Consider the following 230,686-nt stretch of genomic DNA (forward strand, 5'->3'; position numbering starts at 1 on the left):
AGAAATAAAGCAATTCTGTGTAGTTAGATGAAGATTAGTGGTTAAAGTTATATTAAACTTTGGGATTAAATTGTTAAGGAGTGTTAGAAACTTGCCATTCATGTAAAAAATGAAACATTTACATAAAAAACCGGAAGAAATAAGTGCTGAATTTTCAGATGTTTTTTCTTTCGGTTTTCTGTTGTTACCTATGTTTTACAAGCAGCCAGCTCGTGTATTTTACCATAAGGTTGGAGCCATATTCCGTCCAGGTGATAAAATACCAATAATTTGCTGTAGGAACATATCTGCCTCCGATTCTTCCATCCCAGGTGTATCTGTTTTCAGGAGTGCCCCTGAAGACTTCTGCACCATATCTGTCAAAGATCCGGAATACAAGATTATCATTCTTCATTAAGGCAGAATAGTCGATGACTTCATTATGCCCATCTCCATTCGGAGTAATGGTATTGATCAGATTAATAATGGCAAATGGTTTTTTAACATCCTCACACATTTTAGAGTCTCTTACAAATATGTTGTGAGCTCCTCTGGGTACATTGTAGAAAACATTGGAACTCTGCCATACCACACCATCTAAGGAATATTCATATGGAGGTGTACCACCGCTCGCCCCAACTTTTACAGTTGTTCCATCAATTTCAATAGAGGTTATGATAGGAAGCGGCAATTCTGTAACATTTACATATTGCTTGTAAACACAGCCATTGAAGGTAAGTTCTACCCAATAACTTCCGGGAGCAACATTCGTAATGGAAGGAGTAGTCGCTCCGGTGCTCCATAAGTATTTTTCAAAGCCAGGTCCTGCATTAAGTGTAGTAGTAGTTTTTGGGCAAATTGCCTTGTCTTTTAAAATATCTGATTTCTTAGGAACTTTAATGTTAATCTTCAGAGTACCTACTTCAGGACAAACTCCATTTTTTTCAAAACGGATATAGTAGGTCTGTGAATTAGTGATATTTACAGGAGATAAAACTGCATTCACATTGTTCTGAGCATCTGTTAGAGTTGTATGAAAAGTAAAAGTAACATTCGGATCTAATGTAAACTGAGGAATAAACTGAGCTAAGTTGACACTTTTTATTCCGTCCAGATCATCATCACAGGTACTTTCGGTAACGGTTTTTGTAATCAATATTATTTTTGCTCCGATACTAAATTGTAAAGGTTTGATCACAGAAGCACATCCATCCGGAGAATCTACCCTGATGTAAATGGTTGTAGTTGCTGTATAACTCCAGTTATTAGGGAGCGTATTGTTATTCCCTGCATTGGCATCTGCCAGATTTGCATAATATCTTACATTCGTAAAATAATTTGGATTATTAAGAACAATAGGGGTGATATTGGAAAGCACAACAGTAACTGTTCCATCCAGATTATCATCACAGAAGACTCCATTGTAGTTATCCTGTACAATAGCTTTATTAAAAAGTGATAATGTTATTTGTGCAATGTTTTTACAACCAATATGGTCATTAACAAGTGCATATACTATTGTTCCGTTAGTTGCAGTATAGGCCGTTGTGTTAGTTATTAGTGCTGCGGCATTTTCATTCTGAGCATCCGCAAGGGTAGGGTAATAAGTAATAGTAACAGGTGAGTTACTGGTAACATTTGCTGTCGTCAGGTTGAAGGTTCCCTGGCCATTGATATCACAGGCAAATAATGTCGCATTCATTACTGTTAGAGGCTGAATATTCAGGGTAACGGTTACTGTTTCACAATCTGGAAAGTCTGGATCATCTCCACAGAATGTATAGGAGAACGTATCAGTTCCTGATGTTCCGGGAGTATTTACAGTATAAGTAATAGCACCTGTAGTAGGGTTTATAACAGCTGTACCCAATGAAGGTGTTGATGTAATAGCTACTGTGCTTGGAACGGGAGTTTGTGATGAGCCACTGAATGCAGGGATTATCGTTTTAGCATTACATACGTTGTATGATGTATTGGTCAGTTTTGTACAATTGAGAACTTTAAATTGTTCAGTAACTAAAGGTGCACAGCTTCCCATTGTTACAGAACATGTATAATATCCAGGTAATGTAGGTGAGATTGATGAAGTGGTAGCTCCCGGAACAATAACTCCGTTTCTGTACCATTGATAGGTGTCATAAATAAAAGGATCTATGGTAAGAGTCATTCCTGGAATACAGCCGCCTCCGGATTGTAAAATAACAGGCTGTGTAGGAAAGCCGGCAAAAAAGCCTCCATATCCTACAGCGTCACTGCCAGCAGTAATACCAGCCATAATTGCTCTATTTGAGACTATAGTAATTGTACCTGTTACATTGGGAATACCATAGGTAACCCAATTCGTTGTACCTGTCATATTGTAAGGGCCGGTTATTGAAGGAGGATTAGCTCCGTTCACTGTAATAGTAGCACCACGTTCTGTAATGATGTTAAGTTTTGTAGGTATATTCAATACTCCTCCAGGATTACCGATGGAATGAACAAAATTTTCATCGATAAGCCCCAGTTCATTAATTTGCTTTGGCAGGTAACAGTTCAAAGCAGGAATATAATTAAATCCACCGGTAGCCGTTTCATTTCCTGCATTTGAAACTCCTGCTAAAATTTGGTAGACATAAGCATTTTTTGATGTTTTGAGATATAAATTATAATGTCCGTTACCCTGAAGGATATATTTTGAGTCAGGAATGACAAAATATTTTCCTGCATTGAGGGTTGCTATAGGTGAAATTTCATTGTTTACAAAAATTTGAGTATTATCTTCAGTAGCAATTACAATAGCCCCTTCCATATGGGAGCCAATAGAACCATTACCTTTTACAAGCGCAAATTCATTTCCAAGCCTGTTGACAGGTACTGCCTGATCCATTAAAATATCTGAGCCAGCTGGATGATTTCCTGCATATTGACCGTTAAAATTTCCATTGGTGATATTGATGGGTTTGGTTGCAGTAATTTTAGCCCCAATAAAACCATCAAAGTTTGTTGCTATGTTTCCAATCCCATCAATAATATAGGATTGTCCTTTATTTAAAGTGAAAGTGATTGTAGGATTGGTTGCCCCAGTTGTTCCATTTGAAAACTGAACGTTAGGACTGTACCCGGAAATAGTAACATTGGTATTATCTTCAGTTGCCAGTACGCTGGTCATGAAATTCAGAATGGAATTGCTCACTGTAATAGGAGTGACAGCTGCGTAAAACTTCAGTCCTGTGGAAGAAATTCCTTTGGAAGTAATAATTTCTCCATGGTTGAATACTGAGAATCTTAAATTGGCATAAAAAGGGAATTCTGCTTTAAGGTATAATCCTTTGGTTGTAGGGGTAAATAAATCGGCCTGCAGTTTGGTAATAATATAAGTCCTTAATACGTCAAATTTCTGAGGGTTATTCTTACTGATATTTACTGTTCCAATCAGAACGTTATTATTGTAAATGCTTACAGGAAAAGGAGTTGTTCTGTTGGTTGATAAATACAGTTTTTGATAGGGATTGGGAGCGCCTGTTCTATCTATCATCGGAGCAAACCAATGCTCCCGGTCCAACTGGGCAAAAGCAGAGGTGAAAATGCAAAACATAAATAGAAAAGATAAAATTTTTTTCATTCAGCGGTGGTCTTTACCACAAATTTAGTGATAAAAAGTATTAAATTATTGAAAATAGAATAAAAAAATATGATTTTGAAATCGTGGTTAAACAAAATTTAAATTTATATTATTTTTTTTGCTTTTAACATAATATAATAGGCGGATTTAATTGAAAATCTAAAAAAAATGAGCCGCGATTATTTGATCGCGGCTCATTAAATATAGTTTTAAACTAATTATTACTCTCTGTTTTTAACAAGAATCCAACCTGTATATTTTATTGGGGTCTTTTCTTTGTTGGACTCATTCCAGCTGATGTGATACCAGTATGTTCCTGTTCCCAATTTCTTATCAAAGTGTTTTCCATCCCATCTGTAGTTGTTGAACCTATTTCCGGTGAACACCATGTTTCCATATCTGTCATACACTACAAAACTCAGATTTTCTTTATAAGCCAGTTCACTGTAATCTATATAATCATTTACATTATCCCCATTAGGTGTAATCGCATTTAATAGATTAGGAATGGTAACTTCCACAGCAATAGGAGTACAGTTATAAACATCTTTTACATAGAAAGTGTGCTGTCCTCTCGTTAAACCTGTGAAGGTACTTGAATCCTGCCAGTTTGCAGTACCATCAACTGCATATTTGTAAGGAGCTTTACCTCCGCTTACAATTACAGTTGCTGTATTATTATTGATTTCAATAGTTTGAATTACTGGATCTTCAACTTTTTTAACTTTTACAGTCTGTGTAAGGAAGCATCCGTTCTTACCAAGAATTACAGTGTATTCTCCCACCCCTATATCTCTGATACCTGAGGAGGTAGCTCCAGTGCTCCATTGGTATGAATCATATCCAGGACCAGCGTCCAGGTTCGTTTTCGCATCCATACAGATATACTGATCTACAAGGATTGGAGATTTTTTAATTGGAAGTACAATTAATTCAATTTTTGCATTGGCTGTACATCCCTCAGCAGTTGTTACTTTCACGTATACAAATCCTCCTGTTGAAGGGAAGTTGTTTGGGGTTGTGATTTCATTGATTCCTGCAGTAAGATCATTCAAAGTACGGTAGTATTTTTTTGTAACAGCATTATAGTCTGTTACTTTTGCTTTTGTAAGGTCAAAATAAGCGTAAGGATCTACATCGTACCAACAGGCCTTAATAGAAGCATCGGTTACGATGAACGGTACTACAGTAAGGTTGAGTGTTACCTGTTCACAATCTGTAAACTCAACAGAGTTTCCACAGAATTTATAAACGATTTTATCTGGTCCTAAATATCCCGGATTAGGTGTATAAGTGATTGTTCCGTTTGAATTCACTACAGCTGTTCCTTTGGTAGGCGGTGTTAAAATTACTACTGTACTCGGAACCACAGTTTGAGTGGAGGAAGTAAACGTAGGGGTAATAATTTTAGTAGAACAAGCGTTAAGTGCTTGTGTCGTTTCTTTTAAACAAGTTTGTACTTTATAGATAGGTGTTGTTACAGGAGGACATGTTCCCATGGTTACTTTTACGGTATAATTTCCTGATTGAGTAGGAGTATAAGTATAACTTGTAGCACCAGGAATGGCAACTCCGTCACGGAACCACTGATAGGTTTCATATCCGTCGTCTACCTCAAGAATGATTCCCGGAACACACTCACCTGTCTTTTTCGCAATGACAGGGATTGAAGAGAATCCTGCAAAGTAACCTCCGTATCCTGCAGAGCTATATCCTCCGTTGATACCTGCTGTTACAGCTTTTGTAGATGTAATCTTAATATTTCCGGTTACACTGTTGATGGCATACGTTACCCAGTTGGCATTTCCTGCAAGGGGATAAGGACCCGCTTCAGGGAGAAGAGGCGCGTCATTCAACATTACAGTAGCACCAGCCTCTGTCAGAATGTTTAATTTTACTACCAGATCACTGGGAGTAGAGCTGGCTCCTCCCACGCCAAGAGGCATTTCATTGATCTTGCCGATTTCATCAATTTTTCTTGGAAGGAAACAGTTTAATGGCGGGATATAGTTGAATCCATTGGTAGCATCACTTTGCAAAACTCCGATAAACTGGTATAAATATACATTTTTGGTGGTGGAAATGAACATATTTGAATGTCCTGATGTTCCCTGAGCAACGTAGCTGGTTTCGTTAATTCTGTACCATTCTCCGGCAGCAAGTGTTGCAACAGCAGTACCTCCGCCGTTTAGATATACTTCAGTATTATCTTCGGTAGCAACAATAAGACCTCCCTCCATATTTAAGGAAGGTTGAGTAGATCTTGTTTTTACCATGGCAAAAGTATTCCCAAGTCTGTCAACCGGAACCGATTGATCAAGTACCGGGTCACTGCCTGTTGTTGAAGCAGAGAAGTTGGCATTACAGCTACCATTGGTCAGTGTTACCGGCTTATCAGCAACAATTTTAGCTCCAATAAAACCTGTTTTGTTTCCAGACTGAGATCCGGATCCTGCCAGAATGAAAGATTGTCCTTTTTGTAGAGTAAAAGTCTGAGTATTTCCAGTGGGGCTGCCGTTAATAAAAACGACTCCTGCCGTTGGGTTCCATGATACGGTTACATTGGTATTGTCTTCTGTAGCAAGAACACCTGCTGTAAAATTCTGAATACTGCTGGTATTGGTGTTAGGGGCGGCTGCAACAAAAAACTTTTTTCCAATTCCGGCCTTTCCTTTACTGGTTATTACTTCCCCGTGAACACTCTGAGCCAGTCTTAAACTACAGTAAAAAGGTTTGGCTGCTTTTAAATAAAGCCCTTTGTTTCCCACAATGAATGCTTCAGTAGATGTTCCTGTGGAAATAAGGCTGTTGGTAACCTTATAGGTTTGTGGGCTACCTTTACTGATAGTAACAGTGGTAAGCACAATATTGTTGTTGTAAATGGTTACGTCAAAAGGAGTGTCTGAATCAGTAGAAAGGTATATCATATTGGTATACCCTCCAACACTGTCATAATAAGGAGCAATCCAATGCTCGGTATCCCTTTGTGCAAAGAGTGTATTAATTGTTAAAAAAATTAATACCAAACTGAGTAGAAATCTTTTCATGAGTATGGAATTAGGATTTCTACAAAAATAAAATAAAAAATGAAATACTTTTAATAAAATTTAAATAAATGTTAAATATACGCCTTCGGTTTTTAATCAAAAACCCTGTTAGGTATGAAACTGGTAATAGACTCTTGAGCGTAACCATGGTGATTATCTGGTAATAATTCTTTTTTCGGTGAATTTTTTAGTCTGTTAATTTTTTCGGATGTATGACCGCATTATTGAGTGAAAATAATGGTAATAAAAAATCCCGGTGAAATTTTCACCGGGACTCTATATTCTTTTGAAACAGTCAGCTTATAGGCTTACTCTTACAAATCCTGTTACTTTTAAGTCTGCGTTTACAGATTTTACGTAATCAGCAACTGAGATACTTCCGTCTTTAATGAAATCCTGGTGTACCAAAGTGTTGTCTTTGTAGAATCTCTGCATTTTACCTTTCAGGATGTTGTCGATAATGTTGGCAGGCTTACCTTCTTCAGTAAGTTTGTGTCTTTCAATCTCTAACTCTCTGTCGATAGTTTCCTGAGAAACTGCAGTTTCGTCAAGAGCAATTGGGTTCATTGCAGCAACCTGCATAGAAACAGCTTTAGCAGCTTCTTCAGCTCCGTCTACTTTTGCAGAAAGAGAAGTGATAGCAGCAATTTTGTTTCCAGCATGGATGTAAGCTCCTAAGAAATCTCCCTGGATTCTTTCGAAAGATCCGATTTCGATTTTCTCACCGATAACTCCTGTTTGCTCAACTAATTTCTCAGCAACAGTGATTCCGTGGAAATCTGTAGCTAAAAGCTCTTCTTTAGTAGCAGCGAAAATAGCCATTTCAGCTAATTCGTAAGCTAGCTCAACGAATGCTTCGTTTTTAGCAACGAAGTCAGTTTCACAATTTAAAGAAATTACAGCACCTAAAGTGTTGTCTTCATTTACTCTTGCGATTACTGCCCCTTCAGTAGACTCTCTGTCAGCTCTGTTAGCAGCAACTTTTTGTCCTTTTTTTCTAAGGATATCTACCGCTTTTTCGAAGTCTCCTTCAGCTTCAACTAGAGCTTTCTTGCAGTCCATCATACCTGCACCTGTTTGGTTTCTTAATTTAGCTACGTCTGCAGCAACTGGTGTATAAGACATAATATCTATTATTTTTTATTTAAGATTAGTATTAATTTTTAGCTTAATTTTAGAGCAGTGCAAAGATAATGATTTTAATGATAAACTAAAAAATGACTTTTCACGTTATTAATATATTTAATACTATTTTAAAGGTTTGATTAATGAAAAAAATCTTCTTCCTTCTATTTATATGCATTTTTGCTCTAGGTTTTTCTCAAAAAAAGAAAAAAACAAAATCTAAAGCTGTTGTTGAAAAAGAAACTGTAATTATCTATACCGAACAGGAAGCTGAGATTTCAAAAGAGGCAAGAGTCATTGCCGGATTTTTGAAACAGAACCCAGGTCATGCTAAAACTGACTATTTCAAAAGAAAGCTGATTGATATTATTATGGCAGATAATTCGCCGGAAGCAAAGCCTACAATCAGACCAATCAGTAAAGAGAAAATTGAAAATATTGTAAAAAATAATGAACTGAATAGCGGTAAAACACTTGCTGCAAATAAAACAAACACAGTAAACGGTAAGGCTGTGTCTAATAATACTGCAGCGGCTATTGAGGCTTTAAAAGAAGAAAGAAGAACTACTTTTGCATCGGTGGGATCTGCAGGTACAGCAAAAACGGCAGGAACATCTAAAGCTGAGCCAAGTGAGGAAGGGAAAAGGAGAGCAGCGATGCTTACTCATCTTTTTAATAATGATATCAACAAAAGTGAAGCTTATATCAATATTAAGAATAGGTCGTCCTGTAATCTTATTGTTAAGATCAGCGGGAAAAAATATTACAATTTAACGGTTCCAGCAAAAGGAGAAAATTTTATCCTGGTTGATAAGGGAGAGTACGTAATGACCACATCAGTCTGTGATGCAAAATATTCATCTGTAAAGAAAATTACTCAGGATATTGAAATTGCCCTGAATGTTGCGGAATAGAATAAATAAGAAGAAAACTAAAGAAAAAAAGGTTAAGAAAAAATTCTTAACCTTTTTATTTTTTATCCTTTGAACTGACCCATTGCAATGAATTTGTCCTGTCTTTGGGTTTCAAGCTCCTGACCTGTAAATTTGGAGAAAGCTTTGATATTCTGTAAAATTGAATTTTTCAGGTTTAAATAGGTTGTCTCCTGATCATAATGAGCACCTCCAAGCGGTTCCTCAATGATTCCGTCTATGAACTTTTCTCTTAAAGCATCTGCCGGAGTAAGATTTAATGCATTGGCAGCATCTTCTTTGTGATCCCAGTTTCTCCATAAGATAGAAGAACAGCTTTCTGGTGCAATTACTGTATACCAGGTGTTTTCCAACATATACACTTTATTTCCAACACCTATTCCTAATGCCCCACCACTGGCACCTTCTCCGATGATGTAAGTGAAGATTGGAGTTTTCAGCTGAACCATTTCAAAAATATTTCTTGCAATAGCTTCACCTTGTCCTCTTTCTTCAGCTTCCAATCCTGGATAAGCTCCCGGTGTATCTACTAAAGTTACCACAGGGATATTAAACTTTTCAGCAAGTTTCATTAATCTTAAAGCTTTTCTGTATCCTTCCGGATTTGGCATTCCAAATCTTCTGTGCTGTCTTTCTTTAGTCGTTCTTCCTTTTTGAGTCCCTATGATCATTACTTTCTGACCATCAAGGGTAATCAATCCTCCAATCATTGCCGGATCATCAGCGAAATTTCTGTCTCCATGAAGTTCTAAGAAACTGCCTTTGTCTGCCATTCCGTTGATATAGTCCAGTGTATAAGGACGATCCGGGTGACGGGACAGTTGTACTCTTTGCCAAGGTGTAAGATTTCCATAGATTTCTTTTTTCTTTTCTAAAATCTTATCCTCAATCTGGCTGCATGCTAATTTTACATCAACACCACTTTCTTCTCCTACTAAAGAACACGTCTGGTATTGGTCCATCAATTCTTTGATAGGAAGTTCGAAACTTAAATATTCCATTTCTTGAAGTAAATTAAATCTTTCAAATGTATGAAAAATTATGGTTATTCTATTTAAAATTATTTATAGCATTGCTTATTCTGGAGATACTTTCCTCTTTACCAAGGATTTCCAGAATATCCGGAACGTCCGGTCCTTTCAGTTCTCCTACTAAAGATAATCGTAACGGCATCATTACTTTACCCATTCCTAATCCTTTGTTTTCAGCAAAATCATGCATGGTTTGTTTTAATGTTTCAGCAACAAAGTCTGTAGCTTCAAATGAAGCAGCCAATTCTCCTAAAATTGCTGATGTTTCTTCATTCCAAGCCTTTTTTGAGGCCTTTTCATCATATGAAGTAGGAGCTTCAAAGAAGAATTTTCCGCTCTCATAGATGTCTTTCGGGAAAGTGGCTCTTTCTTTCATCAGATGAATTACTTTCAATAGTTTTTCATCAGAAGCACCGGAAAGATCAAGATCTGTGTTTTTCAGAATCTGAAGAAGCTCTTCATCAGATTTCATCTGAATATATTGGTGGTTGAACCATTCAGATTTTTCTTTGCTGAATCTTGCTCCCGCTTTATGTACTTTATGAAGATCGAATTCCCTGATCATTTCATCCAAAGGAAGTATTTCTTTATCATCTGCAGGAGACCAGCCTAATAAAGCAACCATATTAATGAAAGCGTCAGGAAGATATCCGTTTTCTCTGTATCCTTTAGAAATTACCCCTGTAGCAGGATCTTTAAAGTCAAGAGGGAATACCGGGAATCCGAATTTATCTCCGTCTCTTTTGCTTAATTTTCCTTTTCCTTCTGGTTTCAAAATTAAAGAAAGGTGTGCAAACTGTGGTGCTTCCCACTGCATTGCTTCGTATAATAAGGTGTGAAGTCCCAAAGATGGAAGCCATTCTTCACCTCGGATGACGTGGGAGATTTCCATTTCATGGTCATCAATAATGTTGGCAAAATGATACGTTGGCATTCCGTCATTCTTTACCAGAACTTTATCATCTAAAGTATTGGTGTTGACTGAAAATTTTCCACGAATAATATCTTCAAGATTTAATACTCTGTCAACAGGCATTTTAAACCGTACTACATAAGGCGTCTTTTCGTCTAATAACCTTTGAACCTCTTCTTCAGAAAGGGCAAGGCTGTTTCTTAAACGGTTTCTTGTTTTATTATCATAAGAGAAAACATCACCTTTCGCTTCATATTCTGCACGCATTGCATCCAGTTCTTCTGCAGTATCAAAAGCAATGTAAGCATAGTCTGTCTTCAGGATCTGTTCAGTATATCTGTCGTAGATGTCTCTTCTTTCAGACTGTCTGTAAGGAGCGAATTTTCCTCCTTTCTTAGGACTCTCATCAGGAATGATTCCGCACCATTCTAAAGCTTCTTCAATATATTCTTCAGCTCCCTCTACATATCTGGCGGTATCTGTATCTTCAATTCTTAATACAAATTCTCCTCCTTGATTTTTAGCAAAAAGATAATCATATAATGCGGTTCTTACGCCTCCCAAATGTAATGGTCCTGTAGGACTTGGAGCAAAACGTACTCTTACTTTCTCCATTTCAATTTTAATTTTTGCAAATTTACTTAAAATTATGCGTTTAAGAGATGATTTATGACCGCGTATTGTTTTTTTGATCCTGACTTTTTTATTTATTTCTATAGATTTTCGATAATTACGGTTTTTAAAACTCCCAATCTTATATTTCTGATCAAATTTTTTACTCATTGATTCTAACCTATAAAATAAGGTTGTGAAAAATGAATTCATAAATAGTAAGTATTGTGTTTAATACGTGTTTTCTTTTGTGAGTATTTGTACGTTTGTTTCTATAATTCATTTTGTTTATTTAAATCACAATTAAGTGATGGTTTTAATATTTATTCATGGTGTTTTAAGCGTGTGATAAAATCACTAATAAATGATATATGTCAGTTGTTGTTTTTATATTTCACCTGGTATTGAAGTTTATATTTGTAGGAAATTTTAAAATAATACTATGAAAAAACAAGTTTTATTTAGCTTCAGTGCAGCACTGTTGCTTTTCATGGGGTCATGTTCTTCAGATGATCTTAATAACGAATCTACTCCTGATAGTCCGGCAAAAACGAATCGTTTATCAGCAGCGAAATTTGCAGGTGATGGTGCTTATGATGTTTTAGGACATGGTTTTAATGCTACCGGGGAATATGCCAATGCTAATTCTGCAGGGTTTAAAGTAATTGATATTGATCGTTTTAAATCTGAACAGGCTGCAAGATTACTTTCTGAAAATACAAATACACAGCAGTATCTTGAAGAATATGGAGAAAATGCAGAAACCTATTCTAAAATGGTTTCTACAAAAGTAGACGCTACTGCAGGAATTCCCTTGTTTAAAAAAACAGTATCAGTAGGATTTAATTCTGCAGTTACGACCAACCATAAATTTGATGCCAAATATATTTATGGCAGTTACAACCTTATTATTAAGCAAAAAAGGCTAAGATTCAATGCTACCACAGATATGTTGGCGGACTATGTAACTCCGGAATTTACCCAGGATTTGCAAACGAAAACTCCTCAGCAGATTGTAGAGGATTATGGAACCCACGTTATGATTGATATTTATACTGGAGCTAAAATGGATATCATGTTTCAGTCTGAAACAACTAACGAAAGCCGTGACCGTGCTGCCAGAATTGGAGTAAAAGTGGGGGTAAAATCTATCTTTGATGTAGATGTAACCAATGATGTGAATACTTCGGAATCATCTATGAATTACTCTAAGAAATTATCCTACAGAACAAGAGGTGGGGATCCTTCAAAAGGTTTGGTTGGAGAGCTGAATCTTGACCAGGATGCTCCAAAAATTAACATTACAAACTGGCAAAGCAGTTCTACTGCTAGCAATTCTGTATTGGTGGAATTTGGAAATAACGGCCTTGTTCCTATCTATAATCTGGTAAAAGATGCTGCCAAAAAAGCTCAGCTTAAGACGTATGTAGATCAGTATTTAATTGATAACCAAATTTCATTGGAGTATAATACTACAATGTTATATGGCTACCAAAATCAGGCAGACAGTAATCATTATTTCACTTTCAATACAAACCTTCAGCCATCTTCTTACTGGACTAATGAAGGACCGACATTTAAAGTGTTTCAGTATAAAGCACCTGATACAGTTCCTATTTATTGCTATAAAAGTACTTCGGGAGCTGATCACTACTTTACCCAGGCAAGTACGTTACAGCCATCTTCTTATTGGAATGTTTATATGGGAGTAGCATTCTATGCTTATAAAGATCCGGGAGCTGGAAGAATTCCTGTATATAGCTATAAAGCTAAAAACAGATCGGATCATTATCTTTCAGTGTCACCTAATTTAGGTCCTGTGAACTATTGGAGCATCAGAGAAGGTATTGCTTTCTATATTCCAGCTAATTAATTTTTGGATTTATATAAATCAATTTGGTTATACATTATGAGTGGAGTCGGTAATTCTGACTCCACTTTTTGTTTATCATCAAATAGGGCTTGGGTTTGATGTGAAAATAATAATAGTAATTATTTATTTTTGTTATTTCTCTATTGTGTGATGTTATAACTGTTTATTAATAGAGTTTTAAATGATTATTAAATTCACTTATTGATGATATATATCATTATTAAATTATTTCCTCACTTGGTGATGAGTTTTATATTTGCAGAAACTTTTTAATAATCTATGAAAAAACAAATTTTATTTTGCTTCAGTAGTTTACTGATGCTTTTTATGAGTTCGTGTTCTTCTGAAGATCTGAATTCAGAGGTAACGCCTGAAAGTCCAGCGGCAAAGGCTAATAACAGAATGTCTGCAGCTAAATTTGCAGGCGACGGAATTTATGATGTCTTAGGACATGGCTTTAATGCTGCAGGAGAATATGCTAATGCTAGTTCTGCGGGATTTAAAGTGGTTGATATTGATCGTTTCAAAGCTGAACAGGCAGCAAGACTGGTTTCTGAAAATACAAATACTCAGGAGTATGTTGAAGAATATGGAGAAAATGCAGAAACTTACTCCAAAATGGTATCTACAAAAGTAGATGTGACTGCAGGAATCCCTTTATTTAAAAAAACACTTTCGGTAGGATTTAATTCTGCGATTACTACCAATCATAAATTTGATGCCAAGTATATCTATGGTAGTTACAATCTTTTGATCAAGCAGAAAAGATTAAGATTTAATGCAACAACAGATATGTTGGCTGATTATATTACACCTGAATTTGCACAGGATTTACAGGTAAAATCCCCACAACAAATTGTACAGGATTATGGGACTCACGTAATGGTTGATATTTATACCGGGGCAAAAATGGATATCTTATTCCAGTCTGAAACAAGAAATGAAAGTCGTGACCGTGCTGCAAGAATCGGAATAAAATTGGGAATGGCTAAGATTTTTGATGTTGATGTTCAGAATGATGTCAATACATCAGAATCTAGCATGAACTATTCTAAAAAATTATCATACAGAACAAGAGGAGGAGATCCTTCAAAAGGTTTGATTGGGGAACTTAATCTCGATCAAAACACTCCCAAAATCAATATAGCAAACTGGCAGAACAGTTCTACACCCAATAATTCCGTATTAGTGGATTTTGGAAATAATGGGTTAATATTTATTTTTGATCTGGTAAAAGATCCTGCTAAAAAAGCAGAACTTAAATCATACGTTATCCAATACCTTATCGATAATAAAGTAATGCTGGATTATATTCCGGTTCCAATTTATGGATTTTATAGCGGTTCAGATAGAGATCACCTGCTTTCTACATGGGCTGGAACTCCTAATAATTATCAGGCGGAAGGCGAGCAGTTTAAAGCGTACAGCTATAAAGCACCTAATACAGTCCCTGTTTATCAGTTCTATAGTGCAAATGACAGGGATCATTATTATTCCACTTATCAGGGAACACCATGGAATTATACTTATGAAGGAATAGCTTTCTATGCAACAATGGATAGCACAAAAAAACCTATTTATCAATTTTACAGTGGCAGCGACAGAGATCATTACTACAGCACTTATCCGGGAACACCCAATAACTATGTTGCAGAAGGAATTCCTTTTTATGCTTATTAACTAAATAATATTAATATTTTACAATAAAGAAACCGTTTCAATTTTGAGACGGTTTCTTTCATATGATAAAGAAATAGAAATCAATTGTGAAAAATTTCATTAGTGATATGAATTTAAGACTGATATTTTTTACTCGCTTATAGGTAAAAATGTATTTTTGTAGCTTATTAGTTTAGTTTATCAATGAAAAAGCACTTTGTTTTTATCAGAAACTATCTCAGAAACTACAGAAATAAGTTCATAATACTTTTAGCACTGTCATTGAGAAGGGTTGAAACTAAATAATTTAACTTACTAACAAATGAAAATTATTTTCCACGAAAATCAATTGTGCTATAGAGGGACGTCCAATGCTCTTTTTGATTATGCTTATTATAATGAGGAAATGCTTGGTAACGAGTCGATGATTCTTTATCCTAAAAATAGTCCGAATAATGCTGAAGAAGCTATTGAACGTTTTAAAAAAAGGTTTAACGTTGTTGGATATAGCGACATCAAGGAAAGAAATGAAATTATTAAAAAGGCAAATGCAGATCTTTTCTATGCAATAAAATCCGGAGAAAGAGAAACAGATACTCCTCATGAGCTTATTAAAACAGCTATTCATGCGGTTTTTAAATACAACGAACCCTATGGAGATGTTTATGCCTATGTTTCTGAATGGCTGGCCAAAACGATGAGCGGAGGAAAGCTTCCTTTTGTTCCCCACATTGTAGATCTTCCCGAGGTGAGTGGTGACCTTCGTGCTGAATTAAATATTCCGAAAGATGCAGTGGTATTTGCAAGATATGGGGGAACTGAAACTTTTGATATTGGTTTTGTAATGGAAGCCGTAAAGAAAACGGCTCTGAAAAATAAAAATATATACTTTGTTTTTATGGGAACTGATGAATTTGTAAAGAGGAATTTTTTCAGGTCTTACAAGAATATTATTTTTCTTCCACCGACTACTGATGTAGAAAGAAAAGTGAAATTTATTAATACTTCTGATGCATTTTTGCATGCCCGCACGCAAGGAGAGAGTTTCGGAATGGCTGTAGGTGAGTTTTCTATTAAAAATAAACCTATTATAACATGGTCCGGATCTGATGAGAAATCACATCTGGAGATTCTGGGAGATAAAGCTATTCTATACAAAGATAAGCAGGATATCATGCAAATCCTGAAGAGCTTTCAACCGGATGCAGGTAAAAACTGGGATTGTTACTCAGAACTTTTCAATCCGCGGGCAGTTATGGAGAAATTTGAAAATGTTTTTATCAAATAAAATAATAAAGGCTAATGTAACAACATTAGCCTTTTATTTTGGTCTGAAAGAATTAAAAAAGACTTCTAATTCTCATCTTTATTTTTTTCGTGAAAGATAAATTCAGATTGAGTTTTTGCTGAGGATATTTCTTTGAAAAGGAAAGAATAAATTCATCAATGTTTTTTGCAGGAAAAAAGGAAAGCTCTTTCCAAATGCCTTTATATAAAGGATGAAAGTCTATGAATGTCTTATAATTGTCAGCATTCACCGTTTTCCAGGAGTTTAAAAACGTTGAAGTGTCAAAATCATTTTTATGCCCCCAGTTATTGATCTTTTCTGAAATTTCACTTTCTTCCCGCGCCCATGACTGATGTATTAAATAAAAATCCAGTGGCAGAATTTTGCCTTTATTTGTATTTCTTGCATATTCATATTGAGGATTGTTTGTAATAAGCATACACTTTTCATCAAAAGGCGTAATAACAAAGAATCCCTCCGCATTATGTTTGAATAATGTCACAAAATTTACCTGAAAATTAAAAGGATTTTTAGCAGGGTTCTTTAGTAAAAATTTATTCCCTTTCAAAAACTTTGCTAATACTCCGAAGTCATAAGCATATTCATCTCCATCCATCTGGATATGCCATCCGCCAGAGCCCATTTTTTCTGCCATCATGTTCCTTTGTCTGGTCTCCAGCTCCATTGGCTGCATCCCTTCAATGAAAAAAGTGTCTTTGTAAAAGATGATTTTATTCTGAGTATCCAATTTTTTGATATCACTGAAAACACTTTCAGGAATATGAATATCATTACCTGCCCATGTCTTATTATTGGCATCATAGCTTATCACAATACAGTCCGCATGCTCATAAATATGCTTAAGAGATGTAAAGATGTAACAGTAGTCATATGATAGAAGATATCCTACTTTAATAATATTTTTTTTACTCATTTTTTATTTTATCTAAATTGGAATAAAGACCGTCTAATATACCTTTTATGTACGCTTTCGCCATGGAAAATTTTCTTTTTTTAAGGGCTTTCCTTGCGAACTTCCATCGTTCTTTGGTTACATATTTTAAATTCCCGTCATACAGCCTGCACATCCAGATCCGGTTTCTGGTGATGTAATACTCATAAAAACTGCCTTTGTCGCTGGCAAGATTGAAAGCTTCACATTGTGTATTGACGGCAATTTTCCATTGGGTGTTTTTAAGAAGCCGCAGACACCATTCAGACTCTTCATAATACATGAAAAAGCTGGTGTTCATTAAGCCTACATCGTCCAATATTTCTTTTCGGAACATCAAGGCGCTTCCATCTACATATTTTATATTGTAGTTGTAATGAGGAGCATTTACATGGTTTTTATCCTGTTCAGAATGGGTGTGTCCTCCCTGAAAACCTTCTTCCGGGAATAACAGCCCACCGTCTGAGAATATTCTGTCACGAATGTTTCTGTAGCAGATTCTTGGGCCAATGATTCCTATATCTGGAAATTCTTTTAAATCGTTATATAACTGACTAATTGTGCTGCGGGATATTTCAATGTCCGGATTTAATAGTAAAAAATAATTCCTGCCGTCTTCAATCGCTTTTTTAATGGCTAAATTATTACCGAAAGCATAACCCCCGTTATAATCACTTAAAATATAATTGATTTGCTTTTGTGAGCCCAGTTGCTCTATTTCCTTTCTGTCTTTTGAATGATTATCTACTACATAAATAGATTGTTGCGAAATGCCTTCGTTTAATAATGAATTAACTTCTCGCTGGGTATCTTCAAAAGAATTGTAATTCAGTATGATAATGGCCAGGTCATCCATTAGTGTAAAATCTTTTTCCATTTTTCAATTGCTTTTTCTTCAGAAAAATTATTTTTAAAATATTCCTCAGCCTGTATTTTCATATCCTGATAATAAGATTGATCCTGCAATAAAGACATGATCTGATCTTTAAAAATTTCAGGATGATCACTTACCAGACATCCATTTGAAGTTTTTGAAGGGAACCCATCAATCGCTCTTTCTGTTCCCACAATAGGAAGTCCGTAGGATAACGCTTCTATGACTTTAATTTTGATTCCTGTGCCCTCCAGCATTGGGCAAATTGCAATTTTTGACTGGTGGTAATACTCTTCCAGGCTTTCTGCAAATTCTATTAAGGTAACACCTTTTCTTTCTTGAATATGCTTGCAAATTCTCCCGATAATTACAATGTTGATATTTGGAGGAAGCAATGGATATACATGGTCAAAAAACCACTGTATGGATTGTATATTGAAAATGTTTTCAGACCCTACGAAAATCAGATCATACTTTTTATCACCATCACTTTTTTCGAAATGAGATGGGAAAGAAGGCGGTATATTGATTACTTTTTCACCTAAAAATCTTTTAAAAACAAGGTTTTCATCTTCTGATATGGTGATTACTTTATCAAACTTTGAAAGATTATTGATTTCCTCATTGAAACGTTTTCCGATATCTAATGATTTGTTTTTATAGAACTCATTCAGGGTAATCCAATCATGGGTATCTATGATTTTTAAAGTATTTTTCATAGATTCATGATCAACTAATCCAGCCCAGAATTCATAATTGATAATGATGGCATCATATTTTTCCTTATTGAAGATGTCAGAAAATTCTTGCTTGGCAAAATCTGTCAATAAGTGGTTGTATTCATTAGGCTTTTTATAAAATTTTGATATTTTGTGCTTCCAATATGCGGAAGATGTTTTTACTTTTAATGGTCTGTGTTTAATTAAGAACAGATGATCAACAATATTTTGATCAATATCTGTAGTGTCGTTTTGGCTCTTATAAATCTCAGCGGCTCCTACCAGGTCAATATGATATCCCATTTTTTTTAAAACAGTAAGGGTCGTTTTTGCTCTCGTAGTATTTCCTGCCCTGTTTGAAAATGGATTTTCAGGAAAAAAAAATAGAATTTTTTTGGTCATTATAAAGATGTAATGGCGGAATTAAATTTGTTGATGATGGTATCCCATGAATAGTTTTTTAAAACATAATCTCTCGCTTTGATGCCTTCAGAAACAAGATCATCCTGTGACTGTTGCATATAAAACGTTAATGACTGGGAAAATTCTGTACTGTTTGTAAAGCTTTTTCCGGTTTTACTCTTTTCAATATGAGAATACAAAACCTCACAGTTTTTATTTACAATGATAGGGATTTTCAATAACATGGCCTCTAATGTAATCAATGAAAGGCTTTCATAGAATGAAGGCATTATAAGTGCGCTGGCATTTTCCAGTAAAGCATTTTTGAGGTCGTGGTCTACAAATCCCGTAAGGATAATATCATCTCCCTGAGTTATTTTTTCCTCAAGAGAATTTTTGCCTGCCAAAACGAGCTTTACATCTCGATATTCAGGATGTTTTTCTTTGAAATCTTTAAAATATTCAATCATCATGACACAGCCTTTGTCTTCAACAATCCTTCCTATATAAATAAAGTATTTGGTCTGATAAAGATCCTTAGGGAGTTCACCCGATGCAGCATCATAATCATCAAAACCAATTCCTGCAATTTCTGATTTTAACTTTTTTGCCTGAGGATAAACGCTTTCTACAAAATCTTTTTCAATCTGTGTATTGTACATGATGAACTTTGGAAGAGAAAACAATTGAGAATAGCCATCAAGATAAAACTGAGACTCGTCGTGGGCAGTTGGAATAAGAATGCTTTTGTCAGCAACTTCTCTGATTCCTATATTGGTTGGGTGATATAAATAGGTAAAGAAAATAAAAGCCTTGTAATCTTCTTTTTTCTCTTTTATAAATTGAATTAAATCCGGGGAGAATGGTCCTTGTACTTCTAACCATTCATTGAAATTAAAGTTTTTTTTGTTGTATTTAAATCTCTTATAAAGCAAATAAGGGAAGTTTAAAAAGCTTAGCTTTCTACTATAATATTTATATAAGTTACGGGCTGTTTTACTGAGCTCATTAAATCTTTTTAAATCCTTTTTTAACGTTTTAAATCTTCTTACTTTAATATCATTGATAATTTCAACACCTTCCGGGTAATGATTATCCCAACGTTCGAATTCTATAGCACAGGTTGTAATAATTTCAATATCATAGAGAGCAGACAATTTTTCAGCTAATAATCTTGCGTGAAGTTCTGCACCTCCGTTGATCTCCAGCCCATATCTTTGGACTACTATTGCAATTTTGTCTTTCATCTGAAATATGATAAGCTCATTCGTAAATATAACAATTCGTCTATAAGCTGGCGAACCAGAACATTAACCAATACAATTACTTTCTGCCTTTTTTGAAGAAAGCATTGACTTTCTTTCTGATTTTATTATAAAGAGTTCGCTCGAGATAATGAACTCTGGAATTTAATCTTTCGATTTCGCTTAAATAGAAAACATTATTGACATCACCGCCTCCGGTGCTTTCTTTTTTACCAAAACCATCAATGAAATTCAATCTGATTTTAAATAGCTCTCCGATAGATTGAATAGAAAAATTCTCAGCAATTTGTGATTTTGCCTTTTCTCTCATTGAAGCCAGACTGTCAAAATTGTTTTTGATATACTGGAGTTTTTCAACAGCATCTTTCAAGCTAGGCTTGGCAAGCGTTAAGCCTTCGTCAATCAGTCCTTTTGTATTGGATGTTTTGATGAAATCATACTGGATAAGGAAGCTGTTATTTACATTCATAAAATCCAGATTTCCGGAATAGCCCGTTCCGACAACAATTTTTCCATAGGCCATGGCTTCTGCCATAGTCAGACCGAAACCTTCTGAACCGTGGAGAGAAATCAGAACATCAGACTGCTGGATCAAAGAATGTAGTTTCTCCTTTGAAAAATGCTCGTTAATGATGATGACGTTCGGAATATTTTGGTAAGCTTCCAGCGCTTTCTGAGCATCCTTGCTTCTTTCAAGATTATGAGTTTTCACAATAAGAACACTGTTTTTATCTTCTTTGAAAACTGTTGTGAAAGCTTCCAGCGTAGCTTCCGGATTTTTTCTGATGGTGGTACTCAGAGAATCGAAAATCGTCAGATAGATCTTTGATTCCGGAGAAATATGATATTGGCTTAGCTGAAAATCCTTAGACTCTGCCATTTTTTGGATCGGATGAGAAAATCTGATCACAGGAATTCCTGTATACTTTGTAAAGATATTCACACAGAAATCACTGGGTACCCACAGTTCATCAAAGACATTTAATATCTCAACAACTTTCTCGGAAACTTCGGGAAATTCCCAGGCCCAATAAATAATATTATAATGATCCTTAAGATTCAGATCCTGATTCTTAGAAAAGAAATTGTTGATAAAATTGATATTAATATGGAAAACATTAATAGAAGATGATGACTCGGAGCCCGAATCAATTCTTTCAAAAGTTTCACTGGAATAATTAATCCGGTTGACTTTGATGCCGATTGTTTCCAAAGCGATGGCATTCAGCCGTGTAGCTTCGGAAATTCCGAAATTTCCATCAAAAAAACCGTGGTAATTTACACTTAATGACATGGATTATAATGTTTTAAGTTTTTCTTTTACTTCTTCAGGTGAAAATGCTCTCAGACTGTCCACAGAATTTCTGCTTAAAGTATTCCAAAGCTCTTCATCATTATTCAGCTGAATAATAGCCTCTGCGAAACTGTTCTCATCATTGGCAATCAGTACATTCTTTTTATCGGTAAGTTTCATTCCTTCAGCTCCTATATCCGTTGTCACCACAGGAAAAAAGTATTCAAAAGCCTGTCCGATTTTTCCTTTCACGCCGGCACCGAATCTTAAAGGTGCCACCATAATTTTCGAATTCATAAAGTGCTCTTCAATGCTTTCCACAAAACCTAAAAACTTAAACTTAGGAAATAGTTTAAGGTCAAGTTTTTCTGCAACATTCCCGATAATGCTTACTTCCAGTTCAGGATTGGTTTTCCAGACGATAGGCATTATTTTTTCATAGAGAAACTTTACTGCATCAATATTCGGCTCGTGAATAGAACCAATGAAGGTAATTCCCTTGCTTTCACTGAAGTTTTTTCGCTCAGAAATATCAATTTTAGGATAATGGATATTAGATATTGTAACGATCTTATTTTTGTCCGCATACTGGCTCATAATTTCTTTCTCCTTATCAGATATAGCAATGATATAATCCAGTTGTGGGGCAACGACAGTTTCCAGACGGAAAAAATGTTTATAATTCTTCTTTAAAGAAATACGGGTCGGTTCCAGTTCGATCGCTCTTTTAAACCTTAAAAAATGAATATCCACCATATCATAAATGAATTTGGCAGAAGGTAAAATGGCTTTCATTTTTTTATAAAAAAGATTCAGCGCCAGAGGGCCGTTGAACCAAATGTAATCTATCTTTTTAAAAGAAGACAGGAAATCATAAATATTCCTGTAGTTATTGTTCTCTATGTAAACGATAACATTATGCTGCTGATAAAACTTCACATAAGAATCGTCTTCAAACATATGGGGTGCAAATAAAATGCAGTTATATCCTAATTCTTTGTAAATAAATATAAGTTCTTTCAATCTGTTAGCCCCAGATTCTTTATCGTGGGCAGGAAAATCTCTTGATGCAAACAGGATTGTTTTTTGGGAAGCGTCATATAGATTAATGTTGATTATATCCTTAGACTGAAGGTTTTTAAGTTTTTCTTTTCTTTCGAAGTGCTTTTTTATTTTTTTTAAGATTCCCATTTGTCAGTTTTTAGTATCGAGTTCAAAAACTTTATTTACCCAACTATCCAAAGTATATCTGTAGTAGATTTCTTCCGGAATTTTCTCGTAAGGTTTTTCAAAAAAAGATTTGTCAAGATTACTAATATTTTTGTTTAAAATCAAAATATTATTGGGATTGTAAAAATCGTAGGTTTTAATGGCTTCATTATCAGTTATGATTTTCTTTTCCAGAGACATGGCTTCAAAAACTCTGAAACTGAGTCCATATTGCCCTTCACGCATCAAATCCAGTAGTACTTTTGAATTCTTATAATATTTTGGAAGATCATTATGCGGAATCTTCTTAATGCTGAACACCAGGAAAAGATTCTTAGGCACTGTCATGAACATATTGGTGAGCTGATGCTTCCAGGATTTTTTTCCAATGATCATAATCTGGAACTTCAATCCTTGTTCAATGAGCTTTTTAGCCAATAGTTTTATCAATGAAACCCTTCTGTTGTCATAAGAGGTAATGTAAAAAAGATCCATTTCAGGCTTTTGAGACTCTTTTGCACAATGCGGAAGATAAATATAATTGGTTAATTTTTCAAAGCCGTGTTTTTTAACATCAATATAATCAAAGGAAAATACTTTGTCAAAAAGATAGAGTTTGTCTTCCACAGGAACTCTTTCAAGATTATCGTAAAGATAGGTTACCAGGCGGTCTGTAGATTTTCGGATTTTTTTAAGGGTAGACAGATCAAATGTATCAGGATTCATCACCAGAATCTGATCCTGATGCCCTAATTTTTCCAGAGAATCCAGAACATATTTCTGTCTTTTTTCAGTCTTAAGATTTTTGTTTAAAAAAGTTTTGCTTAAAGCATTTACAGCTCTTTCGTTGAAGTTGGAATGAGTAACGGTACTGATCTTTATATGATGAGCATCAATACCTCGCTGGCATAATGTTTCAACAATATACTTATCATAATCCCAAAAATCATAACTAATGATACAAATCTTCATTCAACTAATTTTGCTCTTTTTTTAATGATTCATAGGTTTCATAAACGCTTAAAGATTGCAGGTAAGATAACTGATAGCCTTCTTTTCCGTCTAAAATACCAAGTCTCATTATATAGGCTTTAAAAAATTTAAAAGCAGTTTTAAGATATTGAATCCAAACACTGTACTTTTTTCCTTTAGCAGCCAGTTCTTTCCCCTTTAAAACTCCGTAATGAATCATTTTTTTTTTGTAAGATTCATAATCTGAAACGGAGTAATGGAGTAATTTATTTTTTAAAACTCCAATGGTTCCATTAACCTCCAGAGTTTCATGTACCTTTTTTCCTGCCATATATCTGGCTTTCGATTTTCTGAATAGCCTGAAATTTTTATCAGACTGTGTTCCCGAAAAATGAATTGGTTTCTGGGCAAAAAAGAATTTCCTGTAAAAATAATAGGCATCTTTTTGCCCGGGTTTATTCAGCTTATCAATAATTTCCTGCTTCAGGGCTGGTGTAATTCTCTCATCACCATCCAAAAATAAAACCCAGTCATTGGTTGCAGTATCCAGAGCCAGATTTCTTTGCTTTGTAAAGTCTTCAAATTTATTCTGAATCACCTTTACATTGGGGAATTTCTTTGCAATTTCTACAGTGTTATCCGTGCTAAAAGAATCTACTACTATTATTTCATCGCAGAAATCAAAAGATTCCAGGACATCCTGTATATTTTTTTCTTCATTATATGTTATGATCAAACCACTTATATTCATCACAACGCTTTGTTTGACAGAGAAGTAAGTAAATACTTCCCTAAAATTGTTTTTTAAAATAGTTTTAGTCTGCCAAAGATAAGTTTTAATTTGAATTTTATAAGCGAATCTTTGCCTTTTATATCAATTCTACACAGTTCGTATGGGCGCTGGGTAGGGTAATAATTCACTTTATTTCCAATTCTTACTGCAAAATCAATTCCTAATTCTTTCAAAATAGAAAAAAATGCTAATTTATCATGTTTTTTTTGTGGATATTTTCCATAAGGATATGCCAAAACCTTTGAATATCTTATATTTTCGGCATCGAGAATCTCCATGTTTTTTTTTAGATCTTTTTCTATAAAGTCTAAAGACACGTTTCTTACATTTTCATGGGCATGGCTATGAAGGGCAATCTCAAAATATTTTTTATCCAGACTTCTGATTTCATCAAAGGTCATCATTGAATAATTATTATATCCCTTTTCAATAAATCCTGTTGGAATAAAAATTGTTGCCTTCAGATTATACTTTTCCAGTAAATAGGGGAGATACTCAAGGTTGTTTCTATATCCATCATCAAAGGTGATGACAATGTTTCTTTTTGCTGAAAGAGTAAGTTCCGAAAAAAAATAGGAAGTATATTTTTTCGAACTCAGATATGAAAACTGCTGTTCAAGATTTTTTAAACTGACGGTAAGATCTTCATGACTTTCTTTTTCAACCTGGTGATACATAAGAATGACCAGTCTGTTGTAGGGAAAGGCAAATAAATAGAGACGGAAATATACAACGATAAATACCGCCAATAAAAGAGGAATAAGATACAGAATCATACTATTTTACTGTATTTTTTTCAATTTCCTGCAACCGTATTTTTTCGTACAGTCGTGTTTTTTCATGCAATTTTATGTATTTCAGGAAGGTGTAATAAGACATTGTTTTGGCAATGTAAAATCCTGGAAATCCATCCAGAAAACCAAGTTTGAAAATAAAAACCTTAATAAACTCAAACATTGGGCTTACAATAATTTTAAATCTATTGATTCTTTTTCCTCTCTCAAACATCTTTTCAGCCATCATATCCGAATATTTATTGATTTTCGAAACATGATGATGAATGCTTTTATAAGTATAATGATCCAGCTTTCCTTCCATAAGACCCACTTTCTGATCAGTAATCAAAAATTCATGGACTTTATCATCAGAATACTTTGCATATTTTTTTCTGAAAAGCCTTTCACGGCATACATTTCCCCAACCACCAAATCGGATCAGGTGAATCCCAAGATGATTGTTGAATTTTGCTTTATACACATTGAATCCGGTGCTTCCAGAAGAAGTAATGCGTTGTATAGATCTTTTCAGAGTTTCATCAGGAACTTCGTCGGCATCCAGAAACAAAACCCATTCATGGGAACATAGAGCAAGGGCATGGTTTTTTTGTTCACCATACCCATTAAATTTTTTCTCAAAGAATTTTACCTGAGGATATTTTTGAGTGCAAATCTCTTTGGTCTTATCTGTAGAAAAGCTGTCGACAATAATTATTTCATCCACAATATCTGTTAATGAATCTAAAAGTCTTACAATATTCTCTTCTTCATTATAAGTAATGATTGCAAGGGAAAGAGCCATTTATTTATACTCAAGAATTGTCTTCTCAATAATTTTCACACAATCCAGCAATTGCTCTTCAGTAATTACCAGTGGCGGTGCAAGTCTGATGATATTGCCATGCGTAGGTTTTGCCAGCAATCCGTTTTCTTTTAATTGCAAGCAAAGGTTCCATGCAGTAGAACTATCAGGGGTATCATTGATAAGGATAGCATTTAAAAGACCTTTTCCTCTTACTTTGGTAATAAGGTCTGTCTTTTCAATAAGCTTCTCTATTTCAGCTCTGAAAAGCTTTCCTAACTCTTCTGCTCTTTCAGACAGTTTTTCATCAGCTACCACATCCAATGCTGCCACTGCTACTGCACAGGCAATAGGGTTTCCTCCGAATGTAGAACCGTGTTGTCCCGGTTTGATAACATTCATGATGTTATCATTTGCTAATACAGCAGATACAGGATACATTCCTCCGGAAAGTGCTTTTCCTAAAATCAGGATATCCGGCTGTACATTTTCGTGGTGGCATGCAATCAGTTTTCCTGTTCTTGCAATACCTGTCTGAACTTCATCAGCAATGAAAAGAACATTGTATTTTTTACATAATTCAGAAGCATTTTTAAGGAAGTTTTCATCCGGAACATATACTCCGGCTTCTCCCTGAATAGGTTCTACAAGGAATGCAGCAATATTTCCAGCTTCTCTGCTCAGAACTTCTTCTAAGGCTGCAATATCGTTATAAGGAATTTTGATAAATCCTGGCGTAAAAGGTCCGTAGTTTTGGTTGGCATCCGGATCGTTAGAGAACGAAACAATAGTTGTCGTTCTTCCGTGGAAATTGTTTTCGCAAACGATAATTTTCGCTGCGTTTTCAGCAATTCCTTTTACTTCATAACTCCACTTTCTGGCTAGTTTTACAGCAGTTTCCACAGCTTCAGCTCCGGAATTCATTGGTAAAACTTTATCAAATCCAAAAAGAGTTGTTATTTTCTGCTCGTATTCTCCTAATTTAGAGTTGTAGAAAGCTCTTGAAGTTAAAGCAAGCTTTTGGGCCTGTTCTACCAAAGCACCTACGATTTTAGGGTGAGAATGTCCTTGGTTCACGGCAGAATATGCTGAAAGAAAATCATAGTACCTTTTACCTTCCACGTCCCAAACGAAAACACCTTCTCCGCGGTCCAGAACTACTGGAAGTGGGTGATAGTTGTGTGCTCCATGTTTGTCTTCAAGGTCAATAAAATACTGCGAGTTTTTTGTTTGTTCTGCTGTTGACATATATTTTGGTTTTCAACAAATTTACGCAATATTAATGATACTCATAAACAAAAATAGAGTAGAGTATAAGGCTGTGATTAGAGTATATTTTGAGGTAAAATGAATCCTCTAATGGAAAATATTTTCTTAACGGATAACAGTTGCAGGTATTCTATCTTTAAGAATAAGAAATTTATACTGAGAAGATAATTCTACATTTTAATTATTCCGATATTGATTTGCTGTTCCATCAGGACTATAATTTTTAAATGCTGTTCCCTAAGTAGCTTTTGATTAGGGTTTATCTTATAAATTGTTCTGGTACGAAATATCAAAAACTTTTTCCATTTGTTTTTCGTTAACAGAGCCAGGTGTTGCCTTTAGTAAAGTATTACGGAGCCAAACTGCCAGACTGTTCTCATAGTGTGAAATTTTACCGATGGCTGAGCTTGTGTTAACAATGTAATGCGCTTTTTTCATACGCAGTTTTTCGTATTGAGTGAAGACTTCATCCACGTTTTTCCCTTCACCAAAAAGTTTTCCTAGGATATATGCATCTTCAACGGCCTGGCAGGCACCTTGTCCCATATTAGGAGTCGTTGCATGGGCTGCATCGCCAATCAGGCAAACACGGTCTTTTTGCCATTGATAAATCGGTTCCAAATCGATAATGTCACTAACAAATATTTTTTCTTGCGGTGTTACGGAAATCATTCTTGGAATTTCGGGATTAAATTCAGCAAAAAGCTCAGCAAGATTATTGGGATTTTTGACCAGGTGCTCGTTAACCACAGCGTACCAGTAAACTTTGTGATCACTAATTTTCACGAAGCCGAAGCGTCTGCCTTTTCCCCAGGCTTCATAAGCATGGTGATTATATTTTTCTGTCCAATCAGATTCGATGACGCCACGCCAGCATTTTTGCTTGGAAGATCTGAGTTTTCCAATATTTAAAATTTGATGACGTACTACTGATTTAATTCCATCTGCTCCAATAACAGCATCTGCATTAGCGATAGTTCCGTCTTCAAAAGTGAGTTGATAACCGTTTTCCTGTTCGATTTTGGATAAACGTTTAGAAAGTTCAATGTTTTTAAAACCAATTTCTTCAGTTAGAATATTTTGTAAATCAGCACGATGGATGGCAGTGTTGCTTACTCCATATTTACTTTCGAATGTATTCAGTTGTACGTCCGATATGGTTTTGAGCTGTGGATCAGTAATGTTAATAGTTGAAATTTTATGACCTGCCATTTCGATTTTGTGGCGAATGCTTAGTTTGTCAAAAATCTGCATGGCATTATTAGCCATAATGATTCCGGCGCCCACAGGTTTTATTTCGGGTGCACTTTCGTAAACGGTAACGTCCAGATTATTTTTTTGTAAGGCTAAAGCTGTTGTCAAACCACCAATTCCGCCACCGATAATTGCTATTTTCATTGTGATTGCATTTATATTATGAGGCAAAATTAAGGGCTGAAAAAACCAAAAACGTTCACTTAAGTTAATTTTCTGAAATTAGCAAATTCTTTTCCGGATTCTGCTCAACGATTGTGGCGTAATTCCTAAATATGACGAAATATATTTCTGTGGAATTTTGTTCAAGATTTCGGGTGACTTTTTCAAAAGATTGATATAGCGTTCTTCCGGTGTATAAAAGAACAGTTCGTCAAGCCTTTGTTTTGCATCCAGAAAAGCTAGATCCGATATGCGTTTTGCCAGCCCAAGCCAGCAAATATCTTTCTGAATTAAAATCTCAACATCTTTTTTATCAAAATATAAAACTTCAGTTTTTAGAAGAGCCTGTATAATTGCCATTGATTTTTTTCCGGTAATATAGCTTGCGTAATCACCAATTACATCATTATTCACCTGCAAAAGATAGCTGATATCCTCGCCTTTCTCGTTGATATAATAAATCCGGACGGCGCCATTCAAAATGAGTCCTAAACGATCAAATACTCCATTTTTAGGTACTATCATTTTGTTTTTATCATAAGTTACGATATAGCAAATATCCAAAAATTCCTTCGCACGCTCCATAGAAATCTGAAGTGTCTCTGCTAATTTCTCCTGTATTGCTGATGTCATCGCTCCTATGTCGGTTTTAATTGATACTACAAAAATAACTTTTCCTGCTTTATTAGAACGAAGTAGAGTATAAAACTGAAGAAGGCGCCTTTTCGGACGCCTTCTTTTTATATGAATGATAATTCTTTTTAGTGATTATCGTATTTTCTATCCATTACAAAATCTTCCATGAATTTTGTAGTATAGTTTCCTGAAAGATAATCTTCATTATCCATCAGCTGTCTGTGGAAAGGAATAGTTGTTTTTACTCCTTCAATATAGAATTCTTCAAGAGCACGTCTCATTTTTGCAATAGCTTCTTCACGGGTCTGAGCCGTAGTGATAAGCTTGGCAATCATAGAGTCATAGTTAGAAGGGATTGTATATCCGGAATAAACGTGAGTGTCTACTCTGATTCCGTGTCCTCCAGGGATATTTAATCCTGTGATTTTTCCCGGAGACGGTCTGAAGTCTGCGTAAGGGTCTTCTGCGTTGATTCTACATTCGATTGAATGTAATTTAGGATAATAGTTAATTCCTGAAATAGGAGTTCCTGCAGCAAGAAGAATTTGCTCTCTGATCAGGTCATAATCAATTACCTGCTCAGTGATAGGGTGCTCTACCTGGATTCTTGTATTCATTTCCATGAAATAGAAATTTCTATGTTTGTCTACAAGGAATTCGATAGTTCCTACACCTTCATATCCAATGAATTCAGCAGCTTTTACGGCAGCTTCTCCCATTTTCTCACGAAGTTCGTCTGTCATGAAAGGAGAAGGTGTTTCTTCAGTTAATTTCTGATTTCTTCTCTGTACAGAACAGTCTCTTTCAGAAAGGTGGCACGCTTTACCGAATTGGTCACCCGCAACCTGAATTTCGATGTGTCTAGGCTCTTCAATCAGTTTTTCCATATACATACCTCCGTTTCCAAAGGCAGCTACAGCTTCCTGAATAGCAGATTCCCAGTGATCTTTAAGGTCTTCAGCTTTCCAAACAGCTCTCATTCCTTTACCTCCACCACCAGCAGTAGCTTTGATCATGACAGGGTAACCTGTTTCTTCAGCTACTTTTACAGCGTGTTCGTAAGATTCGATCAATCCGTCAGAACCTGGTACACATGGTACACCTGCTGCTTTCATGGTAGCCTTAGCATTTGCTTTGTCTCCCATTTTTTCAATCTGTTCAGGAGAAGCACCAATAAATTTGATACCGTTCTTCTGGCAGATTCTTGAGAAGTTAGCATTTTCAGATAAGAATCCGTAACCTGGGTGAATCGCATCAGCATTTGTAATTTCCGCAGCAGCAATAATGTTAGGGATTTTAAGATATGAGTCTTTACTCATTGCAGGGCCAATACATACTGCTTCATCAGCAAATCTTACGTGAAGACTGTCTTTATCAGCAGTAGAGTATACCGCAACGGTTTTGATCCCCATTTCTTTACAAGTACGTAAAATACGCATTGCAATTTCGCCTCGATTGGCTATTAATATTTTTTTGAACATCTTCTTCAATTTGAAAATTAGATAATTTGAAAATTAGATAATGTTATTTTAATGTAGAATTTAATCTAACATCTAATGTCTAACATCTAACTTCTAAATTAAGATGGATCTACTAAGAATAAAGGTTGGTCATACTCTACAGGAGTAGCGTCATCCACTAAAATTTTAACAATTTTTCCGCTGATTTCAGATTCAATCTGGTTGAATAGTTTCATTGCTTCAATAACACAAACTACTTTACCAACAGAAACTTCGTCACCTACATTTACGAATACATCTTTATCAGGAGATGGTTTTCTATAGAAAGTACCAATCATTGGAGATTTGATTGTTACATATTTGCTGTCATCAGATGCAGCTTCAGCTTTTTCAGCAACAGGAGCGGCCGGAGTTGCAACAGGTGCTGGAGCAGCTACCGCTTGTGGAGCAGTGTGGTATACTGCAGGTTGTGCATAAACAGCATCGCTTCCAGCTAATGGAGTTTTAATAGTGATTTCGAAATCTTTAGTTTTGTACTTCACTTCTGATACTTCAGCCTTAGATACAAACTTGATAAGATTTTGTATGTCTTTAATGTCCATAAATTTGATATTTGATTTGATGCCAAAGATACCAAAAAAACGTAAAAAACAACAAAAAACCGCCAAATTTTATCAAAATTGGGCGGTTTTTGTATTAAAATGAGGCTTTTTCAGCGAAAAGCGACTCTTAGTTTTCTTCAGTAGCAGCTACTTCTTTTTCCAATACTACTTTACCTCTGTAGTATAATTTTCCTTCATGCCAGTGAGCTCTGTGGTATAGGTGAAGCTCTCCTGTTGTTGCATCTTTAGCTAATTGAGGAACTACAGCTTTGTAGTGAGTTCTTCTCTTATCTCTTCTTGTAGACGACTGTCTTCTCTTTGGATGTGCCATTTTCTAATAACTTTTTTAATTGATGAGCGATGAGATTCATCATCTCATCATATTTAAATTATTCTATTTAATTATTGTCTTTTAATTTTCTTAAAGCATCCCATCTAGGGTCACTTTCATGTTCTTCTTCTTCAGTTACCTCAATATCTTTAGGACTGAACTGGTCAAGAATTTTAAGATCTTCATCACTTACATTCGGTGAAATCTTTTTCATCGGAATAGAAAGCATTACATTTTCGTAAATCAAATGTGCTACATTGAAAGCATGCTCTGCAGTAGGAATAGTAATAACATCTTCATTGCTGTCATCATATTCTTCCCCGAAATTCACCAGAATTTTGATTTCATTCTCAATAGGATAGTCGAAATTTTCATTTGTGATATCACAAACCAACTCAACCCATCCATTAATTTTAATCTCAAATTCTAAAAAAGTAGTGTGTTTATCAAGTGATACATTCACTTCTATTCTAGGATTTGTAAATTCCTGCTCAGTGTCAAATAATTGAAAGAACGTTTTATCTATCTCAAACTTGAACTCGTGTTTTCCGTTTTTAAGTCCGGAAAAGCTTACGTCATAGTTTCTTAACTTGTCCATAAAATGAGTGTGCAAAAATATGCATTTTTTTTATAATAACAAATAAAATCTGAAACAAATTAATTTAAAATTTGTTTTAAAGATTTATGCTTCAGTTTCCTCCGGTAGATCTTCATCTATTCCATTGTCTACAGCCATTTTTCTAGGCTGAAGGCGGTCATTCATCAGTTCACTGTATTCACTTCTATTCTTGAAAACCTTGATCGCTGTGAAGATTGCTTCTGTAAAACTCTGCTCATCGGCCACGTTTTTTCCTGCAATATCGTAAGCAACTCCGTGATCGGGAGATGTTCTGATAAAAGGAAGTCCCGCAGTATAATTTACTCCTTCCTCATAGGCTAATGTTTTGAAAGGAGCCAGTCCCTGGTCATGATACATCGCCAAAACAGCATCGAAATTTTTGTATTTACTCGGCTGGAAAAAGCTGTCTGCCGGGAAAGGCCCGAATGCCAGTATTCCATTGTCAGAAAGTTCTTTAATAGCCGGGCTGATGATTTCAATTTCTTCGTTTCCGATTACACCTCCGTCTCCTGCGTGAGGATTTAATCCCAGCACTGCAATTTTAGGCTTTTGAATACAGAAATCTTCTATCAGCGTCTGGTTTAAAACTCGGATCTGTTTCTTTATTTTTTCCTTGGAAATATTTTCAGCTACCTGTGCAATAGGAATATGATGCGTGGAAACAGCTACTTTAAGATCTTCAGTAACAAGGAACATTAATCCTTTTTTATTGAATTTCTCTTCAAAATACCCTGTATGTCCCGCATGTCTGAATCCCATTTTTACCATTTCATCTTTGTTGATCGGAGCAGTTACCAATACGTCAATATCTCCTTTCGTCAAAGCTTCAGTAGCTGCTTCTAAAGAATCAATCGCCATTTTCGTAGATTCTTCAGTAGGAACTCCCAATTCTACATTCACGTTTTCTTTGGTAAGGTTAACCATATTAAGTTTCCCAGCCTGTGCCTGTGAAGGTTCGTTAACGTAGTTGAAATTAAGATTCAGCTTAAAAATATTTTTCTGATAAGTGAATAATTTTCCCGAACCAAAAATTACAGGAGTGAAAAAATCTGTAATAGTTTTGTCTTTCAGAGACTTCATAATGATCTCCGGGCCGATGCCATTGAAATCACCGATTGAAATTCCTACTCGTACTTTATGGTTTTTTGGGCTCATTTTGATTATCTTTGAAGATTATAATTTACAAATTTAGCAAAAAATAATATGTTCACAGGAATTATTGAAGCAGTTGGTGTTATTGAGAAGATTGAAGAAAAAGGAAGCAATATAGATTTTACCCTGACTTGCCCTTTTACAAATGAACTGAAAATAGATCAGAGCCTTGCTCACAACGGCTGCTGCCTTACAGTAGTTGAGATAAAAGACAATCATTATGTGGTTACAGCGATCAACGAAACGCTGGAAAAGACCAACCTTGGAAAATGGGAATTGGGAACCGTTGTGAATCTTGAGCGCTGCATGAAGATGGATGGAAGACTGGATGGTCACATTGTTCAGGGGCATGTTGATAAAACCGGTGAAGTGGTGAGTATCGAAAATAAAGACGGAAGTTATTTTATTACTATGAAGTACGAAAATGACGGAACTTTTGTAACGGTACCTCAGGGATCAATTACCGTAAACGGAATCAGTCTTACTGTTGCTAAAAGCGAAGATGCTCAGTTTTCCGTAGCCATTATTCCTTACACCTGGGAATTCACAAATATGAAACATTTGAAAATTGGTGACAAAGTAAACCTGGAATTTGATATCATTGGTAAGTATATTGCTAGGTTAATTAAAAAGTAGAATGTCAATAAATAAGTATAAAGGATATAGCTTAAGAAACCGGGTGTTTTTCGGTTTCTTGCTGGTATGTTTTTTAAGTGTCGTTGCTACATCACTTGTTCCTTACTTTGTATTGAGAAATCATTCTTTACAGCAGAGTAATATCGATATGCAGGATAAAACCAATGCTGTCATGCGATATCTGGACTATGCGGTAAGCCAGAAACTTATTGAAACAAAAGATCTTCCGGAAGTTTTAGGGAATAAAATCTTTGAAATAGCGGATATCAACCAGCATGACATTTTTATTTATGATCTGAAAGGAAACTATTTGCTTTCCAACAAAGATGAAGGATTGGTGGAGCAGAAAACAATTCCTATAGAAATCATCAATAAGATTCTGTCTACCGATGCAAGGGTAGATATGGTGAATTATGATGCAGCTAAGGATGCAAAATTGACTTCTTCCTATCTTTTGCTGAAAAATAATGAACTTGAACCTATCGGAATTGTTTATATCCCTTTATATCATAATGAATCTGCTTATCTGGAGGTTCTGCACCAGTACGTAAAGTATATTCTTTTAGTCGATATATTTCTTATCCTTTTTAGTATATGGATTAGCTGGGTTACGTCTAATAGTCTTGCCAAAACCATTACGAAATTCTCTGATATGATTACCCGTATTACTTTGTTTGAAAATGAAATGCGCCCTATCAGATATTATAAGAATGATGAGCTTAATGCTTTGGCAAGAGCTTATAACAGAATGATTCTACAGATTCAGGACCAGAAAGAAAGACTTAGATTCAAAGCATCCGAAGAAGCGTGGAGAGAAATGGCCAAGCAGGTAGCTCATGAGGTGAAAAATCCGTTGACGCCAATGAAGTTGACCATTCAGAATTTTGAAAGAAAATTTGATCCTGAAGACCCGAATATCAGAGAAAGGGTAAAGCAAATGAGTAAAACTATTGTTGATCAGATTGACCTGATTGCTACAGTAGCCTCAGCATTCTCAGAATTTGCCAAACTTCCTGAAAAAAATAATGAAGTGATCAATCTGAATACGGAAGTTGAAGATATTCTACGTGTATTCAATGATGACAGTATTTTCATGCATGCCAATAAGACGAATATAATGATCAATATGGACAGGATTTATCTTTCCAGAATCATTACAAACCTTGTTACCAATGCAAAACAGGCAGAGAGTGATCAGAGAAAACTCATTATCAATGTAGATGTGGAGCAGCATCAAAGAAGGGTGATTATCTCTGTTCAGGATAACGGAGTCGGGATTCCTGAAAATATGTACGAAAGAATTTTTGAACCGAATTTTACATCTAAAAGCAGTGGGATGGGGCTTGGCTTATCCATGGTGAGAAAAATGATAGAGGATTATAAAGGTGAGATCTCCGTGAAATCAGAAGTAGGGAAGGGGTCTACATTCATTATTACACTGCCTACCAATTTATAGTGAAGCTTTTTACATTTAAACAATTTGAAATTCAGCAGTCTAAAGACGTCTTCCGTGTAGGAACAGACGGTGTTCTGCTTGGTGCTTTGGCGGATGTTGAAAATGCTTCCAGTATTTTGGAAGTAGGAACAGGCACAGGACTAATTTCTCTTATGCTGGCACAAAGAAATCTGCAGGCGGAATTTTTAGGGCTGGATATTAATGATGCTGCTGCCAAGCTTACCCAGCTCAATTTTGAAAATTCTCCTTTTCAGGCCAGGTTGAAAAACAGTCATCAGGACTTTAAAACTTTTGAAACGGAAGATCGTTTTGATCTTATTGTATCCAATCCTCCGTATTTTGAAGAATCAGGATCTGAAAAAGATAAAATTGCTCGTCAGACCGTAGAATTGAACTTCATGCAGTTGATCAGTAAGGCGGCAGAATTATTGTCAGAAAAAGGGATGTTTTCTGTAATCATACCTGTGGAAGCAGGGGAAGTTTTTATTTCAATCGGTAAGGAAAATAAACTGCATCTGAACAGAAAAGTGAGTATTAGAGGAATTGAAAATGCAAAGGCAAAAAGATTGATTCTGGAGTTTTCATCACAAGTAAAAGAAGTTAACGAGTCTGATTTTATTATAGAAAAAAGTCCGAGACAATACTCGGACCAATATCTTGAACTCACCAAAGAGTTTCATGTTTTTAAATAGAGAAGTTAGTTATTTCTGACCTTCTTATTTTTTATTCTTATTCGAATAATTCTGAAGTATCCAATACAGAAACTTTTCCGTCTTCACATCTGATGGCTTCACCAGGGAAGTTCTGAATCATGTGGTAATCATGTGTTGCCATTACTACAGCAGCTCCATTTTCAAGGGCAACCTGCTTTAATAGCGTCATAATTTCGTTAGAAGTCTCAGGGTCAAGGTTTCCTGTTGGCTCATCGGCTAAGATAAGATCCGGATGGTTAAGAAGAGCTCTCGCAATGGCAATACGCTGTTGCTCTCCTCCGGAAAGTTCGTGAGGCATTTTGTGCTTCTTGCTTTTCATGTTCACGCTTCCTAAAACCTCATTGATACGGTCTTCCATTTTTACTTTGTCATTCCATCCTGTCGCCTCAAGAACGAACTTAAGGTTTTTCTCAACTGTTCTGTCTGAAAGTAACTGGAAATCCTGGAATACGATACCTAGTTTTCTTCTTAAGTTAGGGATGTCAGAGGGCTTTAGTTTTGCCAGATCAAATCCTACAACAGCTCCGTGTCCTGATGCTAATGGAATATGGCCGTAAAGCGTTTTCAGTAGGGAACTTTTTCCGGAACCTGTTTTTCCGATAAGGTAGCAGAATCTACCTTTCTTTATATTAAGATTTACATCAGAAAGTACAGTAAAGTTTTTTTGCGCAATCTTTGCATTTTGTAAACTTATAATATTGTCTCCGGCGATATTTGTATGTGGCATAATTTAATTTTAAAGGCTGTTTTCTAACAAAAAAATTTCAATCTTTAAAAATAGAAAAAAGAAGTCTATTTGACTCTAATTTTAGTAAATTTTAACAACAAAAAATGCCTGAAAAGGAACTTCTCAAGCATGTTTTGTATATGATAATTAGAAATTATCTCTTAGCGCGTGCAGCACTTACAGTTAATCTCTTTCTGCCTTTAGCTCTTCTCGCAGCCAAAACTCTTCTTCCATTTGGCGTAGACATTCTTTCTCTGAAACCGTGTTTGTTTCTTCTCTTTCTTTCTGATGGCTGGAATGTTCTTTTACTCATTACTATATGTTTAAATCGTAATTAATCTATTAATTTTCAGGTTGCAAAGATATATAAATTTTTATAAGTTACAAACTTTAATTATCTTTTTTTAAAATTAAATGTAATGTTTTTTGGTCGGGTGTTAACAAACCCTCATCACAAAACCATTTTTCCGGTACAAAAATAATATTTAAATGATTTATATAAAAGCTCTATCTTTGAAAACTTTAATTTTAACGAAAAATAAACACCGGATGTTTACACCAGCAGAACTTTTAGATATTAATACATTACTTACCCAGGATAGCAGAATAGTGATCCTTACCCATTATAACCCGGATGGAGATGCTATTGGTTCAAGCTTGGGATTAAAACATTATCTGAAAGCAAAAGGAATTCATGCAGAGGTTATCGTACCTAATGATTTTCCGAAATTTCTGAAATGGATGCCGGAATCTAAAAAAGTTATTATTGCAGAATATAAAAGAAAACTGGCTGCTGATATGATTGCGGGAGCAGATGTTATTTTCTGTCTGGATTTTAATTCTCCGTCAAGAATCGGGTTATTGGGAGACTGGTTGGTAAAAGCTCCGGGGAAGAAAATTCTTATTGATCATCACCAACAGCCGGAACAATTTGATTTTGTGTATTCTGATACAGTCATTCCTGCCACTTCACAGATGATTTATCATTTCATTGAAGCAATGGAGGATGAAAAGCTGGTGAACCAGGATATGGCAGAATGCCTTTATACCGGAATCATGACGGATACAGGAGGTTTCCGTTTTCGTTCTACCAGCGCTACTACCCACAGAATTATCGCTAATCTTATCGAACATGGTGCAGATCCTGCCATGATCACTTCCAATACATGGGATACCAATACGGTTTCCCGTCTGCATTTGCTTGCTTTAGTTCTTGGAAGAATAGAAGTGGTAAATGACGGAACAGTAGCTGTGTTAAGTCTTACCAGAAATGAACTGAAAGAATTTGGTTTCCAGAAAGGAGATACGGAAGGTTTTGTGAATTATGGTTTGAGTATTGCCGGAGTGAAAATGTCAGCATTCTTTATGGAAGATCTGTACGAAGACTTCGTTAAAATTTCTTTCAGAAGTAAAGATGATGTGGATGTGAACCAATTCTCAAGAAAATATTTCAATGGTGGCGGGCATATTAATGCAGCCGGAGGGAAATCTTTAGATTCTTTAGCGGGAACGATCGTCAACTTCAAAGAAAAAGTAAAAGAGGAAGGTTTATAGAGGCAAAAATCTGTAAATTTTTCTGATTAACTTCTAAATACTTCTACGAAACCCCTTTTCTTCAAGCTCCTGGCAGGTATAATCATACACTTGCTGAAACATTTCATCCATATATCTTTTGTTGAAAAGACTGTATTTCGTCATTTTGGGCGGATCAAGAAAAATATTGCAGTATTTTGCTTTAGAATAGACCGACTTTGCGATCGCTAAGTGAAGGATTCTGTCGAATTCTTTCATCAGGCTCATCTTGCTTAACTCATCATAGCTGATGGAATTGACATGAGAGGCAATCAGAAAATTACATTTATCCATGATAGGCTCAATGGGAAGGTTATCCAGAACACCGCCGTCTACATAAATTTTCTCACCAATTCTTACCGGTGGAAGAATAAAAGGAACGCTTGAGGAAGCCAGTAATGGTCCAAAAAGCTCTCCTTCAGAAAAGAAGTCTACGATGCCATGCGTCATTTCCGTGGCAGCTACATACACCGGAATTTTTAAAATACCGAAATTGTCTTCAGGGAAATAATCTTTGAACAGTTTTAAAATAAAATTGGAACTGAAGATTCCGTTTTTGGATAATTTTAAAGATGACCTGGAAAAAAAAGAAGTTTGCTTGACAATTTCCATCATCTCTTCCGGCGTTTTTCCAAAAGAATAAAAAGCACCAATGATGGATCCTGCGCTGGTTCCTGAAATAATGTGTGGTTTCAGATTGTATTCTTCCAAAGCTTTCAGTACGGCAATATGAGCAATCCCACGCATTCCTCCGCCTGAAAGTGTAAGTCCGATAACCGGTGGTGCCGGTGGTTTCTTTTTTTTGAATGAAAATAAAGCCATTACCCAAATTATCCTCTACTAATATACAGGATTTTTTGTTATGCACAGCTTAATTTGTCAGGTAACCTGTTTTATAAAACCAGTTTTTTAGGAAGATTGTGAAGAAGTTCTGTATTGATGATTTCTGCGCAGATTCCTGGCTTTTCCCAATGACCGTTGTGTCCGCAGTCCAGGATATAAGATTTGATATTCGTTCTGTCCGGAAGATGTTTGATCATCATATCCGTTTTTACCGCATTATCATGTTTACCCGCCAGTACTAAGATTTTAGCTTCCAGGTTTTCCAGCACATGCTTTTTGTCGGTTCTTTCTACCATACCCTTTACGCAGGAAAGAGCACCTAAATTATTGGTGGAAAGGGCTGTTTCAAGTGCAGTTTCTATTTTACCTTCCAGAATGTCTCTTTCATTCGGATTGAATAAATTAGGTACCCCGGCTCTTGCATAATGGGCAAAAGCATCCTTGATGATTCTGTAGCTTTTGATTCGCTGCTGTTTTTTCTCTTCATCATCCGGAAAATACGTAGAGAAAAATAATGTAAGACTTTTTAAAGAATCAGGATACTTTTCTGCAAAAGCGAGAGATGTATATCCTCCCATAGAATGTCCCAGAAGATGTATTTTTTCTAAATGCTGATCATCCAATACTTTTTTTACTTCTTCAGCCATCAGTTCCATGGTGTGAACTTCAGCCAGAATTTCAGACTGTCCATGGCCGGGAAGGTCAATTTTGAGCAGTGAAAAATCTTTGGAAAGGTGATGTTCCATATCACTCCAGATGGATAGATTTTCCATAAATCCGTGAAGAAGTACCAACGTTTCTTTTCCGTTTCCTTTTCTTTCAAAGTTCAGCATGATTCCAAAATTTAGAAGGTTAAAAATAATACAGCAGCTTACATACTGTGGATCTGTTTCTCCTTTCAAATTTAGTCAAAAAAAGAGCATTTAAAAAATGCCCTTGTCTTTTATTGAGTTAATTCATTATAAACCTTTGTTTCCCAAGGTTTGATGTCTGTTACGCCATATCGTTCCTTTTTAGAAATAGCAAGGTTGTCCAGCATGTCTACAAAATTTTTGTAGTTGGCTTCATCTGTTGGTTTTACAATCACTGTGAATTTGTTGGGTGCAGGAGCATTTTTATACGCTTCAGCAATGATCTTTGAAATTTTTATTCCACTGAAATCTGTTTCTTTCAGGTTTCCTGTATTCAAATCTTTCTGATTGCTCTGATGATAAAATACCCGGTTGTCTTTTCCAAGGATAAAGGTAATCTGGTTTTGATCTCCAATTACCGGTTTATCAATAGAACTGGGATTTGGATCTTTTGCAGGGAGTCCCAGGTCCATTACATTAGGTTTTGTAAAATTGGTGGTGAACATAAAGAAAGTGATAAGTAAGAATCCCAGATCGACCATAGGCGTCATGTCCACTCGGATCATTTTTTTCTTTTGCTTTCCGCCTTCTTTTTCTTGTGCAATTACTTCTGCCATGATTAAAGTTTTTAAATGTTAGACTATATTTTTTTTTGAAGAATTCATACAAAACATATGCCTTGATTGTTAAAAACTTTATAGATTCATGAATCTATTGATTATTGTCGTATAAATTTTACCTATTTCTGTTTTTTAATACTTTTCTTGAAGGAAAAGGGTAATTATGATATTTTTAAGGGGTTACCGGGTGATTGTTATTTTCTTTGTTAGAATAATTTCTTCTCTGTTTTTTACCTGTACCATATAAAGTCCTTCCATGAATGCAGATGTGCTGATTTTAATTTTTTCTTCGTTATATTTTTGAGAGAAAAGTTTTCGTCCGGACATATCAGTAATGCTAATAGTACTTTCCCGGGGCAGATGATCTAAATAGAAAAAGTCTTTTGCAGGGTTAGGGTAGAGGTTGGGTTTATGCCTCTGTTGATTTTCCGGAATGCCAAGCTGTTCAGGACTTAGTTTAACTATCCAGGCATCGATCATACCATGATGTCCGGTAACGTCTCCACTTGTAGATCCTGTACTTCCTGAAACAATATATCCGTTATCAGCGGTCAGTTCAAGAGCAGTTAAGTAATCGAAATCGGGACCTCCCAGGGTTTTCTCCCACTTCAGATTTCCGCTGCTGTCCAGTTTTATGATCCAGTAATCCAGATTACCGTGGTGATTGGTTACCTGTCCGTTGTTGGAAGCTGTCCAGCCCGCAACAATATAATCCCATTCGGGAGTCTGGCGAATAGTTATGGCGTTGTCATGAAAACTTCCTCCAAAATATTTATCCCACTCGATGGTTCCGTTATTGCTTAGTTTGATAACCCAATAATCGGGAAGTCCGCTCTCAAGATTTGAAGAATTAAAAGAAGTGCCCACGGCAATATAACCGCCATCAAAAGTCTGTTGCGCATAATATCCTATGTTATCACCAATATTGCCCAACGTTTTTTGCCATTGCATATTTCCGCCGGAATCGAGTTTTACTACCCAAAAGTCATTGTTCCCGTAGCTTACAGTAATATCGCCATCTGTAGACACGGTGGTTCCTGCAATAATATACCCGCCATCAAAAGTTTGCTGCACAGAATTGACCTGTTCACTGCTGCTTCCACCCAGCGATTTCTGCCATTGTATATTTCCGTTAATATCTAATTTTACGATCCAATAGTCTCCTCCTCCATGATTTCCGCTCACATCACCGTCATTGGAACTTGAAGATCCGGCTACAATATATCCTCCTTCAGAAGTCTGCTGAATAGATTGTGCCATATCCATACTGCTTCCACCCAGCGATTTCTGCCATTGCATATTCCCGTTGGAATCAAGTTTTACAATCCAGTAATCATAATTTCCATGATTTCCGCTGATATCTCCGTCACCGGAATTGGATGATCCGGCAATAATATATCCTCCATCGGTAGTTTGACGGATGGATTGTGCATCATCAACATTGCTTCCTCCTAACGTTTTTTGCCATTGTATGCCTCCTGCAGGGTTTAATTTTACGATCCAGTAATCTCCTCCTCCGTGATTTCCGGTGACATCTCCATCATTGGACATAGAATGTCCGGCTACAATGTATCCTCCGTCGGAGGTTTGCTGAACGGCATTGGCAGATTCACCATGGGTGCCTCCCAATGCTTTTTGCCATTCTATGGAAGGGGCGGACTGGGCAGCTAATGCGGAATAGATAAGAAATAAAAAAGTAGATATTAAATATCTCATATGTATTTGAATTGGTGATAGTTATTCAAATATAATTAATTTTAGACTACGTTTTGTGTTTTATTGTTTATTTAATTCATGAAATAAAAAAACTCACACGATAAAGTGTGAGTTTTTGAATGATATGTTAATAATTTATTTATTCTTTTTATAGAAATTGACCCCGCATTCAAGGAATTTTTTGAAATCCTCTTTAGGCATATATCCTGAGACAGGCGTGTTGATGACTTTTCCGTCCGGAGTGATTAAAACATAGTGAGGTTGAGAGTTATTATTGAAGTTCACCTGCTGGAATAAACTCCATCTGTCTCCAATTGTTTTTACCTTCTTGATCTGTCCGTCTCCAAGGTCAATTTTGGTTTTCTGATCCTCAGGAAGCTCTTCCTTATCATCGACATAGAGAGAAGCCAGTACTACATCATTCTGAAGAATCGGTAAAATGTCTGGTTCGCTCCATACAAACTCCTCCATTTTTCTACAGTTTTCACATCCATATCCTGTGAAGTCGATCAATATAGGCTTGTCTTCTTTTTTAGCCAGTTCTATTGCTTTGAAGAAGTCGTGTTCAGGATGCATTCCTAAAATTCCGTCTTTTTCATCATGGAAATAGCTTACATTGAGTGGAGGTAAAATTCCACTTAATAACTGAAGTTTCGGACGGTCAGATGGGATTAACCCTTGAACCAGATAGATCACGAAACCAATTCCCAATACCCCTAATATTTTTCTGGTGATAGAGATTTTAGGCTTTTTATCATCATGAGGGAATCTGATCAATCCTAATAAATAGATTGCTAATCCTAAGGCGATAATAATCCAGATCGCAATGAAAAGTTCTCTTTTTAAGAAGAATGTTTTGGATACAAGATCGGCTTTAGACAAGAATTTCAATGCTAATGCCAGTTCTACGAATCCTAAAACAACTTTTACCGTATTCATCCATCCTCCGGATTTCGGTAGACTTTGTAATGCCTGCGGGAATAATGCCAGCAATCCGAAAATAATAGCCCATGCCAGCCCGAATCCTGCCAACGCAAAAGTCAACAGCATCGGAACATTGGATGAACCTGTTACCGCACTTCCCAGTAAACTTCCTAAAATAGGTCCCGTACATGAGAAAGAAACGATCACCAGTGTCAATGCCATAAAGAAAATACCAATAATTCCTCCTGCCTCTTCTGCTTTGGAAGATTTGTTGGCAATAGAACTTGGCAGCGTGATATCATAATACCCGAAGAAACTTCCGGCAAAGAAGATGAATATGATAAAGAAAGCAATATTCAACCATACACTTGTAGAAATCTCGTTGAAGATATTTCCTGCGATTCCATCAATAATATGGAAAGGAATACTCAGTAAAACGAAGATAAGAAGAATGAAAAAACCATAAATAAGAGCATCTCTTTTTCCTTTTGCTTTGTCTTTACTTCCTTTCGTAAAAAATGAAACGGTAAGTGGAATCATCGGGAAAACGCATGGCGTAAGCAAAGCAATTAATCCTCCGATAAATCCAAGGAATAGATACGTCCAGTAATTTTCATCCACTTTGGTAGAGGCAGTACCGCAATCCGTCAGTGGTTTTTTGAAATCAATACTTTCAATTTTCAACTGCTTTGGATCTAGTTTTGAAGTTTCTGTGATCGTAGCTTCAGTTTTTGCAGGATTTTCAGTAACCGTCTCAGTTATTTTTACAGAGTCTTTTGCAGGACCTGCAGTTTCCTCGGTCGTAGCCTCTTCCGTTGCCCCTTTTGGTGTAACTTTTTGGTTGAATTCTAGTGTGTTGGGAGCCAGACAAACTCTGTCGTCACAGGTCTGATACGTAATCTCAGAAGTGACATCTGCGGGTTTTGTTGGATCTTTTAATTTAAATTTTTGCTTAAATCCAGCAGAATTGGAGTAGAAAACAATTGTTCCTCCAAACGCTTCAGAAAACTCTTCATGTTTTTTACCAACTTCGGTAAATTTTCCGATCAACTCAATATTCTTTCCTGTCACTTTATACTCCGTCGGAATTCCGGTGTCTTCCGGTAGATCTTTAGAGTAAATATGCCAGCCGTTTTCCATGGTAGCATTCAATACTGCTTCGTATTGATTGTTCCCCAGATCGTTGATGGTGAATTTAAACTTTACAGGATTTTTTATCTGCGCATTAATTCCTGTCGCTAAAAATAGTAGAATTAATAAAAACCAATTTCTAAATTTCATTGTTCATTTCATTAAAGTTTTGAGACTCCATTTCGTTTTCTCATTCTTTGCAAATCTTCTGACTTACCTGGAAGGAAGGCTGTCAAATACAGCATTATTCCTAATGAGTCTGTGTCCAGATTTTTTGCCTCGCTAAAATAGATAATTTTTCGTCCCTAAAAAATTTAGAAACTTTCTTTTTTTAAGCGTGATCCCTAAAATATTTTGTCTTCTGCCCTAATCGCAATAGAAGTGTTACTTATTTTATGATTCAAAATGATTATAGATTTTTTCAATTTTGCCAACTTGGTATTATGATGAGGTTCTTTTGCCATGACAAAAACTCTCCGAGAAAATCAATTCAGATTTTTTAAAATATCTTCTACAGATGCTCTGTTTTTATAGTCCGGATCAAAATGTCTCCATGTAATTTCTTTCCCTTCATTAAGGATGAAGGTTGCCGATACAGGAAGCCTTCCGGAATTATCTGATCTGCTGTTGGCAAAATCCTCCTTTAATTTTGAGTTGTAGAAATTAAGGGTTTCACTGTCTGGAGTATAGAGAACATCGAATGCTTCTGCAATTTTATATCCTTCGTCATATAAAACCGTATACTCTGTCTTTGTTTTGCTGATCGTCTTTTCTATAAATTCCGGTTTTTCGGGAGAAATAATAACAAGTCTCGCGTTTTTTGATTTCAGCTCAGGGGTCAGATTTTGTAATGTTTCAATGTATTTGTTACAATACGGACACCATTGCCCCCGGATAAAAACAATTACCAGTTTTTTGTTTTCCTTTGATAATGAAAATGTATTACCCAAATGATCTTTCGCATTGAAATTATCAATTTTATCACCTATCATTTTTCCTTTTACCTGATCTAACGTTTTGCCGGATTGAGACATCTTTTTTTTCAGGACAGATGCTCCAACTTCCAGAAACTGTTCAGGATTATAGTATCCGAAATCATATTGAACCAGTTTCCCTTTTGGATCCAGGAATAAAAAGGAAGGATAGTTTACCACTTTAAATTCTTTGGCAAGGCTTAGACCTTCTTTTTCTGCATCAATGGCAAGGTTTACAAAATTTTTGTTGAACATCTCTCCGATTCTCGGATCAGTAAAGGTGTTTTTTGCCATCAGCTTACAAGGTCCGCACCAGGTGGTGAACAGATCAATGAAGATCAGTTTATTCTCTTTTGATGCGATTTTTTTCGCGGCTTCTAAATCAATTTTTTGAAAATTGATACCTGCGCTTTGTGCGTTAAATGAAATTCCTACTAATATAAGAAGACTCAATACGATTTTTTTGAACATATATTTCTTTTCTTATTATGTTCCCTGATCCATAAAAAAATCACCCTTAAATAAAAATATTTTATATAACTATCTGTTTTTCAGTCGTAAAAATATTTTTATTTTTAATTTTTTTGATCTGCTCTACACATTTGTATTTTTGATTCTGAGCATTATGTTTGCTGGAATACTGGTATTTATCCTGAATTTCTTCAATACTTTTGTTTTCAATAAAAATGTCATGGATGAGATTCTGACAATGGGAAGAAATCGATTTGATATAACCAACCAGTTTTTCCCAGTAATACCTTTCATTTTCAATGGCAGTACTTATTTCCTCCTGATGTTCCATGAAATAGTTTTCAGGAGACTCAACATAAAAGTTTCTGTTTTTTAGTTTTTTAAACCACAGGTTTTTTACAATTCCGATAATATAATTTCCCAGACAGGTTTGGACTTTGAAGTCATCAGCATTGAGTTTTTCGTAAAGAATGAGTAATGCATCCTGGAAAATATCTTCTGCATCTTCCAGATTACCTTTATTGTTCAGAATAAATTTCTGAGTATAACCAAAATACTGTTGGTATAAAATTCCAAAAGCTATATTGCTGTCTTTCTTAAAATCATCAACAGCTAACGAATTAGTTGTTTTTCTGTCCACGTTACAGTTATCTTTTTTTGAGTAGTTCTGTCTGCCTGATACCTGCGATCCTGTCTGAGAGGGATGACACCCAAAATATGGTTTTTGGAGTCACACAATAACCAGATCTTTTCCTTGATCAAAGCAGATAATTTTTCGTCCCTAAAAAATTTAGAAACTTTCTTTTTCCCTGAAAACCCTGTCGGAAAAAATTCATCTCCATCCTGTTGTTTTCTCAATAGGAGGGGAAACTGAAGCTTTTCAGCATCGAAATCCCATTCAAATTCTTTTTGGATTTCTTCATTGTTTTCAATATCATCTACGAGATTGATTCTGATCAGGTTTTGAGAAAAATCAAAGTTTTTGATCAGTACTATTTCTTCCGGAGTTCCCTTTTCTTCATTTTTATCAATGAAAATAAGTTCATCACGGTTGACAATCAACTGATATTCTTTTGAAAAGAAAGAACTGTTGTTTTCAGCTTTAAAAATTTTGGGGATTTCTTCCTCCTGATTGAATCCGAATTTTTTTAAGATTTCAAATTTTACGAAATCACTTTCCTGATCCAGCTTTTCCTTTGATAAGATTTTATAGTTTTGGTTAAATACTGTAAGCTGATTTTCTATCTCCTGAATCTGTTTCTGAACAAAATCTTTAGTCTGATTCAGATATAAAGAACTTTTTCTGAAATTTTCCAGAAAATGATCGTTGGTTTCCATCAGCACCGGAACAATCTCATTCCTGATCTTATTCCTCAGATAATCACTTTTTTTATTAGAAAGATCTTCCCGAAATTCAATAGTATTCTGTTCAGCAAATTGGTAAATTTCTTTTTTTGAAACATTTAAAAGGGGACGAAGGATGTTATTATCATTTGCTGGAATTCCACTCAATCCATTAATGCCGGCAGCTTTGGACAGATTAATAATGAACGTTTCCAGCTGATCGTTAAGATGGTGGGCGGTAACGAGAAATTCCAGTTTTTCTTTTTCCTGAATTTCTTTAAAAAAGGCGTATCGAAGCTCTCTTGCCCATAGCTGAATAGAGTTTTCGGGTTTCTGATCTTTTTCTGAAACTTCATACAAATGAAATTTTATATGATTTTTCTCACAAAAATCCTGCACTGTTTTCTGATCCAGATCCGAATCATTACCACGAAGTTTATAATTGATATGAGCTACCTGAAACCGGAACCTGGAATCCTGAATTTTCTGCCCTAAATCCTTGAAAAGAGAGGCGAGAACCATAGAGTCTGCTCCTCCGCTTACCGCCAGAAGATAGGTGTGGTTTTCCGGTTCGTGAACGAGATTTTTTAATTGATTGGTGAAGGCTGATTGATCCAACATAGATGTTGAGAATTTCTTTTATGCAAAGATAACCGATATAATTCAATTGAATTTTCCTAACTTTGAGTAGTCTAAAAATGATTATTTATGAAGATTTTAAAAATTTTAGCAGTTTCTGCAATGGCGCTGGGGATGACATCTTGTGTCAGCAAAAAGCAGTATGATGCTTTGAGCACAAACTATAAGCAGTGTATTGAAAATATCGGAGAAAGACAAAGAGAAATTCAGGATTTGAAATCTCAGAATTCTGCATTGGCGGGTGAAAACAACTTGTTGAAAAGCCAGCACGATGCATTAAAATCATCACTTGATGCGTGTCTGTCCAATACTGGAAAAAGTTCTGCTAACATTGACAAACTGGTAGGCGAAATCAATGCGTCCAATTCTTATATCAAGCAATTGATCTCCAGTAATGCTAAAAATGACAGTTTGAACCTGGCATTGTCTAATAAACTGAAGAGATCTTTGGATAATGTATCTGATGAAGATGTACAGGTAAAAGTATTGAAAGGAGTAGTAATGATCTCCCTTTCTGATAAAATGCTATACAAAACAGGAGATTACAACATCCTGCCTGCCGCTCAGGAAGTGTTGGGTAAAGTAGCAAAAGTAATCAACGATTACGATAAATACTCTGTATTGATCGAAGGTAACACGGATAACGCTCCGTTGAACTCTCCAAATCTTCCAAGAGACAACTGGGATCTTTCTGCATTAAGAGGTACTTCAGTTGCTAAAGTTCTTCAGACTCAGTTTGGAGTAGATCCGGCAAGAATTACTGCTGGTGGACGTTCTGAATACAACCCGAAAGCGACTAACATGAGCGTTTCAGGAAGATCAGAAAACAGAAGAACGGAAATCATCATTATGCCTAAACTTGATGAGTTTATGAAACTGATGGATATCGCTCCTAAGAAATAATGATTAAACCTTATATCATCATAAATCCCGAAGCAATTCGGGATTTATTTTTTTATGAACCAACCTGTTTGGGAATATACTCTGCTGATATTTTTTTCTTTGAAGAAGTGACTGTCTTTTTATCAGACTGTTCAAAATAAAAATTGGTAATATTCCAGACGATCATAATCGCTGAAAAATAATATAAATTCAAAACCAGTGCAATTCCTATATGCATGGAGATGGTAAAGAAAAGCCATGTTTTCTGTGTGGGTTTATACCAGATAAAAAAAGGATAACATATCTCAATAATAATGGTACTCCATCCAATCAAACTTATCAGATAAGAGTGTTCTATCAGCCAGCTGAAATCAATATTCAGGTCTCTGTTGGAGTAGGGGAGATGAATAGCTTTCCAGATAGATTCACCGTTCCACCAGTTGAATCCTAAAGCTTTATCCAGTCCGGAAAAGAAATAAGCAATAGAAATATGAACCTGAAATAATCTTTTAACTGGAGTAATATTACTATGCCCAGGTTTTCTGCCGAAAGTAAAATTTCTCAGTGAAAAGTGTTGGTCAGCAGGAAAAAGAATCAGATAAAATAAAGACATGCTTGTGAAAAAATCTGCACCATAGGCAAAAAAAGAACTTCCCTTAAGTAATGCTATCTGTAAAATAAGCAACAATAATGCAGAGATTCTTGAATAAAATCCGGTGATGATCAAAATACACAGTGTAATAAACGATACCTTGGTTATTGCCATTGTTGCACTTTCTTCAATCCCGAGAGTTTGTAAAAAGCTTACTATTTTTGAGAAGGTTATCAACCAGTCTGGAGTAAAAACACTCATAATGTCCTGAGGAATAATACTGTTGCTTGAAAATAATTTTTCAAAATCCGGCAACACTGCAGCAAATTGTAAAAGAATTACAATTCCTATGGCAATCCGAAAGAAGCTTAAGAATTCCGTTTGATTATCTTGTCTGAAAAAGAAATTTTCAATTTTAGTATAGAATGCATTCAGATTTTTCATCACTTTAGTATTTGAATTCATCAATAAGAATAAGATTTTCACTCGTTTTTCCTTTTTTGAAATCTGCAATAGCAGTGTAGTTGTACAGATAAAGCTTTGTCGTTACACTGGATGCTAACGGATTTTCTTTCATTACGTGGGCTGCGATCTGTCTGATAATGATATCCAGGTACTGATAATATTTTTTGTCGTATTTATTTTTGTCGGAAATTTTATCAAGAAACATGTTAAAAACAGTTGTATATCTTACTCTGCTCTCTTTGTTCTTAAAATAAGGCAGGTTTTTCTGTTCAAGGATATTACCATTTTGATCTTTTAATTCAAAGCTCATGACAAAGTCACTGGCAACATTGGGTGCGTAGAAACCATATCCTGTATCAAAACCAGTGTAAGAAGTAAATATATTGACGGGTTTTGATTGGGCAATGTCTTCGGAAATAGTATATAACAGCGGTTTTTTATAGTCTTTATTTTCATAATAAAAACCATAATATCCATCAAATGTTCCTTTCAGGCCAATGGTGAAAACCAGAAGCAGGATCATAAAAATTCCGGATAACTGAAGCTTTCTTTTCATGACAAAAGATTTAAGAAAAGGCTGTCTTCGGACTAAAAACAGCCTTTTGAGGTTATTTGTAATTCATCAATACGCTGTTCAGCTTTACATTGATTCTTGGATCAATGGCTGTATTAACTTTGTAAGATTTTATAATCACATTGGTAAGATTTCTTCTACCCATCGTTGGTGGACAAATTGTGTATTCTTCTGCTCCTTTAACGGTTAATCTACTTAGAGAGGCGATGTCTTTCTGGCTTAGCAAAGCTGCATTGGTTGCAACCTGGTTGTTTTGAATAGCATAATAATCTTTTCCTAATTCTTTAGCTCCATATTTTTTCAGGATACCGTCCACTTTTTCTCTTAGGTCTCCATACTTTTTCCAGTCGATATTAGCTTTCATTAAGCATCCGCGGATTACATACTGTCTGTTGATTTTATAAATAATGAAATTGGTACCCAAACTGTTCTGATGAAGTTTCTGAAGACTTAACAAACTTTTCATGTCTTCGTCAGAAATTTTTTTCACATCTTTCAGGATGTAATTATGGTCTACAATATAATTGCCTTTTTCTTTATAAAAAGACATTTCCTGAGGTTTTAGCTGGGAAAATATCATCACAAGTCCCACTATCGCTCCGATTAATAATAAAGTCTTTGTTTTCATGTAGTTGTTTTTAAAATATCCCTACTCTTTTTTAGGATTTTCGGGTGCCTCCATTATTTGAATGTTTCATGGTTGGAAAACTTATATCAAAGGTAGAGGCATATGAGCGGTCAAATACAGGTGTTTTTCCTATATTTTATGAGGATTTTGACTTGTGAACTGAGATACGAATCAGGATTTTGAATAATATCGGCTATTCATGGATATTTCAAGCTGATATATTGTGGCTTACAATATGACTTTTGAGAATGAATTGTAGAAATGAACTTAATGAAGTTCTGTTGAATGATGTTGAGAAAAATGATGATGAAGGAAATGGATAAGGTTTTAATCTGAAATAACCTGAGAGGGAATATGTGAGTATAAAGCAAAAATAAATCCCGTAGGTGGCCGGGATTTATTTTTTAATCAAATTAATTCTTCCTTTTTCAGGAGCGAAATAATTCGTTGCAAAAATGAAGTGGATATTTCTTTCTTACTTTTTGCTGCAGAAGCATCAGTTCTACTTTTCAGTACAACTTTTTTGTGATTCTCATGGTTAGTTTGTGTCTCTCCTGCAATCATCTTGTTTTCTCTTAGTGTTTTTACCCCTTATTCTTATTGCAAACTTATAACTAATACCACAAAAATAACATCCGTGTTTTCACGGTATTTTATATAGGGATTTCACTGAAGTTTATATTTTTATTTATTAAACGTGTAGTTTTTGTGTATATAATTAGTTGATTAATAAAAGAATATGTATATTTAAATCTCCATTAAAGGAAATATTAAAGAGGTATCCGAAAATCTAAAGAGTAGGAAGGTTAATACTAAACTAAAATCATTATGAAAAATTTAAAAAAACTTTCAAGAGGAGAAATGAAAACTGTGCAAGGTGCTATTAACGGGTGTAATCCACAGATATTTTGTACGAGTCTACAAACAAAGTGTTGCCCGGGATGGGTTTGTGCTGGGATAAGACAATATTGTATAGCCATATAATAATTTTTACGTAGAATGTAGATGGCTAAGAAAAAGAGAGGAATTAATTTCTCTCTTTTTTGTATTTTATAATGAACAAAAGAAGGTTTGGGAAAGCTTTAAAATCATTAAATTTGTTTAAATTAAAATGGTATGAGTTTTTTTGAAGAAAAGAATCCTGAAATGGACAGATATTTGGAGGCACACGCTTCTTCGGAATCCGAAATTCTGAAAAAGCTGAGGAGAGAGACATATCAGAAAACCACACAGCCTCATATGATTTCCGGATATCAGCAGGGAAGATTGCTGACGATTATTTCCCAGATGATGCAGCCGAAAAGTATTCTTGAAATAGGAACATTCACAGGATACGCTACCTTATGTCTGGCAGCAGGACTGGCGAAGAACGGGAAAATTACAACATTGGATGTGAATGAAGATCTTGCCTATCTTCCTAAAAAATATTTTGAATCCAGCGAATATGCCAGCCAGATTGATTTTAAACTCCAGGATGCCAAGGAATATTTAAAAGAAACAGATGAATTTTTTGATCTGATTTTTGTAGATGCCGATAAAGAAAACTATGCTGAATATTTCAGACTGATTAAACCGCATACAAAATCCGGAACAGTGATCCTTTTTGATAATGTCTTGTGGTATGGAAAAGTATTGGAAGAAAATCCGAAGCTGAAATCTACCCAATCTATCCAGGAATTAAATGATTTGGCGGCAAAAGACGAAGATTTTGAAAATCTTATTTTACCTTTGCGAGATGGAGTCAACTTTCTTCGCAGAAAGTAACTGAAATATTCAAGGATTAAACATTTAAAGAGAGATATATCGTATTTTTAATCTTTAAATCATTCAATCTTTAAATTGAAAATTAATGAATAAAGGAGTTTGTATTGTTACAGTAGCGCCGGTTCGTGCAGAAAATTCTGACAGAGCTGAAATTGTTACGGAAATATTGTTTGGAGAAAGTGCAGATATTTTGGAAGTAGATAAAAACTGGACCAAAATAAAAATGCATTATGATGGCTATGAAGGATGGATGGATACCAAGCAGCTGAAGCCTATAACAGACGAAGAGCTGGCCAAAAGAAAAGTGACTGTCGTTACCGAAGATTTTTCTTCCGTACTAATGAATGATGGTAAAACGTTACTTTCTATGGGTTCCGAAGTGGAGTTTCCGGTGGTAGCTTCAAGAAGAAGCCATGATGTGCGTGAAAGTATCGCTCTGACAGCAAAAGAGTTCCTGAATGTACCTTATCTTTGGGGAGGTAAAAGCTTCTTCGCAGTAGACTGCTCCGGATTTACCCAATTGGTTTACAAAATTCATAATATAAAAATACCCAGAGATGCATCACAACAGGCTGAGGTAGGGGAGCCGCTTACTTTCGTTGAAGAAACACAGCCCGGAGATCTTGCATTCTTTGAAAATGCAGAAGGGAAAATTATTCATGTTGGAATTATGCTGGAAAATCAAAAGATCATCCATGCTTCCGGAAAGGTAAGAATAGACACACTGGATTCCACTGGGATTTTCAACAAAGAAATGAATAAGCATACTCATAAACTGAGAGTACTGAAAAGTGTAATCTAATCCTAATTCAATCTCGATTCAATCTCGTCTGAAATGGAAAATATTCTTTTTACAATTTTTGATATTTTTAATTTTGGATTAGTCGTTTTTCTATGGTGGTTTACCCTGAAAAACTTTAATACATTGCCAGAGAGAATTCCTGTACATTTTGATATGGAAGGAAAAGCGGATGGATTTGGAGGTAAAAGGTATGCTTTTCTGATGCCTGTATTGGCTCTGGGATTATATGCTCTGTTCGTGTATGGCTTGAGACATCCCGAAGACACTAATTTCCCGGTAGAAATTACGGCTCAGAATATGAATGCTCAGTTTTTAATTATGAAGATTGGCCTGAGAATTCTTTTTTTGTTTTTAGCGGTTATTTTTATGAATATTCAGGACTATATGTTCAGATATGCCGTAGATGATCAGGCTAAACCGAGAATTACATTCGCAACCATCTTTTTATCTGTCGTGTTATTTACTCCTGCATTACTTTTTATTGCCCATCTATTCAAATGATACATTCTAAAGATAATTCAGAACATTATATCTGGGGAAGCCAATGTGACAGCTGGATTCTTAAAAATACCCGAAGCTTATCCGTAAAGCAGGAGAAAATGCCTGCAGGAACTTCAGAAAAACTACACTTTCATAAAGTGGCAGAACAGTTTTTCTATATTCTGAAAGGTGAAGCAGTATTCTATATCAATGAAGAAAAATTCCTGGTTGGGCAGGGTGAATCTATATCCATTGAGCCGGGAGCAAAGCATTTTATCTCCAATGAATCAAATGAAGAAATTGAATTTTTAGTCATATCAAATCCTCCCACGGATCACGACAGAATTGAAATTAAAGAATAAGTAAAATGGCTTTTTTATACAATATATTTATCAGTCTTCTTACCTTCGGTATGAAGGTTTTTGCCTTGATTAATGATAAAACTAAAAAAGGCGTTGAAGGAAGAAGTCAGTCTTTGAATAAAGTAAAGTCTGCATTTTCAAAAACAGATCAGGTAATTTGGATGCATGCTGCAAGCCTGGGCGAATATGAACAGGGATTACCTGTTCTGGAGAAATTGAAAGAGAATTTTCCTCAACACAAAATACTCGTGACCTTCTTTTCTCCATCAGGATATGAAAATGTGGTTAAGAAAAAACATATTGCAGACGTTATTTGTTATTTGCCTTTCGATAAAAAAAGTATTGTAAGAGAATTTACAGACCAATTTAATACTGAACTATTTTTTACGGTTAAATATGATTATTGGTATAACCTCCTTGCAGAACTGAAAAATAAAGGGACAGAGATTTATGTCATTTCTGCACTGTTTTATGAAAGACAATCTTTTTTTACTTCCTATGGAAAATGGTTTGTGAAGCAGCTTCAGAAAAATGTAGACTGGTTTTTTCACCAGACTCAGTTTTCCTTGGCCTTGGCGAAAAGCGTTGGATTAATGAAGTCTTCCGTAACGGGAGATACAAGATTTGACAGAGTAAAACAGCTGCGAGAAAGAAATAATCATGTAGATTTCATTGCAGATTTCAAAGGGGAAAGTAAAGCTGTTGTTTTTGGAAGTTCATGGCAGGCAGAAGAGAAAATAGCAGAAGTAGTTTCCCGTAAAAATAATACGGTAAAACTTATTATTGCCCCCCACGATCTGAAAAGAGTAGAGCATTTGAAAAATATATTCCCGGATGCCTTATTGTATAGTGAAATACAAAATACCCGGCCTTCAACTTTCAATACTCCAACTCTGATTATAGACAGCATTGGTTTATTATCAAAATTATATTCTTATGCAGATGTAGCTGTTGTAGGAGGAGGATTTCATGATGCGGGACTTCACAATATTCTGGAAGCCGCTACTTTTGGTGTTCCTGTGATCTTTGGAAATCATTACAAAAAGAATCCGGAAGCGGATGACCTGATCTCGGCCAATGGCGGAAAGTCTTTCCCTGACGAATATGCAGCTTCAGAATTTGTTTTATTTCTTACGAATGAGGATAACAGAGAAGAACTTACTGAAATGTCTCAAAATGCAGAAAAATTCGTAGACGGAAAACCTGATTCTACCAGAATGATTCTTCAGAAAATCCTATCGTAAAAATCCCTGGCTTTTAATGTCTTTCATAATCTGATCGATATTATCCGGAATTCTGTCACATTCAAACCAGTTGAAGTCAAGACCATTATTGATGCATAGCTTCTGGAGATAATGATTTTCTAAAACTTTATTCAGGGTATCATGAAGGTATTCATCAATTTCCATCCAGTAATCTTCATCCAGTTTTTTTACAAGAATTAATGACTTGAAAATTTTGTTGATGGTGTAAATATAAAGCTTGTAAACATTATCAAACCTTTGTCTGCTGAGATCACCATTATTTTCCAATACCTTATTCACGAGAAGAAGATTCAGGGAAACCTCTCCGAATTTATCGGTCGTTATTTTTACATGTTCCGTGATTTCAGCACTTATTTTTCGAACAGTAGACAGGAAATATTTAGCATTTCCCACATACTTTGAGGCCAAGAGCATCTGTTCCTTCACATGTTCTTCCATCGCGTTTCTTTTATCATCCGTGGTTTCCGGATCAATCAGTTCGAAGTAGAGTTTTTTAGATAATAATTTATCCTTTCTCAGGAGTCTGAAAATAAGTTTGTCCTTCTCCGTTCCGGAAAAAGCACTCAGAGCGGCTTTGAACTCTTTTGAATACTCCATTAATTGAAAATTTTCGAATATTTCAGAAATCCGTTTAATGCCCAGTTAGCCGTATAATACAACGATTTTACTGTGGAGAATCCCATGAAATCTTTATAAACAAGATATTGATCTTTAATGATGTTTTTTTTATTTCTTGAAACGCTGTTTTCACGCATCCTGTATTTGGCCAGTGTCTTTTTTACAGGAATCCCTTCCGGAATTACTTTTAAAAGATTCAGCCACATCACATGATCTTCGCGTTTACTTTTTACAGGGAATAAAAACTTGCCGACTCTTTGAGTGTCATACATTGTAGAAACCGGTGCCAGACGACATGTTTTCAGCAGATTGGAGAATGTAACCACTTTATCCGCCAAGAAATCTTTAAGTATAGGCTGAAGCTGTTCATCGCATCTTGAATAATTACAATAAACAAGTTCTGCTTTGTGCTCCTGCATATAATCCGTCATCATTTCCAGATATTCGGGATACCAGTAATCATCGGAATCCAGAAAGGCAATATATCTTCCCTGTGCTCTTTCCAGGCTGTTGTTTCTTGCATTTCCTGCGCCTCCGTTTTTCTCCAGTACCTGCAGTTTTATTCTGGGATCATTATATTTTCGGATGATCTCAACGGTATTATCTTTGGAAAGGTCGTCAGTAATGAGCCACTCCCAATTTTCATAGGTTTGGTTAAGAACAGACTGTATGGTTTCCTCGATAAATTCTGCAGAATTATAACAGGGAGTAATGATGGAGACAAGATCTTTCATTTATGTTTTTTAAACTGCTAAATTATAAAAATCTTTTTTCATAAAGATGCCAGGAGCTTATACCTACTGCAATTACCACCAACATACATACCAAAGCCATTACAAATGGATTGTAATCTTCAAACAATCCTAAAGTCTGGAAAGTCCTGATAATAGGGAAGTGGAAAATGTAGATTCCATAGGTGAAATCACCATATTTTCCAAAATTATTTAAGAATTTGAATGAATAGGCAACATACATTACGATAACTCCGATCATCATTGGAGAAAAAAGCTGAACTTTTAAAAATAAGTCAATCCACACAGTAACGAATGCAATAATGAAAATGATATTTTTATGCTGGATAAATTTATCGAAATTAAAGTAAATCAACATTCCAGGGATAAAATAGGATAATGTTCCAGGGAGCTGTTTGGCAATCGAAATTTTATTTAAAGATTCAAAATAATTGAGATAAATAAGTGATAAGAAGTATAGAATAACCAAACTTACATTTCTGTACTTATTATTTTTCCCGAAAAGCAAAAACAACAGAGGAACCGCAAAATAGTAGCACATTTCTATTTTCAGTGTCCATAGGGCTCCATTCACTGCTTGATTCCCAAAAACTCCGGGAAGCCAGGGTGCCTTAAAATTTAAAAATAATGAATTCCAAAATAGGTATTTATAAACTTGTGTATTGCTGAAATATTCAGTGAAGGAATAGGTACTTACCAGGCTTAATAAAATTGCGCATAAAAAAATAACCAATAAGTAGGCGGGAACAATTCTTTTGATTCTCTTTTTTAAATAGCTTTTCAGGCTTGAAGACCTTTCATAGCTCCTTGCAATAAGAAATCCGCTCACTGCAAAAAAGCCGAAAACAGCAATTTCTATAGGGCTATGCTCAAAAATCCTGAGGTCAGGAGAAGCGCTGAGTGTGCCAAGATGTCCCAGAAAGACAATAAAGGCAAGGAGAACACGTATAAAATCAAAATTGTTTCTCGTAATATCCTGCATTTGTATTTTGTTTCCTGCAAAAATAACTTTTTTAATAGAATGAACGATGCTCATGTATTCATTATTTGTTAAATAAAGGGAAAATGGGGTGTCCCTATTTTTAAATATATATAAATAATCGTCGATGAAATAATTTTTCATAAAAAATAGTAATATAAATCAAAAAAATTATAATTTTAGCGCTTGAAAAAATTGATCTATGAAGAAATTAGCATTACTATTTGCAGGTTTATCTTTGTTTGCTGCAGCTACAGGCTGTAATAGTGACAATGATACTGTTCTGGAAGCTCCTCTTGTTGGGACATGGCAACCGTTAAAAGAAGTAGTTACCACTGTAGAAGTTGGTGAAGACCCGGTTTCTAACACGATTACTTATACAGACTGTCAGAAAAAGACAAGATGGTGGTTCAGCGTTGATTCTAAGGGAGGGAAAACGAACTGGGGAGATACTGCTACCCCTGGTCAGTGTGCTATTCTTTCAGATATAAAATTCAATTATACTTATAATAAGGAAGGGAAGGACGTTCAGATGAAAATTCAGGGAATCGTAGAGCCGCAGAATGCAAAGGTGATTACTTTGGATGCAACAACGCTCAATCTTGCGGTAAGAGAGGAGACTCAGGATCCTACTATATTTCAGACAAGAACATATACCTTCAAGAGAGTTACTCAATAATAGTATATACTTCAGGATATAAAACAGATCTCATCTCCGGATGGGATTTTTTTGTTGAGGTAGAATTTGTAATTCATCATAATTTCAATTTCTATTTACTTTAAAATCATTAATTTTGTGAATCTTGACAAAAAGAAAAAATAATCAGTCTAACATATAACATATATATCAAGTGTTTTACGATCATCAGCAGATAGAAAAAAAGTGGCAGAAATACTGGGAGGAAAATCAAACCTATAAAACCTCTAATAACACAGACAAACCTAAGTTTTATGTACTCGATATGTTTCCGTACCCATCAGGAGCAGGACTTCACGTAGGTCACCCGCTGGGATATATTGCATCGGATATCTATGCGAGATACAAAAGACATCAGGGGTTTAATGTACTCCACCCGGTAGGATATGACAGCTTTGGACTTCCTGCTGAACAATATGCTATTCAGACAGGGCAGCACCCGGCTATTACTACAGAACAAAATATCAACAGATATGAAGAGCAGCTGAGAAAAATCGGTTTCTCATTCGACTGGACCAGAGAAGTAAGAACTTCAGACGCTTCTTATTATAAATGGACACAATGGATTTTTATCCAGTTGTATCATTCCTGGTATAATAAAAATACAGATAAGGCGGAGCCTATTGATTCTTTAATTCAGCATTTTGAAGAAAAAGGAACAGAAGGATTAAATGCCAATCAGAACGACGAATTAAATTTCACTGCAGAAGAATGGAAGAATGCTTCCGATATTGATAAAGAAGACATCCTTTTAAACTATCGTCTTGCTTACAGAGCAGAAACCACTGTAAACTGGTGCCCTGCATTAGGAACTGTATTGGCCAACGATGAAGTAAAGGATGGAAAATCCGAAAGAGGAGGATTCCCGGTTTTCCAGAAGAAAATGATGCAGTGGAGTATGAGAATTTCCGCATATTCTGAAAGATTATTACAGGGATTAAATACCTTAGACTGGCCGCAGCCGTTGAAAGATTCCCAGGAATACTGGATTGGGAAATCTCAGGGAGCACAGGTTCAGTTCAAAGTAGAAGGACATGACGAGACTGTTGAAGTATTTACAACAAGACCTGACACGATCTTTGGAGCAACCTTTATGGTATTGGCCCCGGAAAACCCTTTAGTGGAAACAATTACGACAGATGCTCAAAAAGTAGAAGTAGATACTTATATTGAAGAAACATCCAAGAAAACGGAGAGAGACAGAATGTCTGACGTGAAAAACGTGAGCGGAGCTTTCACAGGAAGTTATGCAATCAATCCTTTCAGCAATGAAAAAATGCCGATCTATATTTCCGACTATGTGTTGATGGGATATGGAACAGGAGCAGTAATGGCAGTTCCGGCACACGATGAGCGTGACCACAGATTTGCTAAGAAATTTAATCTTGAAATCAAGAAAGTGGTAGAAACGGAAGAAGATGTTCAGGAAAAATCCTTTGATTCCAAAGATTCCGTTTGTGTAAACTCTGATTTCTTAGACGGATTACATTATAATGAAGCGAAAGCAAAAATGATTTCCGAGATCGAAACGAAAGGAATCGGTCATGGAACAACAAACTACAGACAGCGTGATGCTATTTTCTCAAGACAGCGTTATTGGGGAGAACCAGTTCCTATATATTATAAGGATGGAATGCCTTACACGTTGCCAACTTCCGCTTTACCTTTGGAACTTCCTGAAGTTGAAAAATACTTACCTACAGAAGATGGAGATCCACCATTGGGAAATGCAAAAGAATTTGCATGGGATGAAGCTAACCAGAAAGTAGTAGCTACAGATCTTATTGATGACAAAACTATTTTCCCGTTAGAATTATCTACAATGCCAGGTTGGGCAGGAAGCTCATGGTATTTCCTTAGATACATGGATCCGAATGATGAAGAAACTTTTGTTAAAAAAGAGTTAGCAGATTATTGGGGACAGGTAGACCTATATATAGGAGGAAGCGAACATGCAACCGGTCACTTATTGTATTCCCGTTTCTGGAACATGTTCTTAAAAGACAGAGGATATATCAGCCATGATGAACCATTCCAGAAACTGATCAATCAGGGGATGATCTTAGGAATGAGTGCATTTGTATACAGAATTGACGGCACAAATCAATATGTGTCTAAAAATTTAGCTAAAGATTACCAGACTCAGCAGATTCACGTAGACGTATCCTTATTAAAAGGAACTTCTGACGAATTGGATACAGAAGCCTTCAAAGCATGGAGACCGGATTATGCAGATGCAGAATTTATTCTGGAAGACGGAAAATACATCACAGACCGTGAAGTAGAAAAAATGTCCAAGTCAAAATATAACGTAGTCAATCCTGACGATATCTGTGAAGAGTACGGAGCAGACGGATTAAGATTATATGAAATGTTCTTAGGACCGTTAGAACAATCCAAGCCTTGGAATACTCAAGGATTAAGCGGAGTATATGGTTTCCTTAAAAAATTCTGGAACCTGTATTTCAACGGAGACGTATTTGAAGTTTCAGACGAAGAACCTACAAAAGCGGAATACAAAGTTTTACATACCTTAATAAAGAAGGTAGTATACGATATTGAAAACTTCTCTTTCAATACTTCAGTGTCATCCTTTATGATTGCTGTAAACGAGCTTCAGAAAATAAAATGCAACAAGCGCAATATTTTAGAACCGCTTGCCGTTATCATTTCTCCGTATGCTCCTCACATCTGTGAAGAATTGTGGAGTTTATTAGGACATGGTACATCGATAGAATTTGAAAGATTCCCGGCATTGAATGAGGATTATCTGGTTGAAGACGAAATTGAGTATCCGGTAAGCGTAAATGGTAAAATGAAGTTCAAAATTTCACTTTCCGCTCAATTATCTGCCAAGGAAGTAGAAGATTTGGTGATTTCTAACGAGAAAATGCAACAGATTTTGGAGGGTAAATCCCCTAAAAAAATCATTGTAGTCCCTCACCGTATTGTGAATATCGTAATTTAAAAAAAAATTAACATTGGGAAATTAAAAAAAATGGGTGTCTTATTTTTATGATTTTTTAATTCAAATGTTAAATTTGGAAAAAATAAATAAAATAATTTAAAATAATTATTATTTCGAAATCGTATTAAAATTTCTTTATCAAAAAAAAGCAAAATGTTTAATTAAGACTCTTGCATTTTAATTAATTTTGCCTTTAATTTACACCCTGTAAAATTTTAAAACAATATAATTTAGTTAAATATGGAAATGAATGTTTCAAAAAATGATGAGCAAGTAGTTGCTAGAAAGGCAGGAGGTTTAAATCCAGCTGTTATTATTCCTATTCTATTTGCTATAGGAGTATGTATTTATTTATTCGTTCTTGGTAGCCCAGGAAACTTTAAGGATGCAGAAAAACTAGGAAGTGGTTCTGTAGCTTTTTCAAGTGTTGAAGGAAAAGACATTCACCCAGAATCGTTTTTAGGTATTATCTACAAAGGAGGGGTTATCGTACCAATCTTGATTACTTTCATGATTACTGTAATCGTTTTCTCTTTTGAAAGATATTTCGTTCTTGGTAAAGCAGCTGGAAAAGGAAACTTAGACAACTTTGTTGTACAGGTAAGAAGCTTACTAAACCAAAACAAAATCGACGAAGCTATCGAAGAGTGTGACAGACAACAAGGTTCTGTTGGTAACGTAGTAAAAGAAGGTCTTACTACTTATAAAGCACTTTCTCACGATACTACATTAAATAAAGAGCAGAAAATGGTAGCACTTAACAAAGCTATCGAAGAAGCTACTACTCTTGAGATGCCAATGCTTGAGAAAAACATGATGATCCTTTCTACTCTAGGTACAGTTGCAACCCTAATCGCACTACTTGGAACAGTAATCGGGATGATCAAAGCGTTCTTTGCATTAGGTTCAGGAGGTGGTACTCCAGATGCTGCTGCTCTATCTACAGGTATCTCTGAAGCCTTGATTAACACGGCATTAGGTATTGGTACTTCAGCAATCGCTATTATCCTTTATAACTTCTTTACATCTAAAATTGATGGATTAACTTACAAGATCGACGAGATCTCTATGAGTATCCAACAGTCTTTCGCTGAATTCAACTAAGAATTAGCAAGATATTTGCATTAGCAATTAAAAGAAGTTTAATTAAAAATATTTTATAATAATGGCGAGAGTCAAACCTAAAAGACATGGAGTAGTAACGGACATGACCGCAATGTGTGACGTTGCGTTCCTACTTCTTACGTTCTTTATCTTGACCACTCAGTTTAAAAAACCTGACGTGGAGCAGATCAAACCGCCATCTTCAATTTCGGAAAAATTGCTTCCTGATGCTAGTTTAATGACTATCAACGCTACTCCGGACGGAAAATTCTATTTCCAGCCAGTAGAAAATGCATCAGAAAGACTTGCTCTTTTGGATAAAATGGGACAAAAGTATGGGATTACTTTTGACAACAACCAAAAAGCTGCTTTCCAGAAAATTCAGGCAATTGGAGTTCCAATGAACCAACTTAAAGGGTATTTGGATCTGCCTGCAGATGAGCAGAAAAATTATAAGAGTCCTACAGGTATTCCTATGGACAGTACAAATAAGCAATTAATTGATTGGGTAAAAGAAAGTTTGAGCGTTAACCCTGACTACAAGTTGGCGATTAAAGGTGACGTTACAACAGAATATCCTAAAGTTAAAAGTCTATTTGAGGGTTTAAGAGATATTGATTTTCTTAAATTTTGGTTGATTACATCACAAGAAGGTAAACCTAACGAATAATATCGATAGAAATGGCAGAAGTACAAGTACAAGAAAAAGGCGGCAAGGGCGGCAAGGTCCGTTCCAAGAAGCAAAACACCAGAGTCGATATGACTCCGATGGTGGACTTGGGTTTTCTATTGATTACCTTCTTTATGTTCACAACTACGTTCAGTAAACCGAACGTTATGGATTTGGGTCTTCCGGCTAAACCGAAAGATGAAACAAAAAAACCACCTCCAACAGAAATTAAACTTTCTAACTCAATTTCTATCTTATTAGGAAAAAATAATAGAGTTTTCTGGCACCAGCAGGATGCTACATCCTTGAATGACCAAACTCTTATGGAAACTACTCTTGACAGAGAAGGAATTAGAAAAGTAATTCAGCAGGCAAAATCTAGAGCTGCAGATCAAACGAAATTTACCGTGATCATTAAGCCAACTGACGATGCTGTATATAAGAACTTTGTTGATATTCTTGATGAAATGGCAATTACCAAAAGTGAGCAGTACGGGGTTACTGATATCAAACCTTGGGAGAAAGCTATTTATGAGAAAAAAGTAGGAGGTGCTGCTGCACCGGCTGCTGCTACAAAGTAATTTAACCATAAAATTGTTATATCTAATCTATGGCAGATGAAAATGTATACGGTCAGAATCTTACTTTAGACGAGATCGTATTTGAAAATAGAAACAAGGAATATGGTGCCTATGATCTTAGACATCAGTATCCGAGACTTTTAACAAAGTCTTTTATTATCGGAACAGCATTATTCCTTTTGGCAGCTTTGTCTCCGTTCATCTATCTTACGATTAAAAATCTTACAGCTCCGCCTAAGCAGGAAGTGAAGGCAGATCTTGTAGATATTATCGAAGAAGATCCGATTATCGAGCAGCCTAAAGAAGAAGAACCACCTCCACCACCACCACCTCCAAAAGAAGAGGAGAAAATTGAGGTAATTCAGAACGTAGTTCCTGAGCCTGTAAAAGCTCCGAAAATTGAAACTCCACCACCACCGATTTCTAAGCAGTTGGAAACTACAACTGGTTTACAGAATCAGGAGGGGGTAAAAGCTCCGGCTTATACACCACCACCGCCGCCACCATCTACAGGTACTAAAGCTAGTACAGTAGAAGTGAAAGCGAACAACCCTAACGAGATCTATAAAGATGTTGACCAGTCTGCAGAATATCCTGGAGGTATGGGAGCATTGAGAAAGTTCTTGGGTGATAACTTTGATACTTCTTTGATGGAAGGAGGTGAAGGAACACTTAAAGCGAAGCTTAAGTTCGTTGTAGAAAAAGACGGTACTGTTTCGAATGTAACGATTGAAGAGAAATCTCCAAACGGCGACTTCAACAGTGAAGCGATGCGTGTAGTTAAGAAACTTAAAAAATGGACTCCTGCGAAAAGAAACGGGGAGAGCGTTAGATCTTACTATAGCGTACCATTTACTATGAACTTTGAATAAGACTTATTTATTCAAAATATAAATAAAAAGAGAGGCTTATGCTTCTCTTTTTATTTTTTTTGGTATTTTTGTTACATGATGTTCAATTGGTTATCCCTGGTTACGGGATTGTTTTATATCGTTTTAGGAATTGTAGTGATTGTCTACAAATTCTTCTTTACTATTTTAGAGCCAGCTGTTGCTTATGCATTGGGAGTGGTGCTTATTATTTATGGTATTTTTAGAATTTACAGGGCGATCTCAAGAATTAAAAAATCGAGAAATGAAGAATAGTTTCAAGCTTGCAGTAATTTTTGTATTGACTATGATGCTTGCAAGCTGCAAAAAGGAGAAAAACACTCCTTCTTATCACAAAGGTGATCTTACAATTTTTACTGACGAATCTTTTCAAAGCGTTACAGAAGCATTAGCTGACGGCTATATGATCAACTATCCTGAGACACACATCAAAGTAGAAACCAAGAAAGAAGATTTAGGACTTCTTGATCTTTTGAAAGGAAGTGCTAAAGTGGTAGTAATGTCCAGAAATCTTAATCCTGAAGAAATAAAAACATATGAGGAAAGAACAGATTTAAAGTTTCTTCCTGCTAAATTTGCTGCAGATGCAGTAGTTTTTGTTGTTCCTAAAGATTCTCCGAAAGAAAGTATTTCAATAGAAGAAATCAATAGCGGGTTGATGTCTGATAAAAAGGAATTTATTTTTGATGGAACGAACTCCAGTAACCTGAATTTTGTTGCTGAGAAATTAAAAAAACAGCCAAAAGACATGAAATTTTCCATTATTCCGGGAAATCAGAAGATTATAGAGGAGTTAGGAAAATATCCCGATAAAATAGGCGTTATTGGATTGAATACTTTTAGCCGTCCTTATGATAAAACGTCTGAAAAATTGAGAGAGATGGTGAAGATTCTTCCTGTGGTTGAGAAAGGAAAATTATACAATGCGGATTTTGAAGGACTTCGTACAATGAAATATCCGTTTACAAGAGTGCTTTATTTCCTGATTAACGAGGGTAATTTTAATATTGCCAATGGATTTATAAGATTTTCATGTACCCATTTAGGTCAAAAAATTGTACAGAAAGAAGGGTTGCAACCTTATAATATTTATAAGAGAGAAGTGCAGATGCGTTAAAAAATATTAAATTCACAATTTATCCTCATTAAAAATTTTGATTTGGTCTGAAAATTGTGTAGAATAAAACTCAATTATTTGAAAATATAAAATGAAAGATATAATGAATATGAATGTAAAGAAGATTGCTTTTGGAGCAGCCGTGGTATTTTTTACCGGTTTTGCCTCTGCACAGACATTGCAGGATGGTATCAACAGTATAGACAGTGATAAATTTGCGCAGGCAAAAACAAACTTCACTGAAATGATCGCTAAAGAGCCCACAGCTGATAACTACTTCTATTTAGGAAATACTTTCTTAAGACAAGGAGAGCCAGATTACGCTAAAGCAACTGAAAATTTCAATAAAGGCTTAGCGGCTGATGGTAAAAGCTATCTGAACAAAATTGGTTTAGCTGCTGTTAAATTGGGTAAAGGTGATAAAAATGCCATTGCTGAAATTCAGAAAGTAGTTACTGATTCAAGAGAAAAAGATGCTGAAGTTCTTTTCAGAGCAGCAGAAGCTTTAACTCTATTCGAGAAAAACAGTTCACCTGATCTTGCTATTCAGTTTTTGACTAAAGCTATCGAGAAAGCTGAGAAAAAAGGAGTTCCTGCACATTATTATTATACATTAGGAGACGCTTACAGATTGAAAAGATCTCCAGGAGAAGCAATGTCTGCTTACGACAAGGCGTTACCTGTAGCAAAAAATAAAGCTTCAGTTTACACGAGAATGGCTACTTTATGGATGGCTGCTCAAGTGTGGCAAAAAGCGAAAGAAAGCGTTGATAAAGCAATTGCTGTAGATCCTACATACGCTCCTGCGTACAAAGCATTGGCTGGTTACGATATCAGATACCAGCAAAATGCAAAGGCTACTCAAGACCTTATCAACTATACAAAATATGCTGACGAAGATCCATATACCCAGTTAGAAATTGCTAAATTATACTTCACCAATGAAGATTATGCAAACTCTAAAATGGTATTAGATAAGATTTTTGATAAAATTGATGATCCTATCAAATTCAAATTGAGAGCTTATAATGCATATGCAGATAGAAATTATGCAGACGCCAAGCAAAATATGGATACTTTCGTTTCTCAGGCAGAGAAAACAAGAGTATTGCCTGCAGACCAAGGTTTACAGGGACTTATTGCTGCTGGTTTAGCAAAAGATGAAAAAGATGCTGCTAAAAAATCTGCTTTAATGGCTGAAGCTCAGCAAAAAGTAGGTATTGCAAAAGCTGCTAAGGATGAAACAATGAAGTGGGATCTTGAATTAGCAAACATCGCAGGTGGTGGTGGAGCTTCTCAGGCAGAAGCTGACAAAGGACCTACTAATCCTGAAATTGAAGCATTGAAACAGAAAGTTGCTGCCAACAGCCAGGATTCTGATTCATTATTTAAGTTAGCAACAGCTTATCAGGATGTTAAAAACTGGAATGGAGCAATTCTTACATGGCAAAAAATGTCAGCACTTCTTCCTGATTGGGCTCCGGCTTATTACAGCCAGGGATATTCTTACCAGCAGGCAGGAAACAATGAAGCAGCAAAATTGGCTTATGAGAAATTCATCAGCACAGTAAAACCTGCTGATCAGGAAGCTAACAAACAGACCCTTGCTTACGCTTACTTTGCAGTAGCATATATGAGTAAAGATTCTGATATGGCAAAAGCAAAAGATTATGTAGCTAAATCTTTACAGCTAGACCCTACTTATCAGGATGCTGTAAAATTAAATGCAGAAATCAACAAGTAATTTAAAATTTAAATTATAGATATTAAAACTTCCCATTCGTAATGTTTGGGAAGTTTTTATTTTAAACTTATCTTTGATTTTATGAAAACTGATATACTTGCTTTTGGAGCGCATCCTGACGATGTAGAACTTGGATGTGGCGGAACTATTGCTAAAATGGTTTCTGAAGGAAAAAAATGCGTTGTTGTAGATCTTACCAGGGGAGAGCTTGGAACAAGAGGTACAGATGAAACCAGAAAGACTGAAGCAGCAGATGCAGCCAAAATCTTGGGGCTTTCCGCAAGAGAGAATCTTGGAATGAAAGATGGATTTTTGGTAAATTCCGAAGAATATCAAATGAGGATTGTAAAAATGATCCGCAAATACAGGCCAGAAATCGTCTTGGCTAATGCAATTGATGATAGACACCCGGATCACGCAAAAGGAGCGAAATTAGTGTCAGATGCGTGCTTTTTGTCCGGACTGAGAAAAATTGAAACCGTACTGGAAGGCGAATCTCAGGAAGTGTGGAGGCCAAAACATATTTTTCATTATATTCAGTGGAAAGATATTAAACCGGAATTTGTTATTGACATTTCAGAATACCTGCCTAAAAAACTGGAAGCTTGTATGGCGTACAAAACTCAGTTTTATGACCCAACTTCTAAAGAACCTGAGACTCCCATTACCACAAAAGACTTTTATGAAAGCTTAACCTACCGGGCACAGGATTTAGGGCGGTTATCGGGAGTTGCTTATGCTGAGGGCTTTACGTCTGAAAGATTAATTTCTTTGAAAAATTTTGATGGAATTGTTTGGTAGTTGAGGAAATTGTCCTATATTTGCACTCAGAAAACGGTGATTGTAGCTCAGTTGGTTAGAGCGTCGGATTGTGGTTCCGAAGGTCGTGGGTTCGAGACCCATCATTCACCCAAAGAAAGTACACTTTTTGAAAGTGTACTTTTTTATTTTGTACTAATTTCAGCAGTCGTTGAAAGTTTCTTTTTTTACTTTTTTCTCTAAAATTTTTCACGTATTAAGTTTATAATCTTGAGCCAACGTATAAAAATGGTATTCTTTGATCCTTTAAAATAAATTCACGGATTGATGATTGAAACTTTTATATTTGTCTAGCCGGCTTCAAGGGAAATATTTCTCTTTAAGATGATCTCAAAAATCAAAACTATTACTATGAAAAAACTCTTTACAATTCTCACGTTATTATTTGTTCTACAGTCTTATGCTCAATCTTACTATAAAAATCTATTTGATGAGAAGCAATATGATGTAGTACCCCTTAATTCAACAAGTCCAAACCAATTAGAATTTTCATGGATTGTATCTGCTCATATGGAAGCATTGGTATTGATGTACGAAAAGACACATGATCCAAAATATGCTAATGTTTTAATAGGGACTATGGGTAACGTGATTGATAGGAGAGATGATCTTAGAGATCAATTACCAACCAATATAGGTGTAAGTAATATTTCCGATTACCGTGGAATTTCTGGTGCTGCATGGTCAACTGATCATTATAATACAAATCCAGGTGATGGAAAAACTTATGCTCATGTGGTACATAGTGCTAATATAACTTATCCAATGGCTAAGTTTGCAGCTATTATTAAAAAGAATAGCTTACTTCAAAACATTCTGTATCAATCAGTATGGCGTTATAATAATATGACTTTTATCGCTATTGCTGATGACCTTATACAAAAAGTAATCGAAACGCTTCATTATCATGAAGGTCAATGGTTTACTCAATCTGGTAATATAGGTTATTATAAAGAACGGAATGATAATCCGCCAATAGATAACGATGGTGAAATTTTACCTTTTAATATGCAAAGTGCAATGGGAAGAGTATTGGTACAGATGTATAGGGCAACAGATAACCCGGATTACCTAACAAAACTTACCCAAATTGCTAATTTTTTAAAAGCAAATACCTCATTTAATACTAATCTAGGGTCCAATAGCTGGACATATTGGAAAGTAAGTACTTTGCGGGAAGATATTTCTCATGGTGGTTTAACTGTATCTTTTCCCTATGAGTGCCGTAAATATAATATTTCTAACGGGGGAGCACTTATTTATACAGATTCAGATATGCAAGCCTATGCTAATACCTTAACGAAAGATATTTATAGGGCTCCTTTGTATATAAATAATGGAGTGAACTATTCTCTGATACCCTGGAATTTAAAATATGGAATTCCTAGTGGTGTAGACCTAAGTACTTACACTTGTTTCCAGTGGGCAGGTTTATCTGAATATGATAAAAAAATATATCAGCTACTTGCTGAAATACAGACTGCAGAAAAATATTATATGCCTTTACAACCTGAAAATTTCCCTTTAGTGGTTGCCTATCTAGCTTATTATGAAAACTTGATTGTACCTGTCAATACGGAACATGGATGGGGAGAGGGTTCAGACTGGAGAGGAGTTGCAAGCGGTAATTTTGATGGAGATGATGCTAATGAATTTGTTGTCATCAGAAATTATGATGGAATGATAGGTACTATGGAACCTTTTGAGAAAAAATTTCATTCCGTTACAAACGACAAATATTATAATAATCAATATGATTGGAAAGGTATAGCAGCCGGAGATTTTTTTGGTGATAATAAAAGTGAAATTATAATATTAAGCAATCATGCTGATCCTGCTAATAATGGTGTTTATATTTTAAAAATTGAAAATAATAATATTGTTGAACATACAAAATCTATAGGATGGAATGCGCAATCTGATTGGATAGGAGCTGCTGCTGGAAATTTTATTACCGGTGGGAAAGATGATTTTATTGCTGTCAAAAATTTAAATAAAGAAGTACTTGTTTTTGATTTTAACGGAACTACTCCTCAATTGGTTCACACTAATGCTCTGAATCTACCCGTAAATTCTAAAATTACAGCAGTAGCATCAGGTAATCTTGACGGTCTTGGTAAAGATGAGATTGTGTTGCTTGTGGATGCTGAAGATGCTGCTTATAATGGAATACATGTTTACAGTGTGGACGATAATGGTGTAATGACAAAAATAACCCAATCTACAGGAGGGGGCTTAGCTTTAGAATGGAGAGGATTAGCTGTTGGAAATCTTGATGGTAATGGAGCGGATGAAATTATTGCTCACAGAAATTTTGATGGAGAGTATGCAGTGTATAAATTAAATGGGAATACTTTGGCTAGTGGAGATGTTGAAAGATTTCCTGTGCTCCAAACCAAAAATAATATAATGTGTTTCGGTAATTTTGATACCAGTTCACAAAATGAGGAGCTGGTTACTCTCAGAAAAGATGGAGGTATCGTAATGTTTTCTGCTACAAAAGTTATCAGAGGTAGCTCTAATAGCAATAAGCATTCAAATGATCCTTGTCAGAATGAGCTTCCGAATAAGTTATTTAGTTTTCTGAAGCCTGTTACCTTTGATGGGCAGGTAGTAAGGTAAATTTAAAAAAATAAATAACATAAGGTTTTAGGGTTCTAAAATTCCTATTATCATACATAAGTACACTTGAAAAGGTGTACTTATTATTTTTGTACAACTTGTGAATCAGGTAATAAAATTAGTAACAGGGAAAGAAAACCTTTATATTTGTTTCTACTAAAATCATGAAAAAAAATCTTTGAATTATTCTGAATCAAAAAGTACTTAATATGAAGAATCTGTTTACTATAATTATTGTACTAGCTGCATTAAAATCTTATTCTCAATCAAAGCCTCAATCTTATTATCAAACGTTATTTGATGACAAAGGGTATGATAAATCAATACGGTATTCAACGGATGAAAACAGACTTGAGTTCTCATGGGGATTGCCCGCTCAAATGGAAGCGTTGATATTAATGTACGAAAAGACGGGTGAAAAAAAATATGCAGAAACACTAATCAAGTGTATAGGAAACGTAATTGACCGAAGAGACGATCTCAGAGGACAGTTACAAGGATTGAGAAAAGTTTCCGATTATAGGGGAGTATCGGGTGCTGTTTGGTCTACCAATCATTATAATGAAATAGCAGACTCAGGATCTCCTTATGCCCATTTGGTGCATAGTGCTAATATACTGTATCCCATGGCTAAGTTTGTTGCAATAGTTAAAGCGAAAGGTTCTGATGTCCAAAATTTGATTTCAGATCCACAGGGACGCTATGGTAAACAAACATATAAACGTATTGCTGATGATATAATACAAAAAATTAATGAAACACTTGACTTTCATGAAGATCAGTGGCAAACAGAATCTGGTGGTATAGGTTATTATAGAGAAAGAGATAATAACCCTCCTATAAAATATGCAGGCAAAACCTTACCTTTTAATATGCAAAGTTCGATTGGAAGGGTGTTTGTCCAAATGTATAGAGCGACCTCTCAAGATAGATATCTTACAAAATTGATTGGATTGTCAAATTTTTTAAAATCAAATACTTTTTTCAATAAGAATTTACAATCTAATATTTGGAAATATTGGGGAAATACAGACTTGTATGAAGATATTCCCCATGCTGGTTTAACGATAAGTTTTCCCTATGAATGCTATAAGTATAATATTTTGTATAAAGGAAAACCTATATACTCACTTTCAGATATTCAATACTATATCAATACGTTTATGAAAGATATATACCAGTTTCCTTTATCTGTAAATATGGGAGTAAATTACAATAAAGAATCTTGGAATATTAAGTCTAATAATAAAATCGGAGACTCACCCTATGGTAATTATATTAACTATATGTGGCTTTATCTTTCAGAATATGATAAAAGGCTTTATCAAAGAATTGCTGATTTGCTGGCTGCTAAGAACTACTATGAGAAAATAGAGGTAGAAGGTTCTTTTTTAACAGTGGCACTCTTAGCTAATTTTGAAAATCTTATCGTACCCGTAAATACAGACCATAGTTGGAATAAAACGTCTGATTGGCAGGGAGTAGCAAGTGGTAATTTTGACGATGATAGCGAAGATGAGTTTGTTGTTGTAAGAAATTCTGATGGTATGATAGGGGTTAGAGAACCTTATAATAAAGAATTTCGTTCAGTGGCAAATAATAAATATTACAATGGAAAATATAATTGGAAAGGGATAGCTGCCGGTGATTTTTTTGATGATAATAAAAGTGAAATTATAGCATTAAGTCATCATGCTGATCCCGAATATAATGGACTTTATGTTTTAAAAGTTGAAAACAAGGATATTATTGAAAAAGTAAAATTTACAGGATTAAGTACTAAAGCGGATTGGGTAGGAGTAGTTGCAGGGAACTTTATTAGCGGAGGTAAAGATGAGTGTATAGTCGTAGGAAATGCTAATAAAGAAGTATTAGTGTATAAATTCAATGGAACGCATGTTCAGGTTGTTTATACTAATGCTCTCAATCTTCCAAAAAACTCCAAAATTACAGCAGTGGCCGCGGGTAATCTGAATAATGATTTAAAGGATGAGATTGTCCTTGCAATAGATTCACCAGATGCTGTGCACAATGGGATATATGTTTATAATATAGATGATAAAGGAATTGTAACAAAAATTGCACAATCAGTAGGGAGCGCTCGTGTTGAATGGAAAGGATTGGCTGTTGGAGATATTAATGGAGACGGGATTAATGAAGTTATTGCCCATAAGAATTCTGATGGAGAATATTTAGTTTATAAATTGACTAAAAATGGGCTGTCTACTTTGGGCTCTGAACGCTTTCCAATATTACAGACTAAAGATAATATCATGTGTTTGGGTAATTTTAATTCTCAATTTAAAAATGATGAATTAATTACCCTGCGAAATGATGGAGGGGTTGTTTTATTTTCTGCTGCAAAAATTATCCGGAATACTAATAATTCAACAGGTTTACAACAAAAATAAAATCTTTGCCAAACTATAAAAAGTGTTTATAAAAAATCCTGTCTTAGCGCATAAAAAAAGCATCTTTTTCAGATGCTTGTGTTTTTAGATATTCTTTTTTAAACCTCGTCGTCAGAATCTATTGTGTAAGATCTGCTTTTGAAGTCTTTGTCATGTTTTTCTGAAATTACATCCTCACCCTTTTCATTAATGATGAAATCTGTGGACTCATTAAACATCTCCTGGAAACTCTTAAAATCTTCCTTGTAAAGGTAAATTTTATGCTTCTCGAATGTAGCTTCCCCATTCTCTCCGAAATTCTTCTTACTCTCAGTGATTGTAAGATAATAATCTCCTGCTTTCGTCTCGCGCACATCAAAGAAATAAGTTCTTCTCCCTGCTTTTAACACCTTCGTGAAAATCTCATTTTCATGGCGTTCCTTGTATTCACTCATTGTTAGATATTTTTTAATCTTGTTAAGAACAAATATAAAAGAATTCTTTTAATCACAAAATTTTTTTTATGATTTATTTAACAATTGAGAATGAAATGGCTAAGCGGTTACAGAATTGGCAATTTCGGTTAGGTTGATAATCTGATGGGCTTTTTGTGCGCTAGACTCTCTGTGTGTGATAATTATGGAAGTTGCGTTACTGATTTTTTTGTCAATATTTTCCAGAATATTCTGCTCCGTTTCTGTGTCTAAAGCGGACAGAGAATCATCAAAAATAATGATATTAGGATCCTTAATTAAGGCTCTTGCTATACAAATTCTTTGCTTTTGCCCCCCCGAAAGCATGACTCCGCGTTCACCTACAAGTGTTTTATATTGGTCTTTAAACTCTATAATATTTTTGTGAACATCTGCAATATTGGAATACTCTACTACTTTCTCATGAGAAGGATGATCAATGGCAAAACCAATATTATTTTCAATAGAATCAGAGAATAAGTAGCTCTCCTGAGGAATATATCCGATAAAGTTTCTGTAGTTCTCCAGATTATGGTCTTTCAGGTTTTTACCATCAATTAAAATTTCCCCTTCTGTAGGATCTATTAATCGGCATAATAGCAAGGCAATTGTTGATTTTCCACTACCGGTTTTCCCCATAATAGCTAATGATTCTCCGGCTTTTACTTTAAAACTTAGATTGTCCAGGGCTTTGATCCCTGTATTTGGATATACGTAAGAGACATTTCTGAATTCTATATCTCCCTTGATTGGATAGTTTTCAAAATTAGTGTTAATAATCTCCGATTTTTTATCCATAAATTCATTGATCCTCTGCATGGATGCTTCAGCTCTCTGGTTGACAGAAGTTACCCAACCTACCATGGAAAAAGGGAAAATCAGGGTGTTGATATACATAAAGAAATCAGCAATCTTACCAATGCTTAATTCTCCGGCAATATATTTTGTACCTCCAATCCAGATAATAGCAACATTTAATAATCCGATGACAAAAAGAATAATGGTGAAGAAATAGGCTTCTGTTTTAGCAAGATCTAAAGCTTTATTCTGATAATCGGTGACTTTGATTCCGTAGTTTTTTTCAATGTATTTTTCTCTGGCGAAAAATTTTACCACACGGATTCCGGAAAAACTGTCCTGAACAAAAGTTGAAATCGCAGACTGGCTTTTCTGCATGATCTTTGATTTTTTATTGATAATAGAACTTACCTTATAAATGGCAAAAGATAAAATAGGAAGTGGAAGTAAAGTCCACATCGTCATGGAAGCATCCGTTTTTACCATGTAAATAGCTGTAATAATTACCAGTACAATGAGGTTGGCTACATACATTACCCCGGGACCAAGATACATTCTTACTGCCACCACATCTTCACTTAATCTGTTCATCAAGTCTCCGATAGTAGTTTGTTTATAATCCGTTAAAGATAAATCCTGATAATGTCTGTAGATTTTATTTTTAAGTTCGTATTCTATTCTTCTGGATGCAACAATGATGGTCTGTCTCATCATAAAGGTAAAGAATCCGGTTAAAAGAGAACATCCTACAATAATTCCAACATAAATCAGAACCTGATTGTTAAAGCCAAGATTCCCATTTTTTGTAAGTTCATCCACAGATTTTCCTACAAACTGAACCTTATATATATTAAAGAAATTACTGGCAATGATAAAGAGTACCCCCCAAAACAATAGTATTTTGTGTTTCCAAAAATAGGGGTTTAAGGTTTTAAGCGCTTTCATATAGTTGCACAAAATTACAAAAATGTCATCACACTACGAATTTCATCAATTTTAAATTTCGTATCTTTGCAGCCATAAAAAAGCTCTTTGAATGTTAGGAAGACGACAAATCCGTGAAAAAGTAGTACAGACCGTGTATTCTTACTACCAAAATCCTGTAAAATTTGATGTTTTAGAGAAAAACATGTTTGCCGGGATAGAGAAAATCTATTATCTATACATCTATCAGCTCAACTTTTTGGTGGGTTTGAAAGATTTGGCAGAAAATCAGATCGAAATTGGTAAGAATAAATTTCTTAAAACTGATGCTGATATTAATCCTAACCAAAAATTCATCAACAACCAGGTATTGCTTAAGCTGGAAGAAAATCCTGAAAGATTATTTTTTACAGGGCAGCACAAGCAGTTGAAATGGGATATGCATGATGATTTATTGGTAAAAACTTTCCAGAGAATTACTGCTGGGAAACGTTATCAGGATTTCATGAAAGAAGAAGGATATTCTTTTGAAGAAGATCAGAAATTTATAGGTAAATTATTTCTAAGGTATATTGCTGAAAATGAAGATTTTCATGACTATTTAGGTGATAAGGAACTTTCATGGTATGATGATATCCATATCGCCAATTCAATGGTACAAAAAACAATCGGTTTCCTGAGAGAAGATGAAGAAAGCAGAACTTTGATCAAAATGATTAAAGATGAAGAAGATAAAACATTCGCTTCAAAATTGCTAAGAGATACCCTGAATAACTGGGAAAACAATGAAAAGAAACTGGAAGAAAGACTGGAAAACTGGGATCTGGAAAGAGTTTCTCTAATGGATAAAGTAATTTTATCTACAGCCATTGCAGAGCTTGATAACTTTGCTTTCACACCTTCAAGAGTGATCATTAATGAATATATTGAAATTGCAAAAGTATTTGCTACAGACCGTTCCAATATCTTCATCAATGGTATTTTAGATAAATATTGTAAAGATCAAAATAGAATATAAAATGAAAAAGACGTTATCAATTATCGCCTTGTCAATTATAGGCTTTGGGTTAGTTTCATGTAAAAAAGAAAACAAAGAAACTCAAAGTGCTGAAACTTCAACTATTGATTCTGCAGCTGTTGCCGCTCCGGTTACCACTGATTCTGCAGCAGCACCTGTAGCAGGTGAAACAGTTGCTCCGGTTTCTAACGAACCATCTACTTCTGTAGCTTTATCTGAAAACAGCTTCGATTTTGGAAAAATCAAAAAAGGAGATAAAGTAGAGCATGTATATGAAATTACCAACACAGGTAAAAACCCATTGATTATTTCTGAAGTGAAGCCAGGATGCGGATGTACAGCTCCTGATTTTACAAAAGAGCCTATCATGCCTGGTAAAAAAGGAAAAGTTACTTTACACTTCGATTCTTCAAGCTTCGACGGAAACGTTCAGAAGTATGCAGACGTTTTTGCTAATGTAGAAAAAGCTCCAATCAGATTAACTTTCACGGCGAACATTCAGCCATAATATTTTAAATATGTTGACACTATTTTTACAGGCACAGGGTGGTTCTTCACCTATGATGCTGATCATGATGGGGGTAATGTTTGTAGGATTTTATTTCCTGATGATCAGACCTCAAATGAAAAAGCAAAAGCAGGAGAAAAACTTTCAGGAAAACCTTAAAGTGGGAACAAGAGTAGTTCTTACATCGGGCCTTCACGGAAGAATTGCTCAGGTTCAGGATGACGGTTTTGTTATCGAAACATTATCCGGAAAACTGAAATTCGAAAAAGCAGCAGTTTCAAGAGAAATGACTGAGGCTCGTTTTGGAGATAAAGCAAAAACTGCTGAAAAGGCAGATGACAAAAAAGAAACAGCAACTGAAGAAAAGAAATAATTCAGTCTGAAAATATTAAGCTGCGGCGGGTGAACTTTGTTCACCCGCCGCAATTTTTTATACACTGGTTTGAGAAAATTGTATCCATTTGTGAAAAGCAATTAGTGAAATTAGTGTTTAATAAAAAATTATCTTTGCTTCATGAAGCAAAACACAAACAAAACGGTTCTTATTCTGGGAGCCAATTCAGATGTAGCGAAACAATGTATAATACAATATGTTGAAAAAGGATTTTCCGTAATTGCAGCTTCCAGGAATATAAACTCTTTGAATGATTTTATTGGATCAAACAATCTGGACCGCTCCAAAGTTTCTGTTTTGTATTTTGATGCTGCAGATTTTGATTCTCATCATCAGTTTTATTCCAGTCTTTCTGTACAACCTCATATTGTGGTTTATTCCGCAGGTTTTTTAGTAGACAATCAAAAGGCGCTGGCTGATTTCAAGGGAGCCAGACAAATGATGGAAGTCAATTATATGGGGGGAGTTTCTATCCTGAGTATTATTGCAATGGATAAAAGCAATACCAACCTGGAAAGAATAATCGGACTCTCTTCCTTGTCAGGAGTAAGAGGAAGAAAAAGTAATTTTGTCTACGGAAGCACAAAGGCTGCATTTACTCAGTTTCTTGCGGGATTGAGACAGGAACTAGCTTCCCGAAAAATAATTGTGAATGCCTTGGTTATTGGTTATATCAGAACAAAAATCAACGAAGGGCTGGAACTGAATGAATTTCTGATCATGGAGCCGGATTATGTGGCGAAATTTATTGTCAATGCTGGAAATTCCTTTACCATTGTTCCGAATTTTAAGTGGAAAATTATCTACCATATTCTTAGGCTTTTACCGGAAAGTCTGGCTGCAAAATTACCTTAGAGAATGTTTCTTGATATTATTTTCTTTGAAAACACTCACACTTCGGTATCGTTTTTGTAATTCTATGATCCAAAAATTATTTCTTCCTGCAAGATTCAATTTCTGAATGATTATTGAGTAAAGCAGAAATATTCTTTTCTGCTGTCAATCTATTTTTAAGGATAAAATATAATTTACTTTCACTCTACAGTGCAAGGTGAATTTCTTTTTTTTTCCAGATCCTGCAGAAGATGTCAATGCTTCATTGATATAAATAGTAAAACACATAGTATAAAATGGACGATTTAGAACTGAACAAGATTCAACAACACTGGGATACCTTAATTTCTTCAGCAATTTCATGGGCACCGAGAATCTTTACTGCAATCATTTCTGCATTATTAATTTATCTTATCGGATCATGGATGATCAGAATGATTAAGAAACTGGTGGAAAAAGCTTTCAAAAAAAGAAATATGGAAGCTTCACTGCAGCATTTTCTTTTAAATATTATCAACTGGGGACTTAATATTCTTTTGTTTATTGTAGTTGTAACGCAGCTTGGAGTACAAACCTCTGCATTTGTTGCAATGATTGGTGCCGCAGGTTTAGCGGTTGGTTTAGCTTTACAGGGGTCCTTAACAAATTTTGCAGGCGGAATCTTAATTCTACTATTAAAACCTTTTAAGATTGGTGATTTTATTTCTACCAATTCAGGGGTTTCAGGGACTGTAGATGCTATTGATATTTTTCATACAAAACTGATCACCCCACAAAACCAGCTGATCGTTATTCCTAACGGAGTGGTTTCAAATAACAGTATTACCAATTTTACCCAACTGGGTACAAGAAGAACATCACTGGATATCGGAATTGCCTATGATGCAGATCTTAGACATACCAAGGATATTTTAATGAATGTTATTAAGAATAATCAATATGCTCTTGCAACACCTGCTCCACAAGTGGTAGTTACTGAATTGGGAGACAGTGCTGTCAATGTATCTGTAAGAGTAAGTGCTTCCACTGAAAATTTCTGGACGATGAATGAAGAACTAATCATCGGTTGTAAAGAAGCTCTCGATAAAGCTGGAATCGGAATACCTTTTCCTCAAAGAGATGTGCATATTTACAATCAATAATTATATTTAATTTTTTTAAGAAACTCCTGCGTTATACTATGTGGGAGTTTTATTTTATTCCATATTCTGCAGGAGTTCCAACGCCTTCATCATATCAATTCCCTTACCCAAAACCGGTTTAAACAAATCTCCTTTCTCCTTAATTCTGTCAAGGGCATTGTTAATAGTAAAATCTGTTGGTTTCACACCAGGCTTCAACTCATCCCAATCCAAAGGCATAGAAACGGAAGCACCTTGTTTAGGTCTCAGGCTGTAAGCACTTGCCAGAGTCTGCCCCGTTCTGTTTTGCAGGTAATCAAGGTAAATTTTTTTGTTATCCCTTTTTTGAAGACTTCTTTCCAACGTGGTAATCTTAGGCAGTTTTTCGTTTACCTGTTTCATGAGAATATGGGCGAAATCTTTTACCTGGTCAAAATCATAATGAGCTCCCATAGGAATATAGATATGAATTCCTGTACTTCCGGAAGTTTTACAATAGCCTTTTATTTTAATAGTTTTTAAAACTTCATTCACCTGAAGTGCTGTTTCAATCACCTCATCAAATGTATTTTTTGAAGAAGGGTCAAGGTCTAAAACCAGATAATCTGGATGCTCAAGATCTGGTAAAGAACTGTTCCATGGATTGAAATCAATGCAGCCTAAATTATTAAGATAAGCCATAGTAGCTTTGTCATTACAGTAAATATAATCAATATGTTTATCATTGGATTCCGAATATACCTGTGTGGTTTTTATCCAGTCAGGAACATGATCTCCTGCATCTTTCTGATAAAAGCTCTGCTCTTCAATTCCATTGGGAAAGCGGTTGAGAGAAAGCGGACGATTTTTTAAGTAAGGGAGAATATAACGTGCTACAGACTGATAATATTCAATAACATCTCCTTTTGTAATGCCATCTTCAGGAAAATATATCTTATCCTGATTGGTAAGCTTGACGGAATGCTTGTCTAAGGTAATCTCTTTCTCTTTTTCAGAAGTCTTTGTCTTTTTTGATGAAGCTTTCGTATTCATATCTTTAGATTTTTCGGTGAAGGATGGAGCTTTAGTATCTTCCGGGCTTTTGTCATCCCTGATTGTGATAAAAACCGGATGTCTGAAGATTCCGTCCTTGGTAATTTCAGAATATTTGATTTCACATACTAGCTCGGGTTTTACCCACGTTACCGGCATATTGGTCTTCGGAGCTGTTTCGAATGGAGATGACTTTACAATTATTTTCTGAAGTCTCTTATATACTTCTTTCAAAGAAGCCGTATTGAAACCTGTTCCTGTATGACCACAGTAAGTAAGCTTCCCATCAATAAATTTTCCTAATATCAATGCTCCGAAGCTTTCCCGTGATCCTCTGGGTTCTGTAAAACCACAAATAATGACCTCTTCTGTATTGGAAAACTTGATTTTAAGCCAATCGGTGGTTCTGTGATTTTCAACATACAGACTGTCTGCCCGTTTTGCAATCATTCCTTCCAGCTGCATTTTCTTCATTTGTTCAAAAAATTCAATGCCCTTTTCAGGAATATGATCACAATATCTGATCCGTTCGGTTTCAGTTAATGCTTCTTTTAAAAGTTCTTTTCGTTGAATTAAGGGAAGATCTTCTGTAGAATGTCCATTGAGCCATAAGATATCAAAAACCTGATAGGCAAGGGCGGCACCAGGGTTATCCCCAATTTGCTGTAAAAGCTGAAAGTCAGGCTTTCCCTGTTCATTATAGACCACAACTTCGCCATCCAGGATCATACGATGCCTTTGTTGGCCGAAGTCCTGAGCAATTTTGTCAAATTTAGATAAAAAGGAAATTCCATTTCGGGAATAGAAAAGCGGAGCATCATGGCTGAGGTCTGCAATAGCTCTGTAGCCATCCCATTTTATTTCAAAGATCCAGTCTTTATCATTGAAGGCTTCCTCTGAAAGTTTAGCCAGCATGGGTTTAATGAAAGACTTAAGCTTTTTTTCATTCGTTAACGAATTGAAATTCCTGAAGGTTTTTTCAGAAGTTATGACTTCTTTTTTTCTCTTATTTTTAGGCTTTTTTTTTCCTCTAAAAATTGAGTGACCAGTGATTTTGGCGAAGTATTTTCTTCGGCATTATAAGGACTTTCTGCAAATTCATCCTTATGTTTGATAAGCAACCATGAGTTGTCATCCGTATTTTTCATTTTTACCAGAGCAAATTCACCTTTCAGCTTTTTACCGTGTAAAATAAATTTTAAAGAACCGGCATGAAGTTCCTTCAGAAGTTCTTTTTCATCAGAAAGTTTTGAATTCTCCTCTAAAGGTTCATAGGTTCCGCTGTCCCATACTTCCACTTGTCCGGCACCATAATTTCCTTCCGGAATATTTCCTTCAAAATCTTTATAGTCGTAAGGGTGATCTTCTACCATCATGGCAAGACGTTTATCTTTTGGGTCTAATGACGGGCCTTTCGGAACGGCCCAGCTTTTCAGTACACCTTCCATTTCAAGCCGGAAGTCATAATGAAGTCTGGAGGCAGCATGTCTCTGAATCACAAAAATCAACTTTTCTTTGCTTTTCTTTGTTTTTCCTTTAGGTTCGCTGGTTTCATCGAACTTTCTTTTGTTATGATAATCTTTGAGAGCCATTATGATGCAGATTTGGATTTAGAAGTATTCAGGCTGGCTTTTAACTGCGCCATAAGGTCAATCACTTTACCTTCCTTAGCAGGCTGCGCTTTTGGGGCTTTTACGTTTTTGCCTTTTGCTTTCTGCTTGATGATCTTCATCAGCTCATCAGAATAGGTATCTTTATACATTGCGGGATCAAATTCCTGGGAAAGCTGCTCAATCAGGCTGACAGCCATCTTCAACTCTGCAGGTTTCGGAGCTTTTTGGGCAGGAATTTTTAAATCTGAATAGTCTCTTATTTCCTGATCAAATCTCAAACGATTCAAAACAAGTATGTCGTCATTATAAGGACGGATCATCCCAATGGCTGCACTGTCACGAAGCACAAAAGTTCCTATACCTACCATGGCAGTTTTTTCAAGAGCTTTTAATAAAAGTCTGTAGGCATTTTCACCATTTTTCTGAGGTTCCAGATAATACGGAGTCTCAAAATACATACTGTCTACTTCTACTTCCTTTACAAACTGGTCAATAGAAAGTATTTTTGTTTTTTCAGGGCTTGCTGCTTCGTAATCTTCTTCGTCAAGAACAATATATTTGTCGTCCATGAGATAACCTTTGACGATATTTTCCCATTTTACTTCTTTCCCTGTATTTTCGTTTACCCGTTTGAAACGGATGTTTGAAAAATCAGATTTGTCGAGCATATCGAGATCCAATTTTGTGGTTTCCGTTGCGGAATAAATTTTAACAGGAATGTTGACTAATCCGAAGCCAATTGCGCCGTTCCAAATTGCTTTCATTGTCTTACGTTTTTAAAAATCAAGCAATTAATATGCCGGCAGAAGCCCGTGTGGTACCTTTTATGGACTTTGTTGCCAAATGACAATTGTTTTTATCCGCGACTTTTATACCTTTATATTTCCGCAATCCGTGGTTATATCAAAATATGGAAGAGCTTTTTACTTATATCAAAAAATTCGGGACACTGAATCCTCAGGACGAGCTGTTGATTGCTGAAGGAATTCAGGAAATAACGGTCAAAAAGGGAGATCCTTTCATAGAAGCCGGAAAAGTAAGTCAGAGAATTGCTTTTGTGAAGGAAGGTGTTTTCCGGTCTTTGTATTATAACAAGCAAGGTGATGATTTTACACGGTATTTTATTTATGAAGGACGATTTATTGGGGACTTTCAGGGCTTTACCGATCAGCTGCCAGCACATGAAGACATTGAAGCGATTACCGATGCTGTATTGCTGGTCATTGACCGTGAGCATTTTAAAATCCTGGAAGAGAAAATTGCGGTATGGCCTATTTTGTTTGCAAGAATTCATGCCTTTGTAGTAGAAAATAAACTGAAGGTCGCCAGTATCATGCTCAATCAGGATGCAAAATCACGGTACATTCATTTTTTAAATCATTATCCCGGCCTGGCCAACAGAGTTCCGCAATCTATGCTGGCTTCTTATCTTGGCGTGACACCTTCTTCACTTAGCAGGATCAGAAGAAATATAGTTTAAGATTATTACTGATAGATGATAATTGATTAATGATGTAAGTGGGAGTGTTGTGAATTGCTTCTAGGCTCTAATATTTAGCTTCTCATTTCTGATCAGATCTCTTTTTGTCAAATGGCAATGGTGTTTCATGCTGACTGTCATAGCTTTGCTTCATAAAATTTAAAATACGAATATGGATATTGTATTAGGACTACAATGGGGAGATGAAGGAAAGGGAAAGTTTATTGATCTGATCAGTGAAAATTACGACATTACAGCTCGTTTTAACGGCGGATCTAATGCTGGGCACAGTATTGAAAGAAACGGACGCAGAATAACGCTTAAAATGATTCCTTCGGGAATCTTTATGAAAGGAGTACAGAATGTGATCGGTACGGGAACTGTTATTGATCCGGTAAGTTTTAAAAAAGAAATTCTGAATCTTCAGGTATTTGATAAAACCGTTCAGCCAGAAAACAATATCATTATTTCCCAAAAAGCACACCTGGTAATGCCAACGCATAAGCTTCTGGATATTTTTATGGAGGAAAGTCCCGAGTATACCACTATCGGAACTACAAAAAATGGGATTGCTCAGGCGTATTCAAACAAAATATTAAGACAGAATCTGAGAGTAGGGGATATATTTTCATCGGATTTTCAAAGCAGGGCACAGCACATTTTGGATAGAGATTACAGAATGCTGGAAGAAGAAGGAATGCTTGTTTTGCCTGCTTTGGAAGAAATCAGTAAAGAGTTTTTTGATGCGGTGGAATTTCTTAAAAAATTCAATTGTACAGAGACTGAAATTTATATCAACAAAGCTTTATCTGAAGGTAAAAAGGTATTGGCAGAAGGATCTCAGGCAGCGATGCTGGATATTGATCATGGTACTTATCCGTATGTAACGTCTTCCTCCACGACAGCATCAGGGGCGAGTAGCGGTTTAGGTGTGTCACCGAAAAAGATCGGTGAGATTTACGGTGTAGCAAAAGCGTATTGTACCCGTGTGGGAAATGGTATATTTCCAACGGAACTTTTAGATGAATTTGGAGATGATCTCAGAATGAAAGGAAATGAATTTGGTTCCAATACAGGACGTCCTAGAAGAACCGGATGGCTGGATTTACCTGCTTTAAAATATGCGGTAATGATCAACGGGGTTACTCAGCTGGTTCTGACAAAAGCGGATGTTTTGAGTGGATTAAAATCTGTAGCAGTCTGTACCCATTATGAACTGGAAGATGGAAAAACAGTGGATGTTTCAGGTTTACTTCCTGAAAATGGAAAACCTGTATTGAAATGGATGAATGGCTGGAATGCTGATTTCTCTGCAATGAAAAGTCCTTCTGAGCTGCCAAAAGAAGTCCTCGGGTTTCTGTCATTCCTGGAAGAAGAATTGGGAATTCCTGTGGCTTATCTTTCAACCGGGCCGGGAAGAAATGAAATGTTAAAATTACTCTAATAAATAGTAATAGAATAGAAAGAGGTTAGAAAATTTATTTCCTAACCTCTTTTTGTATGAAGAAATTTAGTTAACTTTTGTAAGGATGAAGCGTTGTTTTGTAGAAGGCTGAAGCGTTTGATCAGTTGTTCCGATTACAATAGGGGTAAGATTGGTTGTTGTGCCATTTTTTACCTCTAATCTCAATGCTGGTGCATTCTTCGGAGCAAATCCAAATCCATTATTTCCTAAGTTGAATAATAACCATTTTTGAGAATCCGTATTGGCATTGGTTCTTAATTCAACAGCTGTTCCATTCGTTGTCCCATTACTTTTCACGGTTAACACCTTGGTAGGATCCAATACGGATTTGATGGTATAGTAACCATGATCTGATTTGGTGAAAGTAAATCTCTGGTTATTCCCTGTAGAAGCAGAATACAGAATGATGCTGGTGCCGTCTGTAGTTGAACTTCCTGAAACATCTACATTTTTATCACTTGCTAAAGCTGTTCTCATTGTATACGTTCCGTTGATGGCAGAAGTAGCATTAACAGGTCCGTACAGATGATTGATACCAGCATAATCACCTGCAGACAATCCTGTTCTTTGTTTAGTGAATGTGGAACCATCCAGCTTAGTCATTACAGGCTGACTTGAGTCTATAGCAAAGTCTGTAGACTGATACATCATAACTGAACCGAAATCAAACGCACCGTGTCCTGCGTAATCATTGTAAAGATTGAAGTTATGACGGCTTCCTTCTACGGCTTTGTTAACATCTACAATGATGTACTGATCCCTATCCGGGCGGCACTGCTCGTGCATGATTCCCATCGAATGCATGATTTCGTGAGCAATAATTGCCGGATAAGTGATATTATAGATTTTAATACCATTAACTCTGTTTTTCTGCCATCCAAGCGGAGAGCTGTTGGATGTTGTATAGGTAAAAGTAATATATTCTGTTTGGTTGGTTCGTTCAACAAACTGCATACTGGTTTGTGAAGAAATCATATCAAATGCTTTGTTGATATTGGTCAGGAACGTATTATAATTCTGGGTACTCAGACTTCCCTGGCTGGGTAATGTATAATAGACGGTTGCATTCGGCCATGTCTTAATAAAAGAGCTTACAATGGTACTTTTCTCTGCTGTTGATGTTCCGGAGTTGGCCTGCTTTTGTAATACATTAAACTGTTCGGGGCTGATCGTAATATCTTCTGCATAAAAATATTCACCATTTATTTCATTAACATAAGTGAATTTTCCGTCAATAGATAATTTGTGAATCTTTGCATTGTCGAGTTTTGTGGTTGCAGGATCGATTGAATCAGCTTGAGGATTTTCAATGTCTGACCTACATGAATTCAGTGCCAGAACAAGGCATCCTGATAATAGTAATAGTTTGCTTTTCATATTATTTAATATTGGTTTGGTGATCAAGGTTTAAAATATGAACAGCTATATTATTATCATACGCATGAGATTATAAAAATACATCAATTTCTAAGTTTTGATTAAGTCTTCATTATAATTCAGCTGTGTAACGTAAATATATTAATAAAAATCATATTTACATATAACATAATATAATGATTGTTTTGTTGTTTTTTTATTTGAAAAATGTATTTATTTCGTTAATGTAATTGTTTTAATTTAATTTTTACTATTAAATTTTAAATTAGATTATTTCACGAATATTTGACATAGTGTGTAAAAATGTATATTTCACTAGTGTAAAGTTTGTTTTGTTAGTAAATTGATAAATTACAGTGGAATTTGTAATGTTTTTTGATTCTAAATAATACTACTTTATTACTATTTGTTTTTCAAAAATAGTATTGTAGTATAAAGCATCAGGAAGTTCAGGATAAACTTAAGGTTCCTGTATAAGAATATAAAAAAGCGAGGCATTTGCCCCGCTTTACATTTATGCTTTTAAATTCAATTGTAATTCTAATTCGTCGAGCTGTGCATCAGCAATCGAAGCAGGCGCATCGATCATTACATCTCGTCCTGAATTGTTCTTAGGGAAAGCGATATAATCTCTGATTACTTCGTTTCCGTCAAGAATCGCTACCAAACGGTCAAATCCGAATGCTAAACCTCCGTGTGGTGGTGCTCCGTATTTGAAGGCATTCATAAGGAATCCGAACTGAGCTTCTGCTTCTTCTCTGGTAAATCCTAATAAATCGAACATTTTAGACTGAAGATCTCTGTCAAAAATTCTGATAGATCCTCCACCGATTTCGTTTCCGTTCAGAACCATATCATAAGCGTTGGCTCTTGCTTTACCAGGATCAGTTTCCAGTAAGTGGATATCCTCTGGCTTCGGAGAGGTGAACGGGTGGTGCATTGCATGGTATCTTTCGGTATCTTCATCCCATTCCAATAGCGGGAAGTCTACTACCCAAAGTGGAGCAAACTCATTTCCTTTTCTTAATCCCAAACGGTTTCCAAGTTCCATTCTTAATGCAGAAAGCTGAGCTCTTACTTTATTTTCGTTTCCAGAAAGAATCAACATCAAGTCACCTTCTTTTGCTCCGAATTTTTCGATGATCTTTGCTAAATCTTCTTCGTTGTAGAATTTATTTACCGATGAGGTTTTTACACCATCATTCTGGAATTTTGCCCAAACCATTCCTGAAGCACCAATCTGAGGACGTTTAACCCAATCCACAAGTTCATCAATCTGCTTTCTCGTATAGTCTGCACACCCTTCTACATTGATTCCGACTACTAATTCAGCATCATCAAATATCTTAAAGTCTTTTCCTTTTACCAGTTCATTCAGTTCTACGAACTCCATTCCGAAACGGATATCCGGTTTGTCATTTCCATATTTTCTCATCGCATCTGCGAAAGTCATTCTTGGGAAATCTCCGAATTCCTTACCTGTAATGTCTTTTAATAGAGTCTTAGTCATTCCTTCGAATACGTTCATAACGTCTTCCTGCTCTACGAAAGCCATTTCACAGTCGATCTGCGTGAATTCCGGCTGTCTGTCTGCTCTTAAATCCTCATCACGGAAGCATTTTACAATCTGGAAATATTTATCCATCCCACCTACCATCAAAAGCTGTTTGAAAGTTTGTGGAGACTGTGGCAATGCATAAAACTGTCCAGGATTCATTCTGCTTGGTACAACAAAATCTCTTGCTCCCTCTGGAGTAGACTTGATCAAAACAGGTGTTTCCACTTCAATAAAACCTTCTTCAGATAAATAATTTCTTACTTTCTGTGCCATTTTGTGGCGGAAGATCAGCTTATCTTTTACCGGATTTCTTCTGATATCCAGATAACGGTATTTCATTCTTAATTCCTCACCACCATCCGTTTCATCCTCAATGGTGAAAGGTGGAAGCTGAGAATCGTTCAGAATAGTCAGTTTTTCTACCAGAATTTCGATTTCCCCGGTTGGAATATTAGGGTTTTTGCTTACTCTTTCAATAACTCTTCCGGTAGCCTGAATCACAAATTCACGGCCCAGTTTTTTAGCTTCCTCCATCAATTGAGCAGAAGAGCGGTCCTGGTCAAAAACCAGCTGGGTAATTCCGTAACGATCTCGAAGATCTACCCAAATCATAAATCCTTTATCACGGATAGTCTGTACCCATCCTGATAGTGTAACTTCTTCATTCAGATTTTTCAGAGATAGCTCTCCGTTGGTGTGTGATCGAAACATAATTATTTGTTTAAAGTTCAATGTTTAAGGTTCAATTCCGAACCTTGAATTTTTCGTTGGCAAAGATAAGATTTTTGCAGGTTTTATAAATAAAAAAAACTTCCTTTCGGAAGTTTCATATATTGTTTTTGGATTTTTTTAAATTCTGTTACCACCTTTTGCGATCAGAATTCTCTTTACATCCTCACTGCCTTTTGTTTCATCAGCTACTTCAAGAGGTGTTTTATTCTGACATTTTTTATTCACATTTGCCTTATTGTCCAAAAGGAAGTTGATAATATTCTTTCTGTCAGACATTACACTGAAGCCAAGGGGTGAATAAAGTATATCTCCCACAAGAAAACATTTGTTGTAATCTCCCGGAGCAAACTGTTTTTTAAATGTTGCTATATCATCAGAATAAATGGCTTTCATCTTTTCCTGACTCATCTTCTGGGCAGAGAACATGCTGCTGGACAGTAACATTCCAAATAGAAAAGTAGTAGAGATTATTTTTTTCATAAGGATAATTTTTAAGAATATACAAATCTAAATTAAATTTTATTACCAATTGCTAAGTTTTTCTAATAATTGGATTTGTATTTTTGGGATTACATAAAATATTAATTGCGAAATGACAAAATATATTGAATTTTTGAAAAAAGCATTCAGTGGTGAAGAAACTGATTTTACGAAAGTGAATATCAGAAGTGCTGTACTGCTTTTAGCCATTCCCATGATGCTGGAAATGGCTATGGAATCTGTATTTGCTCTTGTGGATCTTTATTTTGTCGGCCATTTGAAAGAAAGCGGTTTTGCGATTCAAACGGTAGGGCTTACCGAATCTGTACTTTCGATAATGTATTCTATTGCTATTGGGATGAGTATGGCGGCCACAGCTTTGGTAGCGAGAAGAATTGGTGAAAAAAATCCGGAACAGGCTTCCAGAAGCGCAGCACAGGTATTACTCGTTTCCTTTGCGATTACTTTTATTTTAAGTTTGCTTGGAGTAATTTATGCTGAAGAAATTCTGATTCTGATGGGCTCAAAACCGGAAGCGGCTGCTTATGGAAAGAGTTTTACCAGAATTATGATGGGAAGCAGCACGATTATTATGCTTTTATTTTTAATTAATGGGATTTTCAGAGGGGCCGGAAATGCTATGATTGCTATGAAAAGTTTATGGATCGCGAATATTGCGAATATCATTCTCTGTCCGATTCTGATAAAAGGCGTTGGGCCTGCTCCTGCTTTGGGACTAACGGGAGCTGCTTTGGCAACAACAATAGGACGTAGTATTGGAGTAATTTATCAGCTGTATCATCTTTTGGTTGCGGATACTCAGATAAGAATTAAACTTCCTTATTTTAAGCCGAATTATTCATTAATCAAATCCATTATAAAAATTGCAACTCCTGGAATTTTTCAGTTTGTCATTGCCTCATGCAGCTGGATTTTCCTTGCAGAACTTGTAGCAACTACAGGAGGAGAGAATGCATCGGCTGGTTATCAGACTGCTTTAAGACTGATGATGTTCTTTATGCTTCCAGCCTGGGGATTGAGTAATGCAGCATCCACTTTGGTAGGACAGAATATGGGAGCAAATGAAATGCTGAGAGCAGAACAGTCGGTGATGAAAACCGTGAAATATAATGTCATTTTTATGCTGGTGGTAAGTTTAATTTTCCTTTTTATGGGGAACTTTTTAGTTAGTTTTTTTACTCAGGAAATGGCGATTAAAGATTTTGCTAAAAATGCACTTCAGATTATGAGTATAGGATTTATTTTCTATGGAATCGGGATGGTGATGATCAATGCCTTTAATGGAGCTGGTGATACATGGACACCTACCTGGGTTAATCTTTTTGGTTTCTGGCTGTTTCAGATTCCGCTGGCCTATTTTTTATCAAAATATCTTGACTTGGGACCAAAAGGAGTTTTTATATCAATTCCAGCCGCAGAAACATTGATTACCATTGTTGCCTTTATCTTATTTAAAAAAGGAAAATGGAAGACAATAAAAGTGTAGAAAGCGTGGGTGATGGAATTCTCCAGCTTTCCTCCCTAATTTATAAAACTTTAACAGCTTCATTAATTGGATTTTAGTATTGTATTTTCTAAATTCGTGGTACAACAAATACATAATACTATGGGAAAAGGAGACAAAAAATCTAGAAGAGGGAAAATCAATTCAGGAAGTTATGGTAAAAGAAGACCTAAAAAAGCCTCAAAATCTTTTGCAGCTTCTGAAGAAAAATCTAAAAAGTAATCAAAAATAAAAAGACCGAAGATCATATCTCCGGTCTTTTTTATGAAAATTAAATTAATTATTTACCTCCCAAAATATTACCAAGGATGCTGCCTAAACCGCCGCCTTGTTGTTGGTTTCCACCACCACCCAATACACTTCCCAGTATATCGTTCAGTGGATTTCCTGATGATTGTGATTGTCCGCCACCTCCTAAAACACTTCCAAGAATGTCATTCAAAGGATTAGACTGCTGAGCTTGTGCCTGATTGGAAGCATTACCAAGGATCCCTCCTAAAAGATCTCCCAGGCCGCCTGCTCCTACATTGCTCTGTTGTTTCTGCTGTCCGATGTAACCCATTACTACTGGTGCCAGCATCGCAAGGATAGGACCAATTTTGTCTATTGAAATTCCTGTGTTCTGTGACAGTTGGTTTTCAACGGTGCTTTTTTGCCCACCGAAGATATGATCAAGAATAGATCCTCCTTCAGCCTGTCTTGCTTCAATTTGTGAAGCATCATTTAAAATACTTCCGTTGTGGTCTTTATCTAAAGCATTATTTAAAGCTTCTGCTTCTTTAGCATCCTGAGATTTATTTCTAAGATAAGAAATGATAAGAGGGGTAGCAACAGCTAACAGGGCAATTACCTGGTTTTTACTGATTCCGAATTTGTTTTCAGCCTGTTCAGCAACCTGATTGCCTGTGTTCCCTGTAAGTAGGTCAATTAAACTCATTTTTTGTGTTTATTTAGTATTAAGTACACCAAAGTTATCAAAAAATATGCCTCACAAAATCACCGCCTTTCATAATTATTGTTAAAGTTTCTGAGCGTGTTTCAGAAGACCTTAGTTTTTAATGATAGGAACGTTTGAACACGCTTCTCCGAACATCAGAGATTTTACAATAGGCTTTAGCTGTTCTACCAATTCGATATAAGCATTTTCAGGAATTTCTTTATCTGAACATCCTTTCACCAGTACTCTTTTTCCTCTCATTTCTTCAAAATCATGGGTCTGGATAGCATTATGCATTAAAATAACTTCCAGATCCTCGCGGTTTCCAAAAACTACTTTTTTTGCTACATCGGTAATTTTTGCTGTTAAAACAAAATAAGCCCATAGAGGAATAATAGTGTCTACAGAATTGTAAATATATACGTAAGTGTCTTTATATTTTTCCGTATCGATAGCATCTACCTTTTCGCGGAAATCTTTTTCTTTCAGGATCAATTCCTGAAAAAGGAAATCTTTAAGGTCTATGCCTTTTCTTTCCCCTTTTGGTAGTAAAGTGGTAAGGTCAAAATTGATAAGGCCGCTTTCTGCAACTTTATTCCGGATTTCAAATTCTTCTGACATTTTTTATCATTATCTTTGAACAAATTTACGAATTAAGATCATATCTGTCTTAATTTGTTCTCTATCCTTACTATAGAAATGAAGTATTATATTATTGCAGGAGAAGCTTCCGGCGATTTACATGGAAGCAATCTGATGAAAGCCTTAAAACACAAGGATCCCCAAGCGGAATTCAGATTTTGGGGTGGCGACCTGATGAAAGCTCAGGGCGGAACGTTGGTGAAGCATTACCGTGATCTTGCTTTTATGGGATTTCTGGAAGTGGTGATGAATCTCCGTACTATTCTGAATAATATTAAATTCTGTAAAGAGGATATTCAGAAGAACAGGCCTGATGTTTTGATCTTGGTGGATTATCCTGGATTTAATCTGAGAATTGCCAGATTTGCCAAGGAATTGGGAATCAAAGTTGTTTATTATATTTCTCCCCAGCTTTGGGCTTGGAAAGAAGGCCGAGTAGAGATTATTAGAAAATATGTGGATGAAATGATGGTCATCCTTCCATTTGAAGAAGACTTTTACAGAAAACATGGAGTTCACTCCCATTTTGTAGGTCATCCTTTGCTGGATGCTATTTCAGACCTTGAGGAAATAAGTATTGAACGTTTCAAATCGGAGCATGGCTTGAATGAAAAAGAAATCATTGCATTGCTTCCTGGTTCCAGAGAACAGGAAGTAGAAAAGATGCTTGAAATAATGCTTTCCGTAAGACCGCAGTTCCAAAACTATCAGTTTGTGATTGCCGGTGCGCCAAGTCTTCCAAAAGAATTTTATCAGAAATATGTAGATGATAATGTTCATTTTGTTTCTAATAAAACCTATGATCTGCTAAGATGTTCAAAAGCGGCTTTGGTGACTTCCGGAACAGCTACGTTGGAAACCGCTTTGTTGAATATACCTGAAGTAGTTTGCTATCGTGGAAGTAAAATTTCCTATGCTATTGCTAAAAGATTGGTGAAAAATATCAATTATATTTCTCTGGTTAATCTGATTATGGACAGAGAAGTGGTGAAAGAATTGATTCAAAATGATCTGAATACCAAAAATCTGGTTGAAGAGCTCAATAAAATTTTGTCAGGAGAGAAAAGGGAACAGGTTCTGAATGACTATCATCTTCTCAGAGAAAAGCTTGGCGGAAAAGGAGCCAGCGATCATGCTGCTGAGGTGATATTGAAAGTGTAGTTTGTATTGAGTTTCTGATTATTAATCTACTTTTTAACTATGAATTATTGTAACCGTTTTCTGTTATTACTGACTTTTACTTTGTTTTTCACAAACAGTTTTGCCCAGCAGAGCAGTGTAAGAGATAAAGTCCAGATATTTTATTACGGCTGGTACGCCAATCCTGCAACAGATGGAGAGTATCAGCATTGGAATCATGAGATCCTTCCTCACTGGAGCAATCCGAAGTGGAACAATCTGGGACATCATAAAGGAGGAGATGATATCGGAGCTAATTTTTATCCGGCTCTTGGCAATTACAGTTCCAACGATGCGAAAACCATCGAGCAGCATATGAAAATGATCAAAGACTCAGGAGCAGGAGTGGTTGTCGTAAGTTGGCTGGGAAAAGATTCGTTTACGGATAAAAGCCTTATCAAATATCTGGATATTGCAGATCGGTATGATTTAAAAATAGCATTTCACATTGAGCCATTTTATAAAAACACTTCAGAATTAAAAGAGCAGCTTTCTTATCTGGTAAAAACGTATTCTAATCATCATGCATTCTATAAAAAAGAAGGGAAACCTCTGTTTTATGTCTATGATAGCTATAAAATACCTAAAGAAGAATGGGTGAAAATACTATCCGCAAATGGAGAAAAAACAGTCAGAAATACAGATTTAGATGCCCTTTATATCGGACTTTGGGTTGAGAAAGATGATGCTGAATTTTTTGATTCGGCAGGCTTCGATGGTTTCTATACCTATTTTGCCAGCAAAGGATTTGTATACGGAAGTACAACTTCGAATTGGGATTTTATGGCAAACTTCGCTAAAGATCACCATCTTATTTTTATTCCTTGTGTGGGTCCTGGTTATTCCGATACGAGAATCCGTCCATGGAATGAAGCGAACTTCAAAAGCAGAGACAATGGAAAATATTATGAGAAAATGTTTGATGCTGCTATTAAAGTAAATCCGGAGTTCATTGGCATTACATCATTCAACGAATGGCATGAAGGAACACAAATAGAGCCTGCTGTTCCTAAAAAAGCCGGTGATTTCAAATATGAAGATTATGGGAAAGATCCTTTATTTTATATCAAAGAAACGAAGCGTTTGACGGATAAATTTTTGAAAAAGAGATAATATACTTTTAATCCTAATTTTTAGGAAAAAAAATTAAGCGTTCTGTTAACATTTTTAATGATGACAGAGCGCTTATTTAGTTTTTAAAGAGATCATGAATTTCCCATTCATTGCCTATTTTAAAAGGGTAATTAATGGATTTTGAACAAACAGCCTCTTCTTATTCTGGCAATATGCTTTATTCTTGGAATTCTTTTTCAGGATAAAATGGTATTGCCAGAGACCATTGTTGGTGGAGTTGGAATGACCTGCTCAATATTGTTGATTTTAATCTGCTTTCATTCTTATCTTCTGCATAAAACCAAAACAGTTTTCCTGATGCTTCTGCTGTTCGGAGCAGGAATTGTTCTTCATTTCTATAACACTTCTTCATTAGTTGGTAAGCATTTGGTGAAGAAGCATGAAACGATTTCATTTAAGATCTCTCAGAAATTAAATTCTTCGGAAAAATATAGAAAATATGAGGGCATTGCACAGTCAGATAATGCATGTTTCAATTCAATTTTTTATGTTCCAAAAGAGAGTAAAGAGCTGGATTTTATTCACTACTACAAAGCTGAGGCTTACATTACACAACCTCAGGTTCCATCGTATGATTTTCAATTTGATTATGCTCAATATCTGAAAAGAAAACATATTGATTACCAGGTTTATCTTTCAAAAGAAATTATATCTGCAGAACGGAATGATTTAAAGTGGGCAGATCAGCTTAGGCAGTATAGGTTTGAGGTTCTTAACAAAATAGATAAAACAGAAATTTCTGAGAAAACTAAAGAATTTCTAAAAGGTATTATTCTGGCAGACCGAACAGAGATTGACACGGGTACTGTTAGAGATTTCAATAGATCAGGGCTGGTTCATTTTCTTGCTATTTCCGGAACTCATATTGTGGTTGTTTTTGGGATATTCTATTTTTTTCTGATTCGGTTTGCTCCTTTACAATTCAGAAAATATGCTGCTATTTTTAGTTTGATTTTTATCTGGTTGTTCGCCGCTTTTATTGGATTTGGGAATTCAGTATTACGATCTTGCATTATGCTGAGTGTTTATTTCATTTTTGTTTTGCTTCAGCGAAAGACGGATTTGCTTCACTCACTGGCCCTGTCTGCTTTTTTTATTCTAATCGGAGATACGCAACAGCTTTTTGATGTAGGTTTTCAGCTTAGCTTTTCGGCTGTTTTAGGCATTTATTGGCTGAATCAGCCTTTGTTGAAATACTTCCCAAAACAGGATAATTATATTAAAAAACTCTTGTTTAACACGATTACAATATCTTTATCCGCACAGTTGGTAACTTTACCTCTGGTGTTGTATTATTTTCATCAGTTTTCATTGATATCAATCCTAGCCAATTTTGTTATTGTTCCTTTTTCTGAATTAATTATTATTTTCTCTTTTTTAATAACAGTTCTTATTTCTTTTGGGATTGATTTTGAACTTATAAATGGTCTGTATGATGAGATTATTCAGGTTTTACTGAAGGTGATCCATTGGTTTGCTGAAGTGGATGTGCTGTTCTTTGAAAATATTCCAATGAATGGGATAGAAGTGATATCCGTATCAATGTTTGTCTATTTACTAAGAGCTGCGATACTGAAATTCAATACGAAAAATACGATGAGGCTGATGATGGCAGCAATACTATTTCTCATGATAAGAAATGGAATCACAGCTTTTGAAAATCGGAAGGAAGAGATATTGGTTCATCATTTTAACAGAAACAAAATTTTTTCAGTGAAAAATGGTGACCGAGTCTGTTTCTGGATTTCGGATATGAAAAATAAGACGAAGATTTTACAGTATATAGTCAATCCATATTGTGCTTCCAGAAGAGTAGATCATTTTGAGATAAAAACCTTGTCACCCTCCATTCAAAAAGTGGTTTTCAGGAATAAGATTTATGATCTGAAATGATGGTTCTGAATTTAGCCATTTTCCTGTATTTATAATGGGTGAAAATCTTATTTAGAAAGATTACAAACTGTCTATTTGTGAGATTTCTCACTTTTCGATATTGTTAAACTTTCTTAATTTTGTGGAAATTCAAATTTAAACTTATATGGCAGGTTTAACGAGTTCTACGATAGGTAGAAAATACGCTATGGCATTATCAGCTCTATTTTTGCTGATTTTTCTTATACTGCATTTGACAACCAATTTGTTATCAGTTCTAAACAAGGATGCATTCAATACAGCATCTGACTTTATGGGCTATAATCCTTTTGTGCAGTTCTTAATGCAGCCTATTCTTGGTTTTGCAGTAATTTTCCATTTTGTAATGGGATTTGTGCTTGAGATCAAGAATAATAAAGCGCGTCCGGTAAAGTATGCAGCAAACAATGCATCAGTGAATTCTTCATGGATGTCCAGAAATATGATTATTTCAGGAGCTGTTATTTTAGCTTTCTTGGCGCTTCACTTATATGATTTCTGGCTACACGAAATGAATTACAAGTATGTAGAGGGATTAACTCCTGATGCAGAACGTTTCTGGCCTGAGCTTCATGAAAAGTTTGCTGACCTTTGGAGAGTAGCTTTGTATGTAATCTCTTTTGTTTTGTTAGGATTACACTTAGCTCACGGATTCCAGTCTTCATTCCAGTCTATCGGTGCCAGACATCCAAAATATACGCCGGTGATCAAAGCTTTCGGGAAATGGTATTCAATTCTTATTCCTGCAGGATTCATCATCGTAGCAGTTTTCCATTTTATAACTCAATAATATCAATATACTAATATGAGTAAATTAGATTCAAGAATTCCAGCGGGTCCTCTTAAAGACAAGTGGAAAAATCATAAAGACCATATGAACCTTGTTGCACCAAACAACAGAGATAAGATTGATATTATTGTTGTAGGTACAGGTTTGGCAGGAGGTTCTGCTGCAGCTACATTAGCTGAGCAAGGATACAACGTAAAAGCATTCTGCTATCAGGATTCTCCAAGAAGAGCTCACTCGATTGCAGCTCAGGGAGGGATCAACGCAGCTAAGAATTACCAGGGAGATGGTGACTCTACTTACAGATTATTCTACGATACCATCAAAGGTGGTGACTATAGAGCAAGAGAAGCTAACGTTTACAGATTAGCTGAAGTTTCTGCAAATATTATTGACCAGTGCGTTTCCCAAGGGGTTCCTTTCGGAAGAGATTACGGTGGTCAGTTGGATAACCGTTCATTTGGTGGAGTTCAGGTAAAAAGAACTTTCTACGCAAAAGGACAAACCGGACAACAGTTATTATTAGGTGCTTATTCTGCAATGAGCCGTCAGATCGGTAAAGGAAGAATCAAGATGTACAACCGTCATGAGATGTTGGATCTTGTTATTGTTGACGGAAAAGCAAGAGGAATTATTGCAAGAAACCTTGTAACAGGAGAAATTGAAAGACACTCTGCTCACGCAGTGGTAATTGCTTCAGGAGGATACGGAAACGTATATTTCCTTTCTACCAATGCAATGGGATCCAACGTTTCTGCTGCATGGAAAATTCACAAAAAAGGAGCTTACTTCGCAAACCCATGCTACGTACAGATTCACCCTACTTGTATTCCTGTTCACGGAACACAGCAGTCTAAACTGACTCTGATGTCTGAATCACTAAGAAACTCAGGAAGAATCTGGGTTCCTAAGAAAATTGAAGATTCAGTAGCGATCAGAGAAGGTAAATTAAGACCTGAAAATATTAAAGAAGAAGATAGAGATTATTATCTGGAAAGAAGATACCCTGCATTCGGTAACCTTGTACCTAGAGACGTTGCTTCTAGAGCTGCTAAGGAAAGATGTGATGCCGGATACGGAATTGAAAATAATGATACTAAAGAAGGTGTTTACCTTGATTTCTCTACAGAGATCATGAAAAAAGGTAAAGAAGCCGCTATCGAAAAACATATTCATAACCCTACAGATCAGCAGATCTATGATCTTGGTAAGAAGTGGGTTGAGGAGAAGTATGGTAACCTATTCGTAATGTACGAAAAAATTACCGCTGATGATCCTTACAAAACTCCAATGAAGATCTATCCTGCAGTTCACTATACAATGGGTGGTGTTTGGGTTGATTATAATCTTCAGTCTACAATCCCTGGATGTTTCGTAATCGGTGAGGCTAACTTCTCAGATCACGGGGCAAACAGACTGGGTGCTTCTGCATTGATGCAGGGTCTTGCTGATGGATATTTTGTACTTCCTTACACAATTGCAGATTACCTTTCTGCAGATATCAGAACAGGAGCTATTCCTACCAATTCTGCACCATTTGATGAGGCTGAAAAAGGAATTAAAGAGAAAATTAATTTCTTCTTAAACAATAAAGGAACTCATTCTGTTGACTATTTCCACAAGCAGTTAGGAAACATTATGTGGAATAAAGTAGGAATGGGAAGAACTCCTGAAGGGTTAAGAGAAGCGATCAAGGAAATTGAAGAAGTAAGAAACAATTTCTGGAAAAACGTAAAAGTTCCGGGAGAAGGAGAAGGAATGAACACTGAGCTTGAAAAAGCATTCAGAGTAGCAGACTTCCTTGAGCTTGGACAATTAATGGCTATCGATGCACTGCACAGAAACGAATCTTGTGGTGGACATTTCCGTGAAGATCATTCAACTCCGGACGGAGAAGCGGAAAGAGACGACGTAAACTACAAATACGTCGGAGCTTGGGAATATCAGGGAGACGATATCAACGCGGAAGTGTTGCATAAAGAAGAACTGATCTACGAGAACATCGAGGTTAAAACTAGAAGTTATAAATAATCTCCAACCTATAAATATAACATTATGAGTGCAAAAAAAGGCTTACATCTTACGCTGAAAATTTGGAGACAAAAAAATAGTAAAACTAAAGGTCAGTTTGAGACCTATAAAATATCAGATGTATCTACAGACTCTTCATTTTTAGAGATGTTAGATATCCTGAACGAAAATTTAATTAACGAAGGAAAAGAACCAATCGCTTTCGACCACGACTGTCGTGAGGGAATCTGCGGTATGTGTTCTCTTTATATCAATGGTAGAGCTCACGGACCTGATACAGGTATTACAACTTGTCAGCTTCACATGAGAATGTTCAAAGATGGAGAGACGATCGTTATTGAACCTTGGAGAAGTGCTGCTTTCCCTGTAATCAAAGATTTGATGGTAGACAGAAGCGCATTCGACAGAGTAATGGCAGCAGGAGGATTCATCTCTGTGAACACTTCCGGTAATACACTGGACGCTAACGCTATCCCTGTTCCCAAAGAAGATGCAGATAAAGCAATGGATGCTGCAGCTTGTATCGGATGTGGAGCTTGTGTAGCTACATGTAAAAACGGGTCTGCAATGTTATTCGTTGGAGCAAAAGTTTCTCAGTACGCATTACTTCCACAAGGTAGAGTAGAAGCTAAGAGAAGAGTTCTGAATATGGTGAAAGCTATGGACGAAGAAGGATTCGGAAACTGTTCAAATACCGGAGCATGTGAGGTAGAATGCCCTAAAGGTATTTCTCTTGAAAACATTGCGAGAATGAACAGAGAATACATGGCTGCTCTTGTAGATCAAGGATAGAATTGATTCAAATACATAGAAAATCGTCTTCATTTTTGGAGGCGATTTTTTTATGGAAAAGTTAACCCTGTTAAAGTTTGTTAACTTATTAACTGATCTTCGTTATTCTTTATTTATTAAGTATATATTTGGAAGGTAATTAAATCGTTTTCTGAAAAAACTTTCAAATACTTTTTACCTCCAAAAAGATGATCTCCAATAATTGGAATATCTCTTTTTAATGGTAATAATAAAATTTTTAAAAAAAATAATTAGTGTGAATTAGCAAGCCCTAAAAAGCGTATTTTTGTGTAATATTAAAAATTGAAATGAAAAAATATCTTTTATTGTTTATCATCACATTCTTTGTGATGTCTTGTTCAAAAAAAGTAGAAGTAAAAGGAAAAATTACCGGAAGCTCACCATTAGAAAGAATTGAATTTGTAGAAGCTTCAGGAGTAGGAACCCTGCCTTTGATTAATATAGGTCTTGATAAAGACGGAAACTTTTCAGGGAATTTTGACGCTCCTAAAGATGGAATGTACGTAATCAATTACGCGGGCAGACAAAGCCTGATTTATCTTGAAGGTGGTCAAAAAGTAAATATCTCAGGAAACGGAGCTACTTTCCCAAATGAATATGTGATTACCGGAGATGCTAAAAAGAATAATGACTTCCTTACGGCAAGTATGAAGTTCTTGGCAGACTATGGAGGTAAAGTTAATTTACCTGTATTAATGGGTGGTGACGAAGCTGCATTTTTGAAAGGTATGCATAAAATTGAAGCAGATATTAATAAAAATGTAGATGACCTTGCCAAGAAAAATAATCCAAGCAAAGGACTTTTGGAATGGAAGAAAAACGATGTGAAAGTAACCATTCTTAACTTGCTTGCCAACTATGAAATGTCTCATGGTCCAATGTCAGGGAACCCATCTTTCAAAGCTTCTAAGGCCTTCAAAGATTACGAAACTCAGCTGGAAACAGACAAAGATGGAATGGTAAAAACTATTCCTCTTTACAGACAATATCTTCTTGTAAAAATGACTCCTGATTTCCAGAAATATGCTGAAGCAAACAGCAAAGGAAAAACAGGGATTACAACTTCTGAGATGTTCGCCCAGTATTTAAAAACAAAAAAAGATTTATCTCAAACTGCAAAAGATTATCTTCTTGCATTTGTAATGGCTCAGGCTGATATTCATCCAACAACTCCAGCTGCCAATATTGACAAGATTAAAAAGATCATCGATTCAGATATTAAAGATGCTACGATTAAAAGTGACCTTTTAAAAATGCAGGTAGCTATTACAGGACTTAAAATCGGAGAGACAGCTCCTGAAGCAGCGTTAGCAAAACAAGACGGAAAAACATATAAACTTTCTGAAAACAAAGGAAAACCTTATATGTTGTTCTTCTATGCTTCATGGAATCCTTACATTAGCGAAGCTACAGTACCTGTATTAAAAGAAGTGGTAAACTTTTATAAGTCTAAAATGAATTTTGTATTTGTAAACGTAGACGATACAAAAGATCAATTCATTAAGACAAGCAATTCTTTATTAAAAGGAATTCAGGGAGTGAATGTTTATGGAGAAGGAGGATTGAACTCTGACATCGCTAAGAAATATGGAGTATACGGGTTCAAGTTACCTTGCTTTGTCATTATCGATAAAGATGGTAAAATTGCCAGCAGATCTTTCGTAAACCTTGGTGAGCAGGAACTAGTGACTATTTTGGATAAACAAACAGGTCTTTCAGCTCCGAAGGTAGATCCAAATGCACAAATGCAGCCACAATTACAGCTTGATCCATCTGCAATGCAACAAGCGCCACAGCCAGCAAATCCACAGCCGGCTCCAACAAAATAATAAACTTTAACACAGTATAGAAACCTTATCTTCGGATAAGGTTTTTTTTATTGTATTTTTGCAAACCGGAACGTAAAAGTTCCCATTAGGAAAATAGAAAATTTTAGAATGAGTAGGAAGAAAAAAAGAGATCTAACTCTTGAAAATATAAAATTGTTGACAGCCGGAGCAAAAGGCGTGGCAATAGGAAAAACAGAGGAAGGTAAAACGGTAATGGTAACAGGCGCAATTCCAGGTGATATTGTGAATGTGAGAGTGAAAAAAGCAAAGTCTAAATACTATGAAGGCGAAGCCATTGAAGTACTTGAAAAATCACCGTACAGAGTTGAGCCTAAATGTATTCATTTTGGTACTTGCGGAGGATGCAAGTGGCAGAATATGAGCTATGAAAAACAGCTTGATTTTAAACAGGAAGAAGTCTATAATAACATCAAAAGAATCGGAGGAATTGATGAGTTTGAAACGGTGCCAATTCTAGGATCTGAAGAACAATATTTTTATAGAAATAAAATGGAGTTTTCCTTCTCCAATGCAAGATGGCTTACTCAGTACGAAATCAGTTCTGAAGAAAATTTCGGGAGCAAAGATGCTTTAGGTTTTCATATTCCCGGAATGTGGAGCAAAATTCTTGATTTGAAAGAATGTTTCCTTCAGGAAGATCCTTCTAATGCTATTAGACTGGCTGTAAAGGAATATGGTGTTAATACTGGCCTGGATTTCTTTGATGTGAGAAATCAGGAAGGTTTCTTAAGAACCTTAATGATGAGACAGAACTCTCATGGAGAATGGATGATTCTTTTCCAACTTTACAGAGAAGAAAAAGAAAACAGAGAGAAACTTTTTGAATTCTTATTAGAAAAATTCCCACAGATTAAAACATTGGTATATGCCATTAATCCTAAACAGAATGACTCTATCTATGATTTAAATATCAACGTATATTTCGGAGAAGGGTATCTTATGGAAGAAATGGATGGGCTGAAGTTTAAGATTGGACCGAAATCATTCTTCCAGACCAATTACAAACAAGCGTTGGAATTATACAGAAAAACATTGGAGTTTGCAGACCTGAAAGGTGATGAAGTAGTATATGACCTTTATACAGGAACAGGAACAATTGCTCAGTATGTAGCGAGAAATGCAAAACAGGTAATCGGAATAGAATCTGTACAGGAAGCAATAGATGCAGCAATAGAGCATGCAGCATTGAACGGTTTAACAAATACAACATTCTATTGTGGAGATATGAAAGACATTTTCAATGATGAATTCATGGCCAGCCACCCTAAAGCAGATGTATTAATCACAGATCCGCCAAGAGACGGGATGCACCAGAAGGTTGTAGAGCAGATTCTTAAGCTTTCACCGGAAAAAATAGTTTATGTAAGCTGTAACTCTGCTACACAGGCAAGAGATCTTGCTTTAATGAAAGACCATTATACTTTAGTAAAGATCTTACCAGTAGATATGTTCCCACAAACACACCATGTTGAGAACATTGCATTACTGATTAAAAAATAAATTTATTTAAATTTGAATTTCAAATCTTAATATGAAGTACTTTAAATTTCTTATAGCGATCTGCTTTTTAGGAATGCTTGTTTCCTGTGGGGGTGACGATGATATTTGTGAAAGCGGAGAAGGAACTCCCAGACTGAAGGTGGCCTACAGAGATAAGGATAGTGGAAAAGAGACTACTCTGGATTCACTCTATGTTGCAGTAGATTATGGTGCAGGAAAGGTAGATCTCGGAGTCGCTGTAAAGACTGATTCAAGGTTAATTCCTCTACGGGTAGACAATTCACCTTATACAGACGTTTATTTTAAACTTACTAAAAAGGGGAAGGAATCTAAAGTAAGAATTAATTATACAACGAAGTCAACCTATGTATCTCCCGGATGCGGAATCAAAAAGTATTACGAGAATTTAACTTCAGAATTAGTAACTCCGGATCCAGTTCAGAAAGTGGAGGTCGGACAAAATCAAATAGAAAATGAAGACAAGACTAATCTTTACCTTTCTTTTTAGTTTATTTGGAATAATAAGCTGGGCACAAGACAAAAAAAAGGAAGCAGAGAAGAAGGTTCAGGAAAAATATGAACCTAATTTTATGGTTGGCCTTGATGTATTGAATACCGGAGCCGGATTTTTTTCAGATAGAAAACTGTATCAGGGATTTATTTCCTCCAAGATCAAAGGAAATGTTCATGCTATTGCAGAAGCAGGTTTTGAGAAAAATGTATATCAGAAAAATGGCTATGATGCTAAGGCAAACGGACCTTTCGTAAAGTTAGGTGCGTTCTATATGCTGGCAAAAGATGCTGATAATGAATTCAACGGATTTTATGCCGGAGGAAAAGTGGCAGGATCATTCTATAATCAGGAATATATGGCGATTCCTGTTCGTGGATTTGGAGGAAGTAATTCTTCTGAAGCATTTCCTTCATCCTCGCAGTCTTCTTTTTGGCTGGAGGGAACTATTGGAGGTAGAGTACAGTTATTCAGCTCTAATTTTTATATAGATGTGAATCTTCAGCCAAGATATATGGTATACACTACCAAGCAGGATGACATCTCTCCGATGATAGTTCCCGGGTTCGGAAAAAGTTCCTCAAAGTTTAATATGGGATTTGCATGGAATATTGCTTATAAGTTCTAGAAATAACTGCTCTTAGCGTTTAAAATATAAAAAACACAAACTTTAGATTGTTCTAAAGTTTGTGTTTTTTTTAATGAATGTTACTTATAATTTCTATAAACGATAATCCTTGAATTGTACAATATATAGAATATAAAATTAATCATATTCTTTGATTTGTATTTTTTTTAATGAATATGTTTGTTAGGTGTATAATATTAAAAAATATTAAGTTATTTCATTTGTGTGATTTATAAAATAGCTATATTTGGCGGAAATTATAATTGTGTTTTAATTTATGAAAAAAGTATTTACTGCTTTAATGTTTACTTTTATAGGAGGAGCAGTGTTCGGCCAATGGACACCCACCTCTCTTAAAAAAGGAGACGATAACAAAAGAAGTACAGGATTTAGAGTAGATCAATCTAATGTAAGAAGTAACGGGTATTATAAACTGGACCTGAACTTACTAAGATCTCAGCTGAAGAATGCACAGGAAATGGGAGCAAATTCCACTCCTGTAGTAATTTCTCTTCCTACAATGAGCGGGAAGATTGAAAGGTTTAATGTATATAGTTTTCCAGTAGTTGTAAAAGAACTGGCAGACAAGTATGAATTAGGATCTTATGTTGGAACTAGTGTCGATGACCCTACCAAATACTTAAGATTCAGTATCGCTCCTAATGATTTTCAGTCAATGATCATCCATGGAGATAAATATGAATTTATAGACCCTACAGCCGCAGATAAAACAGTGTATGCTGTTCATCCTAAAACAAAAAAGGAAAAGAACGGTTTCTTGTGTTCTACAGAAGAATCTCCTGCTGCTAAGAAGGAAATAGATGCTTTATTAAAAAATGGACAGTCGTTCACTAATCAGCCGACAACTTTTAACAAAAGTTCTGATAAGAAATACAGAACAATGAGACTGGCAATGTCTGTTACAGGTGAGTATACACAATACTTTATGGGACTTGCTGGTGTACCTGCTACTGCTACGGATGATCAGAAAAGAGCTCCTGCACTTGTTGCTATCAATAATACTCTAACCAGAGTAAATGGAGTTTTTGAGAAAGACTTTGCATTGCATTTGAATTTACAGAACTTTCCTAATGTAATTTATATCGATCCTGCTACTGATCCATATTCTGCAGCTGCAACCGGAGCACAGGGAGCGTGGAACGCGCAGTTACAATCAGCTTTGACAGCCAATGTTGGAAATACCAACTATGATATCGGACACTTATTCGGTAAATCTGGAGGTGGAGGAAACGCCGGATGTATCGGATGTGTATGTATTAATCCTACAACTTCAGTTCCTAAAGGAAAAGGTTCAGGATATACTTCTCCTGCGAATGGAATTCCATCAGGCGATAGCTTTGATATCGACTATGTAGCCCATGAGATGGGGCACCAGTTAGGAGCTAATCATACTTTCTCTCATAATCTTGAAGGAAGTGGAGTAAATATGGAACCTGGTTCTGGAACTACTATTATGGGATATGCTGGTATTACCGGTCCTGATACAGATGTTCAGCAAAACTCTGATCCTTATTTCCATAAAGCAAGTATCGGTCAGGTACAAGCAAACTTAATTGCAAAAACTTGTGACGTAGAAACTACAATTACCAATAACCCACCGGTAATTGCTGATCTGCCAACATATACTATACCAAAAGGTACTGCTTTTGCTTTGACGGGTAGTGCTACAGATCCTGAAAATGACCCAATGACTTATTCTTGGGAAGAGGTAGATGATGCCTTGGTTTCTATTGATAAATATAACTTAGGAAACACAACATCAGGAGCTTCATTCAGATCTGCTGCTCCAAACGCAAGCCCAACAAGATATTTCCCGAAATTTACGTCTGTAATGAACGGAGTATTAAATAATGCAAACAATACTTGGGAGGCAGTGTCTACTACGGCAAGAACTACAAATTTTGCATTAACGGTAAGAGATAATAATTCCAATGTAGCTCAACAGCAATCTGCTTTTAAAGTTCAGACTATTGTTGTAGGGGATAATGGTCCTTTCAGATTAGCTAACCAATATGCTGATGTGAATACTCCAACTCCGGTTCAATGGATTGTTGCCAATACCAATGCAGCTCCTTATAATGTTGCTAATGTAAAAATTGATTACACTACAGATAACGGAACAACCTGGACGGTATTATCAGCATCAACACCTAATGACGGATCTGAAAACTTCACTTTCCCTTCTTCATTGAACGGTCAGACAATTAAAGTAAGAGTTTCTTCAATAGGAAATGTTTTCTATGCGGTAGGACCTGTAAGTATTGCACCTCTATCTGCTTGTAGCAGTGCTGCTCCAACCAACGTTGTTGTAAGTAACATTACAGTGTCTTCAGGAAGTGTATCCTGGATGTCTTATACAGGCGCAACTTATAAAGTACGTTACAGAAAAGTAGGTACAACTGTATGGACTGAAGCTGATACAGCAGTTCCTTCAATCAACTTAAGTAACTTAATTGATGGTACAACGTATGAAGTTCAGGTAGCTTTAGTTTGTGGTACTACAGTAGGAACATATTCTGCATCCGTAAACTTCAGTACACCTGCACTTGCTTACTGCGCAGCTGCTTCAACAAGTTCAGACTATGAGTATATTGCCAATGTGACACTTGCGAATGTAAATAACACTTCTGTAAATAGTACATATACAAACTATACAACAAATACAGCACTTCAAATTAACTTAACAAAAGGGAATGTTTACCCTATGTCTGTTACCGTAGGGAACTCCGGTAGTGCTGATTATGATACGGTAGCTGCATTTATAGACTTTAACAAAGATGGTGTTTTCAGTGATTCAGAAAGAGTATTGAATTATCCTGTAACATTAACGCAGCCATCAACTGTAGTAAGCGGAAACGTTACAATTCCAGCGAATGCAGTAGAAGGACAGCCATTAAGAATGAGAGTTGTAGCATTCTATGTAGGTGCTGGAACTGGAGGGGGTAACGTTGGTTTATCATTACCTTCAGATTATGTTTGTGATGAACTTTTCGATGGTGAGGTTGAGGATTATAACGTAGTGATTACAGGTAACCTTGCTACTTCTGAAAGTACTGTTAAAAATAATGGCATTCAGATTTATCCAAACCCTGCAACTGATGTTCTGAATATTACTAAGGTTTCAGATAAAGCAACTTATAAGATCTATAGTGCTGCCGGACAATTAGTAGATAGAGGAAATATCAATAATGGAAAGGTTAATGTTTCAGCTTTAGTTAAAGGTGGTTACATTATTACAATAGATGATAAAGGAATTGAACAGTTCAAATCTAAATTTATCAAAAAATAAAGATAACCTTTAAATATTAGTAAATCCCCGGGAACTCCCGGGGATTTCTTTATTTAGAGCATAAGTGATGAATTTGTTATTTTTTTATAAAAAAAACATAAATGCACTTATAAATTAATAATAAAAAATGATTAGATTTGTGTGATTAATATTATAATGAAAACATTATGAAGAAATTCTTTACCTCTTTAATTCTGTTTCTCTGTTTGATTTGTACAGGCTTTGTATCCAAAGTCTCGGCTCAGGCAGGACAGATCGGGACAGGAACGGGTACCTCTGTGTATCTCCCCATACGTTCCTATTATGGGTATAGTTATTCCCAGCAGATTTATACAGCTGCGGAACTTACGACTGCCATTGGTACGTCGAACTATATCACAGCTATAAAGTTTTATTCTACCACCGTCGCAGCCTCTCAGGCTGTTTATAAGGATTGGGTGGTATATATGGGAAATACAACCCAGAATAGCTTTACATCCAATACAAACTGGGTTCCGGTAAGTTCTATGACTCAGGTGTTTGACGGAGTTTTACCTAACTTAACGAATGGAAGCTGGGTAACTCTTCAATTGTCTACACCATTTTTATGGAATGGAACAGACAATCTTGTGGTTGCTGTCAATGAAAAAACTCCCGATTATGCATCTTCTCCAGGAACGGCTTGGGGATCATATAATGCTGGAGCGAACCGTGGGATCATCTATTATGAGGATTCTACAAATCCAGATCCTGCATCACCGCCTTCTGCAAAAGACAGACTCGCAGATATTCCGAGAATACAGTTGGAAAGCCACCCGCTTCCTGCTTGTTCAACGGCGCCACCTACCAACATTACAGTTTCAAACCTGACAACAACTTCTGCTAATGTAGGATGGTACCTTTCCTCGGGTGCCACTTATGTGGTAAGATACAGACCTGTTTCTGGGGGAGCCTGGACAACAATCAATGTTACAACTCCTATGGTCGCAAACCAGATTATTACCGGATTAACTGAGCAGACTCAGTATGAAGTTCAGGTAGCCACTGTCTGCGGAGGGACACAGGGAGCATTCTCTTCCAGTGTAAACTTTACAACTCCGGCTCTTACATATTGTACTTCCGGTGCTACAAGTACCTATATTGACGGATATATCAATCAGGTTTCTGTTAATGCACAAGGTGCTCCGTCTATGTACAGCAACTCTGGTCAGAGTGGATATACAGATTACAGTACGGATCCTACAAGAGTAGTTACTTTAGTAAGAGGAGGTACAGCTACCGTTTCAGTTTCAAAAACGTGGCCTGGTTATCAATATGGCTTCTTAACAGGCGTTTGGATTGATTTTAACCGTAATGGTGTTTTTGAAGCAACTGAAAGAGTACTTACTTCACCAAGTAATACAACAACTCCGGTTACCGCTACATTTACAGTACCAACTACTGCCGGTGGTGCCTACGCAGGAAACCTGACTACAAAAATGCGTGTTGTATTAAATGAATACAGCCCTATTAGTGCTTGTGGAACTTACTATTATGGTGAAACTGAAGATTATGCTGTGAAACTGATCGATTTGGCAGGATGTTCTACAGCGCCGCCATCTAATATTATGGTTAATAACGTAACTCCTTCTTCAGCGAATGTTACTTGGACATCTACTACAGGAGCTACTTATATAGTAAGATACAGAGTGTCTCCTTCAGGAGCATGGCAACAGATTGCAGTTAATACACCATTAATCAGTAACCAATTACTTACGGGATTATTGGAGCAGACTGCATATGATGTACAGGTTGCTACTGTTTGTGGAGGTACTACAGGGGCATTCTCACCAACCGTTACCTTTACAACACCTGCTCTTACTTATTGTACAGCAGGTCCTACAAGTAATACTGCAACAAGCGGATATATTAATAATGTAACTGTTACTCCTACGAATACTCCTATTATGATGAGTAATTCCGGATCTGACAATTACAAAGATTATACAGCGGATGCTACAAGAGTAGTAATCTTTGAAAGAGGTTCTGCAAATAATAAAATTTCTGTAAACAAATACTGGCCGGGTTCTCCTTCTTCATATGCAGTTTCAGCATGGGTAGACTTTAACAGAAACGGAACATTTGAAACCAGCGAGAGAATTCTTAATACAACCTATAATACAACTACACCGGTAACAGCTACTTTTGCAGTACCTACGGTGGCAAGTGGTAACGTGTATACAGGAACTCTTCCTACCCGTATGCGTGTAGTAATGAGATATTTTGATAATGCTAATCCATGTGGAACATTCACTCAGGGAGAAGTAGAAGATTATGCAGTAAAATTTGTAGATGCTCAGCCTTGTTCAACAGCTCCTCCAACAAATATTACAGTAAATAATATTGGGGCAACTACTGCAACAGTGTCATGGGTTGCTACTGCAGGGGCTACTTATAATATCAGATGGAGAGTTTCTCCAAGTGGGGTTTGGCAAACTGCTACAGTTCCTGCTGGTCAGAACTTCTATGGAATTACTGGTCTTACAGAGCAGACTAATTATGATGTTCAGGTTTCTACAACTTGTAACGGTTCTACAGGATCTTATTCATCAACAGTAACATTCACAACACCTCCATTGACTTACTGTCAAATGACAGGTACCGGTACAAATGACCATATTTCGAATGTAACAGTTACCTCTTCGAACCTTGGAGTGCCACCAATGAATAATACTTCGGTACAAACCAATTATACCAGCTATACTACTCCGGAGACGCTTATAACTTTAGATGTAGATTCTCAGAATAATAAAATCTCTGTAGCGAAAGGTTGGACAGGTGCCACAGGTAACGATGCTGTAACAGCATGGATCGACTTTGACAGAAACGGACAGTTTACAGATGCCGAGAGAATTTTAATTTCTCCAGCCAATACAACTACTCCGGTAACGGCTACTTTTGCTGTTCCTTCAAATTCTTACACAGGACCATTGACAACTACAATGAGAGTTGTATTAAAACGTACAAATGCTCCAGTAATGTGCCAGAATGCAGTGGATGGGGAAGTGGAAGATTATAGAGTAAGAATCAGACCTTGTAGTAATGCAACTCCTAACGCTCCAACATTTACAACTACACATACAACAGCTACTGTTACCATCACGGGAGCAGGAGTGAGCTATGTGGTGAGATACAGAGCTCAGGGAACAACAGCTTGGACGCAAGTATATGCTTCAGCACAATTGGGTAACCTTCCGTTAGTAATCACCGGATTGACACCAGCAACTACTTATGAAGTAGAGGTAGCAGCAATTTGTGGAGATATCGTTGGAACAGCAACTCCAATCAAGACATTCACTACAAGATGTGATCCTACTCCTCCAAATGTAACAGTAAGTAACATTACTCCAACAACAGCATTGATTACATGGGCTCCGCTTGCAGCAAGCTCTACGTATACAATGAGATGGAGAAAAGTAGGTACTACTACATGGGCAACTATAAGTTTACCAGCAGCTCCTGCAAATACTTATGTATTGGGAAGTGCAACTCCTTTAGAGCCATATACAACTTATGAAGTACAGATTGCTAACCAGTGTAATGGTGAAACAACATTGAATCCATATTCTAACCCTAAAGTATTTACTACAGAAAGAATATGCCAAATTCCGCCTCCAGGATTGACAATTACTCAATTGCTTCCTACATCAGCGGCAATTCAATGGGATCCGTTCCCTGGAGCAACGTATGTTCTTAGATATAGAAAAGTAGGTATTCCAAGTTGGACAGAAGTACCATCATTAGTTAATAACCTTGTATTGACAGGTCTTACGGAATTAACAAAATATGAAATGCAGGTAGTGAATATCTGTAACGGTACGCCAGGAAACTATACTCCTCCTTACTACTTTACAACACCTACCGTAATCTACTGTAAGATGAAAGGTGAAAACTCTACAGGAGAGCATATCTCTAAAGTTACTGTGAAGCCTACAGGTAAGAAAACAATGGAGAATGAATCCGGAGCTTCTACTTATACAGATTATACTGGAGTTCCTAAAACATTTATCGAGATGATCCAGGGATCAACTGACAATGAGATCATCATTGAGAAAAAATGGACAGGAACTACTTACAATGAAGGAATCGCAGTTTGGATTGACTTCAACAGAAACGGAGAGTTTGACATCAACGAAAGAGTATTTAATTCTTCACCTAATTCAAACAGCCCTGTTTCAGGTAAATTCAATGTACCTGCAGATGCTTTTGTAAGTATGACAGATTATAAGTATGTAGTGATGAGAGTAGCGATGTCTAGAGACGGTATCCCTGTGAACTGTACTGACTTCAAAAACGGAGAAGTAGAGGATTACACGGTAAGAATCTCTAAACCGATTGTTGCTAATCCAATTGATCAGACAAGTGTTATGATTTATCCTAACCCGGTAAGCTCAGTATTGTTTGTGAAAAATGTTAGCAAGAGAGCTAAATACAAAATCTACAATGCTGCTGGGCAGGTAATTGCTGACGGTATCTTACTAAACAACCAGATCAATGTAAGCAGATTGATTAACGGTGTTTATGTAATTGATATCGACGATAACGGTAATACTACCCAAAAGAAATTTATCAAAGAATAAGTCATTTAAATTTCACATAGAATAAGCCTCCATTTTTGGAGGCTTATTTTTTATTAAATTATCTCATTGGAATAATGTCTCAGAAATTATTTTTTTGCAGAAAAAAACTCGTTAGAAAAGCTTCTAACGAGTTTTTATTTATTCGATACTGAAAACTACTTTTTCAGTTTGTTCTTTTAATTCTTCGAGATTGGTATTGTTATAGATAATACAATCTGCCATTTTTATTTTATCCCTTTCAGGCATCTGTTTTTCCATGACAGCTTCTACCTCACGATAAGTTTTGTTATCCCTGTCCATTACTCTTTTAATCCTGATATTATCCTCGGCTGTTACCAGAAGAGACTTATAACATTGTCTGTTAAGTTTCAGTTCAAACAATAAAGCTGTTTCTTTAAAAACTAAATATTTGCTTTGTTTCTTAACCCAGTTTTCAAAATCAATTCTTACAGCGGGGTGGATGATCTCATTCAATTGCTGAAGCAGATCTCTGTTATTAAAAACCTGATCAGCCACAAATTTTCTGTCATATAACCCATTTTCATCATAAGATTCTTTGCCAAGAAGTTCCTTGATTTTTGTTTTCAGGTCTTCACTCTCATTAACAATGGCTTTAGCTCTGTCATCGGAATAATAAACCGGAAAGCCGAATTCCTCTATAAAGCGCGCTACTGTGGTTTTTCCAGAACCTATTCCTCCTGTTAAACCAATGATCTTGGGTGCTGGTTCCGGCTCTGTCTGCTGTGTTTCTGAATGTAATTCTTCCATGATTAAAAATTAATATCCAAAAACATCATTAAAGCTAAACGTCTCATCAAGTCTCACTCCTTTTTCGGTCATTTTAAGACTTGCCAGCTCATGATGAGCATCGTGCTCAAAGAACAGTAAATATTCATTGTCTACACATTGCTTCAGGAACTTTGCTTTCTCTTCCATTGTTAAAAGAGGCCTGGTGTCATATCCCATCACATACACCGGGTTGATATGTCCTGCTGTAGGAATAAGGTCAGCCGCAAAAACAACAGTTTTTTCCTGGTACTGGATGACCGGAAGCATTTGTTTTTCTGTATGTCCGTCTACAAAGATAACGTCCATTTTAAGATCAGGAGCGAAACCGTAGTTTCCGGTAGTAGGAAGTGGCAGATAGTTAAGTTGTCCGCTTTCCTGCATTGGCATAATGTTTTCCTTCAGGAAACTTGCTTTTTCTCTTGCATTGGGTTCTGTTGCCCATTGCCAGTGATTTTCATTCGTCCAGAAATTAGCATTTTTAAAGGCAGGTCTGTATCCGGTTTTATCGTCATTCCATTCTATCGCTCCACCACAGTGATCGAAGTGAAGGTGAGTAAGGAATACATCCGTAATGTCCTCCTTTATAAAGCCATATTTTTTAAGATTCTTATCAAGAGTATCATCTCCCCAAAGAGAGTAGTGACCGAAGAATTTATCATCCTGTTTGTTACCAAGACCACAGTCTACCAGGATCAGTTTTTTTCCATCTTCAATAAGCAGAGAACGTGTCCCCAGCTCAATCAGGTTTTTTTCGTCTGCCGGGTTCGTTTTTTCCCACAGACTCTTCGGGACGACTCCGAACATAGCACCGCCGTCCAGTTTAAATTTTCCACATTGTATTGGATATAACTTCATATGTATATTTTGATTATTTCTTTATTAATTTCATTTTCTCTGCAATTTTTCTCGCGTTATCATCAGATTGCTCAAGTTGAGTAATGATGTTGTTAAAATCATCCTCTTTTCTGTTCTGAGAAAGTTTTTGCTTGATAAATATTTCAGTTGGAATAACTTTAATCCCAAAAGCGCCCTTCATTTCCTTTTCCACAAATTCCTTTCCCATATCTTTTACCATCATGGGACATTGCTGAAAACTTTCATATTTGGACGTTAATTTATCCAAATGAGCATATAGCTCATCATGATTCATTATTTCAACTTTTCCGTGAATCTGTACTGCCTCATAATTCCAGGTGGAAACATTGATATGATCATACCAGCTGCTGGATATATAAGTATGAGCCCCTAAGAAGTCACAAAGAACTTCATCACCATTTTGTAAGGCTTTGGCCTGGGGATTAGCTCTTGAAATATGAGTTTCAATATAGGCATTTTCAGGATCATCTTCATTAAGCATCATCATAGAATGAGTAGCCCGTATCTTACCGACAGAAGAAATCAGTAAAGCAAAAGAATTTTCTTTGATAATCTCTCTCATCAAATCGTAATCTTCACTTCTGTATAATTTAGGTATAAACATAAACTAATCAATTCTCATTAACCTTAAACCTTAAACTTTGAATTAAAATAACTCTCCCGGGTTTTTAGGTCTTGTAATGTTTAAATGTTTGTAAGCTTTATCAGTAACTTCTCGCCCTCTCGGAGTACGGATAATAAACCCTTCCTGAATCAAAAATGGTTCATATACTTCTTCCAGGGTTTCCGGATTTTCAGCAATAGATGTTGCAAGAGCCGAGATACCAACTGGTTTTCCTTTAAAGTTTTCAATCATGACGCGCATGATTTTATTGTCCATTTCATCCAGACCAAATTCATCCACATTTAAAGAGTCCAAAGCATATTTTGTAATCTTGATTTCAATTTCACCATTCCCTTTGATCTCAGCGAAATCACGTACTCTTCTTAGTAATGCATTCGCAATCCTTGGCGTTCCACGGCTTCTTCTTGCAATTTCTATTGCTGCATCTTCATATATAACTACGCCTAAAACCCTTGCACTTCTCTGAATAATCATAGACAGAAGTTCAATAGAATAATATTCCAGCCTGCTTTGAATTCCAAATCGGGCAAGCATTGGTTTTGTAAGCATACCACTTCTTGTCGTAGCACCTACGAGAGTAAAAGGATTTAGCCCTATCTGTACACTTCTGGCATTAGGGCCTGTTTCCAGCATAATGTCAATCTTGTAATCTTCCATTGCAGAATACAGGTATTCCTCTACCACAGGAGAAAGACGGTGAATCTCATCAATGAAAAGAACATCATTTTCTTCCAGATTGGTCAGTAAACCAGCTAAACTTCCGGGTTTATCCAATACAGGGCCCGAAGTAACCTTGCAGTTTACCCCAAGTTCATTAGCAATAATATTGGCTAAAGTCGTTTTACCAAGTCCCGGCGGACCATGTAATAAAACATGATCCAATGCTCCTCCACGTCTTTTCGCAGCGGTAACAAAAACCTCAAGGTTCTCCAGCGTCTTTCTCTGCCCCGCAAAATCTTTAAAGCTCTGTGGACGGATCTGTTCTTCCTGCATCAGCTCCTCTCGTGAGTAGTTTTCCTTATCTGGATGTAAAAAATCTGGCATTAATTCATTTCATTTACTTCAAAGATAGCAAATTTAGACAAAGGTTGAAGGGCAGATTGAGAAAACGTTGAGATTGATAGAGAGGTTTAAGCCAGGGTTGAAAATGAGAACAGCTAAGATTTAAATAATTGGGATATTTTAAGTATTTTTGAGAGAAGAAATTATTAATAAAAATTAATGAAATTTTGAATGTTTGGAAAATTGAGTTTGATATAAAATGGATCAGCTTACATCTAAACATCGCATTAACTTTAAACTAATGAAATTAATAGGCCCATTTAAACAGGTGGTAACGCTTGCCAACTTACCCTTAAGAGGAAAAATTTCTGATGAGCAGCTGGAAATTATTGTAGACGGAGGAATTGTTGTAGATCAGAATACCATCAGGAAAGTTGGAAATTTTGAAACATTGAAAACAGAAAATCCTACCATAGAAATCGAACAGATTGAAGGAGAACAGATTGTTCTTCCTGCTTTTGTAGATTCACATACCCACATTTGTTTCGGAGGAAACCGTGCGAATGACTTTGCCATGCGTAATGCAGGAAAAACCTATCTGGAGATTGCGGAAAGCGGTGGTGGAATCTGGAGTTCCGTACAGCATACAAGAAATGCTTCAGAAGAAGAATTGTTAAAAACTTTAGGAGAAAGAATCAACTTTTTGATTGATCTGGGAATTACGACCATTGAAGTGAAAAGTGGATACGGTCTGGATGTGGAAAACGAGTTGAAGATGCTTAGAATTATTAAAAAAGCACAGAATGTAACCAAAGCCACTTTAGTTCCAACGTGTCTTTCAGCCCACTTAAAACCAAGAGATTTTGACGGAAGCAATCCCGAATATCTGCAATATATCATCACCGAAATTTTGCCAAAAGTAAAAGAAGAAAGCTTAGCGAATAGAGTAGATATCTTTATTGAAAAGTCTGCTTTTCAGCCGGAAGAAAGTAAAGAATTCTTGCTTAAAGCAAAAGAATTAGGTTTTGAAATTACGGTTCACGCAGATCAGTTTACCCCTGGAAGTTCAAGAATTGCCGTAGAAGTAGGAGCGAAGTCTGCAGACCATCTGGAAGCCACAATAGATGAAGACATTCAGTTTCTGGCAGAATCCGATACGGTGGCAACAGCCCTTCCTGGAGCGAGTTTAGGATTGGGTGAGAAATTTACCCCGGCAAGAAAATTACTAGATGCAGGCGCTATTGTAGCCATTGCTAGTGACTGGAATCCGGGATCTGCCCCAATGGGAAATTTAATTACTCAGGCTTCTATTTTAGCCACCTTCCAAAAGCTTACTACAGCTGAAGTTTTGGCCGGGATGACCTTCCGTGCTGCTTATGCATTGAACCTTGAAGATAGAGGACAACTGGAAGTAGGGAAAAAGGCAGATTTTGTCACTTTCAAAACCAACAATTTCCAGAATGTACTGTATAACCAGGGAAGCCTGAAAGCAGAACAGGTTTATATTGATGGAAATCTGATATAAAATTATAAATTAACAATATTTGTTCTTCAATCATAATCGATTGAAGAACAGACAATAGGCAAATGACTGAATAATGAGTACTATTTGGCAAGGCAGATTGGACGGAGAAGAACTTCTCTATCACAGATTATTTCAAAGAGTTAAAGAAGAACGTAATTACGACAACATTGCTGCAGGAGATTTTGCATTGCATGGTTTTGCTGTGGATGAAGGAGTAAGGAGAAATAAAGGCCGTCAGGGAGCGAAAGATGCTCCTGATGTGATCAGGAAAAATATGTCTAATTTTCCGGTAATTCTTCCGGATTTTTCTCTGCTGGACTTTGGAAATCTTACCTGTGAAGACGGTAATCTGGAAAACGCTCAGAATAATCTTGCCAAAAATGTCTCAAAAGTACTTCTAAAAGGAGGAAAATCCCTTGTTTTGGGCGGAGGACATGAAGTTACCTATGCTCATTATTTAGGCGTTAAAACAGCCTTCCCGGAACAGAAAATAGGCATTATTAATATTGATGCCCATTTCGATAACCGACAACCAGAAAATGGAGTAGGACCAAGCTCAGGAACCGGATTCTGGCAGATTGCTCAGGAAGGTCCCATCAATTCTCTGCATATTGGAATTCAGAGAAACTCCAATACGTTGAAACTTTTTGATACGGCCCATCAGTATGGGATGAAATATATCCTGGCAGACGAATTATTTTTTGAAAACCTTACCTCCATCTATCAGCGTATTGATGAATTGCTGGACAATGTAGATTATGCCTATCTAACCATTTGTATGGACGTTTTTAATGCATCAATCGCTCCCGGTGTTTCGGCTGCTGCTTATAATGGTATCTTTGCAGATGCTGCATTTATGCATTTTTACAGGCATATCTTAAAAAATAAAAAATTGGTGGCGCTGGATGTGGCAGAAGTTAACCCTTCTTTCGATATCCAGGACAGAACAGCAAGACTGGCAGCATGTCTTGTAAATGAATGGCTAATGATGTAAGATAAAGTTATATTCTTCCGATAGAGAAAATCATTATTTTATTAACCCTTAAGGAATGGAATTTGCTAATTTCACCGTGCTTTTAAAATAAAAGCGCTCATAAATTCATTAGCTGAATTTAAAACAGAAATTTATATTATGGAACAATTAATTGAAAGCAAGCTTATTAAAGCAGATAAAGCGTTTTCAGTGTGGAGAAAAGTGCCGTTTGAGGAAAGGCAGAAGTTAATTGCAAAAGCAGCGGAAATTTTAAAGAATAATTCGGAGAAATTTGGGAAAATAATTACTACAGAAATGAATAAACCCATTTCAGAATCTATTGCTGAAGTGGAAAAGTGTGCTTTAATGATGAATTATTATGCCACTGCTGAAAATATATTAAAACCAGAAAAAGTTGAATCAGAATTTTCTTATTCTGAAGTTCATTATGCCCCGAAAGGGGTAATCTTAGGTGTAATGCCTTGGAATTTTCCTTTCTGGCAGGTGCTGAGATTTGCTACTCCTGCGATTTTAGCTGGGAATACAATCGTTTTGAAGCATGCTTCAATTTGTTTCGGAAGTGGAAATGCCATTGAAGAAGTACTTCTGGAAGCAGGTTTTCCTGAAGGTATTTTTCAGAATCTTGAAGTGGGACATAAAGCTGTAAAAGAAATCCTTGAACATGATACTGTAAAAGGAGTAAGCTTGACAGGCAGCGGAAAAGCCGGAGGAGAAGTAGCTTCAATTGCCGGTTTAAATATTAAAAAATCTTTACTTGAATTAGGCGGAAGTGATGCTTTCATTATTTTCGAAGATGCGGATCTGGAGGAAGCAGCAAAAGCAGGAGCAAAATCCAGACTTCAAAATTGTGGACAAACCTGTACTGCAGCAAAAAGATTTATCATTGATGAAAAGATTGAAGATGCGTTTTTACCAATATTCATTGAAGAATATAAGAAATATGAGATTGGAGATCCTTTAGATAAAGAAACCAAACTGGCAGGAATGGCAAGACCCGATCTTGCCGATGAATTGGAAGCTCAGTTCAACAGGGCATTGGAAAATGGTGCTGAAATCATTATTCCTTTGGAAAGAGTTTCTGAAAATGAATTTAATCCTGGTTTAATCAGAGTTCAGGAAGGAAATCCTATTTTAAAAGAAGAACTTTTCGGACCTCTGGGTATGGTGATGGTTGCGAAAAATGATGAAGAAGCTTTACAGATGGCCAATAATATTCCATTCGGACTTTCCAATTCTGTATGGACTAAGAATAAAGACCGCCAGTTATTTTTCATTGAAAACCTTGAATCTGGAACAGTCAATATCAACCGTATGACAAGTTCTGATCCACGTTTTCCATTTGGAGGATCAAAAGCTTCAGGATATGGAACAGAACTATCTTTATTAGCTTTAAAAGAATTTGTGACCGCTAAGACGATTGTAGGAAATTAAAAGGATAAAATGTCATGCCGAGGAAACAAGGAATCTCAGAGATTCTTCACTTCACTTCGTTGCGTTCAGAATGACAAACTACCATTTATAAGTTAACAGTAAACTTTACACTATAAAATAAAAACTCCCGGAAACTTGTTTCCGGGAGTTTTTTATGCTGTTACAAAAAGTAATTTTGCTTATTGCTTATACTGTCGTAAGTCTCAATGTATTCGTTTTTCCACCTTCATATGATGGAGTAGCATTGATATTGATGACGAAATCTCCGGTTTCGATGTAACCATAGTTATGTGTTAACATATTGACCTGGATGATCGTTTCGTCGGTAGACTTCTTCATATCATAGTAATAGGCATGAACCCCCCAAAGAAGGTTCAGCATTGTAATTACTCTTCTGTTACCACTATATACGATGATGTGAGAGTTGGGTCTGTGTGCTGCAAGCTGGAAGGCTGTATATCCTGAATGAGTAAGGGTTACAATAGCAGAAACATTGGTTGTTTTAGCAATTCTTACTGCTGCAAGACAAACCCTGTTGGTAATGAATCTTTCATCAATACAGTTATAATCTTTCTCGATAGGCTCATTTTTGTGTTGGTAGAAATGAGTAGTTTCGATATTTTTTACAATTTTAGCCATGTTTTCCACAACCTGTACCGGATATCTACCTACAGAAGTTTCTCCGGAAAGCATTACGGCATCAGCACCGTCCAATACAGAATTGGCAACGTCATTTACTTCCGCTCTTGTTGGTGTTAAACTGTTGATCATGGTTTCCATCATCTGAGTAGCAATAATTACCGGCTTGGAATAGAATCTTGCTTTTTCTACCAGATTTTTCTGGATCGCAGGAACTTCCTCCATAGGAACTTCTACCCCAAGGTCTCCACGTGCAACCATTAATCCGTCGCATTCAAGAAGGATTTCATCAATATTTTTAACGCCTTCAGGTTTTTCAATCTTCGCAATAATAGGAGTCTTGAATTTACCGTTCGGGTGGTTTGCAATTAATTCTTTCAGGTCAATAATGTCCTGTGCGTGACGTACAAAAGAAAGAGCAATCCAGTCTACCTCCATGTCAAGCATGAAATTAGCATCCTGAACATCTTTTTCTGTCAAGGCAGGAAGAGAAACATTTGTATTAGGTAGATTAACTCCTTTTTTAGAACTTAACGGACCTCCCTGAATAGTTTTTGCTTTTACAGTATCTTTTTCATTGGTTTCGATAACCTCCAGCATTAGTTTCCCATCATCAATAAGGATTCTTTCACCTACTTTTACGTCTTGTGGAAACTGTTGGTACGTCATGTATACCTTTGTGGAATCTCCCTCCATCTTTTCATTAGTGAAGGTAAGAATATCACCTGGGTTCAGGTAAGATCCCTCCTTTACAACTCCCACTCTCAGTTTAGGCCCCTGAAGGTCTCCAAGGATTCCTACAGAATAACCATACTCATTGTTTAGCTCTCTAATTATTTCAATATTTTTTCGAACTAAGTCGTAATCTGCATGGGAAAAATTTATTCTGAAAATATCAACACCCGCTTTCATTAAATCTAACATTACCTCCTTCGACGATGAAGCAGGCCCTAGTGTTGCGATAATTTTTGTCTTCTTTAAATACTTATTCATAATACTGGATAATTTGATAAAGTTCCTCATCAGAACTCAGTGTATAATCTTGAATTGGAAATACAAGATTTTCAGGGAGCAAAATTACGGAAAAATCAGGAAACTGTTCCGAACTATGCAGAATATATTCCACATCTACCTGATTATTTAATAAAAATTTAATGTTTTCTTCTTCTGTAAAGAGTTCTGTCTGAATTTTTTTTTGCTTACTTTCAGAAGATTTATTGGAAATGAAGGTAAAACAAGTCTTCGTATACTTGTGGTAGGCCTCAAATCTTGGAAAAAAATAATCATAATAACCTCCATGAAAGACAAGATCTTTCTTTCTTGAAAAATTGAGGTTGTTGGTTTGATTTATTTTGTAGAAAAACTCATGAGCAGGTACATCTTTGGCTAATCTTACCAATCCTATGGCAATATCTTCAAATTCTATATCATCAAGATCATAAAGTTTTTGAATTTCCAAGTATATTTTCTTTTTTGTTTAAAATATAAAATGCTCTCTGTGCTGCTTTTTCCTCTGCTTTCTTTTTGGAAGTCTCTGTTGCATTAGCAATTTTTTCATCTCCCAGCCATACATGGCATCTAAATACGATAGATTTATTAGCCTGTATTTCCTCGCAGGTTTCGTACTTTATATTGACCTTCTTCTTCTGACTCCATTCGAGCAGGAGACCTTTATAACTTACAATTTTGTTTTCAAGCTTATTGATCTCGGAAGGGGTCAGCAATTTTTCCAAAATAATCCTTTTACAGGTATCATAATGGAAGTCTAAATAAACGGCACCGATTAAGGCTTCAAACAAATTTCCAGAGATATTTTCTCCTAAAGCTGATGAGCTGTTTTGCTTTTGCAAAAGGCTGGTAAGCTTGAGATCTTCTCCTAATTTATTGAGGTTTTTCCTATTAACAATCTTAGATTTCATTTGTGTCAGATATCCCTCATTAGCCTGAGGGTAAGTCTGGAACAAATGACAAGAAATAATTGTACCCAAAACAGAATCTCCCAAAAATTCAAGTCTTTCGTAATTGCTGTCTTGATTTTTAGAAGAATTTTTCAAAGAAAAAGCTTCACGGTAAAGAGCGATATTCTGTACCTCTGTACCCAAAACTTTTCTAAGCTCGGTACTGAGAAAATATTCTCTCTCCGTTAATTGTCTTTTTCTTTTTTTGAGAAGGAATTTAGAAAAGTATTTCTGTAACTCCATTCATTGAATTTAGATTTTCTTAAATAGAACGCAAGCATTATGCCCGCCAAATCCAAAAGTATTGCTCATGGCTACTTTTACATCTTTCTTAACAGCAGTATTGAACGTAAAGTTGAGTCTGCTGTCAATATTTTCATCATCAGTAAAATGGTTGATGGTTGGAGGAACAGTACCATGAATAATAGTTCCCAATGCAGCGATAGCTTCAATAACACCTGCAGCACCTAAAAGGTGGCCAGTCATTGATTTTGTAGAATTAATCTGAATGTCATAAGCATGCTCGCCTAATAATTTCGAAATTGCATTGGATTCTGCGATGTCTCCTAATGGAGTAGAAGTACCATGCATGTTGATATGATCTACTTCATCAGCAGTTAAGCCTGCATCTTCCAAACAGTTTTTCATTACCAGATAAGCGCCAAGGCCTTCAGGATGTGGAGCAGTCATGTGATGTGCATCAGCACTTAAACCACCTCCCAGTAATTCTGCATAAATTGTAGCACCACGTTTTACGGCGTGCTCATATTCTTCAAGAACAATACATCCTGCTCCTTCACCTAACACAAATCCATCTCTGTCTTTGTCAAAAGGTCTTGAAGCTGTTGTAGGATCGTCATTTCTTGTAGAAAGTGCCATCATTGCGTTGAATCCACCGACACCACTTGCTGTAACGGCTGCTTCAGAGCCTCCGCAAACAATCACGTCTGCTTTTCCTAACTGGATCAGCATTTTGGAATCAATTATAGCATTCGCTGAAGATGCACATGCAGATACAGTCGTATAGTTTGGTCCGTGGAAACCGTATTCAATTGAGATATGTCCTGGAGTGATATCCGCAATCATTTTTGGGATAAAGAAAGGGTTAAATCTCGGAATTTCCGTATTGGCCCATCCTAACACTTCAGTTTCAAAAGTCTCTAATCCTCCGATTCCGGAACCCCAGATTACACCAACTCTGTTTTTATCTACATTGTCTTCAATAATGCCGGAATGCGCTACTGCTTCTCTTGCAGCAACAAGTCCCAATTGAGTATTTCTATCCATTTTTTTAGCCTCTTTCTTATCGAAATGCTGTAACGGATCGAAATTTTTTACCTCGCAAGCGAACTTTGTTTTAAAGTTTGTGGCATCAAAAAGAGTAATCGGAGCGGCACCGCTCTCACCTTTCACAAGATTTTCCCAGTATTCTTTTGCATTATTTCCTATTGGTGTTATTGCTCCAAATCCGGTTACAACTACTCTTTTTAATTCCATAAACTTTGTTTAATTTCTTTTTTTGTTGAAGAATATTATTTATTTACTACTTCTTCGATGTAAGCGATAGCGTGTCCTACAGTAGTAATTTTTTCAGCTTGGTCATCAGGGATCTGAATGTTAAATTCTTTTTCGAATTCCATGATTAACTCAACTGTATCTAGTGAATCAGCTCCTAAATCGTTAGTGAAGCTAGCTTCAGGAGTTACTTCTGTTTCTTCAACGTCAAGCTTATCAGCGATGATAGCTTTTACTCTTGATGCAATGTCTGACATAGTAAATTATTTTTTTAATTGTTAGATGGTGCAAATATATAAAATTCTTTACGATAAAACATTTTTTTAGTCTTTTTTGTGGACCGGAAGCTTTCATTTTAGATTGTTTCGCTTTAGTCTTTTCGTTTTCAGTGGTTTATATTTGGTGTAAATGATGAATGAAGAAGTAGAACTTTATATTTGATTATACTGATCAATTTTTAAAGAGAATAATATCTTGATTTAAGTGAAAGTTTATCTATTATCTAACGTTCCTGATTTAAAAGAGCAGTATGGAATTCTTGAAAGGCACGAGCAAGTTAGAGAAATTTTTGAAAATATACTTGAACGCCAGATATTGCTATGAATTGAGTCATTCAGCACTATGGAGTAGTGATGAATTTTTCAAAGTTGCCTAAAATAAAAAATGATTGGTTTAACCTGTCTGTGGTAAAACCAATCATTTTTTATTAGCTTAAAGACTTTTATATTATCTTAAAAGAAATTTGTAATTAAATCTTAGGGTATAGTTTCTATAGAAGATATTTTTAAATTTCCATTTTCTTTTTTTAATGTAACTATAGCAGATGCCCCTTCAAATTCTGTTTTTTTATTGGGATTAGCTGTTGAATATGATAAAACAAAATTAGTTCCTTGTTTAGTAAAAGTTGAATTAGAATTTTTCAATAATTTATAATCTAGTAACTTTATTACTTCTTGAAGATTATTTTGGACAAATTTTTTGTTTTCTATGATGTATTGATTATCATATCCATTTTCAATCTCACAAATACTGCACTGAATATTATTTGCAAATAAAGAATTTACTTTTTCATCCTTGCTTAAATATAAAGAATCTTATTTTTTTATAAGTTGAATTGCTTCTTTCTTTTCCTCTAAATAATTTTCTTGAGATTGTACTCCACAAGAAGTCATGATGATAAGACTTAAAAATATCTTTTTCATTTTTTTTATTTTTAAATTAACTTTAAGGTTTAAATTCCCAAATTCTGATTGATTTAATCCCGCCAGGAACATTATTGGCATTTGCTCCCCCAGGTATATGTCCGTTTTGGATTAAATCAACATGTCCTGTATATCCAGCAGTAGTTGAACTATTATTAGCAATAACATATATTCCAGTTTTACCTTCCAAAAACTTTGCCACTTTATCAGGATTATTAGCATCTGTACCTTCTAATATATGAGTTGGACTTCCAAATGTTTTTGACATAAAATCTCCTGCTGTTTTTGCTTGTAAATAATAATATCGAGGTTGTCCGTTTTCATCTGCTCCCTTTCTGCTCAGTGAATTGTTAGGTATGTAAAATCCTAATCTATTCATTGCTAATGAAAATCTCACAGTACATGCATTTCTATATGGACCGATATCCTTACCTGAGCTATTATATAAATACTCGAGGTTACCACCTACCATGGGGTAGATTTGAGAAGCTGGCATTTGCTTAAAATAGCCTGGATATCCTGGATATTCTAATTTTGGAAAAGCTCCTACGAATTGAGAATATGTTGGCATTTGTTTATTCTGATACTGTATGGTATTGAGGATATCATCAAGATTATCAACAGGCTCTCCGTCATCATTTGTCGTTTCGAGAATTTAAGTTTGTAAAATGAAAAGGTTTAATAAATATGTAGGAGATTTTAATTATTGGTTTAATAGATATGTGAGAGTAAGAAAAACATTTTGAGAATTGATGAAAAATAACAGAATGATATAAAATTGGCCTCTGTTTAATTGATTTTTTCTTGCCAATTGTTGAAATAATATTTAAGACTTTTCACCGTTTATTGAAAGATTAATTTTAATTTTTTAAAAATAATTTTATATTTGATATCTCTAAAAACACAAATGGCTATTTCTCCTTTTAGAAAAGCCGTTTATATTTATGATAATTAATAGTGACTTATTTTTGAAAAGAAGTCATAGAAGAATATATTGCGCAATAGAATGGTAGGAATGAGCCGAAAGCCTACCTCCGAAAGGAAAGCTAAAATTTCTCTGTTGAAGTTGTAGTAAATAAGTAGGCAAAAAATTTTAATTATTATGAAAGAAAAAAAATTAAGCAGTTTGGTTTTAAACAAAAAAGTAATTTCAAGATTAAATCAATCATTTATCGTTGGAGGTGACATAGATATGGATAATTCACTTGATGATGGTATTACTGGACTTACTATTTGCACGAACTCCCCTAAATCTAGATCTTGCAAATGCACTCAGTTTCCTCAAACTTATCCTCTTCCTGCCACAACAGGATGTAATACAGCTACAGATATGCCATCTAGAAGTTGTGCATAATCTCTAAATAACAATATTACTTTCATATGGAGTAGATAATTCTACTCCATTTTCCTTAATATCTTTAATAAATTTCAAAATATTTATATGAAAAATGTATTTTTAATATTTACTATATTTTTATTTTACTCTTGTAAATCTCAAAATAAAGACATTGATTATAATTTAGATTTTGAAATTGTATCAAAGAACAAATCAATTCCCGAAGGATGGTTTTTGTGGGGGAATAAAAATGTAAAATCAGATTCGATTACTTACAAATCAGGTAAAAAAAGTATATCAATTTTCGAAAATGGAATTGGTGAATTTGGGAGCATTGCTTGTAAAATAGAAAATAAATACAAGGGAAAAGAAATAACCTTGGAGGGATATATTAAAACCGAAAAACTAGAAGATGGTTTTGCTGGTCTTCTTATACGGGTTAATAAAGGAGAAAATGTTCTTGAGTTTGACAATATGCAATCTCAAAATATAAGTGGAACACAGGATTGGAAAAAATACACTGTAAAAGTACCGCTACATGACGACGCAGATTACATCTATATCGGAGCTATTTTGCAAGGTAATGGGAAAGCATGGTTTGATGATTTGAAAGTATATATAGATGGGATAGAAATAGGAAAAGATTCAACTATTAAAACATCAGCCATGATTAATGAGCAGAATACTGTCAAATTTAGCATTAAAAAACTTTCCGAAGCACAGATTGATAATCTCTATAAATTAGGTAAAAAATGGTCATATTTAAAGTATAACAGCTCAGTTATTGCAGAAGGTAAAATAGATTGGGACAATGAATTATTTAAATTCTTGCCTAATATTTACGATAAAAACTTTGATAAAATACTTAATACTTGGACTTCATCTTTTGATAAAAAATCTAATATTAGAGAAAATGTTTATGTTGATTTTTACTCAGAAGAAGGAAATCCTATTTTTAAAAATGAATTATCATATCCAAATATGAGATGGGACGATGATGGCCTTAAAATATTAGCATTATTCCGTTATTGGAGTATGATTGAATATTTTTACCCATATAAACACTTACTTACTAAAAAGTGGGATGGGGTTTTGTACAAATATATTCCCCAATTTATTAACAGTAGGGATGAATTATCTTATAAATTATCTGTTTTAGAACTAACCTCAGAAATAAATGATTCACATGCCGCAATATACAATTTTGGTGATGCAATAGAAAAATTTTACGGTATAAATAAAGCTCCAATAGTAGCTAAGTTCGTTGAAGATAAGCTAGTTGTTACAGAGAGTAATTCTCAACCAAATATAAAGATAGGTGATATTATTACCGAAATTGACCATAAAAAAATAGAAGATATTATAAAAGAAAAGGCTAAATATGAACAAGCATCAAATCAAAACGGACTTTTAAGAAATATTTCCTTCAATATATTTCGTACCAACAACAATTTCTTGTCTTTGAAAATTAAGAGAAATAAATTTAGTGATGAATTAAATGTAAATGTAAAATGTATTCCAAATAGTAGCATTGAGTATAATAAAAAATTGCCATCCCATAAACTTGTATCTGAACAAATAGGTTATATAAATCCAGGTTTTCTTAAAGAAAATGAAATTGATTTAATCATGGATGAGTATATAAATAAAAAGGGAATTATAATTGATCTTAGATATTATCCTTCAGATTTTATTGTATATAGTCTTTCAAAATATTTAGTATCATCTCCTACCGATTTTGCTAAGTTTACTCGAACTTCTTTTGATGATATTGGAAAATTTACAATTGGAAATCCTGCTCAAGTAGGTGAAAATTACAAAAAACAATTTAAAGGAAAAATTGCAATCTTAGTAGATGAAATGACACAGAGTAATGCTGAGTTTACCGCAATGGCTCTTAGAGTAGCACCAAAATCGGCTGTAATTGGAAGTCAAACAGCGGGAGCTGACGGTAATGTTTCAACAATAATTTTACCAGGAAATCTAAGTACCTCAATAACGGGAATAGGAGTACTATATCCCAATGGTAAAGAGACACAAAAAATTGGAATTGAAATTGATATTCCAGTAAAAACTACAATTGAAGGAATAAGAACTGGCAAGGATGAAATATTACAAGAAGCAATAAATTTTATTGTTCAATAGTCATACTTATTAATCATGAAATCTAGAAATGGAAAGGCTACATCTAAAACTAAAAGAAATTAATCATGTAATAAAAGAAGAAGTTTCTAAAGAAAATAATGTTGGAATACTTGATGGCTTATCTGGTATTGCATTATTTCAATTCTATTATTCTAAGTATTTAGAGAGTGAAAATATATATGAAGATGCTTTAATTACATTACAAAAATGTTTTGAAAAAATTAATGATGGGTACAGTTTGCCTACGTTTTGCTCTGGAATTGCTGGGTTTGGTTGGACAATAGATCATCTGGTCGAAAATAATTTTATTGAACTTGATAATGATGAATTATTATCTGGGTTTGATGAATATATTCATAATGTAATGGTTTTTAGTTTGAATAAGAAAAACTTTGACTTTTTGCACGGTGGAATTGGGTATGCATTATATTTTATCAACAGATATAGAAATACATCTCTAGAATCATTAAAACTTAGTTATAAAGCAAAAATTTATGAGTTTATTTCATTGCTAGAAAGTTTTGCAGACAAAACATCAAATCAATATAAGTGGGAAAAAGTTTCAAATGGTGAGAAAGTGTATGATTTAAGCTTATCACATGGAATGTCTAGCATTATTGGAATTTTAAATAAATTATATGAATTGCCCGAGTTTAGAGACAGAGTTAGGGACATCTTAGTAGGAACTATAAATTTTATAGTTGAGCTTCATTATCTTGAAAATAAGTTATCACTATATGCTTCAACGATTTCTGTAGTAAATAATAAAAATCAGGATAATTCTAGATTAGCATGGTGTTACGGGGATTTAGGTATAGCTACTGTACTTCTTCAATCCTCTTATTTGCTTAAATCTGAGAGTCTCAGAAAAAAAGTAATATATATATTAGAATTTTCATCTAAGAGAAAAAATTTAGAAGAAAATTCAGTTTTTGATTTGGGAATCTGCCATGGTACAATGGGAATATCTCATATTTTTAAGAATATTTGTCATAAGTTAAATACCAATACCTTTCAAGATACCTCTAAATATTGGTTAAATAAAGGGTTAGAATTATCAATTTATGATGATAATTATTTAGGTGTAAAGAAATGGGATCCTTCAATTAAAAGCTTTATTCCTGACCTATCATTGTTAGAAGGTGCTGCTGGAGTTGGATTAGTAATTATAAATTCATTAGCTCCTTTAAATACTAAGTGGGATGAATGTTTAATGTTAAATTAATAATTGATGAAAAATAACCATTACGATCTACTTCCAAATTTTATTCTAAGAACTCCTATATATTCTCTTACAAAATATAATACATTTACTTCAGGGAAATCTATTACTGATGAGCAAGTAAAAGACTTATGTAATGATCCTATATTTATTGAAGCAATATATCTAGCTTCACCTGCTTTGCATTCGGAAGTGAAAAAATGGGTAAATAATGAAATTTCAAATATTGAAAAAGTAGAAAAATTAAAACTTTCAATAATAAAATACTTTTCTAGAATGACATCTAGGTGTACTCCTTATGGACTTTTTGCTGGGTGTTCACTAGGTATTTTTGCTGATGAAACTAATATTATCCTTGAACAAGCACAGAATCATAATAGGCATACACGTTTAGATATGAATTATTTAGTGTCATTGTCTCAGAGTTTAGCAAAAGATGATATTATAAAAAACAAAATTAATTACTTTCCTAATAATAGCATTTATAAACTTGGTGATAAAATAAGATATGTTGAGTATTATTATCAGAACGGACACCGTTACCATAACATTGTAGCAGTTGATTCCTCCGAATATTTAGAAATCATTCTCGATAGGGCAAGCTATGGCTCAACAATTAAGGAATTAGTACTTCTGTTAATTGATGATGATATAACTGAAGAGATTGCTTACGAGTTTATTTGTGATTTAATTCAAAATCAAATTTTGATAAGTGAATTAGAACCTTCTGTTTCAGGAACTGAATTTATCGTACAAATTCAAGATACCCTTAAAGATAAGTTTTCATTAGAAGAATTTCAATCACTCAGCACAATGAACTTAATTAACAAAAGGTTAAACAGCTTAGATAGAAAAATTGGTAATGATATAGAGAATTATTTGGAGATAGAAAAAATAGTTACAGAAATGAGTGTTGAATTTGACCATAAACATTTATTTCAAACAGATTTAATTACAAGAACTGTAACAAATAAATTAAATAGGAAAGTTATAAAAAGTGTTAAAAAAGCAATCGTTTTATTGAATAAAATTACTCGTGAAAGACATCGTTCTGATATTGATTCCTTTAAGATAGCCTTTTATGAGAGATATGAAGATAGAGAAATGCCACTTGCTTTTGTTTTAGATAATGAAACAGGAATTGGGTATGGTAGACATACTCAATCAGGTAATGTAAGTCCTCTTTTAGAAGGATTACCTATTCTGGCAAAGACAAATAAGAATAGTTATGAGGTTCGTTGGTCAAAAATCATTGATTTCTTCTATAATAAAATACTTGATGCAGTTAAAAACAATGATATTGTTAAGTTAAACGATAAAGATTTTGAAAGTTTAGAGGCTAACTGGGAGGACTTGCCAGATACTTTCTCTGCAATGATTGACATAGTCCCTGACAATAATGATCTTAAATTTAGACTTACTGGTTGTGGAGGAAACAGTGCTGCAAATCTAATAGCAAGATTTTGCCATGGTAATAATGAATTATACGATTTCACGAAAGAAATAGTAAATATTGAAAAAATAATTAATCAGGATAAGCTAGTTGCAGAAATAGTACATTTACCACAAGCGCGAATTGGTAATATTCTATCCAGACCTACTCTTAGAGACATGGAAATTCCATATTTAGCAAAATCTATACAGAGTAAAGATAAACAGATAGATATTAATGATTTAATGATTTCTATTAAGAATGAAACACTATTTTTAAGATCGAAAAAATATAACAAGGAAGTCATTCCTAAAAATACAAATGTATATAACTATACTAATAATCCGCTCCCTATCTATCAGTTTTTATGTGACATGCAGTCAGAAAAAGTAAGAAGTAGCCTTTGGATAGATTTAGGTTTTTTGTCCAATAAATTTAAGTTTATTCCTAGAATAGAATATGAGAATATAATTTTACAAAATGCTACATGGAATTTAAGTAACGAAGACGTCTTAGAACTTTCTAAAATAAAAAATAATGATAAAAAATTAGAGAATTCTATAAATGAATTCATAGAAAAATTCAAGCTTCCAAATTATATTGTTTTGGTCGAAGATGACAATGAATTGCTTATTAATTTAAGAAATATAACTTGCATTAAAATGTTCATAAATACTATAAAAAATAAAAGAACATTTCAGTTGCAAGAATTTATTTTTAAAAATGATGAAGAGTTTATAAAGGATATAAATGGTGAGCAATATACAAATCAGTTTATTTTTTCAATTTATAACAAAAGTAAACTTCAAGCTAATTAATGATATGGATAAGTTAATTGAAAGAACTAATATAATTGGAGGAGAATGGATATATTATAAAATATATTCTGGTGTAGAAAATGCTGATGAAATTATAAGAATTGTTAATGAAGTTGCATTAAAACTATTTGATCTAGAAGTTCTTGAACTTTGGTTTTTTATAAGATATGCTGATCCTAAGCAACATTTAAGAATTAGATTTAAATGCAAAAATTCTGAGGCTGTAGGTAGTATTATAAGTGAAATGCATAAAGCTTTAAACCCTTTAGTCAGCAAGGACTTAATATGGAAAGTACAATTAGATACTTACAATCGAGAAGTTGAACGATATGGTAAAAATACTATTGAATATTCTGAGATTCTATTTTATTATGATAGTATAATGGTTGTAGATTATCTAAACAACTTTAACGATGAAAATTTACGTTGGATGTTTTCCCTTATAGCAATTGATAATCATCTAGATATATTCAATTACAATTTAAATGAAAAATATAATTTGTTAAATAGTTTAAGCACGGGTTTTAAAAATGAATTTATCCAATCAAAAACTCTAAATCAAGGACTTAATGATAGATACAGATTATATAGAAAAGATATTGAAAGTGTGATGAATAAAACGAATGAATATTCTTTATTCTACAGTATTTTAGAAAACAAAAAAAGAAGTTTAAAAAAAATTTCTGATTATATTATATCTCTTAAAGAAAAAAATAATTTAGAGGTTGATTTTGATGAATTAAACTCTAGTTATATTCATATGATGATGAACAGACTTTTTTCCATGGAGAATAGAAAGTTTGAAATGGTTTGTTATGAGTTTCTTAATAGGTACTATAAATCGAAAATAGCACAACAAAAATTGTTTAAAGAAAATTCATAGTTCTAGAAGTTACTGACCAACACAAAATCAAAACATAATATTATAAATCAATCACGATTTAACTTGACAGTTGATTTATGTTGGTGCGGGTGTAGTGTAACGATCAAAATATGAAGATATAGGGTTATAGAATTACTTTGACAAAATATTTAAATAAACTAATATGAACGAAGAAAAAATTATTCGCCAAGAAGCTCAGGAATTTTTAGAAAACAGTAATCTGTTAAATCCCTACACAGATAGCAGTGAAAGACTTTTTTTATTAAAATCTAAACTTAATGATTTTTATACTTCTGAATATAAAGCCATGTTTTTGGATGAGTTAGAAATTTCTTTAAAAAGAGATCTACAAAATCACAGAGATAAATCACATGGAGGGCAAGCACAGGAAGATTGTGAAATAGAGCAATTGACGGAAAAAATACTATTTTACATTAGACAAGAACTAAAGATATTACCAAAAATTGTACATCAAAAAAATGAAATTAATGAAAACCCTAAAAGAGAAAAAGTCTTTGTAAGCTATAGTCATTCTGATTCATCCTTTTTAGATGATATAAAAAGACATTTCAAACCTTTCTTAGAAAAAATTGACTTTTGGGATGATAATAATATTGAGCCAGGTCAAAAATGGAAAGAAGAAATAAAACAAGCAATGTCAAAAGCAAAAGTTGCAATTTTATTAGTAAGTACTGATTTTCTTGGTTCTGACTTTATTAGAAATGAAGAATTGCCTGAACTTTTAAGTGCCGCAGAAAATGAAGGTGCTGTTATTTTGACTGTTATTTTAAAACCTTGTTTATTTGAGGAATTTAGTGAAATTAATATATATCAAGCTATGAATTCACCAAGTTCACCAGTTTCAAAAATGGATGAAAATACTAAGGAAGAGCTTTATGTAAATCTTGTACGACAAACCTTAAAAGTATTATCAGAATAAAAATTCCCAAAACTGTTGTGGATAAACTTAATGCAATTGATGAAAACTATATTGTATCAAATGTAATTCATCTAAACGAACGGAAAAAAAATTTTTTAGGAAGTAAAGAAAATAGGAAGTGTAGATTTTGTGAACGTACCTCAAATGAAACAAAGTTTAAAAAAATAGCACATGCAATTCCTGAATTTGTAGAAAATTATACTCTTTTTAGCTATTATGAGTGTGATGAATGCAATGAAAAATTTTCAAGAACTTTAGAAAATCATATGTCAAGCTATATGAACTTGCATCATTCCCTTGCTCAAGTAAAGGGCAAGAGAGGTATTCCGTCGTTCAAAATTGGAAACAATAAATCGCGCCTTGATTGGGATGAGAACGGATTGGGCATTAAGCAATTTGAAGAAGATAATTTTAATATTATTGAAAAGGATGAAGAGAATAAAATTATTAAAATTCGGGGAAAAAGGGCAACTTATATTCCAATTGCTGTCTATAAGTGTTTAACAAAAATGGCATTGAGTATAATGTGCGAAGAAGATCTAAAGGATTTTAAAAACACAATAAATTGGATAAATGAGGAGGATCATGAACAAAGTAATTATTTTGTAGGAAATTTAAAGGCATATTTCACATTTATAATAAGTGCAAAAAATTCTTTTACTTCATGTTTTTTGTTAAAAAGAAATGCGGATAAAAATAGCTCAGTTCCTTACATGCTTTTCTTCCTTTCATATAGTCATTTTACTTTTCAAATTCATATACCTTTGTGTGAATTAGATAAACATTTATTTAATAAAACAGTAACTTTATATCCAATTCCCAATATGTTTGAAATTGATAAGGAAAACCCTGCAAAGATGGATAGAACAATCATAGATTTAACATCTAATCAAAAAGTTAAAGATGACATTGCTGAAATTTATTTAAAATATGAAAGTTCAGCGCAAACAGAATTGTAAGTTCTTCATAACAGTGTGTTAGAAGATGTATTGACAATTTTGTAAATTGTTAGTGCAAATGTTTATTAATAATATAATTTTATTACAATAAAAACGATTGTATATAAATGATTGATGGAAAGAGAATTAAAAATAATGGGGAATATATCATTTTTGAAGGGGATAAAGCAGAGAACGTAAACCCTGTTGATTATTTCCAAGAAATGATAGTTACTTCATCTTTTGGTTTTACTCATGCCTATTTAACAAAATATATTGAATATTATAAACTTCCAATTAGTGAGCAGGCTGTTACTAAGGTATCACTAAAAGAAGCCTCTCAAAATTGGAACAGAATATTATCTAAAATTAAGGCAACTGAAATTTCAGTAGAATTAATTGAGATATTCAATTCTTCTAGTAAAAAAGAGCAAATTAAATTATTAAAAAATTTAAAAATTAATTCTGATATATTATTAGCTTTTATTTTTAGGGCATGGACTGATTACAATTTTGCATTTAGTAGATATGTTTCTGAGCACTATCCCAAAAACACAGAAGAAGATAAATTGCCAAAAGTTGCACATATCATTAAAAATAAAATTGAAAAAGTTGGAGAAACCGATTTGACAGATGGACAAATAAAACAGGTAATTGAAAATAGAAAAGTTATTGTATCTAATTTTTTTGATAATAAATTTAATTGGTTCTGTTTATTTGTCACATACGAAAGTCTAAAAGGTAAAGAGGGGTGGAAAAATGGAACTCCACACTATCATTTTATATCAGATAAATTTGGTATTTCAAAAGAAAAAGTAATCGCACAATTAAATAGTAAAGAATATAAACTTGGAAGTTTGCCACATATTGAAATAGATAGAAAAAGATAATTTCCTGCAATTTTGTTAATAAATGTGAAATTAAATACAGATGGTTAGTTACTTTTATTTACAATTTTGCATAAACCATACAAAGGATTTACTACCCAATCTATACAAAATCAAATTACTGGAACAGAAATATAATGGTAAATCCCCTCCCACAGAAATACCCCCTCCCAATTTCTCTCAATAGTTCAATCATTCCTTTATAGAAGAATTTGTAACAATTTAACACCAAAAAATCTTTAATGAGTGTACGGACAGATGGTACTAAGGACAAAGAGGTGGAGGTCAAGAGACTTTTTTTTTGCTACCCCTACCAGATTGTCAAACTTTTTCTCATACAGTTGTTTTGCTGTATTCGGTTTTTCTGATCTAATTTTATTTTCCACTTAATCTTTTGTACTGGTTATACTTTTAAACTAAATGTTTTGTTAATATTTTTTTTGACAGTTTTTGTTCTGTTTAAAAATATTTTAAAAAACTTTAATTTTATAGTTAAAATCTCTGTCAATTGGCATGAATATTGACTTTATTAATGTGTCAAAGAATTATTTCAAGTTCTTTTTTCCTAGATTGATTCCTAAAATAATATATAAAAAATGCCTAGAAGTGCTACGAACACAACTAGGCCACATCAATAAATTTTAACACGTCTAAAACTTATCAACATGACAAATTTACAAAATTGTCTTGATTCTTGCAGTATCTATGTAGGAACGTATTCAAAGTACAACAACGGGAGTCTATATGGCAAATGGCTGAACCTTTCTGATTATTCCGATTATGACGAACTACTTACGGCAATGTATGAACTACACTCAGATGAATCTGAGCCAGAATTTATGTTTCAGGATTATGAAAACTGTTCTTTCTTCGAAAAGTTAGGATTAATAGGAGAAAGTTATGTGTCAAATGAGATATCTGAAATAGCAGGCCAAATAAACGATTCTGGACACGATTTAGAAATTTTTGAAGCTTACCTTAGTTGTGTTGGAAAAATGGATTTTCAGAGTGTTTATGATGGTGTAATAAACTATTATATGGGCCAGTATGTAGATGATGAAACATTTGCACAATATATTTTAGAAGAAAGTATTCCCGAAAGTTTACCAAACTATATCTATATTGATTGGGAAGCTACAACAAGAAATTTAATATATGATTATTTTGACAGTAATGGCCATTATTTTAAATCGTAGTATATTTGTAATATTATAAACCGTTTGTATACTTTTAAAATTCAAATAGGTTTAATTAAATTCAAACAGATTCAAAAAAGTACATTTCAAAAATTTGGGTACAACTTTGGGTACAAAAACAAAAAAGAGAAAATGTAATCATCTAAAATTCAATAATTTACATTTTCTCCTTAATTTGAAAAGTGGAGTTGGAGGGATTCGAACCCTCGTCCAAACAAGCAATACATAAGCTTTCTACATGCTTATTCTACCATTGGTTTTCGACTGGAAGCAGAGGATAGACACCCAACTACCAGCTTATCTTCTGAAATTTTCGAGCTTTAGCCAAAGCTTCTAAAGCCTTATTTCTGCATTCCTATACCCCAGGATCAAACGCCGCAGAACAGAGCATTTGTGGAATATCTTGCTTCCCTACTGAAATCTTCGGGAAAACGCTTGATCTACTATACTTCGATATTAAGCTGCAAGAGCGAACTCTTCGTTGCCAGTTAAAATTTTGTAGCAAGGGATTATAGAGATCGCGCTACGGTTCTCTGCATGCTTACTTACCCATTGGTCTTGCTGTCGAAACCAGTCAACCCCATGAATAAAGTGAATGCAAAGATAGTGCTTTTTGTTTACATTTCATTAATGTAGATGGTTTTAATAGAAATTAGGAAATAAAATGAGTAACCTGAAGGTAGTAAGAATTGAATATCCAGTAATTGTGGATAAAAATATTATTGTTTGCTAACAGGCTTTAATACGGGGTTTTTTAATAGTCATAGGGTGTAGTAGTGATTGTTTATGGCAATATATTTTGTGTTCTCATAAAAATTGTCTAGTTTTGCAATCCAAAATGAGATGTAAAATATGTTAATAATTCCAGTAAAAGATGGTGAATCCATCGACAGAGCTTTAAAAAAATACAAGAGAAAATTTGATAAAACAGGAACTGTTCGTCAATTAAGATCTAGACAACAGTTTATTAAGCCTTCTGTAACTTTGAGACAAGCTAGACTAAAAGCGGCTTACAAACAAAGAGCGCTTAGCAAAGAAGAGCAGGCTTAAGATTTTTTCTTAACCATATATTAATTCACTTCTTAAATTCTTATATTTGAGGAGTGAATTTTTATTTTTATACCTATGATGCTGGAAAAGTTTTTAGAATACTTACAATTCGAAAAAAGATATTCTCCTCATACCATCACAAGCTACAAAAAAGACCTTGAAGACTTTTCCCATTTCTTTCTCCGAACGGAATCTTCCGACAATTTAGCCAAGGCAGACAAAAAGATTATCCGAAATTTTATTGTTGAACTCAGTGAAAATGACATTTCCAAAAGAAGTATTAACAGAAAATTATCCTCGCTCCGTAGTTTCTATCTTTTTCTTTTAAAAATAGGGGAGATTAAAGTCTCTCCTACCGAAGGTATTTCTTCCCTGAAGTTTTATGCTGAAAAACAGATTCCTATGTCTAAAGAGGAAATGGAAGACCTTAATGGAAGGGTTTTCGAACAGGTACATGGTGTGCTTGAAAAATGCATTATGGAAGTTCTTTATCAGACAGGAATGCGTAAAGCTGAACTTTGTGGCCTGATATTTGAGAATGTTGACTTATATGAAAATGAATTAAAAGTAATAGGAAAAGGGAATAAAGCAAGGGTAATTCCTATTTCCGATGAACTGTCTGAACTTCTAAAAAGTTATCTGGAAATAAGAAATCCACAGACAGAATTTAAATCATATTTTTTCGTGAATAAGAAAGGGAAAAAACTCAATGAAAAATTTGTTTATGTGGTAGTTAATAAGTACCTTAGTCTTGTAACAACGAAAGAAAAAAAAAGTCCTCACATCCTTCGGCATAGCTTTGCTACTCACGTTTTGGATAATGGGGCGGAGATCTCCAAAGTGAAAAAAATATTAGGGCATTCCAGTCTTGCCAGTACTCAAGTCTATACGAATGCTAATATTGAACAATTGAAAAAAGTGTTTAATCAGGCTCACCCTCGAGCATCAAAAAAAGAAGAATTATGAAGATTTCAGTTCAATCAATCGGTTTAACACCACACGAACCACTAGAGTCACACATCGACAAAAAAGTTAGCAAATTGGATACCTTCTATGACAAGATTCAGGAGTGTAAGGTATTTTTGAAAGTAGAAAATAATGCTGACAAAGCAAATAAAACAGCCGAGATTATTTTGGCGGTTCCGGGAGACGATATCGTAGTAAAGAAGACATCTACAAGTTTTGAAGAAAGTTTGGACCTTTGTGTTGATACTGCTAAAAAGCTATTAATCAAGAAAAAAGAAATGGCATAGAAAAAAAAGTTAAAAAAAGTTTATAAAATATTTGAGAATTCAAAAAATCCGTTCTATATTTGCACTCGCAAAAAAGGAACAGCGATCTTTTGAATTCTTTTTTATATTTGCCTCCATAGCTCAGTTGGCCAGAGCACGTGATTTGTAATCTCGGGGTCGTGGGTTCGAATCCCTCTGGAGGCTCATAAAATATAAACTTTTGGGGAGATTCCAGAGTGGCTAAATGGGACTGACTGTAACTCAGTTGCTTCGGCTTCGTAGGTTCGAATCCTGCTCTCCCCACTTTATATTTTTATAAAAAAAACTTGCAAGATTAAATAAGTTTTCTTAGTTTTGCACAGCGTTTACCAATAGTTTTGGAAACAAAATTGCGGAAGTAGCTCAGTTGGTAGAGCGTCAGCCTTCCAAGCTGAATGTCGCGGGTTCGACCCCCGTCTTCCGCTCAAAGAAATCACCATAAAAGTGATTCTTTTTAACACTGAAATGTGTAGAGTAGAGTTTCTCGATCAGTTTCAGTCCTTTATTAAAATGCCTCCATAGCTCAGTTGGCCAGAGCACGTGATTTGTAATCTCGGGGTCGTGGGTTCGAATCCCTCTGGAGGCTCCATTTTAATATAAAATATCTGGGGAGATTCCAGAGTGGCTAAATGGGACTGACTGTAACTCAGTTGCTTCGGCTTCGTAGGTTCGAATCCTGCTCTCCCCACATTTTATATTATAAAAAACTTGCAAGATTAAATAAATTTTCTTAGTTTTGCACAGCGTTTACCAATAGTTTTGGAAACAAAATTGCGGAAGTAGCTCAGTTGGTAGAGCGTCAGCCTTCCAAGCTGAATGTCGCGGGTTCGACCCCCGTCTTCCGCTCAACAAAAAATCATGCTGCTTAGTATGATTTTTTTAGTTGATGCCGACTTAGCTCAGCGGTAGAGTGCTTCCTTGGTAAGGAAGAGGTCACGGGTTCAAGTCCCGTAGTTGGCTCTCGATTTTCCCGAATCTCTTCGGGATTTTTTTATGCCCAAAAGAATTTAATTTTACTATCTGATCATTTTACAGTTAAACATCTGCTTAGATAAATTCTAAAATTATTTCCTTCTTCAATTTTTTTCAGATTCGTTTCTTGATGATAGCACTATCATCAAAACTTTTACTTCATCTTTACAATCACAATCATAAAATTTTCTTTAAATTCGTGTAAAATAAATTTTTGATGAATATTCTTTTACTGGAAGATGATCTCATTCTGTCTGCAGAATTGTGCAGATTTTTAGAATCAAATAATTTTAACTGTGATAAGATCTATGACGGGGAGACTTTTCTTCGTCAGATAAAAAATAGTACTTATGATCTGTATTTACTAGACATTAATGTTCCTAAAATAAATGGACTTGATGTCTGTCAGACGATCCGTTCTTTTGATAAAAATACTCCTATCATTATCATTTCTGCTTATGGGGATATCTCTGATAAAAAAGATGCCTTCACCAGGCTGGCTGATGATTATCTTGTAAAGCCATTCCAGTTTGAGGAACTTCTGTTAAGAATCAATTCACTATTAAGAAGAAAAGCACCTTCTGATAATTCTGATCAGGATATTTTAAGAATTGATGATCTTATTATCAACAAAACAGAGCAGAAGGTTTATCGTGGAGGAAATGAAATAACCCTTACCTTAAAAGAATTCCAATTGTTGGTTTATCTTGCGGAAGCGCAGGGAAGAACGGTTTCCAAGCAACAGATCACAGAACATGTCTGGGAACACAATTTCAATACAAATACCAATACGGTGGAAGTTTATATCAATTTCCTGAGGAAGAAGATCGATAAAGATTTTAAAATAAAACTGATCCACACCCGTTCAGGTTTCGGATATTACCTAAGTCCATTATAAATGTCTTTAAAAAGAAAGATCGCTTTAACAATAAGTATTGCCTTTTCATTATTATTTGGAATGGTGATGGCGGTCATTTATTTATCTTTTAATGATTTCAGAAGAGATGAGTTTAAAGAAAGATTTAGGCAGAGACTTGAGTTTACTTCTCATTTCATCTCAAAATCCAAAGACTTTGAAGAGGAAGCACCCGTTTTTTTCAATGAAAATTCAGATAACATTCTTTTGAATGAAAAGATTTTAATTTTCAATGAAAAAAAAGAATTAATCTACAGTACGATCAAAGACAGAAATGTCATCTGGGACAGTGCAATGCTTAAAGAGCTGGATAAAAAGAAGATTATCTATACCGAAAAAACCGTTCCCGAAATTTATGCAGCCCTTAGAAATATCAACGGTGAAAATTATTATATCCTTACCAGTGCTTTTGATACCAATGGGAAATCCAAACTGGGATACTTAAAATATCTTTTGATTACAGCTTATGTGATGAGCACTATGCTTATTGGTTTTTTCAGCTATTATTTTGTGGAAAAGTTCCTACGTCCTTTGGAAGATCTGAACAAAGAAATTTCTGAAGTTACGGCTCATAAGCTTACCACACAGATTCCGGTAGAACAATCTAATGATGAAGTAAGTGTTCTTGCAAAATCTTTTAATACAATGATTGGGAGGCTGGATGATGTATTTCAGTCACAAAAAGATTTTACGGCCAGTGCTTCACATGAGATCAGAACTCCTATAACAAGAATGGCATTTCAGCTGGAAAACCTTATCAAATTTGAAGAGCATTCTCCGGAAACTCTGTCTTCTTTAAAACAAATTCAGAGAGATGTCTATCAGCTGTCAGATCTGACAAATTCACTTTTACTGCTTACAAAATTTGATAAAGAAAATATCCAGAGTATTTATGAGGAAGTAAGGATTGACGAAGTTATTTTTGAAGCTTTTGAAGCGGTGGAGAAAAGTTATCCGCAACTTAAGCTGGATTTTCTGATTAATGAAGAAAGTTCTGAAAATGCTTTTCTGACTATAAAAGGAATTCAGTCACTATTGGTAATTGTATTTATCAACTTGTTTAAAAATGCAGCGGTGTACTCAGATAATACAGAAGTGAATGTTCTCATCACTGAAACCAATGATAATCTTTCCATCGAAGTTATTTCCCATGGTAATACTATTTCTGAAGATGAGCAGGCTAAACTGTTTGAAGCTTTCACGAGAGGGAATAATGCACAGAATATAGCAGGATCAGGATTAGGTCTTAGAATCGTCAAAAGAATTCTGGAATATCATGATGCAGATATTGTATATTCTTCACCTGAGGAGTATATGAATAAGTTTACCTTATTTTTTAAAAAATAAAATGAAAAGCAACTGATATGAAAAACAGTTGTTTTTTTTTGTTAAACTCCTGATTGAAATTTTTAATAAAAATTCAATGGTTAGAGAAAAATTCACTGCTTTTTGTATGATGGGTTATTGCATAAACAGCTTGTTCAGGCCTATTTTAATATTTTTTTAAGCGTCATTTAAGTTTCTTTTAATAGCATCAAAGCAATTTTGTAATTTAAAAAGAAAAATAATGAACAGAATTGCAGTGCTGTGCCTAGCCGTTTCCTCATTCATGGCAGCACAACAGCAGATGTCTCTTTTGGATTGTGAAGAAGCTTTCCAGAAGAACAACCTCCAGCTGCTCGCCGAACAGTACAATATCAATATGGCTGATGCGGATATTCTGCAGGCTAAAATCTGGGAGTTACCTCAATTAAGCGGGCAGTTCAATGCTTATAATCCTCAGGACAAGAAGTTTTTTGATGTAGGACATTCTAAAGGAGCGGGTATTACTCAATTGATTTATATGGGGGGTAAAAAGAAAAACGAAATCGCTTTTGCCAAATCCAATAAAGAACTTGCTCAACTTCAGTTTTCACAATTGCTGGTAGATTTAAGATATCAACTCCGTTCTACCTATTTCAATCTTTATTATGAAAAACTAAAACTCGAGAATACCAACAGGCAGCTGGGGTATATGAATGATCTTTTAAACGCCTATCGTGTGCAGTCAGCAAAAGGAAATGTTTCCCTTAAAGACGCTGTAAGACTGCAGAGTATTGTGATCCAGCTGAATCATGATAAACTGGAGATCAATAAAAATATTCTTGATTTTGAACAGAATTTGAAAGTTCTGACAGGAGTTACTGAAGAAATAGAGCCTACGATGTCTGAAACCGAAGCTAAAGAAGCTCTGGTGGCACAGCCTTTCGGTGATGAAGAAGAACTGAAAAGCAAAGCCTTGGAAAATAATGCGGATTACCGATATAATTTGAAACTTATTGATAACAGTAAGTTGTATGCACAATGGCAGAAATCATTGAATGTACCGGATGTTACCGTAGGTGCTGCATGGGACCAGGCAGGCGGAACCTTCAATAACGAAGCGAATCTTACCTTGGGAATTCCTTTACCGCTATGGAAAGCCAATCAGGGAAATGTAGTGAAAGCAAACTATGCTATCCAGCAGAATCAGAAAAATGCAGACTTTCAAAAACTGACTTTGGAAACTAAAGTTCAATCTGCCTATAAAACCTGGAAAGCACAATATGACCAACTTCTGGATGTGAAAACGACTGACCTTCAGAATATGGAACTTGTTTACAACGGAATGCTGACCAATTTCAGAAAAGGAAATGTCAGCCTGATTGAATTTACAGACTTTATGGACAGTTACAGGGAGACAGCCCTTCAGATCTATGATATGAAAAATGAAATCATGCAGTCCGCAGAACAGCTTAATCAACTAGTACAAACGAAAATCTTCTATTAAAATGATGAAAACATATATTATTCCCGCATTGATGGTCCTTTCATTAATGGCCTGTTCCAAAAAAGAGGAAGAGAAAAATATTCACCCCAAAAAAGGGTTTGAGCTCAGTAACACCATGCTGAATTCTATTTCCCTGGCAAAAGTTGAAAAAAAGAATATAGAAGATGAATACAGCTTTTATGGAAAGATTTCTGCAGACAAAAACAGCTATATAGATGTATACCCATTGGTTGGAGGAAATGTGATGAGTGTCAATGTAGAATTGGGTGACTATGTGAAAAAAGGGCAGGTACTGGCAACCATCAGAAGTACTGAGCTTGCAGAAATTCAAAAGGATGTAAGTGATGCAAAAACAGATCTAGTAGTGGCCAAAAATAACCTCCGTGTTGCAAAAGAACTCTACGAAGGAAAGCTTAATACGGAAAGGGATGTTCTGGAAGCTAAAAGCCAGTTACAAAAAGCAGAAGATCAGTTGCAGAGAGCAGCGGCTGTAAGTACGGTTTATAATGTGAAGACCGGAAATATATACAGTGTTGTAGCACCTATTAGCGGTTATATTGTTCAGAAAAGTATCAATAAAGATATGCAGCTGAGAAGTGACAGAAGTGATAATATATTTGATGTGGCCAATACTACCAATGTATGGGCGATTATGAATGTCAATGAATCTGATATCGATAAGATTAGTCTTGGAATGAAAGCCCAGGTATCCACCCTGTCTTATCCGGACAAAGTTTTTGATGGAAAAATTGATAAAATATTCAAAATTATTGATCCACAGACCAACGCCATGCAGGCAAGAGTAGTATTGGACAATGCCAACGGACTTTTAATCCCGGAAAGTAAAGCCACAATAAAAGTTTCCAGTCTGGAAAGCAACGCTACACTTACCGTTCCATCAAAAGCTGTGATTTTTGATGATAATAAAAGCTTTGTGGTGATTTTTAAATCCAGAACAGATGTAAAGATCAGAGAAATCAAAGTGTTAAAGCAGGTTGGTGATGTTACTTATATTGCAGACGGTCTGAAAGAAGGAGAAGAAGTGATTACCAACAACCAGCTGCTGATATACCGCTCGCTGAACAGCTAGTCTTATTAAACCATTAAGAATGTTTGCATTTTTCTTTAACGGCTTTTTTAGGTCATCAATGTATCTATCATGAATAAATTCATAAAAAATATAATCGCTTTTTCATTAAAAAATAAAGCATTTACCTTTATCTGGGTAGCGATTTTAGCCATCTCCGGTTTTATCAGTTTCAAAAATATGCCTATTGAAGCTTTTCCGGATGTAACCAATACCCAGATTGTCATCATCACCCAATGGAATGGGCGTAGTGCAGAAGAAGTAGAGCGTTTTGTCACGACACCCATTGAATTGGCGATGAGCCCGGTTCAGAAAAAAACAAGTGTAAGAAGTACCACCATGTTTGGGCTTTCTATTGTTAAAATTCTGTTTGACGACGGGGTGGACGATACTTTTGCCAGAAATCAGGTCAATAACCAGTTACGAACCATTAGCCTTCCTGATGAGGTAGATCCCGAAGTACAGCCACCCTACGGGCCAACCGGTGAAATTTTCAGATATACACTGGAAAGTAAAACAAAAGATTCCCGTGCATTGCTTACCCTGCAAAACTGGGTAATAGACCGTGCTCTAAGAGGTGTTCCCGGTGTGGCGGATATCAACGTTTTCGGAGGACAGGATAAAGTTTTTGAACTCAGTATTGATCCGAGAGCATTGGATAAATATAACCTGACTCCGCTTCAGGTATATGATGCCGTTACCAAGAGCAATCTGAACGTAGGAGGAGATGTCATTGAAAAAAATGGTCAGGCTTATGTGGTAAGAGGTATAGGTTTGGTAAAATCTGTTGCAGATATTGGAAATATTACCATTCAGAATGACAGTGGAAACCCTGTTTTGGTAAAAAATGTTGCAGAAGTTCATGAAAGTTCAATGCCCAGAGTAGGGCAGGCCGCTCTTAATCATCATGATGATACGGTAGAAGGAATCGTTGTTATGAGAAAAGGGGAGAACCCGAGAGAAGTTTTAGTTGGTGTGAAGGCCAAAATTAAAGAGCTTAATGAGAAAGTACTTCCAAAAGATGTCAAAATGGTCACTTTCTATGACCGCGACAATCTGATGGACTTCACAACCCATACCGTAATGCATAATCTTATTGAAGGAATTGTTCTGGTAACGGTAATCGTTTTAATCTTCATGGCAGACTGGAGAACTACGCTGATTGTTTCCATCATCATTCCTCTGTCCTTGCTATTTGCCTTTTTATGTTTAAAACTGGCCGGGATGAGTGCCAATCTACTTTCCTTAGGTGCCGTAGACTTCGGGATTATCATAGACGGAGCCGTCGTCATGGTGGAAGGTCTATTCGTGATGCTCGATCATAAAGCGAAGCGCTACGGAATGGAAAAGTTTAATAAACTCGCAAAAGGAGGCTGGATTAAGCAGACCGGAACCGGATTAGGAAAAGCAATCTTCTTTTCGAAATTAATTATTATTACCTCCCTGATTCCTATTTTCTCATTTCAGAAAGTAGAAGGGAAAATGTTCTCTCCACTGGCATTTACATTGGGATTTGCATTAATGGGGGCGTTGATATTTACATTAACATTAGTTCCTGTTCTTTCCCATATTCTTCTAAATAAAAACGTAAGAGAAAAAAATAACCCGTTTGTTAATTTCTGGGACAGAATTGTTTTGAAAGGCTTTAATTTAACTTTCAAGCACAAAAAGATGAGCATGATTGTAGCGATCTCTTTTCTGGCTGTTACATTATTTTCTGGAAAGTTTTTAGGAACGGAATTCCTGCCTCAGTTGAATGAAGGTTCATTGTGGATCACTGCAGAAATGCCGATGAGTTCCTCCTTAAAAGAATCTCTGAAAACAGCAGACCTTTTAAAGAAAGATATCATGAGCTTCTCTGAAGTAACAGACGTTCTTGCACAGACGGGAAGAAGTAATGACGGAACAGATCCCAACGGATTTGGATTTGTACAGTTTGCAGTAAACCTTAAGCCAAGAGAAGAATGGAAGCGTAAGATTACTTATGATGAACTGATCAATGAAATAGATAAAAAGCTTAGAAGTTACCAGGGAATTACCTTCAACTATTCGCAACCGATTTCCGATAATGTAGCTGAAGCTGTGGCGGGTTTTAAAGCTGAAAACGGAATCAAAATCTATGGTGATAACCTGGAAACCCTTGACAAATTAGCCCACGAAGTTTTGCTTAAAATTAAAGACGTACAAGGCGTGAAGGATCCGGGAATTATTAAAAATATCGGCCAGCCGGAAGTAAGCGTGGTTTTGGACAGAGATAAAATGGCCGCTTATGGAGTGATGCCCGCAGATGCTCAGGCTGTGCTGGAAATGGCATTTGGTGGAAAAACTGCCTCTGAAATGTTTGATGGGGAAAGAAAGTTCCCGATCCGTCTTCGGTATTCTCAGGAATACAGAACCAATGAAAATGACATTGCTGCTTTGATGGTTCCTACACAGGATGGAGCAAAGATTCCTTTAAAAGAAATAAGCACCATTGTTAAAGATAACGGAGCCGCATTTATTTACAGAGACAATATCAAGCGATACATCGGGGTTAAATTCTCCATCCGTGACCGGGATTTAGGAAGTACGATTGCGGATGCACAGAAAAAAGTAGAAACGATTGAACTTCCGGACGGTTATTCAATAGGATGGACAGGTCAGTTTGAAAACCAGCAGCGTGCCTCACACAGACTGGCGCAGGTAGTACCGGTGAGTATTCTGATGATTTTCTTGCTCTTGTTTATTCTGTTCGGCAATATGAAAGATTCTCTTCTGGTATTAGCGAACGTACCTTTTGCTTTGATTGGAGGAATCATCGCTTTACATGTTACCGGAATCAATTTTGGAATCTCTGCCGGAGTAGGAATGATTGCTCTCCTGGGAATTTGTATCCAGAACGGGGTAATCCTTATTACAGAATTCCACCAGAATGTTAAAGACGGAATGGATATCGATACCGCTATATTAAATGGAGTAAAATCCAGGACAAGACCTGTCATTATGACAGCGCTTATGGCTTCCATCGGATTGATGCCGGCAGCCTTGTCTACAGGAATCGGATCGGAGTCTCAGAAACCTCTGGCCATTGTTATTATCGGAGGATTGATTACAGCTACAGTACTTACCCTGCTTATTTTTCCAATTATTTTCTGGATCTTTAACAGGACAAAAAAGCTCAGTCAGATTTAAATTATCTTTCATTTATATTAGTAAGAAGCGCGGAAAACAAAGTTTTCCGCGCTTCTCGATTATTGAAATAAAGAATGAGTTTAAAATCCTAATCCCAGCGTAAAAGCTTTTACGGTATTGGGATAATCGGAAACAGAAGTGGCTGCTCCTGTCATTGTATTAATAGAATAAATTCTTGTAGATAAACCTACTGATGCTATTAAGTAAGCCTTTTGGCTCATACTTCCAATATCAAAACCATTAGCATTGGTAATGTTGATTCCTAAAGAACCTGTTTCGACTAAAGTTCCGTTATTGGGTGGATTTTGCTGATATAATTTATCAGTATTATGATCAATTACAAATAAGGTAGTTGAGGTAGCTCCGGCAAAGTTGTTGGTATAGGCCGCTGCACTTATCATTGGACTTCCCGGATTCAGTGTGAGATCTGCAGCAGCAATTGTTCCATCGTTAGGATTCAGGCGGAGATTTTGTCCTGTATTACTTACTACTCTTATTCTGTCAACCGTTGGATTGAAGTCAAATCCGAAATCCGTGCCCGAAAGCAAGGTAGAAAATGGAGATGCTCCCACAGCAGTAGCGGCACCTGTACCTAAGTTAATTGTATAGATTCTGCTTGAGCTTCCCAAAGCATACAATTGTCCGTTCGCAGGACGGAAATCTATTCCTAAAATACTCTCACCGCTTTGTAATCCGGTCACTGTTTTAGAAACAGGCATAGGATTGTTGGGATTGAAAATCTGGAGATTATTTGAATTGTCAATGGCATAAGCTACCGGTTCTGTAGGGATGGCCATATCGATTATTCCCTGCTGGAGTGATCCTATGGAAGTTGCTTTTCCATTATTCAGATCCAGAATATGCAGTTTGTCATTAAAAGCTAAAAGAGCAGTACTGTTATCGTATTTGATGTCAAAAGCTGTCTGTCCTGTAAAAGTAGTTCCAAGACTTCCAACCTCTACCAAAGTTCCATTGTTGGGAGGATCCTGTTTATATAATTTTCCCAGCATCGGATCAATATCATATAAAATAGTAGTAGCAGCGCCTGCTTTACTGTTGGTATAGGCTAATCCTGTTATGGAAGGACTTCCTGTTCCATTAATAGTAATATCAGTAGCAGCAACAGCTCCGGTTTCCGGATGTAAACGCAGATTTTGTCCCGAATTACTCACCAGACGAATTCTGTCAACGGTAGGATTGAAATCAATAGAAGCTATTGTTCCGGAGATCATAGGCGTAAATGCTGTTGAGCTTACTGTTCTTGCTGAAGCATTGGAGGTATTGATGATATATAATTTGCTTGCATTGGATAAAGCATACAATTCACCTGTTGCAGGTCTGAAGTCTATACTTAATAATTTTTCTCCTGAGGCGACACCGGTTACGGTTGTTTTTGAAGTAAAGATTTTGGGATTGCTGGCATTAAAATAAACAAGCTCGTTCATTGCCGTTATTCCATATACCATAAGATCCGGGCCTTGAGGTATATTTTCTGACATACTGTTTTCATCGGAATGATCGCATGAAAATAATGTTGTAATAGCAAACAAGGCTAAATACATGTGTAATAGTTTTCTCATAATATTAATTTTAGTTGTTATCTTTATATGTACGAGAAAAAACTGCACTAGGATTTATGGATACGGGTAATGATCAATATTTTTTTTTGTCTATATATCCTGTTCATAATTAACGAGATAGTTTATATTTTAAATAAAACGTTTCTAAGGATTTTTTCTATTCGGAAAAATGTGTAAATTTGCAGTCTCAATACGTTAAATATAAGGTTTGTCCTTCACTGGATGAGAATATTGAAAGTTTTTTTAATAAAAAGTTTTTGGTATTTAAAAATTCATTATATTTGCACACCGAAAATTTGAAAAACAATAAATAAATAATTTTAAATCATGGCAAAGGAAACGTTTAATCGTAACAAACCACACTTGAACATTGGTACTATTGGTCACGTTGACCATGGTAAAACTACACTTACTGCAGCTATCAGTAGTGTATTAGCTAACAAAGGTCTTGCTGAGAAAAAAGACTTCTCTGCTATTGACTCTGCTCCAGAAGAAAAAGAAAGAGGTATCACTATTAATACAGCTCACATCGAGTACGAAACTGAAAACAGACACTATGCACACGTTGACTGTCCAGGTCACGCCGACTATGTTAAGAACATGGTAACTGGTGCTGCTCAGATGGATGGAGCGATCTTAGTATGTGCTGCAACTGATGGACCAATGCCTCAAACTAGAGAGCACATCCTACTTTGCCGTCAGGTAAATGTACCAAGAATCGTTGTTTTCATGAACAAAGTTGATATGGTGGATGATGCTGAGCTTTTAGAGCTTGTTGAACTTGAACTTAGAGATTTATTATCTACTTACGAATATGACGGAGATAACTCTCCAGTGATCCAAGGATCTGCTCTTGGTGCTCTTAACGGAGACGAGAAGTGGGTTAAGACTGTTGAAGAATTAATGGAAGCAGTTGATACATGGATTGAGCAGCCTGTTAGAGATCAAGATAAAGCATTCTTAATGCCAATCGAAGACGTATTCTCTATTACAGGTAGAGGTACTGTAGCAACTGGTAGAATCGAGGCTGGTGTTATCAACACTGGTGATCCAGTTGATATCGTAGGTATGGGTGATGAAAAATTAACTTCTACTATTACAGGGGTTGAGATGTTCAGAAAAATCCTAGACAGAGGTGAAGCTGGTGATAACGTAGGTCTATTGTTGAGAGGTATTGAAAAAACTGACATCAAGAGAGGTATGGTTATCGCTAAGAAAGATTCAGTTAAGCCACACAAAAAATTCAAAGCTGAGGTTTATATCCTTTCTAAAGAAGAAGGTGGACGTCACACTCCATTCCACAACAAGTACCGTCCTCAGTTCTACGTAAGAACTACTGACGTTACAGGTGAGATCTTCTTACCAGAAGGTGTAGAAATGGTAATGCCTGGTGATAACTTAACAATCACTGTTGAATTACTTCAGCCAATCGCTCTTAACGAGGGTCTTAGATTCGCGATCAGAGAAGGTGGTAGAACAGTAGGTGCAGGTCAGGTAACTGAAATCATCGACTAATCCACATCTAAAACAATATAAAAAGCTTCCGTAAGGAACACTCTTTACGGAGCTTTTTTAACTACGGGCATCGTCCAATGGTAGGATACCGGTCTCCAAAACCGTTGATCAGGGTTCGAATCCTTGTGCCCGTGCAAATATAAATTATGAGTTCATTTGTCGATTTTTTAAAAGGTTCTTATAACGAATTCAGACATAAAGTTGAATGGCCAAAATGGGCTGACCTTCAGTCTTCTACAATTGTAGTGACTATTGCGACAGTTATTCTGGCTTTATTTACCTTTGGAGTTGATGAATTGTTTTCAAAAGCAATCAGCAACATAATAGGAATGCTAATCAACTTGTTCAATTAATAATTAAGTATTTTCCATAATGAGCGAATTGAAATGGTATGTGCTGAAAGCAATCAGCGGACAGGAAAATAAAGTGAAAAACTATATTGAGACAGAAATCAAACGTCTAGGGTTTGAACAGTACGTTACTCAAGTGGTTATTCCTATGGAAAAGGTAATCCAAATTAGAAACGGTAAAAAAGTTCCTAAAGAGAGGCCTTACTATCCTGGATACTTGATGATTGAAGCTGACCTGATGGGAGAGATTCCTCACGTTATTAAAAATATCCCTGGAGTTATTTCTTTCTTAAGTTTAACAAAAGGAGGTGATCCTGTTCCAATGAGAAAATCAGAGGTGAACAGAATGCTTGGAAGAATGGATGAACTTTCAGAATTTGCAAGCGATGTTGAAATTCCTTATGTAGTAGGTGAAAACGTTAAAGTAATCGATGGACCTTTCAATGGATTCAATGGTACAGTTGAGAAGATTCTTGAAGACAAAAAGAAAATTGAAGTTTCTGTATTGATCTTCGGTAGAAAAACTCCAATGGAATTAAGCTACATGCAAGTAGAAAAAGTATAATACATTACTTATAAAATATAAAAAGACTGCTTTAAAGCGGTCTTTTTTTATATATATTCTTTTCAAATTTTTTTTGGTGATGAATTGCTTATTATTTAGTAATTCTGTAATCCTATTAATTCATAATGAAATATTGGAACTTAGTTTTTATATTTTTTCCCTATTGTTAGAGTTTTTTTAAGTTTATTAATATTATTTTGTTGATTCTCAAATTTCGCAACTCTGTGGGTTACTTCTATAGTGTACTTTGCTTTAATTTAATTATCACCATTCAGTGATCATACTTTCTTTTTAAGCATTGAGTTTTTTTTAATTGCTTATTTCACCTTCAGATGGCATACTTCTTGCAACCAAGCTGTTAGCTAATCCATAAAATTTTATATTTTTTATTTCATGCACTGGTAACAGAGGTATGGGTAATTTATGTTATTAAATAAATATAAAATTCGGATCAGTTATTCAAAACACAAGCTTTTATATAAACACATAACCCAATGACAAAAATTATTTCGATGATCACTCTGGTGGGTACATCTGTGCTCATAAGTGCGCAGGTTGGTATCAATACTACGACACCGGAAAAGGAACTTACCGTGAATGGTACTATGAAGACATCAGGAATTGTTTTCAAGCAACCTCTGGAAAAACTGAAAGCGGACGAGAATTACACTTTCATTATTAAGTCTCCGGCTCCGGAAAACAAAATTACAGCGTACAATGATTCTTTTGTACCTAATTCACCGGCACCTATTAATCTTATTCAGTTCAAAATTACCTGTGATCCTACAGATAAGGATTGGGTGAATCAATTTGACACAAAGATCAATTCCAGTAAGTTTTTGGTGGTAATCTCTTCCTTTGGATTTACACAGCCTACAAGAACGTATTCTGCAGATTGGCTTACACCAATGCCTCAGATTTTTGCCTACTCTTCAGGAGGAACATGGAAGCTTAAGGCAGATTACCAGGGATTCGCCCCTGATAATTCTTTTCCTACAGGTGTCTGGACACTGAACTTATTGGTGTTTGACAGATCGTATGCCAAAGATTTTAATTCAACCCAAAGCCTTAGTGGGGCAGCTACTGGTGCTGCAACAGCTCCATTAATTCAATAAAAACATAAACTCTATGAAAAAAATTATTGCGATACTCTTCACGGGTTTTGCTGCTTTAAGCATAAATGCACAAGTAGGAATCAATACTGCAACACCTAAAGGAACTTTGGATGTTGAAGGGGAAACATTAGTAGAATCCTATTTAATAGATACTGAAAATACAAAGGCAGGCGGAAATTATCTTCTTCTTACCCGATCAAAAGATTCTTCGCCGGTAGGTAAGGTAAAGCTGCTGGATATATCGCTCCGTAATGTAGCACCTGTAAATATGTATAATGTTGTATTGAAAAATGTGAGACAGGATGAAGTTGTGAATCTCAATACAGGATTAGATGCGAGTAAATATGTGGTGGCTATTACAGGTGCTGTTTTTACTGGAGCGGTTTCGGCAGCGAATACCACCACCAGCCCAAAATCGTACGGTTCCTATGCCACTGAAATTACACAGGTAACCAGTGGAGGTAAAAAATACCATGCTATTAATTTAGCTTTTAAAGGAGCAGGAACTGTTTCCTCCATCAATGGAACCTGGACACTTACCTTAAATGTCTTTGAAAAATCATTAGTGAAAGACTGGGGAACTTTTAACGGTTCTGTTTCTGCATCTGCTTCACCGGGATATTCTGGAGTATCAACCAATACGCCTTTAGGGCTTCAATAAAAAAACTATGAAAAGAAAAATTTATATCGCAATAATCATGTGCCTTGGGATATTTTTGAATGCCCAAAAAGGAAAAGTAGGGGTGAATACAGCTAATCCTACAGAAACACTTGATGTTAACGGAAAGACCTATACGAATTCTTTGTACTTGAGAAATCCGGGAGAGCCTACCATGACAGGAGGTAGCTTTTTAGCAACTTCTCAGAATGCTTTACAGTTGTATGATCCGGCTCTGGAAAGCAGCGGACTGTTCAATTACCTTAAGCTTACTCTTACTGGTGTACCTGGGACAGGAATTACAGATTATGATACTAAAATTGATGCCACCAACTTTTTGGTTATACTTCACAACTATTCATTTAAGCTGAATGATGGAAATACCAGCGTAATGCTTGATTACGGAGATAATGGTGTGAATGATAATAAACAGGGCTCACCGGATGTAGTAGCCTTCAAAAGTAACGGAACATGGCATATAAGAGCAAGATTTACGGATAGCAGAATGATTGCAACCAATACAAGTACACCATCAAGAACTTATAACAACTTTACGGTTGATCTTTACCTGATGGCCTATAGACGATTGATTGAAAAACAAAATATAAACGACATCAATGATGATCTTGGAGGAAATGACGGTTCTACAAAAACAATTAATAAACCTTCCGGTTTTTAATCAATCTTTCCTTTTAAAAATAAAAAACGGTTATTTAATGCAAATAACCGTTTTTATTTTTCTGGCTGTATTTTAAATTATACAATTATGGGTAATGATTTTTTTTCTAAAACTTTTTAAAAATCAGTAATTTCCGTTTGCTATTTCAAAAATATTTTATACTTTTGCAGTCCAAAAAGTAGGTTTATTGTTATGTGAGTGCATAACCTACTGAATAATAAATGCTTCCAAACTCATTAATTATTCAAATTTAAAAAACAAACAATGGCTAAGAAAGTCTTTAAAATGGTAAAGCTTCAGGTGAAAGGTGGCGCAGCTAACCCTTCTCCACCAGTAGGTCCAGCATTGGGTTCTGCAGGTGTGAACATCATGGAGTTTTGTAAGCAATTTAACGGAAGAACCCAAGATAAGCCAGGGCAAGTTTTACCTGTAGTAATTACAGTATACGAAGACAAATCTTTTGAATTCGTTATTAAAACTCCACCTGCAGCGATCCAGTTAATGGATGCAGCTAAGATCAAGGGAGGTTCTGGTGAACCAAACAGAAACAAAGTAGGTTCTGTAACTTGGGAACAAGTAAAGAAAATCGCTGAAGATAAAATGGCGGATCTTAACTGTTTTACAATGGATTCTGCTCTTTCTATGGTTGCAGGTACTGCTAGATCTATGGGATTAAGAGTAACAGGAACAAAACCAACTAACGCTTAAAACTTAAAGAAATGGCAAAATTAACTAAAAAGCAAAAGGAAGCTTTAAGCAAAGTAGAAAAAGGAAGAATCTATAACCTTGAAGAAGGTTCAGCTCTTGTAAAAGAAGTGAACACTACAAAGTTTGATGCTTCAGTAGATATCGCTGTAAGATTAGGTGTAGACCCAAGAAAAGCAAACCAAATGGTAAGAGGTGTTGTATCTCTTCCTCACGGTACTGGTAAAGATGTTAAAGTATTAGCTCTTGTAACTCCAGATAAAGAAGCAGAAGCTAAAGCTGCTGGTGCTGACTATGTAGGTCTTGACGAATATTTACAAAAAATCAAAGAAGGTTGGACAGATGTTGACGTAATCGTTACAATGCCAGCTGTAATGGGTAAATTAGGTCCATTAGGTAGAGTATTAGGTCCAAGAGGTTTAATGCCAAACCCTAAATCAGGAACTGTAACAATGGAAATTGGTAAAGCAGTAACTGAAGTTAAAGCAGGTAAAATTGATTTCAAAGTAGACAAGTATGGTATTATCCATGCTGGTATTGGTAAAGTATCTTTCGATGCTGCTAAGATCAAAGAAAATGCTCAGGAATTAATCCAGACATTGATCAAAATGAAACCAACTGCTGCTAAAGGAACTTATGTGAAGAGCATCTATTTGTCTTCTACAATGAGCCCAGGTATTGCAATTGATACTAAATCTGTTAACTAATAATAATCCTTAAGACAATGACAAAAGACCAAAAAGTTGTAGCAATACAAGAGATCAAAGATTTGCTTCAGGATGCAAAAGTAGTATACGTAGCAGATTTAGAAGGTTTGAACGCTGGTAAATCTTCAGATTTCAGAAGACAAGCTTTCAAACAAAATATCAAAGTGAAAGTTGTAAAAAATACACTTTTACAAAAAGCAATGGAGCAAATTGAAGGAGTAGATTACTCTGAAATGTTCCCATCTTTCAAAGGAAACTCAGCGTTAATGATTGCTGAAACAGCAAACGCTCCTGCGAAATTGATCCAAGGATTCAGAAAGAAAGAAGAAAAGCCAGCTTTAAAGTCTGCTTTTGTTCAAGAAACTTTCTACGTTGGTGACAATAACCTAGATATGTTGGCTAACATCAAGTCTAGAGAAGAAATGATCGGTGAAATCATCGGATTACTTCAGTCTCCAATCCAGAGAGTTGTTTCTGCTCTTCAAAATAAATCTGAAACTGTAGAAGCTCAAGCTGAAGAAGCTGCTCCTGTAGTAGAAGAAACTCCTGCTGCTGAAGCTCCAGAAGCTGCTGCAGAAAGCACTGAAGAAACAAGTGCTGAATAATTACACTCAAAAAATTAAATAAATAATCAACAAAAACATTACAACAATGTCAGATTTAAAAAATTTAGCTGAAACGCTAGTAAACCTAACTGTAAAAGACGTAAACGAATTAGCTGCTATCCTTAAGGATGAGTACGGAATTGAGCCAGCTGCTGCTGCTGTAGTTGTTGCTGCAGGTGGTGCAGGTGATGCTGCTGAAGAAAAGACTGAATTCGACGTAATTCTTAAGTCTGCAGGTGCTTCTAAATTAGCTATCGTTAAATTAGTAAAAGATTTAACTGGTGCTGGTCTTAAAGAAGCTAAAGATATCGTAGACGGAGCTCCTGCTGCAATTAAGCAAGGTGTTTCTAAAGACGAAGCTGAAGCTCTTAAGAAGCAATTAGAAGAAGCTGGTGCTGAAGTAGAATTGAAATAATTTCAATTGTATTATAAATATAGAAGCCCGGGCATTTGCCTGGGCTTTTTTGTATGTAAGTAATTGTAAATGTGATTCTTATTTTGTAACAGTATTTCAATATTTTTATTTCTGATTTTAATATATCTTTTTACGGTTGAATATTATTTAATAATTAACATAATATTTTAATAGTATTTTTAATATTGGTTATTTTGTGTGAATTTTTATTAATAAAATATTGTTTTGGTTGAAAAAATATTATATTTGTATCGAAAAAAACACAATATAATTGGAGAGAAATTATTTTCTTTCCTACGGCCATAAGATTACACTTTTGTTGCTTCTGGCAGCTGTAGGAAAATTAAACACTAAGTTGATATCTGTAATGAGAACAAAACCTGAGTTATCATATCGTACAGATATTAAAAATCATCTGCAGGATTACTTAGCCGATGTTTCTGTTCATCTGTGCTCTGAAACCAAAAATGACGGGTCTGTTTCCGAATGTCTCTCTGCTCATCAAAAGGAAACTCATATATTTTATGATGAAGATTCTCAGTCTAAACTCCCTATCTTTAATACTACAAAACTTGTAGCCATATCAAATAAATGGAGCTATTCGTATCAGCAATATACGGAGAACGTTTGCCCAATATTTAAAGGCATTAAAAAGTTCTACAGCAATTCCATAAAACTGGTTGACGGTTTTAAATTTATCATCAAAATTCCTGATAAACCAGTTCTTTCCCTTATTCCATAACATTCCTTACAATTTTAAGCACCTTCTTACAGCATAAGCTGTTATTTCATTTATGATTTAGATGAGAATGCCTGAGAATTGCCCTTTCAAAAAAAAACACATTTACATAAAAACAGCAAACATCATTAGAAATGAAAAACAAATTATTAACCATCGCTCTGTTATCACTAAGTTTTCCAACATTCGCTCAGGTAGGGATTAATATTAACCAACCACAGGCAACTTTTGATATCGTAGGATCACCTTCTAATCCGGGGAAACTTGACGGTGTGATTGCCCCAAGACTTACAGGAATACAATTGAAAGCTAAAAACTATACTGCAGCCCAAACCGGAGCAATAGTATATGTTACAGCAGCTGAGACTGTACCTACAGGACAAACTGTGGATGTTGTTTCATCGGGCTACTATTATTTTGACGGTTCAAAATGGAGCAGCTTAAGCGGTAGCTGGCGGCTAGTAGGGAATACTGGCACAACAGCAAGTACTGCAAACTTAGGAACTGACATCACTGCTGGAAATTATCTGGGAACAAATGACGGTCAGAACTTGGTTTTAGCAACCCAGAAAAACGTAAAAGGAATTCTGGATATTAACGGAACCTTGCAGGGAGGAAATTCTAATTCTGCATCAGGTCCTTATGCTTCATTAACATGGGGATCAAACAATATCCTTACCAACAGTACTTCCTCAAATATTGCACTGGGAAAAGATAATACCGTTTCTGCACAGGGAAATTTTCCGGCTGTAGCTATTGGATTAAACAATGCCGCAAACAATGGAGCTAAAGTAATAGGAAATAATAATACAGCAACAGGCGCTAATAACCTTGTCTTTGGAAATCTGAATACAGTAACAGGACTCACAGGGCTGACCATCGGAAATAATCACAATAACAATGGTGGGATTGCCATTGGGAGCGGAAATACCACTTCATTAAACAATATAGCTGTTGGCTCAGCAAATACAGCGACAGGGACTGAAGCTTTTGCTATAGGATTTTCAGCTCAGGCTGCTGCGGGGCAAATGGTGTATGCCAATAAGGAACATGTTTTCTTCAATAAAGGAAATGGAACAGATACCATACTGGGAATTAATATGGCTCCTACAGCGGCTACTTCTACAGGGGCCGCCCTTCAGATGAAAGGAATTGCTTCCGGCGCCAATGCGGTATGTACAGCAGCGGAAGAAGGTGCAATCCGATATAATACAACCGCTAAAGTTCATGAAGGCTGTAACGGTTCCAACTGGAAGGCGCTTTACTAACTCAATAAAAACACAAACCTTAAAAAAATAAAAAATGACCAGAAAATTATTCGAAAAGTTAGCTGTGCTGCTCATGACATTGATGATGTCAGCAGGGGTTTTGGCACAGCAGGGCTATGAACCAATCCGTGGGATGGGTGTAGAAGCAAAACCTGTCAACAATTCAGGGATATGTCTTGCCTGTTATAACGGAAGTATGAATCCCGTAGTGGATGCCAGCCTTGATAATAATGTAAGTATGGGTAATTTCGCTTCTCTTTTAAGTGGAAACGGAATCTCTGTAAAGAATAAAAATACAACTTATCCCGCGGGATATATTACCGGTTTCAATGTAGATATTGGAACAAGTTTTATCACGATAGATCTTTTGAGTTCTTTAAGAATCAGTACTTATAAAAATGGGATTCTTCAGGAAACAACTACCAGCAGTACGCTTTTGTCAGTACCTGCATTCGGAGGAAGTAAAAACAGAATATTTCTTCATTTTAAAACTTCAAAAGAATTTGATGAAGTAAGATTATATCAGACCAATGCTCTTTCTACATTCAGTGCAATGAATGTATATTATGCATTTGCATTTGATTCTGCAAAAGTACCTACGGATAACAATGGTATTTGTGATGATATCATTGCGGGAAGCGGTGTGGATGGAAATGTATCCGGAAGCAGCAGTTTTCTTGCTCCGCTTTCCTATGTTCAGAATAAAGAAAAAATAGGTGATGGGAACAAAAATTCTTATGGATCAATTGTTCTGCCAGTGGGATTATTGGGTTCTTATTCAGTAGGCGTTTTAGACAAAAATCAGACCTACCCGGCAGGAAACAGAACAGGTTTTGTAATAGAACCGGATGATCAGGGTAAACTGTTAAGTGCAGAGTTTTTAAAAAATATTACCATAGAAACTTATCTTTTTGGACAGCTTCAGGATTCAAAACAGTTGTCCGACGGAGGAGGCTTGATTAATATCAAAGTATTAGGTTATGGCTCAGGAAAACAAAAGGTTACCTTGACGACTACTAAACCTTTCAATGAAGTAAGGTTAAAAGTTACTCAAACCCTAGGATTTAATTTAGGAGCCCTGAAAGTATATTATGCATTCGAAGAACCTGTTACTTGTGATTGTGATGATAAAATCCAGACCAGTGGTTCTGCTGTACCGGGAAATCTAGTTGCAGGTACTCCATGGACTTCCGGACCAGGATTCCTCGGTCTTATTTTAGCTAAAATGACCAGTCCCGAAGCGATTGTAGATAATAATCCTTCCAATTATGCTACGGCTACTGTTCCGGCTGCCTCTATTTTCAGTCTTTTCTCAGCGTTTGCTACGGTAGGAACTAATGCAGTGCTTCCTGCCAATACAATGGCTGGATTTACTGTAGAAAAAGCAGGTAATCTTCTTGGAGTAAGTGTTCTGGAAAATATCACTGTGACATTGTACAACGGAAATATCTTGACAGATACTTTTACGAGTTCAGGAAGTCTTATCAGTGGAAATTTCTTCACAACGGATTCTAATAAATTTTATGTTGGAGGGAAATCAACAAAACCTTTTAACCGTATTAAAATCACTTTCAACAGCGGAACGGCTATTCGTATTCCTCAAAACTATTATATCTACAATGCTTTTGCAAGCAGAGATGATGATAATGATGGAGTTCCGAACTGTTTTGATCAATGCCAGGGAGGAGATGACAGCATAGATAATAACGGAAACGGGATTCCTGACTGTGCGGAAGGATGTACAGCCGTAAATGACAAATCTCCTGCACTCGATACAGATGGTGACGGAATTGTAGATGCCTGTGATCTGGATTCTGATAATGACGGAATTCCGGATGCAGTAGAAGATTTTGATAAAAACGGCAAGTTCCAGGATGATGATAATGAAGGAGATATTCTGCTGACGCCGGTATTGGGAGATTCTGTTCCTAATTATCTTGATCTTGATTCTGATAATGATGGTATCCTTGATTTATTTGAGTCTGGAATTCCGACCTCAGTCATCAATCAGATTGATTCTGATCATAACGGTATTATTGATGCAAATGTTCCAGTAGGTAAAAACGGAATTGCAGATATTCTGGAAACTTCCCCTGATTCAGGCATATTGAAATATCCACTTAAAAATACAGACGGAGATGATAAACCGGACTTTCTGGATATTACTTCCAATGGTTCAGATCCTGACCTTTATCAGATCGGAAAAGCAAACCTTGATACATTAGGAGGAGGTTTTATCTCAATAATTAATGATAAAGAAAAAGATGGGATTCAGGCTGTTGTAGATACAGATCTTGTAAAAAGAGGATCTCCGGATTCCCCACTTTCACCTTATGCTTCATTATTGAAAAATGCATCCAGTACGGCAAAAATTACTTCCGCAGAAATTATCGATGCAGTGAATGATGTAAAAGTATATCCGAATCCTGTAAAAGCAGGAGAAAATCTTAGAATTATATCAGGAGAGGAAGGTGTATATACTTTGTTTTCTGCACAAGGACAGGTTGTTAAGACAGATCGTTTTAATGCTCATACAGGTATTGATACTTCTTCACTTCCTACAGGAGTGTATATTATTAAAATAGAAACTAAATCAAAAATAAAATCTTATAAGGTTATTGTGAAATAATCATAGGATTAGCTTGTGTTGTGGAGGGGTTGCTCATATTTGGGCAGCCTCTCTTGTTTTAAGAGTCTCAAAATGAGAGGTTTTATTTGTTATTGTGGATAACTTTTTGTATCTTTGCCCCTCTTTTGGCGCGAAAAATTGTTTGTAAATTTATAAAATACTGAAAATCAACTCTTTCATTGTGGTAAACATGGAAGGGATTTCGTGTTTATAGATATTGCGGTAATATAGCCTCAAAAGTAATAAAAATATTTTGCATTACGCTGTGAAAAGATATACCAGTGTTGCAGTTAGAAAGAACTATGTACAAAGTTTAAAAGAGCTTAAGGTCCTTTGTGAGCGCCAAAAACACTTTTACCTTTTACTTTTATCTTGTTTGTTGTTCTTTTCTGATATTTTTTAATGAATCAAAATATTTTTTAACCCTTTCTTAAAAGTTTTATGAGTAAAACAAAATCAACAACTCAAGGAAATCCGAGAATTAATTTCTCATCAGCGAAAGGAAAAATCATCACTCCGGACTTTTTGGATATCCAAATTGAGTCTTTCAGAGAATTTTTCCAGCTTGATACACTTCCTGAAGCCAGAAAGACAGAAGCTCTTTACAAGACTTTCCAAGAGAATTTCCCAATTACGGATTCAAGAAACCAATTCGTATTAGAATTCTTAGACTATCTGGTAGATTCTCCACGTTATTCAATCGATGAGTGTGTGGAAAGAGGACTTACGTATTCAGTTCCTCTAAAAGCTAGACTTAAATTGTATTGTACTGACCCGGAACACGAAGATTTCCAAACAGTGGTTCAGGACGTATACTTAGGTCCGGTTCCTTATATGACGCCAAGTGGTTCTTTTATCATCAATGGTGCTGAAAGAGTTATTGTTACGCAGCTTCACCGTTCACCTGGTGTATTCTTCGGACAAACTTACCACGCAAACGGAACCAAACTTTACTATTCAAGAATTATCCCTTTCAAAGGATCTTGGATGGAATTTACAACAGATATCAACAGCGTAATGTACGCGTATATCGACCGTAAGAAAAAATTACCATTAACAACTCTATTAAGAGCGATTGGTTATGAATCTGACAAGGACATCCTTCAGATCTTCGACCTTGCTGAAGAAGTGAAAGTTTCTAAAGCTGCCCTTAAAAAAGTAGAAGGGAGAACATTGGCTGCGAGAGTATTGAACACTTGGTTCGAAGATTTCGTAGACGAAGATACAGGTGAAGTAGTTTCTATCGAAAGAAACGAAATCATCTTGGATAGAGAAACTATTCTTGAAAAAGAACACTTGGATCTTATTCTTGATGCTGGTGTGAAATCAATCCTGATTCACAAAGAAAACAGCAACGAATTCTCTATCATCCAGAATACATTACAAAAAGACCCTACTAACTCTGAAAAAGAAGCAGTAGAGTATATTTATCGTCAGTTAAGAAATGCAGATCCACCAGATGAGGAAACTGCAAGAGGAATTATTGAAAAATTATTCTTCTCTGAGCAAAGATATTCATTAGGTGAGGTAGGACGTTACAGATTGAACAAAAAGCTAGGTCTTAATATTCCAACGACAACTGAGGTTCTTACAAAAGAAGATATCATTGCTATCGTAAGACACTTAATCGAGCTTGTAAACTCTAAGGCTGAGGTTGATGATATTGACCACTTATCAAACAGAAGAATTAAAACTGTTGGTGAGCAATTAGCTGGACAGTTCGGGGTAGGTCTTTCAAGAATTGCAAGAACAATCAAGGAAAGAATGAACGTTAGAGATAACGAAATCTTTACTCCACTTGACCTTGTAAATGCTAAGACATTAACATCTGTAATTAACTCATTCTTTGGTACCAACCAGCTTTCTCAGTTCATGGACCAAACGAACCCTCTATCAGAAATTACTCACAAGAGAAGATTATCTGCACTAGGGCCTGGTGGTTTATCAAGAGAAAGAGCAGGTTTCGAGGTTCGAGACGTTCACCATACTCACTATGGAAGAATTTGCCCGATTGAAACTCCGGAAGGACCAAACATCGGTTTGATTTCATCCCTTGGTATTTATGCTAAAATCAACAGACTAGGTTTCATCGAAACTCCATATAGAAAAGTAGAAGAAGGTAAGATTAATCTTAATGCTGATCCTATTTACCTTAATGCAGAAGACGAAGAAGACAAAGTAATTGCTCAGGCAAACGTTGAATTGAGCGATAACGGTGATTTCTTAACAGATAGAATTATTGCAAGATTAGATGGTGACTACCCTGTAGTGGAGCCATCTCAGGTTAACCTTATTGATGTTGCACCAAACCAGATCTCTGGTATTTCTGCATCATTAATTCCGTTCCTTGAGCATGATGATGCGAACCGTGCATTGATGGGATCTAACATGATGCGTCAGGCCGTTCCTCTATTGAAGCCACAGGCTCCAATCGTGGGTACAGGGCTTGAGCAGCAAGTTGCAAGAGATTCAAGAATTTTAATTAACGCTGAAGGTACAGGTACTGTACAGTACGTAGATGCTGACAGAATCGTTATTAAATATGAAAGAAGCGAAGACGAAGATTTAGTACAATTCGAGTCTGCTACTAAAACATACAACCTTACTAAGTTCAGAAAAACTAACCAGAGTACAACCATTACCCTAAGACCAAACGTAAGAGTAGGTGATGTAGTGGAAAAAGGACAGGTACTTTGCGACGGTTATGCTACTGAAAAAGGAGAATTAGCTCTTGGTAGAAACTTAGTGGTAGCGTTCATGCCTTGGAAAGGATACAACTTCGAGGATGCAATCGTAATCAACGAAAAAGTTGTACGTGAAGACTGGTTTACTTCAATCCACGTAGATGAATATTCTCTTGAAGTTCGTGATACTAAATTAGGTATGGAAGAGCTTACGGCAGATATTCCAAACGTATCTGAAGAAGCTACGAAAGATCTTGACGAGAACGGTATGATCAGAATCGGTGCTGAAGTGAAGCCTGGAGATATCATGATTGGTAAAATTACTCCAAAAGGTGAATCTGACCCGACTCCTGAAGAAAAGCTTCTTAGAGCAATCTTCGGTGATAAAGCTGGTGATGTGAAGGATGCTTCATTGAAAGCTGACTCTTCATTAAGAGGAGTTGTTATCAACAAGAAATTGTTCTCCAGAAACATTAAAGACAAAAAGAAAAGAACTGAAGAAAAACTTAAACTTGAAGAAATTGAAAACACTTACAAGGCTAAGTTTGACGAGTTGAGAAATACTTTAATTGAAAAATTAAACACACTGGTAAGCGGTAAAACTTCTCAAGGGGTACAAAATGACCTGGACGAAGAAATCATCGGTAAAGGTGTGAAATTCACTCACAAGTTATTAACTTCAGTTGAAGATTATGTAAACGTTAGCGGTTCAGACTGGACAGTTGACGCTGACAAGAATGAATTGATCAAACAATTGATTCACAATTACAAAATCAAATATAACGACATCCAGGGAGTTAAAAACCGTGAGAAATTCGCAATTTCAATCGGAGATGAGCTTCCGGCAGGGATCATGAAGTTGGCTAAAGTTTACATCGCTAAGAAACGTAAACTGAATGTAGGTGATAAAATGGCAGGACGTCACGGTAACAAAGGTATCGTTTCAAGAATCGTTCGTGAAGAAGATATGCCATTCCTTGAAGACGGAACACCAGTAGATATCGTATTGAATCCACTAGGGGTACCTTCTCGTATGAACATTGGTCAGATCTACGAAACCGTTCTTGGATGGGCTGGTAGAAAATTAGGATTGAAGTTCGCTACGCCAATCTTCGACGGAGCAAGTCTTGATCAGATTACTGAATATACTGAGAAAGCAGGTCTTCCTAAATTCGGTCACACTCACCTTTATGATGGTGGTACCGGAGAAAGATTTACTCAGGCTGCAACAGTAGGTATCATTTACATGTTGAAACTAGGACACATGGTAGATGATAAGATGCACGCACGTTCTATTGGTCCTTACTCATTGATTACTCAGCAGCCGTTAGGAGGTAAAGCTCAGTTCGGAGGTCAGAGATTCGGAGAGATGGAGGTTTGGGCACTTGAAGCATTCGGTGCATCTAACATCCTTAGAGAGATCCTTACTGTGAAGTCGGATGACGTGATTGGTAGAGCAAAAACTTATGAAGCCATTGCAAAAGGTGAATCTATGCCTGAACCAGGTATTCCGGAATCATTCAATGTATTACTTCACGAGTTACAAGGTCTTGGATTAGACGTAAGATTGGAGGAGTAAGATATCAGATGTCAGACACAACATGTCAGACTACGACACTCTAACAATTTTATAATCCTTGAATTTGGAATGATGATTTCTTCTGAAATCTGAAATCTGAAATCTAAAATCTAAAAAAAATTATGTCAAATAAAAATAAATCAAGTAGATTTAATAAAATAACCATCGGTCTAGCTTCACCGGAGTCTATTTTACAAGATTCAAGAGGGGAGGTTTTAAAGCCGGAAACTATTAACTACAGAACTCACAAGCCTGAAAGAGACGGGCTATTTTGTGAGAAAATCTTTGGTCCTGTAAAGGATTACGAATGTGCTTGTGGTAAATACAAGAGAATTCGTTACAAAGGGATCGTTTGTGACCGTTGTGGAGTAGAAGTTACTGAGAAAAAAGTAAGAAGAGAGAGAATAGGGCACATTAACCTTGTAGTTCCAATTGCACACATCTGGTATTTCCGTTCATTACCAAACAAAATCGGATACCTTTTAGGAATTCCTTCTAAGAAATTAGATATGATCATCTACTACGAAAGATATGTAGTGATTCAGCAGGGTATTGCTAAAAAATTAGACGGTTCTGATTTTGAAAATATGGAATTCCTTACAGAAGAAGAGTACCTTGACATCATGGAAACTCTTCCTGTAGAAAACCAGTATCTTGATGATTCTGATCCAAACAAATTCATCGCCAGAATGGGTGCTGAAGCTGTAGAAGATCTATTAAAAAGAATTGATCTTGATGCATTGTCTTTCGACTTGAGACACAAAGCTCACAACGAAGGTTCAAAACAAAGAAGAACAGAAGCTCTTAAGAGATTAAACGTTGTAGAAGCATTAAGAGGTGCTAATACAAGAATGATCAACAGACCAGAGTGGATGATCATGCGTGTACTTCCTGTTATCCCACCAGAACTAAGACCATTGGTTCCATTGGATGGAGGACGTTTCGCTACTTCTGACTTGAATGACCTTTATAGAAGAGTTATCATCAGAAATAACCGTTTGAAGAGATTATTGGAGATCAAAGCTCCTGAAGTAATCTTGAGAAACGAGAAGCGTATGCTTCAGGAATCAGTAGATTCATTATTCGATAACACAAGAAAATCTTCTGCAGTAAAATCTGAATCAAACAGACCATTGAAATCACTTTCTGATTCATTGAAAGGTAAGCAGGGTCGTTTCCGTCAGAACTTACTAGGAAAAAGGGTTGACTACTCTGCGCGTTCGGTAATTGTTGTAGGTCCAAACTTACAGCTTCACGAATGTGGTATTCCTAAAGATATGGCAGCTGAACTTTACAAACCGTTCATCATTAGAAAACTAATTGAAAGAGGTATTGTAAAAACAGTAAAATCTGCAAAGAGAATTATCGACAGAAAAGAACCGGTAGTTTATGATATCCTTGAAAACGTGATGAAAGGTCACCCTGTTCTATTGAACAGAGCACCTACGCTTCACAGACTGGGTATTCAGGCTTTCCAACCTAAGATGATCGAAGGTAAGGCAATCCAGCTACACCCGTTAGTAACTACGGCCTTCAATGCCGATTTCGATGGTGACCAGATGGCGGTACACTTGCCACTAGGACCAGAAGCGATCCTTGAAGCTCAGTTATTGATGTTAGGTTCTCAAAACATCTTGAACCCTGCAAACGGTTCTCCAATTACAGTACCATCTCAGGACATGGTTCTTGGTCTTTATTTCATGACTAAAGAATTAAACTCTACGGAGACGATGAAAGTAAAAGGAGAAGGTCTTGCATTCTATTCTCCTGAAGAAGCAGAAATTGCTTACGCTGAAGGTAGAGTATCTTTAAATGCTAAAGTAAGATGTAGACTACCTATCAAAGAAGATGGAAAAATCGTTACAAGATTAATCGAAACTTCTGTAGGTAGAATCCTGTTCAACCAGATTGTACCTAAGCAGGTAGGATATATCAATGAACTTCTTACGAAGAAATCATTGAGAAATGTTATCGGTAAGATCCTTGCTGATACAGATTTCCCTACAACTGTGAAGTTCCTTGATGCAATGAAAGACCTAGGGTATTCAAACGCATTCAAAGGTGGTCTTTCTTTCTCACTTGGGGATATTGTAGTTCCTGTTGAGAAAAAACAGATGATTGCACAATCAATTGAAACTGTAGACGAAATTAGAGCCAACTATAACATGGGTCTGATTACCGATACAGAACGTTATAACCAGGTAATCGACGTTTGGACAAATACCAACGCTGGGTTAACTGAAATGATCATGAGCAGAATGAAAACTGACCAAGGTGGTTTCAACTCTGTATATATGATGCTTGACTCTGGAGCGAGGGGTTCTAAAGAACAGATCCGTCAGTTATCAGGGATGAGAGGTTTGATGGCAAAACCGCAGAAAGCCGGTTCTACCGGAGCGGAGATCATCGAAAACCCGATCCTTGCCAACTTTAAGGAAGGTCTTTCGATTCTAGAGTACTTTATCTCTACCCACGGTGCTCGTAAGGGTCTTGCGGATACCGCTCTTAAGACAGCCGATGCCGGTTACTTAACGAGAAGATTGGTAGACGTTGCACAGGACGTTATCGTTACAGAAGACGACTGTGGAACATTGAGAGGTACAGAAGTTACTGCACTTAAGAAAAATGACGAGATTGTTGAAAGAATCTCTGAAAGAATCTTAGGTAGAGTATCCCTTCATAATATTTACGATCCTGAAACTGACGAGCTTATCGCAAGTGCAGATCAGGTGATCATTGAATCTTTGGCGAAGAGAATCGAAGAAGCAGGATTAGAAGCTGTGGAGGTTCGTTCACCATTAACTTGTGAAGCTAAGAAAGGTATCTGTGCGAAATGTTACGGTAGAAACTTAGCAACAGGTAAAGTGATCCATATGGGTGAAGCGGTAGGTGTAATTGCAGCACAATCCATTGGGGAGCCAGGTACTCAGCTTACGTTGAGAACCTTCCACCAAGGGGGTACTGCAGGTAACGTATCAGAAAACCCATCTATCGTTGCAAGAAGAGATGGTATCGTAGAAATGGATGAAGTAAGAACCATTACTTCTGAAGATGAAAACGGTAATACAGCTGAGGTTGTAGTTTCCCGTTCAACAGAATTCAGATTAGTTGCTGATAATGAGTCAAGAACTCCATTAATGGTAGCTAACGTACCTTACGGATCTATATTATCTGTAAAACCAGGTGATAAAGTGAAGAAAGGTGATACAATCTGTAGATGGGATCCGTATAACGCGGTTATCATTGCTGAAACTTCAGGTAAGGTAGAATACGAGGATATCATCCAGGGTATTTCATTCCAGCTTGAAATTGACGAACAAACAGGATTCGAAGAGAAAGTAATCTCTGAATCCAGAAATAAGAAAGCCGTACCTACCCTGAAAGTGGTAGACTCTAAAGGAGTTGAGCAAAAAGCTTACAACTTACCGGTAGGAGCCCACTTAATGGTAAACGATGGTGAAAAAATTAAGGCTGGTAAAGTCTTAATCAAGATCCCAAGAAAATCTGCAAAAGCAGGGGATATCACCGGAGGTCTTCCGAGAGTTACCGAATTATTCGAAGCAAGAAACCCTTCAAACCCAGCGGTTGTTACTGAAATCGACGGGGTAGTTTCTTACGGAAAAATCAAGAGAGGTAACCGTGAACTTATTGTTGAGGCTAAAACTGGAGAAAGAAAAATTTACTTGGTAAAACTTTCTAACCAGATTCTTGTTCAGGAGAATGACTTCGTAAGAGCTGGTTCCCCACTTTCTGACGGTTCTATCACACCGGAAGATATCTTAAGAATTAAAGGCCCAACAGCCGTTCAGGAATACTTAGTAAATGAGATTCAGGAAGTTTACCGTCTACAGGGGGTAAAAATCGACGACAAGCACTTCGAAATTATCGTAAGACAGATGATGACGAAAGTATCTATCGTAGATGGAGGTGATACTCAGTTCCTTGAAGGAGCTCTTGAGCACAAGTATGATTTCTTGGAAGAAAACAACAGAGTATTTGGTCTTAAAGTAGTAGTAGATGCTGGTGATTCTAAAGAATTCAAACCAGGTCAGATGATTACTGCAAGAGAATTAAGAGATGAAAACTCTAAGTTGAAGCGTGAAGATTTAGCATTGGTAGAAGTAAGAGAAGCTCTTCCTGCTACTGCAACTCCTGTACTGCAAGGTATTACAAGAGCTGCCCTTCAGACTAAGTCATTCATGTCTGCAGCATCATTCCAGGAAACAACTAAAGTTCTTAACGAAGCAGCAGTTGCTGGTAAGATAGACGATCTTAACGGTCTTAAAGAAAATGTAATTGTAGGACACAGAATCCCTGCAGGTACAGGTCTTAAAGAGTATCAGAACGTTATTGTAGGTTCTAAGAAAGAATTCGAAGACCTTAACTAAAATTAATGATTTGAAATTTGGGATTTGAAATTATTTTTATATTTTCACAATCTCAAATTTCGAATTTTAAAAACATAATTTATAACAATGGACAACAATCAAAATCCACAAGACGGAAACATCAACATCGAATTAAACGAAATGGTAGCTGCTGGTATCTATGCTAACCTAGCTTTAGTAAACCACTCTCCATCTGAATTTGTAGTAGACTTTATTCAGTTGATGCCAGGTGTTCAGCAGGCTAAAGTAAGATCAAGAGTAATTCTTGCTCCACTTCACGCTAAAAGAGTATTAAGCGCTCTTCAACAGAACATCGCTAACTACGAGCAGCAGTTCGGAGAAATAAAAGAAGTTGAGCCTTTCGTATTAGGAGGAAACAACGTTCAAGCGTAAGATTTCTTTTACATAAAATAAAGGATACCCTGGTTTTTACCGGGGTATTTTTTGTTACCTGCTTTTGCATATAATTCACTAATCAGTTTCTTTTTTTCTTTTTTTATATTTTTCGCAATTTTATTTAAAAAACATATTAAAAAAACACAAATTATTCAATTTAATGTATAATGTTAATTTTTGCTATAAATTATTGATAATTAATTTAAATTGGTTAAATAATTAATTTTCTTTATTAAATTTGTAAAAAATTGAATGAAATGAAAATCTACCCTATTGCAGCGGTTCTACTCTGTATGAATGTGTATGCACAAAAGCAAAATACACTTAAGGACAATCAAAAACACCTGCAGGAACTTTATGCTAAATACGACAAAAACCTTAAAAAGGCTCATAAAATTGCAAAAGCAGCAGGAATACCTCCTAATTTATACAATGAAGAGGATTACAAAAGAACAATGGATCCTGTAACAGGGAGAACCAACTTTGAAGGACTGGCAAAGGTAAATGAGGACATCTTAACAGGTAAATATCAGCCTTCACAACCTATGTCTTTTATTTCTAATCACAATACCTCTACTACGGGCAAAATAGTAGACGAGCCCTGGATTGAAAGAGGACCATATAGTGTAGGAGGAAGAACAAGAGCAATTATGTATGACCCAAATGATCCTACAGGGAAAAGAGTTTTTGCAGGAAGCGTTTCAGGAGGGCTTTGGGTAAATCAGGACCCTTCAGTGGCAGCCAATGAATGGCAACCATTAAGTACATTCTGGGCCAATACCTCTGTTTCAAGTATTACGTATGACCCCAATAATCCACAAATTTTTTATGTAGGAACAGGAGAAGCACCAACCGGTGATGCAGTAGGATCAGGAATATGGAAATCAACGAACGGAGGAACCACCTGGACGCAGATTTTCACCATTCCAGTAACTTATTCTTCTTCTGGAGTAAGAAATGGTAATTTCTATATCAATGATATTAAAGTAAGGAATAATAACGGCGTTTCAGAAGTATATGCCGGAGTAAGTGGTGCTTATGTAGGAATTTCGTTTAATGACGGATGGCAGGGATTAAGCCAGGCTGGATTGTACAAGTCTACAGATGGTGGAACAACATTTACAAAAAATAACAGCTTATTAGCTCTTAATACAACTACTGGCGTGACCAGCACAACAGGATATTCTATTCAACAGATAGAAATTGGAGCAGACAATGCAGTATGGGTTTCTACCAGATCTTCCAGATTCTCCAATATAGATTCCGGAGGACGAATTTTTAAATCCACAGACGGAAATACTTTTAATCAGGTATATAATGTAGGAAGCAGTGGCTCGAGAGTTAACTTTACTCTTTCAAGAACAGATGCCAACAAAATATATGCATTTATGCAAGGTGCATCTTCTGCAGAACCTATCAGAATAGCAAAATCTGCAGATGGCGGAACAACTTGGCAGGCAACAAATGACGCTGCGCCTGTTTTGTCGCTGCCTACTGCAACCGATACTAGTATTCCTGCTAATGACTTTACAAGAGGACAATCTTTTTATGACCTGATCATTGCAACAGATCCTCTGGATGATAATACCTTGTATATAGGTGGTATTGATCTGCATAAATCTACCAATGGAGGAACAAGCTGGACACAGATCTCAAAGTGGTCCAATAATAATAACATGGCAGCCCTACAGGTTTCACAGGTACATGCTGACCAGCATGAAATTGTATTCAATCCTTATAATAATTATGCAACAGGGCAAATGATGTTTGGTAATGATGGAGGAATCTATTATGCTGCCAATAAAGCTAATGTCGGAGCTGTTGGTGGGCTAGCCTCCAGAAATACCAGATACAATGTAACGCAGTTTTATTCTGCCATGCTGAACCCCACAAAAACACCGGCAGATGAAGAACTATTAGCAGGAGCACAGGATAATGGCTCATGGTGGCTGTATGGAGTACCACAGGCTAATAATTTCCTTACTAGCCAATCGGCTACAGGTGGTGACGGGATGTATACAGAATATGATGATCAGGATAACTACGAAATTGCAAGTTATACAAACAATAACCACTATTTATTGACAAATAACGTATATAACCTTATTACTACCAGTGCTAACAGAAGTTTAGGGCACTTTGTGAACGAAATAGCGCTGGACAGAATAAATGATGTCTTCTATTCTTACCGTTCCGGTCTTACCTTTTTCAGAACAAGTGGACTTTCTGCATCAGCAACATCTTTTACCAATAATGTGGTGACAGTAGGAACCGCACAAACAAATGAGCAGATTTCATGGATGAAAGTATCTCCTTATACAACCGCTTCTACAACACTTTTTGTAGGAACCAACCTGGGGAGAATATTTAAAGTAACAAATGCCAACACTACTGGATATGCAGCTACCTTGTTGACCTCACCCATAACAGGAACTGTTTCTGACATAGAATTTGGCGCCAACGAAAATGAAATTATCGTAACCTTATCCAATTATAACCTTACCAGTGTTTTCTACTCTACAGACGGAGGAACTACATGGCAGAACAAAGAAGGGAACCTTCCTGATATGCCTGTAAGAACTGTATTAAGGAATCCCGACAATCCAAATGAAGTAATACTAGGAACAGAAATGGGAGTTTGGGGAACAACTAATTTCCTTGCAACAACTCCGGAATGGGCTTCAGTAACAGGAAATATAGGAAATGTAAGAATTACCAACTTAGATTACAGACCTGTTACCAAAACAGTTTTGGTTTCTACATATGGTAGAGGAGCATGGACAACCCAGAATACACTACCTGCTTTATCAACAGCTGAAACCAAATCAAGAAAAAACATGAACATTATATATCCGAATCCTTCAAAAGGAATTTCTCATCTGAGATTTGATACTGCTAAATACAGCAGTGTGGATATAAGCATAGTGGATGGCTCAGGAAGATTAGTATACAGTAAGAAAAATGTAAAGTCTGATGAAGAATTCGGACAAAAACTTGTTCCTGGAAATTATATTTTGAAGGCGGAGTTTAAAGGTGAAATCGTATATAGTGGTAACTTCCTTGTGTTAGGACGTACGGGAGGTGATGATGATTAGAAAATGAATAATCAATTGTATTTAATATTATTTTGGATGCTGGCTTCCTGCGGGATGCCGGTATCCTCTTTATATCAGGATAAGAAAGTATCTGTGATCTCTGCTGAAAAATCAGAATGGATAGGAGGAAGAGCAGGAGTAAGAGGAGCTGTATATATTGTTAAACTGAAGAAGAACAATAACAGTGTCATCACTGTAAAAGCTTTTAGAGCGGAAGGAAATACCATTCCGTTTGTACAGAATAATTCAGGCAGTACGATCATAATAAGAGGAAATCTTCCTTACAAAAATGGTGTAGATACAAAGACTGCTGATCAAATGCAGGCTGGAGTACCTGTAGAAAATTCTGTTCCGCAAAAATTAAATCCAAAAGACAATTGGATAGAGTATACTGTCCAGGGATCTCAGGTACCGTATAAAATTAATATTTCAAAATTTACCTTTGTGGTGTCTTCAGAAGAACCTGCCCCTTAAATTTTTCCATTTTTTGAACAAAAAACTACTTTTTATTTTTCTATGTATTCCGGTAATCATATTATTCAGTAATGTGATGTATTCTGTAGTTGCTCATGTTAAAAAAGAATTATATAAGAAGACGCAATACTGTATTGCGCAAAATCATTTCAGAAAGTACGAAACCATATGTTTTACTGAAAGAGACCTGGCAGAAGCAGAATGGAAAGAAGTAAATGAATTTAGCCTTCACGGAGCTTCTTATGACATTATCAAAATAAGTATGGTTAATGGTGAAAAATATTTCTTTTGTTATGTTGATAAAAAAGATATTATCATCAATTCTTTGTTGAGCTTTTCGAAAAAATTTGCATTCAAAAAAAAATACTTAAAACTACAGATTGATCTTCCCGGTCACAACAAAAATATACTTAAGATACCAGGTTCCTTTGCCGTTTTTGATAAAAAAGAATTCAGTTTTTTTTCAAATCATTTCTTGGAAACCATTTCAAAATATTATAATCAACAGAAAAACACTCATTATTTAGCCATTATTTTTCCTCCACCGGAAATGAGCTTTGCGATAAAAAGAATATAATATTAATGGTAAAAAAAATAAATAATGAAAAAATATATATGCATTGCAGCTTTGCTAGGCTGTACTATTGCACATGCTCAGCAGACACAGGAAGGATCAATTGATGAGGTGAATATCCTTGGCAGAAAAAAAATTAAACAGGAACGGGCAGAATTCAAAAGGCATGCACAATCTGTAGAAACTCTTTCTGAAGAAGATCTTAATAGAAATAACCCTGCGGCAATAGATCAGACGTTATCTACCATGCCAGGACTTCAGGTGGATAAACGAACAAATTTCGGAGGGCAGAGACTTGTACTGAGAGGATACGGGAATGATCAGAAATTTAATAATTGGGGAGTAAAAGCGTATTGGAATAATATACCTTTAACAAACGCTGAAGGGATTACTGTACTGGATGATGTGGATTTTGCTTATGTAACCAATGTTGAGGTAATCAAAGGTCCAGGAGCTACTATGTACGGTGGAGGTGTAGGTGGAGCAGTCCGCTTTTATACCCGTCCGGATTTTACAAAAGGAGCATCGGTTTCAGAAAATGCGATGTTTGGGGCTTTCAAAACCTTCCAGTCCAGAACACAGTTGAATGTTGCAGATGATAATTATTCGATAAGCGCAGCGTATGGACATCTTGAAACAGACGGATACAGGCCTAATGGAGGAGGACTGAAAAATTTCTTCAATGTAAATGGTACCGTGAAATTAAGCAAAAAAGATCAATTAAGTTTCTTTGCAAGCCAGGCTTACTCGTACGAGCACACTTCAGGACAAATTTCATATGACGATTATTATGCAGGCATAGATAACGGAAACCCAGCATATATCCGTAAAAATTCAGGAACAAAAATAAAATCAACAAGAGTAGGATTGAGTAATACAGTAAGTCTTACTTCAAACCTAAGAAACTATACAACCCTGTTTTATTACAATGCAAATACAGAAAGTGTTTCAGCAGGAGCTTATGGAATTACAAGTTCTCCGAATGTAGGGTTGCGTTCCACTTTTACCTTAAAGAACGAGTTTAATGATTTTGAAAACCGATTGGATTTTGGAGCAGAAATACAAAACTCTGTTTCTACTACTTCAAGTTACAGGTTTACAGGCTCAGAAACAGAACCTTTACAAACAACAGGCATGAACGGTGCCTCATATTTTAAATATAATAATAATCAATCCACCTATTTTGTGATCGATTATCTTACTTATAAACCTTGGGGACTTACATTATTAGCCGGAATAAGTGGTAACAGAACCAACTATGACAGGAAAGATCTTTTTGCTTTGCCAGGATTGGTAGCGGGACGTAAGGACCAGTCTTTCAATAAGAAATATGACATGGCCTATACTCCTCACTTTGCCTTGCAAAAAGAATGGAAGCATCAGATCTTTAATCTAAGCTACAGTGAAGGCTATAATTCTCCTACGGCAGCTTCTTCATTTATTACAGCTACAAATACAACGAATGATGATTTAAAACCTGAACGTGCAAAAATGTTTGATTTCAGTGTACATGGCCTTTTACTGAATACAAAGCTGGATTACCGTATTTCTGCATTCAGAATAGACTATTCCAATAAACTTACACAGCTGCTTTTACCAGGTAATACAAGCGGGCAAACGTACTGGGCTAATACCGGAAGTCAGAAAAATACAGGACTTGAGTTTAGTGTAGGATATCAGTACAGAACAGAGAACTCATTTATTGAGAGAATTGTTCCTTTTGTAAATCTTTCTTATTACGATACAAAATATAAAGATTTTTCAATCTATGATCCTAAATATCAAGATCCTGTTACAGGGAAAACTGTAGGAAAACTAATGGTGTACGACCATAAGACAGTAGTAGGAGTACCAAGAAATAAGTACGCTGTTGGATTGGATATCTTTACCAAACCGGGGTTCTATCTTGTAAATACCTATAATTATCTTGGAAATGTATATTCTGATTTTAATAATACAAATCTCGTAAAAGGATTCGGACTTCTTAATTCCAAGCTAGGATTTAAAAAATCTTTCAATAATTTTGATCTTGATTTATATGTGATGGGAAATAACCTTACCAGTCAGATCAATTATACCTTCCTGTTCTTAGGAAACAGCATCAATGATTCTGATACAGGAAATGGTTATCCCAAAGGAGTAAGTACAGATCTTAATCCGGGACCAGGAAAAGCATATTTCTTTTACGGATTCAATGTTAAGTACAGATTCTAAATTCAAAAGCTTACTCTACAAGCTTGTTTGATAAAATACCTTGGTTTTTGCCAGGGTATTTTTCTTGGATGAATGTAAAGAAAGATGTTAATATGGATTAATTGTTAATTTTATTTAATAAGATGAAAATATGTAGTAACGATATATCAATTTTATATCTTTGTTTAAGAAAAAGCAGAAAATATAAGATATGATTGATAACTCGTTCGCTGTAAGTAAATTTGGTTTTTTAGGTGCTGAATTTTTATCTGAGCTTGAAAAACATGCTGTTGCTATTGATATAAAAGCAAAGACTGAAATCATTAGAGAAGGACAGAAAAATAAATTTGTTCCTTTCTTAATAAAAGGTTCTATCAAGGTTTTTACCCTTAATGATGGAAGAGAACTTATCTACTATTATATTAAACCGAAAGATAGTTGTCTGATGACCTTTTCATCTATTCTGACAGATTATATCAGCAGGGTATATGCCGTTGCAGAAGAAGATTCGGAAGCGATTCTTATTCCCGTTTCTATTATGCACGAATGGCTTACCAGATTTCCGGAGATTAATAAACTCTTTTACCATGAATATGACCGAAGATTTTCAGAAGTGATGAACATGGTGAATGATGCTGTTTTCCACAGGCTGGATAAGAGGGTTCTGAACTATATTAAACAACAGATTTCATCCACAGGAAACAATCCTATTAAGATTACACATCGTGAAATTGCCAATAGTTTGGGAACTTCCAGAGAAGTGGTGAGCAGAGTTTTGAAAAAAATTGAAAGCGAAGGTGAAATTGTTCAGACTAAAGAAGGAATAAAAGTTCCTGTAAATGAAAATGTTAGAATTGTCTAATTTCAATTGTTTGAAAAGTTTATTTCTGTCATTGATAAAAACAATTTGACTGGTGACTTTTATCACCTATTTTTGAATTGAGAACTCAATAAGTTTGTTGTATCATAATTTAATTCAAATTGTATATGACAAAAACTCTCTTATTTTTGTCAATGTTTTCTTCAGGTCTTGTCTTTGCACAGGAAGATCTGCTGAAAGATATTGACACTGTTAAAACCAATACAGAAACCTCACAACCGGCCTTCAAGGCCCTTCAGATTGTAACAGGACAATCTACGAAACTAGCCGCCAAAAAAGAATGGTACATGATTGTTGCCCACAGATTTGGTGACATAAGTGCAGGATTTAAAGATTTCTTCGGACTGGATAATGCCTCAACCAAATTAGGTGCTATCTATGGTATTTCAGATGCTGTTTCGGTAAGCCTGTCCAGAGAAACAAATATGAAAACCTTTGAAGGAGCAGTGAAGTACAGGCTGGTAAAACAAAGTGAAAACTTTCCGGTGGATATTGTGGGGTATAATGTAATAGGGGCTAATACTGAACTGGATAAAGATACTTATCCACACCTTAAATTCAGTGACAGGCTTTCTTATCTTACCCAGGCATTGATCTCAAGAAGATTCAGTGATAAGCTTTCCGTACAGCTTACGCCTTCCTTTGTTCATAAAAACCTTTACGAACCGACCATTGAAAACAAAAATCAGTTTCTGGCAGGTTTGGGAGGACGCTATAAAATCTCAAAAAGAGTTTCTTTAAATGCAGAATACTTTGTGAATTTTGACGATCACAGTTTTTATAAAAACCCTTTATCATTGGGCGTAGATATAGAAACAGGAGGACACGTGTTCCAGCTTTTACTCACAAACTCCCAGATAAATTCAGATATCGGATATCTTACCAATGCCACAGGAGCATGGGGAAAGGGACATATTTTCTTTGGGTTTAATCTTTATAGAGTTTTTTAATATGAAAAAGCTAACATCCTTATTGATATTGTCGTCAGCAATCATACTGACGGCTTGTGACAGCAGAACGTATGAAGAGATTTCTGATAACACACCGATAACGGCATCTGTAAAATATACAGCAGATGTAAAACCCATTATGGATAACAGCTGCGCAGGCTGTCATTCTGCAGGAAGTTTTAAACCTTTGGTTACATATGATCAGGTAAAAAATAATATTGACGGAATTCTGGATCGTATCCAGAGACCTAATGGTGATCCGGAGAAAATGCCAAAGGGAGGATCTATGTCCGCAGCTCAAATCAATATGTTTATCAAATGGAAAGCTGACGGACTAAATGAAAATTAAAAAAAATGATATGAAAAAATTAGCATTATTAAGCGTATTACTTCTTTCTGCAGGGTACGCTTCAGCACAAAAATATAGCTCCAAAACAGGGAAAGTAACTTTTGAAGCTTCGGTACCACTGTTTGATGATATTTTTGCTCAGGATGACAACAATGTTGTCATTCTCAATGCAGACAATGGTGAAATGGCGTCAGTTTCAAATGTCAAAAACTTTCATTTTAAAACAAAATTAATGGAAGAGCATTTCAATGAAAGCTATGCTGAATCTGCAAAATATCCGAAAACCACTTTCAAAGGAAAGATTGTCAACTTTGATAAAACAAAGCTTACCACAAGTCCTCAGAAATATACGGTGCAGGGAACATTAAACTTTCATGGAGTAGATAAAGCCGTTACCTCTGCTGCCACTTTATATGCCAAAGACGGTAAAATCTATATGCAGGGAGGTTTTGTAGCAAGACCTGTAGATTATAAAGTGACTATTCCCAAAATGGTTACCAAGAAAGTGGCTGAAAATGTCAATATTGAATACAACTATGTAATGATAAAACAATGAGACATTTCATCTTAATATTAGGACTGTTCCTGAGTTCAGTAGTATCTGCTCAGGAAAAAGCGAAATCAATATTTGATATTGCAAGAAATGGGACTGTAACTGAAGTACAGGAGTTGATGAAGCAAAATCCGGATGTGATTAATCAGACCAATGAACACGGATTTTCACCCCTTATTCTGGCCTGTTACAGAGGAAATACAGACGTTGCCGATTTTCTGATTGAAAATGTAAAAGATGTCAATTACAAAAGCCGTGAAGGAACGGCATTGGCAGGTCTTGCGATTAAATACAACAAAGACCTTGTAGAACATCTGCTTAAGAAAAAAGCAGATCCCAATATTGCAGATGAAACAGGATACACCCCTTTATTCTGGGCTGTAAAATCCGGAAATAAAGATTTGGTAGAACAGCTGCTGAAATATAAAGCAGATAAAACAAAGAAAGATTCAATGGGAATGACCCCTTTCGAATATGCATTACAAACCAATAACAAGGAAATTATTAATCTTTTAAAAAATTGATATGAAAAAAACTCTACTAGCGCTAAGCGTACTTCTTGCCAATTTCGCATTGGCACAGTTTTCGTCAGGAACGGTAAACTTACCGGCAACTTCCATGACGGTGAAATTAGATACAACTCCTTCAGGAGTAACGATTACGGTAACAGGTGACAGCAACTCTATGATGGGAATAGGTTTTGGAACTACCGGGATGGCTGCTGGATCAGACGGATTTATTTATAACTCTTCTGCCAATAGAGACTATTCGTTCAGTAATGTTCCTAATGCACCTTCGGCCGATGCATCTCAGGACTGGACAGAAACTTCGAACACTGTATCCGGATCTACAAGAACTGTAGTGGCAACAAGGTCACTTACAGGTGGAGCAGGAGATTTTGCCATTGCCAATGCTGCCGGAACCATCAATATTTTCTATTCCCGTAAAAGTGGAGGAACTTCTTTAGGATACCATGATGCAGGAAGAGGATATGCAACATTGACGATGACAGCTGCCTCTTTATCTACCAGTGAAATTACAGCCAATAGCAATAAGGTAAATCTATATCCTAATCCGGCAAAATCAACCGTTAATTTCAAAAATTCTGACAAAATAAAATCCGTTGATATCTACGAAGCAACGGGCAGAAAAGTACTGTCAGTAAAACCGGATGGAGAAAGCATCAGTATTGAAAATCTGAAATCAGGAAGTTACTATCTTGAAATTCAGCTTAAAGACGGAAGTACATCTTATGAAAAACTGATCAAAGAGTAATTTTTCAGAAAAAACACACCTAAATATTTTTTTAAAACGGATACCTCTGATTTTTCAGGGGTATCATTTTTTTCTTAAAGTCCCAATTTCAGGTAGTTTGCTTTAAAATTCATATATTTGTGTAGATACTGATTCTTAATAAAGGAAAATTTTTTGACCTTATAATTTTTACGACCCTATGGAATTCAAAACCTTAGCAGATATCACAATAGATGAACTTTTATCCGTATTCAATTACTCATTTTCTGATTATGTTGTTCCTTTTCACTTGACAAAAGAAGTGCTTGTTTCAAAAATCGCAGCAGAAAAATTAGATCTTAGTTTATCTGCCGGAGCATTTGAAGATGGGAAACTGGTTGGCTTTATCCTTCAGTCCGAAAAAATTGAAAACGGGGAGAAAATTATTTACAATGGTGGTACAGGAGTAGTTCCGGAAAGCAGAGGTAAAGGCTTGGTAAGAAAAATGTACGATTTTATCATTCCTGTTTTAAAGGATAGAAATGCCAATACCTTACTGCTTGAAGTAATCGAAGGAAATCAGCCTGCTATCAGGGCTTATGAAAATTTAGGTTTTACAATTGTCAGAAGACTGCTTTGCTTTAATGGGAATATTAAACAGGAAAAAGGAAATACTGAAGTATCCATACGAGATTTGAAAGACTTTCAATGGGAGTTGTTATGTTCTTTCTGGGATATTGAACCTTCATGGCAGGGATCTGTTTACGTATTGGAACCGATGCCTGAAAATTATGTGACTTTAGGGGCTTATGAAGGGGAAAAGCTCGTCGGATATATTGTTTATGGTCCTGTATCGAAAAAAGTATATCAGTTTGCTGTAGATAAGAATTACAGAAATAAGGGAATTGGTACAAAGCTCTTTAATGCTATCAGAGAAAAAAATCACGGGCAGGCGATAGCGTTAAACAATGTGGATGATTCTTCAGAAAGTACAGATAAGTTTCTTAGCGAAAAAATAGGACTGAACAACTGGCTGTCACAATTTGAAATGAAAAGGTATATTTAACAGCGATTAATTTTGATTCAAACAAAATAAGAGGTTTTAATATACTTTTAATCTCTTAAACTTTTCAGGGAGAAGGATAGGATGTAACTTTGCCGAAAATTTTTAAAATAATGAAGCGAGGAATCCATTTTTTACTGCTGCTCATTTCCTTTACGGCTTTTGCCCAGCAGGCCAATATTGATACTGCCCAGGTTGTAATACCAGGAAGACAAAACAGTACTGAAGCACAGTCGAAACCTTATGTGATTATGATATCAACGGATGGTTTCCGTTATGATTATGCTAAGAAATATAATGCTGAAAATCTTTTAAAACTGGCTAATGGCGGTGTAAAGGCTGAAGCAATGATTCCAAGCTATCCAAGTATTACTTTCCCCAACCACTGGAGTCTTATCACAGGGCTTTATCCTTCTCATCATGGTTTGATTGATAACTTTTTCTACGATTACAAGAGAAAAGAAGGCTATGCGATGAGCAGTAAGAAAAATGCTGAGGACGGAAGCTGGTATGGAGGAACTCCGCTTTGGGGGCTTGCTGAAAAACAGGGAATGGTGTCGGCCTCTTTAATGTGGGTAGGATCTGCGAGTGACGCCGGAGGAATGCGACCTACTTATTATTATCCTTATCACGAAAAATTTACCCCTTCAGAAAAAGTAGAAAAAGTAGTCAACTGGCTGAAATTACCGGAAGATAAAAGACCACACTTCATTTCATTATATTTCCCGGAAGTAGATGGAAGCGGACATCATTATGGTCCGGATACCAAAGAAACGGAAACTGCTGTTCATCTTATAGATCAGGCTATTGGTGATCTTGTTCAGAAAGTAAATGGTTTAGGATTAAAAAATGTCAACTTTGTTTTTGTTTCCGATCACGGAATGATTAAAGTAGATGGAGGTACACCGTTGGAAATTCCGGCTCTTCTTGTTGATAAAAACAGATTTGATTTTTACAATTCTCAGACTTTGTTAAGAGTTTATGTTAAAAACCCTGATGAGGTAAAAGCGGTTTATAAACAACTGAAAGCCAATAAAACATACGACTACGAAGTATATCTTGATAAAAAACTTCCCAGATACCTGCATTTCGCTACAAGAGATGACCAGTACAACAGAATAGGGCAGATTCTTCTGATTCCGAAAGCACCAAAGATTTTCCTGGAAAAAGGTAAGAAAACATCAGTGGGGAAACATGGTTATAATCCTAAAGTGGTACCGGAAATGAAAGCTACTTTTTTTGCCTGGGGACCGGAATTTAAAAACAATCTGGTGATTGATGAATTTGCGAATATCAATGTTTATCCTTTGGTGGCTGAGGTTTTAGGATTAAAAATTGATCAGCCTATTGACGGGAAACTGAAAGTTTTAAAAAGAACTTTAAAAAAGAAAAAATAGTATTGATTTAAAGATATTATAAAACAAGATTCGGCGCACCTTTGGTGCGCCGAATCTTGTTTTATAAATTGACATAGGAATTAAAAGCGTTAAAAAAATAAGTTTTGTGAGCGTTAAGAAAATTCTACTGTTTGAAGCGCGGGAATTAAATTCGATACTAAATTAATAGTGAAACCGCGCGAGTTTAGAATTTTTAGAGAACAAAAATTATTTTTAGCATTTTAATTCCAGTCTTGAACTTTTGTTTCTTTTGTTTCAAGACAAAAGAAATTAAAATTGAGAAGCAAACTCCTTTGCAAAATCTTCTAATTTAACACTTCCTGTAACCGGGGAACCATGATCAATAAAATCTTTCTGTACAACACCGGTTCTTATTCCTCTTCCCATTTCAACATACAAATTAGCCATATCTTCAGGTAATCCCGCCTGAAGCATTCCGTTTAAAGAATCTTCATCAGAGAATTCTACCCATGGAAGTTCAGGTTTATTAACAGATGTTCCCAGAACCTTTGCAAAGTCAGAAGCTTTTCTTACATCACTTACAATATATCTGATGTTGTTAGCTTTTTCATCTTTTACCAATTCTTCAGCGGCAGCGTTGGCGATATCATTGGGATGTACTACAGGTACTTCAATATCTGCAGGATAATTTCCTCCAATGATTCCTGCATTTTGAATCAAAGGAATATCATTGAAAAAATTATTGTAAAAATATCCGGCTCTTAAAAAAGTAAAAGAAGTGTTTTCTACTTCATTGTATATTTTTTCAATATTGTGAAGACCCGCAATAGGACCGTTTTCTACCGGAGATTCTGCACCTACACTGCTTAACATGACGGCTCTTTTTACATTCGTATTTTTCAAAGCTTCAGCATAATTTTTTCCTGCATTGGTCGTGTTTTCCACAATTTTATCCGGGCTGATCGCTGGAGGGGTCATCACAAAAACTGCATCCGCTCCATCAAATGTTTGCGTTAAAAAATCAACGTCTGTGATAGACCCAATGGCCGGAGTTGCACCCAGAGATTCAATATCCTGTTTTCTGGCATCGCTGCTGCTTACTATGGTAATATTGTGCCCGTCGGCAATTAACTTTTGTGCTAATGGTTTAGCTACATTTCCTAGTGATCCTGTGATTATAATTTTCATATGTAAATATTTTTTATTTCTGAGAACAAAGTTATATTTGTACTTACTTTTATACAAGTACTTACCCTAAAGTATGTAGATATGACAGCGATTAAAGAAAGTTCAACCATTCAGGAGAATAAAAAAACAGTGCAGGATTGTCCTGTAATGTACGTTATGGAAAGAATTGGAGGATTCTGGAAACCGATTATCCTGTTTAATCTTTCCACAGGAGAAAAAAGATACAGTGAATTGAAAAAAGCAATTCCTGCCGTAACAGAAAAAATGCTTATCCAGCATCTGAAGCAGCTTGAAACAGACGGACTCATTATCAGAACAGCAAAACCTGTAGTGCCACCTCATGTGACCTATAAACTGAGTGAAGCAGGGAATGAACTGGCTCCAGTGATTGATGCAATGGCAGCATGGGCTTTTCAGGATATGGAAAGAAATGATAATAAATGTGCTGAAGGAAACAGATATATAACGAATCAGGATCAAAATGCTTTTAGCCAAAACCTGAAAAAATAAAACAGGCTCTTCAATCTGAAGAACCTGTTTCTGTTACTATTTTATAGAAGAATTATAAAGACTGCATATCAATAACGAAACGGTATTTTACATCGCTTTTAAGCATTCTTTCATATGCATTGTTGATATCCTGCATTTTAATCAGCTCGATATCAGATACGATATTATGTTTTCCACAGAAATCTAACAGTTCCTGGGTTTCTGCAATACCTCCGATCAAAGATCCTGCTACAGAACGGCGTTGGAAGATCATAGGTCTTGTACTTACCTGCGTTTCCTGGAATTCACCAACGAATCCTACAAGAACCAGAGTTCCGTTCAGAGAAAGAGTCTGCATATAAGGATTGATGTCATGTTCGTAAGGTACCGTATCGATGATAAGGTCAAATTTACCTTTTACAGCATCCATTTGGGAATCATCCGTAGAGATTACAACGTGATCTGCTCCAAGTTGTTTCGCATCATCCGTTTTTCCCGGAGTTCTTGAGAATAAAGTAACTTCTGCTCCCAGTCCTTTTGCTAGTTTAATAGCCATATGACCTAAACCGCCTAATCCTACAACGGCTACTTTTGAACCCGGACCAGTGTTCCAGTGTCTTAACGGTGACCATGTGGTAATTCCTGCGCACAGAAGGGGTGCTACTGCTGCCAGATCTAAATTTTCAGGAACACTTAAAACAAAATGTTCATCAACAACTACTTTTTGAGAATATCCTCCAAAAGTATGACCTCCAAGGTGCTTATCTTTTCCGTTATAAGTCCCTGTAAATCCATTCTGGCAATATTGCTCCAGATCGTGCTGACAACTGTCACAATGTCCGCATGAATCCACCATGCATCCTACTGCTGCCAGATCTCCCGCTTTAAATTTGGAAACCTCACTTCCTACTTTGGTAATTCTTCCTACAATTTCATGTCCCGGAACTACAGGATACAAAGATCCACCCCAGTCGTTTCTTGCGGTATGAAGGTCAGAGTGGCATACTCCACAATATAGAATTTCAATCTCTACATCTTTTGCGGTTACCTCTCTTCTTTCAATATTCATTTCTTTCAGATCTGCTGTGGTAGACGCTGCACCATAAGCTTTTACTGTGATTGTACTCATTTTTATATTTAGTTTATTTAGGGTTATAAATTATGATATTCAATATGAACCTATGCTGTTCCTTAACAGAACTCATCTGAAAAAGCTTTTCCCTTTTTGAGGAATGTCCGTATTAAAAGTTTCTATAACGATACAAAAGTCGAAACTTTCCTGTAAACAAAACTTATACAGATTACCGAATTACTTACCAATTTTACAGGCACCATTTCAGTTACAAATGAAAGTGGTAATTTTGAATAGCAATAAAAATATACTTCATGGAAAATCAGGAGGTTGAAATTTATAACACGGTCTCAGAGTATAATAAAATGGCGAATCATGAAACCCTGCATCCGCTGGTAAGTATCATTGATTTTTCCAAGTCTGATCCTATTTGTCAGTATAGAAGAAAATTTGGATTTTATACCGTTTTTCTGAAAGACGTCATGTGTGGTGATATGCAATACGGAAAACACAGCTACGATTATCAGGAAGGAACATTAGTTTTTATTGCTCCCGGCCAGACGTATGGAATTTATAATAAAGACAGATTTGTTCAGCCTGCAGGTTTTGCCCTGATTTTTCATCCGGATTTAATAAAAGGAACCAATCTAGGAAAGAATATGAAAGATTATTCTTTTTTCTCCTATGATGTACATGAAGCCCTTCACCTGTCAGAAAAAGAAAGAGAAGTAGTATTGGATTGCTTTAAAAATATTAAACTGGAACTGGAACAGTCTATTGATAAACACAGTAAATCTTTAATTGTTAATAATATTGAACTCTTTCTGAACTACTGTATGCGTTTCTATGACCGTCAGTTTATTACAAGAGATCATATCAATCAGGGTGTCATAGGTAAATTTGAAAATCTGGTAGATGATTATTTAAAATCTGAAAATCCGAAGAATATAGGTTTTCCTATGGTGAACTATTTTGCGGAAAAGCTAAATCTTTCTGCCAATTATTTCGGAGATCTGATAAAAAAAGAACTGGGAATTTCCGCACAGGAATTTATCCACAATAAACTTATTGATATTGCCAAAGAACAGATTCTGTATCAGGCAAAAACAATCAGTGAAATTTCTTATGATCTGGGCTTTAAATATCCACAGCATTTTACAAGGCTGTTCAAAACCAAAGTAGGAATTTCTCCCAGCGAATATAAAACCCTCAACTAGTTTTTTAACACGAATAACACTAATCTTTTCACCAATGATACCATAATTAATAGTGAATATTTATGTACTCATTTGTGAAATTTGTGTTTAAATAATTAAATTTAAAGAGAAAAGTTTTCACAGTTTTAAGATGACACCAAATCACCAAGACACTACTGTTTTTAATACCAGATTCGGGAGAATTACAGCACTAAATGAACAAGGAATTATAAGGATTAAAAGTATCCGGTACGCCTATTCTGAAAGATTTAAAAAACCAGTCGCCGTAGAAGCTTCTTTATCTTCAATCATTATTTCTCCGGGAAAAACTCCGGTGTGCCCGCAGGCTTTAAGTCCGCTTGTGGAAAAAATGATCGGAGCGACACCTGTTGAAAGTTTTGAAGCAGATGAATCTAACCAGTATCTTTCCATAACCCGGCCGCAAATTATATCTGAAAATGAAAAACTCTCTGTTGTTGTCTGGATCCATGGAGGCTCTCATGAAATAGGCTGTGGAGATCTGGCCACTGCTGATCCTGCAGAATGGGTGAAAGAGCAACATATTATTGTAGTTACCGTTTCCTATCGCTTAGGATTATTTGGTTTTTTAGGTGGTGATGAAAAAAGGCCTGCCAATCTTGGATTGCTGGATATCATTGAAGCCTTAAAGTGGATTAAAAACAATATTGCAGATCTGGGAGGTGATGAAAAAAATATCACCCTTCTCGGGCAGTCTTCGGGAGGTGATGCTATTGCCCATTTAATGATATCAGAAGGAGTGGAGGATTTGTTCCAGCGCTTGATCATCCAGAGTGCTCCATTAGGATTACGTCATAAAAGACAAAAAATGTCTGCAGAATTTCTGAAAAAAACAGAAGTGCTGAAAGAGGAAACCGATGTTTTAAAAATGATGGATGAGTACAAAGCATTTGTGCCTTCCGTAATAAAATACGGTTTGAAAGCTGCGATGCCTTTCGGAACTCAATACGGACATTTTCCTTTGTGTAAAGAAGAAGATTCTGTGGAAATGTGGAAAAAAAATGCTCAGAAATTTGATGTCCTGATTGGTTTAAATAATGATGAAACGGCATTCTATCTTAAAACCTCAGAAGCTTTAAATAAATATTTCGGAAAGGGATTAGGTTTAAAAATCATGGATAAAACGGTTGAAAAAACTACAGCATTGATCTATGGAAATCCGGCAAGACAGTTTGCCCGGAATCTGGCGGATGCCGGTGGAAATGTCTATCTATTCAGAATTCATTCAAAACTGAAAGACAATCATATCGGAGCACCGCATTGTATTGATCTTCCTTTAATTTTCGGGAATGAATCAGCCTGGAAATCTTCCGAATTGCTGAAAGATATTCCATGGAGCCGTATTCATGAAAATGGTAAAAAACTGAGAGCGCTCTGGGCTGAATTTGCCCGCACCGGAAAAACATCAGATACCTCCGAAAGACCGGAAATCCTTGAACTCCGAAAAGTGTAAGTAGAGATCAAGCTCATCTAATCTTAACAAATATCCCAACTGGAGACGTAAGAATTCCGCTCCCTTGGAATGGTGGCAAAAATTCTTTGATCTTTTGCCGGGGTGTTTCATCATATTCTCAAAATTTATCTTTAATAATTAATATTATATATACTTAATCAAGTAGTTGGTATTGAATGTTTATTCATAATTGTGATTTTTAATGTATATTTAATAACTAAACCATAAAAAATAACAATTATGAAAACGTACAAAGAAATCAAAGTAAAAAAATTGAACCGTCAGGAATTAAAGAGTTTAAAAGCCGGAGATTTAAATTGGGGAAAAGTATGCTGTACTTCCAACGAAGATGGACAATGCTGTGAATGGGCTATAGATGTTTGGAATTGTAGATATATTTACTGCTAAATCTTAAAGACCCCTGTCAACGTTCCAAGCCTTGACAGGGGTTTCTTATAAATTAATCTTATTCAGGAATCCAGACACTCACATTTCCTGCCGGAGCAGGAAAATCTCCCCAGCCGTTTTCATCAATCATTACTTTCTCTTTGAATCGTTTCAAAATATCTTTAAATTTTTTCCCAGCGTAAAGCGTTCCCACTTCCATAGGCTTATTGTAAGCATCCTTATTACTTAAAACTACGACACATCCGGTATGTTCATCATCTCCTGTACGTACCCAGCCAAGACAGTTGGCATCTTCAAAATAATCATGCTGCTCACCGTAAGCATGATCCTTCCTCGCTTTTAATAGCTCTTCAATACCATCTACTTTTGGCATAAATATTTCCTGATCATTACCTTCTCTGTCTTTGTCCACATAATGAGCACCATAAAGATCGGGGTAAAATACACAGGGATAACCGTCTTTTCTCAATAAAATAAGGGCATAGGCAATTGGCTTGAACCAAGGTTCTACGGGAGCTTCAAGATCCTGTAATGGCTGAGTGTCATGATTGGCTACTAAACTTACAGAATGCATAGGATCTGCCTGAGTAAGAGTTTCATCGAAAATTCTTCGGAGATCATAAGAATCACCTTCTCTGGAAGCTGTATGAAAGTTATTTTGCAAAGAACTGTCGAAAAGACTCATGCAGCCTTCCGTGACCTCAATATACTTTTGAAGAAGATGAAGATATCCCGGAGCCCAGTATTCTCCTACAGCAAAAATATCTTTTCCGGAATTGGAACGGAGCAGTGTGAGCCATTCTTTATAAAAATCAAAAGAAATATGTTTTAAAGCATCAAGCCTTACCCCATCAAAATCGGTCTGATCAAAATACCATTTTGCCCAGGTATTAAGCTCTTCCCGTACAAAAGGATTCCGGTGCTCAATGTCATTATACATCAGGTAGTCGTAATTCCCTTTTTCATCATCAATCATTTCCTCCCAGTCGTTTCCGTATTCTGACTGTATTTTGAAGATATGGGAATCCATCCCTTCAGCATAATCTACACCACTGAAACAGGTGAAATTCCACTCAAAATCTGAATATTTTTTTCCTCTTCCCGGAAAGGTAAATTTCGTGTAAGATTCTATTTCGATCACTTCGGAAATCACCTTTTCCCTGTTTTCCTCATCTACTTTGACAACCTTGAATTTCTCCAGCTCATCACCTCCGGCTTTATGTCCCAGAACAATATCTACAATGATCTGTATATTTTGCTTCTTTAAGGCTTTAATGGCTTTTGTGTAATCTTTTTTAGTACCATATTTGGTAGGAAGAGTTCCCTTTTGATCAAATTCTCCGAGATCATACAGGTCGTAGGCATCATAACCGATGGAATAGCCGCCATTTGTCCCTTTGTAGGCAGGAGGAAACCATACAGAAGTAATTCCAAGTTTTGCTAAATATCCGGCCTGTTTTTCGGCTTCTTTCCACAATTTTCCGTCTCCTTCAGAATACCAGTGGAAAAACTGGATCATGGTTGGGTTCATAAATTTGCTGATTTGGTTGATACAAGGTAGCAAAAAAATATGATTTAATCATTTTCAAATTCTTCAAACGGAATTTTTAGTTGAACCGAAACCTGCTTTTTTTCTTCTGTATTCAGGTGAGAGAGAGATAATCCGAGCAAACGCACAGCTTTATCAAAAGGACGAAGTTCCCAAAGTTTTTTTCCGGTGTTATAATACTGTTCCGGTGATGAAAAATAATCTTCCTTTGTGATGCTTCTTGTGAAAAGAGAGAAATCTTTGTATTTTATTTTTAACGTTAAAGTTCTACCCAGAATATTATTTTTCTGTAGCCTTTGATGAATTTCTTCTGCAAGACTTTCCAGTTTTTCATTGATCTGTTGTTCATCCAGTAGATCTTCAAAAAAAGTTCTTTCTACAGCCACACTTTTCTGAATCCGATGAGGTTTTACTTCAGAAGTATGAATTCCGCGAACCACATTATAATAGTGCTGGCCGGATTTTCCAAAAAGTCTTATCAGATCTTCAAGTGATCTCTTTTTTAAATCTTTTCCTTTGTAAATTCCTAAACTAAACATTTTGTTAGCCGTAACCTTTCCAACGCCGTAAAATTTTTCTACAGGCAGCTCTTCCAGAAAATGCTCCATTTTATCAGGATGAATGGTTTTCTGGCCGTTCGGTTTATTAATGTCGGAAGCTACTTTAGCTAAAAACTTATTGACGGAAATTCCTGCAGAAGCTGTTAATCCGGTCTGTTCAAAAATTTTCTGACGGATTTCTTTGGCGATCAGATTCGCAGATTCCATACCTTTTTTATTTTCGGTGACATCCAGATAAGCTTCATCCAGAGACAGAGGTTCTACCAGATCAGTATATTCATAGAAAATTTCCCGGATTTTTTTGGAGATCTCTTTGTATCGGGCAAATCGGGGAGGAACAAAAATAAGCTGCGGACATTTTTCTTTGGCTGTTTTGCTGGGCATTGCAGAACGAACACCAAATTTTCTGGCTTCATAGCTTGCGGCTGCCACTACACCACGGTGTTGTCCTCCTACGGCGATGGGCTTGCCTTTCAGTGTGGGATTATCATGTTGCTCCACAGAAGCATAGAATGCATCCATATCCACATGAATAATTTTACGAAGAGGCAAAGAAAAATCCATATACAAAGATATGGATTCCTTTATTGACGGTAAATTTTTTGTAGAAGGTAAGTTTTTTATAAAAGTTTGTAGCAGGAGGCCGGAGGTTAATAAGTATGATATGGAAATTGATGACCTGTTTATTGAAAATTAATTTAAAAAAATAACAGATTATTCAACGTACTAAGATTACTTCCATTTCCCATCTTCTTTCTTCCGCCTTTTAAGCCTTCAGTCTCATGGTAAGAAGATGAGGTTCAAAACCTGCCTTTTCATACGCTTTTATGGCAGATTCATTTTGTGCATACACATCAAGTCTTACCTCATTGATTCCCTGTGATTTTGACCAGGAAATGAGTTCATCAGTAATGACTTTATTGATTCCTTTTCCCCTGTGTTGGGGCTTTACATACATAAAACCGAGATAGGCATATTCTTTAAACTGATAATAATCTTTTGCCGCTTTCTTAATCAGAGCATATCCTGATGCAATGATTTCATTATTTTCTTCGGCAACAATTACGGTTGCTTCGGGAGATTGTATGAGATGTTTTAAATCATAATAATGAATCTCTCCTTCAATCAATGTGCTGTTGAACGGTCTTTCGGCAGTAACAACTCCCTGTTCAAATTCTAAAAGGATTGCTAAATCCTGTTCTGTGGCTTCTCTTGTAATCATGGTGCTATGGGTATAAAATTTGAAACCCACTGAAAGTTTTTGGTTTTCAATGAGTTTTTTATGTTTTTTCGGATTAGATAAATAATAATTATTTTAAAAGCTTGTCTATGGTTTGTTGAAGTTCAGGGTCTTCAGGAGATATTGCATAATATTTTGCAATGGAAGATTTCTGATCAATCACCATATATCTCGGGATCCAGTTTAGATCTACATAATTATTGAAATCGTTCTTCCAGCCTGTAGAAAACCAATAGTTTTCTTTGTCTTTCATATCAAATCTTTCCAGACTTTTTTCAAACCCTTCTTTTGAACGGTCCAATGACAGAAATACAAAATCAATATTCTTATTATTTTCTTCTAATTCTTTGGCTTTTGGAAGTGCATTTAAGCAATCTCTACACCATCCTGCCCAAAAATCAATCACTAAAACTTTTCCTTTATGCTGAGCCAAAATCTGTTTGATGGTAATGGTTTTTCCATTTTCATCTTCCAGTTTCTGCTGTAAAGCTTCTTTTGAAAATCCCGTTTTAAGGACGGCAGGCACTTTTTGTGAATAGCTTATTCCAAAAATACCTATCATAAAAATTAGTATCAACTTTCTCATCTCGTACAATTTCATTTGTACAAATCTAAACAATGAATTGCAATCTGATATTGATTTCTCCTGGAATTAGGAAAAATTTATAATATTGATGGATTCTATGGGATGGGAGAGTGGGAGTATGAAAACCACCCCGTCAAAAATTCTTTAAATTTTTGCCAACCCTGCGTGGGAGGGGAATGTTACGCCTTCAGTTGTAATATTTCTGATTGAAGTTTTTTACTGATAGTTTTTAATCAAGCCTTTCACAACGGCAATTACGTTGGGCATTGCTTTGTTGGCTGCATTCAGAACCTCTTCGTGAGAAACGGCAAAAGCTATATCCGGCCCGCCAAGATCCGTGATCACAGAGATACAGAAAACATCCATTTCCATATGTCTGGCAACAATAACTTCGGGAACGGTACTCATTCCTACCATATCACCGCCGATGGCTTTAATCATTCCATATTCGGCAGGAGTTTCAAAAGTTGGTCCTTGTAGCGCTACATAAACTCCCTGATGAATTTTAATCTGGTGGTCGGCAGCAGCCTGTTCCGCTGTGGCAATCATTTTTTTGTTGTAAGGTTCGCTCATATCTACAAAACGAGGTCCGAGCTCATCTATATTTTTTCCACGTAAAGGATGCTCAGGCATCATGTTGATATGATCTTTCAGAATAACGATGTCTGCAACATTGTAAGCTGGGTTTACACCACCACAGGCATTGGAAAGAATAAGGTTTTGAATTCCCAGCAAATGAAAAACTCTTATGGGGAATGTCACCGTTTCCATAGAATGTCCCTCATAATAATGGAAACGTCCGCTCATCATCAGTACTTTTTTCCCTTCCAGAATTCCGTAAATCAGTTTTCCGGTATGTCCGGCCACTGTAGTCTGTGGAAAATGAGGAATGTCTTTGTACTCTAAAACATGGATCGGTTCTATTTCATTTTGTAATTTACCAAGTCCGGATCCTAAAACAACTGCAAAATCAGGGGTTTCCTGAATAATATTTTTAATAAAATCTGCAGTTTCTTTAATTTTTTCTAACATAATCTAAGATGATTTGATTGAATTCTTCTTTCTTATCAATCAATACATTGATAGGCCAGTAGTAAACAATTTCTCTAAGATAGTCAAAAGTTTTCAGACGTACATAGTCTTTCTCTGTGGTTAATATCAGTTTATATTCCCCTAATTTTTTATACTCGGCAAGGATTTTTTTAATATCATCATCCGTGAAATTGTGATGATCTCTGAATTTTAAATGCTTTACTCTTTTTGAGAATTTAGCCAGATGTTCCAGAAGCGGTTTAGGATTGGCAATTCCGGTGATCAGTAAAATATCATAATAATTCAGGTTGTTATCCGGAAGCATTTTATCTTTTCCGTAGACATTTTCGTCATAACCGATGGATGAAAAGAATACTTTCTGTCCGTAAGAAGGTCGTATTCTTGATATATAATACCTTTTTGTTTCCTCCGTCAGTTCATCAGGGCATTTGCTGACCATAATGATGTCGGCCCTTTTATATCCGGCTCTTGATTCTCTAAGATCTCCGGCAGGAAGAAGATAATCCTTGAAAAAAGGATCACTGAAATCGGTCATCAGAATATTGAATCCGGCTTTGATGGCTCTGTGCTGCATGGCATCATCCAATACAAGAACTTCAAGATCCATATCGTCAATTACTTTTTTGGCTCCGGGAACACGTTCTTCGGAAACGGCAATTACGAAACGGTTTTTAAAACGTTCAAAAAGCTGCATTGCTTCATCACCCACCATTTTGTAGTTGCTTTCGTAATTTGTTACTTCATAACCTTTGGTAAGCCTTCCGTAACCACGTGAAAGTACTCCTGTTCTGTAATGTTTGGATAAGAATTGAGCAAGATACATCACCATGGGTGACTTCCCGCTTCCGCCCACAGAAAGGTTTCCGACATTGATTATCGGTGTCTTGAATTTTGTCGACTTAAAAACTCCCAGATCATACATTGTGTTCCGGATACCCGTTACCAAATGATAACCGAGGGAAAAAGGATAAAGGTACCATCTTTTCATACGATTGCAAAAATAGGAATTTTCATAAGCATTGATGTAATATTCTCGAAGACTTTTCGACAAATATTTCGTTAAATTAAAGTATTTTTGTGGAGTTATTACAATACATTGAGATACTTTATTGAATTTTCTTACAACGGAAAGAATTATTTCGGCTACCAGATACAGCCGGATGCCATTTCTGTGCAGGAAGAACTGGAAAAAGCGCTGTCTACCATTTTGCGCGAAGAGATAAAAACTACAGGAGCAGGAAGAACCGATACAGGCGTTCATGCTAAAAAAATATTTGCCCATTTTGATACGGAAAAAGAATTGGATGATCAGCTTGTAAGAAGACTGAACAGTTTTCTTCCTCCTGATATTTCCATTAAAAAAATTTTTCCGGTAAAAGATGATTTTCATGCCCGTTTTGATGCCACGTACAGAACCTACGAATATTTTATCTCATTGGAAAAAAATCCCTTCACTCAGGAATCTGCATGGCAGCACTGGAAAAGAGGTCTGGATGTGGATGCGATGAATGAGGCCTGTAAGATTCTTTTTGAATATGAAGATTTCACCAGTTTTGCCAAGTTAAAAACAGACAACAAGACCAATATCTGTAAAATTTATAAAGCAGAGTGGGAACAGAACGGAACGGAATTGAAATTTACCGTTTCTGCCAATCGTTTTCTGAGGAATATGGTTCGCGCAATTGTCGGAACGATGGTAGAAATAGGAACAGGAAAACTGAAACCGGAAGATCTTCGTAAAGTAATTGAAGACAAAAACCGCAATGCTGCAGGTACCTCAGCGCCGGGACACGGGCTGTATCTGGTAGATGTAGGGTATGAATTTTAAATAAAAAAACTAAAAACAAAATAATAATCATGTTATCAATTTTTATTCTTATCGGTGCCTATCGATATTATGCCCAGCTGGCAGAAAGATTTGGAAAAACAAAATGGCAATACGGTGTTTTAGCTATTGGAATTTATCTGGGAACCCAGATTGTATTAGGTATGGGTTACGGTGTGTATTTGGGAATAACAGATCCTGAGTCCGTAGATAATGTAAATTATACAGGCTTTTCCGGAGTGAATATTGTAGGTTGGCTCATCTCTATTGTTGCCGTTTGGGGAGTTTATAAATTCCTTGAAAATAAGTTTATAAAAGAAAGACCGGCAAAAACCATCGAAATTGAAGAAATAGGGAAGACTATTGATCAGCAGTAAGTATCACATCGTCTCTTTTTCCTGCATTGAGAAATAAGAGAAAAAAGTGGAATATGTACTGGATTGGATATAAAATGATGTTTAATATATTCATATTGTAAATGGTAGGTATCTGATATTTTCTATGACGATTTGCAAAAGTTGTAAAGGCAGTCCGATTATAATGTCTTATTTTTGCATAGAATTTTATTTTAATTCTTTCTTTCGATTCGTACAATGAAAAAACAAGATACCTGGGGAATTATAAAAAGGCTGTTCTTTATCGGAATGAAATTTCGTTCTTGGTTCATCCTTACCCTTATCATTTCCATATTCCTTTCCATCGTTTCTACTTACAGACCTTATCTTACCATGCAGGTGGTGGATAATGATATTACAAAGCTGCACGATAAAGCTTTGATGATGAAACACATCTACTTCCTTGTGGGATTGGTGTTTGCTGAAACTGTATTAAACTTTTTCCTGGTTTATTTTTCAAATTTTATCTCGCAAAATGTGATCAGGGATATCAGAGAGCGTTTATATGCTAAACTGATTTATTTCAAAACTTCATTTTTTGACAAAACACCTATCGGGCAGTTGGTGACGCGTGCCGTAGGAGATGTGGAAACCATTGCAACAGTATATACAGACGGTTTCCTGATGGTATTCGGAGATATTCTGAGAATTCTGTTTGTATTGGTGATGATGTTCAGCACCAATGTTCACCTGAGTTATATTACGTTAGCTATTTTACCTTTAATGGTGGTAATTACAAGATTCTTTCAGAAAAGACTGAAAAAAGCTTTCGGGGATGAGAGAAACTGGACGGCCAATCAAAACTCATTTGTTCAGGAAAGACTGGCAGGGATGTCGATCATTCAGGTCTTCAACAGACAGGAATCTGAGTTCAAAAAGTTCGATGATATTAATATTACGCTGAAGGGAGCATTGCTGAGAACTGTGTTTATTTTCTCACTGTTCTTTCCTGTAGTAGAACTTATTTCTTCACTATTCATCGGTTTTATCCTTTTCTACGGAGGCTATATTACGATCAGTGCCGGTGTGGTGATTGCCTTTATCCAGTATATTTCAATGCTGATCCGTCCTTTGAGACAGATTGCAGACCGTTTTAATAATATCCAGCGAGGAATTGTAGGAGCAGAAAGAGTATTGGGATTAATGGATGAGGAAAACTCAATGCCTAATAACGGAACGGTGAAGAAAGATCATTTTGCCGGAAAAATTGAATTCCAGAAAGTACACTTTGCATATGATGAAAAGCAGGAAGTGCTGAAAGGAATTGATTTCAAAGTAAACCCGGGAGAAACTGTAGCGATTGTAGGAGCAACAGGTGCCGGAAAATCTACTATTATCAGTTTGATTACAAGATTATATGATATCAACTCCGGAAATATTCTGATTGATGATGTGGATTTAAAAGATTATGAGCTTTATAATCTCAGAAGTCATATCGGAGTAGTATTGCAGGATGTATTCCTTTTCCACGGAAGTATTTTTGAAAACCTTGCTTTTGGGGACGACAGTATTACCTTGGAGAAAATAAAAGCAGGAGCCAGAGAAATTGAAGTTGATGATTTCATTCAGCAGCTTCCTGGCGGATATGATTATGTAGTGAGCGAGAGAGGTTCGTCTATTTCTTTAGGACAGAGACAACTCTTGTCTTTTCTGAGAGCCTATTTATCAGATCCGAAAATTTTAATTCTGGATGAAGCTACGTCTTCCATTGATCATGAAAGTGAAAAGCTTATTCAGAGAGCAACGGAAAAAATTACTAAAAACAGAACTTCCATTATTATTGCCCACAGACTTTCTACCATTGAAAAAGCTGATAAGATTATTGTAATGGAGCATGGTAAAATCGTAGAAGAAGGGAAGCATCTTGAACTTCTGGATAAGAACGGATATTATGCGACGCTTTATAAAGCCCAGCTTCGCCATGAAGTGGAAATGCAAGAAGAAAAAGAGTCATAATCAGAGAGAAACCATTCCTTTGAAATGAGATAAACAAAAAAGAGAGCCAGAAATGACTCTCTTTTTTTATTTAATTAACTATATACAATTCATTACTGCTTTTTAAAACTGCAGAATACAAAATTTTGAACAGTGTCAAAAGGAGTGGTGTGATCTTCAGTAATACAGTTTACTTTTTTAAAACTTTTTTCAAATTTTTCGGATAATGATTCTTCATCATACTGCTGAATATCCAATCCACTGCATTTGGTGGGACCGTTCTTCGAAAAAGTTCCGAGGATCATAAAGTTATTCACATTCTTTTCTGCAATATCGATGTATTTTGAGACCTGCTCCGAAGTTGTCAGGAAGTGAAAAGCAGCTCTGTCATGCCAGATGTCATAGGTTTCTGTAGGTTCGAAGGCCGTAATATCTGTGACAATCCATTTTACTTTACCGGCTGCATCTCCCAGTCTTTTCTTTGCTTTTTCCAGAGATTTGGCAGAGATATCAAGCACTGTAATATTTTCGTATCCTTCTTCAAGAAGAAAATCAACAAGGTTACTGTCTCCACCACCAATATCAATGATGCTGGCATCTTTTCCCAATCCTGAAGAAAGAATAAAGTCAAGCGAGGTCTGTGGTTTTTTCTGGGTCCAGCTTACCTGATCAGGATTTTTGGTTTCATATACATTTTCCCAGTGGTTTTTGTTGTCAGAAGAAATCATGATTCTTTTAATTGATTATTGATCTCTTCAAATTTATTAATTAATTCGTTAAGTTTTCTCTGCTGTTTCTTTATGGTTCGTGGCCTCAGGTAAAACCAGTTGAAAGCGATCCATGCACATGTTATAACATAGGTTAGAATACCAAAACCAAAGGACATCCTCGATGTGTATTCATACATATATAAACAAATTCCCAGAAAGAGCATCATAAAATACAGATTGAGTATCGTAGTCTCTATCCATTTCTGTTTGCTTTTTACCACATATAAACTTTGAAGATATTCACTGTTCGTTTGGGTCTGATCAATCTTATAAAATATCATAAACATTTTGTTATAGGCCAGAAGAAAGATGACCATAGCCAGAATAACAAGTACAATTCCAATTTTTGTAGTGATCATTTGAGGCTGGTAAATGTACCAGATAAAAGCAATTAATATGGAGGTAGTGACTAAAGCTACATTGGCGAGAATCAATTTGCGAAGGTTCTGGTTTCTGAATTTTTTCAGTTTTCCGAGAAGTTCTTCCAGATTGGGTTTGTTTGAAGTTTGCTGCTTCCATATATTTTTGAAATCGATATTAGTATCCATTGTCTTTAAACTTTTGCGTTAGTTTTTCTTTTATCCTGTGAATCTTTACTCTGATATTAGACTCTGAAAGTCCTACGATATGGGCTATTTCAACCTGCCTTATCTCTTCCAGTTCCAATGAAATAATAATTCTGTCTGTTTCAGGCAACTCTGAAATAAACTGATAGAGCATTTGAATCTGAGGTTCCATAGATTCCTGTTTTTTTTCTTCCAGGTTGATGGGTAAATCTGTTTTGGCAAATTTCTTTTCCTTTTCAATCTGCCGGAGACAGTTGTTAGAAGCTATTCTGAAAATCCATGTCCCTATGCTGGATTCATTCCTGAATTTCGGGAGCTGCTGCCAGACTATAATAAATGTCTCCTGGGCAAGATCCTGAGCGAGTTCAGTATCATTCACATATCCCATACATAACCGGAATATCCTTTGCCAGTAGAGTTCGTATATCTCTTCGAAAACCATTATTTCGCAGATAAAAAGTTGTTAAGCTGGCTAAAATACCAATCCTTATCATCGTACATAATGAAATGTAATCCTTTTGAAGCATACTGCATATTGACATTCTTTAAATTTTTGTATTGCCCTTCAATAGTGGGTTTAAGGTTAACAAAAAAGGATTCCAGAAGAATAAGAGAAGGGCATTGGATGGTTTTTATCTTTTCTCTGAGATCGGTATTGTAAAAATCGCAGTACATTTTAGCAAATGTTTTTCGGTCAGATTTCATGCTCCAATTGATCACGGTTTCCTGCATCGAAGTATCTGCTAAGAGACGTGGCATAGCCTGAGTCTGCATTTTTCGGAACTGTTCATAATTCATAGCTGTTAACTGAGTTATAGTAGCCGAGCAGTCATTTTTTTCTTTAGAAGTAAAATTAGGATCAGATAAGGCTGCCAGGCAGGGTAATGTGTCTACAATAATAATTTTGCCTACAAGTTCGGGATAGTCGGCTGCTATAGCTAAGGCAAGACCGCCTCCCATACTGTGTCCGATGAGAATAGGTTTGTCTATTTTATTATTTTTGATGTAAGCAGCTATTTCTTTTTCCCAGTCTTTAAAGCTGGCATCTGCCTGTGGTTTTGTTCCGGCAAATCCAGCCATCGTTAAAGTATAACAGGTGAAATCTTTTTCAAACTTTGCAGTGGTTTCATTCCAAACATCTCCCGAAGATGCAAATCCAGGAATGAATAGTAAAGATTGATTTCCTTTTCCGGTTTTCTTTACTTCAAAAGGATAAGTTGTTTGTTGACCGAATATATTGCATACTGCTAAAAAAAATAACATGATAATCAAAAGGAATGTGAATTTTTTCATGATTTCTAAAGTTTTAAAGTTTATTTGTCTTTTAGAGACGAACCTTAAAAAAATGTTACACAAGATTTAAATTTTTTTTGAAAAAAATATTTCTCCTCCTTCCAACCCCTTTTGTTTAGGGTAAAATCATATGAAATTTATTTTTTATAAAAATTGATAGCGGTTATTTTTGAATAGTAAAACGTGACGAAATAATGAATACAATATCAGGAAATTATTAATCTAATATCCTTCCATAGAATCTGCTGATGTCAAAATAAAATCCAGGAACTTTGTATTTGCCCTTTTCAAATTCCTGATAGTCACATTTTCCTTTCAGACTTTGTGATTTTGTTTCCATTTGAAATCTGTTTAAAAGGACATATTCATCTGTTACGGCAATTACATGAAAGCCTGTTTCACAGGTCAATCCATCACCCGAGGTAAGAATGGCATTTAATAATCCGTGGAAATTTCCTGCAATTTTTTCAGCAGTGGCGTCATCATTGTTTAAATGATACAAATAGGCGAGATAATTCATGGCCCTAAGATCCAGCGGATTTTCATCCAGCGCGCCCAAAAATAACTGGATTCCCTTCGAAAGATCTTTTTGTGAAATACCTTCTCCACGATAATATTTGGCAACTTCTTCAGACTTCTTTCCCGTTTTATAAGGCTGATACTCTTTTTGGAAGGTATATCCGAAGTAAAGATGACGATATTGATTGCTGGTAAGAAGGGTATCGTTCTGTTTTAACCTCTTTAAAAGTTTCGGATAATAAAATTCTGAATTTTTATCCTCAATATTTTTTTGAATTTCTACATAATCCGGTGCTTTAAATTCCATTTTCTGACCATGCAGGAAAGTAAGCAGTAGTAAAAAGAATAAAGAGAAAAATGCTTTATTATTCATGGTTTGTATAGGGTTGTTACAATTTTTTTTGAAGTTAAAAATACGAAATATGCATCAATCGAATAATATCGACTTACTATTTGTAAAAAAAATAATAAAATATTATCAAAGTGTTACTTTGTGTCAATAAATTTACTAACTTTATTCGGAATTTGAGAGGTTACCCCTAACATTTGAAGGGGTGAATGGAATTTTTAACTAAAAAACTATAAATATTAATGAGCAGTAGTATCCAAGATGAATTTAAAGTCTTCAAAGACGAATTAAGAAAGTTGAATATCGAAGTACAGAAAGTTGTAAAAGTAGGAAACGGTAGTATGGATTTCCACGAGGTTTTCTACAAATCACCGAGGTATGAAGAGGTAAAAAGTATCTACGTCCAGCGTCACAATCTGGATAGTATGATTGAAAAATTTAAACAGGCCTATCATTAAAAAATAGAACGAGCGCCACAGATTTTCTGTGGCGCTCGATTTTTATAGTATTTCTGATATTAGTCTTTATCCAGTGTAGAAGTTTTCTTGGTGTCTTTCATTCCAACATAAACAATCAGAGAAAAAAGAATACAACCGGTAATATACCAGTAAAAATATTCTTCAGATCCAATCTTTTTAAACCAAAGTGCAATATATTCTGCAGTTCCTCCAAATACAGCTACGGTAATGGCATAAGGTAAACCTACACCCAGTGCTCTGATTTCGGAAGGAAACAGTTCAGCTTTTACGACGGCATTAATGGATGTATAGCCGCTGACAATAATTAATGCTGCCATAATCAGGAAAAATGCAGTCCAAATGGACGTCGTTGCACTCAATGCTGTAAGAAGCGGAACGGTGCATAAGGTTCCCAGAACACCAAAACCTAAAAGAAGCGGCCTTCTTCCGATCTTGTCTGATAATCCACCAAATACAGGCTGAAGGCAGGCGAAAATAAATAACGAAATGAAAGAAACTAAAGTAGACTCTTCCTTGGTAAGATGTACCGTATTCACCAGAAATTTCTGCATATAAGTTGTATAGGTGTAAAATGCCAGCGTTCCTCCTAAAGTCAGCCCCACAACGGTAAGCAGAGCTTTTGGATGTTTCATAAGTTCTTTTACGGTTCCTTTTTTCTTTTCGCTCACTGTCTTTTTATTTTCAAAAGCTTCTGTTTCGTGAAGATTTGCCCGAAGATATAATGCAATAATGGAAAGGAGTGCTCCAATTACAAAAGGAATTCTCCAGCCCCATTCTTCCAGCTGAGCCTCAGTGAGCAATAGTTTTTGTAAAATAAGCTGAATTCCTAATGCTATAAGCTGTCCGCCAATCAAAGTGACATATTGAAAACTTGAATAAAATCCTCTTCTGTCCTGAGTCGCCATTTCGCTGAGGTAAGTTGCGGAAACTCCATATTCACCACCCACACTTAATCCCTGAAGTAATCTTGCCAGTAAAAGCAATAAAGGAGCAAGAATACCTATGGATTGATAGGTAGGAGTAAGAGCAATCAGTAAAGATCCGAAAGACATCAACAAAACAGAAAGTGTCATAGCTTTTTTTCTTCCTATTTTATCTGCAATACTTCCGAACAGCCATCCGCCGATAGGACGCATCAGAAAACCTACGGCAAATATTCCTGCGGTATTCATCAGTTGTGCATTCAAATCAGAATCAGGGAAAAAAGAATGGGAGAAATAAATGGCAAACGCTGCATATGCATACCAGTCATACCATTCAACAAGATTTCCGATAGATCCACCTATAATGGCTTTGATTCTTTGACCTGTGGTAATAGCTGTTGAGTCCATACAATGTTGTTTTCCTGAAAAGTTTTTTAATAATGGGATCCAAGATACAAATTTCAGGAAAAAGCAAACCGCTCTGGAAAAGAGCGGTTTCATTGTGTATAAAAGTGAGTCTTTAAAATCTATATCCAATCGAAAGCCCGCTTCTGAAGCCTGCCCAAGGTCCGTCTACTTTTATTCTGGCGCCATTGGCATTGGTTTCTACCGTATATTTTACAAAAGGAATATCCAGATTTTCAATTTCTTTTTTAAGCTGTGCCTGCATATCCGGGGTTAATACATAATCTGAGGTCATGGTAAAATCTCCTTTTCCGCTTCCGTAGTGGGCGCCTGCGATCCAGAAATCCAATACAAGATTCTTGCTTCTGGTCAGAAAGAACTGTACACCAACCATTAAACCTCCACTATTTCCTTTGGTATCTCCATGTCCTTTAAGTGGGATTGGATAAGTCACTCCATTCGGACCATTATAATCATAATAAAAATCAAAAGTATTGGAAGTCACACTTGAATACCGGTAATAAGGAGCAAAATAAAAACCTTTTCCATAACCTTGTCCAATATAAAACCTTGGCTCTATGGTAAAATTAGTCGCTTTTACTCTTAGATTCTGGAATCTTTTTTCATCTTCATCTTTCAGAAAAGCATTGATAAAAGGTACTTTTCCTTCTGTCATCGTTCCAAAGCCAATGTTCACAGAAAACCATTGGTTGATAGCTCTTTCATAAGACAGATTGATATTTCTGAATGCATATGCCGTGACATTGGTCTTGATGATATTCATCTTTTCTGCCTGGCTGTTCTGAATTTCCTGAGCTCTCAGAAAAGAAAACAGGAAGCATGGAATTAATAGGACTGCTTTTTTCATGACTCTATATTTTGTGATGTAAGAAATACCAGCAAAAAACGGGCTGAATTTAACATAATAATTAAAGTTTTTTAAAGAAAACAGATTGATCATTTTTTGATCGGTTTGCCATTACAAATGTAACAAACATTGAGAATTGATTGTTTTAATTGTATAATTCATCTTCAGATATGAAAAAAACTATATATACCATCTTCTTTCTTTGCGGCGTCTTTATGTTTTCACAGGAGAAGAAAAATGATACAGTTGATGCAGTGGCTATTAAAGAGATTCAGGAAGTTATTCTGAAATCACAACGTAAAAAACAGTTTGCAGATAAAGCTGTTTATACCTTTGATAAAGAAGCACTGGAAAAAGCACGATACGCAAAAGACTTGCTCCGTACCCTTCCGGAATTACAACTGGATCCGATAGCTAATACCATTACCAGTACGAAAGGGGGAACTACGCTATTTCTTATCAACGGGATTGAAGCTACTGATATGCAGATCCGAAGTATTGCACCCAGTGAGGTTGTAAAGGTAGAGTATTATGATATTCCACCTGCAAGATGGGCAACAAGAGCAGATACGGTAGTGAATATTCTGACAAGGTCTACAGAAACAGGGTATGTGTTCGGAGCTGATGTTTCCACAGCTTTGAATACAGGATTTGTGAATGGTTCTGCCTATGCAGATTATACAAAAGGAAAGAATAATTTCGGACTGGAATATTCCCTGAATTTTAGAGATTATAATGACAGAAGGGTCAATAGTATCTATGATTATCAGCTGAACGGGAAGCATTACCGGTCTGATGAAAATAGAAAAGATCATTTCGGATATACTTTCCAGAATATTGCGTTACGATATACCAGACTTGTTGCTGATGATTACGCTTTTCAGGCTAAACTGAATATGGATGTCTTCAACAGGTTTTCAAAAGGCGTGGGGCAGAGTGTTTTTACTGAGGATAATCTGAAGGAAGAGCACAATATGTTCAAAAATAATGGTTCAGATTATGTGATTCCTAAGCTGGATCTTTATTATTCTAAAAAGATTGGGGAAAAAGATGAGTTGAGTATTAATGTTGTAGGCTCTCATTATACTGCCAATACTACAGAAACGGCCAGAGAATGGATTGTAGGTTCAGGATTATCGGTATATGATAATGATATGGTATTGAAAGCCAAGCAGACGAGTCTGGTAGGAGAACTGGCACATGCTCATGATTTTACTGCAGGAAAACTTTCATCGGGATACCGAATTTCAAGGTCTTCTATTTCCAATGATCTGAATAACCTTGCCGGATATTCCCAATACAGTGTCAGTTATCTGGAACAGTATTTTTACACCGAATTTGCAGGGAAAGCAGACAAATTAAGCTATCGTATTGGCGCAGGTCTTACCAATATTCACAACAAAAGTGCAGAAAATACTTTTGATGAATGGACTTTTACTCCAAAGGTTATTTTAGCTTATCAGATTAAAAATAATCAGAACGTTCGTTTTACAGCAAGTTATAATCCTGTAAGTCCCTGGAGTAACGCTTTAAGTAGTAATGTGGTGCAATTGGCTCCTAATATTGTTCAACGGGGAAATCCCTTTTTAAAATCCCAACAAATCTTTTCTAATAATCTGACCTATTCTTTTAATAATAAGTATTTTGATTTTAATGCAGGTTTATTTTACCGATATACCAACAGGGTAATCAACCAGTATTACGTTCAGGATGAGGCATTGAATGGATATGCACTGACTTATGAAAATGGAAAAAACGGACAGCGATATGGAGTACAGCTTACCGGTTCTTATAAACCTTTTGGGAGCAGTTTATTGGTCATAAAAGCAGTGATCACACCTACTTCTGAAACTGTAAGAACAAGTAAAGGTGCTTTGATAAAAAATAATTATTTAGGAAATTATTTCTCGCTTTCTTCAGAATACAAATCTTTTTCCGTTCAGTATCAGTTCAATATCCCGGTATATAGTCTCAATGGCGCATTCCTTAATACGAATGAAAATCAGAATAATATTTTTGTAAGCTATAAACATAAAAACTGGACATTTTCCACAGGAATGTACTGGATAGGAATGCCTTCAGAATACAAAACGAAAAGTTTGCCGGAAAGTCTGGTAGACTATAAAATTCATACACAGATTATGAACAATAAATCGATGTTTGTATTAGGGCTGAGTTATGATTTCTCAAAAGGAAAAAAGACAGAAATTCAACGAAAGCTTAATAACGAAACTGCTCCCGCAGCTACTTTTTAAGAGTTGGTTTTAGGTGGAAAGAGGGAAGCAGGAGGATGGGAGTATATATCCAACCTCCATCCTCCTGCTTCCTTACAAAACAAATCCCCGCTCCAATGAGCGGGGATTTGTTTGTATTATTTCTTGATGAATTTTGTATTCTTTGTTTCTGCGGCATTTTTTCCACTGATCTCAATGAAATAAGATGCTGGAGGAAGATCTGAGATCTGTATGTTTCCAGATTTTACATCTGAAGTTTTAACCAATTTGCCATCCAGACTGTAAATGTTTGCTTTAGAATAATTATCCGTATTTCCTTTGAAACCGATAAAATCCTGAGCAGGGTTTGGATACACCACTAAGTTTTCTTTTTTCACTGCATTGTTCACGGCCAGGAATGTTTCACTTAATGCAAATGTAGTTTTTACATTCTGGTTGATGCTTAATAGTGGAATGCTGATGTTTCCACTTGTAGAATTAAGCAGTGCATATCTGTGAGAAGCATCGTAATAAGAATAGGCTGTATTGACTATTGCTCCGATAGGGTTAGAATAAGTAACATCCAGTGATGAATATAGATTAAGATTCTGTGTGAATTTTACTCTAAGAACATTGCTGTATGTTTGATTACCTATAATTAAAGTTCCGTATGCATCAGCAATGGCAGTCATTGTACCGCTAAACAGTCCACTTGCAGAAGATGAGGAGAAAGTACCTTTGGCAGTATCGTTTTGAGCCGGTCCGTAAGTTGTTGGGTAATTAATATGAGTACCGTTGTCCACACTAAAGTTTAAAGTTGCCTGTGGATTTACCATTCCTGTGATTTCCAGTTTAGCTGAAGAGGCTTTATAGTAAACTGTTGTTGCGCCATCTACCATTTTAAGAGTAGAACCCGGGAAAGTTGCTATTTCAGTGGCAGTAGGAGTTGAATAGGTTGTTTGTGATGCTGCTCCCATCGTAAGACCTCCATTTGAAAATGTTGTGTTTGGTCCTGTTGCAGAGTTGTCTACGGTGCCAGCTGTGTTATTATAATTGACAACGTTTCCTGAAATAGGGTCATTGGCTGTTTTTGTAAGTGTGATCTGCGCAGAAAACATCGCAGATGCTCCTAATAAAAGGAATAAAGATTTTTTCATAGTCAAAATTTTTTGTTAAAAGTAAATAAAAAATAGTATTCAATTATCAAATTAATGAGTTTTTAGTTAAATTTTTAACAAAAACGCCTGTTGATCGGATCAACAGGCGGTCTGTGCGTTAAAAAAGTTTATGTTTAATTGCTTATTGCCATTTTACGGTAAGCGTAAATATCTTCGATAGTCACTACACTCATCTCTTTTTTGATGGCAAAATCAACAATCTCCGGAAGTCTTGCCATAGAACCGTCTTCATTCGTCAGTTCACAAAGTACAGCATCGTCACCCAGGTTGGCCATTTTTACAAGGTCTACGCTGCCTTCAGTATGGCCGCGTCTTTCAAATACTCCACCTTCTCTTGCAATCAGTGGGAAAACATGTCCGGGGCTTGCAATATGCTCTGCCTGTGCACCTGATGCTACAGCTGTTCTGATTGTTGTTACACGATCTTTTGCAGAAACACCTGATTCCACACCTTCTCTGGCTTCAATAGAAATGGTGAATGCAGTTTGATTTTTTGAATTGTTGTTTTCCACCATCGGACGAAGGTTGAGGTGTCGGCTTTTTTCCTCAGAAATACACAAGCATACAATACCGCTGCATTCGCGGATCAGCAGTGCCATGTCCTGTTCTGTAATAGTGGAAGCGGGAAAGATGATATCGCCTTCGTTTTCGCGATTTTCGTCATCTACTAAAAGAATACCTTTTCCCTTTTGTAATGTCTGAAGTGCTTTTTCTACACGTTCTCTGGAGGTAGCTCCGAATTTTTCTAATAATTTTTCCATGTTATTTTACTTTTAAAAGTTAAAATACTCTTCGGTACATGGAAATGAAATACAACACAACAAGAGTCCATAAGGAATCTTATTGGTCATCTCATTTTCTTCTCCCATCCAGACTTTAACTGTCGGTTCCGGAATTTCACCAGATCAGTCCTTTCATAAGAAAGGAGTCGCGGACTGTAACCGCCGGTAGGGAATTTCACCCTGCCCCGAAGAAAACTTATACTAAGTTTTGCTGTATGTTCTAATTTAAATTTTTATTTCATTGAATAGTATTTAACGCACAGACCGCTAATTTCGGGAAGTTTTTTGAAATGGGGAAGTGTTTCAGTCATATTTATAAAATGATTCTTTTTGAATTGATATCTTTAGGTTGTTCTTAGTATTTTTTCCATCTTCTTCCCTTTCGCTAATTCATCGATCAGTTTATCCAGATAACGGATATTTCGCATAAGTTCGTTCTCTATTTCTTCCACACGATATCCACAAATGACACCTTTTATCAAAGCTACATTGGGGTTGATCTGTGGAGCCTGCTCAAAGAAAGTTTTAAAATCAGTTTTATGATCTAATATTTCCTGCAGCTTATTTTCATTATATCCGGTCAGCCAGAATATGATTTCATGTACCTCTTCTTTGGTACGTCCTTTTTTTTCGGCTTTTTGGATGTAATGGGGATAAACACTGGAGAATGCTGTTGTAAAGATTCTGGTATTCTGCATCTTTAAATATTATATTAGTTTTTGGATAACTCCATCAAGAATAGTATTGAATTCATCAGGTTTTTCCAGCATAGGATAATGTCCAACACCTTCAATGGTAACATAATCATAGTCTTTTAAATATTTGCGGTTAGCTTCAATATCAGTAGGAGAAGCATCAGAATTGATGGCTATAACGGGCACTTGAACCTGTTTTGCGAAAGCCTTGAAGTCTGTTTTATATAAAGGCCGGAGCGCATTGATTGCCAATTCAGGTTCGTTATGAAGAAATTCATGCTGTACCCTTTCTTTTACAGTACGAGGTGTTCCTTCAGCAAACAAAAATTGAGGCAAAATGTTTTCTACAGTGTATTTGAAATCCTTTCTGTATTGGGAAAGTACCTCTTCAGTTTGTTCCTTGGTAAAGGATTCGTCCAGGTTTTTCAATGTATCGATCAGAATTATAGCTTTTACTTTTGATATTTTTAATGAAGCTTCCAGAACATAAGCTCCGGACATCGAATGTCCTACAAGAATTATTTCCTGTGTGTTAACAGCATCAGCGACCGCTTTAATATCATCAGCATATCTTTCACTTGTCCATTCCTGCCTTGAAGCATCTGATTTTCCATGCCCCGCAAGATCCAATTGTACAATATGATATTGACTGCTGAAATATTTTTGCTGGCCTGCCCACCATTCTGTATTCCCGAGCCATCCGTGGATGAAAATTAACGTAGTACTTCCACTTCCGGATTCTTTATAGTGAATTTTCTGAGCGTCCGATGATATTGTGTATTTTTCCATATGAAATTGAGTGTATTAGTCTATTGTATTGTAAAGTCTAATGTACGAAAAGGCTTATAAATAAAATGTTTTTATCAGTCATAAACGACGAATAAGTAAACACTACCATGATGCAGTTTTACCTGATAATTTATTTTTTCGATTTGATAGTAAAAATAACCACTCCATACGGATTTCCGGAAGTGTCGCTGACCTCACATTTGAAATAAAAAAGATTTTTTAAATATCGTTGGTGAAAGACTTCGGTCAGGAAAATGATGCCTGTTGGTAGTGCATTAGAGGCGTACCCTTCAAAACTTTCTATTTCGTATGACATTTCATTACCTAGAAAATTAAATGTTTCATTTAAAATACATTGAGTTATAAACACAAATGGTACAATAGGGTGATTTTCAAAATGCCCTTTGCATTGATTAGGAGTAAAAGGTTCTGTTGAAATCGTAAAATGATGAGGCTTTTCTGTATTGATTATTTTACTCTCGGGAAGATTTTTGTCATGATATTCTACTGGAACCGTACTAAGCAGATCTTTATAAAAAAGTTCGAATGCTTCACGGGTGATAATATAGTAATCCAGCTCTGCAGAATAAAGCAGCTCTTTGGAATAGTTGTCTCTTATATGAATGTGAGATTTGCCTTTTCTATCAGATTCAAGAATGCTTTCGCTGGCGATAATTACTGATTTTGGTTCATCATATGATAATTTTCTGATCCTGATTTTTTCGCCAAGGAAATAAATTTTTTCTTTACTCTCATCATTAAGAGCTTTATACAGGCTGAGACTTCCTAATGAAAATAATAATTTGATCAGTTGGGCATAATTTTCATTCTCAAAATTCCATTCACTTATTTCTGTCTCGATCTTATGATTTCTGAAAATACAGTTTTCAGGAATTGAAATGTACGGTGCTGCTTCCCCAAGGTAAGGGATGATGTTTTCCATGATGTCTGTTGTTGTCATTTGAATGAGGGTATTGGGTTATTGTATTTTTCATTGTGGATAACTTTTTCATCATGATGTATAATACTATTTTCAGGTTTATACTTTTTTGTGTTTGTTGATTTTTAAGTGAGCATTCAGAAATGGTAGATTATATTTTCATTATATTAATGTTGTTTTTTGTAAATATGTTTTTAATTTACTGAATTTAATTCACTTATGTAAATTATTTCTTTCATTGGTGATTTGTTTTTAATGCAATTTATAAAAAAATATTCATAATAATTGATGAATAAATATTGGTTATTTTGAATTATTGAGATGGAATTAATGAAAAGTAAGACCTAAAAATTGTGGATAACTTATCCACAGAACTTATCCACATGGTTTTCTATTCTGGAAACCCCTAAAAAATAAATAAGTATTGTAAATTATAGAGATATAGATAGTTATAAGCTTTTTTTACTAGCTGAAAAAACTTATCCATACTTTATCCACAAGGGTAAATTGGATTGTTAAAAGTTATCCACAACTATTTAAAGATGTGGATAACTGAATGATATTATTTTAAATTATTTAAAATCAATAATTTAATAGTTGTTCTGTGGATTCTCTGAAATACAGTATAAGACTTATCCACAAAATTTAAAATTCCAATGGATTAATGATTACAAATGATTTTTTATAGACTTGGTAAAAACATCCATTTTCAGTAGGCTGAGCATTTTTAAATTTAGAACTTATTTGACTGAGCTCCCCCGAATGTAGATTCCAGACAAGAAAACTAGTTTTGTCTTTATAGGTTGAATGAAATACAATATTGTCCGCTTTTGCAGATACAGATTGAGCACCTATGCAAACAGATGGAATTTCATAACTGACAAGATTGAAAGTGCTTACATCCAATTCCTGCAAAGAAAAATTTCCATAACCATTAAAAACTATTTTCCCACTTCCCAAATTGGCAACACAATAGCAATCGATAAGCTGGTCTTGTAAATTAATTGAATTGAAACCAAAAACCTGTTTCCCATTAAGATTGAATACAGCCAATGCATCACAGTCAGGTTTATCACCTTGTAAAACACCTTCATCAAAATACGAGACTATTATTTTTTTACCATTTATCTTAATATCGTTAATTGAAGTTCCAATATTAAATTTTACAAAAGGCTTCCCTGTATAATCAATGATTAAAGCATTTTCTATAGAGGTTGGACGATCAAGTACAATTAAAATTTTTTCTTCATCAATGATTCTAGCCATTAAGATATCAACTCCTGGCTCTAATGGTGTTTCTGCGCCAGAGATTATAACTCTGTTCCTGGAGGTGATAGCAATAAAATTTCCGATCTCATTAGTTGAAAGGTGTTTGATGTTCTCCTGAAATAAATCGAGTTCTATGGTTGTAGTGGTCATAATGATGGGGTCAAACTATACATTTTTATCTTTTTAAGTGACAGAAAAGATATAGCTTTATTGTTTGTCTTTATAAATATTCCAGAAATTAAAATCCGTCATAGGAGCATCGGTGATTCCTATATTTCTTCCCATTGTTACGATCTGTCCTCTGTGATACGTTCCGTGAAGAATAGCATGCTGGATATACTCGTATTTCGAAAAATCACACTGAAACCATTGGGATTCTATCTTTACATTTTTTGAAAGATCTTCTTCAGATAAACTTTCCACATAATCTACCAGTTTCTGCGAATTGTTTTTTATGGCATTGAAAACATCCTCTTTGCTGGTAGTTTCTGCTGTTTTTACAAAATCAAAATCATCTTTTTCTGAAATGTGGCTCCACCAATATTCCTGAGTTTGCCAGATGTGGTGTAGTGTTTTTAAAATAGTCGGAAAACTGGAAATAGTTTCCTGGTTAAGCTGCTCATCAGACTTTGTGGATAACCAGTCGATATATTTATTGACTACCCAATTGTTGTACTGCGCACTTTTGCTGACTAATGTTTTTAAGCTCATATTATTAATGTTTAGTTGTGTGTGTAAAGGTGAATGTTATAAACCAAAATGCCTGTCCTGGTCTGAATTTTCAGGATTAATGAGTGCTTTGTTGCTGTATGTCGCTGCTTCGAAATCATTGATATTGACAGAAAGAAAAGAAATATCAGGCAGCAATTCTGAAAGCTGGTTACAGATCTGCTTCGAAAGATCTGCTTTTTGTTCTGTATTGCGCCCCTGCATGATATACCCAAACACATGTAGAAAATTTTTCTTACCTGTGCCTAATTTGTAATACTGATAGGGTTGAAGTCTTACTTTGATGTCATTGGGGGCAAACAATCCTGTTCCGTCTGCCGCTTCATAAACTGCATCCATCAATTCATCGGGTGTTCTCTGCTGAAGAATATCCTGTGAACAATCTATTATAAAATGGGGCATAGATTCTATTTTGTGTTTGATTTTGTGTGAGATAAAAATAATAAAAAATAGTAATGGAAATTAAAAATAAAAACCGTTTTGAAAACAAAACGGCTTTAAAATATGTATTTTTTACTTTGTGAATACTGGTTTTATAGATTTGATTTTTTAATGCTGTATTGTGGTTGTACAGCGTTGGTCATGTCAAGAACAATATCATAAATTCCATCTTCATGGATTGGGAAATCATAAGCATCGAAGGCAATACTTTTATTGTCATTATTCAGACCGAGGTTGTATCCCCAGTCATTATTAAACCTGAATTTTAAATTACCTTTTTTTAATGTATAGTTTTTCAGAAAATAAATATTCGGATTTTTAGGATCTGTTTGTAGCAGTATATCTTTTCCGTCCCAACCATTCGGAGTAGCATTTCCAATAATTCCCCACGCAAGATTATTGGTCTTTCTTTTTGCTGTTTTTACAGTTCCATCCCAGAAATGAATGACAAGAGTATTTATTTTTCCGTCTTGATCCCGTTGAAATGTACAGGTGAATTTTTCATCCAGCTGGAAAGATGTTTTGCTTTTTGGTAACAACGCATTTCTTGGATAGCTGCCCTCTTTGAAAACAAGTTGTCCATCGTTACTGGTGATATAAAAATTTGAATTTTCTGTAGAGTAAACACCTTCCAGCTTTTTTAAATCCTCTGCACTCACTTTTGCAATGGACGGAATGCTATAAGGTTTATTGTACAGTATTTTTTCTACTTGAGGAATAATAAAATCGGAGTGAGAAAGCTCTGAATTGGAAATTAGAATCACACAAATATCATCATCCAGAACTCTGTAATATCGGCTTCTGTAGCCAGGTCCGCCACCATCATGGCCAATCCTTTTTTTATCAAAATCCATAGAGATCTGGAAACCTAAGCCATAATGATCTTTAAGATAAGGTGTAAAAGCTTTGTCTGTGGTCTCTTTTTTAAGAAGGGTATAGTTTTTTAACGCTTCATTAAATTTAAAAATATCTTCCACCGTAGAATACATCGCTCCCGCAGCAAAAGGATGATCGGTTTTGAAACGCAACGCTTCGTTCGACCTTTTAGCTGATAAAAATTCATATCCAAATGCCTTGTTTTCATCCGTTACATTATTGAAGTTGAATCCGCTGTGATTCATTTTCAGAGGTTTCAGGATATTATTTTCTATGACCTGATCATAATTCAGGCCTGTAACTTTCTTAATGATATAGCCGAGAATATAATATCCTGAATTGGAGTAATCCCAATCTTTACCAGGGGAGAAATTCAAAGGTTTTGCAGCAATATATTTTAAAAATGTTTCTTCATTTAGAGTGTATTCAGAGTTGGTATCATTGGGAATTCCTGAAGTATGGGAAAGCAGCTGGGCAATGGTAATGCTGTCACCTTTCGGAAAGTCAGGATAGTATTTGGAAAGTTTGTCATTCAGAGATAATTTTCCCTGTTCTTCCAACTGAAAAATAACAGTTGCCGTGAACATTTTTGTGGTGGAGAAAACTCTGTAAAGACTGTTATTGGTATTTTTCTCTTTTTTAGGAGCATTTCTATAGCCATAGCTACTTTCAAAAATAATTTTTCCTTTTTCGGCAATCAAAACAGAACCACTGAACAATCCTGCTTTTTCATACGTTGAAAATAACTGTTCCAGTTTTTGAGATTTTTGTGAAAAAAGAGGATGTATCGCAAACATTAAAACGATACAGGTGAGAATAGATTTCATGTAATTTTTTTTAAATAAGACACTTTTGAGTGTGATAATATTACATGGAGTTTAAAAAATATTTTTATTGAAGAAGGGTAGAGGATTATTTAATTTGAATTAAAGTCTTAACACCATAAATCTATTATATTTTTTCAAAGTACTTCCCTTTGAACTGATAACGGATTTTCTTTTCTGTAATCTTAGAATCATCAAGAATTAAAGGAATACTGATGATTTTCTTTTTAGGATCATATTGAATATCCAGGTTTTCAAATGTTTTGGTTTTGATTGAATTACTGGTGTTAGAAGAAGCGGTAAAATCTAATTCATAACTTAGCTCATTCTGGATTCCGGAAGCGGTTTTTATAAGTTTAGCATTGCTGTTCAATTTTCCATTGTCAATAGAAAAAACTTTTACTCTATAGTAATAAAGGGCAGTGCTGTACACAGAAATGTTTTGGGCCAGATAATATTTTTTATTCTGTGATACAATATCATTAATCTGATAATAATTGGATTCTGCATCCTGCTCCATATCGCTTTTCAAGGTTTCACTCTGTACTTTTTTACCGGATTCATATTGGAAAACACTTCTGTAAAAACGCATTGTTCCTCCGGTTAGCGTATTCCACGAATAGATTCTAAATTTACCATCTTCCGAGGAACTGATAGATAACCCATTTTTCGTAAGTGATTTAAAATCATGCTTTAGGGTTTGAGGATTGGATGATGTATAGTGATGTAATAATTTTTCAAACTTTCTATTGGCTGCGTAAAGAGAGTCCTCAGTGAGGATATTCTTGCGGCTTGTATCATACCAGTATTGAATCCTTTGAAAAGAACGGTTAAGTTTTTTTTCAATGACAGAAATATTTTGTCCGGACATCGTACAGGAAGTCACCAGACAAAAAAAGATTCCTATTATTTTTTTCATGATTTGTTTGATTATTTTTATTTAAACCTCATAAATAAGCTGTACTACACCGGATTTGAAAACATTGGTTTTGACCAATTTTAGATTCAGTCTTTCTTTTAAATCTTCAAAAAGAGGCTTTCCTTTTCCCAGAGCAATTGGGTGAACAGATATTCTGTAGGTATCAATAAGATTCTCCTGAATAAATGTTTTAATAAGACTTGCTCCTCCATACAACCAGATGTCTTTTCCTCCCTGTTTTTTTATTTCTGAAACTTTTTCCACAATATCAGAACTGATAAAAACGGCATTCTCATCTTCTCGGTTCTGACTGGAAAAGACAAATTTATTCTTTGAGTGAACTGCTTCCCAAAGTTTTTGCTCTTCTAAACCTGCATTTTCTTCCGGTTGATAATTTCCCCAAGCGTCATAACTTACTCTTCCGTAGAAAATAGTGTCTATGCCGGAAAGAAACCCATCAAAATCCATATCATCATCCATGATACACCAGTCGGTTTCTCCGTTGGGTCCTTCAATAAATCCGTCTAAAGTGGTTGCTAGATCTAGTATTATTTTTTTCATGTTGAATAAGATTGATTTAGGCGTTGAGTTTCTTAAAATGAGAGGAAAGATAGGTATATTTTACCTCTTCATTATGAAATGAGGATAACTTTTATTTTTTAGATTCCGTGACTCCTATCATTATACCGAAGTTTCCATCTTTCTGGATCCATTTTTTTTCCGGAAGATAAGTTCTTGAAACATATCCATCAAGATATAGAGCGTCTTTACAACCCGAGTTTTTGAAAAACTCTGCCAGATTATAAAAATTGATTTCTTTTTTAGACATCACAAAAAGGAGATCCCCATTTTTCAGAATTCCTACGCCGTTTCTGATATTCAGATTTTTAGAATTTTCCTGAAAGATCGGGTTGATTTTTCCATTTGTTATAAGCATGGGGCCAGATTGTGTGGCATATCTGACCTCTTTATTTTGTACGTATTTTTTAGTTTCTACGATTCCTGCCCGGTTATTTCGGGTTAAATAAAATATTCCATTAGGCTTAAGATAAAAGTTCCCGCTGCCCTGCAATGTATCTATGGATTTTAGTATTTTAAAATCTTCAATATAAAGACCTTTTGGAGAGTTGTCGGGTTCAAACATTCCTCCGTTCATAGCGAATACTAATTTTTTATTTTTATACTGAACATCAGTAATCAGATGATCCAGACTTTTCAGGAGCTCACCTTTGTCACTTTTCCAATACAGCTGTGTGTTTTTTTCTGAGGATTCACCTGATAGGTTATAAAACGACTGCTATCCTTTACTTTTTCTTTACAGCAAAAACTGCAGAAGAGCAAAATGAAAAGAAGAAAATACCAGATTGTTTTTAAACTACTGCGTGGGCTTTTTATTTTGGGAAAGAAAATATTAATCATGATGTAGTTTTCAGAACAAATATATTGCTTTCTTCTTATTGATTTCAATGCTGTGTTTTTCTGCGCAGGAAGATTAGAGTTATAAGAAACATAACGATCACAAAAATAGAAATATAAATAATGATTTTATATCTATTATTTTGTTGGTTGAGTGATGATATTTCTATTTTTTGCTCATTGACCTTTCTATCGGAATGGTTGAAATCATCCACAATCAAATCTGTAAGTTCAGGATTACTGGATGTATCAGAGTTTTCAGATAATTTTTTATACTGAGAACTTAAAGATTCCAGTTCTTTTAATTCTTCCGGAGAAAGCTCATCCAGTTTTTTTTGAATAAAACATTGGTCAGAGTAGAGAAATCCGGTATCTTTTTCATCATATGCAAAAATCAGATATTCCCCTTTCTGGGTAAAAAGAACATCACAGGAATGCAGCGGAGATCCGAAAAGGGTAGCATTGTGTGTATAAAATCCATCATAGGAATCCGATTTGTAGGTCTTATTGATTTTTACTTTACTTAGAATATTCTGGACCGTTTTAAACCCAGATGGAACTTCTGTAATATCATATACTTCCCCAATAAAAACAAAATCAGCATTTTCAAAAGAAGATTTTAAAGTAGGAGTACCATTGCATTTACAGGCAGCAATTTTCGCAGAAAATAAAAGAAAGAGTAAGAAAATCCTGAATGTCATGAGGCTTGTTTTTTTCTTGATTGAAGAAATTAGTCTAATTGTTCAAAATATTTATCATTGATGCTTCCGTCAAATTCATTAGAAAGGATATTTCCCAATCTATATCTGAATTTTGTTTTAAAATTACCGGTTAAACGAGGCTCAAATACAGTTGCAATTTCTTTGGGTTCTAAAACGAAAAACTTAATACCAACTCCGCAAGTATATCTTCTGAAGCTATCTATTTTTTTCCATTGATGATTTTTATCTAAACCTTCAAGTTCTAGTATCACATTATTGCCAAAACCGATTATGCGCTCTCTTTCTTCCATATTATAAATGGTAACAGGAAATCCATCGTAATACGTTATAATGAATGGAATCTCTTTTGATAATTTTAAACCAGCAGCTAAACTATCCATTTTGATATCATAGTCTAGATTTGATATTTTTGTAGTGTCAGTATATGTTTTAATTAAGGGTGTTTTTTGAGATGTATCCACAAAAATTCGGAGATCCTTATACTGACGTTTATTAAATTCTTGATTAAGAGCAATAAAATCCTTGTTCCGATAATTTTTTTTTAAAATTTCACTATACCATTCATTACCCGTATAGCTGAGTGTGATTTTTTTTTCAGGCTGTCCTATGTACTGTATTTGTTTATATCTAAAAAGATTGATGTCTTCCGTTTGTTCTATGGTAATGTTATTTAAATCTTTTTCGTAAATATATTTAGGATAAATCATTTCCTGTGACCATAGCAGACAGGAGAAAAGAATTAGATACACTGTGATATATTTTTTCATCGGTTAAAAGTTTTATAAAGGAATAAAGCCGTTCTTACAACGGAACGGCTTTCAATATATTGTCAACATCAGCTTAGCGATAAGGCAGATTAATTTCTTCAATTTTTTTTCTCAAATCTCCAATAGTGAAGGTTTCTGAATTACATTGAAATTCAGGAAGGTCATGTTTGGATAGAAAGTCATTTAAATCATCACAGTTTTGCAGAATATTGAATTCTTTATTGTCTAAATCTAAAACAATTCCTTTGGTTTTTCCATTGATAGAGTAGGCTAGAGGAGTTAATGCTCCTAAGAGTGCCTTCGACCATAAGCCTTTCATGTTTTCTTCAAAATAAATGAATCTTCCATAGTTCAAAACTTTGCAAAATCTCGAATACTGGTCAGGATCATATCCATTGTCTTTCTTATTGGTATATTTTCGATAGGTCTGAAAATACATTTCTCCTTTATGCGAAACAGCTAATGGAACTTTTACCCTCTTATTTTTTTGTTTGAAATAAAAGAATGCTTTTTCCGGCATGGTAAGAGAATCACATTTTTCACAGGCTTTGAAATAGACCTCTTCGGTTGAAGATGGTTTTTTATTTAAAACATCCTCCAGAGTCATATAAATGCCTTCCGGAAAATCTCCTTTTTTGATGGATGGATATTCTTTTTCTTGTGCAGCTACTATGCCGGAAATAAAAAGAAGAACAAATAAAATATACAGTTTCATGGGTGTTGTTAATTTTTTGGCAGAGCAAAAATATAAAAAACTTAATGGGAAATCCTTATTAGAGAGATTTTATTCAATACCATAGAAAATAATTCTCAGTTATATTATTTTCTAAATTGTAATGTCTGAATTGCCTTTAAAAGTTCTACCTGACTTTCTTTCTTCAGATTAATGCCATATAAATTGAACTTGATATTTCCTATTGATTCAGTTTTAAGGCTGTCGATATAAACTCCTGTCATTCCTTTGCCTACTTGTTTGGGCTCTACTATTTTTGCTTTATATCCATCAATTTTTTTATAGGATATTTTACTTTTGATGAAATCTTCTCTACTAGCATTTTTATCAATGACAATAAATTCTGTTGTATCAGCCTTTGGATTCACGGTTAGAAGTTCGTTGAGATCTTTTCTGTTAATAATCGTTACATTTTCTTCTAATGAATAGGAATAAGGTCCGTAATCGTAGAAAATTGAATCATTATTTTTCGTGATGATAATTCCAGCATTACTATCACAAGCTTTCGGTTTCAATTTTTTCCAACTTCCTGGAGCCTTTAATCTAAAATCACCAAAATCTAGTGACCGTATTGAATTCTCGGAACAGCTTAATAGTATAAATGAAGCGAAAATGAATAAGGATGCTTTTTTCATAGCTTTATTGGAACATGTTTTATAAAGGGTTGTTATTCCTTTTTTAGCGGTATTTTATTTTTTGTAAATCCTATTAATACATTGTGTTCAATACTATACCGGGTAGAATCTGTTTTTAAAATTATTTTTCCGTTTTCATAGTTGCAAACTCCTTCCAGAAATGAAGTCGAACTTCCTGGATTTACAGATTCTGTCATCATAAATGTATGATCGGGTTTGTGAATACTAATATTGTAATTTTTTGCATTGTGATGAAAGCTATAGCTGATCCAAATTTGATTTTGGTGTCTTCTGATAGCATTTGGCCAAAGAAAACTGGCGATCGCAACAGAAACAACAGAATTGATGATAAACAACCTAGATAAATTTTTTTTCTTTGTTATCCACAAAATACCTCCGGCCAGCAGATTAATAAAAAATAATAAAGGATAAATTATTACAACAGCAATAGAAATACTGGGATCAGGATCAATATCGTAGAACCAGATCCAGATGACTAGAAAATCAATGATGGATAAAATTAAAATTTGCAGGATTCGTTTCATTTTTAAAGATAATATTACTTTTTATTGGACTGTTAGGTTCAGAATGACATACTGAATTTTCCTGTTCTTATAAAGAGTACATAAAAAACTTCCGGTTTTAAAATAAAGGCTCCCCATTCATATCCGTGGTCAGAATTTCACTCATATAATCAAAAAAAGGCCGCATGGCGAGTAAAGTCAGGAGGACTTCTTTTTGAAAATTGTCTGATAAAACCTCCGTATCTGTAAATTTCCGCATCACAAGAAATTGTTTTTTCCTGATCAGATCAATAGCCGGATGATTTTTATCAAAACCTCGCGGTGCTGTTTTTACAGAGTCTCCTTTAAGTTCTCCGAAATATTGTATAAAAGTTTTATCAGCAATAATTTTTTCAATTTCTGTGCTGCTGATTTCAAATTCTTTACGGATGCGAAGTAAATCTTTGGCTTCAGGCCCCCAGAATCCACCACCTACAAAACTGTTGCCTGGTTCCAGTTGAATATAATATCCGCCTCTCAACATGGGCTTCGAGCGGGAATATCCAACACCAAAATTGGTTTTATAAGGCGTTTTGTTTTTGGAAAAACGTACGTCATTGTAAATTCTAAAAATGTGAATTCCTTTAAGCTGATCATACTGCTGAAGTTCCTGATATATATGATTAAAAAAAACTTTATTTTCTTTTACAATGATATCATATTCAGATTTATGCTGAGTAAACCATTCCCGGTTGTTATTTTCTTTTAAATGGGTGAGAAATTCAAATGCTTTTTTCATGTTGTATAGATGTTTTTTACTTCTGAATATTTACAGAAATTTTCCAGCTTCTTGTAATGTAATGATTGGAGTAGCTAAGTAGAACTATTGAGTTAAATTACCCTATTTTTTTGTTCCAAAATAAGCTTGTATCAATTTTCTTTTTTTCAGCATGACGAATTGGGAAAATATCTTTTACAATTCCTTTTGATAAATTGCCACCCCAGAATATAATATCATCACCAAACATTGAAAGAACATTTTCTTCATGATCCAGTATTAAAAACCGATGTCCTAAATAGGGGATAATTGGAGGTACATTTTGGTTCTTCATAATATCTTCCGTCACACGGTTGGCTTCCATGGTCAGTTTAATTCTTGCTTTTATAGTGGGAATGTCATCAGGGTATGAATAAAATTTAGGACCAAAATCAATTTCCCCTTCGCCACCATTATTATCTATTCCCGGTTTATCAAGACCATTCATCGTTCTGTAATAGTTTTTTAATGAGTCCGGAAAGGTGATGTTCAGTTGTTTCTGGAAATCTTCTAATTCAGACTCTGACAATCCTTTTTTCCATTTGCTTCCTTCCTGAATCTGGAACCCCCAGCATTCCATCAGATCTACTTTCTGCCAATATCTTTCACTTTTCTTTTTTATCCATTGAAAGCTTGAAATTGAATTGTCCAGTTTTTTAAATTGTCTTTTTTTCATAACATTTCTTCTAATATTGATACAAGGTCCGGGGTTTAGAGCAGTGGGTTATTATTCTTATTATCGATCAATCTTTGTTTTAAACTTTCAGATAATAAATTGTTTTCTAGTAAGTAGTGGGTCATCATTTTCAGAAAATACCGGCATTTCTTTAAATAATCTTTATCCGGTAAAACATTATCGGTGTCATTTAAATAAGTGTTCGCTCTGTTGATAAATACTCCGGCCCCTTCAAATTCTTTGCTGATGAAGAGTGTTCCAATCAGAGAGATGTAAGAAACAAATTTATATTCACTGTGGTTTCTACGTAAATATTGAGGAGGCATCTTTTTGTTCATATTCTGAAAATAGGATATAATTCCAATATCTTTCAAGTACTTTTCCTTCTCAATTACAAACCAGTCGTCCACTATTTCGCCATCAAAATCCATTTCAAGATCATAATACCCGATGGGTTCTAAATTTTCAACATACGTTTCCTTTTCCACACAAAGACTTATTCTTGCCCGGATAATGGGTTCCTGGTATCGCTGTTCAATCAGATATTGGTATCCCTCAAATACAAAAGTAATTTCATGGCGGGCAAAGCCTCCTATCAATTCTTCAGGATCTTCTGAAAGTATTTTTTGGAGCGTGTGAAACGCTTCATTTTTGAGATGAAATTTTTCTGCTCTTTCGGTGAGTAATGTTTGAAGTTCCTGAGCGTTCATAGTATGGTTATTGGTTTTCAAATCTACGAATTAGCATAATATCTTATCCATGCCATGCAGCTTACCTTAATACGGTACATTAGTATGTGAATTGATAGGAAGGGATGTTGCAGAAAAGTATGTAATTGCTGCCTATTTTTACATCATTGGAAGTTATTAAAAATATCCGCCAACCAATTTTACAAATACTTCTCTGTCTCCAATTTTATAAATGGTTAGAATGCTTCCGTCTGAAAGTTGTCTCATTTTTTGACTAAAGTCTGCTCTCGGTCCTTCGGTAACGAGATTTTCAAGTTGTTGTAAAACTTCTCCAGGAGTTAACACACAAATTGCTGTTTCTTCACTTTTCCCATCACCACTTTTTTCTATCGTTTGAATGATGAGATCTTTTTGCTTAGCGCATAATTCTCTTTTTTTATGGTCATCAAGTGCACTATAAATATTCATCATATCATCCAGTAGATTTTTATTGAGAGGATTGATGGCGTATTTTGATTCTGCTTCAGCCACCATTTTTTCTGCTTTACTTTTTGACAGTCTTTTTTGGGCAGGTTTCCAGAATGTTCCGGATTCACTGTTATAATTTCCAATGGTGTAATCAATTTTTATGAATTTACTTCCGTAATACAATTGATTCAACTGCTCCTGCGTCAGTTCAGAAGGATTTACTTTGAATACGTCTAAAAGTTTATAAAAATTTTCCTGCGGGTTTTCAGAGACATTCTTTTTAATAAGGTCAGTGTTTATCTGTGCAGATAATGCCTGGAATATTAGAATTAGAATCCCTGAAATAATATGTTTTCTCATTGTTTTTTATTTAAATTTGATTGTCAGCCTGTGTTAGTTATTGTTTTTGTTTATCATAAGGAATTCCATCTTTTCTGATTTTTAATTTTTTATTCGTCTTTTGTTTTCCAAAGTAGTATTTCCGTATCATTCAATACTTTATATTGGTAATCTATTTCATTCCAGAAGTTGATGATGATATCTTGTTGTTCTTTGTTTTTCAAAACAGCTATAATATGAATTTCTACATCATAGTCTTTAGGATAATACATGTCAAAATCAACACTGGCCCAACCATTAGTTATAATTTGGCATAATCTGTCAACATCATCAGTATTTACATACTTTCTCCTTACAATTCCGGCTTTAATGCTTTCAAAAGTATTGATGATTCTGTATTCATCAAAGAGATTGTCTGGCAAATGTTTGTAATAATGCGCATTGTTTGATCCGGAACCCAAAATGGTATAATTCTTTTGTGATTTATCAAAAACAATAGGTCCGACTCCAATTAACTTTCCTCTTTCATCATCTTTATCATATTTTTTATGCTTCCAGAAAATAAAAATATAAGATTCTGTTTCATAATATTTGTAGATGGTATAATCAGGATGAATTTCATCTTCAATCATTTTTTGTACTAAAATTTCGTCTATCATCAAGTGTTTTTATTTTGAGAATATTGTGTACTTAATTTTCTTTTGTATCCTGTGCACTTTCAGTAATATCAGCTGCTTGTAAGCTTTTAATAGCTGATTTGGTGGATGACGTTGTACTTCCGCCGATGATGTATAATTTATTGTTATATACCTCTGCAGCAGCATGTCTTCTGGGAATCATATTAGAGGATAACTGATGGAATTTGTTGGTTGTCGTATCAAAATAGGCCAGAAAAGCCTGATTATTATAACCTCCTGCCATAAAAATCTTATCACCGGATACCGCTAATGAATGTCCGGATATTCCGGCAGGCATTATAAACTGATCGGTCCAGCGATTAGTATTGAGATCGAAAACATTGATCAGACGGGATGAAGTACCGTTAAAACCGCCAATGACATACAATTTATCATTCACAATTTTACCTTTTGCTTCTCTGGCGTTGGGCATATCCGGTAGTGGATGCCAGGTATTGGAAGCAATATCATAATATTGAAATCTGTTAGAAAATACAGTGGTTGCAGCATTGTTGAGTCCGCTGCCACCGAACACATATATTTTTCCGTTATGGATAGCAGAACCAGCATTTCCAGTATAGGAACGGTTAACAGCTCCCTTCGTTACTTTCTGGGTTTTAAGGTCTACAATTTCAAGATGACTGTTTCCCCAGCCGTTAAAAATATAAATCTTATGATCGTACGTCTCCGAATTCGCAAATTTTTTGGGACTTAGAGTCGCATTGAGAACACTCCATTTATTATCGGTAATATTATATTTTTCAATAAAATTGGCATTGCCTCCGTTTTGCTGATATCCATTGCTCACATAGATATTATCATCCACGATGACACTTGTTATGGCACCTCTGCCTGCAGACATATTAGCGAGAGTTTTAAACTGAAGCGTTTGTGCATAGGTGAACAGTGAGCCCAAAAATGAAAGGAATAATAATTTTGTTTTCAATGGTAGTAAGATTTCGTGTTTGTTTTACCTATTTATAGAAACAAATATATGTAAAAGCTGAATCTGAAGTGGGAGATTCGAATTTTATTTTTTGATGGCGTCTGGTCTCCCGACTTTGCAGTGCTGGGTACTAATAGTTTTTTCGTTTATGGTGATAACGGGATATTCAGATTGAACATTATTTCATTAATCTCTGCAAATTGTGTGCTTTTAATAGAGGATGATGGAAGAGTACTTGTATTTCCTCCAATGATGTATAATCTGTTGTTATATACTTCTGCAGCTGCGTGTCTTCGGGGACTCATATTGGATGATAGCTGGTAGAATTTATGGGTGGTAGTATCAAAATAGGCCAGAAAATCCTGATTATTATAATCACCTACAATGAAAATCTTATTATCGGCTACTGCCAATGAGTGGCCGGATATCCCAACAGGCATTTTATACTGATCGGTCCAACGATTCGTAGTAAGGTCGTAAACATCGATCAGATTAGAAGAAGCTTCGTTAAAACCACCAATGACATACAGTTTATTATTAACAATTTTACCTTTTGTTTCTTTGGCTATAGGCATATCCGGTAATGGATGCCATGTATCTGAAGCAATGTCGTAATACTGAAATTTATCAGAATATATAGGCGCGCCGTTTAATCCGCTGCCTCCAAACACATATATTTTCCCATTATATATGGCAGAACCGGAACCGCCGGCATAATAAGGATTAATGGCTCCTTCGGTTACGGTATTGGTTGCAAGATCTAAAATTTCAAGATGACAGTTCCCCAAACCGTTAAAAATATAGATCTTATTATGGTAAGCCTCCGAATTAGCAAATCTTTTGGGGCTTAGAGTGGTATTGAGAATGCTCCAGCTGTCATCGGTAATATTATATTTCTCAATATAATTGACTTCTTTATCTGCTGTATAGCCATTGGAAACATAAATATTATCATTCACTATTACACTTGCTATGGCCCCTCTGCCTGCAGACATACCGGCGAGTTTTTGAAAATGAAGCGTTTGTGCATGGACCAGCAAGGTACCTAAAAATGACAGGAATAATAATTTTGTTTTCAAGGGTAGTAAGTTTTTAGTGTTTTTGTTTTATAGGCTTAAAATCAGGAGGTATAAACTTGTGTAAAACTCATCAGGATTTTCCTTCGTTGATATATTCCAGATAATCCTGTTCTAAATTATTAATTTCTTCAATTAAAAAATCGTAAATATTTCCTTCATATACTTCATAATCTTCCTCATCGTATTTGTCATACTCAATTTTTATGATTCCGTTGTCGGTATAGGCTCTGTAGAGATTTCCACTGCGTTTAAAAAATAGTTGTCCCAATGGCTTTTCCTTATATTCAAGGGCTTCCTGATGTTTTTCTTCAAATCCCATCCATGAAGGCATTTCTTCATCCTGCGAAAGTCCGTAGACAAAAAAGCCATACCCGAATTTCCAGCTTGGAAGAACGTCAAACTCCTGAGGACGTTTCCAGATCTCTTCCTTGACTTCAAAAAGTAAGGAACCAAATGAGGTCAGAAAATCCTTAACATCTTCACTGAAGGTAAACCCTGTGTTTTCTTCATATTTTTTAATTTGTTCTTCGGTCGCAGGTTTGGCCACAGAGCCCATGACGAAGAAATCATCATTTAATTTCTTTTTCCTGTACCAGAATTCTTCTTTTGTTGCCATATTTTGTTTTGGTGTTACAATCGTCAGCATTGTTCAGATCGTTATTGAAACAAAGATAAGAGAAAGTTTGGGGATAAAAATTAGAGTGTGGGTGGATTTTGTTTTATTTCCCCAAAGTCGGGGGAGTTTGGGGAACGGGGAGAATTTCTAAAAATGCTTTTAGTTAAGTAAAGATATTTTTCTACAAAACTATTATCTGCTTGTCTGTCTGCAAAAGACAAGTTGTTTTTTTGTAAGTTATTGAAAATGATATAATAAAGTTAGAAGTTTCTTTGAGAAAATACAAAAATGAAGTTATGATATTTAACATATCATACAGCGGGGAAAATTGATAAATATCAGCTGTAATGGTATGATGAGGCAGGTGTTTCTTCGCTAACTTTGAGTATGAAAAAGGAATTTATGGTTCGTTTTTCATTGTTAATTTTCACAATAATCTAAACAAAAATGGTATGAAACAAAGAGTTCCAATTTCCCAAATTATGACGAAAGACCTGATTACACTCAATCTTACACAATCATTGTATGAGGCTGAAAATTTATTTAAAAAAAATAAAATCAGGCATATTCCGGTTGTCGAAAATCAAAAGTTATTAGGCGTATTAAGTTATAGTGATTTATTAAAAATCAGCTATGCGGATGTAGAACAATCGGATGATGCGGAAGATGTTCCTGTATCAGCAGTGGTATACGACGTATTTACTATTTCGCAGGTGATGACAAAAGCTCCTCTCACAGTAAATCCTGAGACCACCATAAAAGAAGTGGCAGAGATTTTATCCGAACATAGTTTTCATTCTGTTCCGGTGGTAGAAAATGGTGACCTAAAAGGTATTGTAACTACTACAGATATTTTAAAGTATTTATTGCAGCAGTATTAAACGGCCCAGTATTCACTTTAAATGCCCATTTATACTGAATACCTTAAATTTTCCAAATTCAGAGTAATTGGAGATTATATACGTATAAGAAACCCGAAGTCTGGACTTCGGGTTTCTTTATTTTTTTAGAGGCTGCTGAATGTCCTCCGATACTGCAAGAATTCTTCTGTGGTTATAATATTATCAATTAAAGATTCTTATAATATAAAATCAAAGCCAGAGGATACAATTGTACGGCAGCAGGCGAGGAGCAAAGTCGGGAGACCTTGTGGAGCAAGGTTACTGTCTTCTACAATGGTTAAAACTCACGTTAGCAACAGTTATTATTTTAATTGAATTTCAATCTTTTTATCTTCCATAAATAACTTTATCCAATTCGGAAGTTCATTATTTCCTGGAATGCATTCGATTAAACTTTTATTATTTTTATAATTTTCTATAGCTTTTTTCCCAAACTTGATTTTCATTTCATAAATTTCATTGCCACCATATCCAATCCAGGCTTTTGTTATTATTTGCTTGTTGTTTTCAATATTATGATAAAGTAAAGATTTTGTGTCTTCGGGTAAATGGTGTATACCATCACACCAAAAACTCTTAGCATAATATTTTATATTTTCATTTTCAATGTTTTTAAAATCCAGAGACCATTCTAAATGGCTGCAAAATTCTAAATTAAACATGGGTTCATTAAGATTATAATTAAAAGCACCACAATTGGGACATTCAATATATTCTCCATTCAATTTTTCAAACTCACATTCTGTACATCTGCCATTTCTATTGTTTACATGTTGAATAACAATTCTTGCTTCATTTTTGTCCAAATTGAATTCGTCAATTAATTTTTTTTCAGCAAATACTTTTAAATCGTTTTGCATCAAAATATAAAGATCAAGCTTTTGTTCTTCAGAAAAGTTTAGAATAATAACTTCATTTTTACATTTGTTGCAATTCATTTTCATTCTTAATTTGTTTTTTTTGTTACAAACATCCAAATTTAGATATTCAATTAACATTTGAGAATATCTATATGTTCAAATTTAAATAGGGAGCATACAATCGTGCGGTAGAGGGGATGAAAATATATAAAGTTTTATTTAGTATAATCCCCTGCAACAATAGATTTTTCCATTGTACTTACAATCTCAGAAACGGGAATTGTAAATATCCCGGCATTTCCTTTATCAAACTCTTTTTTCCAGTAAGAATATCCATCCATTTCAAGGGAGTCCGGTTTTTTGTAAGTCTCCTTTTTCAGACTGGTGACACTTTTGTTCAAAGCTTCTTCTGATATGGGAAGATGGCTGAGATTTTCTGCATAACCAGTAGGGCTGGCAGGGTTTTTCATCTTCAAACCGCTGACAGAAATATGAATCACTTTTCCGGTTTCAGGGTAGTCTTCAATCTTTAATATGGTAAGGGTAGAGCTTTTTTCTGTGGGGCGGGTTTTGTAGTTCCATTCCTGGCCGACGCTGTATTGGTCTTTTTTTGCACAGCTGAAGGACAGCAAGAATAATGCTGCTATGAAAGTATAGAGTTTCATGAAGGGTTGGTTATTAGTTTTGTTTTTTTATTTCTGAATCAATTGCTCCAGCCTGGCCATCATTTCATCTTTTTCTTTCAGCATTCTTTCTTACAGCGCAATTTTTTCTTCGTGCAGTTGCAAAACCTTATCTATAGGATGAAATGAAGGATTATGATTTATACCATTAAGTATAGAACCATTATCAAATGTATTAGCAATAATATTAACTGCTTGTTCCTCATCCATATTCTCAATAGCTTCCACAGGAACTTTCAGAATCTGGGAAATCCTTTCTAAAAT

At 35.5% G+C, this 230,686-nt stretch carries 210 protein-coding genes, 9 tRNA genes, 1 other RNA gene and 1 riboswitch (1 of these 221 running past the window's edge); of the genes, 115 read left to right on the forward strand and 105 right to left on the reverse strand.

What is annotated here, in order from left to right; translation table 11 throughout:
* Positions 1 to 184: 184 nt before the first annotated feature.
* The 3 genes from A1704_RS19520 to tsf form a co-directional block, all read right to left on the reverse strand.
* Positions 185 to 3,583, reverse strand: coding sequence for a T9SS type B sorting domain-containing protein (locus A1704_RS19520; RefSeq protein ID WP_062675711.1), 3,399 nt, complete (start codon positions 3,581 to 3,583; stop codon positions 185 to 187).
* 221 nt (positions 3,584 to 3,804) lie between these two features.
* Positions 3,805 to 6,630 (reverse strand): T9SS type B sorting domain-containing protein, encoded by a 2,826-nt coding sequence (locus A1704_RS19525; RefSeq protein WP_062675712.1) that lies wholly within the window; start codon positions 6,628 to 6,630, stop codon positions 3,805 to 3,807.
* A gap of 300 nt (positions 6,631 to 6,930) precedes the next feature.
* Positions 6,931 to 7,755, reverse strand: a complete 825-nt coding sequence (tsf, locus tag A1704_RS19530) for a translation elongation factor Ts (protein ID WP_034692936.1) — start codon at positions 7,753 to 7,755, stop codon at positions 6,931 to 6,933.
* Between the two features lie 143 nt (positions 7,756 to 7,898).
* Here tsf and A1704_RS19535 point away from each other — a divergent pair, with 143 nt between their 5' ends.
* On the forward strand, positions 7,899 to 8,669 hold the full coding sequence (locus A1704_RS19535; RefSeq protein ID WP_062675713.1) for a DUF6759 domain-containing protein: 771 nt from the start codon (positions 7,899 to 7,901) through the stop codon (positions 8,667 to 8,669).
* A 62-nt stretch (positions 8,670 to 8,731) separates the two neighbouring features.
* On the opposite strand, the gene A1704_RS19540 is transcribed toward A1704_RS19535, so the two are convergent.
* Together A1704_RS19540 and gltX are read right to left on the reverse strand one after the other, a co-directional pair.
* Positions 8,732 to 9,688: an acetyl-CoA carboxylase carboxyltransferase subunit alpha gene (locus A1704_RS19540; RefSeq protein ID WP_062675714.1), complete on the reverse strand. Its 957-nt coding sequence runs from the start codon at positions 9,686 to 9,688 to the stop codon at positions 8,732 to 8,734.
* A gap of 49 nt (positions 9,689 to 9,737) precedes the next feature.
* On the reverse strand, positions 9,738 to 11,246 hold the full coding sequence (gltX, locus tag A1704_RS19545) for a glutamate--tRNA ligase (protein WP_062675914.1): 1,509 nt from the start codon (positions 11,244 to 11,246) through the stop codon (positions 9,738 to 9,740).
* Between the two features lie 439 nt (positions 11,247 to 11,685).
* Between gltX and A1704_RS19550 the strand changes: the two genes are divergently transcribed.
* From A1704_RS19550 to A1704_RS19560, 3 genes are all read left to right on the forward strand, one after another.
* Entirely contained in the window at positions 11,686 to 13,116 is a 1,431-nt protein-coding gene (locus A1704_RS19550) for an MAC/perforin domain-containing protein (protein ID WP_062675715.1), read from the forward strand.
* A gap of 279 nt (positions 13,117 to 13,395) precedes the next feature.
* Positions 13,396 to 14,796 carry an MAC/perforin domain-containing protein gene (locus A1704_RS19555; protein ID WP_062675716.1) on the forward strand — a complete coding sequence of 467 codons (1,401 nt, stop codon included), beginning with the start codon at positions 13,396 to 13,398 and terminating at the stop codon, positions 14,794 to 14,796.
* Between the two features lie 301 nt (positions 14,797 to 15,097).
* Positions 15,098 to 16,063: a glycosyltransferase family protein gene (locus A1704_RS19560; protein WP_062675717.1), complete on the forward strand. Its 966-nt coding sequence runs from the start codon at positions 15,098 to 15,100 to the stop codon at positions 16,061 to 16,063.
* 52 nt (positions 16,064 to 16,115) lie between these two features.
* Here A1704_RS19560 and A1704_RS19565 read toward each other — a convergent pair whose 3' ends face one another.
* The 18 genes from A1704_RS19565 to pdxA form a co-directional block, all read right to left on the reverse strand.
* Positions 16,116 to 16,997, reverse strand: coding sequence for a hypothetical protein (locus A1704_RS19565; RefSeq protein WP_062675718.1), 882 nt, complete (start codon positions 16,995 to 16,997; stop codon positions 16,116 to 16,118).
* A complete protein-coding gene (locus tag A1704_RS19570) occupies positions 16,990 to 17,892 on the reverse strand; it encodes a glycosyltransferase family 2 protein (RefSeq protein WP_238590662.1) in 903 nt (300 codons plus the stop codon). The genes A1704_RS19565 and A1704_RS19570 overlap by 8 nt, the downstream gene beginning before the upstream one ends.
* Entirely contained in the window at positions 17,871 to 19,010 is a 1,140-nt protein-coding gene (locus A1704_RS19575; RefSeq protein ID WP_062675719.1) for a glycosyltransferase family 4 protein, read from the reverse strand. Before A1704_RS19575 ends, A1704_RS19570 begins: the two co-directional genes overlap by 22 nt.
* Complete coding sequence (locus tag A1704_RS19580) at positions 19,010 to 20,257, reverse strand: glycosyltransferase family 4 protein (RefSeq protein ID WP_062675720.1); 1,248 nt, start codon at positions 20,255 to 20,257, stop codon at positions 19,010 to 19,012. The genes A1704_RS19575 and A1704_RS19580 overlap by 1 nt, the downstream gene beginning before the upstream one ends.
* 76 nt (positions 20,258 to 20,333) lie before the next feature.
* Positions 20,334 to 21,569, reverse strand: coding sequence for a glycosyltransferase (locus tag A1704_RS19585; RefSeq protein ID WP_062675721.1), 1,236 nt, complete (start codon positions 21,567 to 21,569; stop codon positions 20,334 to 20,336).
* Between the two features lie 3 nt (positions 21,570 to 21,572).
* Positions 21,573 to 22,760, reverse strand: coding sequence for a glycosyltransferase family 4 protein (locus A1704_RS19590; protein WP_062675722.1), 1,188 nt, complete (start codon positions 22,758 to 22,760; stop codon positions 21,573 to 21,575).
* Between the two features lie 3 nt (positions 22,761 to 22,763).
* Positions 22,764 to 23,750 carry a glycosyltransferase family protein gene (locus A1704_RS19595; RefSeq protein ID WP_062675723.1) on the reverse strand — a complete coding sequence of 329 codons (987 nt, stop codon included), beginning with the start codon at positions 23,748 to 23,750 and terminating at the stop codon, positions 22,764 to 22,766.
* 4 nt (positions 23,751 to 23,754) lie between these two features.
* Positions 23,755 to 24,501 carry a glycosyltransferase family 2 protein gene (locus tag A1704_RS19600; protein WP_062675724.1) on the reverse strand — a complete coding sequence of 249 codons (747 nt, stop codon included), beginning with the start codon at positions 24,499 to 24,501 and terminating at the stop codon, positions 23,755 to 23,757.
* A 53-nt stretch (positions 24,502 to 24,554) separates the two neighbouring features.
* The gene (locus A1704_RS19605) at positions 24,555 to 25,319 is read right to left on the reverse strand and encodes a polysaccharide deacetylase family protein (RefSeq protein ID WP_062675725.1); all 765 of its coding nucleotides are present in this window, start codon (positions 25,317 to 25,319) and stop codon (positions 24,555 to 24,557) included.
* A 1-nt stretch (position 25,320) separates the two neighbouring features.
* Positions 25,321 to 26,121 (reverse strand): glycosyltransferase family 2 protein, encoded by an 801-nt coding sequence (locus tag A1704_RS19610; RefSeq protein WP_062675726.1) that lies wholly within the window; start codon positions 26,119 to 26,121, stop codon positions 25,321 to 25,323.
* Positions 26,122 to 27,369: an ornithine--oxo-acid transaminase gene (gene rocD, locus A1704_RS19615; protein WP_062675727.1), complete on the reverse strand. Its 1,248-nt coding sequence runs from the start codon at positions 27,367 to 27,369 to the stop codon at positions 26,122 to 26,124.
* A gap of 285 nt (positions 27,370 to 27,654) precedes the next feature.
* Entirely contained in the window at positions 27,655 to 28,788 is a 1,134-nt protein-coding gene (locus A1704_RS19620; RefSeq protein ID WP_062675728.1) for an FAD-dependent oxidoreductase, read from the reverse strand.
* 78 nt (positions 28,789 to 28,866) lie between these two features.
* Positions 28,867 to 29,439, reverse strand: coding sequence for a Crp/Fnr family transcriptional regulator (locus A1704_RS19625; RefSeq protein WP_065119699.1), 573 nt, complete (start codon positions 29,437 to 29,439; stop codon positions 28,867 to 28,869).
* A gap of 128 nt (positions 29,440 to 29,567) precedes the next feature.
* A complete protein-coding gene (gene accC, locus A1704_RS19630; RefSeq protein WP_062675730.1) occupies positions 29,568 to 30,923 on the reverse strand; it encodes an acetyl-CoA carboxylase biotin carboxylase subunit in 1,356 nt (451 codons plus the stop codon).
* Between the two features lie 98 nt (positions 30,924 to 31,021).
* Complete coding sequence (gene accB / locus A1704_RS19635) at positions 31,022 to 31,504, reverse strand: acetyl-CoA carboxylase biotin carboxyl carrier protein (RefSeq protein WP_034692974.1); 483 nt, start codon at positions 31,502 to 31,504, stop codon at positions 31,022 to 31,024.
* A gap of 127 nt (positions 31,505 to 31,631) precedes the next feature.
* Positions 31,632 to 31,835: a 50S ribosomal protein L32 gene (rpmF, locus tag A1704_RS19640; RefSeq protein WP_002976251.1), complete on the reverse strand. Its 204-nt coding sequence runs from the start codon at positions 31,833 to 31,835 to the stop codon at positions 31,632 to 31,634.
* A gap of 67 nt (positions 31,836 to 31,902) precedes the next feature.
* The gene (locus A1704_RS19645; protein ID WP_062675731.1) at positions 31,903 to 32,433 is read right to left on the reverse strand and encodes a YceD family protein; all 531 of its coding nucleotides are present in this window, start codon (positions 32,431 to 32,433) and stop codon (positions 31,903 to 31,905) included.
* Between the two features lie 84 nt (positions 32,434 to 32,517).
* On the reverse strand, positions 32,518 to 33,609 hold the full coding sequence (gene pdxA / locus A1704_RS19650; RefSeq protein ID WP_062675732.1) for a 4-hydroxythreonine-4-phosphate dehydrogenase PdxA: 1,092 nt from the start codon (positions 33,607 to 33,609) through the stop codon (positions 32,518 to 32,520).
* A gap of 48 nt (positions 33,610 to 33,657) precedes the next feature.
* Here pdxA and A1704_RS19655 point away from each other — a divergent pair, with 48 nt between their 5' ends.
* The 3 genes from A1704_RS19655 to A1704_RS19665 are packed head-to-tail and all read left to right on the forward strand — an operon-like array spanning position 33,658 to position 36,390.
* A complete protein-coding gene (locus A1704_RS19655; RefSeq protein WP_062675733.1) occupies positions 33,658 to 34,242 on the forward strand; it encodes a riboflavin synthase in 585 nt (194 codons plus the stop codon).
* Position 34,243: 1 nt separating this feature from the next.
* Entirely contained in the window at positions 34,244 to 35,698 is a 1,455-nt protein-coding gene (locus A1704_RS19660) for a sensor histidine kinase (RefSeq protein WP_062675734.1), read from the forward strand.
* Positions 35,698 to 36,390 (forward strand): tRNA1(Val) (adenine(37)-N6)-methyltransferase, encoded by a 693-nt coding sequence (locus A1704_RS19665; RefSeq protein ID WP_062675735.1) that lies wholly within the window; start codon positions 35,698 to 35,700, stop codon positions 36,388 to 36,390. The genes A1704_RS19660 and A1704_RS19665 overlap by 1 nt, the downstream gene beginning before the upstream one ends.
* 37 nt (positions 36,391 to 36,427) lie before the next feature.
* Here the strand turns inward: A1704_RS19665 and A1704_RS19670 are convergent, their stop codons facing one another.
* Positions 36,428 to 37,138, reverse strand: coding sequence for a cell division ATP-binding protein FtsE (locus tag A1704_RS19670; RefSeq protein ID WP_062675736.1), 711 nt, complete (start codon positions 37,136 to 37,138; stop codon positions 36,428 to 36,430).
* A 154-nt stretch (positions 37,139 to 37,292) separates the two neighbouring features.
* On the reverse strand, positions 37,293 to 37,451 hold the full coding sequence (gene rpmH / locus A1704_RS19675) for a 50S ribosomal protein L34 (RefSeq protein ID WP_002976260.1): 159 nt from the start codon (positions 37,449 to 37,451) through the stop codon (positions 37,293 to 37,295).
* A gap of 236 nt (positions 37,452 to 37,687) precedes the next feature.
* Between rpmH and A1704_RS19680 the strand changes: the two genes are divergently transcribed.
* Positions 37,688 to 38,692: a DHH family phosphoesterase gene (locus tag A1704_RS19680; RefSeq protein ID WP_062675916.1), complete on the forward strand. Its 1,005-nt coding sequence runs from the start codon at positions 37,688 to 37,690 to the stop codon at positions 38,690 to 38,692.
* Between the two features lie 33 nt (positions 38,693 to 38,725).
* On the opposite strand, the gene A1704_RS19685 is transcribed toward A1704_RS19680, so the two are convergent.
* The 8 genes from A1704_RS19685 to tilS form a co-directional block, all read right to left on the reverse strand.
* Positions 38,726 to 39,532, reverse strand: coding sequence for a patatin-like phospholipase family protein (locus tag A1704_RS19685; RefSeq protein ID WP_062675737.1), 807 nt, complete (start codon positions 39,530 to 39,532; stop codon positions 38,726 to 38,728).
* 71 nt (positions 39,533 to 39,603) lie between these two features.
* The gene (locus tag A1704_RS19690; protein ID WP_062675917.1) at positions 39,604 to 40,386 is read right to left on the reverse strand and encodes an alpha/beta fold hydrolase; all 783 of its coding nucleotides are present in this window, start codon (positions 40,384 to 40,386) and stop codon (positions 39,604 to 39,606) included.
* Between the two features lie 110 nt (positions 40,387 to 40,496).
* On the reverse strand, positions 40,497 to 41,021 hold the full coding sequence (locus A1704_RS19695) for a biopolymer transporter ExbD (protein WP_062675738.1): 525 nt from the start codon (positions 41,019 to 41,021) through the stop codon (positions 40,497 to 40,499).
* A 183-nt stretch (positions 41,022 to 41,204) separates the two neighbouring features.
* Entirely contained in the window at positions 41,205 to 42,740 is a 1,536-nt protein-coding gene (locus A1704_RS23915) for a T9SS type A sorting domain-containing protein (protein ID WP_065119701.1), read from the reverse strand.
* Positions 42,741 to 42,875: 135 nt separating this feature from the next.
* Entirely contained in the window at positions 42,876 to 44,945 is a 2,070-nt protein-coding gene (locus tag A1704_RS19705; RefSeq protein WP_062675739.1) for a protein-disulfide reductase DsbD family protein, read from the reverse strand.
* 335 nt (positions 44,946 to 45,280) lie between these two features.
* Positions 45,281 to 46,240, reverse strand: coding sequence for a redoxin domain-containing protein (locus tag A1704_RS19710; RefSeq protein WP_062675740.1), 960 nt, complete (start codon positions 46,238 to 46,240; stop codon positions 45,281 to 45,283).
* 61 nt (positions 46,241 to 46,301) lie between these two features.
* On the reverse strand, positions 46,302 to 46,880 hold the full coding sequence (locus A1704_RS19715) for an RNA polymerase sigma factor (protein ID WP_062675741.1): 579 nt from the start codon (positions 46,878 to 46,880) through the stop codon (positions 46,302 to 46,304).
* Entirely contained in the window at positions 46,853 to 48,205 is a 1,353-nt protein-coding gene (gene tilS, locus A1704_RS19720; protein ID WP_062675742.1) for a tRNA lysidine(34) synthetase TilS, read from the reverse strand. The genes A1704_RS19715 and tilS overlap by 28 nt, the downstream gene beginning before the upstream one ends.
* Positions 48,206 to 48,292: 87 nt before the next feature.
* On the opposite strand from tilS, the gene A1704_RS19725 reads away from it, so the two are divergent.
* Positions 48,293 to 49,126 carry an OmpA family protein gene (locus tag A1704_RS19725; RefSeq protein ID WP_047435593.1) on the forward strand — a complete coding sequence of 278 codons (834 nt, stop codon included), beginning with the start codon at positions 48,293 to 48,295 and terminating at the stop codon, positions 49,124 to 49,126.
* 52 nt (positions 49,127 to 49,178) lie between these two features.
* Here the strand turns inward: A1704_RS19725 and A1704_RS19730 are convergent, their stop codons facing one another.
* From A1704_RS19730 to A1704_RS19740, 3 genes are read right to left on the reverse strand one after another with little or no spacing between them, the layout of a single operon-like run.
* Positions 49,179 to 50,141, reverse strand: coding sequence for an HTTM domain-containing protein (locus A1704_RS19730; protein ID WP_117753121.1), 963 nt, complete (start codon positions 50,139 to 50,141; stop codon positions 49,179 to 49,181).
* Between the two features lie 4 nt (positions 50,142 to 50,145).
* Complete coding sequence (locus A1704_RS19735; protein WP_062675743.1) at positions 50,146 to 50,718, reverse strand: hypothetical protein; 573 nt, start codon at positions 50,716 to 50,718, stop codon at positions 50,146 to 50,148.
* 52 nt (positions 50,719 to 50,770) lie between these two features.
* Positions 50,771 to 51,364 carry a hypothetical protein gene (locus A1704_RS19740; RefSeq protein WP_062675744.1) on the reverse strand — a complete coding sequence of 198 codons (594 nt, stop codon included), beginning with the start codon at positions 51,362 to 51,364 and terminating at the stop codon, positions 50,771 to 50,773.
* 828 nt (positions 51,365 to 52,192) lie between these two features.
* Here A1704_RS19740 and A1704_RS25130 point away from each other — a divergent pair.
* The 6 genes from A1704_RS25130 (at position 52,193) to A1704_RS19765 (ending at position 56,016) form a co-directional block, all read left to right on the forward strand.
* On the forward strand, positions 52,193 to 52,348 hold the full coding sequence (locus A1704_RS25130) for a CCPGW family putative bacteriocin (RefSeq protein WP_409193480.1): 156 nt from the start codon (positions 52,193 to 52,195) through the stop codon (positions 52,346 to 52,348).
* A 132-nt stretch (positions 52,349 to 52,480) separates the two neighbouring features.
* On the forward strand, positions 52,481 to 53,128 hold the full coding sequence (locus A1704_RS19745) for an O-methyltransferase (protein ID WP_062675745.1): 648 nt from the start codon (positions 52,481 to 52,483) through the stop codon (positions 53,126 to 53,128).
* 85 nt (positions 53,129 to 53,213) lie between these two features.
* Positions 53,214 to 53,930, forward strand: a complete 717-nt coding sequence (locus A1704_RS19750; RefSeq protein ID WP_062675746.1) for a C40 family peptidase — start codon at positions 53,214 to 53,216, stop codon at positions 53,928 to 53,930.
* A 33-nt stretch (positions 53,931 to 53,963) separates the two neighbouring features.
* Positions 53,964 to 54,431: a DUF1648 domain-containing protein gene (locus A1704_RS19755; protein WP_062675747.1), complete on the forward strand. Its 468-nt coding sequence runs from the start codon at positions 53,964 to 53,966 to the stop codon at positions 54,429 to 54,431.
* Entirely contained in the window at positions 54,428 to 54,772 is a 345-nt protein-coding gene (locus A1704_RS19760; RefSeq protein WP_062675748.1) for a cupin domain-containing protein, read from the forward strand. The genes A1704_RS19755 and A1704_RS19760 overlap by 4 nt, the downstream gene beginning before the upstream one ends.
* 5 nt (positions 54,773 to 54,777) lie before the next feature.
* Positions 54,778 to 56,016, forward strand: coding sequence for a 3-deoxy-D-manno-octulosonic acid transferase (locus A1704_RS19765; RefSeq protein WP_062675749.1), 1,239 nt, complete (start codon positions 54,778 to 54,780; stop codon positions 56,014 to 56,016).
* On the opposite strand, the gene A1704_RS19770 is transcribed toward A1704_RS19765, so the two are convergent.
* The 3 genes from A1704_RS19770 to A1704_RS19780 are packed head-to-tail and all read right to left on the reverse strand — an operon-like array spanning position 56,008 to position 58,443.
* A complete protein-coding gene (locus A1704_RS19770) occupies positions 56,008 to 56,634 on the reverse strand; it encodes a hypothetical protein (protein ID WP_062675750.1) in 627 nt (208 codons plus the stop codon). The genes A1704_RS19765 and A1704_RS19770 overlap by 9 nt on opposite strands.
* Positions 56,634 to 57,389 (reverse strand): glycosyltransferase family 2 protein, encoded by a 756-nt coding sequence (locus A1704_RS19775; protein ID WP_062675751.1) that lies wholly within the window; start codon positions 57,387 to 57,389, stop codon positions 56,634 to 56,636. The genes A1704_RS19770 and A1704_RS19775 overlap by 1 nt, the downstream gene beginning before the upstream one ends.
* A 22-nt stretch (positions 57,390 to 57,411) precedes the next feature.
* The gene (locus A1704_RS19780; protein ID WP_062675752.1) at positions 57,412 to 58,443 is read right to left on the reverse strand and encodes an acyltransferase family protein; all 1,032 of its coding nucleotides are present in this window, start codon (positions 58,441 to 58,443) and stop codon (positions 57,412 to 57,414) included.
* A 145-nt stretch (positions 58,444 to 58,588) separates the two neighbouring features.
* Here A1704_RS19780 and A1704_RS19785 point away from each other — a divergent pair, with 145 nt between their 5' ends.
* From A1704_RS19785 to A1704_RS19845, 13 genes are all read left to right on the forward strand, one after another.
* The gene (locus A1704_RS19785; RefSeq protein WP_062675753.1) at positions 58,589 to 59,065 is read left to right on the forward strand and encodes a lipocalin-like domain-containing protein; all 477 of its coding nucleotides are present in this window, start codon (positions 58,589 to 58,591) and stop codon (positions 59,063 to 59,065) included.
* A gap of 172 nt (positions 59,066 to 59,237) precedes the next feature.
* The gene (gene leuS, locus A1704_RS19790) at positions 59,238 to 62,051 is read left to right on the forward strand and encodes a leucine--tRNA ligase (protein WP_062675754.1); all 2,814 of its coding nucleotides are present in this window, start codon (positions 59,238 to 59,240) and stop codon (positions 62,049 to 62,051) included.
* Positions 62,052 to 62,291: 240 nt separating this feature from the next.
* The gene (locus tag A1704_RS19795) at positions 62,292 to 63,155 is read left to right on the forward strand and encodes a MotA/TolQ/ExbB proton channel family protein (protein ID WP_034693032.1); all 864 of its coding nucleotides are present in this window, start codon (positions 62,292 to 62,294) and stop codon (positions 63,153 to 63,155) included.
* A gap of 61 nt (positions 63,156 to 63,216) precedes the next feature.
* Positions 63,217 to 63,825 (forward strand): ExbD/TolR family protein, encoded by a 609-nt coding sequence (locus tag A1704_RS19800; RefSeq protein WP_062675755.1) that lies wholly within the window; start codon positions 63,217 to 63,219, stop codon positions 63,823 to 63,825.
* An 11-nt stretch (positions 63,826 to 63,836) separates the two neighbouring features.
* Positions 63,837 to 64,406 (forward strand): biopolymer transporter ExbD, encoded by a 570-nt coding sequence (locus A1704_RS19805; RefSeq protein ID WP_062675756.1) that lies wholly within the window; start codon positions 63,837 to 63,839, stop codon positions 64,404 to 64,406.
* Positions 64,407 to 64,435: 29 nt separating this feature from the next.
* The gene (locus A1704_RS19810; protein ID WP_062675757.1) at positions 64,436 to 65,278 is read left to right on the forward strand and encodes an energy transducer TonB; all 843 of its coding nucleotides are present in this window, start codon (positions 64,436 to 64,438) and stop codon (positions 65,276 to 65,278) included.
* Between the two features lie 75 nt (positions 65,279 to 65,353).
* Positions 65,354 to 65,551, forward strand: a complete 198-nt coding sequence (locus A1704_RS19815) for a DUF308 domain-containing protein (RefSeq protein WP_171006307.1) — start codon at positions 65,354 to 65,356, stop codon at positions 65,549 to 65,551.
* Complete coding sequence (locus tag A1704_RS19820; protein WP_062675758.1) at positions 65,541 to 66,413, forward strand: PstS family phosphate ABC transporter substrate-binding protein; 873 nt, start codon at positions 65,541 to 65,543, stop codon at positions 66,411 to 66,413. The genes A1704_RS19815 and A1704_RS19820 overlap by 11 nt, the downstream gene beginning before the upstream one ends.
* Before the next feature lie 91 nt (positions 66,414 to 66,504).
* A complete protein-coding gene (locus A1704_RS19825; protein ID WP_062675759.1) occupies positions 66,505 to 68,157 on the forward strand; it encodes a tetratricopeptide repeat protein in 1,653 nt (550 codons plus the stop codon).
* Positions 68,158 to 68,238: 81 nt separating this feature from the next.
* Positions 68,239 to 68,958: a bacillithiol biosynthesis deacetylase BshB1 gene (bshB1, locus tag A1704_RS19830; protein ID WP_062675760.1), complete on the forward strand. Its 720-nt coding sequence runs from the start codon at positions 68,239 to 68,241 to the stop codon at positions 68,956 to 68,958.
* Positions 68,959 to 68,993: 35 nt separating this feature from the next.
* Positions 68,994 to 69,069 (forward strand) — tRNA-His (locus A1704_RS19835).
* A 258-nt stretch (positions 69,070 to 69,327) separates the two neighbouring features.
* A complete protein-coding gene (locus A1704_RS19840) occupies positions 69,328 to 71,598 on the forward strand; it encodes a hypothetical protein (protein ID WP_131797548.1) in 2,271 nt (756 codons plus the stop codon).
* Positions 71,599 to 71,807: 209 nt separating this feature from the next.
* Positions 71,808 to 74,009 carry an FG-GAP repeat domain-containing protein gene (locus tag A1704_RS19845; protein WP_062675762.1) on the forward strand — a complete coding sequence of 734 codons (2,202 nt, stop codon included), beginning with the start codon at positions 71,808 to 71,810 and terminating at the stop codon, positions 74,007 to 74,009.
* A 98-nt stretch (positions 74,010 to 74,107) separates the two neighbouring features.
* On the opposite strand, the gene A1704_RS19850 is transcribed toward A1704_RS19845, so the two are convergent.
* Both A1704_RS19850 and A1704_RS19855 read right to left on the reverse strand, forming a co-directional pair.
* Positions 74,108 to 74,443, reverse strand: coding sequence for a DUF3276 family protein (locus A1704_RS19850; RefSeq protein WP_002976288.1), 336 nt, complete (start codon positions 74,441 to 74,443; stop codon positions 74,108 to 74,110).
* A gap of 99 nt (positions 74,444 to 74,542) precedes the next feature.
* A complete protein-coding gene (locus A1704_RS19855) occupies positions 74,543 to 76,204 on the reverse strand; it encodes an ABC transporter ATP-binding protein (RefSeq protein ID WP_062675763.1) in 1,662 nt (553 codons plus the stop codon).
* Positions 76,205 to 76,295: 91 nt separating this feature from the next.
* On the opposite strand from A1704_RS19855, the gene A1704_RS19860 reads away from it, so the two are divergent.
* From A1704_RS19860 to A1704_RS19880, 5 genes are all read left to right on the forward strand, one after another.
* Complete coding sequence (locus tag A1704_RS19860; protein WP_062675764.1) at positions 76,296 to 77,201, forward strand: transcription antitermination protein NusB; 906 nt, start codon at positions 76,296 to 76,298, stop codon at positions 77,199 to 77,201.
* Between the two features lies 1 nt (position 77,202).
* Positions 77,203 to 77,709: a DUF1573 domain-containing protein gene (locus A1704_RS19865; protein ID WP_062675765.1), complete on the forward strand. Its 507-nt coding sequence runs from the start codon at positions 77,203 to 77,205 to the stop codon at positions 77,707 to 77,709.
* 10 nt (positions 77,710 to 77,719) lie between these two features.
* On the forward strand, positions 77,720 to 78,082 hold the full coding sequence (gene yajC, locus A1704_RS19870) for a preprotein translocase subunit YajC (protein WP_062675766.1): 363 nt from the start codon (positions 77,720 to 77,722) through the stop codon (positions 78,080 to 78,082).
* A 141-nt stretch (positions 78,083 to 78,223) separates the two neighbouring features.
* Positions 78,224 to 78,958, forward strand: a complete 735-nt coding sequence (locus tag A1704_RS19875; RefSeq protein ID WP_062675767.1) for an SDR family NAD(P)-dependent oxidoreductase — start codon at positions 78,224 to 78,226, stop codon at positions 78,956 to 78,958.
* 275 nt (positions 78,959 to 79,233) lie between these two features.
* Positions 79,234 to 80,079: a mechanosensitive ion channel family protein gene (locus tag A1704_RS19880; protein WP_062675768.1), complete on the forward strand. Its 846-nt coding sequence runs from the start codon at positions 79,234 to 79,236 to the stop codon at positions 80,077 to 80,079.
* 54 nt (positions 80,080 to 80,133) lie between these two features.
* Here the strand turns inward: A1704_RS19880 and ligD are convergent, their stop codons facing one another.
* From ligD to ku, 3 genes are all read right to left on the reverse strand, one after another.
* Positions 80,134 to 82,005, reverse strand: coding sequence for a DNA ligase D (ligD, locus tag A1704_RS19885; protein WP_062675769.1), 1,872 nt, complete (start codon positions 82,003 to 82,005; stop codon positions 80,134 to 80,136).
* 71 nt (positions 82,006 to 82,076) lie between these two features.
* On the reverse strand, positions 82,077 to 82,682 hold the full coding sequence (locus A1704_RS19890) for a DNA polymerase ligase N-terminal domain-containing protein (RefSeq protein ID WP_062675770.1): 606 nt from the start codon (positions 82,680 to 82,682) through the stop codon (positions 82,077 to 82,079).
* Positions 82,682 to 83,467 carry a non-homologous end joining protein Ku gene (gene ku / locus A1704_RS19895; protein ID WP_062675771.1) on the reverse strand — a complete coding sequence of 262 codons (786 nt, stop codon included), beginning with the start codon at positions 83,465 to 83,467 and terminating at the stop codon, positions 82,682 to 82,684. Before ku ends, A1704_RS19890 begins: the two co-directional genes overlap by 1 nt.
* Before the next feature lie 146 nt (positions 83,468 to 83,613).
* On the opposite strand from ku, the gene A1704_RS19900 reads away from it, so the two are divergent.
* Positions 83,614 to 84,183, forward strand: a complete 570-nt coding sequence (locus A1704_RS19900) for a Crp/Fnr family transcriptional regulator (RefSeq protein ID WP_062675772.1) — start codon at positions 83,614 to 83,616, stop codon at positions 84,181 to 84,183.
* Between the two features lie 172 nt (positions 84,184 to 84,355).
* A complete protein-coding gene (locus tag A1704_RS19905; RefSeq protein WP_062675773.1) occupies positions 84,356 to 85,627 on the forward strand; it encodes an adenylosuccinate synthase in 1,272 nt (423 codons plus the stop codon).
* Between the two features lie 66 nt (positions 85,628 to 85,693).
* Here the strand turns inward: A1704_RS19905 and A1704_RS19910 are convergent, their stop codons facing one another.
* The 3 genes from A1704_RS19910 to A1704_RS19920 form a co-directional block, all read right to left on the reverse strand.
* Positions 85,694 to 87,025, reverse strand: coding sequence for a M12 family metallopeptidase (locus A1704_RS19910; RefSeq protein WP_062675774.1), 1,332 nt, complete (start codon positions 87,023 to 87,025; stop codon positions 85,694 to 85,696).
* Positions 87,026 to 87,539: 514 nt separating this feature from the next.
* Complete coding sequence (gene aspS / locus A1704_RS19915; RefSeq protein ID WP_062675775.1) at positions 87,540 to 89,294, reverse strand: aspartate--tRNA ligase; 1,755 nt, start codon at positions 89,292 to 89,294, stop codon at positions 87,540 to 87,542.
* A gap of 138 nt (positions 89,295 to 89,432) precedes the next feature.
* On the reverse strand, positions 89,433 to 89,795 hold the full coding sequence (locus A1704_RS19920) for an ankyrin repeat domain-containing protein (RefSeq protein WP_062675776.1): 363 nt from the start codon (positions 89,793 to 89,795) through the stop codon (positions 89,433 to 89,435).
* Between the two features lie 112 nt (positions 89,796 to 89,907).
* Here A1704_RS19920 and A1704_RS19925 point away from each other — a divergent pair, with 112 nt between their 5' ends.
* Both A1704_RS19925 and A1704_RS23920 read left to right on the forward strand, forming a co-directional pair.
* On the forward strand, positions 89,908 to 91,302 hold the full coding sequence (locus A1704_RS19925) for an MATE family efflux transporter (protein WP_062675777.1): 1,395 nt from the start codon (positions 89,908 to 89,910) through the stop codon (positions 91,300 to 91,302).
* 120 nt (positions 91,303 to 91,422) lie between these two features.
* Entirely contained in the window at positions 91,423 to 91,542 is a 120-nt protein-coding gene (locus tag A1704_RS23920; protein ID WP_065119703.1) for a 30S ribosomal protein THX, read from the forward strand.
* A gap of 58 nt (positions 91,543 to 91,600) precedes the next feature.
* Here the strand turns inward: A1704_RS23920 and A1704_RS19930 are convergent, their stop codons facing one another.
* Complete coding sequence (locus A1704_RS19930) at positions 91,601 to 92,257, reverse strand: DUF937 domain-containing protein (protein ID WP_062675778.1); 657 nt, start codon at positions 92,255 to 92,257, stop codon at positions 91,601 to 91,603.
* Between the two features lie 111 nt (positions 92,258 to 92,368).
* Positions 92,369 to 92,878: a DUF2480 family protein gene (locus A1704_RS19935; protein WP_062675779.1), complete on the reverse strand. Its 510-nt coding sequence runs from the start codon at positions 92,876 to 92,878 to the stop codon at positions 92,369 to 92,371.
* A 78-nt stretch (positions 92,879 to 92,956) separates the two neighbouring features.
* Between A1704_RS19935 and lpxB the strand changes: the two genes are divergently transcribed.
* From lpxB to A1704_RS19995, 12 genes are all read left to right on the forward strand, one after another.
* Positions 92,957 to 94,060, forward strand: a complete 1,104-nt coding sequence (gene lpxB, locus A1704_RS19940; protein WP_062675780.1) for a lipid-A-disaccharide synthase — start codon at positions 92,957 to 92,959, stop codon at positions 94,058 to 94,060.
* 39 nt (positions 94,061 to 94,099) lie between these two features.
* A complete protein-coding gene (locus tag A1704_RS19945; protein ID WP_062675781.1) occupies positions 94,100 to 95,191 on the forward strand; it encodes a glycoside hydrolase family 99 protein in 1,092 nt (363 codons plus the stop codon).
* A gap of 141 nt (positions 95,192 to 95,332) precedes the next feature.
* Positions 95,333 to 97,105: a ComEC/Rec2 family competence protein gene (locus A1704_RS19950; protein WP_062675782.1), complete on the forward strand. Its 1,773-nt coding sequence runs from the start codon at positions 95,333 to 95,335 to the stop codon at positions 97,103 to 97,105.
* A 145-nt stretch (positions 97,106 to 97,250) separates the two neighbouring features.
* On the forward strand, positions 97,251 to 97,913 hold the full coding sequence (locus A1704_RS19955) for a succinate dehydrogenase cytochrome b subunit (protein WP_062675783.1): 663 nt from the start codon (positions 97,251 to 97,253) through the stop codon (positions 97,911 to 97,913).
* A gap of 15 nt (positions 97,914 to 97,928) precedes the next feature.
* Complete coding sequence (locus A1704_RS19960) at positions 97,929 to 99,941, forward strand: fumarate reductase/succinate dehydrogenase flavoprotein subunit (protein WP_062675784.1); 2,013 nt, start codon at positions 97,929 to 97,931, stop codon at positions 99,939 to 99,941.
* Positions 99,942 to 99,965: 24 nt separating this feature from the next.
* Positions 99,966 to 100,733 carry a succinate dehydrogenase/fumarate reductase iron-sulfur subunit gene (locus A1704_RS19965; RefSeq protein WP_062675785.1) on the forward strand — a complete coding sequence of 256 codons (768 nt, stop codon included), beginning with the start codon at positions 99,966 to 99,968 and terminating at the stop codon, positions 100,731 to 100,733.
* 308 nt (positions 100,734 to 101,041) lie between these two features.
* Positions 101,042 to 102,583 carry a TlpA family protein disulfide reductase gene (locus tag A1704_RS19970; protein ID WP_062675786.1) on the forward strand — a complete coding sequence of 514 codons (1,542 nt, stop codon included), beginning with the start codon at positions 101,042 to 101,044 and terminating at the stop codon, positions 102,581 to 102,583.
* Between the two features lie 108 nt (positions 102,584 to 102,691).
* Positions 102,692 to 104,104 (forward strand): 23S rRNA (uracil(1939)-C(5))-methyltransferase RlmD, encoded by a 1,413-nt coding sequence (rlmD, locus tag A1704_RS19975; RefSeq protein ID WP_062675787.1) that lies wholly within the window; start codon positions 102,692 to 102,694, stop codon positions 104,102 to 104,104.
* Between the two features lie 31 nt (positions 104,105 to 104,135).
* Positions 104,136 to 104,612: a DUF6452 family protein gene (locus tag A1704_RS19980; RefSeq protein WP_062675788.1), complete on the forward strand. Its 477-nt coding sequence runs from the start codon at positions 104,136 to 104,138 to the stop codon at positions 104,610 to 104,612.
* Positions 104,578 to 105,243, forward strand: a complete 666-nt coding sequence (locus tag A1704_RS19985) for a DUF6048 family protein (protein WP_062675789.1) — start codon at positions 104,578 to 104,580, stop codon at positions 105,241 to 105,243. Before A1704_RS19980 ends, A1704_RS19985 begins: the two co-directional genes overlap by 35 nt.
* A 277-nt stretch (positions 105,244 to 105,520) precedes the next feature.
* A complete protein-coding gene (locus A1704_RS19990; RefSeq protein WP_062675790.1) occupies positions 105,521 to 108,553 on the forward strand; it encodes a reprolysin-like metallopeptidase in 3,033 nt (1,010 codons plus the stop codon).
* Between the two features lie 167 nt (positions 108,554 to 108,720).
* Positions 108,721 to 113,151, forward strand: coding sequence for a GEVED domain-containing protein (locus A1704_RS19995; RefSeq protein WP_062675791.1), 4,431 nt, complete (start codon positions 108,721 to 108,723; stop codon positions 113,149 to 113,151).
* A 138-nt stretch (positions 113,152 to 113,289) separates the two neighbouring features.
* Here A1704_RS19995 and coaE read toward each other — a convergent pair whose 3' ends face one another.
* The 4 genes from coaE to ruvB are packed head-to-tail and all read right to left on the reverse strand — an operon-like array spanning position 113,290 to position 116,485.
* A complete protein-coding gene (gene coaE / locus A1704_RS20000; protein WP_062675792.1) occupies positions 113,290 to 113,919 on the reverse strand; it encodes a dephospho-CoA kinase in 630 nt (209 codons plus the stop codon).
* A gap of 9 nt (positions 113,920 to 113,928) precedes the next feature.
* On the reverse strand, positions 113,929 to 114,795 hold the full coding sequence (locus A1704_RS20005; protein ID WP_062675793.1) for an MBL fold metallo-hydrolase: 867 nt from the start codon (positions 114,793 to 114,795) through the stop codon (positions 113,929 to 113,931).
* Between the two features lie 13 nt (positions 114,796 to 114,808).
* The gene (locus tag A1704_RS20010) at positions 114,809 to 115,420 is read right to left on the reverse strand and encodes an FMN-binding negative transcriptional regulator (RefSeq protein WP_062675794.1); all 612 of its coding nucleotides are present in this window, start codon (positions 115,418 to 115,420) and stop codon (positions 114,809 to 114,811) included.
* A gap of 42 nt (positions 115,421 to 115,462) precedes the next feature.
* A complete protein-coding gene (ruvB, locus tag A1704_RS20015) occupies positions 115,463 to 116,485 on the reverse strand; it encodes a Holliday junction branch migration DNA helicase RuvB (RefSeq protein ID WP_062675795.1) in 1,023 nt (340 codons plus the stop codon).
* A 259-nt stretch (positions 116,486 to 116,744) separates the two neighbouring features.
* On the opposite strand from ruvB, the gene hutI reads away from it, so the two are divergent.
* The 3 genes from hutI (at position 116,745) to A1704_RS20030 (ending at position 120,393) form a co-directional block, all read left to right on the forward strand.
* Positions 116,745 to 117,968, forward strand: coding sequence for an imidazolonepropionase (gene hutI, locus A1704_RS20020; RefSeq protein WP_062675918.1), 1,224 nt, complete (start codon positions 116,745 to 116,747; stop codon positions 117,966 to 117,968).
* 73 nt (positions 117,969 to 118,041) lie between these two features.
* Complete coding sequence (gene hutG / locus A1704_RS20025; protein WP_062675796.1) at positions 118,042 to 118,962, forward strand: formimidoylglutamase; 921 nt, start codon at positions 118,042 to 118,044, stop codon at positions 118,960 to 118,962.
* 138 nt (positions 118,963 to 119,100) lie between these two features.
* On the forward strand, positions 119,101 to 120,393 hold the full coding sequence (locus tag A1704_RS20030; RefSeq protein WP_062675797.1) for an aldehyde dehydrogenase family protein: 1,293 nt from the start codon (positions 119,101 to 119,103) through the stop codon (positions 120,391 to 120,393).
* Between the two features lie 186 nt (positions 120,394 to 120,579).
* Here A1704_RS20030 and pyk read toward each other — a convergent pair whose 3' ends face one another.
* The 7 genes from pyk to A1704_RS20060 form a co-directional block, all read right to left on the reverse strand.
* The gene (gene pyk, locus A1704_RS20035) at positions 120,580 to 122,025 is read right to left on the reverse strand and encodes a pyruvate kinase (protein ID WP_062675798.1); all 1,446 of its coding nucleotides are present in this window, start codon (positions 122,023 to 122,025) and stop codon (positions 120,580 to 120,582) included.
* Positions 122,018 to 122,491, reverse strand: coding sequence for an IPExxxVDY family protein (locus A1704_RS20040; protein ID WP_034693113.1), 474 nt, complete (start codon positions 122,489 to 122,491; stop codon positions 122,018 to 122,020). Before A1704_RS20040 ends, pyk begins: the two co-directional genes overlap by 8 nt.
* Positions 122,469 to 123,233 carry a ribonuclease III gene (gene rnc, locus A1704_RS20045; protein ID WP_062675799.1) on the reverse strand — a complete coding sequence of 255 codons (765 nt, stop codon included), beginning with the start codon at positions 123,231 to 123,233 and terminating at the stop codon, positions 122,469 to 122,471. The genes A1704_RS20040 and rnc overlap by 23 nt, the downstream gene beginning before the upstream one ends.
* Positions 123,234 to 123,242: 9 nt before the next feature.
* The gene (gene fabF / locus A1704_RS20050; protein WP_062675800.1) at positions 123,243 to 124,487 is read right to left on the reverse strand and encodes a beta-ketoacyl-ACP synthase II; all 1,245 of its coding nucleotides are present in this window, start codon (positions 124,485 to 124,487) and stop codon (positions 123,243 to 123,245) included.
* Positions 124,488 to 124,522: 35 nt separating this feature from the next.
* Positions 124,523 to 124,762 (reverse strand): acyl carrier protein, encoded by a 240-nt coding sequence (locus A1704_RS20055; protein ID WP_002976354.1) that lies wholly within the window; start codon positions 124,760 to 124,762, stop codon positions 124,523 to 124,525.
* A 498-nt stretch (positions 124,763 to 125,260) separates the two neighbouring features.
* The gene (locus tag A1704_RS24570; RefSeq protein ID WP_157885787.1) at positions 125,261 to 125,428 is read right to left on the reverse strand and encodes a hypothetical protein; all 168 of its coding nucleotides are present in this window, start codon (positions 125,426 to 125,428) and stop codon (positions 125,261 to 125,263) included.
* 301 nt (positions 125,429 to 125,729) lie between these two features.
* Positions 125,730 to 126,278, reverse strand: coding sequence for a T6SS effector amidase Tae4 family protein (locus A1704_RS20060; RefSeq protein ID WP_062675801.1), 549 nt, complete (start codon positions 126,276 to 126,278; stop codon positions 125,730 to 125,732).
* A 531-nt stretch (positions 126,279 to 126,809) separates the two neighbouring features.
* Between A1704_RS20060 and A1704_RS20065 the strand changes: the two genes are divergently transcribed.
* From A1704_RS20065 to A1704_RS20105, 9 genes are all read left to right on the forward strand, one after another.
* Positions 126,810 to 127,061, forward strand: coding sequence for a hypothetical protein (locus A1704_RS20065; RefSeq protein WP_062675802.1), 252 nt, complete (start codon positions 126,810 to 126,812; stop codon positions 127,059 to 127,061).
* 87 nt (positions 127,062 to 127,148) lie between these two features.
* Entirely contained in the window at positions 127,149 to 129,188 is a 2,040-nt protein-coding gene (locus A1704_RS20070) for a S41 family peptidase (RefSeq protein WP_062675803.1), read from the forward strand.
* Between the two features lie 28 nt (positions 129,189 to 129,216).
* A complete protein-coding gene (locus A1704_RS20075) occupies positions 129,217 to 130,413 on the forward strand; it encodes a lanthionine synthetase LanC family protein (protein ID WP_062675804.1) in 1,197 nt (398 codons plus the stop codon).
* Positions 130,414 to 130,419: 6 nt separating this feature from the next.
* A complete protein-coding gene (locus A1704_RS20080; protein WP_062675805.1) occupies positions 130,420 to 132,660 on the forward strand; it encodes a lantibiotic dehydratase family protein in 2,241 nt (746 codons plus the stop codon).
* 4 nt (positions 132,661 to 132,664) lie between these two features.
* On the forward strand, positions 132,665 to 133,543 hold the full coding sequence (locus A1704_RS20085) for a thiopeptide-type bacteriocin biosynthesis protein (protein ID WP_157885788.1): 879 nt from the start codon (positions 132,665 to 132,667) through the stop codon (positions 133,541 to 133,543).
* Between the two features lie 163 nt (positions 133,544 to 133,706).
* Complete coding sequence (locus A1704_RS20090) at positions 133,707 to 134,483, forward strand: toll/interleukin-1 receptor domain-containing protein (RefSeq protein WP_062675807.1); 777 nt, start codon at positions 133,707 to 133,709, stop codon at positions 134,481 to 134,483.
* A 17-nt stretch (positions 134,484 to 134,500) separates the two neighbouring features.
* On the forward strand, positions 134,501 to 135,442 hold the full coding sequence (locus A1704_RS20095) for an HNH endonuclease (RefSeq protein WP_062675808.1): 942 nt from the start codon (positions 134,501 to 134,503) through the stop codon (positions 135,440 to 135,442).
* A 107-nt stretch (positions 135,443 to 135,549) separates the two neighbouring features.
* Entirely contained in the window at positions 135,550 to 136,311 is a 762-nt protein-coding gene (locus A1704_RS20100; protein ID WP_062675809.1) for a hypothetical protein, read from the forward strand.
* A 662-nt stretch (positions 136,312 to 136,973) separates the two neighbouring features.
* A complete protein-coding gene (locus A1704_RS20105; protein ID WP_062675810.1) occupies positions 136,974 to 137,504 on the forward strand; it encodes an antirestriction protein ArdA in 531 nt (176 codons plus the stop codon).
* Between the two features lie 180 nt (positions 137,505 to 137,684).
* Here A1704_RS20105 and ssrA read toward each other — a convergent pair.
* Positions 137,685 to 138,086, reverse strand: a transfer-messenger RNA (tmRNA) gene (gene ssrA, locus A1704_RS20110).
* 270 nt (positions 138,087 to 138,356) lie between these two features.
* Between ssrA and rpsU the strand changes: the two genes are divergently transcribed.
* The 15 genes from rpsU to A1704_RS20185 all read left to right on the forward strand — a co-directional run bounded on the left by rpsU (position 138,357) and on the right by A1704_RS20185 (position 148,780).
* Positions 138,357 to 138,554: a 30S ribosomal protein S21 gene (rpsU, locus tag A1704_RS20115; protein ID WP_034693154.1), complete on the forward strand. Its 198-nt coding sequence runs from the start codon at positions 138,357 to 138,359 to the stop codon at positions 138,552 to 138,554.
* Between the two features lie 78 nt (positions 138,555 to 138,632).
* Complete coding sequence (locus tag A1704_RS20120; protein ID WP_062675811.1) at positions 138,633 to 139,520, forward strand: tyrosine-type recombinase/integrase; 888 nt, start codon at positions 138,633 to 138,635, stop codon at positions 139,518 to 139,520.
* Positions 139,517 to 139,807 carry an HPF/RaiA family ribosome-associated protein gene (locus A1704_RS20125; RefSeq protein ID WP_047435429.1) on the forward strand — a complete coding sequence of 97 codons (291 nt, stop codon included), beginning with the start codon at positions 139,517 to 139,519 and terminating at the stop codon, positions 139,805 to 139,807. Before A1704_RS20120 ends, A1704_RS20125 begins: the two co-directional genes overlap by 4 nt.
* A gap of 109 nt (positions 139,808 to 139,916) precedes the next feature.
* Positions 139,917 to 139,990, forward strand: a tRNA-Thr gene (locus A1704_RS20130).
* An 18-nt stretch (positions 139,991 to 140,008) separates the two neighbouring features.
* Positions 140,009 to 140,089 (forward strand) — tRNA-Tyr (locus A1704_RS20135).
* A gap of 88 nt (positions 140,090 to 140,177) precedes the next feature.
* A tRNA-Gly gene (locus tag A1704_RS20140) sits at positions 140,178 to 140,250 on the forward strand.
* 87 nt (positions 140,251 to 140,337) lie between these two features.
* Positions 140,338 to 140,414: transfer RNA gene (locus A1704_RS20145), tRNA-Thr, on the forward strand.
* Between the two features lie 18 nt (positions 140,415 to 140,432).
* A tRNA-Tyr gene (locus A1704_RS20150) sits at positions 140,433 to 140,513 on the forward strand.
* An 85-nt stretch (positions 140,514 to 140,598) separates the two neighbouring features.
* Positions 140,599 to 140,671, forward strand: a tRNA-Gly gene (locus A1704_RS20155).
* Positions 140,672 to 140,713: 42 nt separating this feature from the next.
* Positions 140,714 to 140,785, forward strand: a tRNA-Thr gene (locus tag A1704_RS20160).
* Positions 140,786 to 141,014: 229 nt separating this feature from the next.
* Positions 141,015 to 141,695, forward strand: coding sequence for a response regulator transcription factor (locus A1704_RS20165; protein ID WP_047435426.1), 681 nt, complete (start codon positions 141,015 to 141,017; stop codon positions 141,693 to 141,695).
* Positions 141,696 to 143,060, forward strand: a complete 1,365-nt coding sequence (locus tag A1704_RS20170) for a sensor histidine kinase (RefSeq protein WP_062675812.1) — start codon at positions 141,696 to 141,698, stop codon at positions 143,058 to 143,060.
* A 220-nt stretch (positions 143,061 to 143,280) separates the two neighbouring features.
* Positions 143,281 to 144,522 carry a TolC family protein gene (locus A1704_RS20175; RefSeq protein ID WP_082798839.1) on the forward strand — a complete coding sequence of 414 codons (1,242 nt, stop codon included), beginning with the start codon at positions 143,281 to 143,283 and terminating at the stop codon, positions 144,520 to 144,522.
* 4 nt (positions 144,523 to 144,526) lie between these two features.
* On the forward strand, positions 144,527 to 145,612 hold the full coding sequence (locus A1704_RS20180) for an efflux RND transporter periplasmic adaptor subunit (protein ID WP_062675920.1): 1,086 nt from the start codon (positions 144,527 to 144,529) through the stop codon (positions 145,610 to 145,612).
* A gap of 69 nt (positions 145,613 to 145,681) precedes the next feature.
* Positions 145,682 to 148,780 carry an efflux RND transporter permease subunit gene (locus tag A1704_RS20185; RefSeq protein WP_062675813.1) on the forward strand — a complete coding sequence of 1,033 codons (3,099 nt, stop codon included), beginning with the start codon at positions 145,682 to 145,684 and terminating at the stop codon, positions 148,778 to 148,780.
* Between the two features lie 80 nt (positions 148,781 to 148,860).
* On the opposite strand, the gene A1704_RS20190 is transcribed toward A1704_RS20185, so the two are convergent.
* Positions 148,861 to 150,360, reverse strand: coding sequence for a DUF4394 domain-containing protein (locus A1704_RS20190; protein ID WP_062675814.1), 1,500 nt, complete (start codon positions 150,358 to 150,360; stop codon positions 148,861 to 148,863).
* 327 nt (positions 150,361 to 150,687) lie between these two features.
* Here A1704_RS20190 and tuf point away from each other — a divergent pair, with 327 nt between their 5' ends.
* The 29 genes from tuf to A1704_RS20335 all read left to right on the forward strand — a co-directional run bounded on the left by tuf (position 150,688) and on the right by A1704_RS20335 (position 184,118).
* Complete coding sequence (gene tuf / locus A1704_RS20195) at positions 150,688 to 151,875, forward strand: elongation factor Tu (RefSeq protein WP_062675815.1); 1,188 nt, start codon at positions 150,688 to 150,690, stop codon at positions 151,873 to 151,875.
* A gap of 63 nt (positions 151,876 to 151,938) precedes the next feature.
* Positions 151,939 to 152,009 (forward strand) — tRNA-Trp (locus A1704_RS20200).
* Positions 152,010 to 152,021: 12 nt separating this feature from the next.
* Positions 152,022 to 152,228, forward strand: coding sequence for a preprotein translocase subunit SecE (secE, locus tag A1704_RS20205; RefSeq protein ID WP_002976410.1), 207 nt, complete (start codon positions 152,022 to 152,024; stop codon positions 152,226 to 152,228).
* 19 nt (positions 152,229 to 152,247) lie between these two features.
* Positions 152,248 to 152,790, forward strand: a complete 543-nt coding sequence (gene nusG / locus A1704_RS20210; protein WP_002976412.1) for a transcription termination/antitermination protein NusG — start codon at positions 152,248 to 152,250, stop codon at positions 152,788 to 152,790.
* A gap of 494 nt (positions 152,791 to 153,284) precedes the next feature.
* Positions 153,285 to 153,905 carry a hypothetical protein gene (locus A1704_RS20215; protein WP_062675816.1) on the forward strand — a complete coding sequence of 207 codons (621 nt, stop codon included), beginning with the start codon at positions 153,285 to 153,287 and terminating at the stop codon, positions 153,903 to 153,905.
* A gap of 13 nt (positions 153,906 to 153,918) precedes the next feature.
* Complete coding sequence (locus tag A1704_RS20220) at positions 153,919 to 154,566, forward strand: hypothetical protein (protein WP_062675817.1); 648 nt, start codon at positions 153,919 to 153,921, stop codon at positions 154,564 to 154,566.
* Between the two features lie 7 nt (positions 154,567 to 154,573).
* Positions 154,574 to 155,242: a hypothetical protein gene (locus A1704_RS20225; RefSeq protein ID WP_062675818.1), complete on the forward strand. Its 669-nt coding sequence runs from the start codon at positions 154,574 to 154,576 to the stop codon at positions 155,240 to 155,242.
* Positions 155,243 to 155,506: 264 nt separating this feature from the next.
* Entirely contained in the window at positions 155,507 to 155,950 is a 444-nt protein-coding gene (gene rplK / locus A1704_RS20230) for a 50S ribosomal protein L11 (RefSeq protein WP_047435399.1), read from the forward strand.
* An 11-nt stretch (positions 155,951 to 155,961) separates the two neighbouring features.
* Complete coding sequence (gene rplA / locus A1704_RS20235) at positions 155,962 to 156,654, forward strand: 50S ribosomal protein L1 (protein ID WP_002976422.1); 693 nt, start codon at positions 155,962 to 155,964, stop codon at positions 156,652 to 156,654.
* A 17-nt stretch (positions 156,655 to 156,671) separates the two neighbouring features.
* Positions 156,672 to 157,259 (forward strand): 50S ribosomal protein L10, encoded by a 588-nt coding sequence (gene rplJ, locus A1704_RS20240; protein WP_062675819.1) that lies wholly within the window; start codon positions 156,672 to 156,674, stop codon positions 157,257 to 157,259.
* Positions 157,260 to 157,305: 46 nt separating this feature from the next.
* Entirely contained in the window at positions 157,306 to 157,674 is a 369-nt protein-coding gene (rplL, locus tag A1704_RS20245) for a 50S ribosomal protein L7/L12 (RefSeq protein WP_062675820.1), read from the forward strand.
* Between the two features lie 271 nt (positions 157,675 to 157,945).
* On the forward strand, positions 157,946 to 158,416 hold the full coding sequence (locus tag A1704_RS20250; protein WP_062675821.1) for a hypothetical protein: 471 nt from the start codon (positions 157,946 to 157,948) through the stop codon (positions 158,414 to 158,416).
* A gap of 131 nt (positions 158,417 to 158,547) precedes the next feature.
* Positions 158,548 to 159,681 carry a hypothetical protein gene (locus A1704_RS20255; protein ID WP_062675822.1) on the forward strand — a complete coding sequence of 378 codons (1,134 nt, stop codon included), beginning with the start codon at positions 158,548 to 158,550 and terminating at the stop codon, positions 159,679 to 159,681.
* Between the two features lie 34 nt (positions 159,682 to 159,715).
* The gene (locus A1704_RS20260; RefSeq protein WP_062675823.1) at positions 159,716 to 162,310 is read left to right on the forward strand and encodes a T9SS type A sorting domain-containing protein; all 2,595 of its coding nucleotides are present in this window, start codon (positions 159,716 to 159,718) and stop codon (positions 162,308 to 162,310) included.
* Between the two features lie 441 nt (positions 162,311 to 162,751).
* Positions 162,752 to 166,573, forward strand: a complete 3,822-nt coding sequence (rpoB, locus tag A1704_RS20265) for a DNA-directed RNA polymerase subunit beta (RefSeq protein WP_062675824.1) — start codon at positions 162,752 to 162,754, stop codon at positions 166,571 to 166,573.
* Positions 166,574 to 166,695: 122 nt separating this feature from the next.
* Entirely contained in the window at positions 166,696 to 170,961 is a 4,266-nt protein-coding gene (rpoC, locus tag A1704_RS20270; RefSeq protein WP_062675825.1) for a DNA-directed RNA polymerase subunit beta', read from the forward strand.
* 87 nt (positions 170,962 to 171,048) lie between these two features.
* Positions 171,049 to 171,354, forward strand: coding sequence for a DUF3467 domain-containing protein (locus A1704_RS20275; protein WP_027375539.1), 306 nt, complete (start codon positions 171,049 to 171,051; stop codon positions 171,352 to 171,354).
* Positions 171,355 to 171,614: 260 nt separating this feature from the next.
* Positions 171,615 to 174,452 (forward strand): T9SS type A sorting domain-containing protein, encoded by a 2,838-nt coding sequence (locus tag A1704_RS20280; RefSeq protein WP_062675826.1) that lies wholly within the window; start codon positions 171,615 to 171,617, stop codon positions 174,450 to 174,452.
* Positions 174,453 to 174,455: 3 nt separating this feature from the next.
* The gene (locus A1704_RS20285; protein WP_131797549.1) at positions 174,456 to 174,926 is read left to right on the forward strand and encodes a hypothetical protein; all 471 of its coding nucleotides are present in this window, start codon (positions 174,456 to 174,458) and stop codon (positions 174,924 to 174,926) included.
* 13 nt (positions 174,927 to 174,939) lie between these two features.
* Entirely contained in the window at positions 174,940 to 175,503 is a 564-nt protein-coding gene (locus tag A1704_RS20290) for a hypothetical protein (protein WP_131797550.1), read from the forward strand.
* A gap of 24 nt (positions 175,504 to 175,527) precedes the next feature.
* Complete coding sequence (locus A1704_RS20295) at positions 175,528 to 177,714, forward strand: TonB-dependent receptor (protein ID WP_062675829.1); 2,187 nt, start codon at positions 175,528 to 175,530, stop codon at positions 177,712 to 177,714.
* A gap of 190 nt (positions 177,715 to 177,904) precedes the next feature.
* Positions 177,905 to 178,555, forward strand: coding sequence for a Crp/Fnr family transcriptional regulator (locus A1704_RS20300; protein ID WP_062675830.1), 651 nt, complete (start codon positions 177,905 to 177,907; stop codon positions 178,553 to 178,555).
* A 125-nt stretch (positions 178,556 to 178,680) separates the two neighbouring features.
* The gene (locus A1704_RS20305) at positions 178,681 to 179,523 is read left to right on the forward strand and encodes a DUF5777 family beta-barrel protein (protein WP_062675831.1); all 843 of its coding nucleotides are present in this window, start codon (positions 178,681 to 178,683) and stop codon (positions 179,521 to 179,523) included.
* 1 nt (position 179,524) lies between these two features.
* Entirely contained in the window at positions 179,525 to 179,872 is a 348-nt protein-coding gene (locus A1704_RS20310; RefSeq protein WP_065119704.1) for a hypothetical protein, read from the forward strand.
* Between the two features lie 10 nt (positions 179,873 to 179,882).
* Positions 179,883 to 180,428, forward strand: a complete 546-nt coding sequence (locus tag A1704_RS20315) for a YceI family protein (protein WP_062675921.1) — start codon at positions 179,883 to 179,885, stop codon at positions 180,426 to 180,428.
* Positions 180,425 to 180,949, forward strand: a complete 525-nt coding sequence (locus tag A1704_RS20320) for an ankyrin repeat domain-containing protein (RefSeq protein WP_062675833.1) — start codon at positions 180,425 to 180,427, stop codon at positions 180,947 to 180,949. Before A1704_RS20315 ends, A1704_RS20320 begins: the two co-directional genes overlap by 4 nt.
* A gap of 1 nt (position 180,950) precedes the next feature.
* On the forward strand, positions 180,951 to 181,700 hold the full coding sequence (locus tag A1704_RS20325; protein WP_062675834.1) for a DOMON domain-containing protein: 750 nt from the start codon (positions 180,951 to 180,953) through the stop codon (positions 181,698 to 181,700).
* A 178-nt stretch (positions 181,701 to 181,878) separates the two neighbouring features.
* On the forward strand, positions 181,879 to 182,724 hold the full coding sequence (locus A1704_RS20330) for a GNAT family N-acetyltransferase (RefSeq protein ID WP_062675835.1): 846 nt from the start codon (positions 181,879 to 181,881) through the stop codon (positions 182,722 to 182,724).
* Between the two features lie 110 nt (positions 182,725 to 182,834).
* Positions 182,835 to 184,118, forward strand: a complete 1,284-nt coding sequence (locus A1704_RS20335; protein WP_062675836.1) for an alkaline phosphatase family protein — start codon at positions 182,835 to 182,837, stop codon at positions 184,116 to 184,118.
* A gap of 270 nt (positions 184,119 to 184,388) precedes the next feature.
* Here the strand turns inward: A1704_RS20335 and A1704_RS20340 are convergent, their stop codons facing one another.
* A complete protein-coding gene (locus A1704_RS20340) occupies positions 184,389 to 185,267 on the reverse strand; it encodes an NAD(P)H-binding protein (RefSeq protein ID WP_062675837.1) in 879 nt (292 codons plus the stop codon).
* A gap of 81 nt (positions 185,268 to 185,348) precedes the next feature.
* On the opposite strand from A1704_RS20340, the gene A1704_RS20345 reads away from it, so the two are divergent.
* Positions 185,349 to 185,777, forward strand: coding sequence for a winged helix-turn-helix transcriptional regulator (locus A1704_RS20345; protein WP_082798840.1), 429 nt, complete (start codon positions 185,349 to 185,351; stop codon positions 185,775 to 185,777).
* 52 nt (positions 185,778 to 185,829) lie between these two features.
* On the opposite strand, the gene A1704_RS20350 is transcribed toward A1704_RS20345, so the two are convergent.
* Positions 185,830 to 186,885, reverse strand: coding sequence for an NAD(P)-dependent alcohol dehydrogenase (locus A1704_RS20350; RefSeq protein ID WP_082798841.1), 1,056 nt, complete (start codon positions 186,883 to 186,885; stop codon positions 185,830 to 185,832).
* A 257-nt stretch (positions 186,886 to 187,142) separates the two neighbouring features.
* On the opposite strand from A1704_RS20350, the gene A1704_RS20355 reads away from it, so the two are divergent.
* The 3 genes from A1704_RS20355 (at position 187,143) to A1704_RS24575 (ending at position 189,924) form a co-directional block, all read left to right on the forward strand.
* Positions 187,143 to 188,045, forward strand: a complete 903-nt coding sequence (locus A1704_RS20355) for a helix-turn-helix domain-containing protein (protein ID WP_062675838.1) — start codon at positions 187,143 to 187,145, stop codon at positions 188,043 to 188,045.
* Positions 188,046 to 188,175: 130 nt separating this feature from the next.
* Positions 188,176 to 189,516: a carboxylesterase family protein gene (locus A1704_RS20360; RefSeq protein ID WP_062675839.1), complete on the forward strand. Its 1,341-nt coding sequence runs from the start codon at positions 188,176 to 188,178 to the stop codon at positions 189,514 to 189,516.
* Between the two features lie 240 nt (positions 189,517 to 189,756).
* Positions 189,757 to 189,924, forward strand: a complete 168-nt coding sequence (locus A1704_RS24575) for a hypothetical protein (protein WP_157885789.1) — start codon at positions 189,757 to 189,759, stop codon at positions 189,922 to 189,924.
* A 58-nt stretch (positions 189,925 to 189,982) separates the two neighbouring features.
* Here A1704_RS24575 and A1704_RS20365 read toward each other — a convergent pair whose 3' ends face one another.
* The 6 genes from A1704_RS20365 to lpxK all read right to left on the reverse strand — a co-directional run bounded on the left by A1704_RS20365 (position 189,983) and on the right by lpxK (position 195,900).
* On the reverse strand, positions 189,983 to 191,455 hold the full coding sequence (locus A1704_RS20365) for an alpha-amylase (RefSeq protein WP_062675840.1): 1,473 nt from the start codon (positions 191,453 to 191,455) through the stop codon (positions 189,983 to 189,985).
* A 44-nt stretch (positions 191,456 to 191,499) separates the two neighbouring features.
* On the reverse strand, positions 191,500 to 192,597 hold the full coding sequence (gene dinB / locus A1704_RS20370; RefSeq protein ID WP_062675841.1) for a DNA polymerase IV: 1,098 nt from the start codon (positions 192,595 to 192,597) through the stop codon (positions 191,500 to 191,502).
* 202 nt (positions 192,598 to 192,799) lie between these two features.
* Complete coding sequence (locus A1704_RS20375; protein WP_062675842.1) at positions 192,800 to 193,255, reverse strand: GNAT family N-acetyltransferase; 456 nt, start codon at positions 193,253 to 193,255, stop codon at positions 192,800 to 192,802.
* An 88-nt stretch (positions 193,256 to 193,343) separates the two neighbouring features.
* Positions 193,344 to 193,859 (reverse strand): TlpA family protein disulfide reductase, encoded by a 516-nt coding sequence (locus A1704_RS20380; protein WP_062675843.1) that lies wholly within the window; start codon positions 193,857 to 193,859, stop codon positions 193,344 to 193,346.
* 216 nt (positions 193,860 to 194,075) lie between these two features.
* Positions 194,076 to 194,891 (reverse strand): purine-nucleoside phosphorylase, encoded by an 816-nt coding sequence (locus tag A1704_RS20385; RefSeq protein WP_062675844.1) that lies wholly within the window; start codon positions 194,889 to 194,891, stop codon positions 194,076 to 194,078.
* Positions 194,875 to 195,900 (reverse strand): tetraacyldisaccharide 4'-kinase, encoded by a 1,026-nt coding sequence (gene lpxK, locus A1704_RS20390; RefSeq protein WP_062675845.1) that lies wholly within the window; start codon positions 195,898 to 195,900, stop codon positions 194,875 to 194,877. Before lpxK ends, A1704_RS20385 begins: the two co-directional genes overlap by 17 nt.
* A 108-nt stretch (positions 195,901 to 196,008) precedes the next feature.
* Between lpxK and truA the strand changes: the two genes are divergently transcribed.
* From truA to A1704_RS20405, 3 genes are all read left to right on the forward strand, one after another.
* Positions 196,009 to 196,740 carry a tRNA pseudouridine(38-40) synthase TruA gene (gene truA, locus A1704_RS20395; RefSeq protein WP_062675846.1) on the forward strand — a complete coding sequence of 244 codons (732 nt, stop codon included), beginning with the start codon at positions 196,009 to 196,011 and terminating at the stop codon, positions 196,738 to 196,740.
* 29 nt (positions 196,741 to 196,769) lie between these two features.
* Entirely contained in the window at positions 196,770 to 197,114 is a 345-nt protein-coding gene (locus A1704_RS20400) for a hypothetical protein (protein WP_062675847.1), read from the forward strand.
* A gap of 216 nt (positions 197,115 to 197,330) precedes the next feature.
* Positions 197,331 to 199,088, forward strand: a complete 1,758-nt coding sequence (locus tag A1704_RS20405) for an ABC transporter ATP-binding protein (protein ID WP_062675848.1) — start codon at positions 197,331 to 197,333, stop codon at positions 199,086 to 199,088.
* Positions 199,089 to 199,180: 92 nt separating this feature from the next.
* Here A1704_RS20405 and A1704_RS20410 read toward each other — a convergent pair whose 3' ends face one another.
* The 5 genes from A1704_RS20410 to A1704_RS20430 all read right to left on the reverse strand — a co-directional run bounded on the left by A1704_RS20410 (position 199,181) and on the right by A1704_RS20430 (position 202,588).
* Positions 199,181 to 199,795 carry a class I SAM-dependent methyltransferase gene (locus tag A1704_RS20410; protein ID WP_062675849.1) on the reverse strand — a complete coding sequence of 205 codons (615 nt, stop codon included), beginning with the start codon at positions 199,793 to 199,795 and terminating at the stop codon, positions 199,181 to 199,183.
* On the reverse strand, positions 199,792 to 200,385 hold the full coding sequence (locus A1704_RS20415) for a hypothetical protein (protein WP_062675850.1): 594 nt from the start codon (positions 200,383 to 200,385) through the stop codon (positions 199,792 to 199,794). Before A1704_RS20415 ends, A1704_RS20410 begins: the two co-directional genes overlap by 4 nt.
* Positions 200,375 to 200,845, reverse strand: coding sequence for an RNA polymerase sigma factor (locus tag A1704_RS20420; protein ID WP_062675851.1), 471 nt, complete (start codon positions 200,843 to 200,845; stop codon positions 200,375 to 200,377). The genes A1704_RS20415 and A1704_RS20420 overlap by 11 nt, the downstream gene beginning before the upstream one ends.
* Complete coding sequence (locus tag A1704_RS20425) at positions 200,845 to 201,696, reverse strand: alpha/beta fold hydrolase (RefSeq protein ID WP_062675852.1); 852 nt, start codon at positions 201,694 to 201,696, stop codon at positions 200,845 to 200,847. The genes A1704_RS20420 and A1704_RS20425 overlap by 1 nt, the downstream gene beginning before the upstream one ends.
* A 217-nt stretch (positions 201,697 to 201,913) precedes the next feature.
* Positions 201,914 to 202,588, reverse strand: coding sequence for a DUF4919 domain-containing protein (locus A1704_RS20430; RefSeq protein WP_062675853.1), 675 nt, complete (start codon positions 202,586 to 202,588; stop codon positions 201,914 to 201,916).
* A 218-nt stretch (positions 202,589 to 202,806) separates the two neighbouring features.
* Here A1704_RS20430 and A1704_RS20435 point away from each other — a divergent pair, with 218 nt between their 5' ends.
* The gene (locus A1704_RS20435) at positions 202,807 to 203,022 is read left to right on the forward strand and encodes a hypothetical protein (RefSeq protein ID WP_034696179.1); all 216 of its coding nucleotides are present in this window, start codon (positions 202,807 to 202,809) and stop codon (positions 203,020 to 203,022) included.
* 59 nt (positions 203,023 to 203,081) lie between these two features.
* On the opposite strand, the gene A1704_RS20440 is transcribed toward A1704_RS20435, so the two are convergent.
* Positions 203,082 to 204,374, reverse strand: coding sequence for an MFS transporter (locus tag A1704_RS20440; protein WP_062675923.1), 1,293 nt, complete (start codon positions 204,372 to 204,374; stop codon positions 203,082 to 203,084).
* 112 nt (positions 204,375 to 204,486) lie between these two features.
* Positions 204,487 to 205,239 carry a hypothetical protein gene (locus tag A1704_RS20445; RefSeq protein WP_062675924.1) on the reverse strand — a complete coding sequence of 251 codons (753 nt, stop codon included), beginning with the start codon at positions 205,237 to 205,239 and terminating at the stop codon, positions 204,487 to 204,489.
* A 170-nt stretch (positions 205,240 to 205,409) separates the two neighbouring features.
* Here A1704_RS20445 and A1704_RS20450 point away from each other — a divergent pair, with 170 nt between their 5' ends.
* Positions 205,410 to 207,494, forward strand: coding sequence for a TonB-dependent receptor domain-containing protein (locus A1704_RS20450; RefSeq protein WP_062675854.1), 2,085 nt, complete (start codon positions 205,410 to 205,412; stop codon positions 207,492 to 207,494).
* Positions 207,495 to 207,610: 116 nt separating this feature from the next.
* On the opposite strand, the gene A1704_RS20455 is transcribed toward A1704_RS20450, so the two are convergent.
* The 25 genes from A1704_RS20455 to A1704_RS20575 all read right to left on the reverse strand — a co-directional run bounded on the left by A1704_RS20455 (position 207,611) and on the right by A1704_RS20575 (position 227,977).
* On the reverse strand, positions 207,611 to 208,609 hold the full coding sequence (locus A1704_RS20455) for a T9SS type A sorting domain-containing protein (RefSeq protein WP_062675855.1): 999 nt from the start codon (positions 208,607 to 208,609) through the stop codon (positions 207,611 to 207,613).
* A gap of 134 nt (positions 208,610 to 208,743) precedes the next feature.
* Entirely contained in the window at positions 208,744 to 209,391 is a 648-nt protein-coding gene (gene ribB, locus A1704_RS20460; protein WP_062675856.1) for a 3,4-dihydroxy-2-butanone-4-phosphate synthase, read from the reverse strand.
* Positions 209,392 to 209,483: 92 nt separating this feature from the next.
* Positions 209,484 to 209,609, reverse strand: a riboswitch (FMN riboswitch).
* Between the two features lie 147 nt (positions 209,610 to 209,756).
* A complete protein-coding gene (locus A1704_RS20465) occupies positions 209,757 to 210,110 on the reverse strand; it encodes a DUF2200 domain-containing protein (RefSeq protein ID WP_062675857.1) in 354 nt (117 codons plus the stop codon).
* A gap of 9 nt (positions 210,111 to 210,119) precedes the next feature.
* On the reverse strand, positions 210,120 to 210,896 hold the full coding sequence (locus A1704_RS20470) for an alpha/beta fold hydrolase (protein WP_062675858.1): 777 nt from the start codon (positions 210,894 to 210,896) through the stop codon (positions 210,120 to 210,122).
* 130 nt (positions 210,897 to 211,026) lie between these two features.
* Positions 211,027 to 211,857, reverse strand: coding sequence for a hypothetical protein (locus tag A1704_RS20475; RefSeq protein ID WP_131797551.1), 831 nt, complete (start codon positions 211,855 to 211,857; stop codon positions 211,027 to 211,029).
* Positions 211,858 to 212,481: 624 nt separating this feature from the next.
* On the reverse strand, positions 212,482 to 213,255 hold the full coding sequence (locus A1704_RS20480; protein WP_062675860.1) for a hypothetical protein: 774 nt from the start codon (positions 213,253 to 213,255) through the stop codon (positions 212,482 to 212,484).
* 57 nt (positions 213,256 to 213,312) lie between these two features.
* A complete protein-coding gene (locus A1704_RS20485; protein ID WP_062675861.1) occupies positions 213,313 to 213,816 on the reverse strand; it encodes a DinB family protein in 504 nt (167 codons plus the stop codon).
* Between the two features lie 36 nt (positions 213,817 to 213,852).
* Positions 213,853 to 214,236 carry a 5-carboxymethyl-2-hydroxymuconate Delta-isomerase gene (locus A1704_RS20490; RefSeq protein ID WP_062675862.1) on the reverse strand — a complete coding sequence of 128 codons (384 nt, stop codon included), beginning with the start codon at positions 214,234 to 214,236 and terminating at the stop codon, positions 213,853 to 213,855.
* A 131-nt stretch (positions 214,237 to 214,367) separates the two neighbouring features.
* Positions 214,368 to 215,978 carry a serine hydrolase gene (locus A1704_RS20495; protein ID WP_062675863.1) on the reverse strand — a complete coding sequence of 537 codons (1,611 nt, stop codon included), beginning with the start codon at positions 215,976 to 215,978 and terminating at the stop codon, positions 214,368 to 214,370.
* Between the two features lie 124 nt (positions 215,979 to 216,102).
* Positions 216,103 to 216,894, reverse strand: coding sequence for a hypothetical protein (locus A1704_RS20500; RefSeq protein WP_131797552.1), 792 nt, complete (start codon positions 216,892 to 216,894; stop codon positions 216,103 to 216,105).
* A gap of 21 nt (positions 216,895 to 216,915) precedes the next feature.
* Positions 216,916 to 217,455: a dihydrofolate reductase family protein gene (locus A1704_RS20505; protein ID WP_062675865.1), complete on the reverse strand. Its 540-nt coding sequence runs from the start codon at positions 217,453 to 217,455 to the stop codon at positions 216,916 to 216,918.
* Between the two features lie 91 nt (positions 217,456 to 217,546).
* Complete coding sequence (locus A1704_RS20510) at positions 217,547 to 218,050, reverse strand: phosphodiester glycosidase family protein (RefSeq protein WP_228436826.1); 504 nt, start codon at positions 218,048 to 218,050, stop codon at positions 217,547 to 217,549.
* Positions 218,051 to 218,357: 307 nt separating this feature from the next.
* Entirely contained in the window at positions 218,358 to 219,011 is a 654-nt protein-coding gene (locus A1704_RS20515) for a hypothetical protein (protein WP_062675866.1), read from the reverse strand.
* A gap of 29 nt (positions 219,012 to 219,040) precedes the next feature.
* Positions 219,041 to 219,799, reverse strand: coding sequence for a hypothetical protein (locus A1704_RS20520; RefSeq protein WP_062675867.1), 759 nt, complete (start codon positions 219,797 to 219,799; stop codon positions 219,041 to 219,043).
* Between the two features lie 73 nt (positions 219,800 to 219,872).
* Complete coding sequence (locus A1704_RS20525; protein WP_062675868.1) at positions 219,873 to 220,514, reverse strand: hypothetical protein; 642 nt, start codon at positions 220,512 to 220,514, stop codon at positions 219,873 to 219,875.
* Between the two features lie 104 nt (positions 220,515 to 220,618).
* Positions 220,619 to 221,167 carry a hypothetical protein gene (locus A1704_RS20530; protein WP_062675869.1) on the reverse strand — a complete coding sequence of 183 codons (549 nt, stop codon included), beginning with the start codon at positions 221,165 to 221,167 and terminating at the stop codon, positions 220,619 to 220,621.
* 32 nt (positions 221,168 to 221,199) lie between these two features.
* Entirely contained in the window at positions 221,200 to 221,712 is a 513-nt protein-coding gene (locus A1704_RS20535; RefSeq protein WP_062675870.1) for a hypothetical protein, read from the reverse strand.
* 97 nt (positions 221,713 to 221,809) lie between these two features.
* Complete coding sequence (locus A1704_RS20540; RefSeq protein ID WP_062675871.1) at positions 221,810 to 222,469, reverse strand: DUF2461 domain-containing protein; 660 nt, start codon at positions 222,467 to 222,469, stop codon at positions 221,810 to 221,812.
* 97 nt (positions 222,470 to 222,566) lie between these two features.
* Positions 222,567 to 223,163, reverse strand: coding sequence for an SMI1/KNR4 family protein (locus A1704_RS20545; RefSeq protein ID WP_062675872.1), 597 nt, complete (start codon positions 223,161 to 223,163; stop codon positions 222,567 to 222,569).
* A 35-nt stretch (positions 223,164 to 223,198) separates the two neighbouring features.
* On the reverse strand, positions 223,199 to 223,873 hold the full coding sequence (locus A1704_RS20550) for a hypothetical protein (RefSeq protein ID WP_062675873.1): 675 nt from the start codon (positions 223,871 to 223,873) through the stop codon (positions 223,199 to 223,201).
* A gap of 156 nt (positions 223,874 to 224,029) precedes the next feature.
* On the reverse strand, positions 224,030 to 224,680 hold the full coding sequence (locus A1704_RS20555; RefSeq protein ID WP_062675874.1) for a DUF4919 domain-containing protein: 651 nt from the start codon (positions 224,678 to 224,680) through the stop codon (positions 224,030 to 224,032).
* 89 nt (positions 224,681 to 224,769) lie between these two features.
* On the reverse strand, positions 224,770 to 225,318 hold the full coding sequence (locus tag A1704_RS20560) for a hypothetical protein (RefSeq protein WP_062675875.1): 549 nt from the start codon (positions 225,316 to 225,318) through the stop codon (positions 224,770 to 224,772).
* 31 nt (positions 225,319 to 225,349) lie between these two features.
* Positions 225,350 to 226,282, reverse strand: a complete 933-nt coding sequence (locus A1704_RS20565) for a Kelch repeat-containing protein (RefSeq protein ID WP_131797554.1) — start codon at positions 226,280 to 226,282, stop codon at positions 225,350 to 225,352.
* Positions 226,283 to 226,428: 146 nt separating this feature from the next.
* On the reverse strand, positions 226,429 to 227,361 hold the full coding sequence (locus A1704_RS20570) for a Kelch repeat-containing protein (RefSeq protein WP_131797555.1): 933 nt from the start codon (positions 227,359 to 227,361) through the stop codon (positions 226,429 to 226,431).
* 70 nt (positions 227,362 to 227,431) lie between these two features.
* The gene (locus A1704_RS20575; protein WP_131797556.1) at positions 227,432 to 227,977 is read right to left on the reverse strand and encodes a hypothetical protein; all 546 of its coding nucleotides are present in this window, start codon (positions 227,975 to 227,977) and stop codon (positions 227,432 to 227,434) included.
* 452 nt (positions 227,978 to 228,429) lie between these two features.
* Between A1704_RS20575 and A1704_RS20580 the strand changes: the two genes are divergently transcribed.
* Positions 228,430 to 228,858 (forward strand): CBS domain-containing protein, encoded by a 429-nt coding sequence (locus A1704_RS20580; RefSeq protein WP_062675879.1) that lies wholly within the window; start codon positions 228,430 to 228,432, stop codon positions 228,856 to 228,858.
* Between the two features lie 323 nt (positions 228,859 to 229,181).
* On the opposite strand, the gene A1704_RS20585 is transcribed toward A1704_RS20580, so the two are convergent.
* The 3 genes from A1704_RS20585 to A1704_RS20595 form a co-directional block, all read right to left on the reverse strand.
* Positions 229,182 to 229,823 (reverse strand): hypothetical protein, encoded by a 642-nt coding sequence (locus A1704_RS20585; protein ID WP_131797557.1) that lies wholly within the window; start codon positions 229,821 to 229,823, stop codon positions 229,182 to 229,184.
* Positions 229,824 to 229,954: 131 nt separating this feature from the next.
* A complete protein-coding gene (locus A1704_RS20590; RefSeq protein WP_062675881.1) occupies positions 229,955 to 230,404 on the reverse strand; it encodes a hypothetical protein in 450 nt (149 codons plus the stop codon).
* A gap of 90 nt (positions 230,405 to 230,494) precedes the next feature.
* A protein-coding gene (locus A1704_RS20595) for a helix-turn-helix transcriptional regulator (protein ID WP_238590663.1) crosses the window boundary here: on the reverse strand, positions 230,495 to 230,686 show its 3' portion. Its footprint extends 153 nt past the window's final position; the window shows 192 of its 345 coding nt (coding positions 154-345); the start codon falls outside the window, past its right edge; its stop codon occupies positions 230,495 to 230,497.

Source organism: Chryseobacterium cucumeris (genome assembly GCF_001593385.1).
Classification (GTDB): domain Bacteria; phylum Bacteroidota; class Bacteroidia; order Flavobacteriales; family Weeksellaceae; genus Chryseobacterium; species Chryseobacterium cucumeris.

What these genes read in the sequence shown, in the direction of transcription:
- A1704_RS19990 (WP_062675790.1), top strand. Translation starts at nt 105,521, where the DNA reads ATGAAAAAAGTATTTACTGCTTTAATGTTTACTTTTATAGGAGGAGCA.
- nusG (WP_002976412.1), top strand. Translation starts at nt 152,248, where the DNA reads ATGAGCGAATTGAAATGGTATGTGCTGAAAGCAATCAGCGGACAGGAA.
- rpsU (WP_034693154.1), top strand. Translation starts at nt 138,357, where the DNA reads ATGTTAATAATTCCAGTAAAAGATGGTGAATCCATCGACAGAGCTTTA.
- A1704_RS19765 (WP_062675749.1), top strand. Translation starts at nt 54,778, where the DNA reads ATGGCTTTTTTATACAATATATTTATCAGTCTTCTTACCTTCGGTATG.
- A1704_RS20515 (WP_062675866.1), bottom strand. Translation starts at nt 219,011, where the DNA reads ATGACATTCAGGATTTTCTTACTCTTTCTTTTATTTTCTGCGAAAATT.
- A1704_RS19780 (WP_062675752.1), bottom strand. Translation starts at nt 58,443, where the DNA reads ATGAGCATCGTTCATTCTATTAAAAAAGTTATTTTTGCAGGAAACAAA.
- A1704_RS19555 (WP_062675716.1), top strand. Translation starts at nt 13,396, where the DNA reads ATGAAAAAACAAATTTTATTTTGCTTCAGTAGTTTACTGATGCTTTTT.
- A1704_RS25130 (WP_409193480.1), top strand. Translation starts at nt 52,193, where the DNA reads ATGAAAAATTTAAAAAAACTTTCAAGAGGAGAAATGAAAACTGTGCAA.
- A1704_RS20545 (WP_062675872.1), bottom strand. Translation starts at nt 223,163, where the DNA reads ATGAAAAAAAGACAATTTAAAAAACTGGACAATTCAATTTCAAGCTTT.
- A1704_RS20295 (WP_062675829.1), top strand. Translation starts at nt 175,528, where the DNA reads ATGAAAAAATATATATGCATTGCAGCTTTGCTAGGCTGTACTATTGCA.
- A1704_RS19825 (WP_062675759.1), top strand. Translation starts at nt 66,505, where the DNA reads ATGAAAGATATAATGAATATGAATGTAAAGAAGATTGCTTTTGGAGCA.
- A1704_RS20070 (WP_062675803.1), top strand. Translation starts at nt 127,149, where the DNA reads ATGAAAAATGTATTTTTAATATTTACTATATTTTTATTTTACTCTTGT.
- A1704_RS20450 (WP_062675854.1), top strand. Translation starts at nt 205,410, where the DNA reads ATGAAAAAAACTATATATACCATCTTCTTTCTTTGCGGCGTCTTTATG.
- A1704_RS19730 (WP_117753121.1), bottom strand. Translation starts at nt 50,141, where the DNA reads ATGAAAAATCTGAATGCATTCTATACTAAAATTGAAAATTTCTTTTTC.
- aspS (WP_062675775.1), bottom strand. Translation starts at nt 89,294, where the DNA reads ATGTTTCGATCACACACCAACGGAGAGCTATCTCTGAAAAATCTGAAT.
- A1704_RS19800 (WP_062675755.1), top strand. Translation starts at nt 63,217, where the DNA reads ATGGCGAGAGTCAAACCTAAAAGACATGGAGTAGTAACGGACATGACC.
- A1704_RS20550 (WP_062675873.1), bottom strand. Translation starts at nt 223,873, where the DNA reads ATGAACGCTCAGGAACTTCAAACATTACTCACCGAAAGAGCAGAAAAA.
- rplJ (WP_062675819.1), top strand. Translation starts at nt 156,672, where the DNA reads ATGACAAAAGACCAAAAAGTTGTAGCAATACAAGAGATCAAAGATTTG.
- A1704_RS20505 (WP_062675865.1), bottom strand. Translation starts at nt 217,455, where the DNA reads ATGAAAAAAATAATACTAGATCTAGCAACCACTTTAGACGGATTTATT.
- A1704_RS20530 (WP_062675869.1), bottom strand. Translation starts at nt 221,167, where the DNA reads ATGAAAAAAGCATCCTTATTCATTTTCGCTTCATTTATACTATTAAGC.
- A1704_RS20350 (WP_082798841.1), bottom strand. Translation starts at nt 186,885, where the DNA reads ATGAGTACAATCACAGTAAAAGCTTATGGTGCAGCGTCTACCACAGCA.
- A1704_RS20590 (WP_062675881.1), bottom strand. Translation starts at nt 230,404, where the DNA reads ATGAAACTCTATACTTTCATAGCAGCATTATTCTTGCTGTCCTTCAGC.
- A1704_RS19760 (WP_062675748.1), top strand. Translation starts at nt 54,428, where the DNA reads ATGATACATTCTAAAGATAATTCAGAACATTATATCTGGGGAAGCCAA.
- A1704_RS19705 (WP_062675739.1), bottom strand. Translation starts at nt 44,945, where the DNA reads ATGAAATTTAGAAATTGGTTTTTATTAATTCTACTATTTTTAGCGACA.
- A1704_RS19970 (WP_062675786.1), top strand. Translation starts at nt 101,042, where the DNA reads ATGAAAAAATATCTTTTATTGTTTATCATCACATTCTTTGTGATGTCT.
- A1704_RS20405 (WP_062675848.1), top strand. Translation starts at nt 197,331, where the DNA reads ATGAAAAAACAAGATACCTGGGGAATTATAAAAAGGCTGTTCTTTATC.
- A1704_RS20555 (WP_062675874.1), bottom strand. Translation starts at nt 224,680, where the DNA reads ATGAGAAAACATATTATTTCAGGGATTCTAATTCTAATATTCCAGGCA.
- A1704_RS20445 (WP_062675924.1), bottom strand. Translation starts at nt 205,239, where the DNA reads ATGAAAAAAGCAGTCCTATTAATTCCATGCTTCCTGTTTTCTTTTCTG.
- A1704_RS20175 (WP_082798839.1), top strand. Translation starts at nt 143,281, where the DNA reads ATGAACAGAATTGCAGTGCTGTGCCTAGCCGTTTCCTCATTCATGGCA.
- rnc (WP_062675799.1), bottom strand. Translation starts at nt 123,233, where the DNA reads ATGGAGTTACAGAAATACTTTTCTAAATTCCTTCTCAAAAAAAGAAAA.
- A1704_RS20060 (WP_062675801.1), bottom strand. Translation starts at nt 126,278, where the DNA reads ATGCCAACATATTCTCAATTCGTAGGAGCTTTTCCAAAATTAGAATAT.
- A1704_RS19590 (WP_062675722.1), bottom strand. Translation starts at nt 22,760, where the DNA reads ATGGGAATCTTAAAAAAAATAAAAAAGCACTTCGAAAGAAAAGAAAAA.
- A1704_RS19595 (WP_062675723.1), bottom strand. Translation starts at nt 23,750, where the DNA reads ATGAAGATTTGTATCATTAGTTATGATTTTTGGGATTATGATAAGTAT.
- A1704_RS19985 (WP_062675789.1), top strand. Translation starts at nt 104,578, where the DNA reads ATGAAGACAAGACTAATCTTTACCTTTCTTTTTAGTTTATTTGGAATA.
- rplA (WP_002976422.1), top strand. Translation starts at nt 155,962, where the DNA reads ATGGCAAAATTAACTAAAAAGCAAAAGGAAGCTTTAAGCAAAGTAGAA.
- A1704_RS19820 (WP_062675758.1), top strand. Translation starts at nt 65,541, where the DNA reads ATGAAGAATAGTTTCAAGCTTGCAGTAATTTTTGTATTGACTATGATG.
- A1704_RS19965 (WP_062675785.1), top strand. Translation starts at nt 99,966, where the DNA reads ATGAGTGCAAAAAAAGGCTTACATCTTACGCTGAAAATTTGGAGACAA.
- A1704_RS19570 (WP_238590662.1), bottom strand. Translation starts at nt 17,892, where the DNA reads ATGGAAAAAGATTTTACACTAATGGATGACCTGGCCATTATCATACTG.
- rplK (WP_047435399.1), top strand. Translation starts at nt 155,507, where the DNA reads ATGGCTAAGAAAGTCTTTAAAATGGTAAAGCTTCAGGTGAAAGGTGGC.
- A1704_RS20105 (WP_062675810.1), top strand. Translation starts at nt 136,974, where the DNA reads ATGACAAATTTACAAAATTGTCTTGATTCTTGCAGTATCTATGTAGGA.
- A1704_RS19685 (WP_062675737.1), bottom strand. Translation starts at nt 39,532, where the DNA reads ATGGCTTTATTTTCATTCAAAAAAAAGAAACCACCGGCACCACCGGTT.
- A1704_RS19865 (WP_062675765.1), top strand. Translation starts at nt 77,203, where the DNA reads ATGAAAAAGACGTTATCAATTATCGCCTTGTCAATTATAGGCTTTGGG.
- A1704_RS20185 (WP_062675813.1), top strand. Translation starts at nt 145,682, where the DNA reads ATGAATAAATTCATAAAAAATATAATCGCTTTTTCATTAAAAAATAAA.
- A1704_RS20455 (WP_062675855.1), bottom strand. Translation starts at nt 208,609, where the DNA reads ATGAAAAAATCTTTATTCCTTTTATTAGGAGCATCTGCGATGTTTTCT.
- A1704_RS20285 (WP_131797549.1), top strand. Translation starts at nt 174,456, where the DNA reads ATGAATAATCAATTGTATTTAATATTATTTTGGATGCTGGCTTCCTGC.
- A1704_RS20190 (WP_062675814.1), bottom strand. Translation starts at nt 150,360, where the DNA reads ATGAGAAAACTATTACACATGTATTTAGCCTTGTTTGCTATTACAACA.
- A1704_RS19520 (WP_062675711.1), bottom strand. Translation starts at nt 3,583, where the DNA reads ATGAAAAAAATTTTATCTTTTCTATTTATGTTTTGCATTTTCACCTCT.
- A1704_RS20055 (WP_002976354.1), bottom strand. Translation starts at nt 124,762, where the DNA reads ATGTCAGACATTGCATCAAGAGTAAAAGCTATCATCGCTGATAAGCTT.
- A1704_RS20375 (WP_062675842.1), bottom strand. Translation starts at nt 193,255, where the DNA reads ATGATTACAAGAGAAGCCACAGAACAGGATTTAGCAATCCTTTTAGAA.
- hutG (WP_062675796.1), top strand. Translation starts at nt 118,042, where the DNA reads ATGAGTACTATTTGGCAAGGCAGATTGGACGGAGAAGAACTTCTCTAT.
- A1704_RS20125 (WP_047435429.1), top strand. Translation starts at nt 139,517, where the DNA reads ATGAAGATTTCAGTTCAATCAATCGGTTTAACACCACACGAACCACTA.
- A1704_RS19525 (WP_062675712.1), bottom strand. Translation starts at nt 6,630, where the DNA reads ATGAAAAGATTTCTACTCAGTTTGGTATTAATTTTTTTAACAATTAAT.
- A1704_RS24575 (WP_157885789.1), top strand. Translation starts at nt 189,757, where the DNA reads ATGAAAACGTACAAAGAAATCAAAGTAAAAAAATTGAACCGTCAGGAA.
- A1704_RS20520 (WP_062675867.1), bottom strand. Translation starts at nt 219,799, where the DNA reads ATGAAAAAATATATCACAGTGTATCTAATTCTTTTCTCCTGTCTGCTA.
- dinB (WP_062675841.1), bottom strand. Translation starts at nt 192,597, where the DNA reads ATGGATTTTTCTTTGCCTCTTCGTAAAATTATTCATGTGGATATGGAT.
- A1704_RS20100 (WP_062675809.1), top strand. Translation starts at nt 135,550, where the DNA reads ATGATTGATGGAAAGAGAATTAAAAATAATGGGGAATATATCATTTTT.
- accC (WP_062675730.1), bottom strand. Translation starts at nt 30,923, where the DNA reads ATGTTCAAAAAAATATTAATAGCCAATCGAGGCGAAATTGCAATGCGT.
- A1704_RS20525 (WP_062675868.1), bottom strand. Translation starts at nt 220,514, where the DNA reads ATGAAACTGTATATTTTATTTGTTCTTCTTTTTATTTCCGGCATAGTA.
- rlmD (WP_062675787.1), top strand. Translation starts at nt 102,692, where the DNA reads ATGAGTAGGAAGAAAAAAAGAGATCTAACTCTTGAAAATATAAAATTG.
- A1704_RS20490 (WP_062675862.1), bottom strand. Translation starts at nt 214,236, where the DNA reads ATGCCCCATTTTATAATAGATTGTTCACAGGATATTCTTCAGCAGAGA.
- A1704_RS19755 (WP_062675747.1), top strand. Translation starts at nt 53,964, where the DNA reads ATGGAAAATATTCTTTTTACAATTTTTGATATTTTTAATTTTGGATTA.
- A1704_RS20120 (WP_062675811.1), top strand. Translation starts at nt 138,633, where the DNA reads ATGCTGGAAAAGTTTTTAGAATACTTACAATTCGAAAAAAGATATTCT.
- rpoC (WP_062675825.1), top strand. Translation starts at nt 166,696, where the DNA reads ATGTCAAATAAAAATAAATCAAGTAGATTTAATAAAATAACCATCGGT.
- A1704_RS23915 (WP_065119701.1), bottom strand. Translation starts at nt 42,740, where the DNA reads ATGAGATATTTAATATCTACTTTTTTATTTCTTATCTATTCCGCATTA.
- A1704_RS19600 (WP_062675724.1), bottom strand. Translation starts at nt 24,501, where the DNA reads ATGAATATAAGTGGTTTGATCATAACATATAATGAAGAAAAAAATATA.
- bshB1 (WP_062675760.1), top strand. Translation starts at nt 68,239, where the DNA reads ATGAAAACTGATATACTTGCTTTTGGAGCGCATCCTGACGATGTAGAA.
- A1704_RS19645 (WP_062675731.1), bottom strand. Translation starts at nt 32,433, where the DNA reads ATGGACAAGTTAAGAAACTATGACGTAAGCTTTTCCGGACTTAAAAAC.
- A1704_RS19575 (WP_062675719.1), bottom strand. Translation starts at nt 19,010, where the DNA reads ATGACCAAAAAAATTCTATTTTTTTTTCCTGAAAATCCATTTTCAAAC.
- A1704_RS20440 (WP_062675923.1), bottom strand. Translation starts at nt 204,374, where the DNA reads ATGGACTCAACAGCTATTACCACAGGTCAAAGAATCAAAGCCATTATA.
- A1704_RS20080 (WP_062675805.1), top strand. Translation starts at nt 130,420, where the DNA reads ATGAAAAATAACCATTACGATCTACTTCCAAATTTTATTCTAAGAACT.
- A1704_RS19740 (WP_062675744.1), bottom strand. Translation starts at nt 51,364, where the DNA reads ATGAAAACAAAGACTTTATTATTAATCGGAGCGATAGTGGGACTTGTG.
- A1704_RS20005 (WP_062675793.1), bottom strand. Translation starts at nt 114,795, where the DNA reads ATGAAGTTATATCCAATACAATGTGGAAAATTTAAACTGGACGGCGGT.
- A1704_RS20430 (WP_062675853.1), bottom strand. Translation starts at nt 202,588, where the DNA reads ATGAATAATAAAGCATTTTTCTCTTTATTCTTTTTACTACTGCTTACT.
- A1704_RS19910 (WP_062675774.1), bottom strand. Translation starts at nt 87,025, where the DNA reads ATGAAAAGCAAACTATTACTATTATCAGGATGCCTTGTTCTGGCACTG.
- A1704_RS20315 (WP_062675921.1), top strand. Translation starts at nt 179,883, where the DNA reads ATGAAAAAATTAGCATTATTAAGCGTATTACTTCTTTCTGCAGGGTAC.
- A1704_RS19735 (WP_062675743.1), bottom strand. Translation starts at nt 50,718, where the DNA reads ATGAAAAGAAAGCTTCAGTTATCCGGAATTTTTATGATCCTGCTTCTG.
- A1704_RS19890 (WP_062675770.1), bottom strand. Translation starts at nt 82,682, where the DNA reads ATGGCTCTCAAAGATTATCATAACAAAAGAAAGTTCGATGAAACCAGC.
- A1704_RS20090 (WP_062675807.1), top strand. Translation starts at nt 133,707, where the DNA reads ATGAACGAAGAAAAAATTATTCGCCAAGAAGCTCAGGAATTTTTAGAA.
- A1704_RS19745 (WP_062675745.1), top strand. Translation starts at nt 52,481, where the DNA reads ATGAGTTTTTTTGAAGAAAAGAATCCTGAAATGGACAGATATTTGGAG.
- A1704_RS19625 (WP_065119699.1), bottom strand. Translation starts at nt 29,439, where the DNA reads ATGACATCAGCAATACAGGAGAAATTAGCAGAGACACTTCAGATTTCT.
- A1704_RS20580 (WP_062675879.1), top strand. Translation starts at nt 228,430, where the DNA reads ATGAAACAAAGAGTTCCAATTTCCCAAATTATGACGAAAGACCTGATT.
- tuf (WP_062675815.1), top strand. Translation starts at nt 150,688, where the DNA reads ATGGCAAAGGAAACGTTTAATCGTAACAAACCACACTTGAACATTGGT.
- A1704_RS20400 (WP_062675847.1), top strand. Translation starts at nt 196,770, where the DNA reads ATGTTATCAATTTTTATTCTTATCGGTGCCTATCGATATTATGCCCAG.
- ku (WP_062675771.1), bottom strand. Translation starts at nt 83,467, where the DNA reads ATGAAAGCAATTTGGAACGGCGCAATTGGCTTCGGATTAGTCAACATT.
- A1704_RS19935 (WP_062675779.1), bottom strand. Translation starts at nt 92,878, where the DNA reads ATGTCAGAAGAATTTGAAATCCGGAATAAAGTTGCAGAAAGCGGCCTT.
- gltX (WP_062675914.1), bottom strand. Translation starts at nt 11,246, where the DNA reads ATGGAGAAAGTAAGAGTACGTTTTGCTCCAAGTCCTACAGGACCATTA.
- A1704_RS19690 (WP_062675917.1), bottom strand. Translation starts at nt 40,386, where the DNA reads ATGCTGAACTTTGAAAGAAAAGGAAACGGAAAAGAAACGTTGGTACTT.
- A1704_RS19535 (WP_062675713.1), top strand. Translation starts at nt 7,899, where the DNA reads ATGAAAAAAATCTTCTTCCTTCTATTTATATGCATTTTTGCTCTAGGT.
- secE (WP_002976410.1), top strand. Translation starts at nt 152,022, where the DNA reads ATGAGTTCATTTGTCGATTTTTTAAAAGGTTCTTATAACGAATTCAGA.
- A1704_RS20380 (WP_062675843.1), bottom strand. Translation starts at nt 193,859, where the DNA reads ATGAGAAAGTTGATACTAATTTTTATGATAGGTATTTTTGGAATAAGC.
- A1704_RS19785 (WP_062675753.1), top strand. Translation starts at nt 58,589, where the DNA reads ATGAAGAAATTAGCATTACTATTTGCAGGTTTATCTTTGTTTGCTGCA.
- A1704_RS20415 (WP_062675850.1), bottom strand. Translation starts at nt 200,385, where the DNA reads ATGGATACTAATATCGATTTCAAAAATATATGGAAGCAGCAAACTTCA.
- A1704_RS19945 (WP_062675781.1), top strand. Translation starts at nt 94,100, where the DNA reads ATGAATTATTGTAACCGTTTTCTGTTATTACTGACTTTTACTTTGTTT.
- A1704_RS20310 (WP_065119704.1), top strand. Translation starts at nt 179,525, where the DNA reads ATGAAAAAGCTAACATCCTTATTGATATTGTCGTCAGCAATCATACTG.
- A1704_RS19580 (WP_062675720.1), bottom strand. Translation starts at nt 20,257, where the DNA reads ATGAAAGACAAAATTGCAATAGTAGTCCAAAGATATGGGCTGGAGATC.
- A1704_RS20280 (WP_062675826.1), top strand. Translation starts at nt 171,615, where the DNA reads ATGAAAATCTACCCTATTGCAGCGGTTCTACTCTGTATGAATGTGTAT.
- A1704_RS19805 (WP_062675756.1), top strand. Translation starts at nt 63,837, where the DNA reads ATGGCAGAAGTACAAGTACAAGAAAAAGGCGGCAAGGGCGGCAAGGTC.
- A1704_RS19725 (WP_047435593.1), top strand. Translation starts at nt 48,293, where the DNA reads ATGAAGATTTTAAAAATTTTAGCAGTTTCTGCAATGGCGCTGGGGATG.
- A1704_RS20165 (WP_047435426.1), top strand. Translation starts at nt 141,015, where the DNA reads ATGAATATTCTTTTACTGGAAGATGATCTCATTCTGTCTGCAGAATTG.
- A1704_RS20535 (WP_062675870.1), bottom strand. Translation starts at nt 221,712, where the DNA reads ATGAAACGAATCCTGCAAATTTTAATTTTATCCATCATTGATTTTCTA.
- accB (WP_034692974.1), bottom strand. Translation starts at nt 31,504, where the DNA reads ATGGACATTAAAGACATACAAAATCTTATCAAGTTTGTATCTAAGGCT.
- A1704_RS20170 (WP_062675812.1), top strand. Translation starts at nt 141,696, where the DNA reads ATGTCTTTAAAAAGAAAGATCGCTTTAACAATAAGTATTGCCTTTTCA.
- A1704_RS20485 (WP_062675861.1), bottom strand. Translation starts at nt 213,816, where the DNA reads ATGAGCTTAAAAACATTAGTCAGCAAAAGTGCGCAGTACAACAATTGG.
- A1704_RS20075 (WP_062675804.1), top strand. Translation starts at nt 129,217, where the DNA reads ATGGAAAGGCTACATCTAAAACTAAAAGAAATTAATCATGTAATAAAA.
- A1704_RS20500 (WP_131797552.1), bottom strand. Translation starts at nt 216,894, where the DNA reads ATGAAAAAAATAATAGGAATCTTTTTTTGTCTGGTGACTTCCTGTACG.
- A1704_RS19710 (WP_062675740.1), bottom strand. Translation starts at nt 46,240, where the DNA reads ATGTTCAAAAAAATCGTATTGAGTCTTCTTATATTAGTAGGAATTTCA.
- A1704_RS19815 (WP_171006307.1), top strand. Translation starts at nt 65,354, where the DNA reads ATGATGTTCAATTGGTTATCCCTGGTTACGGGATTGTTTTATATCGTT.
- A1704_RS20330 (WP_062675835.1), top strand. Translation starts at nt 181,879, where the DNA reads ATGGAATTCAAAACCTTAGCAGATATCACAATAGATGAACTTTTATCC.
- A1704_RS20495 (WP_062675863.1), bottom strand. Translation starts at nt 215,978, where the DNA reads ATGAAATCTATTCTCACCTGTATCGTTTTAATGTTTGCGATACATCCT.
- A1704_RS20215 (WP_062675816.1), top strand. Translation starts at nt 153,285, where the DNA reads ATGACAAAAATTATTTCGATGATCACTCTGGTGGGTACATCTGTGCTC.
- A1704_RS19960 (WP_062675784.1), top strand. Translation starts at nt 97,929, where the DNA reads ATGAGTAAATTAGATTCAAGAATTCCAGCGGGTCCTCTTAAAGACAAG.
- A1704_RS20305 (WP_062675831.1), top strand. Translation starts at nt 178,681, where the DNA reads ATGACAAAAACTCTCTTATTTTTGTCAATGTTTTCTTCAGGTCTTGTC.
- A1704_RS19775 (WP_062675751.1), bottom strand. Translation starts at nt 57,389, where the DNA reads ATGAAAGATCTTGTCTCCATCATTACTCCCTGTTATAATTCTGCAGAA.
- A1704_RS20385 (WP_062675844.1), bottom strand. Translation starts at nt 194,891, where the DNA reads ATGTTAGAAAAAATTAAAGAAACTGCAGATTTTATTAAAAATATTATT.
- A1704_RS20420 (WP_062675851.1), bottom strand. Translation starts at nt 200,845, where the DNA reads ATGGTTTTCGAAGAGATATACGAACTCTACTGGCAAAGGATATTCCGG.
- A1704_RS20320 (WP_062675833.1), top strand. Translation starts at nt 180,425, where the DNA reads ATGAGACATTTCATCTTAATATTAGGACTGTTCCTGAGTTCAGTAGTA.
- pyk (WP_062675798.1), bottom strand. Translation starts at nt 122,025, where the DNA reads ATGAATAAGTATTTAAAGAAGACAAAAATTATCGCAACACTAGGGCCT.
- A1704_RS19750 (WP_062675746.1), top strand. Translation starts at nt 53,214, where the DNA reads ATGAATAAAGGAGTTTGTATTGTTACAGTAGCGCCGGTTCGTGCAGAA.
- A1704_RS20470 (WP_062675858.1), bottom strand. Translation starts at nt 210,896, where the DNA reads ATGGAAAAATACACAATATCATCGGACGCTCAGAAAATTCACTATAAA.
- ligD (WP_062675769.1), bottom strand. Translation starts at nt 82,005, where the DNA reads ATGCTGGCTAAACTTTCAGAGGAAGCCTTCAATGATAAAGACTGGATC.
- A1704_RS19620 (WP_062675728.1), bottom strand. Translation starts at nt 28,788, where the DNA reads ATGAAAATAGCAATTATCGGTGGCGGAATTGGTGGTTTGACAACAGCT.
- A1704_RS19860 (WP_062675764.1), top strand. Translation starts at nt 76,296, where the DNA reads ATGTTAGGAAGACGACAAATCCGTGAAAAAGTAGTACAGACCGTGTAT.
- lpxB (WP_062675780.1), top strand. Translation starts at nt 92,957, where the DNA reads ATGAAGTATTATATTATTGCAGGAGAAGCTTCCGGCGATTTACATGGA.
- A1704_RS20180 (WP_062675920.1), top strand. Translation starts at nt 144,527, where the DNA reads ATGAAAACATATATTATTCCCGCATTGATGGTCCTTTCATTAATGGCC.
- A1704_RS19930 (WP_062675778.1), bottom strand. Translation starts at nt 92,257, where the DNA reads ATGAGTTTAATTGACCTACTTACAGGGAACACAGGCAATCAGGTTGCT.
- A1704_RS19810 (WP_062675757.1), top strand. Translation starts at nt 64,436, where the DNA reads ATGGCAGATGAAAATGTATACGGTCAGAATCTTACTTTAGACGAGATC.
- A1704_RS19905 (WP_062675773.1), top strand. Translation starts at nt 84,356, where the DNA reads ATGGATATTGTATTAGGACTACAATGGGGAGATGAAGGAAAGGGAAAG.
- A1704_RS19670 (WP_062675736.1), bottom strand. Translation starts at nt 37,138, where the DNA reads ATGCCACATACAAATATCGCCGGAGACAATATTATAAGTTTACAAAAT.
- A1704_RS20360 (WP_062675839.1), top strand. Translation starts at nt 188,176, where the DNA reads ATGACACCAAATCACCAAGACACTACTGTTTTTAATACCAGATTCGGG.
- A1704_RS19660 (WP_062675734.1), top strand. Translation starts at nt 34,244, where the DNA reads ATGTCAATAAATAAGTATAAAGGATATAGCTTAAGAAACCGGGTGTTT.
- A1704_RS20480 (WP_062675860.1), bottom strand. Translation starts at nt 213,255, where the DNA reads ATGACCACTACAACCATAGAACTCGATTTATTTCAGGAGAACATCAAA.
- A1704_RS19995 (WP_062675791.1), top strand. Translation starts at nt 108,721, where the DNA reads ATGAAGAAATTCTTTACCTCTTTAATTCTGTTTCTCTGTTTGATTTGT.
- A1704_RS20435 (WP_034696179.1), top strand. Translation starts at nt 202,807, where the DNA reads ATGAGCAGTAGTATCCAAGATGAATTTAAAGTCTTCAAAGACGAATTA.
- A1704_RS19900 (WP_062675772.1), top strand. Translation starts at nt 83,614, where the DNA reads ATGGAAGAGCTTTTTACTTATATCAAAAAATTCGGGACACTGAATCCT.
- A1704_RS19840 (WP_131797548.1), top strand. Translation starts at nt 69,328, where the DNA reads ATGAAAAAACTCTTTACAATTCTCACGTTATTATTTGTTCTACAGTCT.
- A1704_RS19925 (WP_062675777.1), top strand. Translation starts at nt 89,908, where the DNA reads ATGACAAAATATATTGAATTTTTGAAAAAAGCATTCAGTGGTGAAGAA.
- A1704_RS20510 (WP_228436826.1), bottom strand. Translation starts at nt 218,050, where the DNA reads ATGAACGGAGGAATGTTTGAACCCGACAACTCTCCAAAAGGTCTTTAT.
- pdxA (WP_062675732.1), bottom strand. Translation starts at nt 33,609, where the DNA reads ATGAGCCCAAAAAACCATAAAGTACGAGTAGGAATTTCAATCGGTGAT.
- A1704_RS20425 (WP_062675852.1), bottom strand. Translation starts at nt 201,696, where the DNA reads ATGAAAAAATTCACATTCCTTTTGATTATCATGTTATTTTTTTTAGCA.
- rpmH (WP_002976260.1), bottom strand. Translation starts at nt 37,451, where the DNA reads ATGAGTAAAAGAACATTCCAGCCATCAGAAAGAAAGAGAAGAAACAAA.
- A1704_RS20220 (WP_062675817.1), top strand. Translation starts at nt 153,919, where the DNA reads ATGAAAAAAATTATTGCGATACTCTTCACGGGTTTTGCTGCTTTAAGC.
- A1704_RS19795 (WP_034693032.1), top strand. Translation starts at nt 62,292, where the DNA reads ATGGAAATGAATGTTTCAAAAAATGATGAGCAAGTAGTTGCTAGAAAG.
- A1704_RS20030 (WP_062675797.1), top strand. Translation starts at nt 119,101, where the DNA reads ATGGAACAATTAATTGAAAGCAAGCTTATTAAAGCAGATAAAGCGTTT.
- A1704_RS19850 (WP_002976288.1), bottom strand. Translation starts at nt 74,443, where the DNA reads ATGAGTGAATACAAGGAACGCCATGAAAATGAGATTTTCACGAAGGTG.
- A1704_RS20255 (WP_062675822.1), top strand. Translation starts at nt 158,548, where the DNA reads ATGAAAAACAAATTATTAACCATCGCTCTGTTATCACTAAGTTTTCCA.
- A1704_RS20340 (WP_062675837.1), bottom strand. Translation starts at nt 185,267, where the DNA reads ATGAAAATTATAATCACAGGATCACTAGGAAATGTAGCTAAACCATTA.
- A1704_RS19655 (WP_062675733.1), top strand. Translation starts at nt 33,658, where the DNA reads ATGTTCACAGGAATTATTGAAGCAGTTGGTGTTATTGAGAAGATTGAA.
- A1704_RS19680 (WP_062675916.1), top strand. Translation starts at nt 37,688, where the DNA reads ATGTTTACACCAGCAGAACTTTTAGATATTAATACATTACTTACCCAG.
- ruvB (WP_062675795.1), bottom strand. Translation starts at nt 116,485, where the DNA reads ATGCCAGATTTTTTACATCCAGATAAGGAAAACTACTCACGAGAGGAG.
- fabF (WP_062675800.1), bottom strand. Translation starts at nt 124,487, where the DNA reads ATGGAATTAAAAAGAGTAGTTGTAACCGGATTTGGAGCAATAACACCA.
- A1704_RS19875 (WP_062675767.1), top strand. Translation starts at nt 78,224, where the DNA reads ATGAAGCAAAACACAAACAAAACGGTTCTTATTCTGGGAGCCAATTCA.
- A1704_RS20560 (WP_062675875.1), bottom strand. Translation starts at nt 225,318, where the DNA reads ATGATAGACGAAATTTTAGTACAAAAAATGATTGAAGATGAAATTCAT.
- A1704_RS20475 (WP_131797551.1), bottom strand. Translation starts at nt 211,857, where the DNA reads ATGACAACAACAGACATCATGGAAAACATCATCCCTTACCTTGGGGAA.
- A1704_RS19550 (WP_062675715.1), top strand. Translation starts at nt 11,686, where the DNA reads ATGAAAAAACAAGTTTTATTTAGCTTCAGTGCAGCACTGTTGCTTTTC.
- A1704_RS20410 (WP_062675849.1), bottom strand. Translation starts at nt 199,795, where the DNA reads ATGATTTCTTCTGACAACAAAAACCACTGGGAAAATGTATATGAAACC.
- A1704_RS20275 (WP_027375539.1), top strand. Translation starts at nt 171,049, where the DNA reads ATGGACAACAATCAAAATCCACAAGACGGAAACATCAACATCGAATTA.
- A1704_RS19610 (WP_062675726.1), bottom strand. Translation starts at nt 26,121, where the DNA reads ATGGCTCTTTCCCTTGCAATCATTACTTATAATGAAGAAGAGAATATT.
- lpxK (WP_062675845.1), bottom strand. Translation starts at nt 195,900, where the DNA reads ATGAAAAGATGGTACCTTTATCCTTTTTCCCTCGGTTATCATTTGGTA.
- A1704_RS19845 (WP_062675762.1), top strand. Translation starts at nt 71,808, where the DNA reads ATGAAGAATCTGTTTACTATAATTATTGTACTAGCTGCATTAAAATCT.
- A1704_RS19565 (WP_062675718.1), bottom strand. Translation starts at nt 16,997, where the DNA reads ATGAGTAAAAAAAATATTATTAAAGTAGGATATCTTCTATCATATGAC.
- rplL (WP_062675820.1), top strand. Translation starts at nt 157,306, where the DNA reads ATGTCAGATTTAAAAAATTTAGCTGAAACGCTAGTAAACCTAACTGTA.
- A1704_RS19695 (WP_062675738.1), bottom strand. Translation starts at nt 41,021, where the DNA reads ATGGCAGAAGTAATTGCACAAGAAAAAGAAGGCGGAAAGCAAAAGAAA.
- A1704_RS23920 (WP_065119703.1), top strand. Translation starts at nt 91,423, where the DNA reads ATGGGAAAAGGAGACAAAAAATCTAGAAGAGGGAAAATCAATTCAGGA.
- yajC (WP_062675766.1), top strand. Translation starts at nt 77,720, where the DNA reads ATGTTGACACTATTTTTACAGGCACAGGGTGGTTCTTCACCTATGATG.
- A1704_RS20585 (WP_131797557.1), bottom strand. Translation starts at nt 229,823, where the DNA reads ATGAAAATGAATTGCAACAAATGTAAAAATGAAGTTATTATTCTAAAC.
- A1704_RS19955 (WP_062675783.1), top strand. Translation starts at nt 97,251, where the DNA reads ATGGCAGGTTTAACGAGTTCTACGATAGGTAGAAAATACGCTATGGCA.
- A1704_RS19770 (WP_062675750.1), bottom strand. Translation starts at nt 56,634, where the DNA reads ATGGAGTATTCAAAAGAGTTCAAAGCCGCTCTGAGTGCTTTTTCCGGA.
- A1704_RS19585 (WP_062675721.1), bottom strand. Translation starts at nt 21,569, where the DNA reads ATGTCATTAAGTGTAAATTACCACGGTTTTTTTGATGGAAATTTCGGA.
- coaE (WP_062675792.1), bottom strand. Translation starts at nt 113,919, where the DNA reads ATGGAAGAATTACATTCAGAAACACAGCAGACAGAGCCGGAACCAGCA.
- A1704_RS20225 (WP_062675818.1), top strand. Translation starts at nt 154,574, where the DNA reads ATGAAAAGAAAAATTTATATCGCAATAATCATGTGCCTTGGGATATTT.
- rpoB (WP_062675824.1), top strand. Translation starts at nt 162,752, where the DNA reads ATGAGTAAAACAAAATCAACAACTCAAGGAAATCCGAGAATTAATTTC.
- A1704_RS20465 (WP_062675857.1), bottom strand. Translation starts at nt 210,110, where the DNA reads ATGCAGAATACCAGAATCTTTACAACAGCATTCTCCAGTGTTTATCCC.
- A1704_RS20325 (WP_062675834.1), top strand. Translation starts at nt 180,951, where the DNA reads ATGAAAAAAACTCTACTAGCGCTAAGCGTACTTCTTGCCAATTTCGCA.
- A1704_RS20575 (WP_131797556.1), bottom strand. Translation starts at nt 227,977, where the DNA reads ATGGCAACAAAAGAAGAATTCTGGTACAGGAAAAAGAAATTAAATGAT.
- tsf (WP_034692936.1), bottom strand. Translation starts at nt 7,755, where the DNA reads ATGTCTTATACACCAGTTGCTGCAGACGTAGCTAAATTAAGAAACCAA.
- A1704_RS20085 (WP_157885788.1), top strand. Translation starts at nt 132,665, where the DNA reads ATGGATAAGTTAATTGAAAGAACTAATATAATTGGAGGAGAATGGATA.
- A1704_RS20010 (WP_062675794.1), bottom strand. Translation starts at nt 115,420, where the DNA reads ATGTTTATACCTAAATTATACAGAAGTGAAGATTACGATTTGATGAGA.
- A1704_RS20260 (WP_062675823.1), top strand. Translation starts at nt 159,716, where the DNA reads ATGACCAGAAAATTATTCGAAAAGTTAGCTGTGCTGCTCATGACATTG.
- A1704_RS19880 (WP_062675768.1), top strand. Translation starts at nt 79,234, where the DNA reads ATGGACGATTTAGAACTGAACAAGATTCAACAACACTGGGATACCTTA.
- ribB (WP_062675856.1), bottom strand. Translation starts at nt 209,391, where the DNA reads ATGGAAAAATTATTAGAAAAATTCGGAGCTACCTCCAGAGAACGTGTA.
- A1704_RS19855 (WP_062675763.1), bottom strand. Translation starts at nt 76,204, where the DNA reads ATGAAAGCGCTTAAAACCTTAAACCCCTATTTTTGGAAACACAAAATA.
- A1704_RS20355 (WP_062675838.1), top strand. Translation starts at nt 187,143, where the DNA reads ATGGAAAATCAGGAGGTTGAAATTTATAACACGGTCTCAGAGTATAAT.
- A1704_RS19560 (WP_062675717.1), top strand. Translation starts at nt 15,098, where the DNA reads ATGAAAATTATTTTCCACGAAAATCAATTGTGCTATAGAGGGACGTCC.
- rocD (WP_062675727.1), bottom strand. Translation starts at nt 27,369, where the DNA reads ATGTCAACAGCAGAACAAACAAAAAACTCGCAGTATTTTATTGACCTT.
- hutI (WP_062675918.1), top strand. Translation starts at nt 116,745, where the DNA reads ATGAAATTAATAGGCCCATTTAAACAGGTGGTAACGCTTGCCAACTTA.
- A1704_RS20345 (WP_082798840.1), top strand. Translation starts at nt 185,349, where the DNA reads ATGACAGCGATTAAAGAAAGTTCAACCATTCAGGAGAATAAAAAAACA.
- A1704_RS20335 (WP_062675836.1), top strand. Translation starts at nt 182,835, where the DNA reads ATGAAGCGAGGAATCCATTTTTTACTGCTGCTCATTTCCTTTACGGCT.
- A1704_RS20300 (WP_062675830.1), top strand. Translation starts at nt 177,905, where the DNA reads ATGATTGATAACTCGTTCGCTGTAAGTAAATTTGGTTTTTTAGGTGCT.
- A1704_RS19920 (WP_062675776.1), bottom strand. Translation starts at nt 89,795, where the DNA reads ATGAAAAAAATAATCTCTACTACTTTTCTATTTGGAATGTTACTGTCC.
- A1704_RS19980 (WP_062675788.1), top strand. Translation starts at nt 104,136, where the DNA reads ATGAAGTACTTTAAATTTCTTATAGCGATCTGCTTTTTAGGAATGCTT.
- A1704_RS19540 (WP_062675714.1), bottom strand. Translation starts at nt 9,688, where the DNA reads ATGGAATATTTAAGTTTCGAACTTCCTATCAAAGAATTGATGGACCAA.
- rpmF (WP_002976251.1), bottom strand. Translation starts at nt 31,835, where the DNA reads ATGGCACATCCAAAGAGAAGACAGTCGTCTACAAGAAGAGATAAGAGA.
- tilS (WP_062675742.1), bottom strand. Translation starts at nt 48,205, where the DNA reads ATGTTGGATCAATCAGCCTTCACCAATCAATTAAAAAATCTCGTTCAC.
- A1704_RS20540 (WP_062675871.1), bottom strand. Translation starts at nt 222,469, where the DNA reads ATGAAAAAAGCATTTGAATTTCTCACCCATTTAAAAGAAAATAACAAC.
- A1704_RS20065 (WP_062675802.1), top strand. Translation starts at nt 126,810, where the DNA reads ATGAAAGAAAAAAAATTAAGCAGTTTGGTTTTAAACAAAAAAGTAATT.
- A1704_RS20365 (WP_062675840.1), bottom strand. Translation starts at nt 191,455, where the DNA reads ATGAACCCAACCATGATCCAGTTTTTCCACTGGTATTCTGAAGGAGAC.
- A1704_RS19605 (WP_062675725.1), bottom strand. Translation starts at nt 25,319, where the DNA reads ATGATTCTGTATCTTATTCCTCTTTTATTGGCGGTATTTATCGTTGTA.